Annotated in this window: 203 protein-coding genes, 1 tRNA gene, 1 rRNA gene, 2 pseudogenes, 1 riboswitch and 1 other annotated feature (1 of these 209 cut by a window edge); of the genes and pseudogenes, 171 read left to right on the forward strand and 36 right to left on the reverse strand. The window is 40.0% G+C overall.

Annotation, left to right across the window (positions count from 1 at the left end):
* The 21 genes from rrf to AAA071_RS06325 form a co-directional block, all read left to right on the forward strand.
* Positions 1-89: ribosomal RNA gene (rrf, locus tag AAA071_RS06225) — 5S ribosomal RNA — on the forward strand; the annotation flags it as partial.
* Positions 90-555: 466 nt separating this feature from the next.
* Positions 556-927 carry a CGGC domain-containing protein gene (locus tag AAA071_RS06230; RefSeq protein ID WP_156697034.1) on the forward strand — a complete coding sequence of 124 codons (372 nt, stop codon included), beginning with the start codon at positions 556-558 and terminating at the stop codon, positions 925-927.
* A gap of 154 nt (positions 928-1,081) precedes the next feature.
* Positions 1,082-2,257: a M48 family metallopeptidase gene (locus AAA071_RS06235; protein ID WP_287509876.1), complete on the forward strand. Its 1,176-nt coding sequence runs from the start codon at positions 1,082-1,084 to the stop codon at positions 2,255-2,257.
* A gap of 635 nt (positions 2,258-2,892) precedes the next feature.
* On the forward strand, positions 2,893-3,504 hold the full coding sequence (locus AAA071_RS06240) for a MotA/TolQ/ExbB proton channel family protein (RefSeq protein WP_004694376.1): 612 nt from the start codon (positions 2,893-2,895) through the stop codon (positions 3,502-3,504).
* Positions 3,501-3,905, forward strand: a complete 405-nt coding sequence (locus AAA071_RS06245) for an ExbD/TolR family protein (protein ID WP_004694375.1) — start codon at positions 3,501-3,503, stop codon at positions 3,903-3,905. The genes AAA071_RS06240 and AAA071_RS06245 overlap by 4 nt, the downstream gene beginning before the upstream one ends.
* A 4-nt stretch (positions 3,906-3,909) precedes the next feature.
* Positions 3,910-4,662 (forward strand): TonB family protein, encoded by a 753-nt coding sequence (locus AAA071_RS06250; RefSeq protein WP_039965431.1) that lies wholly within the window; start codon positions 3,910-3,912, stop codon positions 4,660-4,662.
* Between the two features lie 130 nt (positions 4,663-4,792).
* Positions 4,793-7,246 carry a TonB-dependent receptor plug domain-containing protein gene (locus AAA071_RS06255; protein WP_349234084.1) on the forward strand — a complete coding sequence of 818 codons (2,454 nt, stop codon included), beginning with the start codon at positions 4,793-4,795 and terminating at the stop codon, positions 7,244-7,246.
* Positions 7,246-8,268 (forward strand): ABC transporter substrate-binding protein, encoded by a 1,023-nt coding sequence (locus AAA071_RS06260; protein WP_349234085.1) that lies wholly within the window; start codon positions 7,246-7,248, stop codon positions 8,266-8,268. Before AAA071_RS06255 ends, AAA071_RS06260 begins: the two co-directional genes overlap by 1 nt.
* Before the next feature lie 12 nt (positions 8,269-8,280).
* Complete coding sequence (locus AAA071_RS06265) at positions 8,281-9,327, forward strand: FecCD family ABC transporter permease (protein WP_004694366.1); 1,047 nt, start codon at positions 8,281-8,283, stop codon at positions 9,325-9,327.
* Positions 9,327-10,088, forward strand: a complete 762-nt coding sequence (locus AAA071_RS06270; RefSeq protein ID WP_004694363.1) for an ABC transporter ATP-binding protein — start codon at positions 9,327-9,329, stop codon at positions 10,086-10,088. Before AAA071_RS06265 ends, AAA071_RS06270 begins: the two co-directional genes overlap by 1 nt.
* Positions 10,089-10,106: 18 nt before the next feature.
* A complete protein-coding gene (locus tag AAA071_RS06275; RefSeq protein ID WP_004694362.1) occupies positions 10,107-12,050 on the forward strand; it encodes a TonB-dependent receptor in 1,944 nt (647 codons plus the stop codon).
* Between the two features lie 143 nt (positions 12,051-12,193).
* Entirely contained in the window at positions 12,194-14,176 is a 1,983-nt protein-coding gene (locus tag AAA071_RS06280; RefSeq protein ID WP_349234086.1) for a TonB-dependent receptor plug domain-containing protein, read from the forward strand.
* A 43-nt stretch (positions 14,177-14,219) separates the two neighbouring features.
* Positions 14,220-15,173, forward strand: a complete 954-nt coding sequence (locus tag AAA071_RS06285; RefSeq protein WP_349234087.1) for an ABC transporter substrate-binding protein — start codon at positions 14,220-14,222, stop codon at positions 15,171-15,173.
* On the forward strand, positions 15,166-16,203 hold the full coding sequence (locus AAA071_RS06290; RefSeq protein ID WP_278473179.1) for a FecCD family ABC transporter permease: 1,038 nt from the start codon (positions 15,166-15,168) through the stop codon (positions 16,201-16,203). The genes AAA071_RS06285 and AAA071_RS06290 overlap by 8 nt, the downstream gene beginning before the upstream one ends.
* Positions 16,203-17,048 carry an ABC transporter ATP-binding protein gene (locus tag AAA071_RS06295; protein WP_278617702.1) on the forward strand — a complete coding sequence of 282 codons (846 nt, stop codon included), beginning with the start codon at positions 16,203-16,205 and terminating at the stop codon, positions 17,046-17,048. Before AAA071_RS06290 ends, AAA071_RS06295 begins: the two co-directional genes overlap by 1 nt.
* 84 nt (positions 17,049-17,132) lie before the next feature.
* Positions 17,133-18,062 (forward strand): magnesium chelatase ATPase subunit I, encoded by a 930-nt coding sequence (locus tag AAA071_RS06300; RefSeq protein ID WP_278617701.1) that lies wholly within the window; start codon positions 17,133-17,135, stop codon positions 18,060-18,062.
* A gap of 2 nt (positions 18,063-18,064) precedes the next feature.
* Positions 18,065-20,080, forward strand: coding sequence for a VWA domain-containing protein (locus AAA071_RS06305; protein ID WP_278617700.1), 2,016 nt, complete (start codon positions 18,065-18,067; stop codon positions 20,078-20,080).
* A gap of 3 nt (positions 20,081-20,083) precedes the next feature.
* Positions 20,084-23,707 (forward strand): cobaltochelatase subunit CobN, encoded by a 3,624-nt coding sequence (gene cobN / locus AAA071_RS06310; protein ID WP_278617699.1) that lies wholly within the window; start codon positions 20,084-20,086, stop codon positions 23,705-23,707.
* A 1-nt stretch (position 23,708) separates the two neighbouring features.
* Positions 23,709-24,620 (forward strand): ABC transporter substrate-binding protein, encoded by a 912-nt coding sequence (locus AAA071_RS06315; protein WP_349234088.1) that lies wholly within the window; start codon positions 23,709-23,711, stop codon positions 24,618-24,620.
* Positions 24,621-24,642: 22 nt separating this feature from the next.
* Positions 24,643-26,511: a TonB-dependent receptor plug domain-containing protein gene (locus tag AAA071_RS06320; RefSeq protein ID WP_278617697.1), complete on the forward strand. Its 1,869-nt coding sequence runs from the start codon at positions 24,643-24,645 to the stop codon at positions 26,509-26,511.
* 411 nt (positions 26,512-26,922) lie between these two features.
* Positions 26,923-28,245: a pyridoxal phosphate-dependent aminotransferase gene (locus tag AAA071_RS06325; RefSeq protein ID WP_119562512.1), complete on the forward strand. Its 1,323-nt coding sequence runs from the start codon at positions 26,923-26,925 to the stop codon at positions 28,243-28,245.
* A 157-nt stretch (positions 28,246-28,402) separates the two neighbouring features.
* Here the strand turns inward: AAA071_RS06325 and AAA071_RS06330 are convergent, their stop codons facing one another.
* Positions 28,403-28,864, reverse strand: a complete 462-nt coding sequence (locus AAA071_RS06330) for an ArsR/SmtB family transcription factor (RefSeq protein WP_349234089.1) — start codon at positions 28,862-28,864, stop codon at positions 28,403-28,405.
* A gap of 388 nt (positions 28,865-29,252) precedes the next feature.
* On the opposite strand from AAA071_RS06330, the gene AAA071_RS06335 reads away from it, so the two are divergent.
* From AAA071_RS06335 to AAA071_RS06415, 17 genes are all read left to right on the forward strand, one after another.
* Positions 29,253-30,560, forward strand: coding sequence for an FAD-dependent oxidoreductase (locus AAA071_RS06335; RefSeq protein ID WP_105086790.1), 1,308 nt, complete (start codon positions 29,253-29,255; stop codon positions 30,558-30,560).
* Positions 30,557-30,835, forward strand: a complete 279-nt coding sequence (locus tag AAA071_RS06340) for a ferredoxin family protein (RefSeq protein ID WP_008715118.1) — start codon at positions 30,557-30,559, stop codon at positions 30,833-30,835. The genes AAA071_RS06335 and AAA071_RS06340 overlap by 4 nt, the downstream gene beginning before the upstream one ends.
* Positions 30,836-30,839: 4 nt before the next feature.
* Positions 30,840-31,829 carry an electron transfer flavoprotein subunit beta/FixA family protein gene (locus tag AAA071_RS06345; RefSeq protein WP_227037488.1) on the forward strand — a complete coding sequence of 330 codons (990 nt, stop codon included), beginning with the start codon at positions 30,840-30,842 and terminating at the stop codon, positions 31,827-31,829.
* On the forward strand, positions 31,829-32,830 hold the full coding sequence (locus AAA071_RS06350) for an electron transfer flavoprotein subunit alpha/FixB family protein (RefSeq protein WP_024061032.1): 1,002 nt from the start codon (positions 31,829-31,831) through the stop codon (positions 32,828-32,830). The genes AAA071_RS06345 and AAA071_RS06350 overlap by 1 nt, the downstream gene beginning before the upstream one ends.
* 367 nt (positions 32,831-33,197) lie before the next feature.
* Positions 33,198-33,956, forward strand: coding sequence for an SDR family NAD(P)-dependent oxidoreductase (locus AAA071_RS06355; protein WP_123138306.1), 759 nt, complete (start codon positions 33,198-33,200; stop codon positions 33,954-33,956).
* 112 nt (positions 33,957-34,068) lie between these two features.
* Positions 34,069-34,830, forward strand: coding sequence for an SDR family NAD(P)-dependent oxidoreductase (locus tag AAA071_RS06360; protein ID WP_118091135.1), 762 nt, complete (start codon positions 34,069-34,071; stop codon positions 34,828-34,830).
* 267 nt (positions 34,831-35,097) lie between these two features.
* The gene (locus AAA071_RS06365; protein WP_278452017.1) at positions 35,098-35,685 is read left to right on the forward strand and encodes a hypothetical protein; all 588 of its coding nucleotides are present in this window, start codon (positions 35,098-35,100) and stop codon (positions 35,683-35,685) included.
* A 246-nt stretch (positions 35,686-35,931) separates the two neighbouring features.
* Positions 35,932-36,882, forward strand: coding sequence for an ABC transporter permease (locus AAA071_RS06370; RefSeq protein WP_278452016.1), 951 nt, complete (start codon positions 35,932-35,934; stop codon positions 36,880-36,882).
* A complete protein-coding gene (locus AAA071_RS06375; RefSeq protein WP_128114099.1) occupies positions 36,875-37,684 on the forward strand; it encodes an ABC transporter permease in 810 nt (269 codons plus the stop codon). Before AAA071_RS06370 ends, AAA071_RS06375 begins: the two co-directional genes overlap by 8 nt.
* A 64-nt stretch (positions 37,685-37,748) precedes the next feature.
* Positions 37,749-39,263 (forward strand): ABC transporter substrate-binding protein, encoded by a 1,515-nt coding sequence (locus AAA071_RS06380; protein ID WP_302132031.1) that lies wholly within the window; start codon positions 37,749-37,751, stop codon positions 39,261-39,263.
* Entirely contained in the window at positions 39,256-40,023 is a 768-nt protein-coding gene (locus AAA071_RS06385; protein WP_278452014.1) for an ABC transporter ATP-binding protein, read from the forward strand. Before AAA071_RS06380 ends, AAA071_RS06385 begins: the two co-directional genes overlap by 8 nt.
* A gap of 1 nt (position 40,024) precedes the next feature.
* Positions 40,025-40,765 (forward strand): ABC transporter ATP-binding protein, encoded by a 741-nt coding sequence (locus AAA071_RS06390; protein ID WP_024062517.1) that lies wholly within the window; start codon positions 40,025-40,027, stop codon positions 40,763-40,765.
* Between the two features lie 131 nt (positions 40,766-40,896).
* Positions 40,897-42,066: an SIR2 family protein gene (locus AAA071_RS06395; RefSeq protein WP_278452013.1), complete on the forward strand. Its 1,170-nt coding sequence runs from the start codon at positions 40,897-40,899 to the stop codon at positions 42,064-42,066.
* Positions 42,059-42,790: a helicase HerA domain-containing protein gene (locus AAA071_RS06400; protein WP_316581614.1), complete on the forward strand. Its 732-nt coding sequence runs from the start codon at positions 42,059-42,061 to the stop codon at positions 42,788-42,790. Before AAA071_RS06395 ends, AAA071_RS06400 begins: the two co-directional genes overlap by 8 nt.
* A gap of 14 nt (positions 42,791-42,804) precedes the next feature.
* Positions 42,805-43,932 carry an ATP-binding protein gene (locus AAA071_RS06405; protein WP_316581613.1) on the forward strand — a complete coding sequence of 376 codons (1,128 nt, stop codon included), beginning with the start codon at positions 42,805-42,807 and terminating at the stop codon, positions 43,930-43,932.
* A gap of 77 nt (positions 43,933-44,009) precedes the next feature.
* Positions 44,010-44,636: a GyrI-like domain-containing protein gene (locus AAA071_RS06410; protein ID WP_302132035.1), complete on the forward strand. Its 627-nt coding sequence runs from the start codon at positions 44,010-44,012 to the stop codon at positions 44,634-44,636.
* A 49-nt stretch (positions 44,637-44,685) separates the two neighbouring features.
* Complete coding sequence (locus AAA071_RS06415; protein WP_024062534.1) at positions 44,686-45,162, forward strand: HXXEE domain-containing protein; 477 nt, start codon at positions 44,686-44,688, stop codon at positions 45,160-45,162.
* 132 nt (positions 45,163-45,294) lie between these two features.
* Here AAA071_RS06415 and AAA071_RS06420 read toward each other — a convergent pair whose 3' ends face one another.
* Entirely contained in the window at positions 45,295-45,642 is a 348-nt protein-coding gene (locus AAA071_RS06420) for a hypothetical protein (protein WP_205112758.1), read from the reverse strand.
* 329 nt (positions 45,643-45,971) lie between these two features.
* On the opposite strand from AAA071_RS06420, the pseudogene AAA071_RS06425 reads away from it, so the two are divergent.
* From AAA071_RS06425 to AAA071_RS06450, 6 genes and pseudogenes are all read left to right on the forward strand, one after another.
* Positions 45,972-46,363 (forward strand): annotated as a pseudogene (locus tag AAA071_RS06425) (TIGR04076 family protein).
* A 57-nt stretch (positions 46,364-46,420) separates the two neighbouring features.
* Entirely contained in the window at positions 46,421-46,849 is a 429-nt protein-coding gene (locus AAA071_RS06430; protein ID WP_024062157.1) for a VOC family protein, read from the forward strand.
* 142 nt (positions 46,850-46,991) lie between these two features.
* Positions 46,992-47,624, forward strand: coding sequence for a hypothetical protein (locus AAA071_RS06435; RefSeq protein ID WP_349234090.1), 633 nt, complete (start codon positions 46,992-46,994; stop codon positions 47,622-47,624).
* Positions 47,625-48,011: 387 nt separating this feature from the next.
* Complete coding sequence (locus AAA071_RS06440; RefSeq protein ID WP_009351901.1) at positions 48,012-48,419, forward strand: hypothetical protein; 408 nt, start codon at positions 48,012-48,014, stop codon at positions 48,417-48,419.
* Between the two features lie 354 nt (positions 48,420-48,773).
* Positions 48,774-49,894, forward strand: a pseudogene (locus AAA071_RS06445) (IS1249 family transposase).
* Positions 49,895-50,060: 166 nt separating this feature from the next.
* On the forward strand, positions 50,061-51,269 hold the full coding sequence (locus AAA071_RS06450) for a hypothetical protein (RefSeq protein ID WP_278452009.1): 1,209 nt from the start codon (positions 50,061-50,063) through the stop codon (positions 51,267-51,269).
* Between the two features lie 368 nt (positions 51,270-51,637).
* Here the strand turns inward: AAA071_RS06450 and AAA071_RS06455 are convergent, their stop codons facing one another.
* A complete protein-coding gene (locus tag AAA071_RS06455; protein ID WP_278452008.1) occupies positions 51,638-52,153 on the reverse strand; it encodes a DUF308 domain-containing protein in 516 nt (171 codons plus the stop codon).
* A gap of 156 nt (positions 52,154-52,309) precedes the next feature.
* Positions 52,310-52,513 (forward strand) — a binding site (T-box leader).
* A gap of 176 nt (positions 52,514-52,689) precedes the next feature.
* On the opposite strand from AAA071_RS06455, the gene AAA071_RS06460 reads away from it, so the two are divergent.
* The 19 genes from AAA071_RS06460 to AAA071_RS06550 all read left to right on the forward strand — a co-directional run bounded on the left by AAA071_RS06460 (position 52,690) and on the right by AAA071_RS06550 (position 72,728).
* A complete protein-coding gene (locus AAA071_RS06460; RefSeq protein ID WP_205112760.1) occupies positions 52,690-54,228 on the forward strand; it encodes a 2-isopropylmalate synthase in 1,539 nt (512 codons plus the stop codon).
* 1 nt (position 54,229) lies between these two features.
* The gene (leuC, locus tag AAA071_RS06465; protein ID WP_302132041.1) at positions 54,230-55,489 is read left to right on the forward strand and encodes a 3-isopropylmalate dehydratase large subunit; all 1,260 of its coding nucleotides are present in this window, start codon (positions 54,230-54,232) and stop codon (positions 55,487-55,489) included.
* Position 55,490: 1 nt separating this feature from the next.
* Positions 55,491-55,982, forward strand: a complete 492-nt coding sequence (locus AAA071_RS06470; protein ID WP_008603290.1) for a 3-isopropylmalate dehydratase small subunit — start codon at positions 55,491-55,493, stop codon at positions 55,980-55,982.
* Positions 55,983-56,268: 286 nt separating this feature from the next.
* Positions 56,269-57,339 carry a 3-isopropylmalate dehydrogenase gene (gene leuB, locus AAA071_RS06475; RefSeq protein WP_302132044.1) on the forward strand — a complete coding sequence of 357 codons (1,071 nt, stop codon included), beginning with the start codon at positions 56,269-56,271 and terminating at the stop codon, positions 57,337-57,339.
* A 232-nt stretch (positions 57,340-57,571) separates the two neighbouring features.
* Positions 57,572-58,111, forward strand: a complete 540-nt coding sequence (locus AAA071_RS06480) for a hypothetical protein (protein ID WP_012863703.1) — start codon at positions 57,572-57,574, stop codon at positions 58,109-58,111.
* A 310-nt stretch (positions 58,112-58,421) separates the two neighbouring features.
* Entirely contained in the window at positions 58,422-59,609 is a 1,188-nt protein-coding gene (locus tag AAA071_RS06485; protein WP_302132045.1) for an oxygen-binding di-iron domain-containing protein, read from the forward strand.
* A 736-nt stretch (positions 59,610-60,345) separates the two neighbouring features.
* Complete coding sequence (locus AAA071_RS06490) at positions 60,346-62,076, forward strand: S-layer homology domain-containing protein (RefSeq protein WP_349234091.1); 1,731 nt, start codon at positions 60,346-60,348, stop codon at positions 62,074-62,076.
* Between the two features lie 411 nt (positions 62,077-62,487).
* Positions 62,488-62,973 (forward strand): GNAT family N-acetyltransferase, encoded by a 486-nt coding sequence (locus AAA071_RS06495; RefSeq protein WP_004694271.1) that lies wholly within the window; start codon positions 62,488-62,490, stop codon positions 62,971-62,973.
* 208 nt (positions 62,974-63,181) lie between these two features.
* Entirely contained in the window at positions 63,182-63,931 is a 750-nt protein-coding gene (locus AAA071_RS06500; protein ID WP_024062049.1) for a DUF969 domain-containing protein, read from the forward strand.
* 1 nt (position 63,932) lies between these two features.
* Positions 63,933-64,862: a DUF979 domain-containing protein gene (locus AAA071_RS06505; protein WP_349234092.1), complete on the forward strand. Its 930-nt coding sequence runs from the start codon at positions 63,933-63,935 to the stop codon at positions 64,860-64,862.
* Between the two features lie 114 nt (positions 64,863-64,976).
* Entirely contained in the window at positions 64,977-65,630 is a 654-nt protein-coding gene (gene pcp / locus AAA071_RS06510; protein ID WP_077707927.1) for a pyroglutamyl-peptidase I, read from the forward strand.
* Between the two features lie 306 nt (positions 65,631-65,936).
* The gene (locus AAA071_RS06515) at positions 65,937-67,052 is read left to right on the forward strand and encodes a glutathione S-transferase C-terminal domain-containing protein (RefSeq protein WP_024062051.1); all 1,116 of its coding nucleotides are present in this window, start codon (positions 65,937-65,939) and stop codon (positions 67,050-67,052) included.
* A 31-nt stretch (positions 67,053-67,083) separates the two neighbouring features.
* Positions 67,084-68,487 carry an MmgE/PrpD family protein gene (locus AAA071_RS06520; RefSeq protein ID WP_316073783.1) on the forward strand — a complete coding sequence of 468 codons (1,404 nt, stop codon included), beginning with the start codon at positions 67,084-67,086 and terminating at the stop codon, positions 68,485-68,487.
* Complete coding sequence (locus AAA071_RS06525) at positions 68,480-69,319, forward strand: transporter substrate-binding domain-containing protein (protein ID WP_021147573.1); 840 nt, start codon at positions 68,480-68,482, stop codon at positions 69,317-69,319. Before AAA071_RS06520 ends, AAA071_RS06525 begins: the two co-directional genes overlap by 8 nt.
* Before the next feature lie 55 nt (positions 69,320-69,374).
* Complete coding sequence (locus AAA071_RS06530) at positions 69,375-70,091, forward strand: amino acid ABC transporter permease (protein ID WP_004697693.1); 717 nt, start codon at positions 69,375-69,377, stop codon at positions 70,089-70,091.
* 6 nt (positions 70,092-70,097) lie between these two features.
* Complete coding sequence (locus AAA071_RS06535; protein ID WP_004694252.1) at positions 70,098-70,814, forward strand: amino acid ABC transporter permease; 717 nt, start codon at positions 70,098-70,100, stop codon at positions 70,812-70,814.
* The gene (locus tag AAA071_RS06540) at positions 70,811-71,584 is read left to right on the forward strand and encodes an amino acid ABC transporter ATP-binding protein (protein WP_004694249.1); all 774 of its coding nucleotides are present in this window, start codon (positions 70,811-70,813) and stop codon (positions 71,582-71,584) included. The genes AAA071_RS06535 and AAA071_RS06540 overlap by 4 nt, the downstream gene beginning before the upstream one ends.
* A 129-nt stretch (positions 71,585-71,713) precedes the next feature.
* On the forward strand, positions 71,714-72,196 hold the full coding sequence (locus AAA071_RS06545; protein ID WP_278605107.1) for a GNAT family N-acetyltransferase: 483 nt from the start codon (positions 71,714-71,716) through the stop codon (positions 72,194-72,196).
* 133 nt (positions 72,197-72,329) lie between these two features.
* Positions 72,330-72,728: a hypothetical protein gene (locus AAA071_RS06550; protein ID WP_278605106.1), complete on the forward strand. Its 399-nt coding sequence runs from the start codon at positions 72,330-72,332 to the stop codon at positions 72,726-72,728.
* A 55-nt stretch (positions 72,729-72,783) separates the two neighbouring features.
* Here AAA071_RS06550 and rbsB read toward each other — a convergent pair whose 3' ends face one another.
* From rbsB to AAA071_RS06595, 9 genes are all read right to left on the reverse strand, one after another.
* On the reverse strand, positions 72,784-73,686 hold the full coding sequence (gene rbsB / locus AAA071_RS06555) for a ribose ABC transporter substrate-binding protein RbsB (protein ID WP_101928634.1): 903 nt from the start codon (positions 73,684-73,686) through the stop codon (positions 72,784-72,786).
* 9 nt (positions 73,687-73,695) lie between these two features.
* Entirely contained in the window at positions 73,696-74,631 is a 936-nt protein-coding gene (locus AAA071_RS06560; RefSeq protein WP_287517747.1) for an ABC transporter permease, read from the reverse strand.
* Positions 74,631-76,112 (reverse strand): sugar ABC transporter ATP-binding protein, encoded by a 1,482-nt coding sequence (locus AAA071_RS06565; RefSeq protein WP_302132062.1) that lies wholly within the window; start codon positions 76,110-76,112, stop codon positions 74,631-74,633. The genes AAA071_RS06560 and AAA071_RS06565 overlap by 1 nt, the downstream gene beginning before the upstream one ends.
* Positions 76,113-76,156: 44 nt before the next feature.
* Complete coding sequence (gene rbsD, locus AAA071_RS06570; RefSeq protein WP_302132065.1) at positions 76,157-76,570, reverse strand: D-ribose pyranase; 414 nt, start codon at positions 76,568-76,570, stop codon at positions 76,157-76,159.
* A 188-nt stretch (positions 76,571-76,758) separates the two neighbouring features.
* Complete coding sequence (gene rbsK, locus AAA071_RS06575; protein ID WP_302132066.1) at positions 76,759-77,649, reverse strand: ribokinase; 891 nt, start codon at positions 77,647-77,649, stop codon at positions 76,759-76,761.
* Between the two features lie 340 nt (positions 77,650-77,989).
* Positions 77,990-78,316 (reverse strand): type II toxin-antitoxin system RelE/ParE family toxin, encoded by a 327-nt coding sequence (locus AAA071_RS06580; RefSeq protein ID WP_302132069.1) that lies wholly within the window; start codon positions 78,314-78,316, stop codon positions 77,990-77,992.
* Positions 78,317-78,320: 4 nt separating this feature from the next.
* The gene (locus AAA071_RS06585) at positions 78,321-78,602 is read right to left on the reverse strand and encodes a type II toxin-antitoxin system Phd/YefM family antitoxin (RefSeq protein WP_004694230.1); all 282 of its coding nucleotides are present in this window, start codon (positions 78,600-78,602) and stop codon (positions 78,321-78,323) included.
* A gap of 237 nt (positions 78,603-78,839) precedes the next feature.
* The gene (locus tag AAA071_RS06590; RefSeq protein ID WP_004694229.1) at positions 78,840-79,496 is read right to left on the reverse strand and encodes an NAD(P)H-binding protein; all 657 of its coding nucleotides are present in this window, start codon (positions 79,494-79,496) and stop codon (positions 78,840-78,842) included.
* A 108-nt stretch (positions 79,497-79,604) separates the two neighbouring features.
* Positions 79,605-80,126 carry a cysteine hydrolase family protein gene (locus tag AAA071_RS06595; RefSeq protein ID WP_004697951.1) on the reverse strand — a complete coding sequence of 174 codons (522 nt, stop codon included), beginning with the start codon at positions 80,124-80,126 and terminating at the stop codon, positions 79,605-79,607.
* A gap of 215 nt (positions 80,127-80,341) precedes the next feature.
* On the opposite strand from AAA071_RS06595, the gene AAA071_RS06600 reads away from it, so the two are divergent.
* The 19 genes from AAA071_RS06600 (at position 80,342) to AAA071_RS06690 (ending at position 98,180) form a co-directional block, all read left to right on the forward strand.
* The gene (locus AAA071_RS06600; RefSeq protein WP_004694224.1) at positions 80,342-80,587 is read left to right on the forward strand and encodes a type II toxin-antitoxin system prevent-host-death family antitoxin; all 246 of its coding nucleotides are present in this window, start codon (positions 80,342-80,344) and stop codon (positions 80,585-80,587) included.
* Positions 80,588-80,589: 2 nt separating this feature from the next.
* Positions 80,590-80,910 (forward strand): type II toxin-antitoxin system RelE/ParE family toxin, encoded by a 321-nt coding sequence (locus AAA071_RS06605; RefSeq protein WP_123138326.1) that lies wholly within the window; start codon positions 80,590-80,592, stop codon positions 80,908-80,910.
* Between the two features lie 140 nt (positions 80,911-81,050).
* On the forward strand, positions 81,051-82,676 hold the full coding sequence (locus tag AAA071_RS06610; RefSeq protein WP_004694221.1) for a tryptophan transporter: 1,626 nt from the start codon (positions 81,051-81,053) through the stop codon (positions 82,674-82,676).
* The gene (locus tag AAA071_RS06615) at positions 82,669-83,481 is read left to right on the forward strand and encodes an energy-coupling factor ABC transporter ATP-binding protein (RefSeq protein ID WP_195394545.1); all 813 of its coding nucleotides are present in this window, start codon (positions 82,669-82,671) and stop codon (positions 83,479-83,481) included. Before AAA071_RS06610 ends, AAA071_RS06615 begins: the two co-directional genes overlap by 8 nt.
* A 9-nt stretch (positions 83,482-83,490) precedes the next feature.
* Positions 83,491-84,162, forward strand: coding sequence for an energy-coupling factor transporter transmembrane component T family protein (locus AAA071_RS06620; RefSeq protein ID WP_195213545.1), 672 nt, complete (start codon positions 83,491-83,493; stop codon positions 84,160-84,162).
* A 137-nt stretch (positions 84,163-84,299) separates the two neighbouring features.
* On the forward strand, positions 84,300-84,800 hold the full coding sequence (locus AAA071_RS06625; RefSeq protein WP_123138330.1) for a GNAT family N-acetyltransferase: 501 nt from the start codon (positions 84,300-84,302) through the stop codon (positions 84,798-84,800).
* Between the two features lie 100 nt (positions 84,801-84,900).
* The gene (hisJ, locus tag AAA071_RS06630) at positions 84,901-85,764 is read left to right on the forward strand and encodes a histidinol-phosphatase HisJ (RefSeq protein ID WP_012863724.1); all 864 of its coding nucleotides are present in this window, start codon (positions 84,901-84,903) and stop codon (positions 85,762-85,764) included.
* Positions 85,765-86,007: 243 nt separating this feature from the next.
* A complete protein-coding gene (gene hisG, locus AAA071_RS06635; protein ID WP_287510571.1) occupies positions 86,008-87,609 on the forward strand; it encodes an ATP phosphoribosyltransferase in 1,602 nt (533 codons plus the stop codon).
* Between the two features lie 74 nt (positions 87,610-87,683).
* Complete coding sequence (gene hisD / locus AAA071_RS06640; protein WP_287533378.1) at positions 87,684-88,961, forward strand: histidinol dehydrogenase; 1,278 nt, start codon at positions 87,684-87,686, stop codon at positions 88,959-88,961.
* A gap of 122 nt (positions 88,962-89,083) precedes the next feature.
* Positions 89,084-89,674 (forward strand): imidazoleglycerol-phosphate dehydratase HisB, encoded by a 591-nt coding sequence (hisB, locus tag AAA071_RS06645; RefSeq protein WP_287533377.1) that lies wholly within the window; start codon positions 89,084-89,086, stop codon positions 89,672-89,674.
* A gap of 26 nt (positions 89,675-89,700) precedes the next feature.
* Positions 89,701-90,423, forward strand: a complete 723-nt coding sequence (gene hisA, locus AAA071_RS06650) for a 1-(5-phosphoribosyl)-5-[(5-phosphoribosylamino)methylideneamino]imidazole-4-carboxamide isomerase (protein ID WP_302132084.1) — start codon at positions 89,701-89,703, stop codon at positions 90,421-90,423.
* Between the two features lie 84 nt (positions 90,424-90,507).
* Positions 90,508-91,266, forward strand: a complete 759-nt coding sequence (gene hisF, locus AAA071_RS06655) for an imidazole glycerol phosphate synthase subunit HisF (RefSeq protein WP_302132086.1) — start codon at positions 90,508-90,510, stop codon at positions 91,264-91,266.
* A 170-nt stretch (positions 91,267-91,436) separates the two neighbouring features.
* Entirely contained in the window at positions 91,437-91,751 is a 315-nt protein-coding gene (gene hisI / locus AAA071_RS06660; RefSeq protein WP_302132088.1) for a phosphoribosyl-AMP cyclohydrolase, read from the forward strand.
* An 82-nt stretch (positions 91,752-91,833) separates the two neighbouring features.
* Positions 91,834-92,160 carry a phosphoribosyl-ATP diphosphatase gene (gene hisE, locus AAA071_RS06665; protein WP_155086470.1) on the forward strand — a complete coding sequence of 109 codons (327 nt, stop codon included), beginning with the start codon at positions 91,834-91,836 and terminating at the stop codon, positions 92,158-92,160.
* A 118-nt stretch (positions 92,161-92,278) separates the two neighbouring features.
* Positions 92,279-93,355 carry a histidinol-phosphate transaminase gene (gene hisC / locus AAA071_RS06670; protein WP_302132091.1) on the forward strand — a complete coding sequence of 359 codons (1,077 nt, stop codon included), beginning with the start codon at positions 92,279-92,281 and terminating at the stop codon, positions 93,353-93,355.
* Between the two features lie 78 nt (positions 93,356-93,433).
* Positions 93,434-94,060, forward strand: a complete 627-nt coding sequence (gene hisH, locus AAA071_RS06675; protein WP_302132093.1) for an imidazole glycerol phosphate synthase subunit HisH — start codon at positions 93,434-93,436, stop codon at positions 94,058-94,060.
* Between the two features lie 276 nt (positions 94,061-94,336).
* Positions 94,337-96,169, forward strand: coding sequence for a carbon starvation CstA family protein (locus tag AAA071_RS06680; protein ID WP_302132094.1), 1,833 nt, complete (start codon positions 94,337-94,339; stop codon positions 96,167-96,169).
* Between the two features lie 200 nt (positions 96,170-96,369).
* Positions 96,370-96,522: a P-II family nitrogen regulator gene (locus AAA071_RS06685; RefSeq protein ID WP_295816632.1), complete on the forward strand. Its 153-nt coding sequence runs from the start codon at positions 96,370-96,372 to the stop codon at positions 96,520-96,522.
* Between the two features lie 32 nt (positions 96,523-96,554).
* Entirely contained in the window at positions 96,555-98,180 is a 1,626-nt protein-coding gene (locus AAA071_RS06690; RefSeq protein WP_302132095.1) for an AsmA family protein, read from the forward strand.
* 172 nt (positions 98,181-98,352) lie between these two features.
* Here the strand turns inward: AAA071_RS06690 and AAA071_RS06695 are convergent, their stop codons facing one another.
* Positions 98,353-99,084: a stalk domain-containing protein gene (locus AAA071_RS06695; protein WP_302132096.1), complete on the reverse strand. Its 732-nt coding sequence runs from the start codon at positions 99,082-99,084 to the stop codon at positions 98,353-98,355.
* 150 nt (positions 99,085-99,234) lie between these two features.
* Between AAA071_RS06695 and AAA071_RS06700 the strand changes: the two genes are divergently transcribed.
* From AAA071_RS06700 to dcuC, 20 genes are all read left to right on the forward strand, one after another.
* Entirely contained in the window at positions 99,235-100,041 is an 807-nt protein-coding gene (locus tag AAA071_RS06700; protein ID WP_270279296.1) for a hypothetical protein, read from the forward strand.
* A complete protein-coding gene (locus AAA071_RS06705) occupies positions 100,022-103,078 on the forward strand; it encodes a hemagglutinin repeat-containing protein (RefSeq protein WP_302132097.1) in 3,057 nt (1,018 codons plus the stop codon). The genes AAA071_RS06700 and AAA071_RS06705 overlap by 20 nt, the downstream gene beginning before the upstream one ends.
* A 26-nt stretch (positions 103,079-103,104) precedes the next feature.
* Entirely contained in the window at positions 103,105-103,611 is a 507-nt protein-coding gene (locus AAA071_RS06710) for a hypothetical protein (RefSeq protein WP_128113953.1), read from the forward strand.
* 631 nt (positions 103,612-104,242) lie between these two features.
* The gene (gene queF, locus AAA071_RS06715) at positions 104,243-104,740 is read left to right on the forward strand and encodes a preQ(1) synthase (protein ID WP_004697960.1); all 498 of its coding nucleotides are present in this window, start codon (positions 104,243-104,245) and stop codon (positions 104,738-104,740) included.
* 235 nt (positions 104,741-104,975) lie between these two features.
* Complete coding sequence (locus tag AAA071_RS06720; RefSeq protein WP_295816845.1) at positions 104,976-105,602, forward strand: hypothetical protein; 627 nt, start codon at positions 104,976-104,978, stop codon at positions 105,600-105,602.
* A 214-nt stretch (positions 105,603-105,816) separates the two neighbouring features.
* The gene (gene cysK, locus AAA071_RS06725) at positions 105,817-106,731 is read left to right on the forward strand and encodes a cysteine synthase A (protein ID WP_287513078.1); all 915 of its coding nucleotides are present in this window, start codon (positions 105,817-105,819) and stop codon (positions 106,729-106,731) included.
* A 161-nt stretch (positions 106,732-106,892) separates the two neighbouring features.
* Entirely contained in the window at positions 106,893-107,504 is a 612-nt protein-coding gene (gene epsC, locus AAA071_RS06730; protein ID WP_278472876.1) for a serine O-acetyltransferase EpsC, read from the forward strand.
* Between the two features lie 379 nt (positions 107,505-107,883).
* Complete coding sequence (locus AAA071_RS06735) at positions 107,884-108,318, forward strand: Dps family protein (RefSeq protein WP_227037557.1); 435 nt, start codon at positions 107,884-107,886, stop codon at positions 108,316-108,318.
* Between the two features lie 50 nt (positions 108,319-108,368).
* Positions 108,369-108,459, forward strand: a tRNA-Ser gene (locus tag AAA071_RS06740).
* Between the two features lie 210 nt (positions 108,460-108,669).
* The gene (locus AAA071_RS06745) at positions 108,670-109,419 is read left to right on the forward strand and encodes a hypothetical protein (protein ID WP_278472873.1); all 750 of its coding nucleotides are present in this window, start codon (positions 108,670-108,672) and stop codon (positions 109,417-109,419) included.
* Positions 109,420-109,438: 19 nt separating this feature from the next.
* On the forward strand, positions 109,439-110,698 hold the full coding sequence (locus tag AAA071_RS06750; protein WP_118091105.1) for an Nramp family divalent metal transporter: 1,260 nt from the start codon (positions 109,439-109,441) through the stop codon (positions 110,696-110,698).
* A 306-nt stretch (positions 110,699-111,004) separates the two neighbouring features.
* Entirely contained in the window at positions 111,005-111,607 is a 603-nt protein-coding gene (locus AAA071_RS06755) for a hypothetical protein (RefSeq protein WP_008603200.1), read from the forward strand.
* The gene (locus AAA071_RS06760) at positions 111,585-112,331 is read left to right on the forward strand and encodes a YaaA family protein (RefSeq protein WP_195213535.1); all 747 of its coding nucleotides are present in this window, start codon (positions 111,585-111,587) and stop codon (positions 112,329-112,331) included. The genes AAA071_RS06755 and AAA071_RS06760 overlap by 23 nt, the downstream gene beginning before the upstream one ends.
* Positions 112,318-113,454, forward strand: coding sequence for a [FeFe] hydrogenase H-cluster radical SAM maturase HydE (gene hydE / locus AAA071_RS06765; protein ID WP_229039634.1), 1,137 nt, complete (start codon positions 112,318-112,320; stop codon positions 113,452-113,454). The genes AAA071_RS06760 and hydE overlap by 14 nt, the downstream gene beginning before the upstream one ends.
* A 403-nt stretch (positions 113,455-113,857) precedes the next feature.
* Positions 113,858-115,924 carry an elongation factor G gene (gene fusA, locus AAA071_RS06770; protein WP_195213534.1) on the forward strand — a complete coding sequence of 689 codons (2,067 nt, stop codon included), beginning with the start codon at positions 113,858-113,860 and terminating at the stop codon, positions 115,922-115,924.
* 282 nt (positions 115,925-116,206) lie between these two features.
* Positions 116,207-116,683, forward strand: coding sequence for a NanQ anomerase/TabA/YiaL family protein (locus tag AAA071_RS06775; RefSeq protein WP_195213533.1), 477 nt, complete (start codon positions 116,207-116,209; stop codon positions 116,681-116,683).
* A 1-nt stretch (position 116,684) separates the two neighbouring features.
* Entirely contained in the window at positions 116,685-117,629 is a 945-nt protein-coding gene (locus tag AAA071_RS06780) for a DMT family transporter (protein ID WP_278472867.1), read from the forward strand.
* Positions 117,630-117,798: 169 nt separating this feature from the next.
* Entirely contained in the window at positions 117,799-119,094 is a 1,296-nt protein-coding gene (locus AAA071_RS06785) for an amidohydrolase (protein ID WP_195213531.1), read from the forward strand.
* A gap of 62 nt (positions 119,095-119,156) precedes the next feature.
* Complete coding sequence (locus tag AAA071_RS06790; RefSeq protein ID WP_278472863.1) at positions 119,157-120,401, forward strand: M20 family metallo-hydrolase; 1,245 nt, start codon at positions 119,157-119,159, stop codon at positions 120,399-120,401.
* A gap of 238 nt (positions 120,402-120,639) precedes the next feature.
* On the forward strand, positions 120,640-121,893 hold the full coding sequence (gene dcuC / locus AAA071_RS06795) for a C4-dicarboxylate transporter DcuC (RefSeq protein ID WP_004697950.1): 1,254 nt from the start codon (positions 120,640-120,642) through the stop codon (positions 121,891-121,893).
* A gap of 316 nt (positions 121,894-122,209) precedes the next feature.
* On the opposite strand, the gene AAA071_RS06800 is transcribed toward dcuC, so the two are convergent.
* On the reverse strand, positions 122,210-123,079 hold the full coding sequence (locus tag AAA071_RS06800) for a LysR family transcriptional regulator (RefSeq protein ID WP_316055543.1): 870 nt from the start codon (positions 123,077-123,079) through the stop codon (positions 122,210-122,212).
* Between the two features lie 198 nt (positions 123,080-123,277).
* Here AAA071_RS06800 and AAA071_RS06805 point away from each other — a divergent pair, with 198 nt between their 5' ends.
* From AAA071_RS06805 to AAA071_RS06815, 3 genes are read left to right on the forward strand one after another with little or no spacing between them, the layout of a single operon-like run.
* Positions 123,278-125,575 carry a hydratase gene (locus tag AAA071_RS06805; protein WP_349234093.1) on the forward strand — a complete coding sequence of 766 codons (2,298 nt, stop codon included), beginning with the start codon at positions 123,278-123,280 and terminating at the stop codon, positions 125,573-125,575.
* A 24-nt stretch (positions 125,576-125,599) separates the two neighbouring features.
* A complete protein-coding gene (locus AAA071_RS06810; RefSeq protein WP_281741164.1) occupies positions 125,600-126,739 on the forward strand; it encodes a 2-methylaconitate cis-trans isomerase PrpF family protein in 1,140 nt (379 codons plus the stop codon).
* 2 nt (positions 126,740-126,741) lie between these two features.
* Positions 126,742-128,163, forward strand: coding sequence for an anion permease (locus AAA071_RS06815; RefSeq protein WP_008603176.1), 1,422 nt, complete (start codon positions 126,742-126,744; stop codon positions 128,161-128,163).
* Between the two features lie 199 nt (positions 128,164-128,362).
* Here AAA071_RS06815 and AAA071_RS06820 read toward each other — a convergent pair whose 3' ends face one another.
* Together AAA071_RS06820 and AAA071_RS06825 are read right to left on the reverse strand one after the other, a co-directional pair.
* Positions 128,363-129,541, reverse strand: coding sequence for an MFS transporter (locus AAA071_RS06820; RefSeq protein ID WP_349234094.1), 1,179 nt, complete (start codon positions 129,539-129,541; stop codon positions 128,363-128,365).
* Positions 129,542-129,590: 49 nt separating this feature from the next.
* On the reverse strand, positions 129,591-131,804 hold the full coding sequence (locus AAA071_RS06825; protein WP_174892156.1) for an SEL1-like repeat protein: 2,214 nt from the start codon (positions 131,802-131,804) through the stop codon (positions 129,591-129,593).
* Between the two features lie 589 nt (positions 131,805-132,393).
* Here AAA071_RS06825 and AAA071_RS06830 point away from each other — a divergent pair.
* The 6 genes from AAA071_RS06830 to trpA all read left to right on the forward strand — a co-directional run bounded on the left by AAA071_RS06830 (position 132,394) and on the right by trpA (position 139,595).
* A complete protein-coding gene (locus tag AAA071_RS06830; protein ID WP_038122944.1) occupies positions 132,394-133,863 on the forward strand; it encodes an anthranilate synthase component I family protein in 1,470 nt (489 codons plus the stop codon).
* The gene (locus AAA071_RS06835; RefSeq protein WP_060925043.1) at positions 133,863-134,429 is read left to right on the forward strand and encodes an anthranilate synthase component II; all 567 of its coding nucleotides are present in this window, start codon (positions 133,863-133,865) and stop codon (positions 134,427-134,429) included. The genes AAA071_RS06830 and AAA071_RS06835 overlap by 1 nt, the downstream gene beginning before the upstream one ends.
* Before the next feature lie 536 nt (positions 134,430-134,965).
* Positions 134,966-135,976 (forward strand): anthranilate phosphoribosyltransferase, encoded by a 1,011-nt coding sequence (gene trpD, locus AAA071_RS06840; RefSeq protein ID WP_302858125.1) that lies wholly within the window; start codon positions 134,966-134,968, stop codon positions 135,974-135,976.
* A gap of 3 nt (positions 135,977-135,979) precedes the next feature.
* On the forward strand, positions 135,980-137,479 hold the full coding sequence (trpCF, locus tag AAA071_RS06845; RefSeq protein WP_349234095.1) for a bifunctional indole-3-glycerol-phosphate synthase TrpC/phosphoribosylanthranilate isomerase TrpF: 1,500 nt from the start codon (positions 135,980-135,982) through the stop codon (positions 137,477-137,479).
* A 138-nt stretch (positions 137,480-137,617) separates the two neighbouring features.
* Complete coding sequence (gene trpB / locus AAA071_RS06850) at positions 137,618-138,811, forward strand: tryptophan synthase subunit beta (protein WP_303884255.1); 1,194 nt, start codon at positions 137,618-137,620, stop codon at positions 138,809-138,811.
* The gene (gene trpA, locus AAA071_RS06855; protein WP_316581406.1) at positions 138,804-139,595 is read left to right on the forward strand and encodes a tryptophan synthase subunit alpha; all 792 of its coding nucleotides are present in this window, start codon (positions 138,804-138,806) and stop codon (positions 139,593-139,595) included. The genes trpB and trpA overlap by 8 nt, the downstream gene beginning before the upstream one ends.
* A 141-nt stretch (positions 139,596-139,736) precedes the next feature.
* Here the strand turns inward: trpA and AAA071_RS06860 are convergent, their stop codons facing one another.
* Positions 139,737-140,033, reverse strand: coding sequence for a hypothetical protein (locus AAA071_RS06860; protein WP_316581407.1), 297 nt, complete (start codon positions 140,031-140,033; stop codon positions 139,737-139,739).
* 174 nt (positions 140,034-140,207) lie between these two features.
* Here AAA071_RS06860 and AAA071_RS06865 point away from each other — a divergent pair, with 174 nt between their 5' ends.
* The 5 genes from AAA071_RS06865 (at position 140,208) to ileS (ending at position 146,333) form a co-directional block, all read left to right on the forward strand.
* Positions 140,208-141,095 (forward strand): DUF805 domain-containing protein, encoded by an 888-nt coding sequence (locus AAA071_RS06865; protein WP_316097829.1) that lies wholly within the window; start codon positions 140,208-140,210, stop codon positions 141,093-141,095.
* 3 nt (positions 141,096-141,098) lie between these two features.
* A complete protein-coding gene (locus tag AAA071_RS06870) occupies positions 141,099-141,668 on the forward strand; it encodes a DUF805 domain-containing protein (protein ID WP_316581408.1) in 570 nt (189 codons plus the stop codon).
* Positions 141,669-141,886: 218 nt separating this feature from the next.
* A complete protein-coding gene (locus AAA071_RS06875; RefSeq protein ID WP_349234096.1) occupies positions 141,887-142,522 on the forward strand; it encodes a DUF805 domain-containing protein in 636 nt (211 codons plus the stop codon).
* 127 nt (positions 142,523-142,649) lie between these two features.
* Complete coding sequence (locus AAA071_RS06880) at positions 142,650-143,033, forward strand: DUF805 domain-containing protein (protein WP_349234106.1); 384 nt, start codon at positions 142,650-142,652, stop codon at positions 143,031-143,033.
* Positions 143,034-143,495: 462 nt separating this feature from the next.
* A complete protein-coding gene (gene ileS, locus AAA071_RS06885; protein WP_316055288.1) occupies positions 143,496-146,333 on the forward strand; it encodes an isoleucine--tRNA ligase in 2,838 nt (945 codons plus the stop codon).
* A gap of 167 nt (positions 146,334-146,500) precedes the next feature.
* On the opposite strand, the gene AAA071_RS06890 is transcribed toward ileS, so the two are convergent.
* Positions 146,501-148,873, reverse strand: a complete 2,373-nt coding sequence (locus AAA071_RS06890; RefSeq protein WP_316055289.1) for a tetratricopeptide repeat protein — start codon at positions 148,871-148,873, stop codon at positions 146,501-146,503.
* Between the two features lie 297 nt (positions 148,874-149,170).
* Positions 149,171-149,953: a basic amino acid ABC transporter substrate-binding protein gene (locus AAA071_RS06895; protein WP_278472830.1), complete on the reverse strand. Its 783-nt coding sequence runs from the start codon at positions 149,951-149,953 to the stop codon at positions 149,171-149,173.
* A 173-nt stretch (positions 149,954-150,126) separates the two neighbouring features.
* Between AAA071_RS06895 and AAA071_RS06900 the strand changes: the two genes are divergently transcribed.
* The 5 genes from AAA071_RS06900 to AAA071_RS06920 all read left to right on the forward strand — a co-directional run bounded on the left by AAA071_RS06900 (position 150,127) and on the right by AAA071_RS06920 (position 155,401).
* Positions 150,127-151,308: an amidohydrolase gene (locus tag AAA071_RS06900; RefSeq protein ID WP_316581411.1), complete on the forward strand. Its 1,182-nt coding sequence runs from the start codon at positions 150,127-150,129 to the stop codon at positions 151,306-151,308.
* A gap of 29 nt (positions 151,309-151,337) precedes the next feature.
* On the forward strand, positions 151,338-152,492 hold the full coding sequence (locus tag AAA071_RS06905; protein ID WP_316581412.1) for an HAD hydrolase family protein: 1,155 nt from the start codon (positions 151,338-151,340) through the stop codon (positions 152,490-152,492).
* A gap of 144 nt (positions 152,493-152,636) precedes the next feature.
* The gene (locus tag AAA071_RS06910; protein ID WP_287521411.1) at positions 152,637-152,834 is read left to right on the forward strand and encodes a 4Fe-4S dicluster domain-containing protein; all 198 of its coding nucleotides are present in this window, start codon (positions 152,637-152,639) and stop codon (positions 152,832-152,834) included.
* 260 nt (positions 152,835-153,094) lie between these two features.
* Positions 153,095-154,630 (forward strand): glutamine-hydrolyzing GMP synthase, encoded by a 1,536-nt coding sequence (gene guaA, locus AAA071_RS06915; RefSeq protein ID WP_349234097.1) that lies wholly within the window; start codon positions 153,095-153,097, stop codon positions 154,628-154,630.
* Between the two features lie 78 nt (positions 154,631-154,708).
* Entirely contained in the window at positions 154,709-155,401 is a 693-nt protein-coding gene (locus tag AAA071_RS06920; RefSeq protein WP_316581413.1) for a hypothetical protein, read from the forward strand.
* Positions 155,402-155,407: 6 nt separating this feature from the next.
* On the opposite strand, the gene AAA071_RS06925 is transcribed toward AAA071_RS06920, so the two are convergent.
* A complete protein-coding gene (locus AAA071_RS06925) occupies positions 155,408-157,246 on the reverse strand; it encodes an Eco57I restriction-modification methylase domain-containing protein (protein ID WP_316581414.1) in 1,839 nt (612 codons plus the stop codon).
* Between the two features lie 288 nt (positions 157,247-157,534).
* A complete protein-coding gene (locus AAA071_RS06930) occupies positions 157,535-157,909 on the reverse strand; it encodes a hypothetical protein (RefSeq protein ID WP_316581415.1) in 375 nt (124 codons plus the stop codon).
* 406 nt (positions 157,910-158,315) lie between these two features.
* Between AAA071_RS06930 and AAA071_RS06935 the strand changes: the two genes are divergently transcribed.
* The 12 genes from AAA071_RS06935 (at position 158,316) to AAA071_RS06990 (ending at position 169,421) form a co-directional block, all read left to right on the forward strand.
* Positions 158,316-159,191 carry a hypothetical protein gene (locus AAA071_RS06935; RefSeq protein WP_316581416.1) on the forward strand — a complete coding sequence of 292 codons (876 nt, stop codon included), beginning with the start codon at positions 158,316-158,318 and terminating at the stop codon, positions 159,189-159,191.
* A 10-nt stretch (positions 159,192-159,201) separates the two neighbouring features.
* Positions 159,202-160,635, forward strand: a complete 1,434-nt coding sequence (locus AAA071_RS06940; RefSeq protein ID WP_316581417.1) for a hypothetical protein — start codon at positions 159,202-159,204, stop codon at positions 160,633-160,635.
* 932 nt (positions 160,636-161,567) lie between these two features.
* Entirely contained in the window at positions 161,568-161,978 is a 411-nt protein-coding gene (locus AAA071_RS06945) for a hypothetical protein (RefSeq protein WP_316581418.1), read from the forward strand.
* Between the two features lie 8 nt (positions 161,979-161,986).
* Positions 161,987-162,310 carry a hypothetical protein gene (locus AAA071_RS06950; protein WP_349234098.1) on the forward strand — a complete coding sequence of 108 codons (324 nt, stop codon included), beginning with the start codon at positions 161,987-161,989 and terminating at the stop codon, positions 162,308-162,310.
* A 107-nt stretch (positions 162,311-162,417) separates the two neighbouring features.
* Entirely contained in the window at positions 162,418-162,615 is a 198-nt protein-coding gene (locus AAA071_RS06955; protein WP_241670425.1) for a hypothetical protein, read from the forward strand.
* 15 nt (positions 162,616-162,630) lie between these two features.
* Positions 162,631-163,461, forward strand: a complete 831-nt coding sequence (locus tag AAA071_RS06960; RefSeq protein ID WP_316591626.1) for a class I SAM-dependent methyltransferase — start codon at positions 162,631-162,633, stop codon at positions 163,459-163,461.
* 36 nt (positions 163,462-163,497) lie between these two features.
* Positions 163,498-163,941, forward strand: coding sequence for a GNAT family N-acetyltransferase (locus AAA071_RS06965; protein WP_316581421.1), 444 nt, complete (start codon positions 163,498-163,500; stop codon positions 163,939-163,941).
* Positions 163,942-164,048: 107 nt separating this feature from the next.
* On the forward strand, positions 164,049-164,537 hold the full coding sequence (locus AAA071_RS06970) for a GNAT family N-acetyltransferase (RefSeq protein ID WP_316581422.1): 489 nt from the start codon (positions 164,049-164,051) through the stop codon (positions 164,535-164,537).
* A gap of 199 nt (positions 164,538-164,736) precedes the next feature.
* Positions 164,737-164,925: riboswitch (cobalamin riboswitch) on the forward strand.
* Positions 164,926-165,129: 204 nt separating this feature from the next.
* Positions 165,130-166,305, forward strand: coding sequence for an ABC transporter substrate-binding protein (locus AAA071_RS06975; protein ID WP_278472794.1), 1,176 nt, complete (start codon positions 165,130-165,132; stop codon positions 166,303-166,305).
* Between the two features lie 101 nt (positions 166,306-166,406).
* Positions 166,407-167,579: an ABC transporter substrate-binding protein gene (locus tag AAA071_RS06980; RefSeq protein WP_316581423.1), complete on the forward strand. Its 1,173-nt coding sequence runs from the start codon at positions 166,407-166,409 to the stop codon at positions 167,577-167,579.
* A 16-nt stretch (positions 167,580-167,595) separates the two neighbouring features.
* Entirely contained in the window at positions 167,596-168,645 is a 1,050-nt protein-coding gene (locus AAA071_RS06985; protein ID WP_278472790.1) for a FecCD family ABC transporter permease, read from the forward strand.
* Entirely contained in the window at positions 168,642-169,421 is a 780-nt protein-coding gene (locus tag AAA071_RS06990) for an ABC transporter ATP-binding protein (protein ID WP_077708003.1), read from the forward strand. The genes AAA071_RS06985 and AAA071_RS06990 overlap by 4 nt, the downstream gene beginning before the upstream one ends.
* Before the next feature lie 186 nt (positions 169,422-169,607).
* On the opposite strand, the gene AAA071_RS06995 is transcribed toward AAA071_RS06990, so the two are convergent.
* From AAA071_RS06995 to AAA071_RS07010, 4 genes are all read right to left on the reverse strand, one after another.
* On the reverse strand, positions 169,608-170,708 hold the full coding sequence (locus tag AAA071_RS06995) for a metal ABC transporter permease (protein ID WP_278472788.1): 1,101 nt from the start codon (positions 170,706-170,708) through the stop codon (positions 169,608-169,610).
* On the reverse strand, positions 170,705-171,670 hold the full coding sequence (locus tag AAA071_RS07000; protein ID WP_278472786.1) for a metal ABC transporter permease: 966 nt from the start codon (positions 171,668-171,670) through the stop codon (positions 170,705-170,707). The genes AAA071_RS06995 and AAA071_RS07000 overlap by 4 nt, the downstream gene beginning before the upstream one ends.
* Positions 171,667-172,398, reverse strand: coding sequence for a metal ABC transporter ATP-binding protein (locus AAA071_RS07005; RefSeq protein ID WP_278472784.1), 732 nt, complete (start codon positions 172,396-172,398; stop codon positions 171,667-171,669). Before AAA071_RS07005 ends, AAA071_RS07000 begins: the two co-directional genes overlap by 4 nt.
* Positions 172,399-172,544: 146 nt before the next feature.
* Positions 172,545-173,486, reverse strand: a complete 942-nt coding sequence (locus AAA071_RS07010; RefSeq protein ID WP_008603086.1) for a metal ABC transporter solute-binding protein, Zn/Mn family — start codon at positions 173,484-173,486, stop codon at positions 172,545-172,547.
* A 464-nt stretch (positions 173,487-173,950) separates the two neighbouring features.
* Here AAA071_RS07010 and AAA071_RS07015 point away from each other — a divergent pair, with 464 nt between their 5' ends.
* From AAA071_RS07015 to cooS, 6 genes are all read left to right on the forward strand, one after another.
* Complete coding sequence (locus AAA071_RS07015) at positions 173,951-174,328, forward strand: energy transducer TonB (protein WP_316581424.1); 378 nt, start codon at positions 173,951-173,953, stop codon at positions 174,326-174,328.
* Between the two features lie 10 nt (positions 174,329-174,338).
* The gene (locus tag AAA071_RS07020; RefSeq protein WP_004697914.1) at positions 174,339-174,686 is read left to right on the forward strand and encodes an energy transducer TonB; all 348 of its coding nucleotides are present in this window, start codon (positions 174,339-174,341) and stop codon (positions 174,684-174,686) included.
* Positions 174,687-174,915: 229 nt separating this feature from the next.
* Positions 174,916-176,532, forward strand: coding sequence for a PAS domain-containing protein (locus tag AAA071_RS07025; protein WP_278456715.1), 1,617 nt, complete (start codon positions 174,916-174,918; stop codon positions 176,530-176,532).
* Between the two features lie 368 nt (positions 176,533-176,900).
* Positions 176,901-178,529 (forward strand): phosphoenolpyruvate carboxykinase (ATP), encoded by a 1,629-nt coding sequence (locus AAA071_RS07030; protein WP_195213506.1) that lies wholly within the window; start codon positions 176,901-176,903, stop codon positions 178,527-178,529.
* A 230-nt stretch (positions 178,530-178,759) separates the two neighbouring features.
* Positions 178,760-179,665, forward strand: coding sequence for a LysR family transcriptional regulator (locus AAA071_RS07035; RefSeq protein ID WP_195213505.1), 906 nt, complete (start codon positions 178,760-178,762; stop codon positions 179,663-179,665).
* Between the two features lie 408 nt (positions 179,666-180,073).
* Positions 180,074-182,233 carry an anaerobic carbon-monoxide dehydrogenase catalytic subunit gene (gene cooS / locus AAA071_RS07040; RefSeq protein ID WP_077708012.1) on the forward strand — a complete coding sequence of 720 codons (2,160 nt, stop codon included), beginning with the start codon at positions 180,074-180,076 and terminating at the stop codon, positions 182,231-182,233.
* Positions 182,234-182,402: 169 nt separating this feature from the next.
* Here the strand turns inward: cooS and AAA071_RS07045 are convergent, their stop codons facing one another.
* On the reverse strand, positions 182,403-183,188 hold the full coding sequence (locus AAA071_RS07045; RefSeq protein WP_195213504.1) for an MBL fold metallo-hydrolase: 786 nt from the start codon (positions 183,186-183,188) through the stop codon (positions 182,403-182,405).
* Between the two features lie 161 nt (positions 183,189-183,349).
* Here AAA071_RS07045 and AAA071_RS07050 point away from each other — a divergent pair, with 161 nt between their 5' ends.
* Positions 183,350-183,949 (forward strand): TetR/AcrR family transcriptional regulator, encoded by a 600-nt coding sequence (locus AAA071_RS07050; RefSeq protein WP_195213503.1) that lies wholly within the window; start codon positions 183,350-183,352, stop codon positions 183,947-183,949.
* Between the two features lie 442 nt (positions 183,950-184,391).
* Complete coding sequence (locus AAA071_RS07055; protein ID WP_008603073.1) at positions 184,392-184,754, forward strand: hypothetical protein; 363 nt, start codon at positions 184,392-184,394, stop codon at positions 184,752-184,754.
* 120 nt (positions 184,755-184,874) lie between these two features.
* Here AAA071_RS07055 and bioB read toward each other — a convergent pair whose 3' ends face one another.
* Positions 184,875-185,903 (reverse strand): biotin synthase BioB, encoded by a 1,029-nt coding sequence (gene bioB / locus AAA071_RS07060; RefSeq protein ID WP_278604517.1) that lies wholly within the window; start codon positions 185,901-185,903, stop codon positions 184,875-184,877.
* A 322-nt stretch (positions 185,904-186,225) separates the two neighbouring features.
* Here bioB and AAA071_RS07065 point away from each other — a divergent pair, with 322 nt between their 5' ends.
* The 6 genes from AAA071_RS07065 to hemQ all read left to right on the forward strand — a co-directional run bounded on the left by AAA071_RS07065 (position 186,226) and on the right by hemQ (position 195,099).
* Positions 186,226-187,497 carry a metallophosphoesterase family protein gene (locus AAA071_RS07065; RefSeq protein WP_315308252.1) on the forward strand — a complete coding sequence of 424 codons (1,272 nt, stop codon included), beginning with the start codon at positions 186,226-186,228 and terminating at the stop codon, positions 187,495-187,497.
* Positions 187,487-190,381, forward strand: coding sequence for an ATP-binding protein (locus AAA071_RS07070; protein WP_349234107.1), 2,895 nt, complete (start codon positions 187,487-187,489; stop codon positions 190,379-190,381). Before AAA071_RS07065 ends, AAA071_RS07070 begins: the two co-directional genes overlap by 11 nt.
* A gap of 196 nt (positions 190,382-190,577) precedes the next feature.
* Positions 190,578-191,621, forward strand: a complete 1,044-nt coding sequence (gene hemE / locus AAA071_RS07075; protein ID WP_315308254.1) for a uroporphyrinogen decarboxylase — start codon at positions 190,578-190,580, stop codon at positions 191,619-191,621.
* A 4-nt stretch (positions 191,622-191,625) separates the two neighbouring features.
* On the forward strand, positions 191,626-192,525 hold the full coding sequence (gene hemH, locus AAA071_RS07080; protein WP_278473162.1) for a ferrochelatase: 900 nt from the start codon (positions 191,626-191,628) through the stop codon (positions 192,523-192,525).
* Positions 192,522-194,138 (forward strand): protoporphyrinogen oxidase, encoded by a 1,617-nt coding sequence (hemG, locus tag AAA071_RS07085; RefSeq protein ID WP_278456702.1) that lies wholly within the window; start codon positions 192,522-192,524, stop codon positions 194,136-194,138. Before hemH ends, hemG begins: the two co-directional genes overlap by 4 nt.
* Before the next feature lie 229 nt (positions 194,139-194,367).
* A complete protein-coding gene (gene hemQ, locus AAA071_RS07090; protein WP_278456701.1) occupies positions 194,368-195,099 on the forward strand; it encodes a hydrogen peroxide-dependent heme synthase in 732 nt (243 codons plus the stop codon).
* Positions 195,100-195,409: 310 nt separating this feature from the next.
* Here the strand turns inward: hemQ and AAA071_RS07095 are convergent, their stop codons facing one another.
* On the reverse strand, positions 195,410-196,747 hold the full coding sequence (locus AAA071_RS07095) for an MFS transporter (protein ID WP_004697837.1): 1,338 nt from the start codon (positions 196,745-196,747) through the stop codon (positions 195,410-195,412).
* A 362-nt stretch (positions 196,748-197,109) separates the two neighbouring features.
* Between AAA071_RS07095 and AAA071_RS07100 the strand changes: the two genes are divergently transcribed.
* The 10 genes from AAA071_RS07100 (at position 197,110) to AAA071_RS07145 (ending at position 209,934) form a co-directional block, all read left to right on the forward strand.
* Entirely contained in the window at positions 197,110-197,796 is a 687-nt protein-coding gene (locus AAA071_RS07100) for a Crp/Fnr family transcriptional regulator (RefSeq protein ID WP_118091059.1), read from the forward strand.
* A 71-nt stretch (positions 197,797-197,867) separates the two neighbouring features.
* Entirely contained in the window at positions 197,868-201,545 is a 3,678-nt protein-coding gene (locus tag AAA071_RS07105) for a nitrate reductase subunit alpha (RefSeq protein WP_278456700.1), read from the forward strand.
* The gene (narH, locus tag AAA071_RS07110) at positions 201,535-202,962 is read left to right on the forward strand and encodes a nitrate reductase subunit beta (protein WP_316581425.1); all 1,428 of its coding nucleotides are present in this window, start codon (positions 201,535-201,537) and stop codon (positions 202,960-202,962) included. The genes AAA071_RS07105 and narH overlap by 11 nt, the downstream gene beginning before the upstream one ends.
* Positions 202,962-203,486, forward strand: coding sequence for a nitrate reductase molybdenum cofactor assembly chaperone (narJ, locus tag AAA071_RS07115; protein WP_054748527.1), 525 nt, complete (start codon positions 202,962-202,964; stop codon positions 203,484-203,486). Before narH ends, narJ begins: the two co-directional genes overlap by 1 nt.
* Positions 203,483-204,154 carry a respiratory nitrate reductase subunit gamma gene (narI, locus tag AAA071_RS07120; RefSeq protein ID WP_105081540.1) on the forward strand — a complete coding sequence of 224 codons (672 nt, stop codon included), beginning with the start codon at positions 203,483-203,485 and terminating at the stop codon, positions 204,152-204,154. Before narJ ends, narI begins: the two co-directional genes overlap by 4 nt.
* A gap of 342 nt (positions 204,155-204,496) precedes the next feature.
* On the forward strand, positions 204,497-205,099 hold the full coding sequence (locus tag AAA071_RS07125; protein ID WP_156719445.1) for a ferric reductase-like transmembrane domain-containing protein: 603 nt from the start codon (positions 204,497-204,499) through the stop codon (positions 205,097-205,099).
* A gap of 264 nt (positions 205,100-205,363) precedes the next feature.
* Positions 205,364-206,635 carry a putative porin gene (locus tag AAA071_RS07130; protein WP_187002507.1) on the forward strand — a complete coding sequence of 424 codons (1,272 nt, stop codon included), beginning with the start codon at positions 205,364-205,366 and terminating at the stop codon, positions 206,633-206,635.
* A gap of 138 nt (positions 206,636-206,773) precedes the next feature.
* Positions 206,774-207,379, forward strand: a complete 606-nt coding sequence (locus AAA071_RS07135; RefSeq protein WP_012863818.1) for a hypothetical protein — start codon at positions 206,774-206,776, stop codon at positions 207,377-207,379.
* A 290-nt stretch (positions 207,380-207,669) separates the two neighbouring features.
* Positions 207,670-208,875 carry an MFS transporter gene (locus AAA071_RS07140; protein ID WP_316105074.1) on the forward strand — a complete coding sequence of 402 codons (1,206 nt, stop codon included), beginning with the start codon at positions 207,670-207,672 and terminating at the stop codon, positions 208,873-208,875.
* Between the two features lie 174 nt (positions 208,876-209,049).
* Positions 209,050-209,934, forward strand: a complete 885-nt coding sequence (locus AAA071_RS07145; protein ID WP_314095459.1) for a LysR family transcriptional regulator — start codon at positions 209,050-209,052, stop codon at positions 209,932-209,934.
* A gap of 138 nt (positions 209,935-210,072) precedes the next feature.
* On the opposite strand, the gene AAA071_RS07150 is transcribed toward AAA071_RS07145, so the two are convergent.
* Both AAA071_RS07150 and AAA071_RS07155 read right to left on the reverse strand, forming a co-directional pair.
* On the reverse strand, positions 210,073-210,687 hold the full coding sequence (locus tag AAA071_RS07150) for a LysE/ArgO family amino acid transporter (protein ID WP_004694005.1): 615 nt from the start codon (positions 210,685-210,687) through the stop codon (positions 210,073-210,075).
* A 135-nt stretch (positions 210,688-210,822) separates the two neighbouring features.
* Positions 210,823-211,863 carry a YeiH family protein gene (locus AAA071_RS07155; protein ID WP_077708027.1) on the reverse strand — a complete coding sequence of 347 codons (1,041 nt, stop codon included), beginning with the start codon at positions 211,861-211,863 and terminating at the stop codon, positions 210,823-210,825.
* 347 nt (positions 211,864-212,210) lie between these two features.
* Here AAA071_RS07155 and AAA071_RS07160 point away from each other — a divergent pair, with 347 nt between their 5' ends.
* The 4 genes from AAA071_RS07160 (at position 212,211) to AAA071_RS07175 (ending at position 217,270) form a co-directional block, all read left to right on the forward strand.
* Positions 212,211-212,756 (forward strand): beta-class carbonic anhydrase, encoded by a 546-nt coding sequence (locus AAA071_RS07160; RefSeq protein WP_012863820.1) that lies wholly within the window; start codon positions 212,211-212,213, stop codon positions 212,754-212,756.
* A gap of 666 nt (positions 212,757-213,422) precedes the next feature.
* Positions 213,423-214,175 carry a dethiobiotin synthase gene (gene bioD, locus AAA071_RS07165; RefSeq protein ID WP_349234099.1) on the forward strand — a complete coding sequence of 251 codons (753 nt, stop codon included), beginning with the start codon at positions 213,423-213,425 and terminating at the stop codon, positions 214,173-214,175.
* A gap of 177 nt (positions 214,176-214,352) precedes the next feature.
* Complete coding sequence (gene bioA / locus AAA071_RS07170; RefSeq protein ID WP_278456693.1) at positions 214,353-215,741, forward strand: adenosylmethionine--8-amino-7-oxononanoate transaminase; 1,389 nt, start codon at positions 214,353-214,355, stop codon at positions 215,739-215,741.
* A gap of 188 nt (positions 215,742-215,929) precedes the next feature.
* Positions 215,930-217,270 (forward strand): anaerobic C4-dicarboxylate transporter, encoded by a 1,341-nt coding sequence (locus AAA071_RS07175; RefSeq protein ID WP_278456692.1) that lies wholly within the window; start codon positions 215,930-215,932, stop codon positions 217,268-217,270.
* Positions 217,271-217,375: 105 nt separating this feature from the next.
* Here AAA071_RS07175 and AAA071_RS07180 read toward each other — a convergent pair whose 3' ends face one another.
* The 3 genes from AAA071_RS07180 to AAA071_RS07190 form a co-directional block, all read right to left on the reverse strand.
* Complete coding sequence (locus AAA071_RS07180) at positions 217,376-217,783, reverse strand: Fur family transcriptional regulator (RefSeq protein WP_227037671.1); 408 nt, start codon at positions 217,781-217,783, stop codon at positions 217,376-217,378.
* 209 nt (positions 217,784-217,992) lie between these two features.
* On the reverse strand, positions 217,993-218,811 hold the full coding sequence (locus AAA071_RS07185) for a metal ABC transporter permease (RefSeq protein WP_278456691.1): 819 nt from the start codon (positions 218,809-218,811) through the stop codon (positions 217,993-217,995).
* The gene (locus tag AAA071_RS07190; RefSeq protein WP_101928713.1) at positions 218,804-219,565 is read right to left on the reverse strand and encodes a metal ABC transporter ATP-binding protein; all 762 of its coding nucleotides are present in this window, start codon (positions 219,563-219,565) and stop codon (positions 218,804-218,806) included. Before AAA071_RS07190 ends, AAA071_RS07185 begins: the two co-directional genes overlap by 8 nt.
* A 147-nt stretch (positions 219,566-219,712) precedes the next feature.
* Here AAA071_RS07190 and AAA071_RS07195 point away from each other — a divergent pair, with 147 nt between their 5' ends.
* The 5 genes from AAA071_RS07195 to AAA071_RS07215 all read left to right on the forward strand — a co-directional run bounded on the left by AAA071_RS07195 (position 219,713) and on the right by AAA071_RS07215 (position 223,388).
* Positions 219,713-220,627 (forward strand): metal ABC transporter substrate-binding protein, encoded by a 915-nt coding sequence (locus tag AAA071_RS07195; protein ID WP_349234100.1) that lies wholly within the window; start codon positions 219,713-219,715, stop codon positions 220,625-220,627.
* Between the two features lie 154 nt (positions 220,628-220,781).
* Complete coding sequence (locus AAA071_RS07200; RefSeq protein ID WP_316581562.1) at positions 220,782-220,991, forward strand: hypothetical protein; 210 nt, start codon at positions 220,782-220,784, stop codon at positions 220,989-220,991.
* Between the two features lie 48 nt (positions 220,992-221,039).
* A complete protein-coding gene (locus AAA071_RS07205; protein WP_278456689.1) occupies positions 221,040-221,711 on the forward strand; it encodes a hypothetical protein in 672 nt (223 codons plus the stop codon).
* Between the two features lie 291 nt (positions 221,712-222,002).
* Positions 222,003-222,686, forward strand: coding sequence for a hypothetical protein (locus tag AAA071_RS07210; protein ID WP_287506924.1), 684 nt, complete (start codon positions 222,003-222,005; stop codon positions 222,684-222,686).
* Between the two features lie 72 nt (positions 222,687-222,758).
* Complete coding sequence (locus AAA071_RS07215) at positions 222,759-223,388, forward strand: hypothetical protein (protein WP_155086327.1); 630 nt, start codon at positions 222,759-222,761, stop codon at positions 223,386-223,388.
* A 52-nt stretch (positions 223,389-223,440) separates the two neighbouring features.
* Here AAA071_RS07215 and fliB read toward each other — a convergent pair whose 3' ends face one another.
* On the reverse strand, positions 223,441-224,352 hold the full coding sequence (fliB, locus tag AAA071_RS07220; protein WP_155086328.1) for a flagellin lysine-N-methylase: 912 nt from the start codon (positions 224,350-224,352) through the stop codon (positions 223,441-223,443).
* 160 nt (positions 224,353-224,512) lie between these two features.
* Here fliB and AAA071_RS07225 point away from each other — a divergent pair, with 160 nt between their 5' ends.
* The 3 genes from AAA071_RS07225 to AAA071_RS07235 all read left to right on the forward strand — a co-directional run bounded on the left by AAA071_RS07225 (position 224,513) and on the right by AAA071_RS07235 (position 226,649).
* Positions 224,513-225,076 carry a PepSY domain-containing protein gene (locus AAA071_RS07225; RefSeq protein WP_287506927.1) on the forward strand — a complete coding sequence of 188 codons (564 nt, stop codon included), beginning with the start codon at positions 224,513-224,515 and terminating at the stop codon, positions 225,074-225,076.
* Positions 225,077-225,591: 515 nt separating this feature from the next.
* Positions 225,592-226,212, forward strand: a complete 621-nt coding sequence (locus tag AAA071_RS07230) for a ribonuclease E (protein ID WP_287506929.1) — start codon at positions 225,592-225,594, stop codon at positions 226,210-226,212.
* 158 nt (positions 226,213-226,370) lie between these two features.
* Positions 226,371-226,649, forward strand: coding sequence for a PepSY domain-containing protein (locus AAA071_RS07235; protein ID WP_060919385.1), 279 nt, complete (start codon positions 226,371-226,373; stop codon positions 226,647-226,649).
* A 395-nt stretch (positions 226,650-227,044) separates the two neighbouring features.
* On the opposite strand, the gene alr is transcribed toward AAA071_RS07235, so the two are convergent.
* Positions 227,045-228,157, reverse strand: a complete 1,113-nt coding sequence (gene alr, locus AAA071_RS07240; protein WP_060919386.1) for an alanine racemase — start codon at positions 228,155-228,157, stop codon at positions 227,045-227,047.
* 299 nt (positions 228,158-228,456) lie between these two features.
* Between alr and AAA071_RS07245 the strand changes: the two genes are divergently transcribed.
* Positions 228,457-229,407, forward strand: a complete 951-nt coding sequence (locus AAA071_RS07245) for a 2-hydroxyacid dehydrogenase (RefSeq protein ID WP_316060217.1) — start codon at positions 228,457-228,459, stop codon at positions 229,405-229,407.
* 14 nt (positions 229,408-229,421) lie between these two features.
* On the opposite strand, the gene AAA071_RS07250 is transcribed toward AAA071_RS07245, so the two are convergent.
* Positions 229,422-229,985: a TetR/AcrR family transcriptional regulator gene (locus tag AAA071_RS07250; protein ID WP_118091047.1), complete on the reverse strand. Its 564-nt coding sequence runs from the start codon at positions 229,983-229,985 to the stop codon at positions 229,422-229,424.
* 200 nt (positions 229,986-230,185) lie between these two features.
* Here AAA071_RS07250 and AAA071_RS07255 point away from each other — a divergent pair, with 200 nt between their 5' ends.
* Positions 230,186-230,686, forward strand: the 5' portion of a protein-coding gene (locus AAA071_RS07255) for a heavy metal translocating P-type ATPase (RefSeq protein WP_316581561.1). Its footprint extends 1,395 nt past the window's final position; 501 of the gene's 1,896 nt are visible here — the first part of the coding sequence; its start codon is at positions 230,186-230,188; its stop codon lies beyond the right edge, outside the window.

Here is a 230,686-nt window from a genome sequence, read left to right on the forward strand (position 1 = left end):
CTGTTCCCATCTCGAACACAGTAGTTAAGCTCATAAACGCCGAAAGTACTTGGCTGGAGACGGCCTGGGAGGATAGGAAGCCGCTGATTGACTAAAAGAAAAAGGTCTACCTAAAGGTAGGCCTTTTCTTTTTGCTAGTCTTCGACTAGCTAACTCTGCAAGAGCCGTCTCCAGCCAAGGTTGTACAAGTAGAAACTATCTATATAAATCAATAAGACGGCGTGGGAAGGGTAGGGTGTGAGGCCACAGAGGAGTGAAACGACGTATGGGGCCCACACATCACCTTCTTCCGAACGTAAGATTTACCGAACTGCGAAGCAGTGAAGGAAAATCCACAGTGAGGATTGATAGGAAGCTGCTGATTAAGCAAAGGCACACCTAAGGGTGTGTCTTTTTTTGTATGGATTTTTATTTTTTTAAGGGAACTAATGAGCAAAGCAGTAGACGTTGAAGGAGTTACTTATATAATTAGTATTAATTATCGTGCTTTGAAGCACATATTTTTCTCATGGATATTGGTATACTTAGGCTTATATCATATTTATAGGAGGTCATATGGCTAAAAAAATTGCGGTCCTCGTGAATGAGGATACAATGCAGCGCTGTTCTTGTGGCGGTTGTTTGAAAGCATTTATGAATAAAGCGGATTCCTTTGAGCGGTATGCTGATGAGGATATTGAGTTGGTGGGCTTCACACATAGTGGTGGGGATCTTGCTAAGAAAATCGAGTCTTTTAAGAAAAAGGGTGTTACTACGGTACATCTTTCTACATGTACGCGTGGTAAGAATGAAAATTATGAAAGCATTGCAGAGCAGTGTGCTGAGGCGGGCTTTGATGTAGTAGGCTATACACATGGCAGTGCGGTGTCTAAAGATGGTAAAGAAGCGGTAGTACTTTCAGCTAAATCAGTAATGACAGATCAATAGTTAGCAATGCTTGAATTAACCATAACAATTTGCAATATCTTATGATAGATGAATGATTGTTCCATTATTCATTCTATATTTACACTAAACCTATATTATATAGATAGTATGTAAATTATAAGTGGTATATTTATCATTATGAGAGGTTGAGAGAATGAATAAGAAACTTACAGCGGCTACCTTATCTGTTGCTATGGCAGTGACAATGGCACCTACTATGATGCAAACGGTTTCTGTTAGTGCTGCGTCTGCTGCGGTACAATCTTTAGCTGGTGGTGCTATTGCTATGGCTTATGTATCTACTGCATTAAATAAAATGGATAATTCTGCAGAGGGGCAACAGGAGAGTTTGGCACGCACAAAAGAGAAAACTGGTTACTTAAACGATAGTGCAGCTCAAGAGCGTGTAAATCGAATTATGAAGACATTAGAGGCTACACCTAGTGTAAAGCGTTCTTATGTCGTATATGCGAATCCTGATGAGGAGTTTAATGCGTTTGCCACACTTGGTCGTGTTATGTCCATTAACAAGGGTGCTCTAGATACACTGGATGATGATCAATTAGCCTATGTAATGGCTCATGAAATTTCTCATGGTGAGCATAAAGATATTATTAATGGCGCTAAGAAACAAATTGGTCTTTCTACAGCAGTCGGTATAGCCGCTGGTGGTAGTGAAGGCGCGGCTATCTTATCTAATGTGGCAGGCAACTACTTATCTAATCAAGTGTTTACGATGAGCCAAGAGAAAGCTGCTGATGAGTTAGGCTTTAAGATTTTAAGTGAATCTCCATATAATGTAGGTGGTGCCGCTGGTTCTATGGCAGTACTGCGCAACAAAGTGGGGGAACACTACCGTGAAGGGCTTTCACAAGTGGTAGCACCTAATAACCATCCAAAGTTGTCCGATCGGGTGAACAATAATATTTCTCGTATGTACACATATTCTGGGAATCATGTAAATGTATCGAATGGTACTGTGTATGTAAACGGCGATAATATTTATACTCCAGCAGGTAGCGGTCGTTACACAGGCGAAGAGCGTGCTTATTACATGGCTGGTAAATTGGCACGATTGTATCATAACAATCAAGTGACACCAGGTTCTGCATCCTATAGTGGTGACACTGTAACGGTAGCCGGTCAATCCATTGTTTCTACGCCAAATGCGGATGTAGCTTTACAAGTGGCAACAAATCTTAACAATGCATTTGTAAAGCCCGCTGGTGCTGCCGTTAATGCGAAAAAACCAGTAAAGGTTAAACAAGAAAAACCTAAAAAGGTAAAAGACGATAAAAAAGCAAAAGCAAATAAAGCTAAAAATAAATAAGAGCTATACATGGCATATAATTTGCTTTAAGGATTTATGTTATTATAATCAGAATAATCAGAGGACTGAGCCCATAAAGGCTTAGTCCTCTTTTTATATGGATTGTAATTTTTATAGTTTGAGTATAAGTTTATATGTTAATAAGTTTATAAGATGTATTGAGGGATATACGAGTAAGAAATAGACTGTAAAAATATTGTTGATCATAAGTATAATTATTATTCATGTGTGAATAAATTATATTCATGAAGTAATAATAAGTTCATAAAAATACAAAAAAGATTTTTGATAATGGAATGTGAATTATAATAATTTTCAACTATAAAATATGAGAAATTATCTTATTGAGCATAGTTTTAATAGATATAATTATTATATTTTTTATAATAATTATGAAGTATTTATGCAATAGCTTAATATTGTCTATATATAGTGGATAGATGTATATTTAAGGTGGATGAAATATGTGCTTAGAATGGAATCCTATAGAAATACCATAACGGTAGGGGGTATAGGGTTATTGTACTTATACATGCTTTATAGGATAATGTCAATGTTGGTGGTTAATCTAATAATATAGATGACCATTTTTTTGTTAAATAACACGTAATTTTATACATTATATGGAGGCTATGATGGAGTATACAATTCACCTATTTAATGCAGGTGGTTTCGTTATGTATCCACTTGTACTATTCATGTTAGCAGCATGTACTATTTTATTTGAACGTATTCGTACGTACAGAAACATCAATCATGAGTTACAACAGTTGTCCGATAGCATTGATGCAGGCCGTAATAGTAATAATTGGTCTACTCTAGAGAATTCTATAAAAAATAGTGATGATGCATTGAGTAGATTCGTGTCTCCTATCGTGGAGTCTGTATATAGTGCGGAAGGTTTAGAGAATCGTTTACATGATGTGGTAGGGTACATGGATGAACGTTTAAAACGTGGTCTTAACTGGCTTAGCATGATGGTAACAATGGCTCCATTACTTGGCCTTTTGGGTACTGTTGTTGGTATGATCCGCTCCTTCGCGGCCGTTGGTGGCGATATTGGTGCGCCTACTGTTATTACAGGCGGCGTATCCGAAGCGCTGGTTGCCACTGCAACAGGGCTTTCAGTAGCCATCGTAGCATTAGCCATCCATAGTTGGTGCACAGATAAAGTAAATTCAGATATCGCAAAGTTAGAGCAAAAATTAGGTTCTATTATGGATTTATATATTAGGAGTCAACGATGAAACGTAGTTCAGTAGGCATACAAAAAGAACCTACCATCATGATTATACCTATGATTGATATCGTTTTCTTCTTGCTCGTATTTTTCATGATGAGTACGTTGTATATGAATACAGAGGAACAAATTCCTCTTAACTTACCAAAGGCTTCCTCTTCTTCTGCAAAGACGATTGAGCCTATCACAATTTCATTAACAGCTACACATAAGATGTATTTGAATGAACGTGAGATTGTCCCTGATCAACTGGGCAATGAAATTCAAGGTATTGTTGCAAAAGAACCTCAACAGGCATTTATTGTGCGTGCCTCTGAGGATATTGCGTATAAGGACGTTATCAATATTTTAGATAATCTTAAAATTAGTGGTGCTCGGTTTGTTAGCGTAGCTACAGAACGGAAGTGATTCTATGGTAGATAAACGATATGGAATTCCTTTCGTAGCTGCATTGGCATTAAATCTTGTATATTGGGGTGTTGTAGGTGATTGGTTTGGTCATATAAAACCTCCAGAAACACCCAAAAAAGACTTGGTTATCAACCTTGATATGGGGCAGCAAGAACCTCCTCAAGAGAAGAAAGATCCTGAGAAATTAAAGATTCAACCTGACGACAAACCAGTCGCAGGAGGCGGTAAAGCAGGTAGTGTGTTGCCTGATTTATCGGGAAAGCCCACAGAAGGCTTAAAAAATCTGAATCCTTACTTAGGTGGTAATGAGATGGCATCAGTCAACTTGAATGGTAATACTGATAATCCTGTTGGCAATCCAGGCAGTGGCAATGTACCAGGCCCTGGTGGTGGTGGGGTTATTGGTAATGGAGGCCTTGGTAATGAGGGCAATGGTTCTAAAGGTGGTGATCCAGGTCCAGGTGATGTAGAACGTCGTGGGGGATCTTACGATAGTTCAGGTTATATTGCTCGCATTGAGAGTAATAAAGTAATGCCGCAACAGGCGGTGCGCCGTGGCCTCAGTGGACGAGTTTCCTTTGAAATCACTTTTGATGCCGATGGCAACTATGCAGGTGCTGAAATGATTGGTAGCAGTGGCTCTAGCATTCTCGATAATGCTGCTGCTAGCCTCGTAGAGAGCTCTGGCGGTATAGAGAATACAACAGGTGAGCCAGTTACAATTGTGGTTAATGTAGATTATGGTTTTAACTAATTTTCAATAGCTGATAATGTATGAATTATGTTTGTGTGTAGTTTTAATTCAGAAAATACAAGAAACGCATTTGTTAGAGGATTAGTTTTAATATTTTTTTTATTGTGTATTTATTGTGTGTGGAGGGGTTATGACGAGTCGTCGTATTTTATCTGCTACTATTGCGGCAACGTTAGCGTTAGGTACGTATCAAGCCTATGCGTATGATGAGAACTTCAAGGGTTATGAGGTTCATAATGTTTCGGTAAAAGCCGATGCGGCAAAGGATGAGTATGGTAATACCATTACTGAGCAATCTTATTACCGTACTGGTGGTGATGTAAAGGTTATCACTCGTGAAGAGATTGAAAAACGTCATTATCGCGATGTAACTGAAGCGATTAAACGCGTTCCAGGTGTTACATTCCAAAATCCTGGTTACCGTGGTGGCGAGTATGGTTACCAATTTTATAATAATGGTGTGTCCATTAATGGTGACTCCCGCGTTGTAGTATTAGTAGATGGTCGTCGTGTAGACAATATTACATCTGGTCGTTTAGGTGATAGCTCTGAAAGAGGCTCTAAATCTACAGGTGTAAATATTGATGAAGTAACCAATATGGATGCTATTGATAAAATCGAAGTTATCAAAGGCTCTGGTGCTTCTCAATATGGTTCTGATGCTACAGGTGGTGTCATCAATATCATTACACGCCGTGGTAAAGGCAATTTCAGCGGTTCCGTTGATTTGGCTACAGGCAGCTGGAACAAGCATAGTTATAACTTGACTGTACAAGGTGCGGCAGGTAAGAATGCATCTACTGGTTACTTTGTAACAGCTACACGTACTATGTCTCAAGATACGAAGTATAAAGATGGCGATACTGGTGAAGTAGCCACTCTTACAGGTTCTAAATGGCGCGAAGAAGGATTTAATGCACGTATTGACCATGAGTTCAATAAGAAACAAAGCTTACAGTTCTCAATGAACTTCAAAAAAGGTCGCGATGGGTATCCAATTTCTACACCAAGCCGGAAATACTGGAATGCAGATGATTGGCGTCGCATTATTTTCAATGCTGAAGTTGGCCAATATGATACTAATTACAAGTTGAAAACAGATCCTAAATATGTAGATCCAGATGAAAATCCACAAGGTTATGCACCTAAGTTGTATGGTGACTCCAGAAACCCTGGCTACCACAATTTATTCGCTTTAGATGGTAACTACGGCTCTTATAGTAAGTTTAAAAACTTAGACACAGATTTGAAATTTACTTTCGATCGCCAAGGTCAAATGGAAAGCTTTGCTAGATTGTATCGTTTAGATCATCGATATGAAGGTCGCGATACATATACATGGTCTAAACTTGGTAGCGAGGCCGCACGTGCTGCCTATGCTGCGGCATTCCCTAATGGCGCTACTGTGGAGCAATTTAATGCATGGGTTGATTCCAATTTGGCACCATTCCCAGATCGTCGTGATGCATTGCGTCAATGGATTGCTGAAACAGGCGGTATGGCAGGTAGCCCAAATAGATGGTATAAAGAAAATAAAACAGGTGTAGAACTTCAATGGACTCGCCAACTTGATAAGCATGATATTATTGCTAATATCGACTATAGTCGCTCTAATTTGAATTCCCGTTCTATTAAACGTAATGGTGATGTAGTGTCTTCTGATATTCGTCGTAATACTTTATATGCTTATTTACAAGATAAAATCTACATTGGTAACAATGTGGAATTAACACCAGCATTGCGCTATGTACACTATAGCAGTATTCAAGGTAATGGCAGCGGTGACTCCCAAGGTAAGGGTAGTGTAAGCGCCTTGACTCCTAGTTTGCATGGTCAAGTTAAATTTAACAAGAAGACTAGTATGTACGCTGGGTGGACTCGTATCTTAAGACCGCTTAAAACAGGCGACTATAGTGCGACTGATGGAGTATTTAATACACCGTTAGATGACGAAAGAGGCGATGCTTTCACATGGGGCCTATTACATACATTTGGGAAAAACAATAATACTACTGTAGCAGTTCACTATGATTACACACGCATGAAAAATGCCATCGCTACATTGCCAATTTGGAATGGCAGATCCGGTGAGTTTGAAAAAACAGCAGTTAATGCGAAAGAAAACAAACAATCTTTCAATATTACAGTAGACCACAGATTAAATGAACATGTAACAATGAGTGCGTCTTATTCTCATATGAAAGATAAATGGTTATCTAAAGGTGGTTGGATTCTTGATCCAAACTGGGGTTATAGCAATAGCGATGATATCAATGTGGCTATTAATAGCTTGCGTCCGCAAAACCACTATGCATTGAACATTTCTTATGATAACAAGCGTCTATATTCTGGCTTGTTGATTAACTGGTACACTGGCAATAGCGACTATGCATTCACTCATAGACGTTTCCTCATCGTGGACTGGAACCTCAACTATGATGTGACAAAAGATTTAACTGCGTACATTGTGGTAAATAACGTTCTTAACCGTGCTTATGAAACAAGCTATAGCGCTTACAATGGTCGTGGTAGTGCGGCTATGCCAGCACGTTCCTTCATGATTGGGGCGAAATATAAATTCTAATGATTAGATTCAGCGTATTAATACTATGTCTATTAATATGTGTAGGTTGTGGTCCTCAGCAGGTAACTGTTGAGGACTATCAGTCTACACCAGCACATATCGAATTGCAGCCACCAGTGACAATTGAATCCTTTGTACGCCGAGGGGAACCTTTTGAAAGTACCTATACGGCGGTGCCTGAGCGTGTGGTGGCGATGTGGCAAAACTCCATAGAAACTATCATTGCTCTTGGTGAAGGGGATCGTATCGTAGCGGGCATGGGGATTCCAGATTGCAAATACGTGCGACCAGAATACCGTGAGGCATACGATAAAATTCCATACAAGGATCTGAAATACGCCAATTTGGAAAGCGTATTAATGATGAAGCCTGATTTGTTGGTAGGTTGGAAGTCTACTTTCACAAATAAAATGTTACAAACACCTACATTTTGGCAGGCGAGACAAGCGAATGTATATATTGCAGAGTCCTCCTTGGGGGCTCAATCGGCGCTAACCATGGATATGGAGTATAAATATATTCGAGATTTGGGGCGTATTTTTAATCGAAACATGGAAGCAGAGCTTCTCATTCAAGAGATGCAACAATCTGTGGCGTACACGGTAGCCCAAACGGCTCATGAGAAGCCACCAAAGGCATTGTTTATTGAGGTGCAAGGTAAGCATTTTCGATTGTATGGACATAAGACATTAGCTGGTAATATAGGGGCTTCCTTGCACGCCGATGTGATCGACACGGAAACGCCGTCCATTAGCATGGAGGACGTGGTGGAGCAGAATCCGGACGTTATATTCTTGATTGTATCTGATGGTGAATATAGCCAAGCGGATGTGATTATGAACTATGTACTAACGCAGCCAGGTTTACAAGGTGTTAATGCATTGCGCAATAAGCGCGTTCATTTCTTGCCATTGCTCGCTGTATATAGTCCTGGTATTCGTTTATCAGATGGTATCGACATCGTATCGCATGGGTTGTACCCTAATCTATATTCAGAAGGGGTACCAGATTTAATTCATTAATAAAGGAGCAGTATGCTAAAACGTATTGGATATACTGCTGGCGGATTTGTCCTCATAGGGGTGCTAGCGGTAGCCATTCTATGGGGACTTTCTGTTGGTACAGTACAGTTTTCACTTTCTCAAATTTTTAATATTGTAATGGATCAATTTTCTAGCCCTTTGGCTATCGATGATCCTATGAATGGTCCAGAGCAGACCATTATATGGTTATTGCGTATGCCGCGGCTGTTGATGGCTGCCATTATCGGCGCAGGCCTTGCCGTATCTGGCGTTATCATGCAGGCTATCGTTAAAAATCCACTAGCGGATCCATATATCTTGGGTATTTCATCGGGTGCATCCCTTGGAGCTACGGTAGCTATTTTATTTGGTGTAGGTGTTATGTTCGGTGAGAACTTCGTCGGCGTTATGGCCTTTATTGGAGCCATGGCGATTTCCTTCGGCGTGTTGTTTATCTCGAACTTGGGTGGCCGACCAAATTCGGTGAAATTGATTTTAGGGGGCTTGGCATTAAGCGCTGTATGTAGCTCCTTCTCTAGTTTTGTGGTCTATTTGGCGGACGATAAAGAAGGCATTCAAACCATTACGTACTGGTTGATGGGGAGCTTTGCAGGCGCTAAATGGGATATGTTGCCATTTATTGCCATCGTTGTCTTCGTGAGCATTCTATTCTTTTGGTCTCAAAGCAGAGTTTTAAACATTATGCTTCTCGGCGATGAGGTGGCCATCACCTTAGGTCGTGATTTGCATAGATATCGACAAGTCTATTTGATTATTAGCTCACTTATTATTGGCTTTGTGGTGTACGCTGCGGGTATGATTGGTTTTGTAGGACTCTTGATTCCTCACCTTGTGCGCATGACAATCGGCACGAATCACTGGACCTTGATTCCATTCAGCGCATTAGGGGGTAGCATTTTCCTCGTTATTGCGGATGGCTTGTGCCGCTGCATTATTCCTCACGCAGAATTGCCAATCGGCATTCTCATTTCGCTCATTGGGGCGCCAACCTTTGTGTATATGTTGGTGCGTAAGAACTATGGATTTGGAGGGGAATAATGAATATTCAAACAGATAATATCCAAGTCTCATTTGGTCCGAAAACGATCCTCCATGATATTTTCCTAGATATACGAGACAAGGAATTTGTAGGAATTATAGGTCCTAATGGGAGTGGTAAAAGTACGTTTTTGAAATGCTTATATCGCGTGCTTCAACCTAATCATGGCAAGATTTTCTTTGACGGCACTGAAATGAGTTCCTTAAGTCATCGCGACACGGCTTTAAAAATGGCTGTAGTAGCACAGCATAGTACGGTTAACTTTGATTTTTCAGTTCTTGAAATGGTTCTCATGGGTCGCTCCCCGTATAAAGGGCTGCTTGATAGGGATCAAATTAATGACTATGAAATCGCTCGACATGCGCTGTCTCAAGTAGGGCTTAGTGATTTTGAAAGTCGCAATTTTAATACCTTATCTGGTGGTGAGCAGCAGCGTGTTATCTTAGCACGTGCCTTGGCACAGCGCACAGAATGCCTAGTGCTAGACGAACCGACAAACCACTTAGATATTAAGTATCAGCTGGAACTGATGACGATTGTAAAACGCCTTGATGCAACAGTAGTGTCCGCTATTCATGATTTGAATTTAGCAGCTATTTATTGCGACCGTCTCATTGCCTTAAAAGACGGCTCCGTAGTGTGTACAGGGCCCCCTCACGAAGTATTAACAGAGGAGACCATCCGACACATCTACGGCGTGTCCGCCACGGTACAAACATTACCAAATGGACGATTAAATATTATATATAATATGGAATAATTAAAAAAAGAGGCGCGGATGATGAAACGAATGAATAAACAAGTCTATGTAGCAGTGCTTATGGCATTAACTACTATGTCAATTAATAGTTATGCTGCAGATGTAACAATGAACAATAATGAAGAAGAAGTTACCATAAATGTTACAGCTAATCGTACAGCGTTATTAGATTTAGATACACCGGTATCGACTTCTGTTATTACCCAAGAGGATATACAAAATAGCGGCGCTAAGACGGCTTTTGATGCGGTCGCCAATGTACCGGGTGTAACCATTAATTCCTTTAGTGCGTCTGGCGCAGATTTTGGTGGCATGGATAGCCGTACGAATATTCGTGGCCTCGACCGCGGTGCACTTGTTCTTGTAAACGGTGTACCTATGAACTTAAATGGTAAGAGCGGAATTGGCTCTATACCTACCAGTGCCATTGAGCGCATTGAAGTTGTAAAGGGGGCGGCCTCTACCTTATATGGCGCAGAAGCTTTAGGTGGCGTTATAAATATTATTACAAAAACGTCGTCAAAAGAGGGTGGTTCTGCTACGGTAGCTGTAGGTAATCGAGGCTCTAAGAGATTTGACATTTCTTATGGTACTGATCGATTTCTCGTTGGTATCGATAGAAAATACTGGGGGACTCAAGATCCATCTACACCGGTGCGGTATGACTATACAGGCCGCAAGGGTTATGATTACTACACTACGCGCAACAAGGGTAACTCCTTAGGCGTGTTCATGAGTGGTAAGCTTTCAGATAAAATAACCTTAAATTATAATCGCGCTGAAAGCCGTTCCTCCTTTGGTCTGATTAGTACAGAAACAAATCCTATGAGACAGGCTCATCATTCTACGACATATCATTACAAGGATGACCGCAACAATGCATCTTTGATTTATAAGGATGACAATACGACAGGAACATTGTTTTATAATGACCGTACTATGCGTGGTGAAAGCCGTGTTCATAGTGCTAAACAGTTCAAGCCGACCGAAACCAGTTATGTAGCTCGTCAATATGGTATAGATGTACAACATGAATGGGACTTTAGAGGCGGTAAGGATTATTTGATTGCCGGTGTTACAGGTAAGCAAGAAACCTATCGCGCCACACAGGCCCCTGTGTACACACGCCCTCATCGTAATACCTATGCGGTGTACAGTAGCTATTCTCGTGAAATCAATCCAAAATGGACTGCCATTTTGGGCTTGCGCTATACAGCTATTAGTGATCCTATTAAGGACCAACATGTGTTAACGCCTCAGTTCCAATTGTTGCATACCATCAATAAAGATTCCTCCATGTACTTAAATATAGGGAAAGCTTACACGATGCCTAGCTTGAGTGATACATTCCGCAGTGTAAACCGCCAATACACAGCAGTAAGTGGTAAAAATCTTAAGCCTGAAGAGGGCTGGAACTATGAATTAGGTTATAAACGCCTTAATAAGAAGGATAGCTGGAAGGTGGACGTGTTCTATATGGACTTCAAGAACTTCTTCCAATGGCAACCTGATGTAAATGGTCGCCCAACCGTTCGCGTAAACGGTGGTCAATTCCACAATGTTGGGATTGAAGCTGAGTATAGTAGACATTTGTCAGATCGACTCAAAATGAGTGTAAGTGGTTCTTATTCTAATCCAAAACAAAGGGAAATGAATGAAACCTATTGGAAACAAGCGGCTCCTAAGTTACAGTTTACAACCGGTATTCATTATAAAAGCTCTACTTGGGATGCAGGCACATCTTTGAACTTTGTAACCAAACGTTTGCGCAATCGCGATGGTGGCTTGAACCCTAACATTGCTCTTTGGAATGCTTACGTTGGGTATCACTTTAATAAAGATGCTACATTACGCCTCGATGCACGCAATCTTTTGAATCGTCATAATGTGGTATCCAATGGAGATTATGAATATTGGGATGCACCATTCAATTATGAATTAAGTTATACACAAAAATTTTAATATGTATTAGTGATACAATCCCCCGAGAATGCAGTAGTGGTAGGGGTATGGGTTTTGTGCGGTCCAAATAAATGTGTAATAATACAAATATGTAGTTTATATAATTGTGTGAATGTATATATGTGTTAAGTGAGGCATTTGGTATGAGACAACAAATTAAGCATCGTATATCTATACTTGTGGGTTTAGCATTGATAGGATTGTCTGTGAATGGATATGCAGCAGAGGTAAGTGCTGATAAGACTCCCACTACAGCTGCATCGAGTGAATCTAATGGAGCATCTGAAATCCATACTATTAATGTAACAGCAAATCGCATGGCTCTTTTAGATTTAGATACGCCGGCTGCGATGGATGTTATTACTCAAAAGGACTTAGCTAATAGTGGTGCCAAAAATGCATTTGATGCGGTTAATATGGTGCCCGGCATTACGTCTTTTTCCTATGGTGCATCTGGTCTTGAATATGGGGCTATGGATAGCCGTGTGAATATCCGTGGTCTTGAACGGGGCTCTTTGATTCTCATGAATGGGGTACCGATGAACCTCAATGGCAAGGGCGGACTTAGCTCTATTCCGACTAGCTCTATTGAACGCATTGAAGTATTAAAAGGTGCAGCGTCTGCTTTATATGGCGCTGATGCTATGAGTGGTGTTATCAATGTAATTACTAAGACTCCAAGTAAAGAAGGGGGCTCTGCTACGATAGGTTTTGGTAATATGGGCCGCCAAACTTATAAAATTAACTATGGGACGCCTCGCTTCTTAATAGGTGTGGAACGTAACTTCTTTGGCGCTCAAGATCCAGAAACCCCTATCCGCTCCGATATCGGTGGTTATGCTAGAGGCTATGAATATTATACAGCTCGTAACAAAGGGAATTCTTTAGGTGTATTTATGAGCGGTAAATTAAATGATAAGTTGACTTTGAACTTTAGCCGCTTTGAAGGTAATTCTTCTTTTGGACAGTTGAGTACAGAAACGAATCCTATTAAGCAAAAGCTTCACTCTACAACATATGCTTATAAAGATACTAAAAATAATGCGTCTTTAGTTTATAAAGATGGCAATACTACAGGTACAATCTTCTACAATGATAGAGATTTGTATGGTAAAAGTCGCATACATAGCAAAAAGCCATATACGTTGAGTGATAACAACTATATTGCTCGACAATATGGTTTCGATGTGCAACATGAATGGGACTTCCGCGGTGGCAAGGACTATTTCATTGCAGGTGTACTTGGTAAACGAGAAACATATCGCACTACATCTGGTCCATACTATGGAAATCCACATCGCAATAGTTATGCCATTTATGGTACATACTCCTATCAAATCAATCCTAAATGGACTAGTATTTTAGGCTTGCGTTATTCGGATATTAAAGACCCTGTGAAAAATCAACGCGTATTAATTCCTCAGTTCCAATTACAACATCGTATTAACAAGGAATCATCCATGTACATAAATGTTGGTAAAGCCTTTAGAATGCCGAACTTAAGCGATACTTTCAAGAAAATTAATAAAGGCTATGCCTCTGTTAGTGGACGTAATTTGAAACCTGAAGAAGGTTGGAATTACGAATTAGGCTATAAACACATTACTAACAAAGATAGCTGGAAAGTAGCGCTCTTCTATATGGACTTTAAAAACTTCTTCTCTTGGAAACCGGATAGCAATGGTAAAAACACGATTCGCGTAAATGGTGGTCGCTATAGAAATGTCGGTATCGAAGCTCAATATGGTCGTAAATTAACAGATCACTTAAAAATGACTGTGGGTGCATCGTATTCTAATCCAAAACAACGAGAAATCGATAAGACCTATTGGAAACAAGCTAACCCTAAATTGCAATTTACAGGGGGTATCCATTACAATAGCTCAACCTGGACTGCAGGTACTAGCATCAACTTTGTCACAAAACGGATGAAGAACCGCGATGGCGGTACAAACCCAAATCTTATAGCTTGGAATGCATACGTAGGCTATCAGTTCAATGAAAACTCATCCTTGCGGCTAGATGCGCGTAACTTGTTAAACCGTCATAATGTTATTTCCAACGGCGACTGGGAATACTGGGATGAACCATTTAATTACCAACTCAGCTATACTCAAAAATTCTAGCCTTTATGTAATCACTAATTAGAACTATACAAGGAGTATCATCATGAACAAGAAAATTGGATTTTTCATATGTTTGATGATACTCCTTTGTGTATGTTTAACAGGTTGTGGACCTCAATCTGAGGATGGTGTAACACCATATATTCGCTATGTTGACAGTCATGATGGCGTTCAAGTTGCTGTTCCAGAGCATCCAAAACGGATTTTATCACTGTCTTCTGCGTTCGACACAATTTTATTAGGACTTATAGAACCAGAACGTTTAGCAGGCATTAATAAATTGTCTACCTATGAGGAATATTCGCTAGAGGCAAAGCGCGCAAAGCTGGTAAAACCAGTGTTGAGTTCGTATCCTTTGGAGAAAATCATAGCCTTGAAACCGGATCTCGTTATAGCGCCAGATTATATATCGGCTGATGTTATCTATGGCTTACGGCACATGGGTATAGCCACTGTTGTGGTACCTACCCCTTCTACGGTGGACGGAGTGATTCAGAATGTGATGGAGATTGCTCATATTATTGGGGAAGATGAAAAGGGTAGCTTTTACAATCGGAAGATTCACCGTGAAATAGATGAAATAAAGCACCTAGCAGAATCTATTCCAATTGAGCAGCGCAAGACGGTTCTCTTTGTATCATCTATGGACGGATATACGGGAACAGGAAGCCTTTTTGATGATATGTGTCACTATATGAGTATCTATAATGCACCGAATCGGATTGGCTTACCGCCGCACATACCCTTTGGGGAGGAGCGGGTATTAGCCATGAATCCAGACTACATTTTTATTCCATCCTATAAGGGAATGGACAAGAATTTGGCGGATCGATATTTAAAAAATCCGGCCTTTCAAAATCTGCCGGCTATCAAGGAAAATCGTGTTAAGCCTTTACCGGCAGCGTACTTATATACTATGAATCAGCATATTGGGGAAGCGATGCTAGCCATTATGTATACTGTGTATCCTCAATTAGAAAGGAATTCTCATGACTAAACAGACACAACGCATCATGGCGATAACTCTGATTGGGGTATTGCTATGTATCGTGAGCTTATTGGCGCTCCATATAGGGACCATTATGATTCCTATTGGAGGGGGCGTCCAAAGTATTTTGAATGGTATGGGTATACCAGTGAGTTTTACTGAACCTATTTCTGCTGAACAAGAGGCGGTACTGTGGTTTATCCGCATGCCGCGCCTCATCATTGGACTACTCGTAGGCGGTGCCTTGGCAATCGCTGGCGCCGTTATGCAAGGGGTATTCTCGAATCCGTTGGCTGATCCAGGTATTATGGGCGTATCCGCAGGGGCATCTCTCGGTGCGGTTATCGCCATCGCCCTTGGTGTAACATCTCTTGGCATGTTTTACATGCCTGCCTTTGCCTTCGTAGGGGCCTTTGTATCCGTTGGGATTACTATATTGTTAACATGGCGTAATAACAAGCTCGACACGACCACCTTGTTGCTTGCTGGTGTAGCTGTTAGTATGCTGCTCGGTGCTTTCACATCGGGCATTTTGACTATGATTAATGAATACCGCTTGCGTGAATTCCTATTTTGGATGGTGGGTGGACTTGATTTTCGTCGCTGGGACCACGTTCTACTAGCGGTGGGGCCTATCATGACGGGCAGCGTTATATTAATGATGCTCGGTCGTCACCTGAATGTACTCGTTCTCGGGGATACAGAGGCGCGTGCCTTGGGTTTGCCTGTTATGGTGTATCGCATGCTATTCCTGTTTTTGGCATCTGTCGTTACTGCTACTGCGGTGTGCGTCAGTGGTTCCATTGGTTTTGTAGGTCTTGTGGTACCACATATTGTGCGTATCTTAGTAGGGCCAGATCATCGAATACTATTGCCTATGGCGGCCGTTGGAGGCGCATTATTCCTCGTATTCTGTGATACATTAGGTCGCGTTATTGCTCAGCCAGTTGAGATTCGCGTAGGTATCATGACGGCTCTATTAGGGGCACCATATTTTCTATATTTACTTCATCGCTTGCGTCGTAAAGGAGGGGCCTAATGAAACTAGATGTTCAATCTCTATCTGTCACATTAGGAGACACAACCATTGTAAAAGAGGCATCCTTTGCTATTGACCGGGGCGAGTTCGTAGGCATTATCGGCCCTAATGGCTCTGGTAAAACAACGTTGTTAAAAGCATTGCGTGGCCTTTATCCTACATCTGGTGGAGATGTTTTGTGGGATGGTAAAAGCATCTCTTCTTTGAGCGATAAAGAAATCGCTCATCATGTGGCGTATATGCAGCAGTCCGTTAATGTTTCCTTCGATTATGAAGCCATCGATATTGTGATGACTGCCCGCTATCCGTATTTGAAATGGTGGCAACAAGAGGGCCCTGAAGATAAGGTCATTGTAGAAAATGCCATGAAAGAGGTGGGCGTGTATCACTTGCGGCATCGGTCCGTACAATCTTTGAGCGGTGGTGAACGACAACGGGTATTCTTAGCAAAGGCTTTGGCACAACAAACAGAGGTCCTATTACTAGATGAGCCGACGGCTGCTCTCGATCTAGTATATGCTGACGATATCTTTCATGAGGGGCGCAGATTATGTGACGAAGGCAAAACGATTTTAATCGTCGTTCATGATTTAGAATTAGCTGCCAAATATTGCACTAAGCTCGTCTTGATAAGCGATGGTCGCATCGTTGATGTAGGAACGCCGCGAGAGGTGCTCACTGCAGATAATTTAAAAGCTGCCTTCCACTTGTCTGCAGCAGTTTACGACGATCCATATTTCAAACAACAACGTATCTTTGTGTTCCCAAAAGGAACTACGGATATTGAGGATTATAAACAAACAGAGACTAGTGGAGAGATGTCAATTGACCCTCAATTGAAATAGACATATAGTTACCTATGTATAGGTCAGTAAATTTCCAGTTTATCTTGATATATTTGTATTGCTATTCCTAGCGAGGTTAGGCTTATGTTATATCCATTTACTGCTATTGTTGGTCAAGATGAAATGAAATTGGCCCTTTTGCTGAATGCTATCAATCCGTCCATCGGTGGTGTGTTAATTGAAGGCGAAAAGGGCACTGCAAAGTCTACGGCTGTACGTGCATTACCGAGCCTGCTACCTGCTATGGAAACAGGGGCTGATGCGATGACCGTAGTAGAATTACCTATCAATGCTACGGAAGATCGCGTTGTAGGATCTATTAATTTAGAAAAGGCCTTGCAAGAGGGGGTGAAAGCCTTTGAACCGGGGATTTTACACGCAGCACATCAAAATATTCTCTATGTAGATGAGGTTAATCTATTAGATGACCACATTGTAGATATTTTGCTAGACGTGGCCGCTATGGGTGTAAACACCGTAGAGCGGGAAGGGGTAAGCCATTCTCATCCTTCTCGATTCATCCTCGTCGGAACTATGAACCCTGAAGAGGGGGACCTCAGACCTCAGCTATTAGATCGATTTGGGTTGTCCGTCATGGTCTATGGTGAACAGGATCCAGCACAGCGGATGGAGGTGATTAAGCGACGTTTAGCTTTTGGGGACAATCCCGCAGAATTTGTGGAAACCTATAAGGAGTCGGAACGAGCTTTGCATGACCGATTGTTAGAGGCTCGTAAGCTATTGCCAACTATTATTCCATCTGATGATATTCTCCTTAAGATAGCAAGCATCAGTATCGGCGTTGGCGTTGATGGCCATCGTTCAGATATTACGATGATGCACACCGCTCGCGCTCATGCAGCCTTTCACGGTCGCTCACAAATCATAGATGACGACATTAAGGTGGCTGCAAGATTGACGTTAAAACACCGCATGCGGAGATTGCCTTTTGAAGAACAAGGTCACGACGAAGACCGCATCGATACAGCAGTATCTGCGGTAATCGAGGGCTAGCTATGGATACATCTGTACAAGAGGCCCTCAAAATAGGCCTTGTAAACGACCAGATACATAGCATCGTCATTTCTGGGGGAACTGGTGTCGGTAAAAGTTTTATAGTTCGCCAGTGCCTCGATACATGGCATATTCCCTATCGTGTTATACCGGTTTATATAGATAATTCACAACTTCAAGAAAGCATCGATTTTGAAGCCTCTCTCGAGCAAGGCCAGATGATCATGTCCTCTAGTCTATTAGATGACGATAATACGCGATGCTGGCTCATCGATGATTGTCATGTGCTATCCCCAGAAGTGCGTCATGCCGTATTAACAGAGGCAAAACGCCGTCATATCTTGCTGATTATGACTATAAATCATGAGGATAGAGCCTTAACTGATGCGGAATGGGAACTCGTAGACGTACATGTATCTATGGAACCAGCTTCATTGGAATCTAGGGTAGCGGTATTACAACAAACTCGAGATGTAATTTCTTGTGCAGATACTGTGTTACCTTCAACAGAAGAGCACTCATCTAAGGATGTAGTCAGTTTAATCGATCATAAGCGGATTTCATCTATTGCCGTTCCTGATGCAATGATTTCATTAGCCATTTCCTATGCACTCCAAGCTCATACTGTAGGTCACGGTGCAGAGTTTGTATTGCTTCAAGTTATGAAATCACTGGCGCTTCTTGAGGGGGTTTCTTACTGTAAGCCCATTCATGCAGAGCGGGCCGCTCTTTATGTACTGCCTCATCGGATGAAGCGTGATGACACAACCACATCACAGCCTTCACAAGGGGAGAATGGAAATAGTAAAACGGATAGAAATCAACTAGAAAATAGGGCCGAATATGCATCGGACCAAGCTGATGAAGATACACAATATGAAGCGGACCAAAATGATTCTATGGGGAATGAAGCAAGTCCTAAGGATTCAAACGCTAATGATGGGGACACTCATTCTGCTATGAATAGTGCAGAAGATGCATCTTCTCAGCAAGAAGATTCAAGTGAAGCTGATGGTTCTAATCAATCTAACGACTTAGATGCTACACAGAAGGAATTCTGTGATTCCGAGGCTATGAACGTAGGTGGAGACGACTCACAACGCTTATCCTCTTTATGTTTGCCCGATACGGTTGCCCGTATAGCTAACCAATTATTCCAATGGAAACTAGAATCCTCTAAAACAGTGGACCGTCAGTATCGCAAGGGCTCAGGTCGTCGCCTCATGACCAAAACAAAGGACACTAGAGGGCGTATGATTCGAGCTTACCAAGATGAACATGCGCTAGAGGACTTAGCGCTGGTCGATACATTGCGTGCAGCAGCACCCTACCAACGATTGCGGGCTGCTACTAAAACGGAACAAGAAAAACTATCTACTCAGTCCCAGCAATTAAAGCAACAAGGCGGCAAGGGATTATCTTTAGTGATAAAACCTCAGGATTACCGCCGAAAAGCCCGTGAAAAGCGCATTGGTGCATATCAACTTTTCGTGGTAGATGCCAGTGGATCTATGGCGGCGCGTCATCGCATGGAGGCCACTAAAGCGGCTATTCTCAGTCTCTTGCGAGACTCCTATATCCACCGTGATTCGGTAGGGCTCATTGCGTTCCGCAAGGAGTCGGCAGAGGTGTTATTGCCTTTTACGCGCAGCGTTGAGCGAGCAGAGCGATTGTTAGCCTCTATGCCTACAGGCGGTAAAACGCCGTTAGCTCACGGTTTACGGATGGCCTATACCATGTGCGATAGATTGTTGCGTGCCCATCGGGCGGAACGAATTCAGATTATATATATCACCGATGGTCGAGCTACGTCGGGTGATTCTGAGGACCCTGTAGCGGAGTCCAAGCAATGGGCTCGTATCCTTGGTACTTTGCCTGTAGATTGTATCGTTATCGATACGGAAACGGGCTTTATCAAACTTGGATTGGCTAAGGAATTATGTAAATTGATGAATGGCAGTTATTATGCCATGGATACTATTACTGCAGATCGTATTTTGCGAGTGTCTCGGAGGTAGATCATGAGTCGACTCATGTATATTTCTAACTTAGGAAAACAAATCCAATATATAGAAAAGGCCGTTGCTACCTACCCTGAATTGATACAAGGTGAGGTGGATATTTGCAATATGAAAAAGTCTCCTCTCTGGGACGGTGATTTTGAAAGTCGCCTTCATGCTGCCGATGTAGTACTCGTAACAAACATGGGGGTTGGCTTAGACTCGCCATTCTTAGAACGCCTTGAACGATGGCTATATGCGCATCATCCAAAATACTGGATCGATGTGGTAGAACCTAAGAAAACGGATATTCTGTATCGTAATATAGATGAGGATAAACGGATTCGTCTTGAAAGTTATCGTCGTACTAGTGGCATCATGAACTATGTGCGGCTCATTAACGGCGCTTTCAGTACAAAACCAATTTCTGAATGGGAAGCACCTGACCGAATTCCGTGGCAAGCCATTATGGGGCGAGCAGGCAATATCTATGAGACCTATGATGAGTTTATGGATGCCGAAGGAAACCCTGATTGGCCGTCCATCGCGGTGTACTTTTACCGTGACGAGTGGATTATGGGGGATATTTATTATCAACAGGCCTTATTTGAAGAAATTTATAAACATCAGTACAATCCGATTATTTTTTATGGGCAATACGGTTCGAATCCTCGCGTAGGCATTCCGAATATGAAATTGTCCATGAACCATCTTTTTGGGAAGGATATATTCCCCTTTGACGTGCTTATCAATACTTGTAAATTCTCCTTCCAGTCCTTAGGGGCTCAAACCTTGGAGGAGTTAAAATTACAGGACGTACCTATCGTTCAAGGGTATACCATATACATGGATGAGAAATCTTGGGCTGAGAATCCACAAGGAGTTACGCCGTTAGATGTGAATTTATCCATATCACAGCCTGAGTTAGATGGTGTTATTCAAGGCGGTGTAGTGGCCTGTCAGACCTTTGATGAGTGTGGTCACTATGTGTATTTACCCGTGAAAGAGCGCATTGCGGCCGTCGTTCAGCGAGCTATTAAATGGTCTAAGCTGCACCATATTCCTGTATCTGAGCGAAAGATAGCCATTGTTTTACATAACTATCCGCCTAAGAATTCTAATATTGGTTCTGCAGCAGGCCTTGATACACCTGAGTCGGTGCTACGATTATTAGAACAGATGAAAGAGGAAGGTTATACGATAGATTCTGTGCCTGATACGAGTGCAGATTTAATGGACAGTGTTACATCCCACATGACAAACGACCGCTCCATGCTTACCGATGAGTTGCTAGCTTCGGCTGAAGGTCGCTTGAGCAGTAAGGATTACAAAGCATACTTTGAAACACTGCCAGCAGATACGCAACAAGCTATGGTTACATCTTGGGGAGAGGCACCAGGAGATGTATTTGTCTACGATGATGAAGTCATCATACCAGGTTTTTCCAATGGCAATCTGTGGATTACGGTGCAACCACCGCGCGGGTTCGGGGAGAATGTATCTGCCATTTATCACGATCCTTGTTTACCTCCACCGCATCAATATTTGGCCTTTTACCACTGGGTTCGGAATGTCTTTCAAGCTGATGCGGTCATTCATGTAGGCACACATGGCTCCTTAGAATGGCTACCAGGTAAGGGGGCTGGTCTCAGTGCTAGCTGTTATCCTGAAATCGGTATTTCTAGTTTGCCGAATATCTACTCGTACTGGACAACCATCATTGGGGAAGGCATACAGGCTAAGCGGCGTAGTTCAGCCTGTTTAGTGGGCCACTTATCGCCACCGATGACAACGGCGGGGCTCTACGATGAATTTGAAGAGCTAGAAGCTTTACTAGATGAGCATAGTCATTTTGAACAGGAGCATCCTGAGAGTGTAGCTGACATAGGCGAAGTGATTCGCGAAAAGGCCCTGGTCTGTCATCTTATCGATGAAGAAAAGGGGCCTACTATGGTGGTGGACGATATAATTACAGAAGTTCACGAAAAGCTAAGTGATTTGAAACATATGCAAATGCGCAATGGTTTACATATCTTGGGTCAAGGCCCTGAGGGGACAGATTTAGAAGAATTTATTACTGCTATCATACGGACCCCTCAAGGGGATATTGCATCAGGTCTTGAAACGCTAGCCGCTGAGTTAGGGTATGATTGGTCGTATCTAGAAAAACATGCTGGCGAAATCAATGATGACGGAATTCGTAATAATGTGATTATCGATCGAATTTGGCAGGAATTACGAGCGTTTGTGTCTAATATTATACATAAACCAGATTATAAGGCGCCTCAAAGTTTAGAGCGTTTGGTAGATGCCATAATTCGTGAGTATATACCTAAATTAGGTCAAACCAAAAATGAGCTCAGCTCTATCTCTAAAGCGTTACAAGGAACCTATGTTGAACCTGGCCCCGGTGGAGCCCCATCGAGTGGTCAAGTCGATGTATTACCTACGGGTCGTAACTTTTATGGTTTAGATGAAAGAGCCTTGCCTACAAAGATAGCCTACCAATTAGGTATAGAGCTTGCAGATCAAGTTATGGCTGATTATATTTTAAATGAACAGCGTTATCCTGAGACGATAGGGATTATCTTATGGGCTAGTAGCAACTCTAGAAGTCATGGTCAGTGTTTAGGTGAATTCCTCTACTTATTGGGGGTTCGCCCTAAATGGCAATCTAACGGTCGTATTTCAGGGCTCGAGGTCACTCCACTAGATGAATTACAACGCCCTCGTATCGACGTGATGGGCCGCATTAGTGGTCTTATTCGAGATATGATGCCTACTGCCATTAGTTGGCTCGACAAGGCTGTTGAAATGGTGGCAGAATTAGATGAGTCTTTGGAAGACAACTACGTGAAAAAGCACATTCATGATGATGTGGATTGGCTCGTTGAACAAGGTGAAGATCCTATGCTAGCCACTAAAAAGGCGCGCCTTCGTATCTTTGGTGACCCACCACAAGCCTATGGCACGGGTGTGGGTGCCCTGATTGAAGGGAAAAACTGGGAGTCCTTAAGCGACATTGCACAAGTTTACAGCAAGTGGAGTAGCTTTCACCTGCACAAGGACATTCCTCAGGATATGAGGCTATTCCAACGGCGATTAACTACGATGGATGTAACCATTAAGAACGAAGATAATCGGGAAACGCACATTTTGAGTGCTGATGATTATTATAGTTATCATGGTGGTCTCATTGCGGCAGTGCGAAATGCAAAAGGTAGTGCCCCTCGTGCCTATGTGGGGGATAGTACAGATCGCAGCCGCGTCGTGATGCGGTCCTTATCAGATGAGTTTCGCCGCGTTGTACAAGGAGAAACGCAGAATCCGAAATTCATTCAGGCTATGATGAACCATGGCTACAAAGGGGCATCGGATATGTCTAATGTGGTTTCTCATAGTTTTGGCTGGGATGTTACCAGTGATGTGGTGCCTGACTGGGTTTATGAGGGGTATGCTAACAAATATGCTTTAGACAAAGTGGTGCAAGACTGGATGCGCAATGTAAACCCTTGGGCCTTACAGCGGATTGCAGAAATTTTGTTAGAAGCTGCTCAACGTGGCTATTGGGATGCAGCTCCAGATATGCTGGAGGAATTGCAGTCCCTATATATTTCCATGGAAGGTGTTATAGAAGGTCGTTAATATGAAACAAAGAATATCTATTATATGTACCATATTAATGATGGTACTTCTGGTGGTCGGCTGTGGTCCTACGCAAACAGGGACTACGGGCACCACACATCAAGTTACGGATGGCGCAGGTGTAACCGTTACGGTGCCTAACGAGCCGAAGCGCATCGTTCCCATCGCTGCGAGCACAGAGGATATTGTGTTATCTTTGGTTGATCCGAGCCGAGTGGCAGCTGTTGGCACGGTGCCTAATAATGTGCCTGATGAGTCTGCCAAGGTTGAGAAACATGTGAAAGCAACTGCTGAATCCATGCTCTCTGTACAACCTGATCTAGTGTTAGTTCCAAACTGGATATCTCCAGATGCGATTGGGGAAATGCGGAATATGCAAATTCCTGTTTACGTCTATAAGACGCCTACTACGGTAGAAGAAGCAAAGGCTGTTATTCATGAAATTGCAGGTCTTTTACATGCATCGGATGAAAAGATGATTGCTAGTATGGATGCAGATCTGAAAACTATAGAAGAACTAGCAAATAAACATACCGGTGAACGCCCTGTAGTGGCATTTTATACGCAATTTGGTTTAACCGGCGGCAAGGGGTCAACCTTTGATGATATGACTAAATATCTGAAGGTTACCAATGCAGCTGCTCAATTAGGCTTAGGACCTTTTGATAATGGAACGAGAGAGGATTTAATTAAAGCAAATCCGGACATTATTATCATCCCGTCGGTGGCCTATACTTCGGATGGTACTACGCCGGCAACGGCAGAACAGCTCTATTCTGACCCTGCTTTGCAAGGTGTTAAGGCCATTGCTAATCGTCGTGTGTTCCTTGTAGATTCCTCGCAGGTCATGAGTTATTCTCAATTTATGACACGGGCAATGGTTTCTATGGCACAATATATATATGGTATGTAGGTTAATGTGAGTGGAGGTTTTTATGAAAGTATCAAGAATGCAACGATTATCTATGTACGTAGGGTTAGCCCTCGTATTTGGTAGCACTTTGAGTGCACCAAATGTATTAGCTGTTGAGGGTGGGGATGCGAAAGAATCGCATACCATTGTTGTTACCGCAACTCGTAGTGAACAACAGCTTTCAGAAGTGCCAGCTAGTGTAGGCGTAGTAACAGGTGATGATATTCGTGAGCGCCATGCTACGAATATGAACGAAGCCTTGAACATCGTACCGGGCGTAGATATTAATACGTACGGTGGTGGCGTAGGTTACACGAACTCCAATGCGTTCCGCATCAATGGTTCCGACCAAGTATTATACTTGGTAGACGGCATTAATATGGGCGCAGCTGGTGTAAACCCGCCGATGACTATTTTGAAAGATATGTCTAGCATTGATCGCATTGAAGTTCAACGTGGTGCAGGCTCTACATTGTATGGTTCCGGTGCCATCGGTGGTGTAGTAAACGTAATCACTGCAAAACCTGAGCAAGGTGTACAAACTAAACTTCGCGTAATGGGTGGCAGTAATGATTTAGAGCAATACGCTATTACAAACGAAGGTAGCAAAAAAGATTGGTACTGGCGTGTAGGCGTACAAAAAGATATCATTGGGTCCTACAAAGATGGTCATGGCGTGCGCATTCCTCAACATGGCAACAGCCATACTGCATCCTTCATGGTGGGCAATACAATCAATGATAAGAACGATGTAAAAATAGCTTACGACACATATCGTGGTGATGTAATGTACTCCGACCATTTGGGTGCCCTTAATCACATTCGTTATGGTAATGAAGCAAATGACTCCTTACGCGCGATTTGGAACAATAAAATCAGCAATCGTTGGAGCCATCAATTATACTTGATGAACAATCATTATAAAACAACATATGATGGGTACTTAACGGATGTGAAGACTCGTGGTATTGGTGATCAAGTTACGTATAAAGCAAAAGACCATATTGTAGTAGTCGGCTTTGACTGGCGTCAAGATAAAGTGGTTAACATGGGCGGCGTGAAGCTTACGAACGCATCTTACTTTATTCAAGATGAATGGAAATTTGCTCCTAAGTGGACTGTAACGCCTGGTATCCGCGTTGACCACCATTCTTCTTTCGGTACTCATACATCTCCATCCATCAGCCTCGGCTATGATGTAAATGAGAAGACAAATGTGTATGCTGCGTATAAAGAGTACTTCTTGGCACCTACACCATACCAATTGTTCGATGGCTATAACGGTAACCGCAACTTGAAACCTGAAACAGGTCATGAATTTGATTTAGGTGTACACCATAAATTCGGTAAAACTTGGAATGGTAATCTCAGCTTCTTTAGCCGTAGTACAAAGGATAAGATCGGTTGGGTTATGACGGATCCTGCAACATTCACAGGTCAATATCGCAATTTTGATACAGAAAAAGCCCGTGGCGTGAATGCAGAAGTGCGCAAACAAATCAACAATCATTTGTCTGCACGACTTGGCTATACATATACTCATATCGATGCAACACCTACACGCAAAGCTAATCGTGATGGTTATGTGCCTAAACATGCTGTTAATGCAGGTCTCGATTACAACAATGCGAAATGGGATGCCCATTTAGATATTCGTGGTGTCATCGACCGTCCAGGCCCTGCTGATAATATTTTCCCTCGCACAACGTATTGGCTTGCTGATATTAGTGCGAACTATCGCGTACGTGAAAATGTTACTGTATTTGGTCGTGTTAATAATATCTTTGATACATACTATGCGGAACAATCTAACGTTCGTTGGGGCAACCCTGGTGACTGGTGGCCAGGTCAAGGTCGCAACTTCCGTCTAGGTGTAGAAGTGACTATCTAATAGATATAACTACTGCAATGGTTCGATTATAAAGTTATACTAATAATTGACAATTACGTCGTAGTTATTTGTATAGCTTCAAAAAGTAATCTATATCATGGTGAAAGAGCCTCTCGTGGGGCTCTTTCATTTTTATTATAGTTTTTGATGGTATATTGAGACCGCACTAAGTACCATGAGAGTTATTTTCAATAACCAATAAATTAAGCATAGGTAAATAAGTATATATTATAAAACTATAGATTTTCTATAGTAAAAGCTCTATAATATTATGTATCTATCTATAGGTATTCATAGTTTATGTTTTGTGATGTACTTGTATATTTGCTTGTATAGTAAGTGTTTTGTTACTTTCACAGTTATCAAAACCTTCCAATGGAGAAGGTTGATTTTTAGAGGAGTTGGATCGAAATGAAACAACCAGAATTATCGCCGTATATGATGGCTCGGAAGCCGTCTGGCATTCGCCTAGGACAAATTAAATTCTTGGAACGTAAGAACCCGCCTATCTTGGTGAATGGTTCTATTGGCAATGTAATGCGTCCTATGCATCCCGCCATGCAGCGTAGGTTGTTTGATTTGGGCGGTGTCAATAGCCCGTTCCATAATGGGATTGTGCCATATGTACCAACTACGGGCACTGATGAGTGTCGAGAAGCGTTTCTCCACATTTTGCGCAGCCAAGGCTTTGATACAACAGGGCTTGATGTACTTGTAACAGACGGTGCATCCATGGCGATGGAAATCATCATGCTCGGCGTATGTGGTGGTGCTGGCGAAGAAGAACGTCCTCTTTTGATGTTCAATCCTTCTTATACAAACTATGATGCAGTAGGTCTTCGCATTGGTCGTAAAACGGTTACTGTAGAACGGGAGCTCAATGAAAATGGTGAGTTCGAATTGCCCTCTGTAGAGACTGTCGAACAACGTATTATCGAGACAAAACCTGGGGCGTTGCTTATCATTCCTTATGATAATCCTACAGGTCAATTATTTAGCAAAGAAACGCTTATTGAATATACTAAATTGTGCGTTAAACATAATTTATGGATCATCTCTGACGAAGCGTACCGTGAATTAGCTTATGAAAAAGGGAAAGAAACATCTAGCATTTGGGCCTTAACCGATAAAGATGTGCCTGGCATTGAAGGCCGTCGTATCAGTCTTGAAACGGCAAGTAAGGTTTGGAATGCTTGTGGACTTCGCATTGGAGCTATCATTACGGATAATAAATTATGTTATGAAAAATCTGTTGCGGAATATACGGCAAACCTCAGCGCTAATACATTGGGCCAATATATTTTTGGTGCTTTGAAACATGAGTCCTATGCGCAATTGCACAACTGGTATGAGCAACAACGCGACTACTATCGTCAAATGATCTTTGAACTCCACAAAGGTTTTAAAGAGGCAGAACCGGACTTTATCGTGTCTCGCCCTGAAGCGTCTATTTACTTTGTAATCGACGTGAGAAAGGTTGCAAAACCTGGCTTTGATGGTGTAGAATTTGCTTCTTGGTGTGCCGAACACGGTGCAGTAAGCCTTGATGACGGCAAGGAATATACACTTCTCATGGCACCGCTCAATGGTTTCTATAGCGGTAAAAATGGCGATAACAACCCTGGTAAAACACAATTGCGTGTGTCTTTCTGTGAAAACCCAGATTTATTGCGTTTGGCTCCTGAATTATTATCTAAACTATTCAGAGCTTACGAAGCACAACGAAATGTATAAAAGTAAAGAGTGCCCTCCCAAATGGGAAGGCACTCTTTTTACGTTATGAGTTGTATATATACTATAAGTGGTATAGTATCACATAAAAAAGAGCTATAATTTTGAATATTATAGCTCTTTTCGTTTTTCCCTAGATATGGTAAGTAGGGAAGGGCTTTTATTTACTTTCTTCATCATGCTGCGGTCCCTTAGTACGTATTTCGACTGCCAGTTGCTCGCTAGGTATGGAGCTTTCATCAATTGATGGATATGATGTGTCTTCTAAGATAACCGTTTCTAATAATTTGTCAATTTCGTCAGACTGTATGGATACTTCTTTGTTGTACCATTCGCCAAATTCGTGAATAACCTCTTCGTTGCGACGAAAATAGGTATATTGGTCGATTTTGCGCGATTCCACAAGTTCAGCATTCTCTAAGATGCTCATAAATGTAGAAATAGAAGATTGAGATACACCGCAGCGCTTTTGGATGCTCTTAACGCTCACACTATGTGGAAAATCGATAAGAGTTTTAGAGTGTACTTGTACACCGAATTCTTTCTCTGGGTGTTTTAGCCACAATATAATATCTAACCGATGCGGATTTGATAATGCTTTCAAGATTTTTAACGGGTCCATAGGGCCTCCTCTTAATTAAAAAATAACGAGTTCCCAACCTTGACCGTGGACTTGCATTATGCGGTCGTATTATACGCGTCTTGCTCCGTATAGGGTTTTTGCTACTTTTATCATACGCTACTTTCACCGTGAAAGCTAGACTTACTTATAAATTTCACGAATTGATGAATTTTATTGCACTTATTTAGAACGGAAAGTATACATTAGTATTAATATATAATGAGTATATATACAACCTGTAGAGACTTTTATAATATATTTCTGAAAAATATAGAATATATTCATCTTTCTGTGATAATTTTTAAAGGTATTTTGGTTCTAAATAGAGAAATATATATACTATATGAACTTATGTAAGTCTAAGCTTTCATTTAAAGGAGCTGAGTATATGGCAATTGATCGCAATGAAACATTTGATGTTATCGTTGTTGGCGCAGGGCCAGCGGGTTCTGCGGCAGCATTACGCTTAGCGGAGCAGAGGGTAAAAGTTTTACTTATCGAACGTGGAACCGCACCAGGTGCTAAAAATATGATGGGTGGACGCATCTATACACATTCTTTGGAGCGTCTTGTACCGGACTTTAGAGACCGTGCGCCGTTGGAACGAAAGGTAACAAAAGAGCGCATTTCTATAGGCACAGGTAATGAAATGACTACCATCGAGTATAGTTACGAAGATGGTGAACCTAATGAAGAATCCTACGTAGTATTGCGTGCTAAATTTGATAAATGGCTAGCAGAAGAGGCAGAGAAAAAAGGGGCTCTCCTCGTATCTAATGTACAGGTAACAGAGCTTATTACCGAAGGTGAAGGTAAACATCGCCGCGTAATAGGGGTTCGCTGTCACGATGACGAAGTATATGCAAAATTAGTTGTCATCGCAGAAGGTTCTAATACATTATTATTGGAACAGGCTGGTCTTACAGGCCCTACAGATCCAAAAACAATGGCTGTAGGGGTAAAAGAGGTATATAAACTCAAAAAAGAGGATCTTGAAAATCGCCTTATGCTATCTGGCGATGAGGGGATGGCGTGGCTTACATTGGGGGACATGACCGATGGCCTATTAGGTGGTGGTTTTATTTATACGAATAAAGACAGCCTTTCCGTAGGTATGGTTGTAGGCCTTGAAGATATCGGCAAAGCTACTAAATCGGTAGATGATATGCTGTTAGCTTTCACCAATCATCCAAGAATCGCACCATTATTAAAAAATGGTCAATTGAAGGAGCATAGTGCGCATCTCGTACCAGAAGGCGGATTTAAAGCACTGCCTAAGTTGGGCGGTAATGGGTATGTTATCGTCGGTGATGCAGCGCGCATGTGTATGAACTTGGGGTATACCATTCGTGGGATGGACCTCGCCATCGAATCTGGCATGTGTGCAGCCGATGCGGTTAACGTAGCCTTGCGCGATGAGAACATGGAGCGCGTTGCTAAATTGTATGAACGTCAAATCAAGAATTCTTGGCTATATAAGGACATGAAGCTTTATAAAAATATGCCTGCCTTCCTCGCATCCAACCCTCGTATATTTAAAGAGTATCCAGCTCTTGTGAATAATGTGATGCGCGATGTATTCACTGTAAACGGTGATGGGGCAGTACCAATGATGAAAAAATTGATGAGTAGTGTAAGTGATGTAGGTTTAGTTACCTTGATTCGTGATGCTTGGAAAGGGGTGCGTTCCCTATGAAATTAGAAGAGCGCTTGGGCGCCAATAAATACTATGTAGATGAAACGTCTCCTCATATCATTGTGGATGGCGCTGGCTTTGGTCTGGAAGAGAAAATGAAACTTGTAAATGGCTGTCCTGCTGGTTTATATACATTACAAGAGAATGGCGATTTAGCCTTTGATTTTGCTGGTTGCCTTGAATGCGGTACCTGCCGTGTTCTCTGTGGCGAAACTATCGTAAAAACTTGGAAATATCCGCGTAACGCTAAGGGCGTAGAATTTAGACAGGGGTGAGTGTATGGAGTTATTAGTATGTATCAAACAGGTTCCAGATACATCTGAGATTAAGCTGGATCCAGAAACGAATAATCTCATCCGCACAGGTCTGCCTAGTATTGTAAACCCTTATGATATGCATGCGTTAGAGGCAGCTCTTGCGGTAAAAGATCAATATGAAGATAGCCGTGTAACCGTTGTCACTATGGGGCCTCCACAAGCCGAGGCGGCACTGCGCGAGTGTTTATCCCTCGGTGCAGATGATGCGGTGCTCATTACAGACCGTGCGTTTGGCGGTGCTGATACATTGGCGACAAGCTATACAATTGCCTCTGCCATTCGTCATATTCAACGTACCATGAATCGTGAGTTCCAAATCATTTTCTGCGGCAAGCAGGCTATCGATGGTGATACGGCTCAGGTAGGGCCTCAAATTGCTGAGGAACTAGGTATGGCGCAAGCTACCTATGCTTGTGAATTATCCGTAGACCAAGCAGCCCAAAAGGCGATTGTGAAACGAGAACATGAAAATGGTTACGAAATTGTGGAAGTTCCTTTGCCACTATTGGTAACGGCTACGGCTGAACTCAATGAGCCTCGTCAACCCGGTCTTTGGAGCTCGATTTACGCTAAACGATATACGATTACACATATTACATTGCGAGATATGCCGCATATTGATGAAAGCCGTATTGGTCTCAATGGCTCTCCTACACGTGTGCGCAAGGTATACCAACCACCGCTTCGGGGCAAGGTAGAAATGCTTTCATCCGTAGACGAAGGTGCTAAGAAAATTCTTGAATTGGCTTATAATATCAAGCCAGAAAAGTTTTCTCATCTATTAGTGCCCAGCGAAGAACTGATTGAAGAGCCTGTAGATACCAATGATGAGGGCGTAGATGTAAAAGATCCTGTGCAGCGGGCTGCCTCTGTTGAAAGTGTATCCTCTAGTGAGTTTAAGGTTTTAGCAGCTGTTAAAGGTGAAGAAGGTTCCAAAGGAGGTGATCGATAATGGGAGTGACAAATTTTGATGAATATAGAGACGTCTTTGTCGTAGCGGATACCATCGATGACGTAGTACATCCGGTTACGTACGAACTTATCGGTCAAGCTCGCCGTATTGCTAAGGAATTGGGACAACTCGTTCAAGTTATGCTGCTTGGCGAGAATGTTCAATCCGAGGCGGAGGAACTTGTGGCACATGGTGCGGATATTGTTCACGTTTTTGAAAGCCCTCTTTTGAAATACTATACAACAGACGGCTATACAAAGGTTTTGACGGACTTCTTTGAAGACCATAAGCCTAATATTCTTTTGATTGGCGCTACGAATAATGGTCGCGACCTAGCACCTCGTATGTCTGGTCGCATGAAAAACGGCGTCGTAGCTGACTGTACTATTTTGACAGTAGATACTGAAGAAGGCCTTGTAGAATGGACACGCCCTGCCTTGGGGGGGAATATTTTAGCTGAAATTATTTCCCCAAATCATCGCCCACAAATGGGTTCTGTCCGTCCTAATGTATTTAAAAAGCCTGAACGTATTGCAGATAGTTGGGGTCGCATTCAAATTGAACCATTCGACCTTAAACCTGAAGACATCCGTATGAAGCGTCTTGACTTCATTCCGTTCAGCAAAGCTGGGTACAACATTCAAGAAGCGGATATCATCGTAGCAGGTGGCCGTGGCATGGGGTCCAAAGAAAACTTTGATAAGCTTTACGAACTTGCCGATGCTATCGGCGGCGTTGTAGGTGCTACACGTCCTCTCGTTGAAAAAGGTTGGATTGAATTGCCATATCAAGTAGGCCAAACAGGTAAAACTGTAAGCCCTAAACTATACTTGGCATTCGGTATTTCCGGTGCTATTCAACACGTGAGCGGTATCTCTGGGGCTGACACAATCGTGGCTATCAACAACGATCCAAATGCAGAAATCTTCCAACACGCTAACTATGGGATAGTGGGGGATTGCATGGAAGTGTTAAATGATATGTTGGCGCATTTGAAATAAAAGATGTAGTATTTGAGCTCTACTTATCAGACTAAATAAGACATAGGGATACCTATCCTCAGCCTTCATGGGTACGCATAGCGCCCAAGGCGGCTTCGAATAGGTATCCCTATTTGGCTTACTGCTGCTGTAGAGCTCAAATATTAGCGTATTATAAACAAATGCTCCGACATATTATTTATACAAAGGGAAAGTCGCTTCCAGAACGGTAATCCTTTTTCATTTCTATGCGTTTTACCTTAAAATGCGTCAATATGTCATTTTGGGGAGTAGGTAAGCGTGGTACGCGTAGTGGCCTAGAGTCCATTACATATTAAAGTGGTATAATTAGGGTATAGATTTAGTTCGGATTGATAAGGAGGTTTTTATGGCTCGTAATGTTTTTGTTACTGGTGCAACGTCTGGTATTGGCCTTTGTATTGCTGAGGCGTATGCAAAGTATGGTGATAATGTTTTGATTTCTGGACGTCGCGCTGAGGTGTTGGCTGAGGTACAGGGGCGTTTGTCTAAGGAGTATGGCGTGCGCGTTGAGACTTTGGTTCTTGATGTGCGTAGTCGTGAGGATGTTGAAAGCAAGGTCCCAGCAGCAATTGAGGCTTTTGGTGGCGTTGATGTCCTCGTAAATAACGCAGGTCTTGCACAAGGCTTAGATCCTTTCCAAGATAGCACTGTCGATGATGCGGTGACTATGATCGATACGAATGTGAAAGGTCTTTTATATGTAACAAAAGCCGTACTACCTTATATGATTGATAAAAATGCAGGCCATATTGTGAATATGGGCTCTACTGCTGGTATTTATGCATATCCAGGTGGCGCGGTTTACTGTGCTACAAAGGCGGCTGTTAAGATGTTGAGCGACGGTATTCGGATGGATACGATTGCAACGGATATTAAGGTCACAACCATTCAACCGGGCATCGTAGAGACTCCGTTTAGTGAAGTTCGCTTTCACGGTGATGCGGAAAGAGCTAAAGCTGTCTATGCCGGCATCGATGCGATCCAACCTGAGGATGTGGCGGATGTTGTACTATACGTAACAAACCAACCTAAACGCTTACAAATCTCTGATGTCACAATCATGGCTAACCAACAAGCAGCTGGGTTTATGGTGCATAAGAAATAAGACATCCTATGATTTAATGTGAAGCTGAGTAAAGGTCTCGTATGTTAACTAAGGAGGCAAAGCAAGTGCAATAAAGCCGGATACTCTTATTTATAAAGGAAAGGCATAAAAAATGAAAAAGTATATCGTTGTTACGGGAGCAAGTTCAGGCATAGGAGCAGCTACGGCAAAAGCTTTTGCACGCCGTGGAGAAAATTTGATCGTTATTGCACGTAGAGCAGAATTATTAGAAAATTTGAAAGGCGAGATTGCTAACATTTCGCCTGATTCAGACGTTATTGTAAAACCTTGTGATCTCTCGCGTAGCGAAAACGTTTTAGCGCTTTGGGATGACCTTAAAAGCTATGAGTTAAAGGCACTTATTAATAATGCAGGCTTTGGTGATTTTGGATTCATGGGCAATCATGATATTCAAAAAATGGTAAAAATGATAGATTTAAATGTAACTGCACTTGCGATACTTTCCAGTTTATTCGTGCGAGATTATAAATGTAAACAAACACAGTTGATAAATGTTTCCTCCGTGGGTGGATATTTTTTAGCGCCCGGAGTAGTACCCTATTGTGGCACAAAATTTTTTGTAAGTGCCTTCACAGAGGGCTTATATCATGAGCTTGCACAGGATGTAGATGCTAAAATGCAGGCTAAAATCTTAGCGCCTGCTGCTACTAAAAGCGAGTTCTGCGATGTAGCTTCAGGTAAAAGCGGATTTGATTACGATGCTTCATTTGAAAAGTATCATAGCAGTGAACAGACCGCAGATTTTTTGCTCACCCTTTATGATAGCGATGCATGTGTTGGCGAGGTGGATTTAACTAGCTTTGAGTTTAAGCTCAGCGGGCCAAAATTTAATTACCTAGCTGCTGCCAAATAGTAGATAGGGATGGATTATATATAAACATAGATACTCCTGATGAGCGTCTTAGCATCTATTTTGAATATATGTTTGTATAGTAGCTAATATAGAACTCAGGATTTTATATCAAAAATAACTACTTGAAATTCCCTATCATTTAGGGTATAATTATAAAATAAGTTTTGATAAAGAATATTTTGTAAAATATATTTATAAATTATAATATTCTTAATACATGTGTTGTGTTTGTACAGATGTATATGTAAAAGAGCGGAGATTATAATCATGTTGAAGAAATTTGTATTGATGGCTGTTGCTTGTGCTTGTGTAGGTTCTTATACTGTTGCGGGTGCTCAAGGTACTATTGATGTAAAACCAAATCAACCTAAATCTGTGGTAGCTCAACAAGAAGCGCCAATGGTTGGCATGCCAAACCCGTTTCATGAGTTTTCTACTGTAGATGAAGCGGCTAAATATATGAACATTACACCTCAAATGCCTAAGGTATTGCCTGTAGGTTATAACATTGAATCTGTAAGTACTATTGATAAGGATGTATTGCAAGTAGTTTATGTTTACCAAGCTGGTGAAGATGCTACTCGTAATCAAGCTGCAGGCAAACGCATCGTGTATCGCGTATCTAATGAAATAAAAGAAGATATTAGCGGCGATTATAGCGATTTTCGTGTAACAGCTAATGAAAAAGTAAACGGCACAAAGGTTATTTTCAAAGGTGGCAATAAAATGGTATATCTCATAGGTTGGACCAAAGACGGCCAAACTCATGGGATGTATTTCGAACGCCCTATAACTCGCGACATGGCGAAAGCAATCGTTGCTAATACAGTAGCTCCAAAACAACATACAAAATAATATACAAATTAATATACAAGTCCAGGCCTAATGGGATAGGCATGCGAGTTGTGGTGAAGCGCTCGCATGGACACTGTAAGGGTTTTATATAGAACGGCTCCTCATATGAGGGGCCGTTTTTGTTGGTATGCAAAACTTTCATAATGAGAATCACTCTAATATACCACTGCGGGTATACATATATATAAAGACTATTGATAAAATAGAAATATAGCTAATTTATGATAAAAGAAGGCAGGTGATGTATTGTATCGATTATTATTACAGCGTTTGGCGAGTATTATTGGTATTTTACTGGTCGTAACCATCGGTACATTTGTATTGATTAAACTATCTCCCATTGATCCCGTGGCGATGAAGTTTAATTTAGTAGGGGCTACACCTGATCCTGTATTAGTAGAACAGATACGAGAACAGTTGGGCCTCAATGACCCTTGGTGGCAGCAATATATACGCTGGCTAGGACAACTGGTGCGAGGCGACTTCGGTGAATCTATATTATATTCCCTGCCTGTTGCTACGCTTCTTGGTGGAGCGCTACCGAATACATTGGGACTCGTATCATTGGCGCTTTTGATGGGCGTAGTCGTAACGATACCGCTTGGTATGTTGTCGGCACGGTATCAGGATTCCTGGGGCGATCATGTGATTCGGCTATTTACGTTCTTCGCCTTGGCGATTCCGGGGTTCTGGGTAGGTCTCTTGCTATTGTATTTATTCGGCGTGAAGCTGCAGCTTGTATCGGTGACGAATACAAAGGGCTTTACCGTGTATATACTGCCGGCCTTGACGATTGCTCTTTGGATTTGCGGCTTATACATTCGCCGTCTGCGCAATGCTATTCTGGAGGTTGAGAAACAGCCCTTTGTACAGGGGGCCAGAGCTCTCGGTCTGCCGGAGTGGATGGTATATTGTCGCTATATCTTCCCTCATGTAGGTCTTATGTTATTACCTATGATGGGCGTTACGATGGGGGCCATGTTAGGCGGCTCCGCAGTTATTGAAACGGTGTTCTCCATCAAAGGCATAGGCTATATGATGGTACAGGGCATAACCGCCCGTGATTATGTATTGATGCAGGGCTATATCATCTGGATTACATTGGTGTTCATCGTAATCAACATCATCATCGATGTATTGAGTATCTGGCTTAATCCGAAACGAAGAGCCGCTATACAAGGAGGCTCTTATGAATAGACGAAAGCCTTATGGCCTATATATCATGCTTGTACTGGCAGTATTGTGGATTGTATTTTTCCTCTGCGCTCCGTACATCGCGCCTTATAATCCGGAGGCGACGAATGTAGCCGATAGGTTGCAGGATATCAGCAGCACTCATTGGCTCGGAACTGATCAGTTGGGCCGCGATGTGTGGTCTCGCATTCTTTATGGCGGGAAGGCGTCGTTGTGGATTGCTTTCACCATCATCGGCATCAGCGGAGCGATAGGCATCGTTATCGGCGGATTGGCGGGATTCTCTACGCCGCGCATTGACCGTTGGCTGTCGCGATTGATTGATTTGGTGCTGGGATTTCCGAATATGGTGATCGCCATTGCTTTCATCGGTATCATGGGACCAAGTATAACGAATGTGATCATCTCGCTGTGCATTACTAAATGGGCGGAATATGCGCGCATCACGAGGGGGCTCGTCCATATCGAACGCCATGCCGAGTATATTACCTTTGCTCGCATGTCCGGCGCTTCGAGGATTCGTATTTTATGGCGTTACATTCTGCCGAATGTGCTGCCGCCGCTATTAATTGTCATTATTCAACATTTAGGGGATGCCATCATTCTGGTGGCCAGTTTCTCGCTTATCGGCATCGGTGTGCAACCGCCTGACCCTGAATGGGGCGCGATCCTGTTGAGCTCCCGTGATTTTCTGCAAACCGCGCCTTGGCTATTAATCTATCCGGGGCTTGCGATTTTTATTACCGTTGTTCTGTTTAACTATATTGGTGATGCGTTGCGTGATGCCCTCGATGTATCACGATGACCGTATACAATATGAATGTTTTTAGTGAAAGCCTCATCACAATGAGGTGTGAAAAGGAGTATTTATGAAACGTTGGTTATTAGCATGTGTATCCATGCTGTGTATGGTGGCTCTCTTGGTGGGCTGCGGCAATGATACGGCTAAACAAGGCAAGCATCTGAATGTCGGCTTATATTGGTTCGGTGAAACATTAGATCCGACGCATGAATGGGATGCGTGGACCTTGACACGTATCGGGGCAGGGGAAACCTTGGCTACAGTGACACCAGATATGAAATTTACTGGACAATTAGCTGATTCCTGGGAAAATATTGATCCCACTACATGGAAATTCCATATCAGAGAAAATGTAAAATTCCACAATGGTACTGCGATGACACCTCAAAAGGTAAAAGAGTCCATCGAGTATACGATGAAACAAAGCCCTCGCTCTGCGAAGGCAGTTAAAATCGAATCCATTACCGTTGATGGTCAAAATTTGATCATTAAAACTACGGAACCTAATGGCTCCTTATTGTCCAGCTTGACTGAACCTGCATTCGTTATCATGGATACAGCGGATCTCAAAGATGTGGCGTCTAAACCGGTTCTCACAGGTCCGTACAAAATTACTTCTTTCACAAAGGGTGAAAGCATCGAGTTAACGGCATTCGCCGACTATTGGGGCGGCAAACCGGGCCTTGATTCTGTGACTGTAAAGGATATTGAAGACAATAATAAGCGTGCCATGGCGTTACAATCTAAAGACGTGGATGTTATTCAAAAGGTGGACTCCGCTAATCGCAGCTTGTTTAAAGAAGGATTCAACATGCAAGACGTGTCTGGTGTTCGCGTAATGATGTTAAAGGTTAATCATACGGAAGCCTCTCCGTTACATGATAAAAATGTACGTTCCGCTGTGGCTCATATCATCAATTACGATACGATGGCGAAAGTTATAGGCGGCGGTGCATTGGCAGGCGGTGCTCCATTCCCTCCTTCCGCAAACTTGGGCTATGACGGACTTTCAAATAAGGAAGTTACTGACCTTGCAAAAGCAAATGAATTATTGACCCAAGCGGGTTATGTGAAGAATGGCAACGGTATCTATGCAAAAGACGGCAAAGAATTGAAGTTGACCCTCGCAATTTGGGGCAAGGATACAAGCATGTATGAAGAAATTCAACAAGAATTGAAAGAGGCGGGCATCGCAGTAGAACTCAGAAAATTGCAAAGTCCTAATGAAGTGGATACCCTCGGCGTAGACGCATTTGATTTGGTGGAACGCAATGTGGTGACCATGTCCACAAACGATCCTTACTGGTTCCTCAGCCTGTTCTATAAATCCGGTTCTAAAGCCAATGTGGGTGGTTATAACAATCCTCAAGTAGATGCATTAATCGACAAGTTGGCGGTTACATTCGATCAAAATGAACGGACGAACGTGGCTAAACAAGTACAGTCCATTTTGCTTGACGATGTGGCTGATATCTATTTGTTGTACCCTGCTGCGAATGTGGTTTCCACATCCAAGGTTAAAAATGTGCCAGTACATCCGATCGATTACTACTTATTAACAAAGGATTCTACTATTGAATAAATCTGATTGCATAGTATTTGACAATGTATCAATTTCATACGGTGCGGAACAGGCCGTACGCGATGTATCCTTTTCCGTGCGCACCGGTGAGGTATTTGCCATCGTTGGTGAAAGTGGCTCCGGGAAATCGACGTTGATTCGCGCCGCCTTCGGTATACTGAAGAAAGCTACCATAAGTGGTCAAATTTTGCTGAACGGCGCGGATGTTACGACGTTGAGCGATAAGGATTGGCGACAAATGCGCGGCATGAGTACGTCGATGATTTTTCAGAATCCCAGTGCCTATTTGAACCCGGCTCGTACTGTGGAAAACCATTTCAAAGACTTGCTGCGCGCCCATGATGAATCGTATGATGTGAATCGCGTACTGCATATGTTACAGCTCGTCCACTTGACGGAAGGGGAACGTATTCTACAATCCTATCCGTTCCAACTGAGCGGCGGTATGCAACAACGCTTGGCGATTGCGTTAAGCCTGATTCTGAAACCGGACATTGTATTTGCTGATGAGCCGACCAGTGCTTTAGATATGCTGGTGCAATCGTCGGTATTGGACTTGCTGAAAGAAGTAACACAGGCCCTCGGGGCAACCGTGATTCTGGTGACCCATAACATCAAGGCGGCTGCGCGCATTGCGGACCGCATCGGTGTGATGAATAAAGGGCACCTTGTTGAAATGGGCGCTACCGAAGAGGTAATGGCGCATCCTAAAGATGACTATACACGTATACTGTTGGATTCCGTGATGAAAGTGGTGTAATATGATACAAGCTGAGCATATATGTAAATATTATATGAACCATAATCACACGGTGCATGCTGTTGAGGATGTATTCTTTACCATTGCTGAATATGAGCGGGTAGGCATCGCCGGCGGTAGCGGTTCCGGTAAAAGTACACTCCTTAGACTCATGGCGATGCTAGAAAAACCTACATCGGGTACATTGCGACTCTTCGACGAAGATATATCACAGATTCAAAACCATACGGAAATATATCGCTCGCTGCAGATGATGTTTCAAAATCCGTTGGCGATTATTCCGCCACGGATGAACTTGGAAGCCTTTCTACTTGAGCCGTACATTAACTATGGTCTTATGGACATGGCCGGAGCGAAGGAAGATATCCGCAAATGGATTCAACACGTGGATCTACCGGAATCGATTGTTCAGAAGTATCCTCATGAAGTAAGTGGTGGTCAACTGCAACGTGTTGTACTAGCACGAATCATGCTGATGCATCCAAAACTAGTACTCTTCGATGAACCTACATCAGCTCTTGATGCGGTGAATCAAAAACTAGTACTTGATTTATTACAAAAGCTACATAAGGAACAACCCTTCGGCTACGTGTTCGTCAGCCATGACATCGGGCTTTTACAAGCCGTAACAGACCGAATCATGGTTATGAAGGACGGACACATCGTAGAAACCATTGAATCTAAACGACTCAAAGAAGCGGTACACCCGTATACACAAGCACTAGTGGAAGCGAGTGTGTAGAAAACAAAGAGCCTCTGTTTGGAACAGGGGCTTTTACTTATATTGAGATTTATAAAGAAAAGTCATACACTATATAGTATATAAAATTTTTTGTATTTATATTTAGTTGGGGTTATGTGGGAGGTTTGATTATGAAGAGTGAAGATTTTGAGAGATTGATTAGAGGGAAAAATATTAATTTTTTAATTGGAGCTGGTGCTAGTACACCATTGTATCCAACATTATCATTACCTACAGAGATTATTGGTAATGATGAGTGTTCACTTGAAGATATTATTAGTCACCATTCACTATTTGAAGAGAGAAGGAACATACTTTATCTTTATTATTTTTTAAAGTGGATTAAAGTAATGGATGATGAGTCTTATGGAGATGAAGAGTCGGAAAAGCAGAAAGTAAAAGTTAATTATAAAAGGTTTATTTCTGCTATTACTCATTTTTTGCAAACTGAAGGTAGTGAGCGACCTAAGCGTGTCAATATATTTACAACAAATTATGATTTGATGTTTGAATGGACGTTGGATAAGTATATTCAAGATAATTCTTTAATATATTTTAATGATGGTGCAAGAGGTGTATTTTGTAGATATATAGATAGTAAAAACTATAATTTAAATGTTTCTCATAGTGGATATTACGATCGTTATATTAGAGAAATCCCAACTATAAATTTATTTAAAATGCATGGATCAGTATCTTGGACACAAGAAAATGATAAGATTAAGGTAGAGTTACCGAAAGAAACTCTAAAAGAAATCAATAAAGTTGCCGATAATCTAGGCTTTACTATAGATAATATAGAATTATTATTAAAGAAAGCATATAATAGCAATCTTGAAACCTTTATTAATAACTTCAATCAGATTGATATTAGGGGAGAATTAGAATTATTATTTCCTCTAAACTTTGGTCTGTTAGAATCATTTTATGAGAAGTATAAAAGACTTGCTATTATAAACCCTAATAAATACAAATTTCATGATACTGTTTTAGAGCAACATTATTATCAAATGATTAGGGCATTTAGTTATGAGTTAGAGAAGAAACAGTCAATATTAATTGTTTTTGGATTTTCTTTTGCCGATGAACATATCAAATCTATTTTTGAAAGATCTTTGTCTAATCCAGAGTTACAGGTTTTTATTCTTTCATATAGTAAATCATCTCAGGATAACTTGAAGGAAAAATTCAGAAATTATAAAAATATTGTGTTTTTACCCGAGCACATAATCAATAAAAAGGGAGATTACTCATATTTACTTCAGCTGATAGATTGTAGTGGGGAGAATGCTAATGATTAGCTATGTTGTAGGGAATGTAATAAGTATAGATGGAACAAAGATTTCTATCCTTATGAATGATCAATCTAATCTAGAAATGTTTCATCATAATGGTGAATATTATAATGGTGTATCTGTTGGAAGTTATATAGGAATTATTCGTGGATCTCATAAAATAATTGGCCGAGTTGAAAAAGAGTATTCGCAAGATAAGAGCAATAACCCCAATAATATGAAATACTTGGTGGATCGCTTTGAACGTATTTTAGAAATTTCTATTGTAGGAACGATTTATAATGGGCGCTTTGAGTTAGGTCAAAGATTGTTTCCTATGATTTTTAATGAAGTAGTATTATTAACTCAAAGTGAAATTTCACATATATTAACAGGTGGTTATCAATTAGATAGTAATAAATATAAGAGTATTTTTATTGGTAAGACTGTTGCTGAGGGAGTTTCAATTCGGTTACCATGGAGAAAACTATTTAATACACATATAGGTATTTTTGGTAATACTGGTAGTGGAAAGTCAAATACACTTGCTAAAGTATTTTCTAGTATATTTGATTTAGATATAAAAGGAAAAATTAATTTAGCAAAAAGTCAATTTTTTGTTCTTGATTTTAATGGTGAATATACTGATGATTTAATATTTTCAAGTAATAAAAAAAACTTGAATTATCAACTCAACGTCGTTATACCAGTGATAAAATTCGAATTTCTGAAGAAAAGTTTTGGGATATAGAAACTTTAAGTATTTTGTATGCAGCAACAGAAAAAACTCAAAAACCTTTTTTAAATAATGCAGTTAAATATTTTTTTGATGAGAGTCAGGGGGTTACAAAAGAAAAACTCGTATCTGGTATAGGATCTGCATTTTATAATGTTTTTTCTTGTAATAATAATAAAGAAAGTTTAACTCTATTGCTTAAATGTTTAGAAGTGCTTGGGTTGTCATTAGATCAAATTGATAATGAATCAAGGATGCCTAGTCATCAAGAATTTTGGCTATGGCTAAAGGCATCTTGGCGATTTGATACATATTGTATAGATGGCATATATTTTAATAAGTCTGAGGTAAAATCCAAAGTTAAAAATGAACGAACTTCATTTGAATCGGCGATAAATAGTTTGGTTGATAATTGTGAATTAAGTCTTACGGATAAGTTAAAAGTTGCAGTTTATTGTCAAATGATATATGGAATATCATATGGAAGAGTTCAGTATGATCATATTAGTCCGTTAATGAATAGGATTGAAGCGAATTCAAATTGGATTGATAAGATTATTGAGGTTGATATATCAAATTCTGAATGGAAAACTATCAATGTTATATCATTAAAAAACTGTAATATTGATGCAAAGAAAACTATTCCACTTTTACTTTGTAAGTCATTATATGATAGTCATAAAGAACTTTCTCGTCAAAATGAAACTATTGAAAAAACTATTCATTTGATAATTGATGAGGCCCATAATATTTTATCTGAATCTTCAAATAGAGAGTCAGAGAGTTGGAAAGATTATCGTCTTGAAACGTTTGAAGAAATTATCAAAGAGGGAAGAAAGTTTGGGGTTTATTTAACTATAGCAAGTCAGAGACCAGCAGATATATCATCTACAATTATATCTCAACTTCATAATAACTTTATTCATCGGTTAGTTAATGAACAAGATTTACGTATGATAGCAAGCTCAGTTAGTTCGTTAGACTCGATTTCTAGGAGTCAATTACCTACGTTAGCTGCGGGACAATGTATTATTAGTGGTACTAGTTTTGATATGCCTTTACTGATTCAAATAGAACCATTAGAAAAAGATAGAGCTCCAAAGAGTGAGAGTGCAGATTTAGATAATCTATGGCGATTTACACCGAGTACTGAATAATTTTTTAATCTTTCTTCACAATCCTCTCTTATCATAAAAGAAATCATATGTTATCTTTCAGAAAGAGAGGTCTGATTATGACAGCAGTAAAGCATGAATGGCGTAAGCACGAAAAGGAATTGTATTGTCCGAAGCAGCAGGCGGTGCAGGTTATGGTGCCGAGCATGAAGTTCCTCGTGCTGGACGGCGTAGGGAATCCTAATCATGCGGCCTTTGCCGATGATATCGAGGCGTTATATTCGTTGTCCTACGGAATAAAGATGTTGCCGAAAAAGGGCGTGACGCCGGATGGGTACTTTGATTACACCGTGTATCCGCTGGAGGCGCTCTGGAAGCAGATTGAGCATACGAAGCAATTTGATAAGAATAATTTGCAATATCGGGTGATGATCAGACAACCTGATTTTGTGACTCCTGACGTGTTGGAGGCGGCCATTATTAATGTGTCCAAGAAAAAATCGTTGCCTCGATTTAAGGACGTTCGACTTGAATCGATAGAGGATGGTGACTGCGTACAGATATTGCATATCGGACCTTATGACAATGAACCGGAATCGTTTATGAAAGTAGATGAATTATGTACTGCTTATAACTTGCAACGTGTTAACGACGAGTGGCATCGGGAAATCTACTTGTCCGATGCACGAAAGGTGGAGCCTGCAAAATTGAAGACTGTACTGCGCGTGCAAGTGAAAAAGGGATAGTATAAAGCTGTCATATTAAACTTAATCGGATTTATGAAGGAGGCGCCTTATGGATCTGAATAGTTTTTTCTTATTATTCCCGAGCATTTTTATGTTGCACGAATTTGAGGAGATTCTTTTATTTCCGAAATTTATGCGAAGAAATCCAAAACTACAACAGCAATTTTTAGCGTCCGCTTTTACACCGTTCAGATTCAATGCCATCGTCTGTCAGGAATTCATACTCCTGTTGATTGTGCTGGGCTTGAGTATTTATTTTGAAAGCTTCGACATTTACATCACCGTCATCATAGCGTATATATACCATGTGATTGGGCATATATTCCAAAGTATTTTCCTGCGACAGTATATACCGGGCGTTCTTAGTGGTATCATCACGGCCGGTTATTGTACTTGCCGAATCTATGATGCGGTATCGGCAAACTATTGGCTTTTGGCGTATTCGTTCATAACATTGCTGCTTATCCTTGTAAACATTGCGGTGAGTTTTAAAATATTACAGACGTTACAAAAACCATCTGATTAGACTGTGAACGGAAAGCTTTCACAGATAATAGACATATTGTTAAATAAAGCGGCTTCTCCATGAGGGGCCGCTTTCGGCATATAAAAAGGTCATCAACAGTGTGTCGATGACCTCTTAATAGGTAATATACTATTATGCAATTTCTGCTTTCAAATCGATAACGTGTTTACATGCTATGCATCCCGGGCAGTCACAGAATTCAGCGCCTTTTGCCTTAATGTCTTTAGCGTGTTGTAATAGATTAGCTGCGCCTTCTGCACCAAGAATTTGTGTACCAAGTTCAGAGCCTGCAAAGCCGATTGTTTCGTCGATGAGTGCAATGTTTTGCTCCGCAACGGATACGAGTTGTTTTGTAAGTGCTTCTTGTTCAGGTTTGCCTTCTGCATTGATCCAAGATTGAGCGAATTCTTTTAATGTTGGATTGCTTGTAGGTGCATCTAATAAAGCTTGAACGAGTTCTTTTACTTGTGTATGTGTCATGATAGTCTCCTTTATATAACTACTAACTATAGCTTTGGAATAGTGCATTTAGTATCGTATGAGCATCTGTTCCTTTTCTTGAGTTCATTATAGCACCTACCATAATTTTGAATAGTAGAATGATTTGCGATAGATACTATCAAATGTGATAGATTTGTGATGATTACTGAGAAAATTTTTTGATATAATTTAATAATAAAAGCCGAATACCAAAAATTGGCGCAATGTATCTATATTGAAATCGTAGCTTTATTGAAAACGTAGCTTTACTGAATGAAAGATAGAATCAGATAGTCATAAACAAATTAGAATTTTAGGAGGAAAAGATAATGAAACATAAAGTAAAAGTAACAGTTTTAGACAAAAAGTTATATCCTGAACTACAACAGCAATACTGTGCAGATCCTGTTTCTGGTGTCTGTCCTTGTTATAATGTGGGTGACGAGTTCGTTTTTTACCGTGACGATGAGTGGGATGACTTTTGGCATATGGGATTGAACACATTGGTTAAAACGAACGGTAACAAGGATACTATTGCTGGTGGTCCGAAAATGCCGTTTTGCTCGGAAGCATGGAATGCTATTTCACGTTATATTTACACTGTTTACAAGGCGGTTCTATTATGAAAGGCTGGATGAAAAACGAAAATGAAATGATTACCTGCTGTTCAGATGGTACACGTCCGGTAATCTTCAAAATCGAGCGAGTTAATTACGAATAAGATATTGATAACTTCTAGTTTATCTGATTAATGTAATTTGAACTTATGGAGGTAGTAATGAATAAGATAACTTGCATATGTTTAGGTGTTAGAGACATGGAAAAATCAATAAAGTTCTATAGAGATGGTTTAGGATATAAGACTGACTGTAAAGAAAATAATCCGCCAGTAATATTTTTTGATACGGCAGGGACAAAATTTGAACTATTTCCTTTGGAACAATTAGCAAAAGATATTGATGAAAATAATCCACCAGCGGGAAATGGATTTGCCGGAATTACATTAGCTTATAATGTTGAACATAAAGAAGATGTTGATAATGTCATTGAATTAGTACGAAATACTGGGGGGAAAATTGTAAAAGAACCACAAGATGTTTTTTGGGGTGGTTATCATGCATATTTTGCTGATCCAGATGGATATTACTGGGAAGTTGCATGGGGTCCAAACTTTAAGTTTGATGAAAAGGGATTATTGAAATTTTAGTAGTTAATCTTGCTCAGGCGTGTCTTCGGCATCAGCTTATTATAGACTTAGAATCATGCTGTAACTAGTATTATATAGGCATTTGTTCTTTTAGTGATATAATTTACTTAATACATGTTGTTTGTTTATAGGGGAATGTATCATGAAAAAGATTATATGTGCACTGGCCACGCTAGCTTTCATAGGTTCTATTAATATTGTCTCCTCAGAGGACTTAATGCGGCTTCGTCTCAATGGTAATTCGATTTATGATCAGCCTTATGGTGATCGAAATGAGTTTCCTTGTCCAGATAGACTTGGAAGTTGTACTATGACTGATGAGGATTATAGAAGCACTTGTAAAGGTCAATCTCTAGAGGTGTTTGATAACCTATATGAGGCTAAGCAACATTTGAACTTTAAACCGCAGTTGCCAAGTGGTTTAGAGGGATTACGTTCCGTACATGTATCCATTGTGGATCACGATGTACTACAAGTGGTGTATGCCTATCATGAGCTTTTAAAAGGAACATATTTTGACCGTGTAGATGATATGCCAAAGTATATTAAGTATCGCGTATCGACTCTATCTGGTAATATTGCAGGCGATTATAAGGATTATGTGCCTCAGAAGACGGATATTGTGAATGGTATGACGGTAACCTATCGAATGGTAGATGACGCTGTTTACTTAGCATCTTGGGAACAAGCGGGGCAGAGCCATGTGTTCTTATTTAATGAGCCTATTTCTATTGAGCGGGCTAGAGAAATGATTAACAGTGTAGGTACTAATTGAGTTTATTACTGTACTATCTTTTTAAGCTTGATTAGCTTATAATATACATATAAAGAGAGCCCATTAACGTGATTAGGGCGTTAGGCTCATCTAAAACTGAACAAAATTATGATGACGCCTAACGTGTTAGAGGACTGCACTCCTCTATACGTTAGGCGTTTATCGTTGTACTACTTAACTAGTGCAATGATAGTGACTACTGATAACAGAACTATGATAATTACATAGGTAACTTCATGATTTGTCATAGTATCACCTCCTCGCGGAGATGAACCTAACTCACGTCAACGGACTCTCTTCGTAATAAGTATAGCAAAATACTTTTTACACAAATAGCGATATACAGTCCTCTTTGTTGTGGTTGATATTAAAAATAATGGAGCTTTTATGAACGCAGATAATTACAAGATTTCAACGTTGCCATATATAGAAAATGCTAGCAATGAGATAATGGAAAAGTACAATATAAAAGCACAATATGAAACGGAACCACCTCATGGAGATGCTATATATTCTATTTCTATAAAGGGGAAAGTATTACCGTTTTGGATTTATGGTAGGGACGTTACTTTCATAGGTAATAGTATGGTTATGGTCGAGTCTGTAAGATGCAAAACCTGGGATCCCATTGAAACCATTATTATTGATTTAGAGAATGAAGTGTATGCTAGTTTAAAGGAATGGTATACAGATATTTCATTTGTTAATAATCGAATAGAGTTTTCCAATCAAGTGGTAAAAATGGATAAACGAATTTTAAATAATTTTGAGAATTTAGAGTGGATAAGCTTTTAAGAGTGATTGCGTAGAGGATTTATTGACTACACTATAGTGAAGTGTTATTCTATATATGACAAGGGATGTCAATATGTGACATAGTCTCATATGAACGAAAAAATAGCAGGGTGGCAGCCCTGCTATTTTTATTGTGCTAGTTACTAACGAGAATGGGGTTATAGGACAAAACGTGTTGGTTTTATAGGCGATGGAGCCAGTAAATTACTGGCTCCATCGCTATTTTAAGTTCTTTTGATAAACTTAGAGGGTGGACAAAATGTGTTAGTAAAAAGTCCCAAAACCCTTGATTTTACTGGCTTCAATAAGGTTATATCTTCTTAGAAAATCGTGTTCTAAGTGGAGGGAATAATCATGCTGGTAAGATGTATAAATTGTGGATTTTCTTGTCAAAAATATGGGAAAACTAAAGCTGGATCACAACGATGGCATTGTAAGCAGTGTAACATCACCTTTACACAAACTATTGATAATACTACTAAATGTTTTCATCGATTTCTAAATTGGTTATTTAGTAAAGAAACACAACAGGACATGCCTGGGCAGGGCCGTACATTTCGTAGACAGATAGCTGATTTCTGGCAAATATGGCCTATGCCGCCCAAAATTGAAACCTCGAGAGATGTGGTATTCGTTGATGGTATTTACTTAGCTAAAAAAGCTTGTATTTTGATCTGTTATGATGGTGAATATGTATTAGGGTGGTATTTATGTAGGTCAGAACAGTCTCGCTCATGGCAAGCTCTTATGCAGCGAATAGCGACCCCCATTGTGGTCGTTTCTGATGGTGGACCTGGTCTTAGAAAAGCATTAAAAAAGTTTGGCGTACCGCCAAGCTTCAACGTTGTATTGTTCATGCCGTATGGCAAGTACATCGTTACACTACTAGGCGGCCTAAGACATTAGCAGGCATTATGTTAAAAGATTTAGCAAGCGATTTATATAACGTAAAAACACAGGAAGATGCAAAAATATGGATTCAACGATTATTTAATTGGAGGGTGACTTTTAAAGAGTTTCTAAATGAAATGACACGTGATAGTAATGATAATTTAAGAGCTACGCATGAACGATTACTAAAAGCCTATAACTCTCTAGTGGTATTAATTAATACAGAGACAATGTTTCGATATTTAGATGAAACATTGGTGTTGGATAAAGAATGTCCGAGGACTAATAACCCTATTGAAGGCGGAGTAAACGCACAACTCAGACGTTTATTGCGTTACCATCGAGGAATGTCTGTAGAAAAACGTATAAAAGCGGTCTTTTGGTGGTGTTATTTACACTCACCAAGACCGCTTTCTGCAAAAGAAATACTTAAGGTAATGCCAACTGATGCAAGTATTTCTACAATATATAGTTCTATGAATGAAAGAGCCCAACTTCAAGGCATAATTCCAACTTGGGGGGATGCCATTTCTTGGGGTGATTTGCATAACTATGACAAATTATCTTTCAATGATTGGGATTAAAGTACCAACACGTTTTGTCCTATAACCCTTTTATCGTCTAGGTGCCAACCCATTTTCAGATGAGATATTAATAGGTCGAGGTATTACCTCTAGAATTAATATATTCCCTCGTGCTATATTACATATGAGTAGTATTTTTACGTTCATATGTATAAGGAGATACTCTATGTTTAACTTTTATAGTGAGTTATTATTACGTTTACAGAAACAATTTGTATCCGAACATGAATCTGATTTCAAATCTATTGAGGATTTGTTAGAAGCATTTATGACTCAATATAATCGTGGTGATTTTAATAATACGATAGAAATGAAATTACGTGATTTATATGAGGCTGCAGAAGAGGCTGATACGAATGAGAAATCAAGGAAGTTATACAATGAAATCCTTGCATTATGTCCAGATGAAGTAGATGCTAAACGAGAACTCATAGCCCTTGAGTTACATCCAAGCTTTCAAATTTATCAGTTGAAACAGCTAGTAGAATCGTTGAAAAAACCAAAGAAAATAGATTGGAATATAATAGAGACGCGTCCTTATATGCGTTGCCTCATCGACATGGGGATGATATATTTAGAATATAATATGTATAATGATGCGATTGCCTGCTTTACGCCAGTTTTTCACGGAGACAAGCAAGATCATTCGGGATTTCTTGTGTATATGATGGTTGCTTGTTGTGGAGCTGCCAACTGGGATCGCGGCCGCAAGGTATATCAGCGATATCTTGCATGTTGCGATGATATACAAAATGCATTTAATCAGGCTCCGGATATCATGTTGCCTATGCATATGCTGTATATTCTATTGGCTTTGCAGTGTGGTGAAAGCAAGATAGCCCATGATGTATTAGCAGATCTTGTTGATGAATATGAAGATATTGATTGGTTATTACAAGATGCAACGCGCTGGAACGATTTTGTAGAAGATCATTTAGAGGCTATTATGTATATGGTAGACCAAGTGAGCAACATAGATTCTGACCCACGAGAATTAATAAGCTTATATACTGCTATCTCATTTTTACCAACTCAATTAGTGGATTTTGAAAGTCCATTATGGCAGACTCTATATGATGCGTATGAACGTGTTACCGATCGAACTGTTATAAATCGGTACTCTAATGATAGTTATATGGGAAAACGCGAGTCCGCTCATATGAGCCCCGTAGAGGTTGCTAAAGGTGGGGCTTTGCGTGGAAATCCGGTATATGACAATATACGGTTCGGTGCACAAATTACACTTTCACAAGCCGGCCTATACACAGTAGATGATTTTAAAACAATTACTAAACAAGAAGTATTGATGCTACCGGGCATTGGTAAAAAAACAGTGGAACAACTAGAGCATAATGGTGTTATATTTAAAGCCTAAGATGTGACTTGAATTTAATAGCAATCCTAGGATAACGAAGGGCTATTTGTCTTTTTCATAATTAATATAATCCCTTTGATGAGTATCTTGGTACTGATCAAGGGGATTTTAAATTACTACAGGGTTGTACTAATTTTTGTCCTATAACCCCATTATTACGCTAATGTTAGAGCGTTGGGCTAGTTGCTAAATAAAAGGGCTAGAAAAGCGTCTAACCACTTGCAAATGTAGTAGGCGAATACATTTACCATGACGGCTAGCCAAAACAAATAAAATAGCTGCCACAAATACGAAATAGACATCGTAATTTATGACAGCTATTTTGGCAGTACATGGTCGATCTTATAGTGTAATTATTTAGTTATATTCTATTTTTTAAAAGCCTCACCGATGGAATAAATTCCGTCAAATAAGAAACCGAAGGCGATGAAATAGATAAATGCTTGTCCAGAAACGATCGGCTCGAATATAAGTAATAGGCCTAATAGTAAAAGAATTAGTGCAAGCCATTTTGCATTACGTCCCATGAGTGATACCATGCTGTCGGACTTTCTTGATTTAATGAAAATAAAGATGGCTTCAATTACCATCCAGACGCCGATTGTAATTGGGAGTACTAATGGTAGGAATGCAAATCCGCCGAATATTAAATAGATACCGAATAGAGCGTTGATAATACCGCCAATGAGATGCCAGCCGCTTCTCATTGCAGAAGGCAACCTAAAATAATTTATAATGCCACTGATTGCATTGGCAAAGAAGATGATAGACATAACCCAAGTGAATGCAAAGAGGTTAATAAGCGGATTTAATAGTAAGAATATCCCTAGGATAATACTTACAATACCCGACAAAATATAAAAGAATTTGTTTGAACCACTCATAATTATTCCTCCAATCTTTGGTACTGCTTATTTTCAGTATGCGTGAAATCATGGGGAATGTCAAATTGTAACGATAAAACTGTGCTTTCACAAAACTCACATGTCCATCCTGTTGACACAGTTCTATAGAATACCGTATAATACTTTTATATCTTAAATCAAGCGATGAACGGGTATAAAGGTTTACAAATCCTGCTTTCAGAGAGTTGCCGGCCGGTGTGAGGCAATAGAGGTTGTACGCTGACACTCTCCCGCGAGCTTCGGTGGCGAATACAGCAGTAGTCATCGACGGTGGTTCCGTTATACCCGAAACGAGTCCCAATTAGGGTGGTACCGTGTTATGAATATAACGCCCCTTTGAGCAACGACAGTTGTTCTGAGGGGCTTTTTTATTGTAAAAGTCTAGTAAAATTACTGATTTAATTGTATCTACTTAGGATTAGCCGAAATAGCGTTGAAATCGGCGGTTTTACTAGACTTTCACAATGAATAGATGTAATAAGGGAATATGTTTTATAGGATAAAAGGTGAAGATTATGGAACAGAATCGCGTATATTTCTTCGATACAACCCTTCGTGATGGGGAACAAACACCAGGTGTGTCTTTACAAACTCCTGAAAAAATTGAAATTGCGAAAGGCCTAGTACGCCTCGGCATCGACGTAATCGAGGCTGGCTTCCCAGCAGCATCCCCTGGGGATTTTGAAGCAGTACAAACAATTGCACGCGAAGTGAAAGGTGCAACAATTTGTGCGTTGGCACGTGCTAATGAAAAGGACGTACAAAAAGCGATTGATGCGTTGAAAGATGCGGAACGCAGCCGTTTACATGTGTTCATTGCTATTTCCGAACTTCATATGGAATATAAATTAAAAATGACTCGCCAAGAGGTTTTGGATAAGGTTAAATCTGTATTGGCGTATGCAAAAGGTAAAGTTGATGAAATCGAGTTTTCCGGTGAAGATGCAGCACGCTCTGATTTAGATTTCGCGTGCCAAGTATTTGGTGTTGCCATTGCTGGTGGTGCAACGATTATTAACGTACCAGATACAGTAGGTTACATGAACCCTAACGAATTTGGTGACAAAATCCGTTATATTAAAGAACATACACCAGGTATTGAAAATGCCATCATCTCTGTTCACTGCCATGACGACTTAGGCCTTGCCAATGCGAATACGTTAGCTGCTATTAAAGCAGGTGCACGTCAAGTAGAAGGCACAATTAATGGTCTAGGTGAACGTGCAGGTAATGTAGCAATTGAAGAGGTTGTTATGGCTCTTAAAACACGCCATGATTATTTCGATGACCTTCAAGTGAATATTGATACAAAACAATTTACGAAAGTATCTAAACTTGTGAGCCGTTTAACAGGTGTTGTAGTTCCTCCAAATAAACCAATCGTAGGTTCTAACGCCTTTGCTCATGAGTCTGGTATTCACCAACATGGTATGATGAGCAACCCTGAAACGTATGAAATCATGACGCCTGAGTCCGTAGGTGCTGAAAAAACAGATCTCGTATTAGGTAAACACTCTGGCCGTCATGCCTTTGCCGATCATTTGGCAAAACTTGGATTCCAATCTTTCACGGAAGAGAAAATCAATGATCTCTTCGGTAAATTCAAAGAATTGGCGGACCGCAAAAAACAAGTATACGATGATGATATCGTAGCCCTTGTAGTAGATAATCTTCACCACAAAAAAGCATTTGAACTCGTGGCTCAATACTACAAATTGGGCGAAAAAGGCTATGCCTATGCTGATGTTCGTCTCATGACTCCAGAAGGTGAAAAAGCCGATGCAGCCGTTGGTGATGGCCCAGTAGACGCATCCCTTAAAGCGGTTGAACGTGTGGTTGGCTTGCCAATCAGTTTGAAAGATTACCAAATCCGCGCTATAACAGCTGGTAAAGATGCCCTTGGGGAAGCAACTCTCAAGGTAGAATATAACGGTCGTTTGTACCATGGTCGTGGTATCAGCACCGATATTGTTAAATCAAGTGTAAATGCATATATTAATGCAGTAAACTCAGTATTCCTAGCTATGGAGCTAGAACAACAGGAGGAAGAATAATATGGGTATGACCATTACTGAAAAGAATATGGCTCGTCATGCGGGTCTTGATGTTGTAAAGCCAGGCCAAATCATCGAGTGTCATTTGGATGCGGTATTGATGAACGACATCACATTCCCACCGGCTCGCAAAGAGTTCTTAAAAATCGGCAAACCTGTATTTGATCGTCATAAAATCTACTTGGTGCCTGACCACTTTACACCAAATAAAGATATTCAATCCGCTACACAAGCAAAAGTAATGCGCGATTTCGTACGCGAACATGGCATTACGAACTACTTTGAAGTGGGTAGAATGGGTATCGAGCACGTTATTTTGCCAGAAAAAGGTCTTATCGGTCCTGGCGAAATGATGATCGGCGCTGACTCCCACACTTGTACATATGGTGCGGTGAATGCATTCTCCACAGGCGTAGGCTCCACTGATGCGGGCGTTGCTATGGCAGAAGGTAAAACTTGGTTCAAAGTGCCTGAAACAATCAAGGTTGAACTTATCGGCAAACCTAATAAATGGGTAACTGGTAAGGACGTAATCCTCGATTTAATCGGTCAAATCGGTGTAGATGGCGCTCGTTATATGGCTCTTGAATTCGCCGGCGAAGGCGTACAGCATATGACTATGGCTGATCGTCTTACAATTTGTAACATGGCTATCGAAGCGGGCGGTAAATGTGGCGTATTCCCTTACGATGCAATTACTGAAGAATACATCAAAGGTCGCGTAAATCGCTCTGTTGAGCCAATCGTTTCAGATGCTGATGCGGTATATGCCCAAACTATTACAATCGATTTGTCCAAATTGCAGCCAGTTGTAGCATTCCCTCATTTGCCATCCAATACGCATTACATCAACGAAATCGACAAGGATATTAAAATCGATCAAGTTATCATCGGTTCTTGTACAAATGGCCGTTATGAAGACTTGGTAGCAGCTGCGGAAATCTTCAAAGGTCGCAAGGTGGCTCCATTCGTTCGTTGTATCGTAATCCCTGGCTCCCAAGATGTATACGACCAAGCTATGAAAGATGGTTTGTTAGACATCTTCATTCAAGCTGATTGCGCTGTGTCCACGCCAACATGTGGTCCTTGTCTAGGCGGTTACATGGGTATCATGGCTGCAGGGGAACGCACAGTTTCCACAACAAACCGTAACTTCCGTGGTCGTATGGGTCACGTTGATTCTGAGGTATATTTGGCAAGCCCTTACGTGGCGGCAGCAAGTGCTGTATTAGGCCGCATTGCAGGCCCTGAGGAGGTTTAACATGGATTTTGAAAGCAAGAAAATCTGGCGCTACGGCGACGATGTAGATACAGACGTAATCATTCCGGCTCGTTACTTGGCGATTGCCGATTGGAACGAATTGGCTGAACATGCGATGGAAGATATTGATACTACATTCGCTCCTAATGTGAAAGCTGGCGAAATCATGGTAGCTGGTAAAAACTTTGGTTGTGGTTCCTCCCGTGAACACGCCCCAGGCGTTATTAAAGCTAAAGGTGTGCCCGTGATCATTGCACACTCCTTTGCGCGTATCTTCTTCCGTAATGCTATCAACATCGGTTTACCAGTTGTGGAAATCGGTGAACAAGTTGATCGTATCGATGCAGGCGATGCAATCGGCGTAGACTTGTCTAAAGGTATCGTGTACAACTTGACGAAAAATGAACAATACCAAGGGACGGAGTTGCCACAATTCATTCAAGATATTGCGGCAGCCGGTGGTCTTGTAAGTTTTGCTAAAAACCGTAAGTAGCAGAATGAAACGAAACACGTATCTCAAGCCTCCAAAGCGAGCTAAGTCGGTTTCGACACGTGTTTCGTTTCCAACGATTCTACTTTTGTGTAGCAAAACTTAAAATTCCTCTAGCTAACAATATCTTGAATGGATTTGTGGCAGAGGGGGAGTGAGGAGCGAGCTAAGTCAGTCTTAAGGGATATGCCAGCTCTTGTCCCATTAAGTTCTATTGCGATTTCTTCGCAAAGGGCACTGAGGGAGAGCATGAGGTTTGCAATCTTTAACTATATATTGGAGAGGTAATATGAGCGAAAAGAATATCGTATTGATTCCTGGTGATGGTATCGGTACTGAGATTATTGCTGCAGCGAAGGCTGTGTGTGATGTGGCTTTTGAGAAAGCCGGTATAAAGGTTAATTGGATTGATAAGAAAGCGGGCGGTGCGTCTATTGATGCATACGGCGTGCCTTTGACTGAGGATACTATCGAGGCTTGTAAAAATGCTGATGCTGTATTGCTTGGTGCTGTTGGCGGTCCTAAATGGGATAATGTAGATCCGTCTATCCGTCCTGAAAAGGCAATCCTAGGTCTTCGCAAGGAGCTTGGTTTGTTCTGTAACTTGCGTCCTGTGAAAATCTATCCATCTTTGCAAGAGTATTCTCCGCTTAAAAAGGAGCTCGTACAAGATGTAGATTTCGTTATCGTTCGTGAGTTAACTGGCGGTATTTATTTCGGTGAACGTGAAGAGGCACAAGGTGAAGGTGCTAATGAGTTCGCTTGGGATAAAGAAACATACAGCCGTTATGAAGTAGAACGCATCATGGATATCGCTATGGAAACAGCTCGTAAACGTAACAAAAAGGTCGTATCCGTAGATAAAGCAAACGTATTGGCGTCTTCTCGTTTGTGGCGTAAAATCGCGCAAGAGAAAGCGGCTGCTAATCCAGATATTGCAACAGATTACCTTTATGTAGATAACACCGCGATGCAGCTCGTTGTAAATCCTGCACAGTTTGATGTTATCGTTACGACAAACTTGTTCGGCGATATCTTGTCCGACGAAGGTGCTGTTATTTCCGGTTCTATCGGGCTTTTACCATCTGCATCCATGGGTACCGGTACTGCATTGTACGAGCCAATCCACGGATCTGCACCGGACATCATGGGCAAAAACTTGGCGAATCCGTTGGGTACAATCTTGTCCGCTGCGATGATGTGCCGTCATTCCCTTGATTTACCTCAAGTGGCTGACGCTATTGAAAGTGCTGTAGAACAAGTGCTCGTTGATGGTTACCGCACTGGCGATATCTACCGTGAAGGGTTGAAACGCGTAGGTACAACAGAAATGGCGCAAGCCGTAATCGAACGTTTATAAAAGTAATGAATTAAGATTCCTGAAAGGTATTAACGTGAGTTACGTCATTTTTAAAATCGTATTATAAGCGTTAAGATATAGGTATTATAATATATTTGTCCAATTAAAAAAGAGAAGGTTGTAAGGCCCTCTCTTTTTTTTGTAGGACACTAGCGGTATACGTAGTTGTTCTTCATATATTAGAGTGCTATATTGGTAGATGTATGGCAAAATATTCTTTAAGGAGGCCTTTATGAATTCTTCGATGTATCGAAATTTAACCATTACTGCTTTATTGATGGCATTAGCCATCATGATTCCTATCGTGATGCCTTTGAAAGTTGTGATTCCACCGGCATCGTATACATTGGCGAGTCATGTTCCTATATTCCTAGCTATGTTCTTATCTAGAAAGATGGCAGCTTGTGTCGTGATAGGTTCTACGCTCGGCTTCTTTGTAGCAGGGTTCCCACTTGTTATCGTTATGCGTGCTGCATCTCATATCATCTTTGCCTTGATGGGGGCTTACTATATTAAACATCATCCAGGCGTATTAACAGGGGCTCTATCCTTTGTTGCGTTTAACCTTGCTTGTGCTATCGTTCACGCTATTGGTGAGGTACTAGCATGCCTATTGTTCTATACTACCACTACGATGCCAAACATTGATCTCATCTACGTTGTATTTGTTCTTGTAGGTGGCGGTACCATCGTTCATAGCTTGGTTGATGGATATATTGCATTATATATCTATAAAGCTATCCCTGGACTATCTAAATCGGGTAATAAATAATCATATAATTACATATACTCGTAACCACTCATGGGAAATCGATGTGTACTAATGTACGGCATGTGATTACCTATGAGTGGTTTTTATAATAATTCTCAAAACTGTACCTACAGGTACAGACTTAATTGTGTGATATCGATATAATAAAACTATAGTTAATGACCGATTTATGTTGTATCCATTGATATAACATTTGGCCATATATTTGGTATTATCGGTGAAAGTTGCTTCTATCATTCGTGTTTCTATATAGGTTCATTAAAAAAATCTGAGTTAAGCACGTCAACTTTCACAGAACATGGAGGTTATTATGAGAAAGCACATTAAAAACAATGTTTCTTGGGTTGGCAAAATCGACTGGGAATTGCAAGAGTTCCACGGTTCTGATTACAGTATTAATAATGGTTCAAGCCAAAATGCCTATTTGATTGAAGAGGAGAAGACTGTCCTCATCGATACTGTGTGGAAACCTCATTCCTCTGAGTTCATTGATAACTTGGAATCCGAAATCGATTTGAATAAGATTGATTTCATCGTATGTAACCACGGCGAAGTAGATCATAGTGGTTCTTTGCCTGCGTTGATGGAAAAAATACCTAATACGCCAATTTATTGTACCGAAAATGCAGTTAAGTCCTTGGTTGGTCAATATCATCATCCAGAATGGAATTTCAAAACTGTTAAAACTGGTGACTCCGTAGATATCGGGAACGGTAAATCCTTGGTGTTCGTAGAAATGCGCATGCTTCACTGGCCTGATTCCATGGCGACTTATATGACAGGGGATAATATCTTGTTCTCCAACGATGCATTCGGTCAGCATTTTGCCGTAGAAGAACTATGGGCGGATAAGGCCGATCAATGCCGTCTATGGGAAGAGGCGATGAAATATTACGCTAATATCTTGAATCCATTCTCTCCATTGGTAAAAGCTAAAGTTGAAGAAATTCAAAAGCTTAACTTGCCAATCGATATCATCGCTACTAGTCATGGCGCCATTTGGCGAGAAAATCCAATGCAAATCGTAGAAAAATATTATGAATGGTCTCAAGCGTACCAAGAAGATCAAGTCACAGTTGTATACGATACTATGTGGGATGGCACCAAGAAATTGGCCCATAAGATTGCTGAAGAAATTGCTAAGCAATCCCCTGATACACGTGTTAAGATTTTTAACATTAGCAAAACCAATAAAAATGATATTATGACGGAAGTCTTTAAGTCTAGAGCGATTGCTGTAGGCTCTCCAACAGTGGGTAACAGCGTATTATCTGCTGTAGCTGGTTGGCTCGACTTCTTGCGTGAGTTGAAATTCAAAAATAAAAAGGCTGCTGTATTTGGTACCTATGGCTGGTCTGGTGAATCTACAAAGGTACTCCGTGAAGAGTTGACTAAATATGGATTCTCTGTAGTAGAACCTGAAATCAAATGCAACTGGAACCCAGAAGAATCCGACTTTAATAAAGCAGAAGCACTTGTAAGTGCATTATTAGCATAATTACATATAATAAAGAAAGATTCTTGTTATAAAACCCCTATTTTTGATATGTACCCCCTTTACTGGATAATCAGTAAAAGGGGTATTTTCATGAAGAATAGGGGCCTTCTTTTTTTAAACATATACATAAAATATTAGTCAATATAAATTGTATTTGTCATGTTTATTCTCATAACATTCTCGTTAGCGTTTTTTGGGGCACCGATTTGCATTGATAGATACTGGCGCTATAGAAATATAAAATTATAATAAAATGTTAAGTTGTTGATTAAATATACAAAACAGTTTAATTCACATATAATTCATGAATTAAGTGTGAATGTGAATTAATGAGGATATAAGGTATATTTTGCGTACTTATAAGGTGGTTATTTATTTATAAGTTATACAGTTTGTTATATGAGAAAAGTTTACAAAGTTGCGAAAAATTTAACTCATAAGGGGAAATAATGAGTAAAATTTATTTCCCTGTAAAGCTAGGAATAAAGCGGATTTTGATAGGTATAAAGACTTGGTAATTTGGTTTGTGTTAGAAAAAAGGGTTGTGTATATCGTAAAACTTTGATATGCTATGCGGGTAATCGACAATATAAATTTTTCTTAAACTGATTAGGGGTATTTCTTTATGCTAATTTAGAATATGCGCCTGTTCAGACCGAGGTGAGAGACGGAACATAGAGAGAATGAAAAATTGTATTGTAATTTGGATAATTTTTTAATTTAGTGAGGGTGTAAGATGAGAGAAATGAAACATTCCAAAAAATTAGCATTTGCTGTATTGGCTGCTGTCACTGCTGTTGGTGCGAATGTTAATCCAGTAGACGCTGCTTCTGTTGTAATGGACAACACTAATGTTGTTACAGGTGCTAATAATGCAGTTGCGTATGGTAGTGGTAATACTGTAAAAGAATCTGATGCAAACTTCCGTGATCGTGATTATGAAAATGAGCCAGATGATGCTACAAAGAGAACTAGTGACTGGAAAAGTAATTCTGTCGCTATAGGTGTTAACAATACTGCAGCAGGTACCTCTGCATTAGCAATGGGGAATTCTTCCAAAGCGTTGATGAATGAATCTATTGCTATTGGTCATTCTGCTGAAGCACAACGTACATGGTCTACCGCTATTGGTACTCGTGCAAAGGCTTCCGAAGTTCGCTCACAAGCTATTGGCTATGAAGCACTAGCGTCTGGCTATAAATCTAATGCGATTGGTTCTAGCGCACAAGCAACCAATAATCATTCTGTTGCTATGGGTTCCTCTGCTCTTGCATCTGGTGATCATGCTCAAGCATTTGGCGCTGGTGCACAGGCAACTAACGTGCGTTCTAATGCGTTTGGTTCTGATGCAAGTGCTACAGCTGACTATGCTATGGCGATTGGTGATCATGCAAATGCAACACATTTAAACTCTATCGCTTTAGGTACAGGTTCCACTACAAGTGAAGCTACAGCACAAAGTAGTGCAACAATCGCTGGTCATACGTTCGGTGGCTTTGCTGGCGTAGGTTCTGCTGCTAATGGTTCCGTGTCTGTAGGTAAAGTTGGTGCTGAGCGTCAAATTAAAAATGTTGCGGCTGGGGAAATCTCCGCTACTTCTACAGATGCTGTAAACGGTAGCCAATTATATTCCGTAGCTAATGACTTACAAACACAAATCAACAATTCCACACCTGGCCAAATCAATAACAATATTAAGAACTTGACTAGTCGTGTTGGTACTGTTGAAAGACGCGTTAATAAAGTAGGTGCAGGTTCTGCTGCATTGGCTGCATTGCATCCATTGGACTTCAACCCAGATGACAAATGGACAATTGCTGCTGGTTATGGTCACTACCATAATGCTAACTCCGCTGCGTTGGGCGCATTCTACCGCCCTAACGAAGATACAATGTTCTCCGTTGGTGGCACTGTAGGTACTGGTGAAACTCAATTGAACGCAGGTGTATCTATTCGCCTAGGTAAACGTTCCCCTGAATCCCGTTCCCGCGTAGCTATGGGTCGTGAAATTGCTGAATTGAACGCACGTCTTCAAGATATGGAAAACAAATATAATAACTTGTTACAAATCTTGACTCCACATGCAATTGATCCAAGCAAAACTGCTGAATTCCCAGACGTTCCTCGCAACCACTGGGCTTACCAATATATTAGCCAATTGGCTGGTAATGGTATCCTTGTTGGCTACCCTGATGGCACATTCAAAGGCGATGTTAAGATGACTCGTTACGAATTCGCTACCATGTTGTACCGTGCACTTCAAAATGGTGCTCCTATTGACGAAAATATGAAACGTGCATTGAATGAATTCGGTCCTGAATTACAAAATATTCGTCTTAACCACTTCCGTGTTGATCGTATTTCTGGTGATGATAACGATCGTCATAAAACTGAACGTGTTCGCGTTAATAACGAACCTAAAAATGAACGTGACGTATACGGTTCCCGTATATACAATAATCAATAGAATTAACTTTTCTAGAGTTTGTAAAAGTTCAAAACAGGATGTATCTTTGATACATCCTGTTTTTTTGTCTAAATTTTTTTGTGGTATTGTGCTTATTTTATAGGAATTCGTCAATTATGGTTAGACGGAATGAAATCATTGACTGAAATTTAAATTGTATTCTGCTTATTTTTATACAAACACTCTTTCGGTTGAGAATTTGGACCTTTTATTTATTTGATACTTAGTATGGTTGAGGGTTGGTCTATATATTACATTATTGCATATAAGATTTCCTTTATAGATATTATGATTTCATATAATATTTATGTAAATATATTGCAAATAAATACATATAGGTGTATAATTACTTTCACAAAGTGAATTAATATACGTAGTTTGTGAATAAAATATAGATATGAGGGAAAGACCATGAAAGAATTTAGACAATTAACAGTAGCAGACACAGCAGAATATCATAAGGTACTAATCGACGGTTATGCAGCTATAAAAGACTATCCTATTAGCTTCGACGCTATTGATTTTACGGAAGAGGAATCTAAGGAGTGGATTGAAAATTATCCTGTATACGGCTTGTATATTGATGGGCAATTAGTTAGTTCTATTACGTTTTGTATGCCTTGGGTGAAATACTCAACACCGGATAAATATCCGCATATTGCTCATTTTGTAACAGCACCAGCTTTCAAAGGCAAAGGGTATGCACGGGAAGTCTTGGGCTATGCAGAGGAGCTTTTAAAAGAACAGTTTAAAACGCATATTGTTACATTAGGAACGGCTAAGGAGCATCCGTGGTTGCCTAAAATGTATGAATCCTTTGGGTTTACGGCATATGATAAGGTTCATTTTAGAGGAAAACAGCATACAACTATATTATTTAAGAAAGAATTAAATTAATTAAGAAAGCGTTATATTAATTATGTAAATTACCTTGTACTCTATTTGAGTGTTTTATGCTCTGATCGCAGATCAGGGACATTCACTAAATTTAGATACAAGGTATTTTTTTGTGTAAGATTATGACTATTCAGTATATAATATATACATATAACGTATCTTTATGGTTATATGTGTTATGGATGATTTGTAGAAAGGATGTGACCATATGTTGATTTTGTCTGGTATTTTAGTGATGGTCATCGGTCTGATGCTGCGCTTTAATGCCTTGTTAGTTGTCGTAGCCGCAGGCTTTGTAACGGGCCTTGCAGGTGGTCTCAGTATTAACGATATCGTTGGTGCTATTGGAGAGGCCTTTGTTAAAAATCGTTATATGTCATTATTTATTTTGATTTTACCTGTTATCGGTCTTATGGAACGTCACGGCTTGCGTGAACGGGCAGAAATTTTGATCAGTAAGATCAACGCTGCTACGGCAGGTCGTATCTTTATGATTTACTTATTTGTGCGTCAAGTAACTGTAGCCTTTGGCATTAACATGTCCGGTATGGTTGCTATGGTTCGTCCATTGATTGCTCCTATGAGTGAAGCTGCGGTAGCTCAAGGCCGTCCAGTATCTCAACGTACGCTTGATAAGGTGCGCGGTGTGGCTGCTTCTGCAGATAATATAGGTAACTTCTTCGGTCAAAACTTATTCCTTGCTGCTGGTGGGTTATTACTCATCAAAGGCGTTATGGAACAATTAGGTTATTCTGTAGAATTAACAGATATGGTATTGTACGGATTGCCAACTGCTGTTTGTGCCTATATCGTTAACTTTATTCGCTTTATTATCTTTGATAAAACAATTCAAGCATCTGTAGCTCGTGACGAAGCGGATATGAAAGCTGGTAAATTAGTACCTAATGAGTTAAATATTCTTGTTACACCAGAAGAATTGAAGAAGGAGGCTGAATAATATGTTAGAAATATTCTATAAAATGCAGCCCTTAGATTATGTATATCTTCTCGTAGGGATTATTCTATTTATCTTTGCTATTCAATCATTTCTAGATAAAGAACATAAATATCGCATTGGTACAGGCTTATTTTGGCTCTTATATAGCGTAACCTTTATCTTTGGTTCTTATCTCTCCAAGGAAATTAATGGTTGGCTTGTCATTGCTATGGCGGCTATTGTATTAGTAAAACAACTCGGCAAAGGCCATTACTTTGAATCTCCTATCGAATTCAAAAAAGGCGAAGCTGTTCGCATTGGTAATGTTATCTTCGTACCAGCGTTACTTGTTGGTATTATTACATTCTTCATTGGTTTCTTTACTAAGTTAGGCGCTCTTGTTGGTCTAGGTATTGCCGCAATCATCGCTATGTGTGCTGCTCTTTTTATTACAAAGGGCGAACTTAACCAAGGTTTCCATGAAGGTCGTCGTCTTATCGATGCTATCAGTTGGACTGCTATTTTGTCCCAGTTATTAGCGGCTCTTGGGTATCTATTTAATTTGGCTGGCGTTGGTAAACTTATCTCCAGTGCAGTCGCAAGTGTAGTACCAGCAGATAATGTATTCCTCGTTGTTGTGGCTTACTGCATCGGTATGGTTATCTTCACAATGATCATGGGTAACGCCTTTGCTGCATTTGCGATGATTACAAGTGCCATCGGTATCCCAATGCTCGTTGTAGCTCATGGTGCGAACCCTGCGGCTGTTGGTGCTATAGCAATGCTTGCAGGCTATTGCGGTACTTTGATGACACCTATGGCTGCCAACTTTAACATCGTACCGGTAGCGCTCCTTGAAATGCGCGACCAATACGGCGTTATTAAAGCACAACTTCCAATTGCATTGATTATGCTCGTATTGAATATTCTATTAATGTATTACTTTATTTAACCCTTTTCTGTGAAAGCACGATATGCTTATGAAACTATATGATATATCTTCTAAGGTTATATATCATGTTTAATTGTTCTAATGCACCATAAGATATCGTTATGAGGTAGTGTGATGAAAACAATTTTGATTACCGGTTTTGATCCATTTGGCGGTGAACCTATTAATCCGGCTTGGGAAGCGGTCAAAACAATGGATGGTTATACTGATGGTGATTACAAGGTAGTGACACAAATGGTTCCTACCATTCGTTATAAATCTGTTGATACTGTAAAAGCAGCGGCTGAACAGTGCCAACCAGATTTTATCCTGTGTGTAGGTCAAGCAGGTGGTCGTCCTGATATTACAGTGGAACGCGTTGCTATTAACTGCGACGATTTTCGCATCCCAGATAATGGGGGCAATCAACCGGAAGATGAGCCTGTTGTAGCCGATGGCCCTAGTGCCTATTTTGCGACATTGCCCATAAAAAATATCGTCAATGCGTTACATCAAAACGGTATTCCTGCTAAGGTCTCCAATACAGCGGGAACCTTTGTATGCAATCACTTGATGTATGGTGTATGTCACTATGCCGCGCAAAAGGGCAATATTCAGGCGGGCTTTATGCACATCCCATACTTGCCATCCCAAGTGGTGGATAAACCAAATCAACCTAGCATGGCTGTTGAAACTGTACGTGCCACATTGGAAACCATCGTTCATGTATTAGCTCATGGTGAAAGTTACAAGGCACAAGATATTAACTATACAACACCGCACGAATAAAAATATTATCAATACTAGTGTTTATTCAATACACATAATGTTTACTTAACATATAATATTTACATTTACATAACGCATAATTAAAAAGCTCGAGTTATATCTTAGAAATGATATAGCTTGAGCTTTTTAATTTTTAATGATCATTATAAAAATAAAAATACCTACTATTGACATAGGTTTTTAAATAATATAATATAGGTTTATATTCATATTAAGTTAGTAGGAATAATTGAGGTATACAACAGAAGCTTTTACCATAAAAGGTGGAATAAAGCTCATGGGGATGACCTCTATAAGGAGTATAGAATGAGTGAACATGTAGATGTAAGTAACATTAAGGATCCTACCATTGCAGCGGCTCGGAAAGAGGTTGAGTTCCAACGCGCTATGAATCCTTGTCCCATCGATTTTTCTGAGTTTCAATCTAGTAACCCTCGTTCTCAAGGGGAGCAGAAGGAGTATGAAGGTAAAGATGCATCGAATTTTAACCGTCGTCAAAAATATTCTGATAGTGAAGAGCCTCAATTCACAACACCTTTTGGCAGTGAACCAGGGTTTTTACCTGTAGAGAAAGATCGTTATCGTCTTGTATGGTCTAAGCATTGCCCTTGGGCTCACCGTATTGCTATTGCCATCGATTTGCTCGGACTAGATAAAGTGATTTCAAAAGGTACGGTTGATCCATTGCGTCCTGCAGGTGTAATTGCAGACTGGTTCTTTACCCTTGATAAGGATGAAAAGGACCCTGTATTGGGCATTCACTCCTTAGGTGAAGCGTACCGCAAAGGCGACCCTAACTACGATGCACGCTCCACAGTACCGGCTATCGTAGATGTTACAACAGGTGCGGTAGTAAACAACGACTACCATGCGTTGACTACTGAGTTGGCATTGGGTTTTAAAGATTTCATCTCCCCTGATGCGCCAGATATTTACCCAGAAGAATTGCGTGCTGACATCGATGCATTGAATGTTATCATCTACGCTGACTTCAACTTGGCTGTAAACTTGGCAGCTCTTGTAACAAACCAAAAAGATTACGAATATTACTATGATCGTATCTTTGCTCGCTTAGATTGGCTCGAAGAACGCCTTAGCAAGCAACGTTACTTGATGGGGGATACCATTACAGACCCTGATATCCGTATTTTCCCAACATTAGCGCGCTTTGATCTCGTGTTCTACCAAAAATATTTGGTGAATAAAAAACGCCTCGTAGACTATCCAAATCTTTGGAACTATGCGAAGGATTTGTACTCTAATCCAGCATTCGGTGGCACAACAGACTTCGACTCTATGCGTAAACGCTTCTACTATGTAGACCATACGCCATTTGAAGACCTACCACGCCTCGTTCCAAAAGGTCCAGACGACTCCATTTGGTTAGAACCAAATGACCGTGCTGAAAAATTTGGTAAATAATAGATTGTATAGATAACTGAAAGGGGGCCCCATGGATTTAGTAACACAGACGATTGTGAACCACATAGAACAAACGGATGTGACGAACCGTGAGGACCTCCTGTCAGTGGCTCGCATTGCTTTTCTAGATTATTTGGCATCTCTAGCGCCGGCTGAGACGGAACAGGCCGTTCAAGATTTGGCTCGGTTCATCGGGACTAATGGAGAAAACGTATCTAAAGCCGATAAAGCTTTGTATTATGGCTTTGCCTCCCATTATTTAGATTCTGATGACGCCCAGGCAAATCTAGCAGGTCATTTCAGTACTGTTTTATACTCTGCTTTACTGGCAGTGCTCGAGCCGACGGATACATGGCACGAATTCTTTCGGGCCTATATCATCGGTGCCGAGTTAGAAGGGATTATTGGTTCCCTTATCAATCCTGCCCATCGGACCCAAGGATGGCATTCTACGGGGACCGTTGGTGTTATTGGGGCGGCGGCCGCTATAGGCGCTTTGCGAGGCCTTCATGGTGAAAGCTTGGCTCAGCTCCTGTCTTTGGCTGCTACTCAATCGGCGGGCATGTTCTTTCAAAGTGGCACAGATGGTAAGCCGCTCCATGCGGGACTGGCGGCACGCAATGGCGTATGGGCTTACGAACTGTTACAACATACATCACTGCGAACAAGTACAAAACCATTTGACCCTGAACGGGGTTGGTTTAAAACTATCGGTAATATTACCGTTACATCAAATGACATTGCTAGCCGTTGGCTAGCACCAGGACAACTCATTGATCCTGGTTTGTGGATGAAAGTTCACCCGTATTGCTCGGCAGCCATTTGTGGCGCTGAAGCAGCAGAAATCGTGGTACATAGACTATATACATCTTCTTCGTATGTGTCTAAACACAACTACCTTTCACCAGATACAGAGGAACAAGATCAATGTAGATTATGTACCACCCCCGATTTCTCCCTTTGGGATGAGATAAATCGAGTGACTGTTCACTTCCCACCTGGTGCTGATGCGGCATTGCGTTATACATCGCCAACAACAGGTCGAGAAGGGCAGTTTTCCATAGAGTACATCGTGTACCAAGTCCTCGCGTATGGGTCGGTACAGGATGAGTTGTTCAAGATAGATGCCATAGACACAGATGTACGAGACTGTATGTCGCGCATAGAGCGTGTCTATGACTTGCCGAAGGTATCTCAAACAGAGCGGATTACGAAAGTAACCGTTACCTTGAAAAATGGAGATACTTTCACAGAAACGGTGAATAATCCTAAAGGATCGCCGAAGAATCCTCTTACTATGGAGGATATACGCATTAAATTAGGTCTCACCTTGGAGGCTGACCAAATAGATAGAGTTATTGAGGCTTTTACCCATACAGATAAGGTAGAGTCATTCCTGCAAACATTGCGAAAAGAAGGAGTTTTACATGTTTAATACAAAGAAATTAACGAAATTATTCGCCATCGGCGCGTTGGCACTAGGCGTGCTTGTCGTAGCTGGTTGCGGTGACGATACATCTAAGGACGCAAAGGTAAATCCTGATGCTAAAGTAATTAACGTAGCTACACGCGGTACAGTTCGCCCCTATTCCTATACAGATGATAATGGCAACCTTACTGGTTTTGACGTAGAATTGTTGAAAGAAATTGAGCGTCGTAATCCAGACCTTCACTTCAACTTCAAGCCAATGGCCGTTGATGCTGCCTTTGTAGCAATGGATGCAGGCCAAGTGGACATGATTGCAAACCAAATGCGTCGCAACCCGACACGTGAAGCAAAATACTACTACACAAATGAGGTTAACAACTACTCTACACGTAAATTAGTAGTTAAAAACGATCGCAACGACATCTCTAAATTGGATGATTTGAAAGGCAAGAAAATCGCCGTTACTACATCCTCTGAGTTCAACGAGTTAGTAAAACAATTCAACGAAACAGCAAATCCTCAAATCGAAGTTATCTATACAGATAAAGCAGGTGCAGAAACATTAAACCTCGTTGCTACAGGCCGTGCTGATGCAGCAGGTGAGTATGAATACGTAATTAACTCTGCTATTAAAGACCGTGGCTTGCCACTTAAAGCCGTAGGTGATGTATTGGCCGTAGTACCAACTTATTTCTTGTCTAAACGTACAGATGACATGAAACAAGTAAACGAAAAAATCGATAAAACTATGAAAGAAATGCGTGCAGATGGTACGTTGAAAAAACTTTCTGAACAATATCTTGGTGGGGATTACACATTCGATCCAACACAAAAATAACGGATAGGCCGCCTTGGCGGCCTTATTCTATTATGTCTAGAAGCGAGGTGTTACTGTGGGCAAGTATTTTGATGTGTCCTACATGATCCAAGCGTTTCCACAGCTCTTGAATTATGTGCACGTAACGGTGCTTATCACCGTTATTTCTGCCATCTTAGGTGTTATTTTGGGCTCTATCATAGCCATCATTCGCCTCAAGAAGGTACCAGTATTAAACCAATTATTTATCGTATTTATCTCCTTTATGCGGGGCACTCCGTTCTTGGTACAGCTCTTCCTTATTTACTTTGGGGTACCAGAAATCATGTCCCACATGGGGCTTAACATGAAAAATGTGCCAGGCCTCGTATTCGTATACGCCGTATTTACATTGCACATTGCAGCTTACAGCGCTGAAATCATGCGCTCCAGTATTGATGCGGTGGCTCCTGGTGAGAAGGAAGCCGCTAAAAGTCTTGGTATGACCGAGTTCCAAAGCTATGTGCGCATCATCTTGCCGCAGGCTTTCACCATGAGCATTCCACCGTTGACGAACCTCGTTATCGGCATGTTGAAAGGGACGGCGCTCATTTTTAACGTCGGCGTTGTCGATATGATGCGTAAGGCGGACCTCATGGGCGGCAATAGTCAGCGCTATCTTGAGCTATTCGTCGATGCGGCCATCATTTATGGTATTCTAATTATCATCGTGTCTCTCTTGGGCCGATTGCTTGAAAAACGTTTTACCGTTGCGGGCAAGGAAACGCAACGCATTTTGATCAGTGAGGAGTAGGGGCGTATGGGACATATAATTGATTCAACCTATATTTATGGCACCTTCTTTGCTGTCATTCCTTATGTGAAAGTTACCCTCATGATTACCTTCCTCAGCGTTGGTTTGGGTACAATCCTAGGGTTATTAAGTTGCGTGCTACAACAAAATAAAGTGCCTGTGCTCAGTCAGCTCAGCTACCTATATGTATTATTGTGCCGTAGTATTCCGAACATGGTTCTCTTATACCTCGTGTACTATGGTTTACCAATTCTATTCCTCGCGCTAGAGGATCAAACAGGGGTGCATGTGCCCTTTGAAAAGGTGCCAGCTACCTTTGTAGCCGTTGTAGGTTTAACCTTGCACACAGGAGCCTATTTGAGTGAAATCTTCCGGGCTGCCTTACAATCGGTACCGAAAGGGCAAATGGAAGCGGCTCAGGCCATCGGTATGACTTGGTTCCAAGCGTTCCGTCGCATCGTATTGCCACAGGCTACAGTCTTTGCGTTGCCACTATTTACAAATCAGTTCCTTAACACCATGAAGAGTACGAGTATCGTATTTGTCATCACAGTTATTGAACTATTTGGCGCTGCAAAGTTATATACAGAGGAAAATTCACAATATTTTGAGGCCTACATCGTGGTGGCCGGTCTATTCTGGGTGATGGGGATTGTATTTGAATTTATCTTCCATCGTTTAGAAATCTATGCAAGCAAGTATAAACGAGGTAATGCATTATGATAGATATTAAACAAGTTCACAAATCCTTCGGGAACCGTGAAATTTTAAAGGGCATCGACTTACATGTGCCAACAGGGTCTGTAACGGTTATCCTTGGCCCATCCGGTAGTGGTAAGACGACATTCCTTAGAACGCTTAACTTCCTTGAAAAGGCCGATGCAGGGACAATGCAGTTAAATGATATTTCTGTAGACCTCCATAAAGCGTCTAACAAGGAAATCTTAAACGCACGCCGTAACACATCCATGGTGTTCCAATCTTATAACTTGTTCTCTAATAAGACCGTTATTGAAAATATTATGGAAGGCCTTGTAACGGTTAAGAAGATGAAGAAATCTCAAGCCCGTGAAATCGCACAACGCTTCCTCAAGGAAGTAGGCATGGAAGGCTATGATGATTACTATCCGGTACAACTTTCCGGTGGTCAACAACAACGTATTGGCATCGCTCGTGCCCTTGCGATGGACCCAGAGGTTATCCTCTTTGACGAACCTACATCAGCCCTCGATCCAGAGCTCGTAGGTGAAGTATTAGCTGTTATACGCAAGATTGCGAAAGAGCTCAAGGTTACGATGATTATCGTAACTCACGAAATTGGCTTTGCCAAAGAAGTGGCTGACCAAGTCGTATTTATGGAAGGCGGCGTCATCGTAGAACAAGGGGATCCTAAGGTTGTCCTTGAACATCCAACAGAAGAACGAACACGCAAATTCTTGAGCCGTTACCTTACACTAGATAGCGAACAGCCACTAGATAGTGCAGCTTTATAAATAGTACTGCTCTATAAAAATACTGCTCTATAAATAATGCAGAGCATAATAATGCGTGCTATCCTAGTAATATAGAAATTCATGGCGACCTAATATTTTTAGAATTAGGTCGCTTTAAACGAGGTACATATGAAAGAATTTAGACAATTAACCGTAGATGATGCGGCTGAATATCACGAGGTGTTAATTGCAGGATATGCGGAGAATAAGAACTACCCTATATCCTTCGATGCTATTAACTTTAGCCCAGAAGAATCTCGGGTGTGGATCTTAAAATATCCTGTATTTGGTCTCTACGTAGATGGCTCCTTGGTATGCTCTATTTCATTCCGCATGCCTTGGATTCCAAAGGCTACACCAGACGTATATCCCCACATTGCACACTTTGTGACGGCCCCTGAACATAAGGGGAAGGGCTATGCTCGTGAAGTCCTTGCCGAAGCAGAAGACCTATTGCGCAACGTATATAAAACACCAGCCGTAACACTAGGTACTGCTGCAGAACACCCATGGCTTGCCAAAATGTATGAAGGCTTTGGCTTTAAAGAATATAAACGGAAACAACTACCTGGAAAGGTACATACGACCATATTCTTTAAGAAAACACTGTAATAAGAACTCTAATTTTAAAGTCCTACCATACAAATAGCGACTAGTTAAGATAATCAACTAGTCGCTATTTTATTTTTACATATAGTTACGTTATAATAAATGAAATTGTTTTTGTCTGTGGAGTGTGAATAGTATGTATGAAATCGTAAATGAACCAAATTTAACAATAGCCTTTGATATGGATGTGGAGCTATCTGAATTTGGTGTGTTTGGCGTATATATTAAACGAGGCTATAATATCTGTTCCGGATGCATTGATCCTAGCGACTGGTCCGGAATTCGCAAAGGCTATCAAGAATTGGTTAATTTGTATGAGAACTGTAAAGGCAAAGCAACCTTTACCTATGTATTAACTGGAGAAGGGGATACTCTAACATTCTCGTTAGATCAAAAGGGTGCTTTGACGATAGATGTTACTATCTGTACTACTTATAATTACAAATGTAATATGACAATTGAAAGTTTAGATCAAACATATTTGCCAAAGTTTATTGAGTTTTTCGAAGCATTTTTGGAACGAGAGCCAAAATAAAAAGAGTCGCATCCTAATGATGCGACTCTTTTTTGTACCCAGTTTCTATTTACAATTATTTTGTAACAACTTTAAGATCTACAGGGATTTTAGCTTCTACAGCTTCGCCTTTGATCACTTTTTGAGCTGTATCAATAGCGATTTTACCCATTTGGTCTGGTTGTTGAGCAATTGTTGCAGCCAATGTGCCGTCTTTAACAGCTTTGTCTGCATCAGCAGTACCATCAAAGCCTACGATGAAGATTGTTTTGCCTGCGGATTTAGCTGCTTGGATAGCGCCCAATGCCATTTCGTCGTTATGAGCGAAGATAGCTTGTACGTCAGGGTTAGCTTGCAGAATGTTTGTTGCTACGTTCAAACCTTTTGTACGGTCGAAGTCAGCACTTTGTTTTGCTACTACTGTTAAGTCTTTGTCCGCTACGTTGTGGAAACCTTGGCCACGTTCACGTGTGGCGGAAGCACCAGGGATACCTTCGATTTCTGCAACTTTTGCAGCTTTGCCTACTTTATCAGCGATAAGTTGTGCAGCCATTTCGCCGCCTTTAACGTTATCGGAAGCGATGTGAGCTACTACTTTGCCTTTGTCAGCAGAGCGGTCAACAGTGATTACAGGAATGTTTTTAGCATTTGCTGCTTCTACGGAAGTAGAGATAGCTGCAGAGTCTACAGGGTTGATAATCAATACGGAAACGCCGCTTTCAAGCAAGTCGGAAATATCGTTTGCTTGTTTTGCAGGGTCATTTTGAGCATCAACGATTTTAACTTTAAGACCAAGCGCTTTAGCTTGAGCCTCAACGCCTTCTTTCATAGTTACGAAGAATGGGTTGTTCAATGTGGAAACAGAGAAGCCGATTGTGCCGGATTTTTTGTCGCCGCCGTTATCAGCGCTTTTACCACAGCCTGCTACAAGACCGATAACCATGATAGCCATCGCCAACAGTAACAATAGTTTTTTCATAGGAACCTCCTAGGCTTTCTTGCGGTCTGCAAGAACCGCCAATAAAATGACAATACCTTTTACAACTTGTTGATAGAAACTGGAAACGTCGAGAATATTTAACCCGTTGTTGAGGGTACCGATAATTAAGGCACCAATTAATGTGCCAACGATATGACCACGACCACCAGCAAGGCTTGTGCCGCCAAGAACTACGGCTGCAATAGCATCAAGTTCGTAGCCTGCACCTGCTGTAGGTTGTGCAGAGTTAAGACGAGAGGTGATGATTGCACCGGCGATACCACAGAGCATACCTGTTAAGGCATACACGAAGATTTTAACGCGGTCAATCTTGATACCAGCAATGTAACTTACCTTTTCACTACCACCTACGGCGTATGTTTTGCGGCCTAAGGATGTGCGGCTCAATACGAACCAGAGGATGATGAAAGCTAGGAACATTGTGATAGCTGGAACTGGAAGGCCTGCAATATCCCCTTGGCCAAAGCCATGGAATAGAGGGTCTTGCGTAAGGCCGGAGATTGGGTTACCGTCTGTGAATACCAATGTCGCACCACGGTAGATGGTCATGGTCGCCAAGGTAGCGATAAATGGAGCTACGCGGCCATAGGTGATAACGAGACCGTTAATACCGCCCAATACGAGGCCCGCACCTGCAGCTAAGAAGATAGCCAATACAGGGTCAGTACCAGTTACAATGAGGTTTGCCATCACTGCACTGGAGAGGGCGAGGATGGAACCAACGGATAAGTCGATACCGCCAGTTAAGATGACGAAGGTCATACCGAAGGCGATAATCGCATTGATGGATACTTGGCGCAACAAGTTACGCAAGTTAGAGAATTCAAGGAAACTGTCGTTCATGACAGAGATAATGATAAATAATAGGATGAGGCCGATGAGGGGGCCTAATTTTTTTACATATTGCAGAGCTTTGCTGTCCATTATTGTCCTCCTGTGGCTAATGTCATAATCGATTCCGGTGTTGCGTCGCTGCGATCCAAGATACCTGCTACGCGACCTTCATGAATGACCATGACGCGGTCACTCATGCCGAGTACTTCCGGCAACTCAGAGGACACCATGATAATGGACACACCATCGTTCGTTAATTCGTTCATTAAATCATAAATATCACGTTTCGCACCGATATCGATACCGCGCGTAGGCTCGTCCATGATGATAATGGATGGCTTTTTACCAACCCATTTTGCGATAACCACCTTTTGTTGGTTACCACCGGATAGGGACGATGCCGGTTCGTGAATAGATTGTGTTTTAACGCCCAGTTTTTTAGACAATTCGTCAGCAAAAGACGTAAGTTTGCCCTTATCTAGTACATGAGAGGGGCAAATTTCGCCAAGATTCGGCAATGTAATGTTAGAACCAATGGAGAAATCGAGGATCAAGCCTTCGCTCTTTCTATTTTCTGTGATGAAAGCAATGCCAGCCTTGATGGCATCTTCTGGTTTTTTACAGTTTAGGACGGAGCCGTTTACTGTTACGGTGCCGCCTTTGTGTTTATCTACACCGAAAATGGCGCGCATAATTTCTGTACGGCCAGCGCCCATGAGACCTGCTACGCCGAGAATTTCCCCTTTACGCAAGGAGAAGGAAATATCGTTGTCGAAACCTTCAGGTTTGAGGTTGTCCACGCTCATAACCACGTCGCCCGGTGTTGTAGTGCGAGCAGGGTAGAACTCGTCGATGGAACGGCCTACCATGTGACGTACCACTTCGTCTACGGAAATATCAGATGTTGGTTTAGTGATAATTGTGTGACCATCACGCATAACCGTAATTGTGTCACATTCGCTAAATACCTCTTCCATACGATGAGAGATATATACGATAGCAACGCCGCGTGCTTTCATTTTGTGCATCATGTTGAACAATGTCGCCGTTTCACGCTCTGTGAGGGCTGCTGTCGGTTCGTCCATGATGACAACCTTTGCATCTAACATCAAGATACGAAGAATTTCCGTCATTTGTTGGTGACCAACGGAGCAAAGGCCTGCTTCTGTTGTGAGTGGCAATTCGATGCCTAGTTCGCGGCATGTGTTTTCAGCCTCAGTGAGCATCGCCTTTTTGTCGAGCATACCAAATTTGTTGCGCTTTGGTCTCATTAAATATAGATTTTCTAACAATGTTAGATTTGGCCAAATGTTAAGCTCTTGGTGGATGAAGGCCACACCGTTTAGCTCGGCCTCTCTCGGGTTCGGGAAGGTTCGCTCTACGCCGTCGATGGTAATCGTACCAGCATCTGCCTTGTGAATACCGGTGAGGATATTCATGAGGGTGGACTTGCCGGCCCCATTTTCGCCCATCAAGGCGTGAACCTCGCCCTCCTTGAGGGTAATACTTACATCGCGCAACACTTGATTCGTACCAAATGCCTTTGCAATGCCTGACATAACAATTTCCATAACTACTCCTATATGACTGGTGAAAGTATCTCTAATCTATTATTCTACGGACGATCGCTGAAAATACAATCGGCACGTAAGATGATATTGGCATACGGAGATGCTTCACCAGTTCGAATGATGCACTTGCATTGTTTCGTGGCTTCTTTGAAAGCATCGTGGCTCGTTTCAATCCATTCGTATTGCTCGGATGGGAAGGTAGACTCCAAGAAGTCATAAGCCTTAGGATTGTTTTCTTTAATTTCTGTTGCCACATGAATCGCTTCGGATTTCATATGCTTAGCGATGATGGATACTACTTGCTCAAAGCTGGGTACACCAAAATCCAAGGCTAAATCAATTTTTTGAACCCCTTCAGGTACCGGTAAGCCACAATCAGAGATACAAATTGTATCTGTGTGACCAAGATCTGCCAAAACCTTAGCAATATGGCTATTTAAAATACCGTGTCGTTGCATAAATAACTCCTTATGTATTCCGATGAATAAGGCTTTAATGCCTTAGTCATTAACTCCCTTTGTTATATGGAGGACAGATGCATTCATTGCTTGAAGAACGTATAGTTTGGATTGAATAGGCCTTTCAAAGCGACTTTGGCCCTGCGAAGGCAGACCCGGCCAGTGGAGCTTTGAAAGACCGGTTCAATCTATACGTGTTCTGCTAAGAATGCAGCGACCTCGTCTTTTGTTGGCATGCCACCTTGAGCCCCCAAGCGTTGGATGGAGAGGGCAGCTGCTGCATTGCCGTAGTGTAGAGCATCGGCTAAGCTTTTACCATTAACAATAGCCGTTGCAAAGGCGCCGTTAAAAGTATCGCCAGCGCCTGTTGTATCTACGGGCTCAACCTTGAAGCCAGGTACGATGTGGATTTCACCGTTGTCCGCATATCCTACGCCCTTGCTACCAAGGGTAACGATGATTTTGTTTTCGTTAGCTAGTAAGGTCTCCTCTGTAGATTGGTTAGGGTAGAGCGCAGATAGCTCATGTTCGTTTGGCGTAATATAGGTTGCTAATTTTAACCATTCCGAATCGAGGTCGGTTGCAGGAGCAGGATTTAAGAGGACTTTCACATTCGCCTTGTGACAACGACGAACGATGTATTCAATAGTTGGAATAGGAATCTCGTTTTGCACCATTACGAGATCGGCTTGCTCGATAGCAGACCAAGCGTTATCTACTACGGACTGGTCTATCTTAGCATTAGCACCTGCAATCACGATGATGCTATTATCGCCTTCAGCTAATGTAATGTGTGCTGTACCGGTTGTAGTGTTCGGTACCGTAACGATGTAATCTGTATTGATGAAATTTTCTTTTAAATTATCTAAAATCATTTGGCCGTATGTATCTTCACCGATACAGCCGACCATGGTGACCTCTGCACCTAGACGAGCCGCAGCCACCGCTTGGTTTGCGCCCTTGCCACCGTGAGCGATGTGCAATTCGTTGCCCATAATTGTTTCGCCTGCAGTAGGGCGTTTATCCGCGAGGACTACAATATCCATGTTGCAACTGCCAATAACAACAATGCGATTCATAATAACTCCTTAATAAGCCTCTGCCCTAACTGGGACTAAAAATAACTATCATTTATTTTTATACATAGAATCTTGCGTATTTTATACAACGAAATGTATATATAAATATAACTGATAATCTAAGAGGCATTTGCTTTCACATACCTATAAGTGTATATTAATCATTTATTAGTATAGCGTAAATACGTGAGTTTATCTATATAAATATCTATAAAATGTAGGAATAAAAAAGGTATACCCAAAATCTATGTTACATGAGTAAAAATGTACCGATTAGATTTAGGATATACCACTTTGAAGGGTATTTAATTTTTAAAGAAGCACTGGTTTAGTTCAAATGTTATAATCCGTTTAGTATATTTACATAATCCTGTCGTTGATCAAGTATAGAGATTAAATAAATAGTTCTAGTTTCCTCTACAACTGTGTAGAAAATAATAAGCTTTTCTAAAATCAACATTCGAAAGTCACTGTCATTAAGTGCTCTAATTTTAGGTGTAGTCCCCATATATGGATGGTTCATAAGATTTGAAATTGAATTTTGAATATTTTCTTTTACTTGTATAGCTGTTTCTTTTGAAAACTGCATAGCTATATAAAGTATTTGTTGATGTAGCTCTTTATTGAACTTTTCAGTAGGAATGATTGTGTAGGGTTGGGGCTTCATAGAGTTACCCCATTTGATCTAGCATTTTATCGATACTGTTGAAAGCTTCATCAAGTGTAGTGGTGCGACCTTGAATGATATCGTTTTGTCCTTCTACAAGAGAGGATAATAATTCTATTTTTGACTTTAACATATTATATGTATTATAGCCGAGACTTACGGTATCTCCACGACCATTTACAGTAATAATGGCAGCCTCATCTTTAAGTTGTAAGGTTTTAGAAATTTCAGGATACTTATTTCGTAAATCAGAGGATGGACGAATTGTTTCGCGTAATATTCCCATAGTTATCTCCTTATAGTTTTAAAAGCATTTGTTCATCATTCTTATACTGTAATTATATCATTTAAACGATATAATTGCAGTATACAAATATATATATGAGATATTTAATTCAAATGAGGTTAACTAGATACTTTAATCATAAAATGATATATAAAAAGACTATCTTCAAGCGTATTGAAGATAGTCTTGTATTGGTATATAGTATTTTCTCTTTTTTACAAAATATTTATTTATATATTAGTGAAAGCTTGGTTTGTCATAGTGTGTACCTGGTTCACCTACACCGATGCTTGTGCGGTGGAAAGGCGTTTCATCCGCAGCGTGTAAGATATCAAAGATGGCTTTTACCACTGCTTCGCGTGAAACTTGGGCATCGTTGAATTGAGCCCCTTCAGGGATGAGTTCGTAATCGGTTTTTTCTGGATCATTGTAAAGCCATGTGAGGCGCAAGATAGTGTAATTTAAATTGGATTCGCGCAATACATTGCGTGCTTGGCGCTCACCTTGAACATAGCTAATCGGCAAGTTGTCGAAGGTCCATTTTTCAAGTGCTACAGGGAATTCACCAGAAAGTCCAGCCATGGACACACCGATAACACGGCGTATATTTTTGCGGCTCAATGCTTTCACGATGGACGCCATATCACTGCCAGACTCCATAGCACCTACAAATACAACCTCCGCATTTGTTACAGCTTGTTCTAATTTACCAGGATTTTGGAACGAACCTTCAATCACTGTAACACGTTCATGGTCGATAATCTCTGGAGGTATACGTGTTTTCAACTGACGACCATATAATGTAATGTGCATATCTGTATATGTTAATAGTGTAGCAGTCAACTTTTGAGCTATTTGGCCCGCAGCTCCTAAAATCGTAATATACTTATACATAAAAAAGACCTCCTATGTTCGGGCATAAATATTTAATGAAATTTTAACATACATATATGACAAATACGTGAGAAAAAATTATAAAAATCTTTGTATTATTTTCGTAATTTAATTGATGCTTAACATTTCATTTGTTGTTTTTAGCTGTGCAAATCGATTCCGCCAAATCTTTTCTTTGTAAAAGGATAAGATTGTACCGGCTGGTAGATACTCATTGTCAAAGGTTGAGATAGCATCTTCGACGATGGTGATATTATAACCATACTCAAAGCCTACTTTCACAGATGTATCAATGCAAAATTCCACCTGCATTCCTACGAATGTTAAATCGGTAATATTTTTTCGGTTTAAATATTCCTTTAATTCAGTGTCCTTGAAGATACTATTGTAATATTTATTGAAAATCTTTTCGTTTTCTTGCGGTTTTAATTCGTGATAGACTTGCCAATTATCACTACCCGTTGCTAATAAGCCTTCATCTTCAGAATGTCTGATAAAAATGACTTCTATATTTTGATCTCTAAAATGTTGAATGATTGCTTTTGTATTTGAGATAAAGTTTTTGGCATTGTAAGGGTTTTCCTTAACTAAGCCTTCTTGTATATCGATTACGATTAATGCTTGTGCCATGATATTTCCTTTTTTATTCGTAAATAAGTATCTATGCGCATTATATCATATGTATATAACAAGAAAAGGAAGATATAAGTATCATAGATGTTGATAGTAATTTTGAAGGATGCTGTAAAATTTAATGTTGAATTTACGCGATAATTTAACTACAATAGTGATAAGATATTAGAAAAATGAGTAGTATATCACTAAAGTATTCTGGAGGTGATAGTATGCCGAATATAAAACCTATTTCAGATTTACGAAACTATTCTGAAGTTTTACGTGATGTTACTATAGATAGTCCCGTATTCTTAACTAAAAATGGTAGAGGCCGATATGCAATTATGGATATTCAAGATTATGAACGTCTAATGGCTACGATAAAACTTATGGGCGCTTTAGAGACAGGTCGTAAATCTGGTGAAGAACAAGGCTGGATTTCATCAGAGCAACTAAAGACTGAATTGGGGATTTAATTATGAATAATCAAATTAGCTATGCACCAAAAGCACGAGAAGATTTGCTAGAAATAAAATCTTTTATAGAAGAAGAAACCGGTGATATTGAGTTAGCTAAGAAAACCGTTTTGGATATAGTAACTGCGAATGATTCGTTGAGTATATTTCTAGAAATGGGGCAGCGATTATTGATTAATCTAGGAAGTAAAATTGAATACAGATATTTACTTTGTCATAATTATTTAAGTTTTTACCGTTATTTAGATCGGACTATCTATATTGATAGAATATTAAACAGTAGACGTAATTATCTTAGAATATTATTAGATGAAGTACATTAGTTCTTAAAAGCACTATCATTAATAGATGGTGCTTTTTTTATGGACTTTACTTGAAGTCCCTTGATAGCCTCTAGGCTTTCACAAATTCTCGAAGAATGATAAAATAAATCCATATATATTTTTATAGAAATGAGGCTATTATGGAACGGATTCAAGATCTTGTGTACACGCATGTGCAGGGTGGCCAGTTTAGATGGGTTACTGTCAGCACATTGATGCTCGCATTGGGCACGATTTTGCATTTGGTGAGCCCTAGTGTGGCTGGGGTAACGCCGAACTGGACGATTGCTACGTACTGCGTAGCTATTTTATTGACTCGTCCTAGTTTGAGTCAAACCTTGGGGATTGGACTCGTGGCGGCCCTCATCAATGTATTGACGTCTAAATCAGCGTTCCCTTACGGCAATTTGTTGTCTGAGCCAGGTGGTGCTTTGACGGCGGCTCTCGTAACGCGCGCTATGTTGTCCATGAAGTTCCGTAAAATTGGTGGTTTTGATTTAACCCCTGTCGTGTCTGGCTTTTTAGCAACTGTTGTATCTGGTGGTATCTTTGTTACCATTTTGTGGCAAGTGCTTGGGTTGCCAAATAATGTGTACATGTACGGCATGTGGCCATTGGTACTCATTGTAGGGGCCTTGAATGGTGCCATTACACCAATCTTGTATATTCCGGCACAACGTTTATTCTCTAAACGTGGCATGTTGCCAAATGCAGATCAATTGACATCTGATCATAGTCGCTTGACTATTTTGCCTGAGCGCCAAGCTAAAATATCCATTGAGCACGTAAATTACTATCATCCAAAGGCGACTACACCATCCCTTGAAAATATCAATCTCGATGTAAATGAAGGTGATTTCCTCGTTGTTACAGGCCCTGCAGGTTGTGGTAAAAGCACCCTTTGTATGGCGATGGTAGGGGCGGTGCCTAAATTCTATGGTGGACGGCTAGAAGGCATGGTCTTCGTAGATGGTCATGCGACTACGCAAATGGAAATCCCAGAACTAGCGAACCATATCGGTGTAGTTCTAGCCGACTACGATACACAGCTCGTAACGATGACTGTTCGTGAAGAAGTGGCCTTTGCTATGGAAAACCGCGGTTATGACCGTGAAACTATTAAAGCTCGTTCTGAAGAGGTGTTTAAGCAAGTTGGCCTCGTAGGCTTAGAAGATCGCAAGATTACAAGTTTATCTGGTGGTCAACGCCAACGTTTGGCTATCGCTTCTGTATTGGCTACGAATCCAACCGTACTTGTTCTTGATGAACCGACAAGCTCTCTCGATCCAGATGGGACCGCAGAATTATATCGCCTCGTAGGCGATTTGAACCAAAAACACGGTATCACCGTTGTCGTTATCGACCATGATTTGCATGCCGTATTGCCGTACGCTAACCGCATGGCTCTCATGGTAGATGGCTCTATCGCCTGTGATGACGATGTACCGACTACGCTTCGTTACATGTACGAGCACAACATTCACGTCGATGCATTGCCATCCGTGTTTACTACGTATATGGAATTGGAACAAGCCGGCTTCCACAGTGATGAACCTTGGCTCAGCATCGAGTCTGCTATCAAGGGTTTGCACCAAATTGAAATGGCTCATGCGATTCAAACCGAGGTGCATGGTAAAAGCAACTCTCCAGCTAATCAAAGAAATATAGTAGATAATCTTGATGATCAATCTAATATAGTAGAAAATAGACAACCAGTTCAACGCGTTGATGATGTACCAGGAAAGGACGGTGGCGATCATGCTTAAGGTTGAAAACATCCGCTTTGGCTATGTGCCATCCGTAGATATTTTCCAAAACGTGACTTTCACCATCGAAGGGGGCGAATATATCGCTATCGGTGGTCGTAATGGTTGCGGCAAAACGACTATTACGCGATTGCTTGTCGGCCTCGAAAAGGCTAGGGAAGGCCACATGTATTATAACGGCAGAGATATTACGTCCATGCCGCCGTCTAAACGGGGTCAATTTATCGGCTATGTATTCCAACAGCCAGATCGCCAAATGTTCAGACCTACCGTAGCCACAGAGGTTGCCTTCGGACCTGAGTCCTTGGGGCGCAGTAAAGCCGAAGTGAAGCGTATTGTTGATGAAGTATTGGAGCGCACAGGCATCGGCCATTTGCGTGAAGCCTATCCTCCAACATTGCGCCGCGGTGAAAAGCAACGCGTTGCCATTGCTTCTGCGTTGGCTATGCAATCTAAAATCCTCATCCTTGATGAACCAACCAGTGGTCAAGATGGTAAGGAAACTAAAGAGCTATTAGCATTATTGCGTCAGCTTAATTCAGAAGGTATCACAATCCTTCTTATTACCCATGATATGGAAATCATGGCTAGCGAATGTAGCCGTGCTATCATCATGGGCAACCAAACCGTTGCCTTTGACGGCAGTCCAGAAGAATTATTCAAAAAATCTACGGATGAATTGCAAGAGCTAGGCCTTACGAAGCCGCCAAGTGTGGAACTTTCATTAGCGGTACCATCCTTAGGTTATTGCAAATCTATGGATGAATTGAAATCTAAGTTAGTGGCTCAGTTGAGCGGAAAATAGGAGGGACATATGGAACGTTTAGTACCGTTAACAAAAATCTTGATGACCCTTGCTGTATCCGTGTGGGCCATCCTATTGCGTGACTGGGCATCGCTATTGGCATTAGTCGTAGTAGAACTCGGTGTACTGTTTTTGGCAGGTTTGTTATTCAAACAACGCAAAGCCGTGTTGGCATTAACTAGCTTCGCTGTATTTCTTGGACTCATCCAATTCCTTGGCAGCGGCGATGTAACCTCTGCCATCGTATCCGGCTTACGAATGTTGGCTATGACACTTGTCTTTATAGGCCTGTTGGCAACTACAAAATTGCAAGATCTTACGGCAGCGCTCGTAACACAATGTAAAATTCCTTACGAATATGCATTTATGTTCACTGCCGCACTTCGCTTTGTGCCTGACTTCATTGCTGAAAGCCATGCTGTACAAGAGGCGCAAGCTTGCCGTGGCTTATCTCTAGAAGGCAACTTCATTAAGCGTATCAAATCCTATGCATCTGTTATTCAACCATTGCTGTTAAAATCCTTGGGCCGTTCCGAAACAATGGCGTTATCCTTGGAACTACGGGGCTTTGGTGGCCCCACACACAGCTTTGCTGCATCCGTAGGATTGAAAAGAATCGATTATACTGTGATTGCAGGCCTTGTGGTAGTAACGATTATTTTATTTGTTATTGCAGCTTAGTTTTTTACTGATCAAATAATATAATTAAAAGGACGAGTTGTAGCTCGTCCTTTTTCTTGCGTATGTGGGCTATTTTTATATATTATGTTAAATAGAAATAATATTTTTTAGGATACCTACAGTTTTGAGGAATACTTATGAGTGAATTAGTAATACGACCAATTACAAGGAATGATATAGCCTCTTGTTTAGATATTTATAATTATGAGGTTGTAAACGGCGTAGCCACGCTTGATCTTGAACCTCGCACGTTGTCAGAGTGGCAGGAGTGGTATGAGGCTCATAGCGATGAGCACCATCCTATTGTGGTAGGTACCATTGATGGGATTGTAGCAGGCTATGCATCGCTTTCACCATATCGACCTAAAGAGGCCTATAAAAGTACCGTCGAATTATCTATCTATATCCATCAAGATTATCGCGGTAGAGGGGTTGCTACACAACTGATGGCTCATATTTTAGAAATAGCAAAAAATGATCCGTTATTGCACAATGTGGTATCCGTTATTACGGCTGGCAATGAAGGCAGCACCAAGTTACACGCGCGATTTGGCTTTACCTATTGTGGTCTAACGCCTCAAGTTGGATTCAAACATGGTAAATATCAGGATACCGAAACATACGCATTATTGGTATAATAATTAGTATAGTAAAATATATAAATTAATACGTTATACCAATGATGTATAGATTATAGATAAGGATTCGCCAGGGGTTAGGGCGAATAGGGGTGATTGAATGAACATGAAAGATGAACGGCAGTTCGTTGGATATAGTAAGTATCGTAGCCGTCTCGTGGACGGTCATGTGCATACGGAGTTGTGTCCACATGGTAGTGGGGACCGAACTGCGATGATGATAGAAAAGGCTATCGAGTTGCGTATTGAAAAGGTATGCCTTACAGAACATGCACCATTGCCAACAGCTTTTGCTGCAGAATACGGTGGCGATAAAAAGGCCTATGACACAGCGTCTTTGAAATTAAATGAAGTTGATACCTACTTAGAGCTAGGCCGTCAATTACAACGTGCGTATGGCACACATATCGATATTTCTCTCGGTTTTGAAGTCGATTATATTCCAGGCTTTGAATCAGATATTCAAGAGTTCTTGGATCGTTATGGTCCGTTGACGGATGATAATATTTTATCCGTTCACTTTATGGAAGGCGTTAATAATGCCTTTTACTGCTTAGACTACAGTCCTGAAGAATTCGAAAAAGGTTTTGGGCCGTGGATCGAAAAACAATATGAGTTATATTACAAATATTACTCCACCGTGCGCCAAGCCGTGCGTGCTGACCTCGGTGAATATACACCTAAACGTATAGGCCACTTTGATTTAATCAAGAAATACCAACATCACTTTGGCTTTGAACGTCATTTAGATCGTCGCAATGCGCAGGTGGTGAGCGATATTTTGCATATTATGCGCGTCCAAGGTCGCGAGCTAGACTACAACATGAGCGGCTTCTTTAAACCAGACTGCCGTGAAATGTATCCAAGCCGCTTCATTCAAGGCATGGCGGCTATCATTGGTGTGCCATTTGTATTGGGATCTGATGCACATAGCGTGGCAGATATAGAAAACGTTTGGGGCTAGCATAAAATCATTATTATAGTAAATACATGAAATATTAACGGTTCTATTGACAATTCTATAGAACCGTTATATTATAATTTCATACTTTAATAAAGTAAAGCGATAAAATAGAAAAGTATCGATATAGGTAAATTTTTTCTCATGGTGTATTGAATAACCACATAACTAGAATAATAGCAAAGGTATATGGCTTTCACAGGTGTGAGAAATGATATGAATCAATTGATAGAAAGGATGTTTACGATGGTACAGCAGCAATTACCTACTGGTTTCCGCGATGATATAGGGATCGTAGCAGAGCGCAAGGATGATGTGAGTCAATATGTGCTCGGTCTTTGTCGAAATCGTCAATACACAAAGATCTCTACGCCTCTTGTAGAGTACAAAGATGTATTCAATGGCTATGCAATGGGACGCGGTCAACATATGTATGAATTCATGGATAGTTCTGAAGTGTCCGTCGTAATTCGTCCTGATTTGACAATGCCTATCGGTCGTTTCTTGGCGACTACAAATATTGAATTGCCTCGCACGTTCTACTACTTGGGCGATGTGTTTATGAAAAATAAAAAGCATCGTGGCGATGTTAACCAAGTGACGCAAGGTGGCATTGAAATGGTGGGCTATGAAGGGCTTGAGGCTGAGCAAGAGTGCTTCAAGATTATTAAAGAGGTAAACGAAGCTCAGTTGGGCAATAGTTTATTGCTTGAGATTGGGGATGCTCGGTTCTCTCGTGCTATTACCGATGCTCTTGGACTTAGCGATGATGAAAAGGCAGAGCTCTTAGAGGCGTTATTTACTAAATTCTTGCCACGATATAACGAGTTGATTTCTGACTTTAAAAATAGTGCGCTATATCCTTTCTTAAATGTATGGCCTCGCTTGTTTGGTACGGTTCAAGATATTAAGGATGAGCTTAATCAAATTATCTTGCCTGCAGCGGCGCAGCGCATTTTAGATAATCTCGTAGATATGGCAAATCAAGTGGAAGCAACGGGGCAACAGGTTCGCATCGATGTATCTACGGAACCGCTTCAATCCTATTACACAGGCCTAACGTTTAGAGGCTATGTGGATGGCGTGTCTCAATACATCGTCAGTGGCGGTCGCTATGATGGCTTGCTATCTAGCTTTGATGGTACGCCGATGCCGGCAGTAGGGATGGCTTTTAATATCGACGTCTTGACTGATGTTACCTTGCAGGGTGAAAGCAAAGCTCAAGATAACGATACATTGCGCATCGCTCTTACGAAGGGGCGCGTAGAAAAGGATTTTATTCCACTCCTAGAAGCATGTGGTATTGACTGCGAGCCATTACATAATAAGGCGCGCAAGCTCATTATCTCTTTAGGTGATTCTATGGAGGTCATCCTTGCAAAGGGGCCAGATGTAACGACGTATTTGAAAAATGGCGTGGTTGATCTTGGCATCGTCGGTAGCGATGTGCTCGATGAACAAGACGATACAAGCTATGAAATGCTAGATTTACAAACGGGTAAATGCCAATTTATCTTGGCATCCTTAGCGGGTTATGATCCTAAAGAAGGTCGCCGTCAACGAATTGGTACAAAATATCCAACCGTTACGAAACAGTACTTTGGAGCTCAAGACGTGGAAATCATCAAAATTGAAGGCTCCGTTGAGCTAGCCCCACTTGTAGGACTAGCAGATGCTATCGTAGATATTACGGAAACGGGTACCACTTTGCGTGAAAATAACTTAGAAATCTTCGATTGGCTACAGCCCATATCTACACGCTTAGTAGCAAATCCATTAGCATTAAAACAAAAGAGAAATACCATTTTTAAGCTCATAGATCAGCTTTCAGAAGCAATTAATAAATAAGATGCAGAGTGAATCATATATTTCATATATTTAACTAGCAATACGGATAGCTCAAGTAGGAAGAAGGACGACAGATGAAAATATATAAGGAATCATTAGAGGCGATGCTTGCCATCGTACGGAATTACACACAGCAAACCACAGATATGGAGATTGAGCGTCGGGTGTACGATATCATTGCTGATGTCCGCACTAACGGTGATGCGGCGCTCAAAGCGTATTCTGAAAAATTTGACGGCGTTTCCATTGAAGATTTCAAGGTGCCTCAAGAGGAAATCGACGCAGCTTATGAGTCTTTATCTGATGATTTGAAAGCCGCATTATTAAAGGCAAAGGCAAACATTACAGAATTCCACAGCCGTGAAATCGAGCAAGGTTTTGTGGACATGGACACGCCAGGCATTATCCGCGGTCAAAAGGTCATTCCCTTGGCTCGCGTTGGCCTCTACGTTCCTGGAGGTACGGCTGCGTATCCTTCAACCATTATCATGACTGCTTTGCCCGCAAAGATCGCAGGGGTAAAAGAAATCGTCATGGTTACGCCACCTCAAAAGGATGGTATTAATCCTGCTGTATTAGGTGCCGCAAAGCTTGCCGGCGTTGATGCGGTATATCAAGTGGGCGGTGCCCAAGGTGTGGCGGCCCTTGCTTATGGTACGGAAATGATTCCAAAGGTAGATAAAATCGTAGGTCCTGGCAATATTTACGTGGCAACGGCAAAACGTCAAGTCTTTGGCCAAGTCGATATCGACATGATTGCGGGCCCAAGTGAAATTGGTATTATCGCCGATGAGAGCGCAAATTCAGTTCATCTCGCAGCAGATCTCTTATCCCAAGCGGAACATGACCCTCGTGCGCGCGCCATTATGGTGACTACTAGTGAAAGTTTAGCAAATGCCGTATCCGATGAGGTGGAACGTCAACTTAAATTGTTACCTCGTGAAAGCATCGCTCGTCCAGCCATTGAAAACAACAGTTATATTGCCATTATGGATAGCATTGAAGACATGTTCACGGTGATGAATGAAGTGGCTCCAGAGCATTTGGAAATCCAATTGCCAGATCCAATGAATTACATGAGCCTCGTTCAAAATGCAGGCTCCGTATTCCTCGGTGCTTATGCGTCTGAGCCGTTGGGCGATTATGTAGGTGGTACAAACCACGTATTGCCTACTAGTGGTACGGCGCGATTCTCGTCTCCGTTAGGCGTATATGACTTTGTGAAACGTACGTCTTTTACACAATTTACAAAAGAACGTTTAGAAGAAGTGGCAAAACACATTACTACATTGGCTCGTACGGAAGGTCTCGAAGCGCATGCTCGTGCCATCGAAGTACGATTTGAAAAATAGATTATAAAAAATATTAGAAAATAGATTTGGCATCTATATTTATATGTGTATTTAAAATATACAGTGAAAATATAGATTAGAAATATAGATTATAAAAATAGATTTGAAGTATAGAGGTCGCTATGATACGCACAGGCACGGTGCAACGCACCACTCAAGAAACAGATATTACAGTAGAAATTACCCTTGATGGGGTGCAAACGAGCTCCATCTCGACCGGAATAGGCTTTTTTGACCACATGTTGACGCTATTGGCGAAGCACGGCCGTTTTGGCCTTGTGGTAGAGGCAAAGGGCGATACATATGTGGATGCTCATCATACGGTTGAGGACGTTGGACTTGCATTAGGTCAGGCCTTAGTGAAAGCTCTTGGAGACAAGGCTGGTATCGAGCGCTATGGCGATGCGTGGGTTCCTATGGATGAAGCATTGACACAAGTTGTAATCGATTTGAGCGGTCGTCCATACCTCGTATTCCAAGGGGAATGGAGTACGCCGGTTTTAGGTGGCAACTTTGAAACAGAGCTAGTGGAGGACTTCTTCCAAGCTCTTGCGATGAGCGCTGCTATGAATTTGCATGTGCGCAATTTATATGGTCGCAATACACATCACATTATTGAAAGTATGTTTAAGGCAACGGGCCGTGCGTTGCGCAAAGCAGTTACTATTAACCCAGATATTCAAGGCGTAAATTCTACAAAGGGCGTTATTTAATATAGTCATTTAATAAAGGAGAACCTATGATTTTTCCAGCTATAGATTTACAAGATGGTCGAAGTGTTCGTCTCTATAAAGGTGACTTCGCACAGGAAACGGTCATCAATCCTGATCCAGTAAATCAAGCAAAACAATATGAAGCAACTAAGGTGGGGGCCTTACACCTTGTCGATTTAGATGGTGCCAAGGCGGGCAAGCCTGTAAATGTAGATATTGTAAAAGCAGTGCGTGCAGCTTTTACAGGTATTCTGGAAATTGGAGGCGGCATCCGAGATAAAGAGGCGGTTGACCTCTATTTAGGCTTGGGCGTAGACCGCGTTATCTTAGGCTCTGTAGCGCTTAAAAATCCGGAACTTACAAAGCAGGTTATCGCGGAATACGGTGCGGAGCGCATCGTTATCGGTGTAGATGGAAAAAATGGCAAGGTTGCCGCTGAAGGTTGGCTCGACCAATCCGACGTGCCGATGACCGATTTAATCGGTGCCATGGTTGAAGGTGGGGCAAAGTATTTCATCGTTACCGATGTAGACCGAGACGGTACGATGCAGGGTGCCAATGAAGAGTTACTTGGTAATTTGCAAAAAGAATTTCCTACAGCACGCATCGTTGCCTCTGGGGGCGTTCGCAATTTGGCAGATATTAAATCCCTTGAACAAAAAGGTGTTAAGGATAGTATCGTGGGTAAGGCTCTGTACGAGGGCACGATTACACTAGAGGAAATCACCGAGTACAATCAGCAGAAATAATAGAAATGACTGTGATGCTCTCAAATTAATTATTGACCTCAACCAATGGAATATATTGAGTGACACTCGATGGAAAGGAGCTTTATGTTAGCGAAACGGATTATCCCTTGTCTTGATGTAGATGATGGGCGGGTAAAAAAAGGGGTTAACTTTGTTAATCTCGTAGACGTAGGCAGTCCAGTAGATATTGCGGCCTCCTATGAGCAGCAACAAGCTGATGAGCTCGTATTTTTAGACATTACGGCCACCGTTGATGCGCGGACTACTATGCGCGATGTGGTACAAGAAATCTCCACACAAGTATTTATGCCACTCACCGTGGGTGGCGGCATCAAGAGTGTTGAAGATATGACAGCTTTGTTGAAAGCTGGTGCGGACAAGGTATCTTTGAACTCCGCGGCTCTCGCTAACCCTGAGCTCATCACAGAAGGAGCTCAAAAGTTTGGCAATCAATGTATGGTTGTAGCCATCGACGTGAAAACCGATGAAGAAACTGGTGAATGGTATGCTTACACTCATGGCGGTCGTAAGCGTACAGAGTGGAAAGCTCTCGACTGGGCTAAAGAGGCCGTAGTTCGTGGAGCAGGGGAGTTGCTAGTGACAAGTATGGACAAAGATGGCACAAAATCCGGCTTTGATATTGAACTATATAAGGCTCTAGAGTCCGTCGTAAATGTACCTATTATCGCCTCTGGAGGGGCAGGTAAGGTTGAGGATTTTGTAGATCTCTTTAAGCAAACTAGCGTTACCGGTGCACTGGCGGCATCTATATTCCACTTCGGAGAAGTTAAAATTCCTGAACTTAAACAAGAACTACGAGCTCACGGAATTACGGTACGCTAAAACAGATTTAAAAAAATTATTATCTCTCGCAAGTTCTTTACTAGTCTATATGTTCAGAGTTAGTTAAATAGTTTGTTTATAGATAAATAGAAAATAGAAATAGCAATAGATAGAGATACAAGCTAATATAGGATAACAGATTGGTGATTACTTTTAATAAAGGATAGAATATGAAACCGGATTTTGAAAAAGGAAATGGCTTGTTGCCGACGGTTGTGCAGGATGCGGAGACTAAAAATGTCCTCATGGTGGCGTGGATGAACGAAGAAAGCTTTCACAAGACACTAGAAACAAAGGAAACGTGGTTTTGGTCTCGATCTCGTGAGGAGTTATGGCATAAGGGTAGCACCAGCGGCAATGTGCAACATGTGGTGAGTATGGCCCTAGATTGTGATGGCGACACCTTGCTCATTCAAGTTAAGCCTGAAGGTCCTGCCTGTCATACCGGGCGTACAAGCTGTTTCTTTAATGAAGTAGAGTCATAGTATTCGATAAGATAAGCACAATGGCAATGAATAAGAGAAGTATAATAGAATGCATATTATAAGAGGTATAACGGAGTAAATTATGGCACAGCAAACACTGAACGAATTATACGAAATTATTAAAAATCGCAAGGCACAGCCAAAGGAAGGTTCTTATACGAATTATTTATTCGACAAAGGACTTGATAAAATCTTGAAAAAAGTTGGTGAAGAGGCTACAGAGGTAGTAATCGCCGCAAAAAATGATGATCCTCAAGAGCTGATTTACGAGACGGCAGATGTGTTATATCACTTGCTTGTGTTATTAGTAGAGAAAAATATTCCATACGAAGCCATTGAAGCTGAGCTAGCGAGCCGCGAAGGGGTCGTTAGCAAGACTACGGAGCGCCCAGAAATTACAAATTTATAATGTATATCCTATTATGAGCTCAGACATATGAGCTCTGGTGGAGTTCATATGTGTTTTTTATGTGTTATATGAGTTATATGCGTTATATGCGTTAAGGAATAGATAGAAAGGATAGCCTATGAAAGAGATAATTCGCACATTGAAACCTTATATACCTGAGGAGCCGGCTGAAGCGGTGAAAGAGCGCCTTGGTATCGACAGATTGGTGCGCTTGTCGGCAAATGAAAATCCATACGGCACATCGCCATTGGTACGGGAGGCTATCCTTAGTTATGTAACACATAATGATGCCAACTACTATCCGGATGGTAATGCTACCGATTTGCGCATGAAATTAGCGAATTACTGGCAGGTGCAACCTGAGCAACTCGTCATCGGCGTAGGTCTAGATGAGGTGATCGCCATGGTCAATAAAACATTGATTACCGCTGGTGACTCTATCGTAGTAAGCGTGCCAGCCTTTTCGGAATATGCCTTGAATGGCCTCGTGGAAGGCGCTGAGATTCGCGAGGTGCCAGCTGATTTTGAAACGGGGCAGTATGATTTTTCTGCTCTCGTGAAAGCTATAGATGAAACGACACGCGTCGTGTGGATCTGTAATCCTAATAATCCAACGGGTACCTATGAGTCTGTTGAAGATATCCGCAAATTTGTAGCAGCTATACCAAAGGAAACCTTAGTCATCGTAGACGAGGCTTATATCGATTTTGTCACTTCCGTAGCAGTTCCTACGGCACGTGCGCTCTTGGATGAGTTCCCTAATGTAGCTATCATGCGTACCTTCTCGAAAGCCTATGGCCTTGCCAATTACCGTGTAGGTTACATGATGACACCTTTAGAATTGGCAAATTATATGCAAACCATTCGCTTGCCGTACAATTTGAATACCTTATCTCAAGTGGCTGCAGAAGCCGCTTTCGGTGATCAAGAATTTGTGGCGAGAACGGTCTCTCAAAATGCAGAGGAACGGGAAAAATGGGAAAGCCTCTTTGATGAACTAGGTATTCACTACTATAAAAGCGAAGCAAATTTTATTTTCTTTGCATCGCCTGATGCGGAAGGCCTTGCAGATGCTTGGCTTAAATCAGGTTACCAAGTGCGCCGAGGTCAACGAGAAGGATGGTTACGCCTTACAATTCCAATGCCTCAAGATGGGGATATTATGCGCAGGATATTAAGAGATTTCATGAATTAATTTGTACAGAATAACGTATAATTTGTAATATGTTTTACTTTATCTTATCGTGTTTTACCCTATAGACTGGAGTTTATTATGATTGCCATTATAGATTATGATGCAGGGAATACCTTCAATGTCCAGAAAGCCTTAGCTTATATTGGTCTTGAGGCAGTGCTAACGGCAGATCCTGAGACCATACTAAATGCTGATGGCGTTCTCTTGCCAGGTGTAGGCGCATATGCGCCGGCGATGGCAGTTCTAAAAGAGCATGGTTTAGTTGATGTCATTCATGAGGTAGTAAAACGGGATATACCTTTATTAGGTATTTGTTTAGGCATGCAACTTTTATTTGAAGAATCTGAAGAATACGGCCCAACGCCCGGTTTAGGCCTTATTCCCGGTAAGGTAAAAGAAATTCCTCGCAACCTTGGCCTTAGCGTGCCTCATATGGGTTGGAATAAAAATGTAGTACACCAGCCTCATAGTGCTTTTAGCAATGTAGATGATCAATATACATATTTCGTTCATTCCTATTATGTGGATACAGATCCTGAATATATCATATCTACTGCAAATTATGGTATCGATGTACCTGGCATTGTAGAACGAGGTAGAGTATATGGAATGCAATTCCATCCTGAAAAAAGCGGTGTCGTAGGTCTAAATTTGTTACGTACATTTGGGACTATTACAAAAACTTATAGAACAGCAGGAGAATAGGGATATAGCTATCTTTCATTACAGATAGGAATAAGTCATTCAGTAACCAATATATCTAGGATAATAACGGCATCTCATAGGTAGAGAATGCCGTTATTATGCTTTATAGTTATACTTAACTTTCAAAATGAGAAATTAATAATTGACACCTTGTTGATTAGTTATACAATAATGTTGTAAGTACTAACATTTTAGGAAGCCATTGTGGCATGGATACATAAGTTTTATCAGTAATATTCATATACTCCATGTCACGTGATTATTGGAGGTGTTTATATGGTTATGAATGGTATTTACTTAGTTATTGCCTCCGCGTGTATTCTAATTTTAGCGTACCGCTTTTATGGGGCTTTTATAGCGGCTAAGGTACTGACATTGGATCAATATCGCCCAACGCCAGCTATGGTTCACAATGATGGTCACGATTACGTGCCAACCAACAAATGGGTAACCTTTGGTCATCACTTTGCAGCAATTGCTGGTGCAGGCCCACTTGTAGGTCCTGTTATCGCAGCCCAGTTCGGCTATTTACCTGGTGCCTTATGGATTCTCATTGGCTCCGTATTAGCCGGTGCTGTGCATGATATGGTTATCTTGTTTGCTTCTGTTCGTTATGATGGTAAATCGATTGCGGATATTGCTCGCGAAGAAATCAGTAAACTAGCTGGTTTCGGTGCTATGCTTGCTACCTTATTCCTATTGATCATTACCCTCGCTGGTATGGCCGTAGTAGTAGCTAACGCATTGCATAACTCTCCTTGGGGATTCTTCTCCGTATTTGCTACCATTCCAATCGCTATTTTTATTGGTATTTATTTGAAATGGTTGCGTCCTGGTAAAATCCAAGAGGCGACTATTATTGGTGTAGCCTTAATCTTCGCAGCTATCGTCTATGGTCCAAATATAGCGGCTAGCGAATATGCATCTTGGTTCACATACGACTTGCAAACCATTGAAATTATGCTTGCTGTGTATGGTTTCTTTGCAGCTGCATTACCAGTATGGTTGTTACTTGCTCCTCGTGACTATTTGTCTACATACCTTAAAATCGGTACAATCGGCGCATTGGCACTTGGTATTATCATCGTAATGCCTGAAATTCAGATGCCGGCTATTACTCCTTATATCTATGGCGGCGGTCCTGTATTGAAAGGTTCCGTATTCCCTTACATCTTCATTACTATCGCATGTGGTGCGTTATCTGGCTTCCATACTGTTATTGCTACAGGTACAACACCTAAAATGCTTACTAATGAACGAGAAATTTTACCTATCGGTTATGGTGCGATGTTAACAGAAGGCTTCATCGCTATGATGGCGTTGATCGCAGCTACTGCATTGCATCCAGACGATTACTTTGCAATTAACTCCACAGTTGAATCCTTCAAAGCGTTAGGCCTTCAAGTGCATGAATTGCCAGCATTGTCTGCAATGGTTGGGGAAGACTTGATGCACCGTCCTGGTGGCGCCGTATCCTTAGCAGTAGGTATGGCTCATATCTTTTCCAGATTGCCTAACATGGATCACTTAATGGGGTACTGGTATCACTTCTGTATCATGTTCGAAGCCTTGTTCATCATGACTTTGATCGATGCTGGTACTCGTGTAGGTCGTTACTTACTTCAAGAATTATTAGGTCATTTCCATCCTAAATTCAACGACCAACATTGGACTCCTGGCGTATATGGTTGTGCAGCTTTGATTTGTATCTTATGGGGATACTTAGTTCTACAAGGTAACATCGGTATTATCTGGCCACTATTCGGCGTATCTAACCAATTATTAGGTACTATGACATTGGCTGTAGGTACTACCGTTATTATGCGACTTGGCCGCAAACGCTATGCATGGGTTACAGGTATTCCATGTATCCTAATGGCTATCGTTGCTATTGCAGCAGATTTTGAAAATGTATTTAACAGCTATATCCCTGCTGGTAAATGGATTTTAGTAGCATTTAGTGCGGCTATGTTCCTCATGATTCTTATCGTATTAGTTGAAGCGGTTCGCAGCTGGATTCGCTTGTCCAATATTCCTCAAGATTATCGGACACAAGAAGAAGTTGAAGCTGAAAGCCTTGTAAAATACGGTAAAGAAGTAAAAGCATAATATTGATTATTGCAATATATAAAGTGCACTTACATTTGTGAGTGCACTTTTAATCTATAAATTTTCTGCTTTTTTATAAAATAGTTAGGTAATGGCGCCTTGCATGCAGAGTTTTCTGTGAGCAAGGCGCTTTTTGTATGGAAAAGAGTTTCTTATGGTCAATATGATTGATACAGGCAACATCACATGGGTATTGTTATGTGTCTGTATATCTTGTGATGGACATAGCACAAAATACACTGCAAACAAGCGAAGTAGGGGATGGTAAAATCTTTGTGTACGATGTAGAATACGCTATGCGTATACGAACAGGTACAAGAGGCACCAAATCCGTAACAGACGACGAAGCATAAAACTTGCATTTTGAACATGTTATAATAGGGCTATGAAACATTATACACGTTCTTATTGGACAAAATATAAACAATTGTATAAGAAAGGCCTAAAAGGCATTGCTGCCTTTCTTGCCATTGGAGCGATTATAGTCTTTGTACTAGCAACCATTGCTAGTCGTGGAATGGGCGTTATTTTTAATGAGGTTATGGCTCGACAAACTATGATGCGTGGCACGGTTACTGTTGAAAGTTTATCTGCTACACCGTGGGGAACTTTGACTTTTACAGGCCTTGTTTGGAAGGACCCAGAAGGGCATGAGTTGCTCAATGCACCGAGCGGGAAGGTCCGCGTTAATATGTGGGATGTGGTGACACGTAATTTTAAGTCCTCTGCTATCGAGGGCATTGAATTAGATGATGCGGTTATAGTCATTGATTTAGACGATAATAATCGGTTAGATTTCGCGCCCATATCTCCAGATGTACATAAACCAATTAACGAGATAGAGCCCCGTCCCAAAGCACCTAGAAAGACTACACAAGAACGGCAAGAGGAACTAGGTAAGAAAGTACGTAATTTCAATTGGGCGGGCCAATATTTAGATTTGAAGATTAGGCTTAGAAACAGTCAGTTAGAGGTCTTTAACAGAAATCGTCATTATGTGATAAAGGATGTAAACGCTAGAATTGATCTTGATAGTAAGAGGGCCATTCGCATCGATATGGAGACGGGCAAATTTGGAGGCACCGCCATAGGAGATGGTTTCGTTTTGAAAGGTCGCATAGACTTAAAAGATGTTTTAAAGCATCGCATGCCTCAACTGGATTTACAGTTTGATGTAAAAGGGGTGGATCCGTCATCTCTTGGGTTTGGCGAGAATATTCATGATGCCATGACCTTGCTTACAAAGGTAACAGGTGATTTTAATCGTCCTTTTGCTAAAGGTCGGGTAACGATGCCTATTTTGCGAATTCCTGCGCTCACCTTTGATAATGTGGTGGGAGATGTGACGTACCAAGATGGTATTCTGAATTTTGAAAACGTTAGTGCTAATGTATACAGTGGTAAATTGGAGGCTAAAGGTGTATATAATTTGGACACTCGCGCCTATACAATTACTGGCGTAGCGAAGGATCTAGATAGTAGTGTGGCCCTTAAAGCACCAGAATTTCTCGTGCCTGTATCGGCAAATTTGAACTTTAAAAGTGAAGGCCAACCTCGAGACATGGAGGTATGGGGAAACTTCTGGTCTGGTGAAGGGCACTATATGCTGATTCCGATTCAAAGCATTACGGGCAACTTTCACAATAAAGGGCGTCATTTATCCTTTAGTGATGTGAAAGTAAATACGAAAATCACTACTATCACTACGGATGCTCTGCGTATCGATGATGGACAGCTCACGATGGGGCCGCTTAATATTACGTCCCATGGGGGCAGTAATTTTATTCTATATGATGAGTCATTTGACGAAATTGATGCGCATATGGCTCGAATTAAAGATGGTATGAAACAAGCTAAAGAGAATAGTAAAAGTGCTTCTGAATCAGCAAAGGGCATCGATATGTCTGAGTTCACATCGCCGGACATGAAAGAATCGATAAAAGACCTGAAGCGGAGTATAGACTCGGCAAAAGATAGCTTAGATAATCTGTCAAAAGGCATCAAGCAATAAAAGACATTTAGTAATAAAATACATTGAGAAGTAAAAAGCAACAAGAAATAATAACGTATCAAAAATAATAAAGTATTAAAAATAATAAAAAGATGGCAATTCATCAGCGTGATGAGTTGCCATCTTTAAGTTATAAGGTATTAAACTGAATTTAGCTATACGCAAGATTTTATTATCTGTTTAATCCGTTAGAGCGTACGTATTCGGTATTCTCTGTGTCTTTGGTATCTGTTTTTGTATTAGTTCGTTTTACCGTAATAAGAGGTTTCTTTTCTTTGGTTTCCTCTTCTTCGTATGGAATTACTTTATCTCCTTGATCCGGTAAGAATGTTTCGATACCGTTTCGTTTGCCTTTTTGCGTGTTAGCGTCAGCAGCCAATTGACTTTGTTGTGGAACGATATAAATTTCGTCTTTATTGATGGTTACATCATTTAACAAGAGTTTGAATGCGTTCGGACTTACATACAGAATTCCATCTACCATACGTGCTGCAGGTAGTAAAGATTCGGATGTATCGAGGTTGATGATTTGTAATTTACCCTTGCGCACGACTTGTTTAGAGTCCGGTTGTACCGCTAATGTAGCAATGTTCATGTCGATCAATGCTGTTTTAGTAGGTGCATCCCAAGACACTTTGTAACCTAATGCTTCTGATACTTGACGTAAAGCTACGAGTGGCTGACCGTCAACATAGATGACATTTGGCTTTTTATCGATTGGCTCCAATAATAGGCCATCTACATTGATGTAATGCTGTGTTGTCACAGATGCAGGTCTTTTTAAACTCTGCATCGGTGCAGGTGTATCCATACCGACTGCTGCCTGTGCAGGCTGTACCACTCCGCTTGTGAAAGCTAGCGCCCCTAAGGCTATACCGGATAAAATAAGTTGTTTTAATTTCATGGTAACCTCCATTGTGTGTAAAATGTCACGATAAATCATAATGGATACTGTAACATGGATATATGAATATTATATTATGAATTTTAATTTTATAAAACTAATAAAGGAGGAGGGTTAAATAGTGGTCACATTAATGCAGATAAAGTTGGGTTGCAATCGGACACAACTATTTACCAACAAGGTCAAGTTGTAGGGCGTGATGCTGTAGAATTACAAGCAAAAGAGAATGTCACTGTTAACAATTCTATTGAACATTTAACAAACCAAGATGTTTTACATAAAACAGCAGGTATTGCTGTAACTGGTGATACAGGCGTTATGATTGTCTCTGCTGGCAATGATGTAAACCTAGGTGGTGCAACTATCGAAGCATTGGGTAAAGAAGGTGCTATTACTATTACAGCTGGACGTAATATTAATAGTACTACAGATACTCTTACAGCAAAAAAAGATATGACTCAAGATGGGGATAATTATTTACGAACCTATCGTCAAACTGAGTTGGGAACGACAATAGAAGCTGGTGGAGATATATCTATTGGTGCTAAACATGATATTAAGGCACGTAATTTGACCGTTAGCAGTGATACTGGGGCGGTAAAAGTAATTGGTGAACATGATGTATCCATTGAAAATGGCTATAGTGAATCTAAGGATGCATTTGCTTTAAAGTATAAAGAAAAAGGTCTTCTTAATAAAAAAGAAACTAAGATCAAAACGAATGATGAATCTACAAATGCATTAATGAGTACACTTAGTGGTCATACTGTAGTGGTGGGTGCTAATAATGATGTGACACTTACATCTTCTAATATAGTGAGTACCGCAGGAACAACTGTATTAGCAGGTCATAATGTAATAACCGATGCCGCAGCAGAACATACACTAAGTACAGCGTCTAAAGATGTAAAAAAAATCTGGTATTATGGGTGCTGGCATGGGTATCATGATTGGTAAAAAGCAATCTAAAGATAACTACTATATTGATGAAACAACTCATAAAGCCACTACTTTAGGCTCTACCGATGGTGAGGTTACTGTACAAGCTGGTGATACAGTTCACTTGACTACTACAGATATTATAGCGGATAAAGGAATTAGACTTAGTGGACAAGATATAGTATTAGATGGCAAGGAAGATCATTACCTTTCTAAAGAAAGTCATGAATATAAGTCTTCTGGCCTTACGGTTAGTCTTGGAGGCTCTGTTGCGAATGCTATTAATACAGCTTATGGGCTACAACAAAAAGCTAAAGGCCGTGAAGATAAACGTTTAGCTGCACTAGAATATATGGAAGCCGGTAAAGAGCTTAAAACAGCAGCTGCGAACATTCATGATTACACAAGCTATACTGTTGGTTCTGTGTTAAAGAAGGGAACTGAATTAAAAGAGCTAGGACAAGCCCAACTAACATCTGCACAAGAGCTGAAAAATGCTTCTCTTATGAATCGATATGCGAATACAGCAACAGCAAATGTTGCTGATTATAAAACTAAAGTAGGCGAAGCCAATATAAGTAAAGGGAATGCAGAATTAGCTAATTTAGAAAATGATAAAGCTGGATATAAAGCTAAGAAACGTGCTAAAGCAGATAATCTTGTAAATATTCGTGTAAGTATTGGCTCTAGTAGTAGTCGAAGTGAGTCCTCTTATGAAGCAGATACATTTGATGGGGGCTCTATTGAAAGTAATGGAGAGATTACTATTGAGGCTAATAGTGCAGATTCTATCAAGGGAAATATTAAAGCTGTTGGTGAAACAATTTCCGGTAAAACAGTTAAATTACTGGCTTCTAATGATGTATCTTTGCAAGCGGCAACAAATACAAGTGAAAAGCTTGAAAACGCTAAGAGTAAAGGTTGGTCTGTTGGGGCTAATATCAGTGTTACTGGCGGCGGCATACTAGGTTTTGATGCAAGTGCTAATGCGGCAAAACAAAAGAGTAATACAAAGGTAACAACACATACTGGCACTACTGTTGTAGGCTCGGATGCTGTTGCTATTATATCTGGAAAGGACACCCATATCAGTGGTTCCAAGGTAATTGGTAAATCTGTAACAGCAGACGTAGGTGGGAACCTTTCTATTGAAAGTTTACAAGATATAAAGACATATGTAGGTGAAAGCTCTAATAAAGGGTTTAGTGTATCTACAAATGCGGGTTCTCTAAGTAATGTATCTATGAGCTCAAGCAATGGTAAAATGGAAAGTGATTATGCAAGTGTTACTGATCAAGCGGGTATATATGCAGGTAACGGTGGATTTGTAATTAACACGGCTGAAAAAACATCATTAACAGGGGCTGTTATAGATAGTGCAGCAGACTCTAATAAAAATAAATTATCCACTAAATCATTGGATGTTAAAGATGTTGAAAATACGGCAGAATATACGTCTCGTAATTTAGGTATGAGTTATAATCACGTAGGTAATTTTAAGAATCTTAGTAAAGCAGGAAAAGATGCTGTGTGGAACACATTGGGCACATTACCTAATCTGTTACCAGATTCTAGTAAATCTAGTTCTTCCACTACAAAATCTGCTATTTCAAATGGTACAATAGAAGTACGAGACGCTAACTTTAATATGCAAACACTGTCTCGAGATACAAATACTAGTTTAAATAAGCTTGATGAAATCTTTGATAAAAAGAAAATTGAAGAACGTCAAGAATTATCTAAGGTATTTGCAAAAGAAGCCTTTGGTCAATTACATAATTGGAATCCGACCTCAAAAGAAGGTAAAGCGGCAAAAGCAATAGCCCATGGTGTAGTGGCGGAAATATCTGCTCGTATGGCAGGAAATAAACCGGGTAGTGGTTTTTATGTGGGTGCCACCAATGAGGCATTAATTGGAGAAATTCAAAAAATTGCTAAAGAAAAACCTGATGTAGCTCAAACATTAAGTGCTTTACTCGGTGCTGCTGTAAATGGTAGCTTAGGCTATTCCTCTGTAACAGGTGCAGCTGAAGCACAATATGGGACTAAATGGAATCAATATTTAACAACAAATCCAGATACAATATATTTGGCAAAAAAATATTTAAAGAAAAAGAACGGAGAAAGTTTAAGTGAGAGTGAAGTAATATTCCTTTTGGGGGTTTTAAGGAATATAGCTGAAAAAGATAGTGATAAAGCTAAATCCTGGAAGATAATGTCAGAATCATATTGGGATTTATCTCATTGGGAGGATTTTCTTATTTCATATGGCAATTTATCCTATCAAAGTATCTCTGACTTTGAACATCATTATAGTTTATTGAAGAATGAGAAAATTAGACTACAAAAAGAGTTAGTCAAACAAGGATATGAGTTTACTGATGTTGTAACGGCTAAAGATATTTATGTTGATGAAGATAGAAGAGCCTTGGATGAAGCAATAAGATTAGAGAAGGAAAAGGCTATTGATGTTAATAAAGAAAGAGATGTTAATAAACGTCAGAATATAATTCACTACACAGCAAAGGAAGCTGGTATGGCTTTTGAACGTAATGTACTTAAATCTGAATTCCCTGTGTTAACAGTTTTTTTTGAAAAAATGAGAACTGGGAATGGCAGTATGGAAAAGTATAACTCGAAAAGTATTTTAGCAAAAACAATTGCTCAGTCTAAAGGCATTAATGATATTTTAGTTTCTTTGCGTGATGAGGATTTTGATAAGGATACAAATAGTGTTTTAAAACGTATTGATATTAATTTTGCTAAGACTGAGAAGGGTGGCGGATGGTCCGATTTAGGTGCGTCGGTAGGAAGAATGGCTATTAGATTAAAGGTTATAAGGCATGGTGATTATTATGATGTCAGACTTTTAGGTTTCGATAGGTCTAATTATGAATATAAAGAAGATGCTAGTGATATAAGTAATAAGTGGATTAGATGGGCCAATAATTTCTTTTATGATTTACAACAACAAGGTTTAATTACTCCGTTTTCTTTTGAGGTAACTTCTAATTTTTACTTCAATAAGGCTACTGGAAAGGTATATACTAAATGATAATACTAAAATCTTTACTGAAGAGGGTGGGTTATTTTGTAATTATATTTATTAGTATTGTAGCTATATATATAATGACCTATGCTGCGTCTACAACAACTTTTTTAGCTTCTTCTAATTATGATTCTGCTCTCGGTAGGGATGCTGGTTATCTTGATGATATGGATTATGATTTACGTGTTCCAGGCGAAATACTGACTGTTGAAGTTTATAATGACTATGAAATTGCGTGTTTAACATCCTTTGGTGGCATTTTTGTGAATGGTAATGAAGGACGTATTCGATATCTTGTTGAGATCGATGATAGAGCATCTCTTTTAAAAGAAATTGCTTCTTATAAAGACAAAGCAAAGGAGCGACAGGTTGTAGTGCTTGAGGACAATCAATTGTTAAGTGATAAAGAGAAAAAACTCTATCAAAAGTTACTTGATAGAGTTGATAAGCGTCTTCCTACTTATGTAGATGTAAATCGAGAGCCCAAATGGCTTCAAGTACTAAGAAATATAACAGGAATTGATAAAAGCTTAATGTAATGGTTTCCTATATATAGTCGGTTGATGATAATTTAGGCTACGATTTGGAAAGAGGTAGATAAGTGACATCTCAAGATTTGATTATAATATTGGGGGGGATAGCTTTACTTCCTGATTTAGTCTCTGAGTTAAAATCTGGGTTTGTATTTTTTTATTGATTATAGTTTGTATGGGAATTTCTTTGGTTGAAATGTACTTTATGCTTAAAAATGATGAGTTTGAAAGTGATAAAGTAGAGATGTATCAGTCTAATATTAAAGTAGGCGTATATGTTTGGTTGTTTTTAGTCGCTTTATATATTTTTTTATATGTTTTGACCTATTATTAGATATTCTGACCGTACATATAGCAGGATCTATTGATTAACGTATAATGCTAATATAAGGTATATGAATCTAAAAAAGGACGCTATAGTCTAATCTTCAGTGAGCGGTATTACTGAATGGGTTGGAGCCATAGTGTCCTTTTAGTTTTTATGGATTTGATGTTTGAGAGCATGTTATTAGATGCATTAGTTGCTACTAACAGTTTAACTAGACCTGAGGGAGGACTTTTTTAGCACTACGTATGATATAATTTATTTGTATTGAATGATTACGCAGAATTTATATTTAATAGAAAGAGGTTCCTTATGGCATCCGGCAGATCTGAAAAAGAGTTACAAGGCGTAACGATGTTAGGTCACAAGACCGATTATCCTACTGATTATGCGCCACAGGTGTTAGAGGCGTTTGATAATAAACACCCTGACAATGATTATTTCGTTAAGTTTAACTGTCCTGAGTTCACTAGCTTGTGTCCTATGACAGGGCAACCAGACTTTGCCACAATCTATATTTCTTATGTGCCAGATAAGAAAATGGTAGAGTCCAAGTCTTTGAAGTTATATCTGTTTAGTTTCCGCAATCACGGGGACTTTCACGAGGACTGCATCAACATCATCATGAAAGATCTTGTGAAGTTGATGGATCCTAAATATATCGAGGTTTGGGGCAAGTTTACGCCTCGTGGTGGTTTATCTATCGATCCATACGCAAACTATGGCAAGCCTGGTACCGAGTGGGAAAAGACTGCAAAAGAGCGCCTTCACTTCCACGACATGCAGCCAGAGCGCGTAGCATACCGTTAATATGGCATACGAATATTTAACAATGGTCACATCGTTTATAATGTTTTTTATGATCGGTGTGACCTTGTCTATACACCCTGCGTCGATTATGGTAGGGTCAAATACCTATATAGAATCACAAAGCAAATGGACTCGATGGAATGGCTATATTATTTTTGTGTTGCTCCTATTTGTTATGGACCTGTTCCTAACAAATGCTGTATATTTAGCCTTTTACGATATATACGGCAACCTTATGAACATAGGTCATCTTGATGTTGATTTTATGGATATTTTCTTTAGTGAAAGTTTCCAAGTCATTGTAGCTATCATGTTTTTGCTTGTGTTATTCCAAGTTTTGGGGCTTGTCGATGTAGCGCATGGTGAAAGAAATCTATCCTTTTACTACAGCCAAGTAGAGTCGGGCAAGGATCAGCCATCTTGGATGGAGCGATACATGGAAAGTGAGAAAGGCTCGCTGGGAGCAAGTATAATAGGACTCCTATACATGCTCTGGATGACCAAGAGGAGCATGTGGACATATATTGTCTGCGTTGTGTGGTTCAAGGTTTTAGCTATGCTAGTGAATGTACTAGTCTCACCCGTTATCAACCGCATTATGCATGAAAATAATGAGTTGTCTACGCATCTACTGCTAGATCCTTATATAATTTCCTATGTAGTAGCAGGCTTCCTGTGGGGGCATGTAGCGTTGCATCATGATTTTAGTAAACTATCTGGTTTGGCTAAGAGCGTTGTCATATCCTTAGTTCCTCGTCTAAGTGTATTGGTGGGAGCCGTTCTCTTTATTGCTTTGGCTCTAGCCATCATATTGGTGCCTATCACTTGGGATATCGTGGTGGACATTCTTACAAGTAAATAGATGAACCTAGTTATTTCCTGTATTTTTAGGGTTTTAAAAGCTATTCTCATTCTCTTGACAATGGATTAATACAGATGATAGAGTATGGTTGTATTAATTAGAATACATAAACGGTTATACCCCGTGTATGGTGAATAACAAGGTGCAATATAATATCGTCCTTGGGATGTTCCTAAGGGCGATTTTTATCATCTATCGCTAGAGGGAGAATTAGATGAGTATAGTAACAAACCAAACAACTGAACTTATCGGTAAAACGCCGGTATATCAATTACAGCATACTAATATTTATGTAAAACTTGAAAAATATAATGTAGGTGGCTCTGTGAAAGACCGTGCCGTACTTGGCATGTTGCAGGCTGCAAAAGAGCAGGGTCGCATTCACGAAGATAGTATTATCGTAGAAGCGACGAGTGGCAATACGGGTATTGCTCTTGCCATGGTGGGCGCTATTCTACATATTAAAACAGTGATCATCATGCCTGAAAGTATGAGTAAAGAACGCCGTGAGCTTATTAAGGCGTATGGGGCACAACTCATCTTAACTCCAAAAGAAACAGGTATGAAGGGGGCTCTTGAGCGGGCAAATGAAATTTTAGTGAAGTATCCAAATGCTTTCACCTTGGGCCAATTCGTAAATCCTGAAAACCCAGATATGCATTACCGTACAACGGGTGCTGAAATCGTAGAACAAGTGCCGAACGTCGATGTATTTGTAGCGGGTATCGGCACGGGTGGTACTTTCACAGGTGTTACAAGACGATTGAAAGAACATAATCCTAATCTAAAAGCCATTGCTGTAGAGCCAGCGGGATCTCCTGCTATTACCGAAAGCAAGGGCGGTCCTCATAAAATTCAAGGCATTGGGGCTGGTTTCATTCCTGAAAACTTTGACCAAAGCTTGATGGACGGCGTACAAACTGTCAGTGATGAAGAAGCCTTTAGTGAGGTGCAAACCTTTATGCGTGAAAGTGGTATCTCTATTGGTCTTTCCGCAGGGGCGGCCATTGTAGCGGCAAAACGCATTGCTCGTGAATTACCTAAGGCGAATATCGTTGTTATTGCACCTGATGGAGTAGAGAAATATTTATCCCTTTTGGACTTCGGCAATAATGAATACGTTAAATAATAGATTTTAGATAGATAAAATACGAGATTTTGAATGATAAAAGAATAGGTTCTATATAGATATAAAGCCTTATATATAGGAATATAGACCAAATATGTTGTATACTAGATATATCTATATTTCTGTAGAATATAAGTAGAGTTATTTGAGATGGAGTCACTATGATGCAAGGTTTGCGCGATTTATGGGGCAAAATTCAATATAATATTAAGCGTGTAATGGATTCTGACCCAGCTGCCACAAGTGTGTGGATGGTTATATGGACATATCCGCATATTACGGCGCTGTTCTGGCATTTCTTTGCTCATCGCCTTTATAAGGCGGGGTGGCCGACCTTGGCTCGCCGTGTAGCACTACATTCTCGTCATGTGACGGGTATCGAAATCCATCCGGGTGCAACAATCGGTCGTGGTTTATTTATCGACCACGGTATGGGCGTTGTTATTGGTGAAACGGCTATTGTAGGCGATAATGTAACCTTGTTCCATCAAGTAACACTAGGTGGGATGTCTTCTAAAAAGGTAAAGCGTCATCCGACTATTGAAGATGATGTACTCATCGGTACGGGTACAAAAATTTTAGGGGACATTACGATTGGGGCGCGTACGAAGATTGGCTGTAATCTCGTTATCAAACATGATATTCCTAAGGATATGGTAATTTTTGAAACAGATCCAGAAAATATGTATGTTCGTAAACCTAGTCGCAATGCAACTGCTGCACAAGCAGAGGAGAAGAAAATCCCTGATAATTACATAGAATACTATATTTAATATAGAAACGTATTTAATATAAAATCATATTTAATATAGAATCATACAAAGAATCATACAAACCTCTAACTATTGGATTAACTAGTAGTTAGGGGTTTTTTATGATTCGAAGAAACATGATTCTGTGATTTATTGGATTTAGATTTGGTATCCATTGGGTATATGTTTGAATTAGTATGGTTATGATGTTTTTATTAAACTTTTATACAAAAATATCTATTCATATATTGACATGGAAAATCATTATTGGTAAAATATAAACATAATCAATATTGATTATAAATTAAATAAACGAATTGATGGCATATAAGCCAACTGAGTTTGTTCTGCTTTTAGAATGAACTGTAATTGAGAATTAAATGGTAAAAGGAGTATTATTATGAAAAACGTACAACAAGTAAATCAATATTTAGCAGATCTTTCCGTGTGGAATGTAAAATTACATAATTTACACTTCAATGTAACTGGTCCGCAATTCAAATCCATCCATGAATACTTGGAATCCATCTATGATGAAGCATTTGAATATTTTGATGCAGTAGCAGAACATGTAAAAATGCAAGGTCAATTCCCATTGGTAAATTCTGCAGAATACGCAAAATTGACTAAAATCGAAGAACTTGGTCAAGAAGATATCCCTCAAGCAAAGGTAATCGATATTCTTCTTAAAGATTTCAAATACATGAAAGATCAAGCTGTAGCGATTCGTGCAGCAGCTGATGAAGAAGATGATTTCTTGCTCGTGAGCATGATGGAAGATCACGTTGCATACTATGTAAAACAAATCTGGTTCATCGAATCCATGTTGAAATAAGACAATTGACAATGCTTTATTAGGTATGATATGATTACTCAGTAAAGCATGGAGGATTACTCAAGAGGCTGAAGAGGACGGTTTGCTAAATCGTTAGGGCGGGTTACCGTCGCTAGGGTTCGAATCCCTAATCCTCCGCCATGTAAAGACCTTACATCATTCGATGTGAGGTCTTTTTGTATAATATATTAATTTATTATATTATTTATATAGGCCTAATTCGTGAGGATTCGAGTGAGTTCAAGGCCTTATTAGTATTGAATGACACAGGTGTGTAAGGGTATAGAGTTGACGTATGTCTAGGGGTTTCATATAATAGATTGTATAAAATGTAATTTTAAGGAGACTCTTATGAATACAAAACATACACGTCAAATGAATCGTATCCGTCGAGCGTTAGGCATTGGCACATTATGCCTCGTTGCATCTGTTGGCTTTAGTCATGCTGAAAGTATTGCCATTCCAAGTGCACGTCCTATGGTGGATGGCGTAAGTGCTGATGTAGAGACTGTTAGTAGTTCTAGTAAAGGGCAACAGCATGTAAACTCAGATGTTATTACGCCTAATGATTGGACGTATACAGCGTTACAAAGGCTCATTAAACATGGTGCTATTACAGATACCCACGGATTTACTTTTGATGGTGCTAGCTACACAAAGGATGAGCTTATGCCACTTATCGATGAGGTAGTCACAAAACGTGAGCAAATGAACGATAATGATCGAGAATATGCATTGCGTATTTACCAAGAAAATATGCGTGATGTAATGGATTACCGTATTGCTCGCGATAAAAAAGCTACTGATGAGCGCCGTCAAAAACTAGATGAAAAGCGTGCTGAAAAGGCTAAAAAATCTGGTAAGACGTATCAAGTATCCAAGGATCAACAAGAGGCTCTTGATAAGGCTGGCGATGAAGTAGCAAAACCGGAAGAACGGGCTTTAACAGATGAACAAATCAAAGAAAAAATGAAGAAATTCAAAATTGATGATTCTCGCGTTAAGGTAAATAATGAAGTGCGTATTCGTTATGCGGATTCCAAGGATAAAAAGTCCAAAACAGATGCTCGTATGCAGACGGAGATGACGTTTACTCTATAACTCTTAGTAAGGGGTTATAATGATTGATTTTTTAAAGAAACAATTGTTTACTGTCCATCAAAACGGTAAGCAACAGGTAAGTGATGTCTTTAAATATATAGGACCTGGTATAATCGTAACCGTTGGATTTATCGATCCAGGCAACTGGGCCGCTAACTTGGCAGCTGGAGCCAGTTATGGTTACGAATTATTGTGGGTAGTCACACTATCTACGATTATGCTCATTTTATTACAGCATAATGTGGCACATTTAGGCATTGTACGCGGTCAATGCTTGTCGGAATGTGCCTATGAATTCTTACCGCGTTATGCATCTCGCTTTGTGCTTAGTACAGCAGGAATTGCGGCGGCAGCGACGGCCTTGGCTGAGTTTATTGGTGCCGCTATCGCCTTGAAGATGCTCTTTGGTATTCCTATCTTGATAGGCAGTAGTCTGACGGCTCTTATCTGTACGGTCATGCTCATTACGAACTCCTATCGTAAATTAGAGCGAATCATTGCTGGCTTTGTGTCCCTCATCGCGTTGGCGTACCTCGTTGAGGTAAATATGGTCAATGTGGATTGGGCAGCGGCTGGTATCGGTTGGGTGGATCCTAATATTCCTAATACATCGATGCTCGTTATTTTGAGTATATTAGGGGCCGTAATTATGCCTCACAACTTGTTTTTACACTCTGAAATCATCCAAAGTCGCCAGTTTAATACACAAGACCCAGCGATTATGAAACGGCAGTTGCGCTATGAATTCCTCGATACTTTGTTATCTATGGGGATTGGGTGGATGATTAACTCCGCCATGATTATATTGGCGGCGGCTGTCTTCTTTGCTCATGGAATTGAAGTAACAGAGCTTGAACAGGCTGAAGAGTTGTTGCGACCACTCATTGGACCCGCAGCGGGTATTATTTTTGCAATAGCATTGTTATTTGCAGGTTTTGCCTCATCCGCTACGGCAGGTATGGCGGGGGCAAGTATCTTTGCAGGAATGTTTGGCGAGTCTTACGATATGAAAGACTTCCATACGCGATTAGGCTTGGCACTAACATATGTTCCAGCATTATTGTTGATCGTGTTTATTACAGATTCCTTCCAAGCATTATTGTTCTCTCAAATGTTCTTGAGCTTGCAATTACCAATCACCATCTTCTTGCAACTTTACATGACGAGTAGCCGCAAGGTCATGGGAGAATACGCAAACCGTAAATTTACAAATATTCTCTTATGGAGCATAGGTATCATCGTTACGATCATGAATATCTACTTATTGATTGTAGGCTAATAGAATATTCTTTGTTAGTTACCAAAAGGTTTATTATAAAATCATAATTAGAATACAGCATTAGAGTACAATATTAGAGTATAATATTAGAGTACAACATTAGAATACAAAATTAAAATGCAAAGGACCGCTATGGCGGTCCTTTTGTCATGTTACTAACGTATCTATTATGTGAAAAGCGTATCTTTGAATACCCAAGAGGGGTATAAAATATGGTACAATTAAAGATAGTATAATTAAAATTAATATAATATCTGTTGGGGATATTCCTTAGCAGTGTGATATATGGAAAACTAGGAGGCCCTAATGGCAAAGGAAATCAAAGTGCAAGAGACAATACAATCTGATTTTAGTGTTGTGGTTAACGACATTGCTGAAGAGTTATTGACGCGCCTCAATATGGATGAGGATGGTTCTGTTATCGATATGTTCCAAACAGGCTCTTTTGATCCTTGGCAGTTATTCGTATTTTTTGGCGCTTTAGAAAAAGCTCTTATTGAGTTCAGAACGGATAAACGCAAGAAAACGGTTATCGTTCATGCACAACCTGAGGCTCTTATCGGCATAGGTCGCGTAGTGACACCTGTATCTACTATGCTTGAGCATGTATTGATGTCTCGTTTGAACGACATGAGCGAAGGCCGCTTGGAAACAGGCATGCTTACAGTATCTGCTGAAAGTATCGATTATGAAGGTGTAAACCTTAAAGGGCGTCACGTGGTTATCGTATGCGACCTTGTAGATGAAGATTCTAATTATCTCAAAGAATGCATTAAATTATGTAAAGAATTGAAAGCAAGCCACGTAGTGGCGGTGCCTCTCATGTTGTGGAACCCAGAATTGATCGATAATTTGACAGAGGAATCTATTAAGGCGGAATTATCTCATGAAAATCGTCCTCTCTCCTAGTAAGACAAAAACGATTGCCGATGTTGCTAGAAATGATGAGGCAGTACATTATGCAGTCCGAGACAGACAATTTCAGCCGCACATCACACACGAAATCATAAAACATGTCCGATCTCTCGATGTAACGGCTCTTGGTAAAGCTTTAAAACTAAAGGATGATAAGGCGCAAGCTTTATATGACTTTTATCAAGCTTTTGAGTCCCAGCCAGTAGGTGTGGCTTGTGAAAGCTACGATGGCATTGCTTTTAAATATTTAGATTGGCAGAACTTGTCTGATGAGGCTAAGACCTTTGGTGAAAGCCACCTCGTTGTAATGTCTGCGTTGTACGGTGTCGTTGAACCTAATATGGGTGTGCGCGATTATCGACTCGATATGGTTGATAAGGTAGGCGTTAATTTATACGATACATGGCGTGAAGCAGTGGATGCATACTTTCACAAGGAAGATTGGATCCTAAACCTAGCATCTAAAGAATATGCAAAAATGGTGAACCATCCAAAGGTGGTAACCATTGAATTTTGGGAATTACGGGGCGACACGTTTAAGCAGATGAGTACGTCCTCCAAAATGAGTCGAGGTGTGATGGCTCACGAATGTTTAACACGACAAGTGAAACATGTGCGGGACTTGCCGCGCGAAATCAATGGATTTACCTGTGTCACTGACATTGAATCCATCACCATACCAAGCGAATCGATGACGATTCGTTATGAAAGGAAGTGATTGTTTGCAAGTGCAAGACATTCTTGCAAAAGACCTCGTCGGCGATGAATGGCTGACCGAGGAGGAACTAAGATTTCTCATGTCTGTAACTGATGAAGAACAGTTGCAGTTAATATATAAAAAGGCCTACGAAGTAAAGGCAAAATACGTAAAGCCTGTAGCGTATTATCGTGGCCTCATCGAGTTCTCGAACCGATGCATTAAGAATTGTAATTACTGCGGAATCCGCCGAGAAAATGATAAGGCGGAACGCTTTGATATGAATCGCGAAGACATCATCAAGATGGCGCAGTGGGCATATGACCATGAATATGGTTCCATTACACTCCAATCTGGTGAACGCTGTGATGATGCCTTTGTAGACTATGTTGTGGATTTAATTCGCGACATTAAAGCCATTGGTGATGGTTCTCTTGGCATAACGATGTGTGTAGGGGAACAAAGCGAAGAGGCGTACCGCCGCATGCGTGAAGCCGGTGCGAGTCGTTATTTATTACGCATTGAAACAACTAATACAGATTTATACCATAAAATTCATCCTCGTGATGAATTGCACTCCTTTGAGACGCGCGTAGAATGTTTACGTCGTTTGCGCCGCGTAGGCTTTCAAGTTGGCACAGGCGTTATGATTGGCCTACCTGGTCAAACTGAGGAAGATCTTGTGAACGATATCTTGTTCTATCGCGACATGGATATCGACATGATCGGCATGGGCCCTTATGTGGTGCATCACGATACGCCTCTAGGTCAAGAAGCATTGGCGATGGGTATCGATGACGAAGCAGGTAAATTGCGTCGTGTTCAACTGGGGCTCAAGATGATTGCGTTGACTCGTTTATTTTTGAAAGACGTAAATATCGCAGCTACTACTGCATTACAAGCACTCGATAAGCTAGGCCGTGAAAAAGGTTTAGCCGCAGGGGCGAATATCCTTATGCCTATCATCACCATTCCTGAACACCGTGCAAAATATTTGCTATATGATAACAAGCCATGCGTAGACGACAATGCAGAACAATGTAAAGACTGCTTGACGCGCCGCGTAATGTCCATCGGTGATACAGTGGGTTGGAAACAAAATGGGGACTCTAAACACTACGGCAAACGGACGGGGAAATTTTAGTATTCTATGTTTTAACTAAATTATTTAGTGAATTAATATATTTACCACTAGTATTGCCTATATATAGATGGGGCCCCGTTACATAACGACAACTTAATTAAAAAAGACGGTCTATACTTGCTTGCTCCTCGTTCCTGATGTCGCGGCACAAGTACAGACCGTCTTTTTTATAACTTTGTGAGGACACTAGTCCCATCTATATATAGGATATACCGATAAAGTCTTATTAATAATTTAATTAAGTTTAGGATCTACATAGGAATACTAAAATTTTTGTTCTAATTTAGTATTAGTATATAATCCTCTTTTTCTAAGAAATTTTTCTCAGAAAAAGAGGATTTTTTTATTGTAGTGTCGAAATGTATTAGCAAAGCCGTAATTTGCCAGTAAGGAGGCGATTCCAATGAAAGAGTACAGTAGTGATAAAATTAGAAACGTTGCTGTTGTTTCCCACGATGGTGCGGGCAAAACAGCTCTTGTTGAATCCTTGTTGTTAACTTCTGGTGCGGTTGATTTCGTAGGTAAAGGTCAAGATAATAAACATATTATGGACTTTGAACCGGAAGAAATTAAACGTAATGTAACTATTCAATTGGGCATGGCGCCATGTGAGTGGCATGAACATAAGGTTAACTTCATAGACACTCCAGGCTATAACGAATTCCATGGCGAAGTTCGTGCCGCTTTGCGTGCTTGTGATGGTATGTTGATGGTGCTATCCTCCACATCTGGTGTAGAAACTGACACAGTTCGCGCATGGGATTATGCAGTTGAATTACAAATGCCTCGCATGGCATTTATCAATAAAATGGATGTCGATGGTGCTGATTTCTTTGGCACTATTGAAAGAATGCGGGAATTATTTGGCAAAGGCATTATGCCATTGCAGATTCCTATCGGTGAAGGCGCCGATTTTGAAGGCGTTGTAGACGTAGCGAAAATGACTGCGTTTACTTATAAGGACGGCCAACCAACAGAGGTCGCTGTACCAGCTCACCTTATCGAAAAGGCTCAAGAAATTCGGGAAATGACCGTAGAAGCCGCGGCTGAAGGTAGCGATGAGTTGTTGGAAAAATATTTAGAAGGCGAAGAATTATCCTTAGAGGAAATCCGCCAAGGCTTGCGTGAAGGGATGATTAGTGGCCGTGTGTGCCCAATCATGTGTGGCAGTGCCACATCTCGTATTGGCTTAGATCAAGTATTGGATCGGATGATCCGTTACATGCCGGATGCAACTAAAAAAGTGATGACCGCAACTGATGCGGAAACCGGCGAACAATGTGTTGTACATGTAGATAAACCATTAACTGCATTCGTATTTAAAACATTGTTAGACCCATTCGCAGGCAAACAAAGCTTTGTACGTATCTTCTCTGGTGAACTGAAAGAAGGCGATCGCCTTTATGATGTAAACCAAGGTGTAGAAGAAAAATGGGGCAAGATGGTTACCCTTATCGGGAAGCAACAAATCCCTGTATCTGCTGCAAAAGCTGGCGATATCGTAGTTATACCGAAATTGGCCAATGCTAAGACCGGCGATACATTAACGGCTCCTGACTTTAAAGTGACATACGATGCTATCCGTTTCCCTCAACCTTTGTATACAGTGGCTATGGAACCAGTGAAAAAAGGTGAGGAGGAAAAATTAGCTAGTGCTGTTCTTAAAGTGGCGGAAGAAGATCCTACTTGCGTAGTAGTGAAAAATGCTGAAGCTCGCCAATTACAAATCGATTGTATGGGTGAAGTACATCTCGAGCATATCCTCAACAAAATGGACCGTAAATACGGCGTACAAGCTAAACTTGTGGCTCCATATATTCCATACCGCGAAACCATTAAAGGCTCTGCTGAAACCGAGTCTAAGTATAAGAAACAAAGTGGCGGTCATGGTCAATATGGTCACGTTAAGATTCAAGTGGATCCATTATATGATGGTAGCGAATTTGCATTCGTAGACAAAATTTTTGGTGGTGCTGTACCTAAACAATACATACCAGCAGTGGAAAAGGGTGCCAAAGAAACCCTAGATAAAGGCCTAATTGCAGGATATCCTATGATTGGCGTGCAAGTGACACTCTTGGATGGATCTTACCACAGTGTAGACTCCTCAGAGTTAGCATTTAAAGTAGCTACGTCACAGGCTATCAAGGATGTGATTCCTAAGGCGAAACCAGTCCTATTAGAACCAATCTATGAAGTCAACGTGTTTGCACCAGATGCTTTCATGGGCGACATCATGGGTGATTTGAATAGCCGTCGAGGTCGTGTATTAGGAATGGAACAAAGTGAAAGAACAGGTATTTCTGTTGTTAAAGCACAAGTACCATTGGCTGAAATGTCCGATTATGTGACTGCATTACGCTCCATTACACAAGGACAAGGTGTATTTAACCGTCAGTTCTATACCTATGAAGAGGTTCCACATAAGCAAGCGGAAGAAATTATCGCTGCTCATAAAACCCAAGAATAAGGTAATGGCCACATGCTGTATCTAATACAGTTTGAATCACTACAACTGAATAGACAATTGCATAATGTAACAATTTAATACTGTAACAATTTCATAGCGTAATAATTGACGTAAGTCATAAATTTGAATAGTATTTTACTGAGGCCCTCCATATATGTAGCGTATGGAGGGCTTTTACATAAGAGAATAGCTAGTTCTTTATGTATATATGTGCTAACATAAAAGGTAATATAATTGGTTTATTGTGGTGCCATATTCATAGATATTGTGAAAGGATTGTGTATGTTTTTCTCTAGTATTACCGCAGATTATACAAAAATGGGCTATCCTAAAGCCATTGTGCGCGCTTTGGATTTCTTGAAAAACACAGATTTGAAAGCGTTGCCTGGAGGACGTCATGCCATCGAGGGTGACATGATGTATGCTAATGTAGATGATGTAGAAACAAAACTATTTGAAGCCACAAAACCGGAATCGCATCGTAATTATGTAGATATCCAATTTATGGTGAGCGGCGAGGAAAACATGGGCTTTTTCGTAGATAAAGGTTTCATTAAACCTGTGGAGTCCTATCCGGATCGAGATTGCTATTTCTATCCTAATGAAGCTGTTGATGAAGGGCAAATCCATTGCCCAGAAGGGTACTACACTGTATTCTTCCCGTCTGATGTTCATCGGCCCTTGCTTGCTGTAAACGATAAACCTATCAAAATCCGTAAGGTGGTTGTGAAAGTTCACGTATCTTTGCTCGGTGAGTAGTATGAAACAATATGAAGTTATTGGTGTTATTATAACTCTATTGGGGGCTGTTTTATGGGGTGTATCAGGTGCATCCGTACAGTTCTTAAGCAATTTTAGAAATATGAATTTGGAATGGCTAGTAACTATGCGATTGATTACAGCAGGTTTACTAACTGTTATTTATGCATGGTTTAGATTTGGAAATTCTATCTTTAATGTATTTCATAGTGTAAAAGATACGCTAGGACTCATTGTTTTTGGCGTATTTGGAATGGCCTTATGCCAATATACATACTTCAGATCCATTGCTTTAGCGGGAGCTGGTATTGCAACGGTATTACAATATCTGGCACCATCTATGATTATTATTTATCTGCTTGTTCGCTATGGTAAACGACCATCCAAGGGAGAGATGGTTTCTGTTATACTTGCTTTAGTGGGGACCATTTGTTTAATGGGCAATGATGATGGCCTTTCTATTGAAAGCTTCCCTCTAATGGTTCTCGTATGGGGCCTTTTATCTGCTATCGGTGTAGCTGTATATAGTATTTCTCCTGTTGATTTACTCTACAAATATGGTACCTTACCTATTGTAGGATTCGGGATGCTCATTAGCGGTATTGTAGCCGCTATATTATTTCATCAACCAAACTCATATGCAGTGTGGGACGCATGGACTGTTATTGGTTGTTTCAATGTCATATTTCTCGGGACGATAGTATCTTTCAATGCCTATTTAGAAGGGGTTAAACGAATTGGGGCCGTACCAGGCTCTATTTTGTCATCTATTGAACCTATTTCGGCGGCTTTCTTTGGGTGGGCTTTTTTAGGAAATGAATTTAGTCTATTAGGACTAATTGGTATGGCTATGATTATTTCTACCGTTGTTATCATCGCTTGGGATAGACAACGAACTATTAAACGAGAAGTACTGGCAAAACTGAATAAAACAATATTAGAATAAATCGATAAGAACACATATATCACAGAAATCATTTCGTGGTATATGTGTTTTTTGTTGTAACATAAAGTATATTTTAGATACTGTATACATGCGCCATTTAGTTGACTATTTACATTTCAATTCATATAGTAAATGTATACGTGATTATTAGTTTGTTAAGGAGGTATTTATGTCTGTAAAAGATTTTGTGCAACAACGACGCGATGCGTTAATCGCTATGCGTCGCGACTTTCATATGTACCCTGAGCCTGCTTGGCTTGAGTATCGATCTGCTGCGAAAGTGGCGGATACGCTTATTTCTTTGGGCTATGATGTGGCGTTAGGCGCAGATGTACTCGATTTAGAATCTCGCATGGGCTTGCCTAGTGATGAGGTTATGAAAGCTGCTATGGATCGAGCCATCAAAGAAGGCGCAAATCCTGAGCTTGTTGAAAAGATGGGCTATGGTAAAACGGCCATTGTTGCAACTATGAAGTTTGGTGGTGAAGGCCCTGTAGTAGCATTTCGTGTAGACATGGATTCCAATGATGTCATTGAAGCTAAAGATGATAACCATGTACCCGCAAAGGGCGGGTTCCGTTCTTGTCATGATAAGGCGATGCACGCCTGTGGTCATGATGCACATATGACGATGGGGCTAGGCCTAGCTGAATACTTGGCTACGCACAAGGATGAATTCAAAGGCACTATCAAACTCATCTTCCAACCAGCAGAGGAAGGTGTACGCGGTGCTAAAGCGATGGCGGAAGCAGGCGTAGTAGATGATGTAGATTTGATGTTCGGCATGCATATTGGGTTTAACGAAAAATTATCCAATTGCTTTGCTTGTAGCGATCATGGCTTCTTAGCGACAACAAAACTTGATGCGGTGTTCCACGGTTATTCTGCTCATGCCGGGGGCTCTCCTGAAAAGGCACAAAATGCAATGCTCGCCGGCTGTACAGCAGTTCTTAACTTACAAGCCATCGCTCGTCATAGTCAAGGCGCTTCTCGTATGAATGTAGGTGTTTTTGAAAGCGGTACAGGCCGCAATGTGACGCCTGATGTGGCGGTGCTTAAACTAGAAACTCGTGGTGCTACGACAGAAATCAATGATTACATGATTGAACGGTCGAAGACTATTATTAAAGGTGCTGCAGAAATGCATGATTGTACCTTTGAAATCACAAAACAAGGAGAAACTCCTGCAGGTCGTATCAGTGATGATTTAGCTCGTGAAGTACAAGCTATCGTGGAACCACTTGGGATCTTTAAAGAGGTGCCATTCGATTACAGTGGTGGCGGCAGTGAAGACTGTGCGTACTTCTTGAATCGTGTCATCGATCGCGGCGGTAGAGCAACCTACATGGTAGTAGGTTCTGCTATTAAAGCGCCACATCACAATCCGCTCTTTGATATCGATGAAGAAGATATGCTAAATGGTATCGTTGCATTAGGTACTATTGCAGCTCACTATTTAAAATAAGCTTTATGTACTAGCATCATATGGTTTGTCAGTAATTGATGTAATAGATTGTGAGGTGTTACATGATTCAACGAGAGCGATTGGTTAAAGATTTTGAGGCTATGGCCCAATTGACGGCATCTGGTGAGGGCATTAATCGCCTTGCTTTCACCGATGCAGATTGGGCAGGACGGCAATATATTATAGACCGCATGACTGATGCGGGTTTATCCGTTGAAATAGATGATTTTGGTAATGTCATTGGCTATAAGATTGGTAAGAAACCAGATTTACCAGTTGTCATGGTAGGGTCTCATACAGATAGCGTACCCAATGGAGGTAATTACGATGGTGTGGTGGGCGTGTTATCTGCCATTGAAGTAATTCGTAGCATGACTGACGATAGTTATGAACATGACCATACCATCGCTGTGGTATCCTTCATGTGCGAAGAGTCCGGTCGTTTTGGGAATGCTACACTAGGTAGTAAGGCCATGCGTGGTGAATTAAGATTACAAGACTTACACCGATTGGTAGATAAACAAGGAGTTTCTTTGTACGAAGCATTGAAAGGTCGCAACTTAAATCCCGATGGGATTGAAGAAATGGAATATAAACGACCTGTAAAGTCTTTCACAGAAATTCATATAGAACAAGGAAAGGTACTAGAGCACGAACAGAAAACGATTGGCATTGTGACTGGTATTGCAGCGCCAGAGCGATTCTATGTGACCATTCGGGGCAATGCCGATCATAGTGGCGCTACGCCGATGAACTTGCGTCATGATGCTCTATGTGGAGCTTCAAAAATCATCCTCGGCATCGAGGAGATTGCATCCATGCAAGAGGAGCCACCCGTGGTGGGTACTGTTGGTGTTGTAGAGGTTATGCCTGGCGCGATGAATGTCATTCCTGGTGCTGTAAAGCTAGGGGTAGATATTCGTAGCATTTCTAAGGTAGCTCGCAATTCTGTAGTTACTCTCGTTAAGGAATTTATCGACATTACTGCCGAGAAACGTGGATTATCGTATACAATTGAAACAATTGCACAGGACCATCCAGTGGAGATGCACCCGGCGATGATTCGAGAAATCGAAGAGGCTGTTAAGTCTGTCGGTATAGAGTACATGACAATGCCGAGCGGTGCCGGTCATGATGCGATGCATTGGGCGGAGGCAGTTCCTACGGGAATGATCTTTATTCCATGTCGCGATGGCATCAGTCATAATCCTGCAGAATTTGCTGAAATGGATGATATCGTAACGGGTGCAGAGGTGCTTGATAAGGTGCTTAGAAAACTTAGCTTGGAAGAAACAAAGCTTGTTTAATATATTTCTTTATGTATTTATTCTTTATGTATTTATGTAGTTATATAGATAAGTAGTTATATAGTTATATGATTATACTGTATATAATTAAGTGATTACTTTTACTATTGTTAGGCCTATTAGGTGTAAGACATAGATAGGATTATTGTATTTAGTGTTGTTAGTTGTGTATTGGGTGTAAAGTGTTTATAGAGGGGATATAGCTATCTTGCATCCTATGTACACGGATAGGAGAGTTATGGTTATTACAGGTATTGTTATCGTAGTAGCGACGTTTATCGCTATTATTAAACAGTTTGAAACGCGGCTCGTTTTATTATTATCAGGCTTATTAATGTGCTTTATTGGTGGGCAGCTTGGCGCTGGTACGACGGCCTTTGTGAAAGAACTTACAAATCCAGGCCTTGTGCCTACAATCTGTACGGTGTTAGGTTTTAGCTATGTTATGGAATATACAAAATGTACGGAGCATATGGTGTATTTCATTTCTGCAGGGCTTAAAAAGATGACTAAAATCATCATCCCAGGTGCCGTTATTATTACATTCTTAATCAACATTGCACTACCTACAGCGGCAGGTTGTGCTGCGGCTGTAGGTGCACTCTTAATTCCTGCCCTCATTCGTTCTGGAGTACATCCAGCAATGGCTGGTTCTGCTATTTTTTTAGGCACATGGGGCAGCTCCTTGAGTCCAGGCCTTATGTTTAACCCTCAAGTGGCACAACTGGCGGGGGTAGACGTAATGACAGTTATTGCCAGCTTCTCCATGCAAGCAATTATCGGTATCGTAGTAGCCGCTATTTTGCTTAATATTGTAGCTATCGTTAAGAAGGAGCATACAGGGTATGTAATGAAAAACGATACTGTAGAGGAAGGCAAAGAGTTCAAAGTAAATTATTTCTATGCAATCATTCCAATTATTCCTCTTGTTTTACTTGTATTAGGTAGTAAACAGGTAGCGGTGATTCCAGAAATCTCCGTTCCTGTATCTATGCTCATCGGTACTGCTATTGGTATCATTGCCGTGCGTCCTAATGTGGCAGAAGCTGTTAAGAAGTTCTTCCGTGGTACTGGAGATGGTATGTGTGATGTAGTGGGCCTTATGGCTGCAGCAGCATGCTTTACAGCAGGGATGCAACTCATTGGACTTACAAGTGCCCTTATTGATGGAATGAAGAACTCTCAACAAATCGCCCAAATCGGGGCAGCCTTTGGTCCGTTCTTATTGGCGGTTATTTCTGGTTCTGGTAATGCGGCAGCTCTTGCCTTTAACGGTGCTGTAACACCGCATGCAGCAGACTTTGGTTATGGTATTATGCAACTTGGATCCATGGCTCAAATCGGTGCTGGTATCGGTCGAAGTATGAGTCCTGTAGCAGGAGCAGGTATCATCATTGCGGGACTTGCAGGTATCAACCCTATGGAAATGGCGAAACGCAATGCCGTCCCATGTATTATTGCGACTGTAGTCATCATGCTATTGTTACTCTAGTTCAATAAAACTATATTGTAAAAGAAAACCCGTCATGATTGTTGTGATCATGACGGGTTTTCTTTGTTATAACTTTTAATAGCCAATCAATATATTTGTATCAAAGCACCAATTCATATGATTTAAACTAGCATGGTAATCAAGATGATTGTATATAAGAGACTAATCAATTGATTATATGTAAGCGGCTAATTATATGATTTTTACGCATATATTGAAAGTTGAGATATAAGTAATATTTATGGATACCAAAGAAAAACGCAATTTGTTTTTATTGCATTTTCATAATATATTATATGTATTAAAGGAATATATACTATGCCTTTGTGTCTGCCCAGGTTTTCATAAATGAGTAAAAAGCCTGTACTGGCTTGGACTCAAGGGCGCTGTTACGGGTGTACATCCACGTATCACGAGTCATGATGTGACCATCAAGATCCTTTAAGGTTTCCTTAAATAGTTTAGGGTAATCGTTGCCACAGCTTTTGGTAAGGATGGTAAAACCAAGTCCTTGGTTGACGAGCTTCATACAGGTATCGATGTCGTTCACTTCGATGATGCGCATCGGTGGTTGTGAGTAGTGAGAATACCACCAATCATCTATAGTTTGCTGTAAATTCGGATCTGTTTGATAGTGAATATAGGGCAGACGAGGTAAATCCTCTACGGCACAAGGCGTTTTGTTGAAGAAGCAGAATGGTTCAGACCAGATATGTTCTTTCGACTCTGTCCAAGTGTGGGCACCGCGAATGATGGCAGCATGTAAGCGGCCTTCAAGGAAGTCATGGTATAGCTTATAGCTAAGTCCCGTATACATGATGATATCAATATGTGGATAAGCCTCTTTAAAGGTGGATAAGATATGGGGGATATGATACTTTGCGAATACATTTGAGCATCCTAGGTTTAATGTACCGCGTGGTTCACTACCCATAGCTAATAGCTCTTGGCGCACCGAAGTATAGGAATTGAGCAAATCTTCGGCGTATCGTACAAGGCGTTGACCTTGATAGGTAAACTCTACACCACGAGCTTGTCGGTTGATGATGGGACAGTTAAATTCCTTTTCTAATTTTTTTATCCGTTCACTCAATGCAGGTTGCGTCATAAATAGACGACGTGCCGCATAAGTAATATTATTTTCCTCTGCTAAGGTTTTTAAAATTGTACAATCTTTCGTGTCCATAAACTCTCCTTTATATATGTATTATTGTACTCTATCCCATAGAGTTGGTACAGACGAGGGGACGCTAGGGCTATACAGATTAGATATAACTAAAGACTAGGTACTAGTAAGAGTAATGGAACTTTCACCAATAAACATGGTGAAAATATAGTGTTTGTAAAGGTTTACACATGCCTGAAAGTAATAAAGGAGCAAGTCATGGTTGAGTTAATTTCAAATGGTGTATTTTTATATCACGGTACGGATATCGTTCCTGCGGATTCTAGTGCAGCCCTTGATCAGCAAGAAGTTTTTAATAAAGAGCGCGCCTATAAGGAAACGATGGCGTACCGTATTTTAATGGACCACCAACAACACGAAGGTGATCAAGATTTACGCATCAAATTCGATGCCTTAACATCTCACGATATTACCTATGTTGGTATTATTCAAACGGCGATTGCCAGTGGTCTTGATAAATTTCCAATTCCTTACATTTTGACAAACTGTCATAATAGCTTGGCAGCAGTAGGGGGCACGATTAACGAAGACGACCATGTGTTTGGCTTATCCGCGGTTCAACGCTTCGGCGGCGTGTATGTACCTCCTCATCTTGCAGTTATTCACCAATATATGCGTGAAACAATGGCAGGCTGTGGCAAAATGATTCTCGGTTCCGACAGTCATACTCGTTACGGTGCTCTTGGTACTATGGCGATTGGTGAGGGCGGTCCAGAGCTTGTAAAACAATTGCTTGGCCGCACGTATGATGTACAACGTCCAGAAGTTATCGCTATTTACCTCGATGGAAAACCTAAACACGGCGTAGGTCCACAAGACGTGGCACTCGCTATTGAAAAAGCTGTATTCGCAAACGGCTTTGTGAAAAATAAAGTAATGGAATTCGTAGGCCCTGGTATTAAACACCTATCCATGGACTTCCGTAACGGCATCGATGTAATGACTACAGAGACTACATGCCTTACAACTATTTGGAGAACAGATAGCAATACGAAAGAATTCTTGACACTTCATGGTCGCGGTGATGCGTACAAAGAGCTTAACCCTGGTGATGTAGCTTATTATGATGGCCTAGTAAAAGTTAATCTTGGGGAAGTGGAAAGTATGATTGCTATGCCATTCCATCCAAGCAATGTATATACAATTAAAGAAATCAACGAAGGTGGTCGCGATTTATTAGCAGAAATCGAACGTCAAGCGGTAGAGCAATTAGATAATAAATCCTTGTCTTTACAATTGCCTGAAAAACATTTTGACGGCAAATTGCATTTAGATCAAGGTATCATCGTAGGGTGCTCTGGTGGTTTATATGAAAACATTATGCAAGCGGCTAACATCGTACGCGGTAAGAGCGTAGGTTCCGGTCGTTTCGCATTTAGCGTTTATCCTTCTAGCCAACCAATTTACTTAGAACTTATGAAAAATGGTGCTCTCGTAGACCTTATGAGCGCTGGTGCCATCGTGCGTACAGCCTTCTGTGGTCCTTGCTTCGGCGCAGGCGATACACCTAATAATACGGGCCTTAGCGGTCGTCATGCGACACGTAACTTCCCGAATCGTGAAGGGTCTAAACCAGGGAATGGTCAGATTTCTTCCGTTGCACTTCTTGACTCCCGTTCCGTAGCAGCTACGGCTATTAACGGTGGTGCATTGACGGCGGCTACTGATATCGAATATGATGATGTGGTGCCAGCTTACCACTATGATGATAAACCTTATGAAAGCAAGGTATATAGTGGCTTTAACGAACCTAATAAAGATACTGAACTCGTGTATGGCCCATCCATTAAGCCATGGCCTTCTATCGAAGAATTGACACCAAATGTATTGCTCAAAGTAGCGGCTTATATCGACGATCCTGTAACAACTACAGATGAGTTGATTCCTTCTGGCGAAACATCTTCATACCGCTCTGACCCATATGCATTGTCTGAATTTGCCTTGAGCCGTAAAGTTCCTGAATATGTAGGCCGTGCTAAAACTGTTCGCGATTGGGAAAAATCTCGTCAAGAAGGTGAAAGCGCAGCAGATTTAGTAACTGCCTATGAAGAGGTAAAACAAGCGCTTGGTCTTACAGAATCCGTAGAAGATATGGCTAAGTCTACAGCCGTTTCTAGCATGGTATATGCAAATCGCCCTGGCGATGGCTCCGCTCGTGAGCAAGCCGCATCTTGCCAACGCGTATTGGGTGGCGGTGCTAACATTGCTATTGAATATGCTACAAAACGGTATCGCAGTAATGTCATTAACTGGGGTATGTTGCCGTTCATAACTAGCGAAGAAGACTCTAAAACGATGGCAGTAGGCGACTATGTATATGTGCCAAATGTACGTGAACAACTATTCTCTGACTCTGATGATTATAAAGCTTATGTTATCAGCGGAGGCGAGAAGAAAGCAGAAATCACATTGCATTTAGGTCACCTCAGCGATGAAGAAAAAGATATTATCGCAGCAGGTTGTCTCATCAACTACTACGCAAATAGCAAAGCGTAAGTGGTGAACATAAAGGAGTATATTATGAACGGGTATAAAGAAATTCCTGTTACCTATATGCGCGGCGGTACTAGTAAAGGGGCGTATCTGTTACAAGATACGCTTCCAACTGACCAAGCTGCTCGGGATCGTATGATTTTAGATTTATATGGCTCTCCCGATGCGCGTCAAATTAATGGTATCGGTGGTGCCGATCCATTGACGAGCAAGGTAGCTATCGTAAATCCTTCTGACCGCGATGATGCGGATATCGACTACACCTTTGGTTATGTCGGTATCGCTGATGCGGTAGTAGATTATGAAGGTAATTGTGGCAATATTTCTGCTGGTGCAGGGGTATTTGCTATTATGGAAGGCTTTGTGAAAGCTGTAGAACCAGAAACAGTGGTTCGTATCTTTAACACAAATACAAATAAGGTTATCGAAGCGCACGTGCCAGTCCGAGATGGCAAACCTGTTATTGACGGTGATTTTGCTATTGATGGCGTGCCTGGTACCGGTGCTCGTATTACATTATATTTCTTGGAGCCTGGCGGTTCTAAGACAGGTAAGCTACTACCAACAGGCAATGTACAAGACACAATTACATTGGCTGATGGACGCACAATCCAAGTCAGTCTCGTAGATGCAGCTAATCCAGCTGTATTTGTAAAGGCTACAGACCTTGGTTATGAAGGCACGGAATTACCGGCTTTCACAGAAACGGATGGCGGTGTATTACTCAATACACTTGAAGATATTCGCACTACTGCAGCTGTAATGATGGGACTTGCTCCATCTAAAGAGGCTGCTAGTCCTGCAGTTCCAAAGGTATGCATGGTGTCCGCACCACAAACCTACGTGGCAAGCGATGATCGAACTATCAAGGGGAATAGTATAGACATCGTGGCGCGTACAAAGGCACTCGCTGTAATGCATAAAGCGTATGCTGTTACAGGTGGTATTTGTACAGCTACAGCAGCGCTGATTACGGGGACTGTGGCGAACGAAGTAGTGAGCGAACGTGCTAAAGAAACGAATCAAGTTACTTTAGCGCATCCATCAGGGAAATTTGATTTCGAAATATGCTTGACTAATGATACTGGTTGGCATGTGGAGAAGGCGGGCGTCGCTAGAACGGCGCGACCGATCATGAAAGGCATAGCTTATGTTAAAGGAGAGTAAGAATGAATAAGCTACTTAAAATTGCAATTATGTTTGCCATTCCTCTGGCAATGTGGTTCATTACACCGCCAGAAGGTTTGAGCGTTGGAGCTTGGCGACTGCTAGGCTTCTATTTAATGGCTATCGTTGGTCTTGTTGTTAAACCTTGGCCAGCACCAATTATCTTGTTATTATCTATTGCAGGTTCTGCAATTTTCTTGAATGCTACGAAAAACGTATTGTCTGGTTATGCATCTACCACAGTATGGTTAGTATTCTCTGCGTTCTCCCTCAGTGTGGCGTTCGTAAAAACAGGCCTTGGCCGTCGTATTGCGTACCTATTGATTAAATCCTTAGGTCACACTACATTGCGTCTTGGCTATGTAACTGCTTTATTAGACCTTATTATTTCTCCAGTAACACCTTCCAACACAGCACGTTGTGGCGGTATCGTGTTCCCAATCATGAACTCTGTAGCAAAAGCGTTAGGTTCTGAGCCTGGTGAAAGCGCTAAAAAAGCTGGTTCTTACCTCATGGTTAACACATACATGGTGACTAAGGTAACAAGCTTGATGTTCGCTACAGCAATGGCACCAAACTTATTGGCTGCTGACTACATGAACAAAATCCTCGGCGTAGATATCAACTGGGGCCTTTGGGCATTAGCACTCGTAGTACCAGGTCTTGTGATGCTTCTCATTACACCTGCTTTGGTATACTACTTAGACAAACCATCTATTCAACACATCGACTCTCATGCGATTGCTGATGAAGGTTTGAAAGAACTTGGACCTATGTCTGGTCGCGAGAAATCTCTTATTGCTATCTTTATCCTTGCCTTAGTTGGTTGGGCGTTGCCTTCCATCTTGACGCAAGGCTTTGGCATTAAATTCTCCCTTGATGCAACAGCAGTAGCTATCGTAGCCATGGTAGCAGCTCTTGTAACAGGCGTAATCAAATGGGAAGATATGCTTGAATCCAAAGGTGCTTGGAACACATTGATCTGGTTCGGTGGTATCATCGGTATGTCCAGTGCGTTGTCCAAGGTTAAATTCTTTGAATGGCTAGCTGACTTTATGGGCACACACTTCAACTTCGGCGACAACCCAATGCTGGCTCTTATTATCATCGGCGCTATCAGTATCGCTGTTCGTTACTTGTTCGCCTCTGGTAGTGCGTACGTTGTAGCCATGCTTCCAGTATTCCTTACTGTAGGTAAAGTAGCGGGTGTAAACCCAATGGCGTTGTCCTTGTTACTAGCTGCTACAAACTCCTACGGTGGTGCGTTGACTCACTACGGCGGTGCAGCGGCTCCAATCGTATTCGGTGCAGGTTACAACACAGTTAAGAGCTGGTGGATTATCGGCGGTATCTTCGCTATCATGTGCTTCATCGTAAACCTTACAGTGGGCTACGCATGGTGGGAAATCCTCGGTATCCTATAATACCTAACTAGAGACAATAGTTATTCTATACATATAGAATGATCATCCCCTAGCTAGTGAAATTTTCTAAACTTTTACAAAAAATATAATAAAAGAGCTGTTTCGGAATCAGTACACATCTGAGTTCTGAGAACAGCTCTTTTTATTTGTTTATATAGTTTCTTTAATGCATTTGCACTATTTTCGTTGTATTACGGCGTTACTTTAGTTTTAACGCAACCCATAGGGCAGCGCCGATAAAGGTAAGGCTACATGCCCAGAAAAGGGTTGTGAAGCCAAATTGAGCGGCTACGATGGAACCACCAAAGGAGCCTAGAAAGTAACCCATAGACAAACAAGACTGATTGTACGAGAATACTTGTCCCGTATATTCCTTAGGTGTTTTTGATGCTAAATAGGTATTGAGCGCAGGTAACATACCACCTAGCCCAAAACCTTGCAAGAAACGGATAAACCCAAGTACATACACAGAGTCCACATAGGCTTGCGGTATATTGAGTAGACCTACATAGATCATCGAGTAGATGAGCACCTTTCTAGGGCCTATACGGTCTACTAATTTCCCGAGTGGAGAGCTACTAAAGAATTGGGCGATACCCATGGCAGAGAACACAGCACCAGATATGAAGGCTATATTTTCCGTATTGCTTGGTAGCATTCCTTTAATGTAAACCGTCATAATGGGGGAGATGGCGGTAACCGAAATGGCATACAGGAAGGAGGTTGCAGATAAAGCGACTAAACTAGAAAACTCAGGTAAGTGAGTTTTTAGATTTCTAAAGGTTTGCTTCTCAACAAGTGGCTTTGGAACATAGTTTTCATGTACCAGCATTGCCGTCAAGCCAAAGGAGATAAGCATAAGGGCCCCGATGATAAAGAAGTCATTTCGAATACCTACTACATCACTGAGATACCCTCCTACAAGCGGACCGGCTAGTGAGCCTGCAAGGCTAAAGGATCCTATAATCCCTAGAGCCCAACCTGTATGGTTTTGCGGTGTTTCTGACGCGATAAGTGTTACCGATGCGGGGTAAAAACCGCTTACTAACCCTTGCAATGTACGAACGAGGAACACACCTTCTGGTGTAGTCTGAAAGCCCAATAATATACTACATATAGCCATACCAAGACTAGAGCGTATGAGGGTAATCTTACGTCCCTTACGGTCTGCTAATCGGCCCCAGAAGGGAGCTGCTAAGCAGACAATGAGGAAGGTGATGCCCATGGAGGCACCGGACCATTGTGCTATCGATCCTGTATCGCTTAAGCCCATTTCATGGAAGTATAGAGGGAGAATAGGGCTTACCTGACTAATCCCGAGGGACATGAAGAATATGCAGCATGCGCAAATGTACACCGTTCGTTTCCATGTTTCCAAAGTATCCCGCCTTTCTTAGTTTTAGTATGTTCTTAATAAAATAATATCCTTATTTCTTTTTAATTTCATCCCAATCGCTTAAGTCAGGAAGCTTATTGCTAGTTAGAGATTCCTGAATCCAGTAGTTGATGGAGGTTAAGTTGCAAGACTCTCGTTCAAAGCCATATTCGTTGTCCTCATCTACAGTGGCATAGAGTCGAATGCGTAAGTTTTTACCTTTTGCGCGCTCGATGTAATAGCTAATACATTGATCATCAAGGCTAGAAGGGCGAACCTCAATAATATTATACTTGCCATTCGCTACGCCTTCTAAGGCATCCTTAATCATTTGGTTTGGATATTCATATTGATTGAGGTAGAAGATATCGTTGTCACAAGTTAATACATATTCTCGTGGAGGCGTAGTGTTTTTGTACTCTTTCTCCCAGCTTTCATCAATAACAGGTAATGTAGCATTATCATAGAAGTTTTTAATTAATGCGAGACCTTCAGGAATGGACATCTCCTTGAAGTATCTCATTTCATATACCCTAGAATCCACGTTTTCATCCTGTCTGCTAGTATCCTCAATGTAGCCGTATAGATAGATGGTACAAGAGTTTTTGTCTTCATTGTGGAACATAACGATACTGTACACATCGTAAATTACGTTTTCTATGGATTGGCGATTATCATAGATGATAAAGCTAAGATATTTTTGTGTATCCCACTCACGCTCGATGAAATCCCAGTCATATCTATTCGTGCGCCAACCTGTAGTAGAGTCCTCAAAGATTTCTAATACATCAACAGAGTTTTGAGGCCATGCAGGGGGCATAGGATTACATGTTGTAGAAGATTGTTGTATGCCTTCTTTGTACTGATAGTGTCCATTAACGAGTTCAAAGGCTTCTAATCGTTCAGATGCTTCGTCAGGAATTACCAACGGCTCACCAGTACCGAACCAATTATCGTTTCTTGTGTTGAGACGATTGATGCTTTCACAAGCATGCTCGTAGAACGTAACGGCTTGATCTAAATCAGGTTCTTTTGTAAAGGCACCAATTTCGTAGCAATAGCCGGCGGCCAGTTGCCATAGATGGTCCGCATAGTCATAACTACCGTATCTATCGTAACATTTGCTAGCCTTATTAACGCACTCTATGGCGGTTCTTATGGCATGGGTATTACCTTTTTTGAAAGTAAATACATAGGCGAGATACGGCCAAATAGTATCAAGAGTGTAAATCGCTGGTTGTTGTAATAAGTGAGCGATGCGAGACCAGTCTTGAGACTGACCATCGATATTTAATGTGCGAAGAATAATGGCTTGCATTGTAACATAAGCGTGGTCATTAAAGTCTAAATAATCTGGGCTTATAGCAGCACGCTCGTAGTATTTGAGGGCCTTTTGAATATTCTGAGGAATTCTTTTGTTAGACTCGCATGGTTTTGCATAGTACTCGGCAGCTTCACGCAAGCACATGCCATTATTCATGGTTACGCCACGCTCAAAATATTCGAGCGCTCGTTCATGCTCCCCGCGAGATTTACAAATATCGCCTGCTAAATACATCATGAGTGGCAAACCTGCTTTGGCACCTTCAAAAATGACTTGTTCTTCCATTGCCCTATTATCTTGCTCTACATAGGTAATGCGCAAGTTTCGGTATGCAATAACAAGGCCTGCATCGGCAGATTTACGCAACCATTGTTGAGCAATAGCATTTATTTTATTGGTCGATCTACGTTGATCTGCTTGTACAAATAAGCTTTTTAAGAAACGGACAAAGGTAGATGGTTCACCTTCGTTAGCCACCTTTCGAGCCGATGGTAAGATGTGGTAATCCCCCCATTGGTATACATTGGCAATGGCGTAGGCACAGTAGGAACAACCCTTTTGGGCGCCCTCATAGACGCGCTGGAATGCTTGGTCCTTCGTCATAGGCAACTCTTTTTCAATAGTTGGTGTAAGGGCACCAGAGGTACGCATAGCTTGTAAAATAGCGATGGCACTGCCTTTGCGAATAGCCGTATGTAAATAACTATACGCCTTTGTGTCATCCTCAGGGAAGCCTGCTTCAATCCACGTGAACTGAGGTCCAGAATAGACGCGCGCCAAAATAGCGTACACATCGCCGATACCTGGAATCTTTTGACCTTCCTCGTCCAATTTCACAAGGGCATCAAGCTCAGCCTTGCCCGCCCAAGCAATATCTTTATTACACTGGTGGAATATTTTATTGAAAGACTGCTGTATTTGATCAGTGAAATAAAAACTCATACTCTCTCCTCCGCATAATAATCAGTAGAAGCTGATAACATATGTAGTTTCAGTATACTATTAGTGTTTAGAGGAACACAATATAAATATTCTGAATTTGGAGGGACTAGAGAAATCAGTAATTGGATTATATATGGGTATTAGGTGATGAACAAATGTAAGGATAAGGTGAAAGTTGAGATTTTTCTTGACTTTCATTCTATAGAAACATTATAATCAGATTATAATTTTATACTCGCCTAAAAGAAACCGATGAGGTGGAGATAAAAATAGGAAATGCACTCACAGAGAGCGGGATTAGCTGAGAACCCGTAGTACGCAGCTTATTAAATGGACCACCGAGGGCGCATGGAACAGAATGAATTTCATTCCTAGTATGGTGCGACGTCACACGAGCGTTAGTCGTGAGGGATATGTTAGTATCCTGCGAAAGAGGAGTGCGCTGCATTCAAACAAGGTGGTACCGCGATTTATAGCATAATACAAGTATTTTCTAATACTCTTGTAAAAATAGAACTATAGACTCGTCCTTGACGTTATATTGTCATGGGCGAGTTTTTTTATTGGCAAATGCCAGATGGAGGTTCTCATGATTTTTCCTAGTTTAGACCGTGTGAAAGCTATCGCACCGGGCTACGATATCGTGCCTGTATATATGGAAATTTTATCCGACGTACGCACACCGATTAGCGTGTTGAAAGCGTTAAAACAAGTGAGCAGTCATACGTACTTGCTTGAAAGTGCGGATAATAGTAATCATTGGGGCCGTTACTCCTTCTTGGGCTATGATCCTAAGATTGAGCTCTTCTGCAAAAATCATCAAATGACTATCAAAGACGGTACAACGCGTACCTTTGAGTGCTCTGACCCAGCTGCAGAGATTCGCAATATTTTGAGCCAATATAAAAGCCCTCGTTTAGAAGAGCTACCAACCTTCACAGGTGGCTTTGTAGGGTACTTCGCTTGCGAATACATTCGCTACATCGAGCCAACCCTTGATTTCCCAACACCAGATGATGACTCTGCTATGGTCAACGATGTAGACCTTATGCTCTTTGATAAGGTTATCGCATTCGACCATTACAAAAATAAAATCTACTTGATTGCTAACATCAGCACAAACGATTTGGAACGCAACTACAACAAGGCTGAGCTTGAACTTAAAGCACTAGCTGACCTCGTAGTAAATGGTAAAGAGGCGGACATTCCAAAAGGAATCCTTAAAACAGAGTTTATCTCTGAGTTTACAAAGGATGAGTTTGAAGCAGTTGTTAAAAAGACACAGCACTACATCAAGGAAGGGGATATCTTCCAATGTGTTGTATCTAACCGCCGTGAAGCTGAGTTCGATGGTAGCTTGTTAAATGCGTACCGCGTATTACGTACGTTGAATCCATCGCCATACATGTTCTACCTATCTGGTGGCGATGTAGAGCTTACAGGTGCTTCTCCAGAAACATTGGTAAAATTGACAGACGGCAAAATGTATACCTTCCCAATTGCAGGTACTATGCGCCGCGGTAAAACCGAAGCAGAGGACCTCGCTATTGAAGAAAAACTCATTAATGACGAAAAAGAGTTGGCTGAACATAACATGCTCGTTGACCTTGGTCGTAACGATTTAGGTAAAATTGCTAAATTTGGTTCCGTACAAGTAGAGGCGTTACATATGTTGCAACGTTTCTCCCACGTAATTCACATTACATCTACTGTAAGCGGTGACATTCAAGATGGTAAAGATGCCCTCGATGCTATCGGTGCTACATTGCCAGCTGGTACATTGTCCGGGGCTCCTAAAATTCGTGCTATCGAAATCTTACACGAACTAGAAAAAAGCCCACGCGGTGTATACGGCGGTGCTGTAGGCTATATTGATTTCTCCGGTAACATGGACGTATGTATCGGCATCCGTATGGCTATGAATAAAGGCGGTAAGGTCTATGTTCGCGCCGGAGCTGGTATCGTTCGAGATAGTGTTCCTGCTAGTGAATACAACGAAACCTTAATCAAAGGCCAATCCATGATTTCCGCAATTACAGATGCACAGGAGGTAGAATAATGGTACTCCTTATAGATAATTACGATAGCTTCTCCTTCAATTTATACCAATTAGTAGGCTCTATCGATCCAGATATTAAAGTCATCCGTAGCGATGAATTAACAGTTGAAGAAATCCGCGCTTTGAAACCAGATTACGTGATACTTTCACCAGGACCTGGCAGACCAGCTGATGCGGGCGTATACGAAGACCTATTGCGCGAATGCAAAGGCGAATTCCCAATCCTCGGCGTATGCCTTGGTCACCAAGCCATCGGCGAAGTATTCGGCGGCACCGTTTCCTATGCAAAACAAGTTATGCACGGCAAACAAAGCGTAGCCAAACAAGTACACCCATCTAAAATCCTAAAAGGGGTACCTGAAGAATTCGAAGTAGCACGCTACCACTCCTTGGCAATCATTGACGAAACCATGCCAAGCGAACTTATCGTTACATCCATTACAGGCGACGGCGAAGTAATGAGCGTAGAACACAAAGACTATCCAATCTACGGCGTGCAATTCCATCCGGAATCTATCATGACACCGAACGGGGAACAAATGATTCGCAATTTCTTAGAAAAATAACCACTGTTTAATTTAGGTATTCGAGGGGCCATTCTTAGGCTCTAGAACGATAGGGCAGAAATAAGGTCTCTCGGAACTCCAAGTGGCCACCGCCCCACTACGTGGGGCCGCCAAGTCGTTCCTTAAGACCTTATTTCCTGCCAACTCAACCTTGGTTTTACCTACTTAATAGCCCCTCTACAATACATATTGTGAACTGTAGTTATATTTTTCTAAAGAAATATGCGAATCAGAACCCCTAATATAGAAAAAGGTGGTGTAAAGCACCACCATTCCCACTACCTTATAAAGAAATGACCGGCGCGTTACTTCATATAATGCGCAGGATCATTTGGTAATAGTTTGTTTGAGGGATATCTATTAAATTGGTATGATTTTTTAGATGGAGAGGTGCGATTGGGTTATGTGCGAAGCCGACTTGGCGCCCCGCATAGCGGGGGGTGGTCACTTGGAGGCTGAGTGCATAACCCAATCGGTACTAACCAGTTTGTTGATATGGTATCAATTTAATAGATATCCTCAAAAGGAGATATAAAATGATTAAAGACGCATTATATGCAGTAACGCACGGTCAGGACTTATCCTACGACCTTGCTAAAGATACAATGAACAAGATTATGAGCGGTGACGTAGCTGAGGTTCCTATGGCTGGTTTCTTGTGCGCCTTGGCTGCAAAAGGCCCTACTGTAGATGAGGTTACAGCCTTTGCTGAGGTTATGCGCGAGAAGGCAGGTTCTGTGCCTCATGAAGGTACTGTTGTGGAAATTGTAGGTACTGGCGGGGACGAAGCGAATACGTTCAATATTTCTACTACTTCTGGTTTTATCATTTCCGCTGCAGGTATTCCTGTAGCAAAACATGGTAACCGCAGTGTATCTAGTAAATGTGGCGCCGCTGATTTGATTGAAGCGTTAGGCGCTAAGTTAGAGCTTAATGGTGAACAAAATGAGGCAGTCCTCAACAAAGCAAATATGTGCTTCATGTTTGCTCCTGTATATCACCAAGCTATGAAGTATGCAGGCCCTGTACGTAAGGCATTAGGCGTTCGTACTGTATTCAACATCCTTGGGCCGTTGGCGAACCCAGCAGGCGCTACTGTGGAGTTGATGGGCGTGTACGATAAATCTTTAGTAGAACCATTGGCTCGCGTATTAGCTAATCTTGGCGTTAAACGCGGTGCTGTGGTACACGGCTTTGATGGCCTTGATGAAATTACGGCTACCAACAAAACGTACGTATGCGAAATTAATAATGGTGCTTTCACAAGCTACGAATTCGATCCTAAGGAATACGGGTTTGACTATGCAGACAAAACAGAGCTTGAAGGTGGCGACGCTACGGTAAATGCTGAGATTACTCGCCGCGTTCTCGGTGGTGAGCAAGGTGGTAAACGCACAGCTGTTCTTCTAAACGCTGGTATGGCGATTTACCTTGCGAAAGAGGGCCTTACATTAGCAGAGGGCATTGAAGAGGCGAAAAACATGATCGATTCTGGCAAGGCTCTTGCCACAATGGAACAATTTGTGAAAGCAACACAAGAGGTATAATCATTGATTTTAGATAAGATTATAGAGGCTACCAAAATTCGGGTAGCCCAAGAAAAACAGGTGGAATCGCCTGAGGCTGTAAAAGCAGCGGCGTTGGCGTTACCATCTGATACAGGATTTCCTTTTGAAGCAGCCCTTCGTCAGCAAGACTTTAACTTCATTTGTGAAGTAAAGAAGGCATCACCGTCTAAGGGAATCATTGCAGAGCACTTTCCCTATTTACACATCGCCAAAGAATATGAAATGGCTGGTGCTGCGGCTATCTCTGTATTAACGGAGCCAGACTTCTTTAAAGGTGATAAAAAATATTTGCAAGAAATTGCAAGCACTGTCAAAATCCCTGTACTTCGTAAGGACTTCATCATCGATGAATACCAAATCTACCAAGCGAAGGTGTGGGGTGCTAGTGCAATCCTCTTGATCTGTGCATGCCTCGATGTGCCAACATTGACCAAGTTCCGTGAGTTAGCTGATTCTCTTGGCTTGTCCTCTTTGGTAGAGGCTCACGACGAAAAAGAAGTACAAATGGCTATCGATTGTGGGGCACGCATTATTGGTGTTAATAACCGTAATTTGAAAGACTTTACTGTAGATGTACAAAATAGTGTGCGCTTGCGTAATCTCGTTCAAGACGATGTGATTTTTGTATCTGAAAGCGGTCTAGAAACGCCAGAGGATATTCAAGTGTTGCGGGATAACAATATCGGTGTAGCCTTGATGGGCGAAACGTTTATGCGTTCTCCTAACAAGGTTGAAAAGTTGGCATATCTCTATGGTCCCACATACTACACTCCAAAGGTTAAGATGTGCGGTATTTCTAAGGTAGATACAATCCCTGCCGTAGTAGAGGCAAAACCAAATTACATGGGCCTTGTATTTGCACCGAGCAAACGGCAAGTGACGGTAGACCAAGCTAAAACATTAGTGGAAGAACTTCATAAACAATACGCAAAAACATATAGTGCAGTTGAAGCTCCAATGAATGCTGGAACAGCACAAGATAGTAAGGAATTTGTCCAAGAAAATCCTAATTTTGAGAGCATTAAAACGGTAGGCGTTTTTGTAAATGAAACAGTAGATAACCTTGTTGCAATCGCAAATGAGGTTAATCTTGACGCAGTGCAATTGCATGGTGATGAAGATGAAGCTTTCATCCAAGCTCTCAAAGAGAAAATAGATGTAGAGGTTTGGAAGGCAGTTCAAATTCGCAGTGCTGCTGATGCAGAAAAATGGATTGATAGCAGTGCCGATATGCTGTTGTTTGATGCGTATCATAAGGATGAACGAGGTGGTACGGGCGAAGTGTTCGACTGGTCTTGTTTAGATGAGTTTGAACGTCCATTTATGCTTGCAGGTGGTATCGACAGTACTAACGTGGCGCGTGCTATTCGCACAGTTCGCCCTTACGGTATAGATATTAGTAGCGGTATTGAAACAGATGGCGTGAAGGACGATGAGAAAATTAAAGCTTTCACCAACATTGTGAGAACAATAGCTCACTAAATCACAAAAAATACATAAATCTAAGATATAATAATATTTTAGACACATCCGATGGAATTCATCGATTGTTGAGATAGATGCCAATAGTAACGCTGTACAGGCGTGTTAGTAGGAATGGCATATGGAAAGGTAAGTTATATGAGTGAACAAAGACATGGTTATTTTGGCTCCTTCGGTGGCCAATTTATGCCAGAAACATTGATGAATGCAGTCATCGAATTGGAAGAGGCATACAACAAGTACAAAGATGATCCTGATTTCGTATGCGAACTTGAGGATTTACATAAAAAATATACAGGTCGTCCATCCCTTTTATATTATGCAGAACGCATGACAAAGGACCTTGGGGGCGCTAAGATCTACTTAAAACGTGAAGATTTGAACCATACTGGTTCTCACAAATTGAATAACGTAATCGGTCAAATGTTATTGGCAAAACGGATGGGTAAAACTCGCGTTATTGCTGAAACAGGTGCTGGTCAACACGGCGTGGCAACGGCTACTATCGCTGCGTTGATGGGCATGGAATGTGAAGTATACATGGGCGCTGAGGACTGTGAACGTCAAGCACTTAACGTATATCGCATGGAATTATTGGGCGCTAAGGTACATCCTGTAACAACTGGTACAAGTACATTAAAAGATGCTGTATCTGAAGCGATGCGCGAATGGACAAACCGCATGTCTGATACACACTATGTATTGGGTTCTGTTATGGGGGCACATCCATTCCCGATGATCGTTCGTGATTTCCAATCTATCATCAGCCGCGAAGCGCGTGAGCAAATCCTTGAAGCAGAAGGCAAATTGCCAACAGCTGTTATGGCTTGCGTAGGCGGTGGCTCCAATGCGATGGGCATGTTCTATCACTTCATTCCTGATGAAGGGGTTCGCCTCATCGGTTGTGAAGCAGCTGGTCGTGGTGTTGATACAGAGGAACATGCAGCAACAATCGCAAAAGGCTCTGTTGGTATCTTCCATGGCATGAAATCTTACTTCTGCCAAGATGAAGATGGTCAAATTGCTCCCGTATATTCTATCTCTGCAGGCCTTGACTACCCTGGCATTGGACCTGAACATGCGTACTTGCACGATAGCGGTCGTGCTGAATACGTACCTGTAACGGATGATGAAGCAGTGGATGCATTCGAATACTTATCTCGTTTAGAAGGTATTATTCCAGCTATTGAAAGTGCTCATGCAGTGGCACATGCTCGTAAAATTGCTCCTACCATGAGCAAGGATGATATCATTATTATTTGTTTATCTGGTCGCGGTGACAAAGACGTAGCGGCTATGGCGAAATATAGAGGGGTGGATCTTCATGAGTAAAATTAAAGACGCTTTCACAAAGGGCAAGGCATTCATCCCATTCATCAGCGCTGGTGATCATGGCATCGAGAATACAGAACGTTATATTCGCGTCATGGTGAAAGCCGGTGCCGACATGGTAGAAATTGGTATTCCTTTCTCTGATCCAACAGCGGAAGGTCCAGTTATCCAGGAAGCGAGCACACGCGCATTATCTACAGGTGTAAAAATTCACGATATCTTTGAGATGGTGCGTCGTTTGCGCAGTGGTGATGATGCAGTGACAGTACCACTCGTGTTCATGACCTACTTGAACCCAATCTATGTATTCGGCCGTGAAAAATTCTTTACCCTCTGCGAAGAGGTCGGTATCTCTGGCGTTATCGTGCCGGACATGCCCTTTGAAGAAAAAGGCGAGCTCGCTAGTGTGGCTCATAAGCATGGTGTTGAAGTTGTATCCTTAATTGCGCCAACATCTGAAAACCGCATCGAAATGATCGCCAAAGACGCAGAAGGCTTTGTATACTGTGTATCCTCACTTGGCGTTACAGGTATGCGCAGTGAAATTAAGACGGATATTAAATCCATTGTTGAAATGATTCGCAAATATACGGATATCCCGGTAGCTGTTGGTTTTGGTATTTCTAAGCCAGAACAAGCGGAAGCTATGGCGCGCGTATCCGATGGAGCCATCGTAGGCTCTGCCATCGTTAAAATCGTGGCAGAACACGGTGAACATGCGGATCAAGCGTTGTTTGATTACGTACAATCCATGAAACAAGCTGTTCTAAAGGCTGGCGCATAACATAATAACTCATATAGCCTTGGGAAAAATTATATAGGGGATAACATAAAAGGACGTTATACAATGTATAACGTCCTTTTCATTGGTTGGTTAATGTAGTTTTGTGTTTTTAGGGCTAGTAATATGTATTATGCGCAAGGCTTAGTCATTAGAGGATTCAGAACGTTGATGTCGTTCACTGCGTTTTGCTGTTGCATTTTTATCATGCTTTTCACGTTCAGATATTCTATGCTTTCTGTGTTTTTTCTTTTTATCATTTACTTTGTACCATGGATGATCGCTGCTATCTACTGTGCCATCATCATTTTTTATCATGCGATGGTTTTCACCGATTTTGAAGTGATAATCTTTGGCTTGGGCTACATTGGCACCAATACCAACTGTTAAGAAGGCACCTAAACTGGCCAAGGCTACTGCTTTAATTAATTTAGCTTTCATAATTATCTCCTGCATAATTAATTGTACGAATTTTAGTTGTAAGAAATATATCTGTAGTATAGGTAGATTTCATGAATAAAAAATGAATCAACTAAGTTGATAAATCATAGTATAATAGGAATATCTATATATGTTTATTATTTAATATTATCTAAGATTTATAGTAGGAGCTTTATGAAACAGAGAGTATACGAAATCCTCTATCGTGAGCTAGTGGAAAACTATGCGAACAGTAAGGGACGTACCAATACAGCCGATTTTTGGCTCACCATAAGTGCTATATCCTTTGTATATGGCTTAATTATATGTATTACAGGTCTTGCAACCTACATACCGTACGGATTTCTTTATGCTGTCTCTATTGGTGGCGGTGTATTATTTGTATTGTCCATCCTGTTATGCTTGCCGAAGATTATGCTAATGGCAAGACGGTTACGAGACTCTAATAATGATCCAACGTTGATGATTTTGCTTTTGGTTCCTATTTTAGGCTGGCTTGCATTATTGTATCTATTCTGTAAGCGCACATCGCCTGTATCTAATGGATTAGAGGAAAAACGTTCCGTATCGGGCCTTTTTATTGTGGCTATATTAGTATTAGGCTGCCTAGCTATTAGTGCAGGTAGTACAATGATTAATCATAATTTTATAGTAGAGGAGACTGCTTATGGCAATTTAGAACCTAGTTCGTTAACGAAACAAGCAAATCGTCTTTTACAAAGTGAAACGGCTACAACAGAGGGGCGTACTGTGGTAAGTAATTATTATGAAGCCCTCAATAAAAAGGATTATCATGGTGCATATCGTTATTTGAGCGCTCGTGCTATGGAACGATATGGTACCTTTGAACTATGGGAACAAGCCATGACTAAGGAAGAGGTTCCTAAGGTGAAAGCGATACAGCTTGACTATGTTTCTCAAGACCAAGATGATGATATTGTTGTAAACTATATGGGCTTTACCGTTACTTTTAAAGATAAATCAGAGCCTCTATTAGTTCGTTTGCATAATGAAGGCAAAGGCTGGAGCATTGTTGCTATTGAAGCCATGGAGGAGGATTAGGTTATGTCAACCATAAATATATATGATTTGAACTATACTGATGCCTTCAAATTAGGTATTAGGAACTATGCTAATTTTAACGGTCGTGTTAGCCGTAGTGAATATTGGCGATTTGTGGCAGGCGTTACATTGATACAAGGATTACTTGGCATTTTAGCTTTACTTTGTAGTATCTTGGGCTTCCCTAATTATGAAACGCTTATCGATAATGTTGCTGTAGGGGTATCCCTTTTCTTTATAGTTCCCAATATAGCTATCACAGCGCGACGTATGCATGATATTGGCCGGAGTGGTTGGACGCAGCTAATCTCATTTATTCCTGTTATAGGATTCTTTATATTCCTCGTTTACGAATTGCGTCGTGGTGATGAAAGAGAGAATTCATATGGTGAAAGAACCGGATATACACCTATTACTCCTGAGGTTAGCAAGGCTACAGGACTAGAAGAAACTCCATCCCGTCGCCAAGATTGGGCGATGGGGATTGCTATCTTTATTATCCAATCTATTATTATTGCTGATATCATTAGAGAGATATTATGGTATGGTATTAATGGGAATGGATATATGTAATAAAGATCTGCATTTATTAATAATCTCATTATTTTATTTTATAAAAGTTTAACATCTCCTTTATAGACAATATAACACTTTGTAGTAAAATGAATTTCAGATGAATTCAAAAATATAGATATTAATAAATAAAAAATATCTAAGTTCTTATATGTGTTAAGTACCGCAGGACTTCGTAATCTTTGCTGATTCCTGTTTGTAACTAGAAGGAGTTTATTATGAAATCTTGTCCCTATTGTGGACATGAAGTGTTAAAAACAGAGTGTTACTGCCCAGAATGTGGGCATGTTAGTAGACCACAAATCTCGTTAGATAAATACAATCTAGGCTTGATTGAAAACTTTAAACAATGTTTGGTTTATAAATATGCTGATTTTGATGGTCGTGCAAGTCGTAGTGAATATTGGCATTTCTTGTTAGTCTATCAATTGTTGTTTGTGGCCATTCTATTTACTTGTGCTTTTTTGAGCTATATTAGCCCACTATCTAGCGTAGTAGGCGTAGGTTTTGGTTTGGTCATCCTTGTCCTCTTGTCCGTGATTATGGTTATCCCTGGCGTGGCCGTTTCAGTGCGACGTTTACACGATCAAGGCCGCTCAGGGGGCCTCGTATTTATTGGATTCATCCCTGTAATAGGGACTATTATCCTGTTGATCCTTATGACTCTGCCTGGTGAAAGCCAACCAAATCGCTTTGGTCCCCCTACAGGTCAAGTGGTTGTAACAAAACAAATGGCCCGTGAATTAGGTCTTATTGATACTACGCCATCTATGGGACTAACTGCAGGACTATTCTGCGCTATCTTTGTACTCTGGTTCTTGGTAGATAAACTACTTATGACTAGTGCGATGTAGTTTATGATGTATCCTATAATGAAATATAAAGCATAGGTTATTCCCAAAATATATAGACATTGATTTTCAAAATCGTCAACAGTAATGATATAATATTTTCAAGTAGAATTTATTTGTTATTGCTGGTATCTTCAATGTATTAAGTGCCCTTGTAATGGATACTGCGCTAGCAAGTGTTGTAGGTCTTATTTCTATAGTATATAATCTTGCAATTCTATTGCCTTCCATTGGTCTTGCTGCTCGTCGTTTACATGACATTGGTAAAAGTGGTTGGATGCTTTTGATTAGCTTGATTCCATTTGGTATTATCTATGTTATTTATCTACTCGCTCAAAAGGGTGATGAAGGTGATAACCAATACGGATCTCCAATGAGCTATGAAGTAATTACTGTTGAAGAAGCCGCTCGCACTGGTCTTAAAGAAACTCCAACTGACGACATGGATCGTAAATTCATGTACGTGTGCATTGCAATTATTATTCTTGAATTAATTCTCATGAGTGCTATCTAATAATTGTATATACAATAAAGCCTACGTAAGTAGGCTTTTTCTTTTGACTAATAGGGAGAGATTCTATTACATTTAGAAATAAAGTATTTGACAATTTCCCCGTTTGAGTCATATAATTATCTATTATATGAATATTGCGTTGAAAAAGACGGCATGTCTCAGACGGATTTAGTAGAGACCAAACTCATGGGCTGAAAGGTTTGGAAATCTAGAGATTTGCGGATCACTTTGGAGCAAGCGGCAACGCCGCCGGTGAACACCGTTATATGTTTAAGTGGCTTTCACAATATGAGAGATGAGTTGCGTCTTATGTGTTACAATCATGTGCTAGCATGGTGTGACAATCGCAGAAATGCGGTGGCGCTAGCTTTCACAAGTAACGAGAGTCAGTAGGGTGGTACCACGGATATGACGTCCGTCCCTTCGGGGGCGGGCGATTTTTTTATGTAAAAGGAGCACAGCATGGATTACGGTAAGACGTTACATTTGCCTGAAACAGAATTCCCAATGCGCGGCAATTTGCCTAAGCGTGAACCAGAAATCTTAAAATTCTGGGAAGATAACAAGATTTATCAAAAACGTTTGGAATTGCGTAAAGATGCAAAGCCATTCATTTTGCATGATGGTCCTCCATATGCGAACGGTAAATTGCATATCGGTCATGCCCTCAACAAAACGTTGAAGGACATCATCATGAAATACAAGACTATGACTGGTCATTATACTCGCTACATTCCTGGTTGGGATACGCACGGTTTGCCAATCGAGCATGCGGTTATTAAAAACACTGGTCTTAACCGTCATGAAATGGCGCCATTGGACTTGCGCAATAAATGTAAGGAATATGCATTAGAATGCGTAGAAACACAAAAACAAGATTTCATTCGTTTTGGTGTATTAGGCGAATGGGACCGTCCGTATTTGACATTGCGTCCTGAGTTCGAAGTTAAACAACTTGGCATCTTCGGCGAAATGGCAAAACGCGGTCACATCTATAAAGGTCTTAAAACTGTATACTGGTGTACGCACTGCGAAACTGCATTGGCAGAGGCAGAAATCGAATATGCTGAGAAAAAATCTTTCTCCATCTACGTAAAATTCCCTTACGTATCCGAGAAAAAGGTTACATTGCCAGCTGGCGTAGATCCAAAACAAGCATACTCTGTTATTTGGACAACTACTCCTTGGACAATGCCTGCCAACGTAGCTATTTCCGTTAACCCTGAGCTTGAATATGGCTGGGTGAAAGCTGGCGATGAATACTACTTGATGGCTACTGAACTTGTTGACGCAGCTATGAAAGATATTGGTATCGAAGACTACGAAATCGTAAACCGCTTCTCTGGGGCAGATTTAGAATTAGCTGAATTTAAACATCCATTCGTAGAACGTACATCCACTGTATTATGCGGTGACCATGTAACACTTGAAGCAGGTACTGGTTGCGTACATACAGCTCCTGCACACGGTGAAGACGACTTTAACATCGTTATGCGTTATAACAAGGAAGGAAAAACTGAACTTCCTATCGTATCCCTTGTAAATGAAACTGGTAACTACACTAAACAAGTAGACGACAACCGTTATGGCGATACTGAATTCCCATTAGCTGGCGTAGAAATTCACGATGCAGAAGTGCCTGTAATCAAAATCTTGGCACATAACAATGCATTACTTCACAAATCTAGTTTGCGTCACCAATACGCTCACTGCTGGCGTTGTAAAAATCCTGTCATCTACCGCGCTACAGAACAATGGTTCTCCTCTGTAGATGGGTACCGTCAACAAGCGCTTGATGCAATCGACAACCAAGTGCAATGGGTTCCTAAATGGGGCCATGACCGCATCTTCAACATGGTGCGCGACCGTGGTGACTGGGTAATTTCTCGTCAACGTATTTGGGGCGTTCCAATTCCTATTTACTATTGTGAAAGCTGCGGCGAGCACATCATCAACGATGATACTATTAAAGCATTACAAGAAAAAGTAGCCGTAGAAGGCTCCGATGCATGGTGGGCTCACAGTGCAAAAGAATTGTTGCCAGAAGGTTTCAAATGCCCTCATTGCGGTCATGATGAGTTCAAAAAAGAAACAGACATCATGGACGTATGGTTCGACTCTGGTTCCTCTTGGGCTGGCGTGCTCGAAGTTAATGATCTTGACGTACCATGTGCTATGTACCTTGAAGGTTCTGACCAACATCGCGGTTGGTTTAACTCTTCCTTGTTGACTGCAGTAGCCACAACAGGTAAAGCACCGTACAATTCCGTATTGACTCACGGTTTCGTTGTGGACGGCGAAGGTCGCAAAATGTCTAAATCTGTAGGTAATACAGTGGCTCCAAGCGACATCATCGACGTATATGGTGCCGATGTAATGCGTTTGTGGGTATCTTCCGCGGATTACCAAGCAGACGTACGCTTGTCCAAAGACATCGTAAAACAATTATCCGAAGTATACCGTAAGATCCGTAATACATTCCGTTTCTTGCTCGGTAACTTGGATGACTTCAATCCGAATACCGATAAAGTGGCTTACACAGATATGTCCGAATTCGATAAATGGGCATTATTGCGCTTAGAAGAAGTACGTCAAAAGGTTACTGATGCGTACGAAAACTATGAATTCCACATGTTGTACCATGCAATTCATAACTTCTGTACAGTAGACTTGAGTTCCATCTACCTTGATGTAATGAAAGATACAATGTATGCTGAAAGCAAAGATAATGTAGCTCGTCGTTCTGCTCAAACAGCGATGTACGAAATCTTGAAAACATTGGTAGCCATGGTATCTCCAGTACTTTCTTTCACAGCGGAAGAAGTTTGGAAATACATGCCTAAAGAAGAGGGCATGCGCGAATCCGTTATGCTTCAAGATTGGCCACAAGGTCATCCAGAACATTTCAACCAAGAATTGGCTGACAAATGGAATCAATTGTTAGATTTGCGTACATCCGTACAAAAAGCATTGGAACTTGCTCGTCAAGACAAAACAATCGGTCATCCATTAGACGCATCCGTTACAGTATACGCTGAAGGTGCTGCATTTGATGCATTGAATGCCCTTGGTGAAGAAGGTTTGGCTAAACTTGTTATCGTATCCGAAGCTCACATTGTGAACGGCGCTGCACCGGCAGAGGCTGTTAAAGACGAAGAAACCGGCGTTGCAACAGTTGTTGTTGCTTCTGGTCTCGAAAAATGTGAACGCTGCTGGATCCACCGCGATACAGTAGGTCAAGATAGTGCACATCCTACACTTTGTGCACGCTGTGCCGATGTTGTAAAAACATTACAATAAAAGTGCTATAAAGAGTACTATAATAGAAACGCTGTAGTAAAAATCTAGAATCAAAATAATTCTATTATTAAGATTATAGGGATTATCAAAAAAAGACCATCCTGTTGAACTTCACTTCCAAAAATTGTGTCTAAATTTGGGGGTGCAGTTCACTGGGGATGGTCTTTTTATGTTTGTAAATCCTTTGGCACTGTTAATTGTTTCCAATTATCTAGTTCAGGGATTTCCAAGGTATTGATCGTTTTTTGAATCCAATAATTCAAGGACACTTCGTTTCCCACATATTGTTCAAATAAGTAGGTCTTACCAGGCATGTCTTGTTGGTTTCCATCGTCATCGATGGTATGACGGGCGGACTCTTTTAGATAGAGCTGCACCCTAAATGGGGCCGACTGATTGCCTTTGAAAATGAAATAGGATGGGCCTACAAAGTCATGGGTGCGAATATTAATTTGTTCGTACTTTTTCTCTTTCAATCCTTGTAATGCAGCCTGAATCATAGCATTTGCATCATCGTATTCCTCTAGCAAGAACGGCTGTTGATCCACATCGAGCACGTAATGCCAGGTTGGCTTTTCTTCGTTCTTTTCAATAGTCCAATTACCCTCGAGGCTAGGTAATTGATGATTATCGTAAAGCGCTTTCAATAGGTTTATGGTATTTTCTTTGTCGTAAATGGACTTGTAGATAATTTCATGTCCTTCTGATGGATCATAACCATGTAGCCTTATTTGATAGTGATCTCGTAGCATCCGTTTTATATCGACCTTAAAGATATTACGCAATGTATCTGGAACGGATAGGAAATGATTGTAAAAGCTGAGCTTCATTTCTTCTTGTGACTCTAAGGCGGTTTCAATGGTTTGCCAGTCGTACAAGGTTGTATCCCATAGAAAGTCGTCCATAGTTACAGATAAGCGGGCCGCATTTTGAGGCCAGGTGGTAGGCGCAGGGCGTACCGTAGTAGTTGACTCGGCAATACCTTCTTTGTACTGCCAATGACCATCGATCTCCTCAAAGGCTGCTAAGCGTTCTTCTGCTTCATCATCGATAGGGATATCTTTTAGCTCCGGATCTAAATTGGCTTTGTGAGACAAGATATATTGATGGGATTGCTCGTAATAGGATACGGCTTGAGTTAAATCTGGCTTGCCTGTTACATAGCCTTTTTCGTAGGCATAGCCCAAGGCAACGCGTGTTAAAGCGCGCGTAATATCGTAGAAAAGAACGCGATTCTCCTCTTCAAAGGCTCGTTGCTCTTCATCTAAGACACGTAGTAACGATTGTACACCGAAGCGAATGTTTTTCGTCACCCCTAAACCGTGGATTCGCATGTATCCGATATAGGGCAAGGCAAATATGAAGCGATCTTTTGTGGCCGCCATATGAGTTAAGTCTGCAATGAGACCCCAGTCGAGAGGGAGGTGGCCTATGTGAAAGATGTAGCCGAAGGCTGCCTGTAAGGCGGTGTAGCCCGCATCACTAAACTCTTTTGTTGCCGCACGGCGGTAGAGACCGATAGCCTTTACCGGATCGTAGGGGATAGTACAACGTAAATTTTTGGCATCATAGAAATGATAGTAATAATCCGCTAATTCTGCGATGCTTTCAGATTGACCTAAGGCGGCACCTTTAGTGAACCACGTGAAAGCAACCTCGAATTTACCATTTTCATGGCAGTCGAGGCCTGTATATAGCATCATGGCAGGGTTGCCAAGCTCGGCCGCAGTCTTGGCGACGCGGCGCGCATTGGTGAAGTCGGCCTCGTCGATATAGATATTGCGCAAGTTCCCTTGGAACATGGCAAGACCGTTATCGAGGGCCTTATTAAACCATTTCTTAGCCAGATTAGATGCATTTTCTTGCAATGTTTCGTCTGGCACAGTGCCTTGCAAAGCGGCGATACGATCCTGTACAGAGTTTGCTGTAAGGCTTCTTTGAATGCGTTTAGTCCAGCTCATGGGCGGAGGTGTTAGCATAGCTTCAGCGGAGTCGATGCGATTATCATCGCGCCAGAAGAAAACATTGCCTATAACATATTGGCAATAGGCATCGCCTCGGTCTGCATGGTCATAAACAATGCGAAAGGCATCGTCGAAGGAAATTTGCATATCCTTCTCCACGGTAGGCGTGATGGAGCCTTTGATGCGCAAAGCTTGTAATGTGCCGATAGGGCTACAACGGCGAATGCTATCGTGTAAGCACTGATACGTGCGCATATTGTCCTCTGGGAAGTTAGACTCTTCCCAGGTAAAGCGAGGTCCTGCATAGACACGTGCCAAAAGGGCATACGCATCGCCTAGCTCTCTAGCCGCTGAATCATTGGCTATCTTGAGAGCATCATCTTTAGTATCTATATCACTTTCAAGAAGGGCCGTCATATCGTTTCGCAAGGCGCGATGATCAGTTTGTACTGCACCTTGCTGATTATTGACGATGAGTTCTAACTGACGTAAGCCTTCTTGAGCCATTTTTTGATTATAGGATGTAAAAATCATGTGGAAGACCTTTTGCAGGCGTTCCGTAAAGTACTGTGCCATTAGGCCTCCTTTTATACTATAAAATACATATTTATTATATAACGAACGCTAGGTACCGTAAAAGAGGCAATGCTAGTATATCTGTATGTTTTCTGCTGATATCATATTGATATCGTTTAACTGTTCTCACAATATACTAGACTATTTCTAATATGCCTGTATTTAAACGGAAGCTTCAGTATGTGTTGTGTTTAAGCGCAAAAAATCCCCTCTGAAGAAGATCTGTTGTCACAAATTTTATGTGATGGTGAAATCTTTCAGAGGGGTTATATGTATCCTAGTTCGTAGGAATACATATTATTTTTTGTTGTAATCGCCAAACCATTTGTTGTAGATTTTTTGGTAAGTGCCGTCTTCTTTAAGTTCTTTAAGAGCTTTGTTAACAGCTTCTTGTAAAGCTTTGTTGCCTTTTTTCACGCCAAGCACTGTGCCAGGAGATTGTGTAGGTTCGCCTACGAGTTTAAGGTCTTGATCAGCACCTTGTTTGAGGTAGTACATAGCCACAGCGTTATCGATGATAGCGCCATCAATTGTACCGGCTTTCAATTCCATGAAGATATTAGCGTTGGAATCGATTTGTTTTACTGTTGTGCCAGGGATTTTTTGAGCCATTTCAACAGGGATTGTGCCGATTTGAACACCTACAGTTTTACCTGCTAACTCGTCCATGTTGTGGATGGTAGTGTTGTCTTTACGCACAACTGTGATGAAACCGCCTTGATCAAAGTACACATCGGAGAAGTCCAATACTTTTTCACGTTCTGGAGTAGCGTTGATGCCTGCAGCAATCATATCGATATCGCCAGATTGAACAGCTGGAATCAAAGCGTCGAAGCCCATGGATTTGAATTCCATTTTTAGGCCGATTTTTTTAGAAATTGCTTCAGACAAATCAACGTCGAAACCAACGTATTTGTCGCCTTCAGTAAATTCGAATGGTGGGAATGTAGTTTCAGAACCTACACGCAATACACCTTCTTGTTGTGTCATTTTTGGTTTGTCGTTGCCACAACCAGCCAATAAACCCATTGCTGCTACCGCTACGAGGGCGATGGCTGTCAATTTTTTGAACTTAAACATAGTATCCTCCTCAAACATCCATATACATGGTTTATACATTTCTGTTTATATTGTACGGAATTTTACACCAATAGGCAATAACATTGTATAATTAAGAATAAACGAGTTTTTTATTCTTTATTGTAGAGTATCATAATCCTTTACAATAATGTGGTTATATACATGGAGGCAATATGTCCCTTACAACTACTTTTGCTGATCTTTGTAAAAGCTTCGCACCTGATGCGTTTGCCATTAATTACACATTAGCCAAGAATCCTGAGATTTCCAGTCAGGAGTTTGCGTCTGTCAAAACCATAGGTGCTGTTCTCGAAAAATATGGCATGGATGTAACCTATGAATTCTGCAATTTGCCGACTGCCTTCAAGGCATCTGCCGTGAAAGTAGATAACCCAAAAGGGCGTTTAGCTATACTTTGTGAATACGATGCACTGCCAGAGGTAGGCCATGCGTGTGGTCACTCTGCTAGCGGCTCTATGAGCGTGCTAGCTGCATTGACACTACATAAAATGCAAGAAGAAGGCGTTGCTTTCAACATGGATATCGATATTATCGGTACACCAGATGAAGAAGCGATGGGCTGTAAAGTAGATATGTGCAACGCAGGGGTGTTCAAAGAATACGATTTTGCTATCATGGTGCATCTCGACGGCGAAGAAACGCGTCCTAACTCACAATTTTTGGCGCTCGATTGCTTCCGCGCTAAATACCATGGTAAGCCTGCCCATGCAGCCGGAGAGCCTTGGAATGGCATCAATGCGGTGAATGCTGTACAACTTGCCATCCATGCTATGGATATGATGCGCCAACAAGTGCGACCTGAAACGCGCATCGGCACGTGGATTATTGCTGGAGGCACCGCATCCAATGTGATACCTGCCTTCGGTGAATTAGAGGTCACCGTGCGTCACACAGAACGGGAGTACTTGAATGGTTTATCCGAGCAAATCAAAAAAATCTTTGAAGGGGCGGCCCTTTGTACAGGTACAACTGTGGATGTAGAGTTTTATGGCAATCCTTATGATGATATGAACCAAAATAATCGTGGCACAGCGCTTATCGAAGAGGTAATGTCCGATATGGACCTCGATTTTGACCCCGGTCCAGCAGCCCTTGGAGGTAGTTCAGATATTGGCAATGTAAGCTATCAATGTGCGGCATTCCATCCTAAATTGCGCCTCGCTGGCGAGCCGAAGGTGTGCCATTCTAAAGAATTTGCTGCTGCCATGTTAGAGCCTACCATTGAACAAACTATCATCGACGGTGCAAATATCATTGGTGGCACAGTATTGCGATTGGTTGAGAATCCAGAAATCTTAGAAGAGATTGTAGCCGAATTTAATAGTACTAAATAAAAGTAATAGAAGGAATAGAAGGAGGATGTATGGCCTCGACTGAGACATTACAAATAAAAAATTATATAGGCCTCACGGGGGATAAGCCGATTCGATTTATTGCATCCGATGTAGATGGTACCTTGGTAAACGATGCAAAGGCGATTCCTGAGGATGCTATTGAGGCGATTCGTGCCGCTCGTGAAAGTGGCATCCGCGTAGCCATTGCTTCTGGTCGCGCTTGGAATGAGATGAATGATGTCATCGAAAAACTACCGTGCTTGCGCTATTTCATGTGCACAAATGGTGCTTATGTGATGGATAAGGATGAAAGCCGCAGTCTATTCCACGTAAGTTTTGATAAAGAACAAGCACTACATTTGCTTCGCAAACTATTAACCTATGGCGTCTATGTAGAGGCCTATGTGAAAGACCAAATCTTTGGCATGTATCCGCCATCTAGATGTATTACACCTGAACGCTTAGGCGTATGTGCTAGCGAACGCAATGAAAGTGATAAAAAGGTTCATGGAATAATGGATAATCATTTACCTAATACCAAAAATCAGATTTCTGATACAGGGGAAACTCGTCTGCCTGGAGCAACGTACGATCACTATGCATTGGCGGAAGGCAACGAAGCAGCAAAAGTAAAGATGTCTGAATGTGAAATAGAGCAATCTAATTTCTTCTTTAGACCTAATATTCGTCCATTTATCTTGGCTACGCGGACTATGGTATGTGATCTACTAGCTCATATGGAATCCTTAGACGAAGGGCCTGAGAAGATTCAAATCTTCTACGGTGATGAACCGATGCGTCAACGTATCTTGCAAGACTTGCGCGATGAATATCAAGGTTTATCCCACGACGGTACAGGCCGTGAACGTTTCTATGACGTATTACTCTCTAGTGAAGGCAATCTAGAATTTGTCTTGCCCCACACTACAAAAGGCACTGCCGTAGAAGCCTTGGCAAAACATTGGGGCTTAAGCCCTGATGAGGTGATGACACTAGGGGATAGCGAAAATGATCTCTCTATGTTACGCTTTGCGGGCGCTGGTGTAGCCATGGGCAATAGCAAGCCGAACATTAAAGAAGCGGCGCATTACGAAACGACAGACAATAACCACCAAGGCGTGGCAAAGGCAATCTATTCAGCTATTGCATATAATAGTGAATTAAATAAGAAAAAACAATTATAATAGCTGTTCTTGTATTGAAATATTTTGAATACTTGAGCTAGCGTGATGTTTGTGATCTTATATATTTAAAATATGAATTCTACTACTTAAAAGTAGATAATGTTAAGTTCGGCACAGATAAAGAATGCATAGGAGGTGATGTATATGGGAAATCTAAAGTTTAATATTGATGACACTTGCGTTAAGTGCGGTGCTTGTGCTGAGGATTGTCCTGTTCAATGCATCACCGAAGGTAAGACTCGATTTATCATTGGGAAAGGTTGTATCAGTTGTGGTGACTGCTATTCCATCTGTCCCGTGGGGGCCGTAAAAATGTATAAACGAGAGGACACTAAAAAGTGATGGCTAGAAATCTTTTAACATTGTTAGTAAATTGACTTACATACGGAAGGCTCCAAAAGAGTGATAACTAGAAATCCGAACATTAAAGATTTATTTATAATTTACATACGGAATATATGGAGTCGTTATACTTCCTATGGTATAATAAAATGTAATGAAAAATTAGCGTTTGGCTCGGAAAAACGCGCCCCAGTACAGAAATGTATGGGCATAATAAATAGTGAATATACTTTCACAAATAGATGCATATGGAGGAAGGCATGGAAAACAAGGAATTTGTAATTGTTGTTGACTTTGGTGGTCAATATAATCAATTGATCGCGCGCCGTGTTCGTGAAAATCACGTATACTGCGAAGTATATCCATACAACAAAGCGCTGGAGAAAATTAAGGAATTAAAACCGCAAGGTATCATCTTTACAGGCGGTCCTAACAGCGTGTATGAAGAAAACTCTCCAAAAATTGAGAAAGAGATTTTTGAACTTGGTATTCCTATTCTTGGCATGTGCTATGGTATGCAATTTATGGCGCATACATTGGGTGGCGAAGTTAAATCTGCGGACAACCGTGAATTCGGTAAAACACCTACTAAAGTGGACACTACATCTCCATTGTTCAAAGGCTTGGAAGAAGACCAAGTTGTTTGGATGTCTCACGTTGACTATGTAGCAAAGGTTCCTGAAGGTTTTGAAATCGTAGCACATACTAAGGATTGCCCTGTTGCATCCATGCAAAATAAAGAACGCAAACTATATGCTATGCAATACCATGCAGAAGTATTGCACACTGAATATGGTAAAGAAATGCTTCACAACTTCTTGTACGAAGTATGTGGTTTCACAGGCACATGGACAATGGCAAACTATGCAAAAACTGCTATTGAAGACATCCGTAACACTGTAGGCGATGGCAAAGTATTATTGGCATTGTCTGGCGGTGTAGATAGCTCTGTTGCAGCAGCTCTTATTTCTAAAGCTGTGGGCGACCAATTGACTTGTATCTTCGTTGACCACGGTTTGATGCGTAAAAACGAAGGTGACGAAGTAGAAGCAGCTTTCAAAGATTCCGGCATGCATTTCATCCGCGTAGATGCTGAAAAACGTTTCTTAGATAAATTGGCTGGTCTTGAAGATCCAGAAGCTAAACGCAAAGCTATCGGTGAAGAATTCATCCGCGTATTCGAAGACGAAGGGCGAAAAATTGGCTCCGTTGACTTCTTAGCGCAAGGTACAATCTACCCTGACGTTATTGAGTCTGGTACTGGCGAAGCTGAAGTTATTAAATCTCATCACAACGTAGGTGGTTTGCCTGCAGTTGTAGACTTCAAAGGTCTTATCGAACCATTGCGCAACCTCTTCAAAGACGAAGTGCGTGAACTTGGTTCTGAATTAGGCTTGGCTGATTACCTCGTATGGCGTCAACCATTCCCAGGTCCTGGTCTTGCGATCCGCGTAATGGGTGAAATCACTAAAGACAAACTCGACATCTTGCGTGATGCGGACTACATCTTCCGTGATGAAATTGCAAAAGCTGGCCTTGATCGCAGCATCAACCAATACTTTGCAGTATTAACATCTACGCGTACCGTAGGCGTTATGGGTGACTTCCGTACATACGATTACACATTGGCATTGCGTGGCGTAACAACAACAGACTTCATGACTGCTGACTGGGCACGCATCCCTTACGACGTATTGGATACAATCTCCCGTCGTATCGTAAACGAAGTACAACACATCAACCGTATTGTGTACGATATTACATCCAAACCACCTGCTACAATTGAGTGGGAATAGAAAGAAAAAATTATGAAGGCTTTGAAATCAGGATTTCAGAGCCTTTACTTAGAATAATAGTAAACAAGGAGGTATTATATGGATTTTAAAAATTATGAAACTTTTTTATGTGAGGAATTAACAAGAATAGTGTTAGAAATTATTAATGAAAATAAACAATTAGAAATTTCTGCACGGGCAAGAGCTGGTGCGGAAATTAGTGATTTTTTAGAAGGTAAGTTTAAAGAAAAAGTAAATGATGAAAAAGTATCTAGTTTTATTTATGATGCTGCACAGTCACCTCAAGGAAAAACAAAAAACCCATGGGATGCTCGTTGTAAGTTTAACTACATGAATCGTGAAGAGGAGGTTTGGATTGATTTTAAAGCAATAAAAATATCTTCGGTAGATAGTAATCCAGATATAGGTACTCCTTCAAAAATTATTTCGTTTATTGAAAATGGAAATTTTTATTTAGTTTATATTATTGTTTATTACGTTGGAATTGAATCAGGACTACAATTTGAGGAGTATAACGAAAAATTTGTTAAAACGTATTTACTTAAAGATGTAAATCACAGCTTTAGGTTAAATCCTAAACCACAATTACAAGTTAATATTTCTGCTGAACCTGAATACAGAACTAGGGAAGAATTTATTAAATTATTGTTTCAAAAAATGCAAGAATCATATACAAGGCAGGAAATTAGTATCACCAAAAAGAAAGAAAAATTGGTTTCGTTATTGCCAGAATTAATAAAATGTAATGAGGAATCAGAAGAAAGAGATTAGCCAATTTTAAAGGCTAATCTCTTTTTTTATATATTCTAGTTCATCGGTACTTAGACCATAAAACTGTGCAAGTATTTTATCGATTGCTTCCACTGCTTTTTCACAATCTAATAAATTCTTTTGTATTTTACTATATATACTCTCTAAAGAATTATTGGTTTCTGGATCATCCGTTAATCTGATTTTCTTTAAATCTGATAGTTTTATCTGAGGTTGTTTACCATTTCCCGAACGAATTATTTTTAACTTTTGAGCATAATAGGTTGTTATATTAGAATTAAGTTGAGAACAAACTGAATTTAAAGTTAAACTTTTATTTGTGGTAAGAATTTCGCCATTATTTATACATAATGAATATAAACTATTATTTGAGGTTGAAGGTTCTAAATAGACTGAGGAAACTATTTCTTTCGATGATTGTCTAATATAGATTTTAGGAGAATAATGCCTTTTAATATCTCCCAACATAATTCTTTTTTTATTTTTTATCCCTTTCTCTTCAAGTTCATGTTTTATTGTTGTATTTATACTATCTTGCAAAGTCATATCATAATGTAGAAATTTATCATAAGACATTTTATCAAATTTTTTTGTTAAACTTTTTCCACCCCTAAAATATGGGAAAGTTATTTTATTATCGCTTTGAAAGTCTTTTACAAAAATATCTTCATAAGTTAATAACATTGAATTTGTTCGAAGTGATTTCCCAGAAAAAAAATCAACAAGTTGTTTAGATTTATGTTCTATTTTAGAGATCAAGACTTTGTCCTTATCATCAATTAATAATAATTTTAAATTAGGAGTAGTGGCCCATTCTATTTGGTAAAAACTTCTATGTTTTCCATTACTAAAGTCACTTATTAGAAATCTAGAATTTTCGGTTTTTAGCGGTTGGTTTTTAAGAGTAAGAATAATTTGTCCGCTAGCTACGTTTTCGAAGGAATTAATGTTAAGGACCAAATTTAGAATAGTGGTATTTTCTAAAATATATTTTCTTATAAATTCAAATGCAGTTTCAAAGAAACTGATATCAATAACAAAAGAGATTATACCATTTTTATTACATAGCTTAATTGCCTGTTCTATAAAAAACATAGTAATGTTTAATTTTCCGTTTACTACACTGGATGGAATAAAATCATAATTTTTAATGTAATATTCACGTAAACTTTCATTTTTCTGTATACCTCGTCTTCCATATAATGCAACATAAGGAGGATTACCTAAAATAATATCAAACTTATCAGATGTTTTAGTGTTAAAGTATTGTAATTTTTCATTAATATCTTTTTTTTGTGTAGTATCACCTTGTATAATATTAATATTTGAATAAGAAGATGTATTATTGAATAAGTATTTTAGAAGAAGATTTATTTGGATTTTTTGAAAGTATATCAACATGGGGTCAATTTCAATTCCCACGTAATTATCTAATATATTTAACATTAATTCGATACTATTATTCAATTTAAATTGGTCATATAAAAGTACTATGATGAAATTACCTGTTCCTGCACAAGGGTCAAGAATTTTTAAATTTCTAATATCTTTTTTAGAATTGTTTAATGAATCATTAATTATATATCTGATGATTTGTTTATCAACGGTCGGATACTGCCCTCTTATTTTTCTGTCATTTTGATTATTTAAGTTATAAATATCTTTAGATATTTCTAAAAGAAAATCAATAATATTCAACTCTAAATCGCTTGAAATTGGTTTTTCAAGCGTAAAATCTGTCTTTTTCAATAGATCTATTGTTAAATCAATATTAAGGATGGTGTTAAAATAGTTATAATATCTACTAAAAATTGAATTGAATTTTTTTTTATGTCCGTCATTCATGTCGTTATCTTCACTATCGCTTTCATTCTTAAAAATTATATTTAATTATATCAAAATTTGTTAAAAATCTTAAATTTCATTCTACAATTAAGCAGAAAATAAGGGTTTTGGTTGACTAGGCTTTTTGCTTTGGTTATTGTCTCTTCTGCATTTAAAATTAGTTTAATCATGATAAGATTCTTTTTAATTGTTCCCTTTGTAAGAGGTAACTATATAATAACATAATTTGTCCCTCTTGTGAAGAGAAAAAGCAAATAATCGTAAAAAAAATAGCAACAATAACAGTTACTATTTTCGAAGTCTATTTAATAATGCTGCTCGGACAACAATTCTAATTATATAAGATACTGTCACATAATTGGTATCTGTATATTTTGGAAATTCCTTTTTCAACTCATCTATAAATGATTTTGTATCATCATTTATTGTAAGGTTAGTTTTTAGTGGTGTATCTTCTAATTTACCGAATTTTTTCTGTACTAAAGGTGTAGTTTCTTGAATTATTTTTTCCCAATCAGTAATACCGATAGTTTCTCTAAAAGCTTGATTTACTACAAAACCATTTGTTATTGTTAGTTCTCCAAAATTTTCTTTAGTAATTAATTCTTTTAATTCTTCTATATTTTGCAAAGTTTCTAAAGCTAATCTAACGCTTAATTTCATTATCTCACCCCTAATCCAGTTTATATTATATCGAATTTAAGATAATATTTCCACATTCAAAAGGGAACTGTGTGCAAACAATTTGCAAATAACAGAATTTAATTGTATTCTTATTTATTTCTTTATCGATATATGTCTCAGAATAAATATTAATTTTGAGTAAATGATTGAGCCAACAGAAGGATTCCTCTGTTGTTTTTTTATAGTTATGAAGTAGATAATTAAATTTCTTACGATTATTATAGAGTCTAAATGATGAATATTCATAAAATCTTAAAAGTAGTATAATTAAATAGTAAAATTGTTGAATATAAAATGTATGAAATTATCGATGTTTGGGTGATTATCTCTAGTTCTAGTAAAGACTTATTGGATTAACTAGATGAGGTTAAATGGGGGAATAAGTATGTTTTTATGTGAGCAATCAATTAAAAGGCTTAGGATAATTATAAATGGAGATAATACAGATGATTATAGATCTGGGCCTGATTTAGTTAGTTTTTTTAATAAACTTGGATTTAATGATTGTTATGGGCAAGGATTTCCATCTAGATGGATATTTACTGAACTAAAATTAAATGAAATTAATGGAACGACAAAATTAGAGAGTTGTATTAAATCTATATTTGCTGTGAATAATTATATAGGTAGAATAGATTATTTAGACAATCTAATTGATGAGTTTAATCAATATTTAGCGTTTGATAAGCTGAAAATTTTTAGAGAGAATGAAAAAATTTTAATTGGAAAAATAGATAAGATAATTATTCCTCGTATAAAGGAACAGTCAGATATTTCTGAGAAAGAGTTTTTACAATTAGCATTTGATACATCTATTGATGATATCGGATTAGATTATAATATAACTGAAATTTTGAAGATTAGGATAGGTGAAGCTGAGAGTAATATAAAGGTAGGTTGTTCATTATCGGCAATTATTCTTATTGGTAGTGTTGCTGAAGGAATATTATTAGGTGTTGCTACAAAGTATCCTAGAGATTTTAATACTGTGAATAGAGCTCCTACTAATCGAAATGATGGAAAGGTTAAACCGTTTAATGCGTGGACCCTTAATGATTTTATTGAATCTGCATATGAATTAGATATAATTCATGAAGATGTTAAGAAGTTTAGTCATGTTCTTAGAGAGTTTCGAAACTATATTCATCCATATCAACAGCTTTGTTCAAAATTTAGCCCCAATATACATACTGCAGCTATTTGTTTACAAGTACTTAAAGCATTAATTACACAGGTTAGTGAATATGTAAGAAAGGTATAAGGTGGAGAAGATGCCCAGTCAGGAAGTTATTGTGAGGAGTGCAGCATTTATTGAACAAGGAACTCAGTTTGAAGTTATGTTGAAAGAGTGGGGGTTGCCATCAGAGAATATAATTGCAAGTGCTGATGAACGAATTAGATTAGTAGAAAATTTACCTAGCCTCATGTCTACTATTCCGGCAGAACAGAGACAAAACGCAACATATTTATCTAGATTTGTTGCAGGCGCATTGATAGGTCTTTTTGATGCCTCATTAAATTATATTTGGAATGAGGTTGTTATCAGTCTAAGAAAACGTATTACTTGTTTTGGTATCGATACATTTTTTGATAATGCTGTCTCGACTAAGGTAAGAGATCAATATGAGACAGAGGAGGATTTGTCTGGGATTAAAGATAGAGTTATGCTTGAAACACTTAAAAAGTTAGAGTGGATATCTACTGTCGTTTACCTAAAGTTATGTCATATATTAGACATGAGAAATCAAATAGGCGCATCTCACCCTAACTCTTATGATATTCATGCTCTAGAGTTATTAGGTTGGTTACAAACGTGTGTGTCTGAGGTTATTACTGATCAACCCTCTGATTCAGCAGTTCGTGTAAAAGAAATTATAGAAAACTTAAAAACAAATAGTGAACCAATAAAGGATAGTACCATAAAATCTATAGGAGATGCTGTTGCAAGATTTTCCTCTTCAATGGCGGGAACATTATTACGCTCTTTATTTGGTCTCTTTGTTGCAGATAATACAAATGTGGGTGTGAGAGCTAATATTCTTAAGCTTTCTAAAGAGGTTTGGGATTATTGTAATGAAGATGTTAAGTTTGATTTTGGTGAGAAGAAACTTTTTTATTGTAATAATCTTCAAACGGCGAAGGAAGAACTAGCATATAAGTTTTTAGAAAATTGCAATGGTTTGTCATATTTATCTATTACTGATCGTAGTTTAACGATTAGTAGTTTATGTGATGATCTAATTCAAGCTCATGATAATTGGGATAATTATTATCATGAAGTACCACTAGCAAGAGAGATAATGAAATATATTTCTTCTGCTACAGATATACCTAAAGATAGAGAGATAAAATTAATTGATGCTTTTTTAGTATGTAGAATTGGAAGAGAGGTTTCTTATGGTGACGGGGTTTCATCCGGTGCTATTACATACTATGACTCTTTATTTAAGATGTTATCTGAAGAACAAATTAAAGTAACCTTAGTTGAATTAAGTGAGTATATAGATTCTATATCTTCTGGGGTATCTACAAGAGCGAGAAATATAAGACAGATTATAGATTTATTAAATAGAGAGGATATTAATGATAGGTTAAAAGAAATTCTAGATTATATTGTAAGTTTTGATGAAAGAGATATGATTCATAAAGTTTATAAAGATAAAAAGTTCAAGGATATTTCAAAGGGAATATTAATATTTAGCTAATTATAGTGTTTTGTATTTTTCTATAGGCGACTTTGGTATATACGATTATAAATTGTTGTTGTAAGGCATAAATGTGGATAATAATTTATATATCATAATTGATATTATATTGATATTATACTGCTCTATCAATAATGATAAGTGTGAATAAACATAAAAAAATATCATATTTAACGTGCATGGATATAAAGCCTTTCATTATTTTGGTGGGAGGCTTTTGGTATAAATTGTAATAGATAAAAATGAGTTTATAAAGGTCGTAGTTATTCTAAGGAGATATGGGAATGAATAAGGGAAAAGAAATTATTTTACAGATACAAAATGTAGCATATATAAAAAATCATTTAGGAACAGATCTGTGAGTTCAAGTATCTGGTCACAAATATATGAATGAAGCTGATACTGCCTTTTGGTGTGGTTTTGTTTGAGTATTTAAAAGAGGCATATCAGAGTATTGATTTGAATAGATCGAGTGACAAATAAAGTTATCCAGGGTTTCTTGAAGATAGAGATGGATGATAGTATAAATCGAATCTATTAAATGAAGGATATGAACCTATTCTATATTATAGGGATTTTTATAGCGTTAAAGCAGATTATATTGAATTATCACAAGAATTTATCTTATTAAACAATCTTTGGTATAATTTCATCGCGAAAGCATATTGGGCCATGTATGAAAATGGTGAGTTTGAAGAAGTCGTTAAATATATTGATGATACAACAATTCAGATTAAAATGAAATTATTGAGGAACTATTTAGTATCTAAATAGATGACAGTTTTGCTTTTTTCGATATTAGAACTCAAGTTAATGGGAGTTTGTCTGATTATGGTCTAGATAAGTTTAATTTACATTACAATGAGGCATTAGTACATTTCTTTTAAAATATGATTTTATTTTTTTAGATTAGTTTATAAAATTGAGGCCCTATGAAAACAACAAAATCTTTTGGCGAGTATTCTAAATATTCTCTTCACGATGCAAGGGTACAGAAAATAGAATACGCAGATGATAATTTAATCCTTACATTTGACTATATTTTTTCTTATGAGAACGGTGTTGAACAAACTCATAAGGCTCAAGTTGTATTTGAGACGTGCGATATAGATTTTTTTGAAATTCTCGTGTTTAATAACACAATACTAGATACTTTCACAGGTAAAAGAATTGAATTATCTCAATATCAACAGGATTATAGTGAAAGTGAATTTGAGGTCATTACGGAGACCTATAATTGGGATCACGCTGTATTCCAGGGGTGGTTATGGACCGAAGGGAATCCAGTACACTGTATAATGAACATATACTTTAAAGGTGATATGGTATATGTAGTTGAATGAGGACCAAAATGAGTAATTTAGATTTTACTATTGGCTGTACAGTTACTTTCTTCAGCAAGAAGAGGAGAACTCCACCGAATTTAAATAATGGAATGTACTATCCTCATTTTGTTATAAAAGGTACTGAGGAATATCTTGGTATTAACTTTATTGATGGTGAAGATGTCATCTTTGATAAGCAAATAGGAGCTAATGCGCTGCCACTTTATGACACTGTAGATTATTCTGCTCTACAAGCAGGTGCAGAGTTCCTCATCATGGAAGGTGGAAATATTGTTGGTGAAGGGATTGTAAAAGCTATCTTTCAACATAAACCATATGGGAGTAAATAACTATGGGCTATAAAAATGTATGTGTAAACTGCCGGATCTCTTTGTCGGAGGGTACAAACTACGAGTTGTTTAACAGAAATAAAACCTGCCCTACCTGTAAAGGTAAAATGTACTTTGTGAACGAGAAGTTCAAAGCCCCTAAAAAATCTAATGACAAAGACTGGAAAATCATTGAGTATTTGTTGTTGAGCGGCTATGATTTCCGTAATCCTTATTGTGGACATGAGCAATGTATTTATTTTGAGTTCCCTAAGAACCTGCAAGAGGCAGAAGAGTTTATCCGAGAAATGAGGAATTTAGATTAAGTCAGGAGGTTTCGTATGGCACCGCAAGTTACAGATTTTTCGTTCTGGAATGAAATGTGGAAACAAAGTTATTATGATCGTGAGAAAGGGATTCGGGCGAATCCATTATTAGAGTATTGGGACAAGCGAGCCAATGATTTTTCTCTTATGCGTAAAAGCAATGACTACGACTTTGGACGGAAGGTGTATGCTGCTTTAAGTAGTGTCTTAACAACTGATTCTAGTATGTTAGACATAGGTGCTGGTCCTGGTTCTTTTACAATTCCTTTTGCTCAACATATTAAATCTGTTACTGCTATTGAGCCGTCAAAAGGCATGGTGGCAGTCCTTAAAGAAAATGCCAAAGAATTAAACGTTGAGAATATTAATATCATTGAAGAATTGGTTCAGGACTTACCCCAAGATGGCTCTCCAGACTTTCAATTTGATCTGGTAACCATATCTCTTGTGCTTTGGATGTTCCCTGATGTGTGGCCTCGGCTTTTACAAATGGAACAATACTCTAAAGGCTATTGTGCAATCGTAGCTGGCATTCCCGATTGGAAGAATCCTCGGGAAGCTAGCAAATCTGATGTACAAGAGTTTCAAATTCTGTATAATATGTTACTTTCACAAGGGCGCTCACCTAATGTAAGCATCATTGATTATAGATGTGAACGTACTGTAGAAGATGAAATCGAGTGCCGAAAGATCATATACGAACAGTACTATGGAGACTTAACGCCAGCAGCAGAGAAACAAATCAAAAAAGAAATCATAGCAAAATCTAAGGACAATAAATGCTTGATTTCCTCTCGGTCTGCTATAATCTGGTGGAATCCTAAGGAAGTTGTATCACACACCTAAGATATAGTTGGTAAATGGATTAGAAAAGGCAGTAGCATGATTAATATCGTTAAAGGCGATAGGGCGATTACGTATACCGAAGAAAAAAGCTTTACCCCTCAACAAGCAGCAGAGTTGTTTCTATCTGTTCGTTGGGTGGTCGGAAAATATCCTGACCGATTATACAAGGCGCTAATGAATTCGTCGCGCGTGATTACTGCTTGGGACGGTGACCGTTTAGTAGGCATCATCCGTGTCATGGATGATAGCGAGCTTGTGTGCTTTATAAATTATGTGCTGGTTCATCCTGAGTATCATGGCCAAGGTATTGCTGGTCATTTGCTAGAAATGGTGAAAGAGGCTTACAAGTCTTATTTGTATATCAATGTTATGATTGGTGATAGCAAGAATGCACCATTTTACGAGAAGCATGGGTTTAAGATAAAAGATAACTCCTTACCAATGCAATATCGTAATGTGCCTAAATATACAAAAAGATAATTGGTCAAATTGTTAATAAAAGGCTACACGTACATAGAGTTACGTGTAGCCTTTGTTATGTAAACGGTATATACTAAAACCTATATGTAGATACAATGGAGAAGGATATGGATATATTAATACGAAAAGCGACAACTGCAGATTTAGATGTAGTTACACATATAGAAGCAACTTGTTTTCCTCCGGCAGAGGCGGCGCCTCGTGAGGCTTTTAAGGAACGATTAGACCATTATGCAGGTCAGTTTTTAATTGCCTTTGACGGCGATACACCAATTGGTTTTATCGATGGTTTTGTATCGGATGATGAAATCTTAACGGATGAGATGTTCGCCGATGCTTCTTTGCATAATCCTAACGGCGTATGGCAGATGATTTTTGGTCTAAATACGATGCCTAAATATCGCAATCGTGGTGTTGGTGGTCAGTTGATAGAGGCTTTCATAGAATTGGCCAGAGAGGAAAACCGAAAGGGCCTAATTCTAACCTGTAAGGAAGAAAAGATTCACTATTACGCCAAGTTTGGTTTTGTAAATGAAGGGGCGTCAGCGTCGGATCATGGCGGTGCCAAATGGTATCAAATGCGCCTTGAATTGTAGCGGAAAAGTTATTAATCGATAAAAATAAATTATAGAATTTTAAGGATATTTCTACAGATTGTCCTAATGAGAAGCTAAAACTCCGCTTAGTGGTTGAGTTTTAGCTTCTTTTGGGTTGAAAAGTGTAGATTTTACAAGGATAGATGTACCCCTATACGTTTATTGACACTGTATATCCCGCATGCTACGATGAGGAAAATCACATATGATTGGGTTAGGTGTCTATTGACTTAATAGAGAATTTGGTACAAGCCAAAGCGGTCACGCCACTGTAACAGCGAGGTACTTTGCATAGAGGGTGAAATGCTCTCGGTCACTGAAGTTTTTGGGAAGGCGCAAAGTAACGTTGAACTGGAGCCAGGAGAACTGCCTAATTAACAATTGCCAATTGACCTGCGAGAGACAGGGATGGGGATTAATATAGATGGATTTATACTAGCTATGCATAGTTGAAAGCTCATACTATATGCTAGCTTATTAGGCGTGGTAGTTAGTCTAACTGAGATGACAGCCCGTTTCCTCTTCGTGGGGAAACGGGCTTTTTATGTGCACTTATAGTGATAGTTTTAGTTTGAGAGAAGAGAGGTATTTCATGGTTAAACAGAAAAGAAAATGTATGGCTTACATAGCCACGGTTTTCCTCCTAATTGTTAGTATGCTCATCGCTGCATGTGGAGGTCCTAGTGAGACAAAGAAAGATACGGCGCAAAATAACAAGCCAATCGAAATCACAGACGTAACAGGACGTACGGTAACGCTTAAAAAGCCAGCAGAGAGAGTTGTCTTACAGTGGAGTGGTGCTGGTGGTCCATTCTTTACGATTTCCGCACTTATGGGCAAGGATACGCCAAAGGTTATCGCCGGTATGGATACATCTTTGCAGGATTACAGGGCGGATATGTGGAAACACTTCACTACGGAAATGCCTGAGCTAGCTAAGATTCCAGTAGTGGGTACAGTCGGTGATAAAACATTTAATGCTGAGCAAGTTGTGGCATTAAATCCAGATGTTATTTTTATCCCTGTTGATTTGAAAGATCAGTACGAGTCTGATGCAAAAGCAAAAATGGATGCTGCTGGTATTCAGACTATTTACATAGATTACCATGCAGAAAAACTGGAAAGTCATCAAAAATCCATTGAAGCTATTGGTAAAGCTTTAGGTAAAGAAGAACGTGCTGCAGAGATTAACAAGTTCTATACAGAGCGTGTGACAAGAGTTCTCGATCGTGTTAGTAAAATTAACAAACCAAAACCAACAGTTTATCTTGAAGTTGGTATGAATGGTCCGGAAGAATTTGGTAATTCCTTTAGTAGTAATTACTCTTGGGGGGCATTAGCTACTATGGCTGGTGCTGATGTCATCACCAAGGATGTTATTAAGAAAACGTCTCCTATTAATCCAGAGTTTATACTTGAGAAAAATCCAGATATCATAATGATCATGGGTTCTTACTGGCCTAAGAAACCAACCTCTATGCGTTTAGGTTTTGAAGCAACCGAAGCATCGTCTCAAGAGTTGTTGAAAGCTTTCACCATAGAACGTCAAGGTTGGAGCGAATTAAAAGCTGTTGAAAATAAACAAGTTTACTCTGCGCACCACGGTCTTCCACGTGAAGTCTTTGATGCAGCCGTATTCGAATATTTAGCAAAAACCTTCTATCCTGAAGAGTTTGCGGATGTAGATCCTGAAGCTACGCTTAAAGAGTTCTATGACAAATTCTTGCCATTCTCTTATAGTGGCATCTGGTTTATGCATATGAATTAGGGTTGTGTTGTGTGTGAAGGAGCTGATGATGTAAAACCCAAATAAATGCTGTTATATATTGTGTTTATTAGAACTTATTAAGTTTGGAATCGAGGTATTCTATGGTTAAGAAAAAGAAATTTATGGCTTATTTAGCCACAGTTTTTCTACTGATTGTTAGCATGCTCCTGACTGCATGTGGTGGCCCTGGGGATGCAAAAAAGGATGCAGCTCAGACTGGTAAATCTATTGAGATTACAGACGTAACAGGTCAAAAGGTTACGTTGAAAAAGCCAGCAGAACGCGTAGTAGTTCAATTGAGTGCTTCTGGTGGTGCGTTCTTGACTATGGCTGCGTTGCAAGGCAAAGATGTGGCTAAGACTATTGTTGGTATTGACCCTTATTTGAGTAAATTGCGTACAGATATGTGGGATCGCTATAAAGCGGACGTTCCAGAGTTGGAAAAAATTCCTCTCATCGGTAACGTAAATGACAAAACATTTGATGTGGAAAAAGTAATTTCCTTAAACCCAGATGTTATTTTCATGCCTTTATACTTTAAAGATCAATATGAAGCTGATTACAAACCTAAAATCGATGCAGCAGGTATCCCAACTATCTATATCGATTACCATGCGGAAAAGCTTGAAAATCATCAAAAATCTATCGAAGCTATCGGTAAAGCATTGGGTAAAGAAGAGCGTGCAGCAGAAATCAACAAGTTCTATACTGACCGTTTAACAAGAGTTATGGATCGCATTAGCAAAATCAATAAACCAAAACCAACTGTTTACATTGAAACAGGTAACGAAGGTCCAGAAGGTTTAGGTTTTGCATATAGTGCAAACGTAGCCTGGGGCGCATTAGCAACGCAAGTTGGTGGCGATCTTATTACCAAAGATGTAGTTCAAAAAGCAGGCCCTGTTAACCCAGAATTTATTTTAGAAAGAAACCCAGATATCATCATGATCATCGGTTCCTACTGGCCTAAGAAACCGACTTCTATGCGTTTAGGTTTTGATACAACTGAAGCTAAATCTCAAGAATTGTTGAAAGCTTTCACCACAGAACGTCAAGGCTGGCCTGAATTGAAAGCCGTTCAATCTAAAAACGTATTCTCTACTCACCATGGTTTACCTCGTGAAGTATATGACGTTGCAGTATTCGAATACTTAGCTAAAACATTCTATCCTGAGGAATTCAAGGATGTAGATCCTGAAGGCACACTTAAGGAATTCTATGATAAATTCCTTCCATTCTCTTACGGTGGCGTTTGGTTTATGCATTTGAACTAAAAAGGGGTTTTGTATAGTGACAGAAACTAACAACCAGTACGATTATAAGAAACAGAGTTATAAAAAACTATTGTTCATTATTATCGGATTGATCATTTGTGCGGTAAGTTTTGTTACCGATATTATTGTAGGTCCTGCATCACTTACGTTAAGTGATGTATGGCTCGCATTAACAGACCCAGTAGAGGTTTCCAAAAACGCATATGTTATCATTTGGTCGATTCGTATTCCGACGGCCATTATGGCGTTGCTCGTAGGTGCTTCTTTGGGCATTGCTGGTGCTGGCATGCAGACTATCCTTGATAACCCGTTATCTAGCCCGTATACACTTGGTATATCCGCAGGGGCTGGTTTCGGTGCATCTCTCATGGTCGTTGTAGGCGCTAGTGCATTAGAGTTTTTAGGCGTCTTTATGGTTCCATTCGGCGCCTTCGTATTTGCTAGTTTGACGAGCTTCTTTATCTATTCCATCAATAAGATTAAGAATTTCTCCTCTGAAACGATGATTCTCGCTGGTATCGGCATGATGTTCTTGTTCCAAGCGCTTCAATCCTTGATGCAATATATGGCATCTCCTGAGGCCCTTCAAAACATCGTATTCTGGACGATGGGGAGTTTAGCTAAGGCAAATTGGGTGAACATCTCTATTGTTCTTATCGTGCTAGCAATCATGCTTCCGCTTATGATGCGTGAATCTTGGCGTTTAACAGCATTAAAATTAGGCGATGAAAAGGCTTCCGGTCTTGGTGTTAATGTTGAAAGCTTACGAGTAAAAGTGTTTGTTTTCATCTCCATCATTACAGCCGTTGCTGTTTCTTTCGTTGGAACCATTGGTTTTATCGGTATTGTAGGACCACATATTGCACGTATGCTTGTGGGTGAGGATCAACGGTATTTCTTACCTCTCTCTGCAGTGTGTGGTATGGCGATTTTGTCTCTCGCATCTATTGCGAGTAAGATGCTCGTTCCTGGGGCGATGTTCCCAATCGGTATTGTGACGGCAATCATCGGTGTACCTTTCTTCTTCTCGTTGGTATTGACTAGGAAAAGGAGCTATTTCAAATGATTGAAGTTCATAATCTAACCTTTGGTTATTCCGCTACGGAAGACGGACAAATCTTAAAGGGCGTTGATTTTGCTGCTAAAACAGGTAAATTGACTGCGCTCATTGGTACTAACGGTGCTGGTAAATCTACACTTTTAAAAACAATTATGGGTATCTTGAAAGGCAAGGGCGAGATTTCCGTTAATGGTAAACCTGTATCTCAATATTCTACAAAGGATTTTAGTAGTACAGTGAGCTATTTGTCTCAAGATAATGACTGTAAAGTCAATCTATCTGTTTTTGAAGTCGTTATGCTAGGGCGCATGGGATCCATGTCCTTCCGCGTAAGTGATGAGGATATTGCAGCCACACAAGAGGTATTGGAACGGTTGAACTTACAGCGCTTTGCATCGCGCAGCATCATGGAGCTCAGCGGTGGTCAACGCCAACTTGTGTTCATGGCACAAGCCCTTGTAAAAGAACCTAAAATCTTAATTCTTGATGAACCGACAAGTGCTTTAGATTTGCACAAGCAATTTGATTTGTTAACATTGCTAAAAAATCTGACTCAAGAAAATGATTTTACAACACTCGTAACATTGCATCATCTTGATCTGGCGGCTATGTTCGCAGATGAAATCATCGTGCTCAAAGAGGGTAGAGTATACGCTCAGGGCGCACCGAAAGACATCTTTACAGAAGCCATGATGGAAGATGTATATCGTGTTAAAACAAAAATTTATATCGATGACAATGGGCTACCTCATGTTATTCCATTAGAAGCTATTATTAATTAATAGGATTCTTTGTGATTGCGTTGAGCTTATTATAGTGTTGGTACTATCTGTTATAGATAGTCATTGACGTGAATCCAGTTATTAATAGGATGTAAGACTATTAGTTAAAAATAAAAGAGGCTGAAATCTTTGCAGAGCAGCATTGATTTCAGCTTCTTTTTGTTGGGAAAAGTATTGGTATTGTATTTAAATAATCTCTTTAACCTGTGCTATACCCTTATCAGTAAGCACGTAGTGTCCATTTGTCACATATAATAGACCTTGTTTCTTTAGCTGTGAAGCAGCTTGATGCGTATAGTCAGGTCTCCAGTTCAAATGCTCGTGAATGGTACCGATGCCGTTTTCAATGTGCGCAATAGGTGTATCCATATGCGTATAAATGTGGCACAGCATCATCGTTTCTCGATAGTGACGACGCAAATGACGTTGACGGCGGTATGTGGCGATATAGCCTGTCTTTGGTGTTGCAATAACAGCGATAATCAGTGCGATACCGATGGTGGTTGCAATAGAACCCGCGATGGATACGTCCATGGTGAAAGATACTTCCGTACCGACGACAGCACAGATAATACCGATGATGATACTGCTAGTAAGCATGGCTTTCACAGAGTCCGTCCATAAATAAGCGATGACCGCAGGCCCAATCATGAGGCCGATGACGAGAATGGCACCTACCGCTTGGAATGAGGCTACAACGGTGAGGGATACCATGGTCATCAGCACGTAGTGGATGAGGGCAGGCATAAAGCCGAAGAGCCCTGCTAGTAGCGGATCAAAAGTAGATAATTGCAATTCCTTGTAGAATAGCATGACTAAAATTAAATTGATGAGCGCCACGCCTAGAGAAATCCATAGTGATACAGGCCCCAGGTCGGTGCCGTTCACAATCCATCGATCAAAGGGTGCAAAGGCTATTTCGCCGAGCAATGCGGTATCTACATCGAGATGAGCGTTACCGCTGTATAGGCTGACTAGAATGATGGCGATAGAGAATAGAAGAGGGAAGATGATGCCGATAGACGCATCTTCGTTGACAAGTCCCGTATTGTGTATCATTTCTGTAAGCCATACGGTGCCTACACCAACTAAGGTAGCCCCGACGAGTAGAAATGGAGAGTTTAAATCTTCCGTCATAAAGAAAGCGAGCACGATGCCGAGAAATACGGTATGCGTAATGGCATCGGCCATCATGGACATGCGGCGCAATACGAGGAAGACCCCAGGGATGGCACATGCGATGGATACCGCAATGGCAATGAGCAATATCTCTGTATGAACTGTCATGGGGCACCTCCTATGTGAGGTTGTGCGTCCTCTGCTACGTAAATACTTTGCTGTGCATTGGATTTGGGAGCCCTTGTGGTTTCTAACAATAATGCGTGCTTTGACTGTCTATTTTTACGGAACTGCCAGAGCATACCTCTGTTAGGAGCAAAGATGAGACTCAATAATACGAGAATCGATAAAATGACGATGATAGCTGGACCTGTCGGTAATTTTGGGATCGATGTACTCCAGATAGTACCGCCGATGGCAGATATCATGCCGAAAAATCCTGCTAATATACACATGGTGCCCAGTTTATTCGTCCACTGTCTTGCCCCAACGGCGGGTGCAATGAGGAGAGAGCTAATCAAGATAGCCCCTACCGATTGAATACCGATGATGATGGTCATGATCAATAATGAACGATATAAAATAAGGGTGAAAGTGACCGGAATTTGTAGTGTTTTGGCGTATTCCACATCGAAGGAGATGAGCTTTAACTCCTTCCAGAATAATGCGGTTAATACGATGATGATGAGCGCCGCTGCAGATGTGATGTACACATCGCGCGCTAATATGGTGGCTGCCTGTCCAAATATAAATTTTGAAAGCCCTGCTTGACCAGCATTGTTTAAGCTTTGTACATAGGTGAGCAATACCATACCAAGCCCAAAGAAAGCGGAGAGTATGGTCGCTAAAGCGCCATCAAATTTGATTTTGCTGTTTTCTACGGTGATGGTAATGAGCCAAGCCGCAGTGATAGAGGATAGGGCAGCACCTGCGATGAGAACTTCGATGTCCTTGATGCCCGTCAGCAAGAAGGCAATGACCACACCGGGTAGTGCCGCATGAGATAGGCCGTCACCGATGAGGCTTTCCTTGCGAAGTACCGCAAAGGTACCAGCGATACCGCTAGCGAGGCCTAATAACGCCGTGCCGAGCAGTACCATTTGCGTCGTATAGGATTGGAGTATGGTCATACAATCCTCCCCTTGCCATAGGTGCGCTCAATAGCTTCGTCTGTAAACGTATCTGCTACAGGGCCATAGGCGACAGTTTGTTTGTTTACCATCGTTACCCAATCGAAATATTGGGGCACCGTATTTAAATCGTGGTGGACGACGATAACCGTTTTGCCGCGAGCTTTCATTTCTTGTAAAAGCGAAATAATAGCATGCTCTGTGGTTTTATCGACGCCCTTGAATGGTTCGTCCATGAGGTAAATATCTGCCTCTTGGACGAGGGCTCTTGCGAGGAAGACGCGTTGTTGTTGTCCCCCTGAAAGCTGGCGAATTTGTCTGTTCACATAGTCGCTCATACCCATTTTTTCAATCATAGAGAGGGCGAGTTCCTTATCCTTTTTGTTAGGTCGCTTGAACCAACCTAGATGACCATAACGACCCATGAGTACTACATCTAGTACGGTAGTGGGAAAGTCCCAGTCTACGCTACCACTTTGAGGAACGTAGGCGATTTTCTTGTAATCATTTTTGTCCATTGCTAAGTGGTGATCGATATAAAATTTTACACTTCCTGAGATAACTGTTAGTAGGCCGAGCATGGCCTTTAATAATGTGGACTTACCGGCACCATTAGGGCCGACAATGGCCGCTAAGGAACCGATGGGTACCTTCATATCTACGTCCCATAATACGGGTTTTGTTGTATATGCTACGGTCATATCTTCAACTTCAACGGCCCATTCCATGGAAACCTCCTTGTATTAATGAGTGCCACTAGCAGAAAGTTGCTAGTAGCACTTGTACTTACAATAATAAAGTAAACTTAAGTCAATCTAATTTAGTATAAGTAAATTTACTTTGTTGTATTCAATTAAGAAATTCTAATAAATGATTATTTAAGTGCTTTGGTAATTGTATCAATATTAGCTTTCACCATACCGATATATGTGCCACCCTCAGTACCTTCGGAGCCGAGAGAGTCAGAGTATAATTCGCCGCCGATGGATACGTTCCAACCTTTAGCTTTGGATGCCTCTTGAACGGCTTCAATTGTTTTGTGTGGTACAGAAGACTCTACGAAGATGGCTTTAATCTTGTGGTCTACGATGAATTGAACGAGGTTATTCATATCTTGTGTACCTGCTTCTGTGGCAGTGCTTACACCTTGCAAACCTTTTACTTCAAAACCGTACGCACGAGCAAAGTATTGGAATGCATCGTGAGCTGTTACAAGTACGCGAGATTCTTTTGGAATAGATTCTGCTTGAGCTTTAACGTACGCATCAGTTTCATCTAATTTAGTAAGGTATGCGTCATAGCGTTTTTGGTAATCTTCTTTATGAGCCGGATCGGCTTTAGCAAGACCTTCGTATACTGCTTTTGCTGCCAGCTTCCAGTTAGCAACGTCAAACCAAATATGAGGGTCTTTTGTTTTTACACCATCTTCTTCGTCAAAGTCGAGCAATGTAGCTGGATCAATGGCATCAGATACGCGGATGGTCGCTTTATTTTGCTTTGTTAGATTATCAAAAATGGAGCCCATTTTACCTTCCAAGTGAATGCCGTTGTATACTACAACATCCGCCTTAGACATAGCTGTTACATCGCCTGCGCTAGCTTGATATAAGTGAGGGTCTACACCAGGTCCCATGAGACCTTGAACGGTTACATGGTCACCGCCGATTTCTTTTACTAAATCCGTTAACATCGTCGTTGTAGCTACGACATTAAGTTTTTTCTGACTATCTTGGGCTGTGTCCTTTCCGCAGCCTGCAAGGGCAAATACTATAAGTGCTAATGATACGACGACTAATAAAATTCGATTAAATTTCATAATAAGCCTCCTTTTTTATAGATACTAAATTTAAAAACATTAATGACTTTGTTTGAGAGAAATATTTTGTTCTAATAATGAAATAATTTGAAGAAGGAAAATATCTCTCTGAATTTAAACGGAAAAATAGCCGCTACTAACGTAGCGGCTAGTGGCAGTTATACAGTCTTCTGCTAAGGTCAAAATAATCTAGGGAATAAGTGCTTGTAGATGGCTAGGCCCAACGAGGGCAACGATACCAAGTACCATCATGACCTTCATTTGAATACGCTTTCTACGTCTCATGATGAACCTCCTTTGTGTAGTTTTTTGTCATATCAACTAGATATGTGAGTCCGGACAGTTATCTTGAATTCAATATATCATAAATGAGAAATTTTATCAATAATAATTTATTCTTTTAATATTCATCTTTATTTAGTATGATATTATGCATAGGTAAAAGGTTAATAAGGAGGCTTCTTATGAATAAATTATTCCGATACGCTGCTGCAGCAGTACTCGTTGCATCTTTTGGCATGTTAAGTGATTATACAGCTGATGCAGCGAAGTTTTTAGAATCTCCAAGAGAGGTTACTATTGTAAAACCTGAGTTGCCTGAGATTCCTCAAACCGCTATGGTAGCGCCTGATATACGCGTACGCTTCTTGATTGATAAAAAAGGTAATGTTAAAAATGTTTTCGTAGAGCGCTCTTCTGGATATGCTCCCGTTGATGAAGCAGTAAAAAAAGCAATTTTGCAGTGGAAATTCACACCTGCTATTGGCACAGATCAAAAGGCACATGAATCTATCATTGGGATGACAATTACTCTGCCTAAGCAAGCTGTGAAAGCTAAATAAGGAGAAAATGATGAATAAAGTGTTGCGTTGTATTATCTTAAGCTCATTGTTTGTAATGAGTATGGTAGCTTCTGTGTTGGCAGCTCCATATGATCCACCAGTAGCTATAGCTACACCACCTATTGACCGAGCATTGCTCGCTGCTTATGGTGAAGCTGCTCATGGTGCAGATATACGTTTTACCATCAAGGAAGATGGTTCTGTAGGAGACGTTGAAGTTGTCTCATCTAGTGGCTCTAGTGCTCTTGATGCAGCCATTGTTGATACTATTTCTAAATGGAGATTTAGTCCTGCCACAGATTCTAATGGTAAACCTGTAGCATCTTCTAAAACTGAATATATTGATTTTAAAAACTAATCAAAGGCACTCATACAGAACTGCACTCCAAAAATTGGACACAATTTTTGAAGTGCAGTTTTTGTATGCCAAAATATTCTAAAAAATAAAGTAAGGTTATTCACTTTCATAACATTGGATTCGTAAATTTTAAAAATAAATCAAAATTGTATCTGTAGCAACTGAAAATTACTTTCAAAATGGTATAATAAAAATATAATTATAGATTAGCCCGTGGAGGTATAAGCATATGAATCCATTAAAACAAAAGCTAGATATTAACAATGAACGTTACAGAATTATTGTGTCCATTAAAGAAGATTATTTAGATGGTAAATTGTCCTTAGAAGAGGGCAATCGCATTTTAAAAGAGAAACTAGGTACTTGTACACCTGATGAGTTTGCCTATGCAGAGCAAAGCTTGAAAGGTGTTTACAATGACGAAGAAATCCTAGAGAAAATGGATGATCTCTTAGATCTATTTGATGGCGTTTTGGTGCGTGCTGAAAATGAGTATCCTGAGAACCATCCGTTGTGGGCGTACTTGGAAGAAATCAACGCTGTTGAAAAGGTAGCCCTTGAAGCAGACGAATTGTTGAAACAAGAGAAGTTTATCAAAAATCCGTGGCTCGGTGTTTTTGATTCCTTAGCAGAGTGGAGAACTCATCTATCTCGTAAGCAAAATCAACTGTATCCAATGCTTGAGGACCACGGTTTTGACCGCCCAACGCGCATTATGTGGACCTTTGATGATGCTGTGCGCGATGCTATCTCTGCATCCTATGCATTGCTTCGGGAAGATAAGTATGAAGAATTCCTAGCGTCTGTGCCAGAAACTTTGGCGAAATTACGGGATTTGAATTCTAAAGAACTAGAAGTCTTATTGCCAACATCTTATAAATTGTTGAGTGACGAAGAGTTTGTTCGGATGAGTAAAAATGACCATGAAATTGGTTATGCTATCATCAATGCGCCAGGTTTATATGTAGTGCCAGGTATTAATGATTCTGCGGCGCAATTGAATGGCAATAATTCAGCTCAAGGTGGTGCTGTATCTAACGAATTTTTAAATGATTTAGCTGGCTTGCTATCTAAATATGTAGGCCCTGTTGGTGGGGCGCCCGCTGGTAAGGATGCAGTCCTCGATGTGGCAACGGGTAAATTGACATTAGAGCAAATTAATTTGTTGTTCCGTCATTTACCGGTAGATTTATCCTATGTAGATGAAAATGAACTAGTTAAGTTCTACAGCGATACGGCACATCGTATTTTCCCTCGCAGTGCGAACGTTATCGGCCGTGAGGTGAAGAATTGTCACCCTGCAAAATCTGTTCATATAGTAGAGGAAATTGTAGAGAAGTTCCGTTCTGGCGAACAAAGCCAAGCGGAATTCTGGATTAATAAACCAGGCTTGTTCATCTATGTTATCTACACAGCAGTACGCGATGAAAATGGTAAATTCCGCGGCGTATTGGAAATGATGCAAGACTGTACTCATATCCGTGAACTTGAGGGTTCCCGCACATTGTTGACTTGGGATAAAACTGATTTTGTAGGCGATGGTGGTAAAGAAAAATCCTTGGCTCAAGAGGCAGCAGAAGAGGTAGAAGAAGAACCATTAACAACTGATGCAAATGGTCGATTCCATATCGATGCAAAAACAACATTATCTAATCTAATTAAACAATGCCCGGATATTGTAGATCATTTGATTTCTTTAAATCCTAAATTCGAGAAATTAAAAACACCTATGGTAAAAGTAATGGCTAAGGTAGCAACAATCAAGATGATGGCAGAGCGCGGTGATTTTGAGGTAGATGATCTAATTAGTAAAATCGATGCATTTATCAATAAAGATAAGAAATAATTGCATTTTTTAAACGTGAAAGAGGCAAGTGCTTAGGACCTTGCCTCTTTTTCGTTTAGCTATTTGACTAGTTGATTTGTAAATATAACTAGTTACTTTGTAACTATGTCTAGTTTTTAAGGTGTTCTATTGCATACTAATAGTTTTATGCCGCTAGGTATTAATTTATTACATTACAAATGTGTTGCACTAATTCAAAATAAACATACATTAATTTCCTATAAATCATTTGTTTTATGTATACAAATTTGATTGAAAAGGGTAAAATAGAAAATAATGAAAGTATTTGCCTTAGCAGTGTTTTCATGTACAACATTACTTTTACAAGAGAAATTACTAATATATTTAAAGGTGAGGATCTAGATACTATGTCGACAAGACGCGTTTGGAAGCAAAGTGAAATCAAAACAAACCCATTATTTTCTATGATGCGCAGTACAATTGAAACTGCATTCTATGGGAACAATGTAACTCCTGTAACATCTGTGGCACAAGCGTATCAATTAGCCTCTGAAGAGCCAGGTGTTATCGTCCTCGATATGCCAGTATTTAAACCGTTAGAGCAAGGTTTGCCAGCTGATGCAAAGGTTCTTGTTACAAACGATGGTAAAACTACTGGCCGTTATGCTAAAGCTCGCCGCATTATTGGCGATGAAGGCATAGATGAAGTTGAACTCGCTAACATTGCACGTGACGCAGTATATGATAGCCGCAATAAAGAGTGGATTTCTGCGGAATCTATCGTTGGTCTTGATAAAAAATTCACAGCTCGTGCTCATTTGATGATTCCAAAAGATCACGCGTCTATTTTATATTCTTGGCTTATGAACTTTAAGTTCTTTGATGCGGCTGTAAAAGAATTCTACAACGATAGTGTGGACATTCCGGAAGGCGATATCTATATTTACTCTGATCCTGACTATGTTGTGCCAGGTCATCCAGGTGGTCTTGCTATTTTTGATCCTGCTCATAACTGTGCCATGATTCTTGGTATGCGCTACTTCGGGGAGCATAAAAAAGGTACGCTTACACTTGCGTGGTCCTTGGCAAACCGCTTTGATTATGTTGCATGCCACGGCGGTATGAAACGTTACAACCTTGAAGGTGGTAAAACATATACTATCGGTGTATTCGGTTTGTCCGGTTCCGGTAAATCCACATTGACTCATGAAAAACATGGTGGTCGATATGATATTTCTATCTTGCATGACGATGCGTATGTTATCAATACAAACGATTTGAGTTCTATTGCTCTCGAACCTACATACTTCGATAAAATGCAAGATTATCCTGTGGAACATCCTGCTAATGAATTCTTGTTAACACTACAAAACGTAGGCGTAACAATGGATGAAGATGGTCGCAAGGTTGTATTGGCCGAAGATGTGCGTAATAGCAATGGTCGTGCTATCAAATCTCAATTCTGGACAGATAATCGCGTAAACTACGTTGGTGAACCTGTTAATGCCATAGTATGGCTTATGAAAGATAAAACATTGCCACCTATTCTTAAAATTGATGATCCAGTATTGGCATCTACTATGGGTGCAACGCTGGCAACTCGTCGTTCTACAGCGGAAAAACTGGATGCTCATGTCGATCCAAATGCACTCGTTATCGAACCATATGCAAATCCATTCCGTACATATCCATTGGTTCGTGATTATGAAAGCTACAAAAAATTATTTTCTAAATGTGGCGTAGAGTGCTACATCATGAACACAGGCTTCTTCTTGGAAAATAAAATTCCTAAAGAAGTTACTCTTGATTTGTTAGAGCGTTTGGTGGAAGGTACATTGGAATTCAAACCATTCTGTGAATACGAAAATCTTTCCTATGTAGAGGTACCAGGTTTTGAACCTCCATTCGAAGTACGTGAATACCATCACCAATTACACCAAGCTTTCGAATTCCGTTATGACTATGTGGAAAAACTTAAAGGTCATAAAAACGAATTACCTCAAGAAGTATTGGATGTACTTAAATCTTTAATGTAATCTAAAAATTAAAAAGGACTGTAATAGAATGCGGCTCTATCGCATCCTATATGTAGTTCGTTTAACTTATAAGACATACCAAGAAATTTAGCTTTGTAAGACACTAAATTTCTTGGTATTTTTATTTTTCCCCATGTATATGTAACATATATTTTAGTAATGTATAGCTATAATAGAAATAATGTTTTATTATAAGACTTGTATACGGACATAGTTATAAGGACTTCTATATGGACATAAAAGACATTAAATATATTAGTACCATCGTTGAGATGGCATCATTTTCAAAGGCATCTAAAAAATTATATATTTCTCAGCCGGCGTTGAGTCAGGGGATTCGTCGTATTGAAGCAGAGCTAGGCGTTACGTTGTTTGTTCGTGATCGCACAAAAGTCGTGCCAACTGCTGCGGCGTTACAAGTTGCAAAAGAGGGCATGCCGTTAGTTTTAAAGGCGGAGGCTTTAACGCAATCTATCATTAATCAAGGCACAGATGTAGCCTATCATGTGCGTATCGGCTTGTCTCAATTCTATGGACATCATATGCTTGGGAAAACATTGAAAAGCTTTCAACAGATTGAACCGTCTTGGGAGTTCCATGTTGTAGAGGGTGAATCTCACTTTTTGGAACAGCAAATTTGTGATGGCTTAGTAGATGTAGGGTTATTCCCAACGCCGATTTATTCTCAGGATCTTGAAAGTTATCCCGTTTTAGATGAGCAGATTTTATTGGCCATTAGTGTGGAAAATAAGAAGGCTATAGCCATTGCAGATTCTCTCATGACTGGTGATGGAATTCGAGAAATTGCACCCTTTGGAGCATTTCCGTTTATTTTGCTAAGAGAAGGACTCAAATTACGGACGTTGGTAAACCGTTTATGCCAAGCGGAATGCTTTGTGCCCAAAGCCGTCATTGGCTCTGAAACTCTAGATTCATGCCGGTCCTTGGTAGAAGATGATTATGGTATTACATTCTTGCCGAGCACGCTCAATAGAAAGGGGGATGACGATAAGGTTAAATTCTATCCTCTTGCATCGAAACTTTGTTTCCGCCAATTAGTTCTTGTGGCGAGGTCTGATCGGGCAAAACGTTTCCATTTATCTGAAGTAGCACATATCATGCTGCAATTTTTGTAGTGTATAGGTATAAAGATGGTTAGGTGGCATATCCTGAGGGGTGGATCATATTAATAAATTAATAATTAATATATAAATTAATACGTAAATCAATCAATTAATCAATAAAATAAAGAGACTAATTCCTGTAAAATTTAGGAATTAGTCTCTTTTTATTTATGAAAAGAAACTGAAAGAATCGAATTAAATAAATATAGTAATTATCATATTCTTAGATATAGATGCGTCAAAAATTTCTCAAATTCTAATTGACAAATGTCTTTTCAGAAAATATACTTATAGTAGATTAAAACATATTTAGGAGATAGGATTTAAAACCCATCATTGTAGTGGATTTAAAGTGAATTAAAAGTAGAATATGTTTTTGTTTTTATTGGTTGGCCTATGTAGGCCCCTAGGAGGTTTCAAATGAGTAAAGATGTGGAAAATAAAAATACCCATGAACACAATCATGGTGAACAACATGGTCACGACCATAATCATGAACATCATTGCCACTGTGGCGGTCATGATCATCATGGTCACGACCACGATCATCAACATGACCACGATCATAGTCATGCAAAGGCTCTTCCGACGGATAAATGGGTGCCACACACTCATGAACCAGGGGTACCTCATGAACATGGTGTAAATGACTACATGAAAGCTGTTGCTGAGTATCGTAAAACATGGCCTACAAAACAAGATGTAATTGAACAAACACCAGATCCTGCTGTGCGTGAAATGATTCTTCGTATGGAGCAAATCGGTTGTGATACGGTATTTGACCGCTTTGATAAACAACAACCACAATGTACATTTGGTATTGCTGGTATATGTTGTCGTATCTGTTTCATGGGCCCTTGTAAAATTACACCTAAGAGTCCTCGTGGTGTCTGCGGTGCGGATGCTGACCTCATCGTAGCTCGTAATATGACACGTGCTGCTGCAGGTGGTTTGACTCAACATGGTGCACATGCTCGTGAAATCTTGATTTCTTTGAAAGCTGCTGCTAATGACCAATTGGACATTCCAATTTTAGGGGAAGAAAAAATCCGTACTGTATGTAAGGCTTTCAACATCCCTGAAGAAGGTCGTTCCTTGAAAGAAGTGGCTAATGATTTAGCAGATGTATTGCTCGAAGATTTGAGCCGTGCATTGCCAGGTGAATATAAAACAATTACAGCTATGGCTCCTGCAGAGCGTCGCGAAGTTTGGAAAAACTTGGATATCTTGCCTGTTTCCGCATACAATGAAGCCTTTGATGCATATCATCGTACAACCGTAGGTACAGATGGCGATTGGGAAAGCAACATGAAACAATTCTTACGTTGTGGTCTTGCGTTCACATTCACAGGCGTAGTGGCCGCAGATATCGCTACTGATGCATTATTCGGTCAAGGCGGTCGCCGTACATCCAAAGTTAACATTGGAGCCTTGAAAAAAGGGTATGTTAACATCGCTGTTCATGGTCACTTGCCAACATTGGTTTCTCAAATTTGTAAGATTGGTGCGTCCGAAGAGTATTTAGAAAAAGCAAAAGCTATCGGAGCTAAAGGTATTCAATTCTATGGTATTTGCTGCTCTGGCTTATCCAGTATGTACCGCTATGAAAATGTTATTCCATTGTGTAATGCTATCGGCGCTGAGCTCGTACTTGGTACAGGCGCACTCGATTGCTGGGTAGCTGACGTACAAGACGTATATCCTGCTATCATGGACGTAGCACGTTGCTTCAACACAAAGGTTATCACTACGTCTGATGCAGCTCGTTTACCAGGTGCTGAACACATCGGCTACGATCATCATCACACTAACTTGGCTGAAACAAAAGATTTGGCTCGCAAAATTTTGGATCGCGCTCTTGAAGCTCATGAATTGCGCAAGGGTATGCCTGTATTCATTCCGCCATATGAAATTACTGCAGAAGTTGGTTTCTCTCCAGAATCTACTGTTAAACATTATGGTTCCTTCAAACCATTGGCAGAGGCATTAAAATCTGGTAAAGTTCGCGGTATCGTTAACGTAGTAGGTTGTTCCAACCCTCGCGTTATCTACGAAAAAGCAACTGTAGATATCGTTGATACACTTATTAAAAATGGCTGTATCATCCTTACAAACGGTTGTGCATCCTTCCCATTGATGAAACTTGGCTATTGCAATACAGATGCTAACAAAAAATGTAGCCCTGCATTGCAAGAGTTCTTAGGCGATGATCAACCACCAGTATGGCATGTGGGCGAATGTGTAGATAATGCACGTTCCTCCGGCATCTTCGGTGGTATTGCTGCAGAGCTCGGCCTTAATTTACCACAATTGCCATTTGCTATGTCTAGCCCTGAATGGTCTAACGAAAAGGGTATTGATGCATCCCTTGGCTTCCGCTTGATGGGGATTAACTCTTACCACTGTGTTGAGCCGCCTACACAAGGCTCTGATGCCGTTACAAAATGGCTTAAAGAAGATACTAAGGATATCTTAGGCTCTGTTATGTATGTAAATACGGATCCTGCTAAAGTAGCTGAGAAAATCTTGGCAGATATCGATGAAAAGCGTGCTGCTTTAGGTTGGGCTGAAGTAAAATAGTTTATCTTTTGATAGATTATAATTTGTAGTTAAGTATAAAAACACCCTCTATAGATCTTATAGTTATTATGACTATTAGAATTAAGAGGGTGTTTTTTATTGTTTGTGGATCGATTTTTTACTAGTCTTGTATTGGCCGTAGTATAATGTACTAATTGTTTTAGACCTATTAAAGTGTGATGGTTTCACCATCTTCAGGCACTGCTACATGGCTTTCAATGTTGGTGCCTTTGATAAATTTGCGCACATCCTTACGACTTGTTGCAGTATGATTAACTGTATCCATGTGAACCGCAATAATTTTAGCCTCTGGTTTACGTACCACCATGCGGGCAATATCTTTTGTACCCATAATAATACTATCTTCAAAGCCTAAAATTTGAGCATATCCAGTGTTCATAATAATAACGTTAGGGTCGAAGCGAAGGAGGGCCTTCTCTACATCACTTGTCCAAACTGTATCGCCTACAAGGTACACAGTTGGTTCGTCTGCTGCTTCAAAAATAACGCCCATCGCATCGCCTGCTAATGGTGCGAGAACTGGATTTGCATACATTTCTACAGTGCCGTGGGAGCCACCTGTTTTTCTTAATGTGATACCATTAAACTCCAGACTTTCAAAAATAATGCGTACATCGTTAAAACCTTGAGTAGTAATAAGTTCTTTGTCCGCTGTATTTTGTACAAAAATAGGAAGTGATTTTGGAATAGAATTGATTGCCGTATCATCCCAATGATCAAGATGTGTATGTGTAACTACTACTGCTGTTACATCGTTTAATAGCTCATCCATTGATACAGGCAAATCAACCATAGGCATTCTTTGTTGATAGTTAAATGTTCCTTCAAAGCCAGGATAAGTATCTTTTGGTGCTAAGAATGGATCAATAAGAAATGTTGTGTTTTTTATTGTTAATTTTCCCGTTGCATTTCGAATGTGAGTATATTGTGTCATAGTTATCTCCTTAATTGAATTATTATTGATTTAATTGAATAGATTATTATTTGTAATCTCTAGAATTAGTGTACCTTGTTTTGTTATACTAGTCTCAACAATAATTAACACTCTGTTTATTAATAGACATATTGTATAAAAGTGTCTATATTGGAGGTTTTATGATAACTCGAAAAGAAATGACACGTATATTGTTAAAAGAAGGGTTGCTTAGTTGTTTAAAGAACCATTCTTTTGAGTCTATAACAGTAACATTGTTGTGTAAAACGTCAGGTATAACTCGTTCTACTTTTTATTTACACTATAGTAATATCATGGAAATTGTTGATGATTTAGTGGATGATGCAATCGCTTATTCAAAGCCAGGAATGGTAGATAACAATAATTTACAAACTATAGCTAACACCTTATCAGCTGCTTCTAATTCTGTTTCGTTGAGAGAAGCATACGATTCTATTTTTGATAGATTGCCTTTATGTCAGCGTATTATACGACATAAAAAGTATTTACCTTTATTTTTGGATGAACAAATTTCAGAATATGTATTACAACGCATTATACGGCGTGAAAAAGATCGGCAAGGGCTTGTTATGGCAGAAGCACTTGGGGTTTCATTTGATGTGGGCGTATCTATTTTTTTATTTTTAGTACACGGACTATATGCTGTTAATAAAGAATATAAGTGGTCTCAAAGTGATGAGTGGTTAGAAGCTCAGAAAATTATTTTTGAACTCGTTTATCGTGGTTTACAAAGTAAATAGTATTCAAACTCGCTTATGTTTTAGTATTCTATGAATTTTTTAGACAACGAAAAAAGGACTCCATTGGGAGTCCTTTTTTCATGTAAGGGGAGTGTTAGTATTAATATCAAATGAAACATGTATTTAAACAAGTAGTAGGTTTGGGGTTAGTATTACTTGTCGGGAGATAAATACACGTACGGTAACCAGGGAATTGTTACCTCTATCTATCATTTGACATTATCATTATAGGAAGGGTAAATGAGTTAAAAATGAAGAAATTTAATAAATTTCTTTAAGTTTCTTATATTTGTAAAAAACATGGTAATTAATTTTAATTATTGTTGATAAATATGGGACAATTTTGGTATTATATAAAGGAGAAGTTGTATATTTTATAAAGGTTTATCCACATTAAGCTTTTATAAAATATACAGCTCAATAGCATGAGAGGGGCAGTCATATGAGTAAAATATTCACCATATTAACACTTTTGTGGCTACTCAGTATAGGGGGGACTACTAACGCAACGGACTGGTACTATGTTGGACCAGATGCATCAGGAAACCAATTATTTATTGACAATGACAGTGTACAGAAGAGTGATTACGATGCACTTTTGTGGCTGCGAGTTAATGAACTGGGTGGCGACGAATTGCGATATAAAGTTTATATCAGTAGATATAATCGAACCATGGAAACATTGAAGGTAGATGCGTACATGTCAGACGGGACGCCGTATGAGAATGTAGAATTTAATGAGAATCCTGAGCCCATTGCGGGTAACACAAATGGTCAAGCCATTTACATTTTATTATGGAAATAAAAGAACCATCTAGTACAGCAAACTAGATGGTTCTTTTTATGTGTAAAATATTTATAAAGCATTAGGGAATAATTTATATACTACATCCTCTAGATATGGAGAATGGTATATATGAGGCTTTTAGACTTGAGCTGTATTGCGAGTCAACTCCAAGTCTTGAATCATTTGGAGATCGTCTTGAGGTGAACGACCGCCAGTAGTTAAGTAGCCACCAACCATGATACCGTTTAGGCCACCTTTTAGAGCATAAGATTGTAAGTCCCGTAGATTTACTTCGCGACCGCCTGCAGTACGAATCAATGCATTTGGCAAGATGAAACGGAATACGGCGAAGGTACGTAAGATATCCAATGGACGTAAAGCTTCGTTGCTTTCAAATGGAGTCCCTTTAACAGGATTCAAAATGTTTAATGGCACGGAGTCAATATGTAAACGTTTAAGTTCGAACGCCATTTCTACACGTTGTTCTAATGTTTCGTTAAGGCCAAGAATGCCACCAGAGCAAACACGGATGCCTGCTTTTTGTGCATTATCTATGGTAAACATTTTATCTTCGTAGGAATGTGTAGTACAAATATCTGGGAAGTGACTAGGTGCCGTTTCGATATTGGAATGGTATCGAGTAACACCAACTTCTTTTAATTTGAGTGCTTGTTCGTAAGTTAACAACCCAAGAGAACAGCAGATTTCAAGGCCAATTTCGTTTTTGATACGGCCTAATACGTGGATGATTTGATCAAATTCATCAGGGTTATTAGTATTACGACCACTTGTTACGATGGAAAAACGAATGGCACCAGCCTCTTTAGCTTTACGTGCTGCTTGGAGAATGCTTTCTTCATCCATGAAAGGATACTCCTGAACGCCTGTGTTGTGGTGTGCGGATTGAGCACAGAATTTACAGTTTTCAGGACATTTGCCTGATCGAGCATTAACAATGGCGCATACATCCACAGAATTATCATTGAAATGTTGGCGAATTTTATCAGCCATAGCGAGTAAAATCATAGTATCATCATCTGAAGTATGAATTAGCTCGATTGCTTCTTCTTTTGTAATTTCGCCGCCGTTCATGATGCGGTTTGCAATGGTAAGTATTTTTTCGTATGTACCCACTTGGGATGGTTGTTGATCTATAGGCAAAGCCATAATAGCCTCCAGGAAATTGTTAACTTAATAAAAACATAATATATTGACAATTTGATTGTAAACGTTCGCACATAAATTGTCAACTTAATGCATGAATTGGTTAACAAAAAATATATTATGATTTATATCTTATGATGAAAGAATATGTGCTTATCTTATAATTTATATTTATTAATAGTTAAGAGAAGTTTAGTTTAACTATATCTTTTTGATGCTAAATGATAGTTATTTTTAACTTATCTTTAAGGTTTTGTAGTATAATAAACTATTGTAATTACTATATATAACTATAATAAGAATATTAATGGAGGAGTGGATATAGATGCAGCCGTTTCGATTTATACACTGTGGTGATCTGCATTTAGGGGCACCCTTTCAATATGCTACAGGTATTAGCAGCGCTGTTGATCGCGTTGTAAGTGAAGCAACCTATGTAGCCTTAGATAAAATTATTGATACTGCTATTACAGAACATGTGCATGCTGTCGTAATAGCTGGGGATATTTATAATAGCGAAGACCATAATTTAGAGGCTCAAGTCCGTTTTGTGCGCGCCATGTATCGCTTGGCTGAGCATCGTATTGATGTTTATATGGTACAAGGTAATCATGATCCTGCTGAAAGCTGGAGAGCGCAACTGCAGATGCCAGATAATGTCCATATATTTTCTAGCGAACAGGTACAGCGTTTCCCGCTCATCGTTAATAATATAGAAATTGGTGGCGTATATGGCATTAGTTGTGGTCATGGTAATGAAAGCGACAACTATGCTCGTCAATACAGAGCTTTTGAACGGGATGAGTTTTCCCTTGCTGTCATGCATGGTACTGTAGGTTCTAGTGTAGGCTCTGAAAATCATAATGTAACAGGACCTTGTAACTTAACTGATTTAACAGAGGCTGCCATGGATTATTGGGCATTGGGCCATATTCATAAATCTCAAGTTCTTAGCGAGGAACCTCTCGTAGTTTATGCGGGTAATTCGCAAGGATTGCATCGTAAAGAACATGGACCTAAAGGATGTTATCTTGTATCCGTATCTCATAATGGTCATTGTGATTTGAGATTTATCGACACCTGTGCTGTTCGATTTGAGGAAATCAAAATCGATATTGCTGGCATGCAAAATGAAACAGATTTCTTAGAGATTTTGCGGCATAAAAAAGAAAACTTGCGAAAGCAACATAAGAAAAACATCTTGCTATCCCTCGTTTTGTCCGGAACGGGACCTCTACATCGCCTATGTACGCAAGAGGAGATTCGAAAACTATGGTTGCAAGAGTCTCAAAATGAAGAGAAAGGCAAATCTATATTCGTTATGCCTTACCGTATTATTTCTAATATACGACCTAGTATTAATCTAGTTGAACGACGTTTATTAACAGATGTAGTAGGTGATTACTTGCGTGCTTATGACGATATGGTAGATGGGGATGCGATACAGACTGCGCGTCAAATCATGGGTAATCGTCCTGAATTTAAGCGCTTAGGCGCATATGCCGATTTATTGAGTGATGAATTATTGGCACGAGCTTTGAAACGTTGTGAAATTGAAGGTGTTACTGTGTTGATGGGGGCTAATGATGAACATTAAACGTATACGATTTGATGAATTTGGCCCGTATCGCGACTGGTCTTTCACCACGGGTGACAATGGGGTTCAACTCATGTATGGCCCTAATGAAAGTGGTAAAACATCCTTGCTCGAAGGGATGCGCACCTTGTTATTTGGCGGTACTCATAAGGCTTATGGCCCTATGACGGGGGCCCTTGATGTGGACCGTAATGGTGAAAGTTACTATATCGGTCGTAAGGGTAAGCAGTTAGACTTTTACAGCCCTGGTCATCCTGCCATCCATGAAGAGCCGGCTCAACATTGGTGGCATGGCATCGATAAAAAAACATATAACCGCATATTTGCGTTAACATTAGACGATCTACAAGGCCTTGATGTATTACAAGAGGTAGAGGTTCGTTCTCGATTCTTTGGCGCCGAAGGGGGAGAACACTTAGGTGGAGCTGTTAAGGATGTTGAAAAAGGGGCTACAGACCTACTTGTAGCATCCTCGAATGGTAAACGTCGCATCAATGTATTGATGGATGAGCTTAAAGAAAACCGTCAAAAGTTGAGTCAGTTGGCGGAGCATGAAGCGCAATATGTGGAATTACAAACCGTCTTTCACAGTACGGAGCAAACCGAAATGGAATTGCAAAATCAGTTGAAAGAATGGAAGGAATATCGGGATGGTATCGATGTAGTATTGCGTGCGTGGGATACATATCGTCGCAGTGAAGAGGCGCGTATGCACATGCAGCAGTATAATAGTGAGCTCGCCTTGAGTCGTGATGAGTTCCTACGTCTTGATGAAGAAATAAAACGGGCTCGTGACAATATGCAATTATGGCAGGAAAAGGAAGCGGCATTGATGCCCGCCAACTTTAGTCCTGATAGCCCATTTGGAACTTACGGCCAAGATATTGAAGACCTTATTCAACAAGGTGCTAAATGGGAGCAATTACGCCGTGAGTGCGAAGAAGGCGATGCGTACATCCGTAAGGTTAGAGAACAATTAGAGTTTTCACGCACCTTACATTCTGCGTGGCGTCACGATGAGCCAATGGCAGAAGACATTAATTGGTTTGATGGAGAACGTTTGGCAAGTCGTTTGCGCACCGCAAAAGAACAACTTTTACATTGGCAAGACCGCAAACCTGCAGAGGCTACCGATGAGGTGCCGACGGCGAACCTTGAAGGTGCAACTTTACCTAACTTTAGTGAAGAAGAATTAGCTAAAAAAGAATATTTAGAACGTGAATTAGATCGTATCTTAATGGATATAGATCAAGTAGAGGCTAGACTAGAGGCTAGACGGAATAGTTATGGTTCAGACGCACAGCCCACAATTCTGCCAAAATGGCTACAACGCATTAGTGGTATAGGTGCTGTTATAGCTGTATTGGTAGTATTAGCAGGCCTGTTGGTTCTTGAATCTGCATTATATACTATAGGTGGTTTTATTTTCTTGATTCTATCTATGGGGCTATTCTGGTATGCTACCTGGAGGCTTCATAATGGTAACTCTGATGTGTCTAAATTAAACTATGAGTTACAAATTTTATCTTCCCGTAAATCTGATGTAGAACATCAGCTAGAGGCTTTGATCAAGGCTGCTACATCTACAGTGAGCCCTATACCATCCTTAGAAGGAGAGGCACATCTTGAGCGTTGGATTCAGGAAGGGCATACCTTACAAGGTATTTATGATGAAGCCCTCGCAGCATGGCAAAACTGGTTACCCCGAGGGGCGGCTAAGAGCCTCAACGAAGATGATTTCTTCGGCCTTAAGCAAGAGTATGATCAATATCATGAACAGTTACGTACTATTGAAGGTTATGAAAAACGTTTAGCGGAGCATAAAGAAGGTCTACGCATTATTGAAGACCAAGCGATGACCTTGTGGTATAACCTTGGTGTAGAGGCGCCAGTATCTCCAACAGAGCTAAAACGCATTTATAACCAATATAAAAACTTTCAGCAAAACAAAGTCGTATGGGAACAAAAGGAAGCACAACGTAAAAGTTTACGTAATGAATACGATAATTGGCACCGCAAGGAAAAAGAACTACTCCTTCGCCAAAAAGAATTACTCCATAAAGCTGGTATGGAAAGTTCCAACGAGTATCGTCAACATCTTATCGATGAGGACCAATATAAACAGTGGCAAACTATCTACAAGCAAAGTCAGGTTCAGCTGGATTTACTTGCTCCTGATGCGGAGAATAAAGACCTGTTCTATCGTCGTTTGCGAGAAGGCAACAAAGATAACTGGTTAGATGAATTGGCTCACTCTGAGCGTGAAATAGCCTCTATTGAAGATAAATTGGCTACCTTGTACGAGCGCCGTGGTCAAATCGTTGAAGCAATGCGTACACTTGGATCTGACCAGGAGCAACACCAAATGTTGCAAGAACGAGAGGCTTTACAAAGTGAATTAGAGTCTGCACTAGAAGATTGGGCTACACAAGTATTGATAAGCCATTGTATGGATAAGGCTCAACAATCGTATGAACAAGAAAAACAACCTCATATGTTAGAGCTTGCCTCCTCTTATGTTGAAAAACTAACTGGTGAGAGGTATACGCTTGATATTCTAGGCATTAATAAAGGGGTAGCACTTATCAACAATAATGGGGAACGACTAGAACTTAAATTTTGGTCTAGTGGCTTAGCTGATCAAGTGTACTTGTCATTACGACTCGCCCTAGCTAAGGTATTCTCTTATCAAGTGGAGTCCTTACCGATTATCTTGGACGATATTCTTGTGCGCTTTGACGAAAATCGTCAGCGTAGTGCTTTAGAATTATTGGCTGAGCTTGGGAAAAATCAACAGATTTGGCTCTTTACTTGTCAACGCTCCGTATATGATATGGCTCAATCTATTATGGGCATCGATTGCCATAGATTGAGTCGTAGCTAAATGAATTTCAGACTTGAATTAAAGACTCAGTCAAATTAAAGTGGTAATGAAATAATAATCCCTGTGGAGGCATATGCTTTCACAGGGATTATTAGGGATTATTAAAGAATAAATAATGTAAGTGATTGTAACTAAAGTAACTGTTTTGGTTACCATAGTGTGTTAGTATACATTTAGAATGAAAGGGGTTGAGTACTTGAATACAGCTTATTTGGACATGATCCAAGGGAAGAACCCGGGTGTAACGCCTGTGTGGTATATGCGTCAAGCTGGCCGTAGCCAAGCGGAATATCGCAAAATCAAAGAAAAATATACATTATTTGAAATTACAAAAGAACCTGAGCTATGTGCTCGCGTTACGGAATTACCTGTTAAGGAATACGGTGTCGATGCGGCTATTCTCTACAAAGATATTATGAGCCCCATGGTGGCTATGAATGTAAATGTAGAGCTCAAGGCTGGTGTGGGGCCTGTATTTAGCACGCCTATCCGCTCTATGGCTGATGTGGATAAATTAGAAACCTTTGATCCTACAAAGGTAGATTATATTGCGAAAACGATTACATTATTGACTTCTGGTATGCTCGACGTGCCTCTCATTGGTTTCTGCGGGGCACCGTTTACCATAGCGTCCTACCTTATCGAAGGGGGACCAACGAAAAACTACAATAAGACTCGCGGTATGCTCATCGGTGCTCCAGATATGTGGAATGCATTGATGACAAAACTGGCGGACATGTCCATTGCGTACTTATCCATGCAAGCCGAAGCGGGTGCTAATGCACTTCAGATCTTTGACTCTTGGGTAGGTGCTGTTAATGCAGACCAGTATAAACAAGGAATTTACCCTCATATGGAGCGGATTATAAAGACTGTGAAAGCTAAATATCCTCATTTGCCAATGGCCATGAATGGTGTTGGTACGGATCATTTGGTGTCTATTTGGTCTCACTTGCCTTTAGATGTCATTGCCCTTGATTGGCGTAGTTCCATCGTTATGGCAAACGAGCGCGGCGTAACACAAACGGTACAAGGTAACTTAGATCCGGCGTATTTGTTCGGAGACGAAAAAACATTGGCCCGCGAAGTGGATCGCATCTTGCTCGACGGCGTTCGCTATGGGCGCCATATCTTTAATTTAGGTCATGGCGTATTCCCAGAGGCAGATCCTAAAAAACTTCATTGGCTAACGGACTATGTGCATGAACGTAGTCGTGAGATTTGGACTCAAGAGAGGTAAATTAGTGAAAGTAGAAAAAAAAGGATTATTATTCCTGTCTTATGGTAGCCCTTCAAGTAAGGATGATTTAGTACCCTATATGACGAGCATTCGTCGTGGCCGTGTACCAACGGAAGCAGAGCTTACAAATCTCACTAAGCGTTATGATACAATCGGTCAATGGGAAAATATTGAGCTTCAAACTATGGCAGAGTGCCAATATAAAGCACTGCTTACTCTGTTGCCAACTATGCCTTCCGCTATTGGTTTTTTACACATGAAACCATCCATTGCAGATGCGGTTGACTGCTTAGTCCAGCAAGGAGTGGAGCATATTATCGCTATTGTAACAGCTCCATTCTTCACCGCTCTCGGTACTGGAGCTTATGAAAAACAAGTGCAAGCAGCCATTTCAAACCATGATAATGTGACATTTGACTTTATCCGTTCATGGTGGGATCAACCAACTTTTAAGGAATACTGGGTAAAAGCACTTTCAAAGTGTGTGCATAATGCTAAAGATGTATTCGTTATTTTTAGTGCGCACAGTATACCTCTTATCAATAATCATGATGGCGATTCGTATGCGTTAGCTTTAGAGGAAAGCGCTAAAGAGATTGCTGAATATTGTAAATTACCGAACTGGACTGTGGCATGGCAAAGTGCGGCTCCTCATGGCCAATGGTTGGAACCTACCGTAGAGGATGCAATCAATGAAGCTTTACAAACTGGTGCTACTCGCATTGCTTTTGTACCATTTGGATTTGTAAGCAATCACGTTGAGGTACTGTACGATAATGATGTGGAGTGTAAAGAACTCGTTGAAGCAAAGGGCGCAACATATATGCGTGCACCCATGCCAAATTGTAATGAAACATTTTTACAAGCAATGGCGAGTGCAATAATAGAAAGGATTCATTCGTGAACGTAACAATTGTGGGCGGTGGCTTAACAGGGCTAACAGCGGCTTATTATTTAGGCCATGCAAAGCCGGAATGGACCATTACTCTTTTCGAACAAGCACCACGATTTGGTGGGAAAATACAAACGCAACGTGTGGATGACTTCGTAGTGGAACTCGGTCCTGACTCCTATTTGGGGCGTAAAACAGAAATGACAGATCTCGTGCATGATCTTGGACTAGGTGATACCCTTGTGTCTAATGAAACAGGTCAAGCCTTTGTATATGATAAGGGCTCTATCCACCCAATTCCGGGCGGCTCCATCATGGGCATTCCTACGGAAATGATGCCCTTTGTGAAAGCAACACTCATTTCATGGCCTGGTAAATTGCGTGCTGGCCTAGATTATTTTAAGAAACCATACCAACTCGATAAAAATGGGGATGTATCCATTGGTCATTTTTTCAAATACCACTTAGGACAAGAAATGATGGATAAGCTCATCGAGCCCCTATTAGCGGGTATCTATGGTGGCGATATTTATAAAATTAGTTTATTGTCGACATTCCCTCATTTTATTCAAGTAGAACAAAAATATGGGAACATGGTGAAAGGTATGATGGCTGCTAAGATGAGTCACTCCAAAGCCGGTGTCTCTAAGGCCACCAAAGGGGCTGTTACTGAAGGGGATGTTCCTCGAGCTGGTAAAGGCACCATGACGGACCGTCAATTTGAAAGTCACGAAGCTAAGACTAGTCAAGATACTTCTGCTGGTAATAGTGTAAGCGGTTCTAGCCATGTGACAAAGACTAGTTCTAATCATCAGTCTGCTAAGGCACAAGCGGATATGGAAAGTCGAAAGGGTACTGCTGCTCAATCCGGTATGTTCCGTCAATTGACAGGTGGCCTTGAAAGCGTGATTACCGCTATCGTTGAGGCCATGCCTAGTAATGTACACTTGCATACAGGTACGCTAGTTTCTGATATTCGATATATTGATGGTGTATATGCAATCGATGTAGTGAAGTCGTGTAACGATTCTTGTGGCTGTCAATCTACGGCAGACCATGTGATTATCACTACACCGCCGGCAACATATACTCAATGGTTCAAGGATGATGCGGGTTTTGATTTCTTGCGTTCCATGGAGCAATCTAGTTGCGCCATTGCTATCATGTCTTTTGATAAAAGCACCTTTGATGGTGATTTAAAGGGATCAGGTCTTCTCATTACTCGTAACACGAATACACCTCTTACAGCGTGTACCATTCTTAATCAAAAATGGCCTCAAACTACCCCTGATGATAAGGTGGTTTTGCGCGTCTTTATTGGTAAGCCAGGTAATGATGTAGTAGAACGACTCAGTGAAGAGGAACTTTCAGAATTGGCAGTCAAAGAAATTCAGCATATTATGAATTTTTCTGCCAAGCCAGAGTGGGTGCGCATCAATCGTCTCATTCACTGCATGCCTCAATATAATGTAGGCCATCGTGCAGGTATTAAAGTCGTACGTGAACATGTAGCCGAGCAGTATCCAAATCTACACCTCATCGGCACACCTTTTGATGGAATCGGGATTCCTGACGGTGTAAAACAAGCAAAAGAACTCGTAGAAAAACTTGTGAATGACAAGTAAAATAGTGACTTGCTTAAAAGAGTTAGTATAGTATTAAGCGACATAGGATTATCTCAGCCTAAAAGCAGTAATTTAGTCTTAACTAAAGAATATACTAATAAAAAATCTCAATAGAAACTAAATTGAAAAGACTCTATATGCTATAATAGTAAGTGGAGTCTTTTGATTTCCGTAATTATAGATATACATTATTATTTTGATATAATCACCATAGATAGGAGTGATCATAATGGGAAAAGCAATCCCTACAGTAGAAGGTTGGCATAGCCAACACATGGTATTTGCCATGGATTTCAGCGCATGGAACTGCTTCACAGAGGATGAAAAAGCAGCAGCGCGCAATGAATTAAAAGCATTCTTAGCCGACCTTGAAGCTAAACATCAAGCTAAAGAAGGTAGCTATGCATTCTATGATTGTAATGGAGCAAAAGGGGATTTAATCTTATGGATTCTCGGTCCATCCCTTGAATACTTGGCTCAAGTAGAACGTAAATTCCGCCGTCTAGCTATTGCAAGCGTATTGGTGCAAACTTATTCTTATACATCTGTAACAGAAGTAAGCACCTATGTTAAGGCCAAGTTAGATACAGAGGAGGTTAATCAAAAATTATATCCTCATGTACCTCGCGATAAATATATCTGTTTTTATAATATGAGTAAAAAACGCGAAGGTGATGACAATTGGTTCATGTTACCACCGCAAGAACGCGGAGCTCTGATGAAAGCTCACGGCGAACTTGGTAAAACATATTTAGACGTTTTATCTGAATTCACTACAGGTGGCTGTGGCCTAGACGACTGGGAATGGGGTATTACTATCTTTAGTAACGACGACATCCAATTCAAAAAAATTGTATACGATATGCGCTTCGAAGAAGCCAGTGCAAAATACGGCATCTTCAGCGACTTCTATGTTGGTACCATCATCGATGATGCACTACTAGAAGAAATCTTTGGATAATAAAAAGGGACTGCGTTGCAGTCCCTTTTTTTCCCTCTAAAATGAAGGCTAAAATTTTAAACAAAAAATTTTTGTATTCTTTTTACTGTACTGTGTAAAATATAATTCACTATATTCGATTATCTTATTAATGGCTATATTTTTATAAAAGAGAACCCCGCATCGATCCGACTTACGAGATCAAGGCCCTAGGCCGCAGACCTGATAAGTATGGAGGAGAGATGCAGGGTTTCTTTTATCACTTAGTATAGAAAAGTGAATTATATTTTGTTGTACTGTTCAGTGAACGTAAATTTTCTGTTCCAGAAAATTATACGTTCATGTTTGCACCTTTACGCACATAGAACCAGTAGCACACAGATACAGTTACAAGGTTGAACGCAAGTAATACAGCAAAGGCTGGGTGAATATTGCCGAACATGGAATATACAAAGCCGAAGATTTTAGGAGTAATGAAGGCACCATATGCAGCTACAGCGGCTACGAAACCTGTAATTAAAGAGGAGAGCAATGGATTGCCAAATACGTGTGGAATCATACGGAATGTTGCGCCGGTAGCAAAACCACAGCATACAAAAGTTAATACGGACATTGCAAAGAAGAATGGGAAGTTGTGCATATCTACACCAACTGCAATTAATGCGGTTGATGCACATAAGCCGATAAGACTAATAAAGGTAACTTTTGTACCACTATTGATTTTATCTGCTAACCAACCACCCACAGGACGAAGGGCACCTGCTACGAGTGGGCCTACAAATGCGATAGAAGCAAATGGAATTTCAGGGAATTCTTTGCCTACTAATAGACCAAGTGCTGCTGCGTAACCAGAGAATGCACCGAAAGAACATGTATAGAGCAATGTTAGCGCCCATGTGTGCTTGTTACCAAAGATTTGTACGAGGTTTTTAGGATTTGGTTTTTCTAGAGGTAGGTTATCCATGAAGCGAGTCATCAATGCAAGGATAACAACAAGAGGTACAACCCACATGAAAGCTGCATTAGCTAGATATACTGCGTTGCCCTTAATAATTGTTGGCGTTACACCAAATACACTACCTAAAGCCGCAGATCCCATAGCAAATGGAGCTAGGAAGTAGATTACAGAAATGCCAAGATTACCAACGCCACCGTTGATACCAAGAGCAGTGCCTTTTTCAGATTTAGGGAAGAAGTTACCAATGTATGCCATAGAGGATGAGAAGTTGGCACCTGCTAAACCGATAAGGGCTGTTAAAATCATAAATGTCGCATAAGAAGTTGTTGTATCTTGTACAGCAAAGCCGAGCCACACAACAGGAACTAATAAGATAATTGTGGAAATAAATGTCCAGTTTTTACCGCCTAACAGTGCTGGCATGTATGTGTATACAAATCGCAATGTGGCACCTACTAGGCCTGGTAAGGCAGCCAATGTAAATAATTGATCAGTAGTAAAGTTAAATCCAGCGCTATTTAGCTGAGCCGCAATGGTTGCCCATAAGTACCAAACACAGAATGAAAGTGTTAAGGCAATAGTGGATATAACGAGGTTTTGTTTAGCAATTTTTTTGCCAAACTTTTCCCAAAATTCCGGATTCTCCGGTTGCCAATTAGCCACGATTTCGCTGCGGCTTGCACCTACTTGAGGCATTTTTAGTTCGTTCATTTTGAACTTCTCCTTACTGTAACAACTATACACGTAGACAAGAAAAATATATAAGATTATATATAGTATATATATATATATAAATGTAAAATCTAAAGAATTTTCATAGAAAGCATTCGATTTACTTACAAAACTGCGTTATAATTATTGTAGCATTAATATTTTTCAATGTCTTACATCACAGATATATTATATAGTGTAATTTTTTTTGTGAATGTGATGTAAAACACACATATTCTGAAATTAATAAGTTATAATAATCATATATATACGAAAAAGTATATAGTATACGTACTTTTACTATAAATAGATTAGTATAACTAATGGATTTTGTTATAAAAGTACTGTGGAGTGATAATGGTATGGATCAAAATTTAATTAACCAATTGCTTGCTTTGCCGGGTGAGGAACTACATCTTAAAAAAGGTGATTTTCTCTTCCGTGAGGGGGACAAGGCAGAATACTTTTACGTAGTAGTAAAAGGTAGAATGAGCATTAAGAAGTTCGAAGCTAGCGGACACATTTTTGCGTTGCGTTTAGTAGGGCCGAATAATGTAATTGGTGAGGTTCCGTTGTATGAGGAGAACACTAGAACATATGTGTTCAACGCCATTGCTCGGGAGGATTGCTCTGTTTATTGTATACGCTATGATGTGTTGGAAGGGGCTATTGCAAAAGACCATTCATTGGCTATTGCAATGATGAAAATCTACACTTTACATATGCGTCGTCAACAGGCAAAATACCGGGACTTGCTACTTTACGGCAAGAAGGGAGCATTCTATTCTACTTTGTTGCGCTTAGCCAATAGTTATGGTGTAAAGCGCGAGGATGGTATCTTTATTGATATTGCCCTAACAAATCAAGAATTGGCTGAGTTTGCTGCCACATCAAGAGAAAGTTTAAATCGCATGTTAAGTGAGTTACGTAAGTTAGGCTATGTAGCCTATGACAAACACCATCTAGTAATCTGTGATTTTGACGCTTTAATCGGATTACTTGATTTAGAGGTTGATGGTATTGACCCTAATATTAGTAATATCGAATAACAGGATTTTCTCCCTTGTGTTAGCACATCTAGCACAAGGGATTTTTTTGTAGTTTTGAAGGAGGACACGAGATGAGCTTGTTGTCTCAAAAGTTTAAGTTTCTTCGCAAGAAGGAAGTATCTCCAAACGGCCATCAAATCACAGAAGATGGAGGTCGTGAATGGGAAAATTATTATCGTGACCGTTGGTCTTACGATAAAGTTGTCCGCACAACGCATGGCGTAAACTGTACTGGTTCTTGTAGCTGGAATATTTATGTTAAAAACGGTGTTGTAGCCTGGGAAAATCAAGCAATTGACTACCCTGAAACACCAGATGATATGCCAGATTATGAACCACGTGGGTGCCCTCGTGGTGCAACATTCTCTTGGTATCTTTATAGCCCTTTGCGCGTAAAATATCCTTATGTACGTGGCGAATTGGCTGAGCTTTGGAGAGAAGCGAAGAAGAATGCTAAGAATCCAATCGAAGCTTGGAAATCTATCGTAGAAGATCCTGAAAAAGCGAAAAAATATAAGTCAGCCCGTGGTATGGGTGGCTTTGTGCGCTCCACATGGGATGAAGCAACAGAAATTACTGCAGCATCCTTACTATATACAGCAAAAACATATGGCCCTGACCGCAACGCAGGCTTCTCTGTAATTCCTGCGATGTCCATGTTGTCCTATGCAGCAGGGGCTCGTTTCCTTAACTTGATGGGTGGCACACCATTGTCCTTCTATGACTGGTATGCCGATTTGCCACCTTCCAGCCCTCAAGTTTGGGGTGAACAAACTGATACACCTGAATCTGGTGACTGGTATAATGCTGGTTACATCATGACGTGGGGTTCTAACGTACCGTTGACCCGTACGCCAGATGCTCACTTCTTGACAGAGGTTCGTTATAAAGGTACTAAAGTAGTATCCGTGTCTCCTGACTATGCGGAATCTACAACTTCTTCCGATGCATGGCTCAATGTAAAAGCTGGTACCGATGCGGCTCTTGCAATGGCAATGGGTCACGTTATCCTAAAAGAATATTACATCGACAAAGAAACTCCATACTTCAAAGAGTATGCAAAAGAGTTCACAGATATGCCATTCCTTGTACGCGTTGAAGATATCAACGGCACAGTTCAACCAGGCCGTTTCTTGAATGCTAAGGACTTAGGTCGCCAAGAGGAAGGCGCTGACTTCCAAATGGTATTGATTGATGAATTAACAAATGAAATCGTTGTACCTAATGGTACAATGGGTGAACGTCACACGAACCCACAAAAATGGAATTTACGACTTGAAAATCGCGACACAGGAGCTAAAATTGATCCTCGCTTGTCCGTATTTGATCAACGTGAAGACGTGACTGTTGTTAAGTTACCGTACTTTGGTGATGAAGAGCACGAAGGTGTTATTGAACGTGCTATTCCTACTATTACGGTACAAACTGCAGATGGTCCTGTGAAAGTAACTACAGTGTATGACCTCATTCTTGCTAACTACGGTATTGACCGTGGTATCGGTGGTGAAGTGGCTACAAGCTATACTGATGACACTCCATACACACCTACATGGCAAGAAAAAATCACTGGCGTAAAAGCGGACATTGCTATTGCTACAGCACGTGAATTTGCAGATAATGCTGAAAAAACGAACGGTCGTTCCATGATTATCATGGGCGGTGGTATCAACCACTGGTACCATGCTGATGTTATTTACCGTACTATTTTGAACCTTATCATGTTCTGTGGTACAGAAGGCGTTAATGGCGGTGGTTGGGCCCACTACGTAGGTCAAGAAAAGCTTCGTCCTGTTGAAGGTTGGGGTGGTATCATGACTGCCAATGACTGGAGTAAGGCTCCTCGTTTGCAAAATGGTACATCTTGGTTCTACTTTGCTACAGAGCAATATCGTTCTGACTGCATCGATTTGGCAGACCGCGTATCTAAATTGGCTAAACCTCGCTATCGTCATCCTGGGGATTACAATGTATTAGCGGCTCGTTTAGGTTGGTTGCCATCTTATCCTACTTTCAATAAAGGTAGCCAAGAATTGATTAATGATGCTCGTGCAGCCGGTGCTAGTACAGAAGCGGAAATCAACCAATATGTGGCACAAGCCTTGAAAAATAAAGATTTACAATTCTGTGTAGAGGATCCAGCAGCTAAAGAAAACCATCCACGTAACTTGTTTGTATGGCGTGCGAACCTTATCGGTTCTTCTTCTAAAGGCCACGAATACTTCTTGAAACATTTATTAGGCACAAAAAATGCCGTATTGGAAGATGATGATGCTCCTACACGCCCAGAAGAAATTAGATGGCGTGAAGCAGATGGTGCGGGTAAGCTTGATCTCTTAATTGATATCGACTTCCGTATGGCGTCTACAGGTTTATATTCTGATATCGTGTTCCCCGCAGCTACATGGTATGAAAAAGAAGACTTGTCTTCTACGGACATGCATCCATATGTACATGTATTCCAAGCAGCTGTTGATTGCGCATGGGAAACTAAATCCGACTGGGATACATTCCGCACTCTTGCAGAAACAGTATCTCGCGTAGCAAAAGAATCTGGCTTTACAGAATATGAAGATATTGTAGCTACTCCACTTGGCCATGATAGCCCAGGCGAAGTAGCGCAACCAGAAGGTAAAGTTCTTGATTGGAGTAAAGGCGAATGTGAACCAATCCCTGGTAAAACAATGCCGAACCTCGTTCATGTAAAACGCGATTACAGTCAGATCTTTGAAAAATACATTGCTTTAGGACCTAATATCGAAAATAAAATGGGTGCTCACGGTTTGGCGTGGGATGTATCTGACGAATATCAAACATTGTATGGTCAAAATGGTACGATTGATAATCCAGACTTCATTTCTCATGGCCGTCCAAGCATTTACGAATGTAAGGAAGCTTGTAATGTTGTATTAACATTATCTTCTTGTACAAATGGTAAATTAGCGGTTCGTTCTTGGAAAGCGATGGAAGAAAAAACAGGTCTTTCTGGGCTTGAAAAGAATGCAAAAGGTCGTGAACAAGAAAAAATTACCTTCGATGACATGGTTCGTCAACCACGCTTTATCATTAGCTCTGTAACAAGTACTGGTAAGAACGATAAAAATCGTCGTTATTCTCCATTTACAACATCTACAGAAGATAAGGTACCATTCCGTACTGTAACAGGTCGTCAATCGTTCTATTGTGATCATGAAATGATGCGCGACTATGGCGAAGCTATGGCATTGTACAAACCTGTATTGTCATATAAACCAGTACAAGGTGATTATAAACAAGAAGGTATTCCAGAAATTACGTTGAAATACTTAACACCACATAATAAGTGGTCTACACATAGTATGTACTTTGATAGCCAACAAATGTTAACATTATTCCGCGGAGGCCAAACAATTTGGCTTAACGAAGATGATGCAGCAGAAATTGGTGTTAAAGATAACGACTGGGTAGAAGCTTTCAATAAAAATGGTGTAGTTGCAGCTCGTGCAGTTGTATCTCCACGTATTCCTCGTGGCATTTCTTATATGCATCACTCCCAAGACCGTCACATCAACGTTCCTGGTACGCAAGTTAAGAAAGATCGTCGCGGTGGTACACACAATGCGCCAACACATATTCACATGAAGCCGACACACATGATCGGCGGTTATGGTCAATTGAGCTATGGTTTTAACTACTATGGCCCAACTGGTAACCAACGTGATATGACAATTGTGGCTCGTAAATTGAAGGAGGTGGATTGGCTTGAAGATTAAAGCTCAAGTATCCATGGTCCTAAATTTGGACAAGTGTTTAGGCTGTCATACATGCTCTATTACTTGTAAAAATACATGGACGAACCGCGAAGGCGCGGAATATATGTACTTTAATAACGTGGAAACCCGCCCTGGTGTAGGTTACCCACGTAATTGGGAAAACCAAGAGAAATGGAAGGGTGGCTGGACTCTCGATAAAAGCGGTAATTTGGCGCTTTCCACAGGCTCTAAAGGCTCTCGATTGATGAAGTTGTTCTATCATCCAGAACAACCAGAAATTACGGATTACTTTGAACCTTGGACATACGATTATGAAACATTGATTCATACCGGTCGTAAAAATAATCAACCTGTAGCACGTCCTCGTTCTTTGTTAACAAAGCAAAAAATGGAAGTAACATGGGGCCCTAACTGGGATGATGATTTGGCTGGTGGTCATCATGCACGGGAAGATGTGAACTTGGCTAAGATGGGTGATGATATCGTATTTGACTACGAAGAAGTATTCATGCGTTATTTACCACGTCTTTGTAACCACTGTTTGAATCCTGCATGTGTAGCAGCATGCCCATCCGGTGCTATCTACAAGCGTGATGAAGATGGTGTTGTACTTGTTTCTCAAGATGTATGCCGCGGTTGGAGACATTGCGTTCCATCTTGCCCATACAAAAAAATCTTCTATAACTGGGAAACGAATAAAGCTGAAAAATGTGTATTCTGTTATCCTCGTTTGGAAAATGGTCTGCCTCAAATATGCGCTGAAACATGTGTAGGTCGTATGCGCTATGTTGGTGTAGTCTTATACGATATGGACAAAGTTCAAGAAATGGCAGCTACGAAGGATGAACAAGACATCTACCAAAATACAGTAGATTTAATCTTGGACCCTAATGATCCAGAGGTTATTAAAGCCGCTCGCGAAGCAGGTATCTCTGAAGCATTCTTGAAAGCAGCTAAAAAATCTCCTGTTTACAAGCTTGTAAAAGAATGGGGCGTTGCATTGCCATTGCATCCAGAGTATCGCACATTGCCAATGGTTTGGTATGTGCCACCGCTCAGCCCAATTTTACAACGTGTTACATCTGATGTATACTTGCCAGATGCACATGAAATGCGCGTGCCTGTACAATACTTAGCTAATATGTTTACTGCTGGTAATACAGATATTTTAGCTCGTGTATTACAACGCATTCTCGATATGCGTGAATACATGCGTCGCCGTGAAACAGGTGATGAAGCAATCGCTCATGAAGTAGATCTTACAGAAGAGCAAATGTATGCTATGTACAAATTGTTAGCCTTGTCTAAATATAATGATCGCTTTGTTATTCCATCTGATGTAAAAGTATCTCGCGAAGGTCGCCTTGAAATGCAACATAATCGCGGCTTTGCTTGCCCTACAGGGGGATGTCAATAATGAAGGATGCTCAGAAAATCGCTCTTATTGCGTCATTTCTTCTGCGCTATCCTGATGAACAATGGTATAACGAACTACCTGAATGGAGAGAGGACGCCCAATCTGTTGGGCATCCTCAACTTCGCCAAGGTTTATTAGAATTCTTCGACTATGTAGAGGAATCCGATAAAAAAGAATTTGAAGACCAATATGTTCGTACCTTTGATTTTAGTCAAAATACAACAATGTATTTGTCGACTTATGAATTACAAGGTACTGGGGAACAAGCAGAAGAACTCGTTAAATTTAAAGCTTTCTTCCTAGAAAACGACTATGATTTGCCAAAAGAAATGCCAGACTATGTTCCAGCACTTCTTGAATTATGTGCCGTTATCGATGATGAAAAAGCAAAAGAAATTTACGACTATTGTAAGCCAAAATTGGAATACATTAGAGAACGCTTCATTGAGGCTAAATTGCCTTATGCATTCTTGTTTGATATTATCTTGTCTGTTGCAAATGGATTGGAGGACGGTGCACGATGAATCTATTCCTTTGGGGCGCTTTGCCTTACATCGCTTTCACCTTCTTAATCGTAGGTACTTTGGTTCGTTTCTTCTACTTTGAAAGAAACTGGACTACAAAATCGAGTGAATTTTTAGAGAAAAAACAATTGCGCATTGCCAATCCATTGTTCCACTTTGGCTTGCTTTGCGTTATCGGTGGTCACGTAGTAGGTGTGTTAATCCCTAAAACTTGGACTGCTGCAATCGGTATTAATGACCATTTGTACCATGAAGGTGCTTTATACATGGGTGCTGTAGCTGGTATTATCTTTATCGTAGGCTTCTTGCTTTTGATGAAACGTCGCTTTACTGTGCCTGCTATGAAAGTTAATACATCTGGTCTTGATAAATGGTTATATTTGTTCTTAACATTAGCCATTTTCAGCGGTATGGCTGGTACATTGCTTAATGCATCTGGTTTCTTTGATTACCGCGTATCTATCGGTCCTTGGTTCCGTAGCTTACTATCCTTTATGCCTGATCCATCCTTGATGGAAGGCGTACCATTCATGTTTAAATTCCATATGTTAGCGTGGATGGTGGTAGCTATTATCTTCCCATTCAGCCGTTTGGTACACTGCTTGAGTGTTCCACTCAACTACTTAACACGTCCGTTCATTGTATATCGTAAACGTGACGAAAAATAATTAGGATGATGATTGATTTGTATGCCCTTCATGATATGACAAATTAATCTTAGCCCCTTGTAATAGTGAAAGCTGATGCTCACTACTACAAGGGGCTTTTATTTATTAATTTTTGTTAGAGTAGTTTAGATAACATAACATAACACTATTTCTGATTTAATTACCTAGCTTTTACCGAAACACTTTTGAGTTGTTTATATAGTTAAAATGAAAGACTAAATTAGAATTATTCTTATAATGAATGCTACCTATCTAATATAAGTAATCTGCAAATTTCGATTTAAATGATAAAATATGTTAAGTAAAATTGATATTTCAGGAATTATGTTAGAGAGGTTTATGATGAATCAAGTGGAAACGAAACAGTATAAGAGTATTTACCATATCTTTATATGGATTGCAGTATTCTCCTTAATTATGATCGGTTTGCTAGAGTGGGGCTATATCGTAGGTGGTCGTGCCTTCGGGAACTATAAAGTCTATACAGGCCTTGTACCTTGGTGTACGTGGATTGTGATGACTTATTTGGCAACTCGTCCTAAATGGTTTACAAGTCGTTATAATTTATGTGAAATGTTCAAGGTTCACCGTGCATTAGGTATTGCATCTGTAGCTGTTATTGCATTCCATTTGTATCTCTATTTCGGTAAAGCTGCTAAATCCGTTCTCGGTTGGTGGGGTGGCTATGTAGCCCTTACTTCCTTCGGTATTGGTACTATTTCTGGCCTTGCGTTCTTGACGCCAAAACTTAGAAAAGTTACACCATCTGGTCGTAATGTTGGTATTTGGCTTCATCGTTTAAATCTCGTAGCATTAGTTGCTGCGGATATCCATATTCATGGTTTTAATCGTATTTCTAAAATGGTACCATTCTTACAAGTCTTTGATATCATTACATACGGTCTCGTTCTTTACTGCATTTACTTGATGTTTAAAAAGAAATAATATGAATTACTAGAATCTCTTCTGTATCATGCAGAAGGGATTTTTCGTTACATTTATAGTTTCTAGTAAATTAACATAGGATCTTAACATAAGATATTATCAGTTTGAGTCATAAATGATTATGAGATTGATATACATTTTCCCTTTACTCATATAATGAAAATTGTTATTATCTGTATGTTAAACATGATAATGATAATTAGGTTCACAGATTCATTATCTATTCATTTTTATTCTTGTTATTTTTATTGTGTGAGGTTTAGTATGATTAAACGTAAAATGACCAGTGCTTTTGCAGTGGCTGCCATGATGGGTGTGGCTACAGCTTTTGCTGTTAACCCATTTTCTGATGTTCCTTCTGATAGCTGGGCTTATCAAGCAGTAGATCAATTGGCTACAGCTGGTATTATCAATGGATATCCTGATGGTACTTTCAAAGGGCAAAATAATATTACGCGTTATGAAATGGCTCAAATGATTGCGAAAGGTATGGCTAATCAAGATCGGGCAAATGCGGAACAACAAGCTATGTTAAATCGCTTGGCTGATGAATTTTCCAATGAATTGAATACACTTGGTGTGCGTGTAGCTAAATTGGAAGACCGTGTAGGCAATGTAAAAGTTACTGGTGATGCTCGTATCAACTACATCGGTAAAGAGGGTGGCGATGGTTATGATTACGAAGATAAGATCACAGCTCGTGTACGTCTAGGTCTCGATGCAAAGGTTAATAAAAATACCTCTGTTAAAGCGCGTATTACTACAGGTTCTATTGAGCTAGGTGATAGCTCTAAAGAGGCACAAGCTAATTGGGATTTGGCATACGTAGAGCACAAGTTCGGTAAAAATGTTGTGGTCGATGCGGGGCGCTATACTCAAAAATTTGGCGGTGGTCTCATTTATAACTCCAACTTTGATGGTGTTGGTGCTACAGCTAAGCTTGGTAAAAAAGTGACATTAAATGGTGGCTATGGTTATATGACAGCAGGCCGTTTTGCAAAAGTTTCCAAGGAAAATAACGGTGATGTGGGCATTGTGAATGCTAATGTGGCTGTAAATGATCACTTTAGCTTTGGTGGTATGCTTGCTCATGTTGGCACAGCGAATGTACGCATGGGTAATGGCAAGAAAAATAATGATTTTGATAATGTATATGGCTTCAATGCGAAATATAATGTAGGTAAACTTGATGTTCACGGTGAGTGGGTTAAAGCATCGGGCTTGAGTGATTCTGATATTTGGAATGTAGGCGCTAAATGGGGCAACTACAAAATTGATAAAAAGAATTCTTGGGCAGTAGGCTTAGATTACTACGATCAAGCTAAAAATGCACCGATTTTCAAAACACAAAAATACGAATCTAATGATTTACAAAAAACAACGCGTTTTGAAGGTTATAAGGCGTGGGAGTTGGGCGCATCTTATGCACCAGAGAAAAATATTGGCATTAATGCATACTACGGTTTCAATGCTAAAACACAAGAAGGCAATCGCGTAAATGATTACTATCGTGCGGATCTTAACTTCAAATTCTAATGTAATAATTGGATTCTAATTTAATCAGTAATTAGTTCTAAGTAGAATGCTATAGGGTGAGAGTGTTTTATTAGCATGCTACATTAGGCCAAACTAGATGTATACTTGTAGATCGTATAGGACGTAGAGAGGTTTATTATGGCAGAAGTTGTAAAAAAACAGTTTAAGAGTAAATACCATATTTTAATTTGGATTGCAGTTTTATCCCTAATATTTATGGGTATGGTGGAATATGGTTATGTAACAGGTGGTAGACCATTCGGCAACTGGAAGGTTCACTTAGGACTTATTCCTTATGTGGCATGGCTTGTATTAACATACATTGCAACAAAACCAAAATGGTTTATCAAACGATATAATCCAAAAGAAATGTTTGAAGTTCATCGCATTGTAGGTATTGTTAGTGTTGTTCTCGTATGTGCACACTGGTATGTATACTTCTTGAAAGCTTTGAAATCCTTCTTAGGCTTCTGGGGCGGTTATATCTCCCTTGTGGCTATGTTTATTGCTCTTATCTTTGCGGTATTATACTTAACACCTTGGGTAGGCAATATGGCAAAATCTGTATCCCGTAAAAAAGCAATCTGGATTCATCGCTTGAATCTAATTGCCATTATTGCGGCAAATATCCATGTTCATGGATTTGGCCGTTTATCTAAAATGGTACCATTCTTGCCTGTATTTGACGTAGTAACTTATGCGCTTGTTATTTACTATATTTATTGGATGTTCAAACAAAAATAATATATTGTAGGCATCTCTTTCTTTAGTAAAAGTAGGGGAACCACATGATAAAAGAGACCATCTCTGGCCCTTATGGGTATAAGCGATGGTCTTTTTTTGTCGTTTGCGATACAATAGAATCATAAGTATATATTCTATGGATTTATGTAAATATATGCTATTGCATTCTTTTGAGGTAAGAGTAAAAATCTGTTCTATAAACATTTTTTTGTATTATAGTATACTTTAGCTCATATCGATATGTATATTACTACCTTTATAGGTAATTTCAAATAGGAAAGAAGGATATTATGGATTCTTCTTGGAAACGAATTATATACCTAATCTGTACTATACAGGTTGGTGGGGGTATAACAATTATCGGTGTATTATCCTTCCTTCCGTTATTTTTAGCTGAGCTAGGCCTGCATGATCCAGGGGAAGCGGCCATGTGGGCAGGCCTTGTATCAGGTGTAACGCCTTGTATGGTGGCACTGAGTGCACCATATTGGTCGCGTAAGGCAAATCAGCTTGGTCCGCGTAAGGTAATGATGTTCATCTTGTTTACCCTGATGGTGACTGTTGGCGCCTGTGCTTTTACACAAACACCATGGCAGTTATTGATGTTACGTATCTTGCAAGGCGTGGTAGGGGGCTATGTTCCAATAGGATTGGCTATTATTATTCTCGTAACCCCTGAGGATAAGGTACCTTGGGCAATGGGCTTATACCAAGCTTCCATGGTTATGGGCCTCGTATTTGGACCACTCATGGGTGGTTTGGCGGCGGACTTATTAGGTTATCGCGCTCCATTTGTTATGTTCTCATCCTTAACAGGGCTTTGTATGTTGGGGATTTATCTATTCATGCCTAATCTACAGTTTGAGCATAAGGTAGATGCTAGAGAGTCGCAGCTGTCTCTAATTAAATCCTTTTTGGTCATACCTCGTGTTCGCCTCTTGGTAGGGTTATTGTTTCTATGTAATTTTGGTATTACCGGCATTGGCCCCATTTTACCACTATACATTAAGCACTATATGCATATGAATGATGAGTTTGTAGCCACTATTGTTGGTATAATCATCTTTGGCGCTGGTTTGTTTAGTGCTTTAGCTTCAATCTCCATTGGTAAGATAACAGAACGTTTAACCATGCCTCGTATTGTTTTTACTGCTACATGGGCTGTAGGGACTTTGTTTATACTTCAATATATAATGCCTAGCATATGGGGACTTGGTATATTCCGTGCCATTGCAGGATTCTTCATGGGCTTTATTACACCGATTGCCAATACGCTCATATCCAAGGCGGTTCCTATTGAGCGGCGAGGTATCGTGTTTGGTGCGGTGTCTAGTGTGGCCATGATGGGAAATGTATTGGGGCCTGTCCTTAGTGGCATGATTGCTCGTGCCTTTGGGTACGGGGCGGTCTTTTGGTCTACAGCAGCTATATTCTTTGTAGCGGCGCTGTTTATTTATCGTAGTTTAGTTATTCCCAGTGAAAGTCAATCGGCATAGCTGATTTGCTTTCACCGTTTTAGACATAGTTAAATATATTTAGTAGTATGTATAGAATCTATAAATACTATGTAGAGAAAACGTATGGCAAACTCCAATATGGGGCCGTATGTTGCGAAATGTTTCAAAGGTATTGAGCTGTCTAATCTGCAAGAGAGATGAGAGTGCATCGTTATGTTATTAAAACAATTAGAGTATTTTGTGTGTGTAGTAGATAACAACAGTTTTACACAAGCTGCAACAGAGCAATATGTATCTCAATCTGCTATATCTCAGCAAATCAAAGCTCTTGAAACTAGTCTTGGTGTTGAACTAATGGTTCGAGAAAAACGAAGCTTTCATCTAACACCAGCAGGACAATATTTATATCGATCTGGGAAAAAACTATTAGAAAGGTTTCATGATATTAAGGTAGAAACGACGCGTATCGGTACAGATGCACGTGTGAGTTTGCGCATTGGTTATTTGAATCGTTACAGTGGAATTGCTATGCAGCAAACGGTGATTCACATGGCAAAGCGTTATAAAAATTTAGATATTCGTATGTACAGCGGCAGTCATGAAGAGCTATATGGCATGCTCAGTGATCGTCGTGTAGATGTAGTATTTAATGATCAATGGCAAATTTTATCTGATGATTTTGAAAGTCATTTAATTGATAAAGCCACTACATTTATTGAGGTACCACAAGGATATACTAATGAAGACTGTGTAGAACTAAAGCATATCAATGATTTACCACTTATTTTATTGTGTCGTGGGAAATATACCTTGTCTGAAGAAGAACATTATCGCAAAGCTATAGGTTATAATGGCGCCTTCGCTTATGCTCGTACGTTAGAAGAAGCACGATACTTGGTTGCAGGGCAGCAAGGGCTATTACTATTAGATTGTTTTAAATATTTAACAGATTCTATGCCAGGTATCGAACGTAAGGTATTGATGAATCATGGTAAAACTATGGAACGCCACTACTACTTTATATCTCAACGAAATCAAAATAATTCATATATTGTAGCACTCAGAGATATGTTTCAGCAGGTACTTGAAGAATTATAAATGAGATTATAAATGAAAAAGCCGTTAGCAATTTGCTAACGACTTTTTTCTTTTTCTGTATATGTCTATTTGTATTTTCCTTATATAGTTATGATAGTATTAGAAATTTAAATTTTTCTTGTATCTATGAGTATAGCCTTACAAAAAGTCTCTTAACATCATGAAGCCATCAATACATAGTTTGATACCGTAAATGACGAGAACCGAACCACAGAAACGGTTAATCCATGCCATATGAGTAATTTTAATTTTTTTAGCTAGTAGATGCATTGTAGTAGCTAGAGAACCAAACCAAATTGGTGTCATAACTAAGAAACCAGCGAAGAAGTGGTAGATGCTTTCTTTTGGAATATTAGCTTGAAAAGCACCGAGCATCATTGTCGCATCTAGAATGGCTTGAGGATTGCCCCATGATACCGCAATGGCTGAGACAATAATTTTTCTAATTGGAATATGTGTGTCCACATTGCGCATGTCTGGTTCAGTTTTAAATATATTAAAGCCCATATAAACAATGAGGAGGCCCCCAAAGAGGAGAACTATGAGCTTTGTGAGTGGCCACATTTCAAGAACGGCACCAATACCATAGAAGGCGGCAGCACTTAAACTCATGTCAAAAAACGCTAGTATGATTAGCGTCAATATAATGCGACGGACAGGTTGCACCAAGGCCGTATTAATAATGAAGAGGTTTTGCATGCCAACAGGGGCAAACGTAGCGAGGCCGACAAGAAGTCCTTGTAAGAAGTACATATTAACCCTCCTGACTATGGTATGATAAAGTACTAATAAGGTGAATAGTAGCACGAAACCCCTCCATTACTGGAGGGGTCCTTACTATTCTATTCATATATAATTATAACATAATATACAATATATGTATATTTTCTACCATAAACCTATCATATGTTGTGCCATAAGGCTTACGGCAGAAATAGCAATCCAGCAACAAGCACCTAAGGTTAGAGCAGAGCCGCCGGATTTTAATAATTTTACAATATTTGTATTAAGGCCGATTGCTACCATAGCCATTGTAATAAAGTATTTGGAAATTGTTTTGAAGATACTCAAGAATTGAATATCTACATTAGCATAGGATAATGCTGTTGTAATAAGGGAGCAAAGTACAAAGTATAAAACAAATCTTGGGAAAATCTTAGCAATACTAACATTTGCACCATCTGTCTGAGAGGCATTTTTCTTGGCTTTGTATACTTGATAACTAGCGAGGCCTAAACATATAGGAATAATAGCTAGGGTACGTGTTAGCTTTACGATAGTAGCATATTCCAAAACTTGAGTGCCCGTACCTTTCATACTATCCCATACAGCAGCTGTTGCTGTTACAGAAGAAGTATCGTTAACTGCAGTACCAGCGAACAATCCAAAGCCCATGTTAGAGAGCCCAATGGCGTCGCCTAATTGAGGGAATACGAAGGCGGCTACCACATTGAAGAAGAATACAACAGAGATTGCTTGTGCAATATCATGATCCTCTGCTTTAATAACTGGTGCCGCTGCAGCAATAGCGGAACCACCACAAATGGATGAACCAACACCGATGAGAACAGCTGAGTTAGAGTCAATATGGGTTAATCGATAAATAACATAGGATACGATTAACGATGTAGCGATGGTAGAAATGATGACAGGTAAAGAAATCCAACCTACATGTAGAATCTGTGTAATGTTAAGACCAAAGCCCAACAAAATAACGGCCCACTGTAAAATCTTTTTGGATGTAAATCCAATGCCAGCACCTGTTTTTTCCCGTTTCCAAGAGGTGAAGATAGAACCGATAATTATACCTAAAATGATGGCAAAGATTGGACTACCTACTAGATGAAATTGCTGTCCTAGTAGCCAACAAGGAATAGCGAGAATGGCACAGAGCAAAATGCCTGGCAACGTTTTTTGATTGATACCCATTATAAAACCTCCTTACTGTACATACAGTTCACGTCATATGCGGTATCATGTGGCGTTTGCTTTCTATAGTGTTAATAGTACCATAGGAAGGGTTTTAAAATCTACTATATATGTCAGAATTATACAGAATATTCATCGCATTTTTGAAGTTTTTATATGATTAATATAAATAAAAACAAATTATAAGATAGGAGTTAATATTATTGAGTTAAAGATTTTATATAATCGTAAAATTCATAATAATAATTTATAAGTTGAAATTTAAACTTGTTTTGTGATGAATAAGGTGTATATAATGAATAGAATCTATTTCAGGTGGAAATAGAGTATATAAAGTGAGGACCCTTATGATTGATATTACAAAAATAATTGAAACCAATAAAGAATATGTGAAACAACACCCTGAGCTACCAAAGGCGGGGCTAACAAGCCATCCTACAAAAAAGTTAGGCATCGTAACTTGTATGGATACCCGCTTAGTAGGTATGCTAGAAGAAGCACTAGGCTTTAATCGAGGTGAGATAATTGTCATCAAAACTGCAGGAAATAGTGTAACACAACCTATCGATAACATAGTGCAAAGCTTGCTCGTTGCTACCTATGGTATGGAAATTGAAGATGTGCTAATCATCGGTCATGAAAACTGCGGTATGATCGATTTTTCTGCTACTACATTCATGGAATCTATGAAAGCGAAAGGTATCAGTGAAGATGCTATTCGCATGATCGAACCGGGCCTTATCGACTGGATGGATCGATTCCATATCTCTGAAGACAATGTAATTTATACAGTTAACTTCCTACGCCACCATCCACTATTTCCAAAAGGGATGGGTTTCTATGGGGGCATGATGGATCCTGATACAGGCGAATTCCGCTACCTTGAAATCTAGGCTAAGATTTGATGGGGCCCAAGTTGATTTGTACATTTAGGTGAAAAAGAACGATAACTAACCTCTACGCTCCAAAGCGAGCTAAGTCGCTAATCGGTTAGTCATCACTCTTTTTATAACTGTATTTGTGAACTCGTCCCATCGAGTCTATTCATAAATCAATAAAACAAAATTCACTGTATCAAATGAGTAAGGGACGAAAAAGTTATCGTTCTTTTTCCAACTGTACCTATGAATTAGTCCCATCAAATCTGAATGTTCATTAACGAGTTAGCGTAATTTCGCCGCATCAAGAGTGAACAAAGAAAGGGAATGGCTTAGCCATTCCCTTTTCTTGCTCTCTATATAGCCAACCTATTATTTTCGCATTTAAGGTTGATGGTAGGACTATATGGGACTATTACATAAGTACAGCCATAAAAATCACAGAACCTAGTAAAGAGCGACTTAGCTCGCTTTGGAGCGATGAGCTAGGTTCTGTAATTTTTAACTAGGGTCTCACTAATGTATTCGGGCCCCATATAGTCCTATTATGGTAAACCTTAAGCGTAATAATAGGTTGACTATATATTCCTTTTCGCTGTATATTGTAATTAGATTGTAAACTTACTCATATAAATTAGTTAACCTATGCGACAGTAAGTATTCGCTTGAGAGGAGCTTTGTATGAAGCAGTTAGGTATTTCTATAATTGGTACAGATACAGATGTAGGTAAGACGTTTGTGACCGGGTTATTGGGGGCGATGGCTGTAGACGATGGCTTTGCTGTTGGGATGGTGAAACCTGTGTCTTCTAGTGCAGTGCCTTTCCCTGAATGTGTGACGATGGATGAGGATAATTATAATATCGGTCTTGAGAGTAAAGATGCGACACATTTGATGCGCTCGGCAGGTATTCCTGAAGCTCGTCGTCATGAAGTGAATCCTTATGCTATTGCCGGTGATTTTTCTCCTCGCCTTGCAGCGGAATTGGCTGGTATCGAGATTGACTATGATGGCCTTGTAGAACATACATTAGATGTAGTGAGTCGCTATGACATAACCTTTGTAGAAGGTGCTGGCGGTATTACGACCCCTCTTTATGGAGATAAAACTTTCACGGATTTTATGAAAGATATCAAATTACCAGCTATTGTTGTAGCAGATGGTCGTCTTGGATCAATTAATCGTGCTGTTTTGACTTGCGAATATGCTAAATTGCATGGTATCGAGGTGAAAGCTATTATCGTAAATGATACGACAGCTGTAGATTTGTTCTTGTTGAAAACAAATGTGGCAGATATGGAGCGTTACGCAGGTGTTCCTGTAGTAGCTGTAGTACCGCTATACCAAGGCCCAGATATTCACAAGGTTCAACTTGGCTGGGCTCGTTCCTTTATTGATTCTAAGGAATTATGGAACACAGTATTAGGTCTATAAAGTTTAGATGCGATACTTTAGCATATATTAGTGATGGAAACTTAGCATAAGTTATATACATCAATTTGGCGTAGTTAGATATGCACAGTAATTTAACTTACATTATTTATAGTTATAGTTTATTTATAGTCATAGAGAGTTATAGTTTGTAAAACTTAGTAAGTATGAGGTGACGAAATGGCAGAGAAACAGCTTTCACAAGCAGCACAATGGGACCACGAGTTTGTATGGCATCCATTTACACAAATGCAAGATTGGCTAGCACAAGAGCCAGTAGTAATTGAACGCGGTGAGGGGGTATATCTCATCGATGAGAACGGTAAAAAGTATTACGATGGCGTATCCTCCTTGTGGGTTAATATTCATGGTCACAACCATCCTGTATTGAACCAAGCATTGAAGGATCAAACCGATAAAATTGCACATAGCACATTATTAGGTCTCGTAAGTCCTCCGTCTGCACAATTGTGTAAAGAACTTGTAGAGCTTGCTCCAGAAGGCCTCGATAAAGTATTTTTGTCCGATGATGGCAGTACAGCTATCGAAGTGGCTATTAAAATGGCATATCAATATCGTCAGCAAGTGGGCCAAACTAAGAAAACTAAGTTTATCGCCCTCAATGCAGGCTATCATGGGGATACATTAGGCACGGTATCCGTAGGTGGTATTCAATTATTTCACCAAGTATTTCATAATCTATTATTTAAACCATTAACATTGCCAAGCCCTGGTGTGTATAGAGATTTGGCAGATCGAGATAAAGCTTTTGAAGAGTCGTTGACTGAATTGGAACGTATCCTTAACGAAGAAGGTGATGAAATTACAGCTCTTGTTATGGAACCATTGGTGCAAGCAGCAGCGGGTATGCTCGTAATGCCTCACGGCTATTTGAAACGTGTTCGTGAGTTAACAGAACAACACGATGTATTCCTCATCGTCGACGAAGTGGCTACAGGCTTTGGTCGGACTGGTAAATTTTTTGCCTGCGAGCATGAAGGCGTATCTCCAGATTTTATGACCTTATCCAAAGGCATCACTGGTGGGTACCTTCCATTAGCAGCAACATTGACTACAAAACGCGTATTCGATGCATTCCTCGGCACTTTTGAAGAAAAGAAAACCTTCTATCATGGTCACTCTTATACCGGTAATGCCTTGGCCTGTGCCGTTGCGTTGGCTTCTTTGAAAGTATTCCGTGATGAAAAGGTAATTGAACAATTGCCTGCTAAAGTAGAAGCTTTCACAAAGGCTTTAGAACCTATTAAGTCATTGAAGCATGTTAAAGAGGTTCGTCAGCGAGGCCTCATCGTAGGTATTGAACTTGAAAAAAATGTGGCAACTCACGAAGCGTATCGCCCAAATGATGCAGTCGGTGCTAAGGTGGCAATCCTCGCCCGTGAGCAAGGGCTTATCTGTCGTCCTATCGGTGACGTGGTTATTCTCATGCCTCCATTGGCATCCACTGTGGAACAATTAGAGGATATGGTTCGTATTGTGGGTGAAAGTATCCAACGTGCAACTGAGGAAGAGGGGATACTTGAAGATATGCGCCCAATTATTTTATAATGCTAAATTAATTATTGGAAAGCTACACCTATTGTCTTTTGTTAGTAGTTTAAGGCAATGGGGTGTAGTTTTTTTGGTATAGCATATCGAAATTTCGTCATATTTTAAACTATAGACTATACATTGCCAAAATTCGATGATTATTTAGCATATCTATGATACTATATATGTATAAAGGAGGTCATCGTATGGACATTTATGTAATTATGCAAGTTATTATTTTATTTGGTGCCATCTTCCTCGGTGTTCGCCTAGGTGGCATGGGCATCGGTTACGCTGGCGGCCTTGGGGTTGTGTTGTTAAGCCTTGGTATGGGGATGTTTCCGGGACAGATTCCATGGGATGTAATTCTGATTATCATGTCTGCTATCGCAGCCATCTGTGCTTTACAGTTAGCCGGCGGTCTTGATTATTTAGTGCGCATTGCTGAAAGTATTTTGCGTAAAAATCCTAAGCATATCAACTACTTAGCACCAACTGTTACGTATTTCTTAACTATTTTAGCGGGTACTGGTCATACAGCATTCTCTATGATTCCAGTAATCGTAGAGGTGGCGAAAAGTGAAAACATTAAGCCATCTGTGCCATTATCCATCGCCGTTGTAGCAAGCCAAATTGGTATTACAGCGAGTCCTGTATCGGCAGCAGTAGTTGCTATGAGTGGGTTCCTTGAACCATATGGTGTTAACTATCCTACATTGCTTGCCATCTGTATTTCCACAACATTCGTAGGGGTTATGATTACGGCATTTATCATGTCTACCTTTGCGAATAATGATTTATTTTCTGATCCAGTATATCAAGAACGTTTGGCGGCAGGTCATGTGACGCCACCTCGTGAAAAAAGCACTGATTTCCATTTAAAACCAGGCGCAAAAACTTCTGTACTAATTTTCTTGATTGGTATCATTTGTATCGTATTCTACGCAACTGCAATTTCCAAAAATATTGGCCTTATTAAACCAGTTATCTTTGGTCGAAACGATGCTATCATCGGATTTATGATGATTATTGCGGCTGCTATAACATTCTTCTGTAAGCTTGATACAGCAGAACTTGTTAATACAAGTACATTCAAATCCGGCTTATCTGCTTGTGTCTGTGTACTAGGCGTAGCATGGTTGGGCGATACCTTTGTAAAAGGTCATATCCCTGAAATTAAAGCACTCGCTTCTAGCATGGTAACAGCATATCCGTTCCTATTGGCGGTAGCCTTCTTCTTTGCAAGTACATTGTTGTATAGCCAAGCGGCAACTACACAAGCTTTGGTACCAGCTGTAATTCTAGCTCTCGGTATTACACCAGAGAACACAGGATCTGTTTATATTATTATCGCATCCTTCGCAGCTGTATCTGCACTCTTCGTATTGCCTACATATCCAACACTTTTGGGGGCTGTACAAATGGACGATACGGGCTCTACGCGAATCGGTAAGCTTGTATTTAACCATCCGTTCTTTATTCCAGGCGTACTTGCCATCGCCATTTCTGTAGCACTCGGTTTCGTAGTGGCTCCGTTGATGCTGTAATTGGTGAAAGCTAAATAAGGTTAATACAAAATATATTTTAAAACTAAAAAGGACGTAACTATCAGTTGCGTCCTTTTTGTTGTTTAAACATTAGTTGTCTATTTTCTACTTCTTGTTTTTGCACTTCTTACAAATCCCTGCGATCTCAAGGTGATGTTCCGTTACAGTAAATCCTGCATCGTTAAGTTCTTGTGGCATTTCTACGACGGGACAGGTATGGAGCGGTATCATGGCACCACAGCTCGTACATACAGCATAGTGTCGATGTGTATGAGGGGTAATTTCATAATATGCCATCTCACTACCCATGAGCGTGGTACGTGTAACGATACCCTTAGTTTCTAATAGTTCAAGTGTACGGTAGATAGTAGACATCCAAGTAGTGCTACCATTACCTAAGCGTTCTGCGATTTCAAGGGCTGTAATAGGTTTATCTGTAGTTGTTAATACAGACCAAATGGCTTCGCGCTGTTTGGTCTTTTTTATGCCTTCCGGCCAAGCTGTTGTATTCATAACTCTTTTTCGATTCTGTTTTAATACTAAAACTGTTATACACTTGTATAGTTAGATGATTTATATGGCTAATAATATATCAAATATACTATCGGATTTAGTTAGCTGTATTTTTTTATTTAACTAACTATATTATTCAACTCTAACTAGCTATATTATTCTAACTAGCTATGTTGTTTATATCTAAACATATTAATGATTGTTTTAGTTTATTTGCTAAACTGCATGCGTCGTATGATAGCTCGAATATTCTTAATGACTAATATTACTAGTAAAATACCTACCGATGTTAGAGATACGAAGCCACCAGGAGCTACGTTAAGGAAATAGGATCCAAAGAGTCCAATGATCATAGCGAGCAAGCTAAATCCAATGGAGCATAATAAAGTTATTTTAAATCCTTTTTCTAATTGTAATGCAGATGCTACAGGTAACGCAATCATGGCACTCAATACGAGGACACCAACAATTTTAATAGAAATTGATACGGCCGCAGCCATTAAGATGGCAAAGATATAGTTAATAAAATCTACCTTAACACCTGCTACACGAGCGGCCTCTTCATCATAGGCGATGTAAAGAAGTGAGTTGTATAGGAAATATAAGGTGAGTACAGATAAGATTGTAAGCACAGCAATACTAATCATATCAGTTGCGTTTACCGTTAGGATGCTACCAAAAAAGAATACATTTGCGTTAGCCTTTAGTTTTCCTGAGCTAATAAGCGTAATAGCAGTACCAATGCTGAGGGATAAGATTATAGTAAGAATCAAATCGAGATGGTGTGAAAAATATTTTCGCAAGAACTCGATGAGTGCACCGCAGATAGCAGTAAAGATAAAAGCCCCTAAAATTGGATTAGTATTCGTCAATAAGCCTAGCGTAATACCTGCTAGAGATGCATGACTCATGGTGTCCCCAATCATACTGGAACGGCGTAGCACCATGAAGATACCAATACATGGACATAAAAGAGAAATACAAATCGCTACGAAGAAGGCATTTTGCATGAAATCATAATTAAACATGGTGCACCTCCTCAATTGTGGTATCATCGGCCTGAGCCTGAGACTCTGTTGTTACATCTGTGAAACAGGAGCAGTTTTCGTGATCTATTGGATTGTGACCTGTACTGTGCATGATTTCACTAGCATATTGCTCAGGGGAGCAAAGGTGACCTTGACCATTTGCAATATGGTAGATATTAGTTGAGTTAGCTAAGGCCATTTCGATATTGTGCTCAACAGAGATAATCGTAATATGGTGTTTTTGGTTCAAATTGCGAAGTAGAGCATAGATGCCCTCTTGGCTTTTTCTGTCGATACCTGTTGAAGGCTCATCGAGGATGATGAGATCTGGCTTACCGATGAGGGCGCGGGCGATAGATACACGCTGAGCTTGTCCACCTGAAAGTTTGCTGATGAGACGGTCTTTAAATTCCGTCATATGGGTAAGCTCTAATACGCGATTGACTTCCTGCTTATCCTTAATCTTTAAAAGTTTTCGGTAGGAATCGAGGATTTCTTTTACCGTAATAGGAAAGCCTGCGTGAGAGAAGTCATTTTTTTGAGACACATACCGAATATTATTGGTGCTTCGCTTGATAGAACCTTTTACCGGTGTAAGAAAACCTAAAATAAGACGGAGTAAGGTACTTTTACCACACCCATTATCCCCAACGATGGATATATAATCACCACTGTGAATATGTAAATTAAGGTCGTTTAGCACATAAGGAGGTTGACCTTGATAGGAAAAATAAAGATGTTCTATTGATAACATATGAAAACCACATTTCTGATTGACAAAATTCTAAGTAAGTTTATACTATAACTATATTACAAATGCAACTGAGTCGCAACTGCAACTAAAGAATAGAGTGTATTCTGTATAGGCATAGCGATCAGGATTTTACAAAGGAGGACTACGATGATCAAGAAACTGATTTTGTTAGTTGTAGGTATTATGATGGCTGCTTTATTTGCAGGTTGTGGCAATGATGCACCGAATGCACAGAAGGAACAAGCAGGTAAAAAAATCCAAGTGGTAACAAGTTTTAATGCAATGGCTGAGTTTACAAAGGCTATTGGTGGTGACAAGGTAGAGGTATCTACTATTATACCAGATGGCGTAGAACCACATGATTTCGAGTTGAAACCTGAAAATATGAAACAATTGGCAACAGCTCAAGTGTTTGTGTATAACGGTTTTGGTATGGAGCCTTGGGCAAAACAAGCTATCGAAGCAGCTAAGAATGATAAACTCGTATCTGTTGTAGCTACTGAAGGCGTTGAAGCTATTAAAAATACTGATCCAGAAGAAATTAAAGAACATGGTGCAGAAGATCCTCATGCATGGTTATCTTTGAAAAATGCTAAAATTGAAGTGAAAAATATCAAGGATGCTCTTGTAAAAGTTGACCCAGCAAACAAGGATTATTATGAAAAGAATTATACTGAATACGTTGCTAAATTAGATGCAATGATTAAAAAATATGAAGAGCAATTCGCTAAAGCTCCGCATAAAAACTTTGTTACAGGCCATGCAGCGTTTGCGTACCTATGCCGTGACTTTGGTTTAGAACAAAATAGTGTGGAAGATGTATTTGCTGAAGGCGAACCAAATGCAGCGCAATTGGCTAAACTCATCGAATACGCTAAAGAAAACCATATTACTACTATCTTTGCAGAAGAAATGGCTAGTCCAGAAGTATCCAAAACTTTGGCACAAGAAGTAGGCGCTCAGGTAGAAACTATTTACACTATCGAAAGTAACGAAGATAATAAAACATACTTAGAACGTATGGATGAAAACCTTACAAAAATTGCAGCATCTTTGCAATAAGATAAATGAAAGAGCAGCCCCTAGTGGGCTGCTTTTTTGCGTTATAATAGGCTAAAATAATATCTTAAAAGTTAGATTATATAGTATAATATATTATCAGATTAAATAAAAAGGAGACTTGATATGGTTATCATTAATAAATCAGGGGTTGCTGATGAAAGGTCTTGACCATAATCTTTTCTTAGATTTACGTATTCGTGGTGGTTCGGGTGGATTAAGCACCATGGAACTAGTTAATGTTTTTATTATGGCACAACTCATGTCTAAGCAATTTGGTCTAAATCTTTGGATAACGGGTATTTCTTTTTACATAGTATCCTTCATCTTTGGTGTAGGAGGTATAATGTTGTCCATGACGGTTTAAATATAGTTTGTGTTACGATTAGAAAAATATAGGTGTTTTGGAGGTTCTATGGAAACAAAATGGTATTCAGATATTTGGCAGCTTATGGTAGCTCCATTTAAACGTGGTATTCCACAGATTGTAGAGCATGGATCTTGTCGCAAAGGGTTCTATGCTACAGTAGCTTTGGCATTGGTGGCATTCGTATTTTCAAATATTCTACCTACTTTTTTGAGTATGATATTTGTGGATAAACTTAGTGTTGCACTTACTGGTGCGGCGGCTCTTTCTGGGGCCGGTATATTAGGCCTAGCGGTTGGCTTGCTATTTGCTTTTATTGGTATTGCTATTTATTCTGCGATTTTCTCTTGGGTCGCCAATAAATTTGATGCCCATACTACATATGAGTCTGTGTTAAAAATCATGTGGTACGAACAAGCTTATAATCAGATTATGGGCTTAGTATATTTCATTGGCTTCCTATTACTATCATTGCCATTTTTGTTGCTACTAGGCTCTAATCCTGACTCTATAGTAGGTAGTATTGTATGGATAACTATTATTATATTCGCAACGATAGCTTTTGCAGTCTATACATTCTGGGTATGCTTAACATTGTTGAGTCGCCAAATTAATAAATCCCGTTTAGCAACTTTTGGTATTTCTATTATTACGAGTTTGATTCCTGTAATCCTTTTAGGTATCTTGATTGGCATGGTAGTACTTGCTACTTCCAGATAATTACATAACATGAAAGGGGCTGTAACAAAATACCCCTTACTACGAAAAAAGCTATTAGCTGATTATATATAATCTGCTAATAGCTTTTTCTGTATTTTATAAGGGAAAAGGGCCCCGAAGGACCCATTCCATTAGGATAATTAAAGTATGAAAAGATGTCTGTTTTGTGCTATAATGATGAACGGAAAATGAAAAGGAACTATTTTTTATAGCTCCTTATTGTGTGTTGTATGTTATAGTATCTAAACTTAAATGTTGTGTATGTATATTGTGTAAAAGGTGGTGATACCTATGATGGTAGGTTTAATGCAGTTTATCTATCGTTTATTAAACCCTATTGAAGAGAATAATCCTCGTATGTATCACTTTGATATTGCCTATGGGCAACTCATAGGAATGTTGCTATTAACACTTATATGCTATCAATTTACTATTGTAGGTGAAGGCGTATATTTAGATGCTATACGTGCGTTTATACGTAATTCTTCGTTATTAGTAAGGTGGGAATCGCTATCTCTTCCAGTAGGTCAACATGAAATACAACTTTTTTTGGAACAGATGGGTAGTCCTAGAGAATTTTGGAATATGGGTCGCTTTGCATGGGTAATCGGAAAAGTTATTTTCATGGCATATATCATTATAGTTTATGCGGTTGCTCAACAGCGTAAATTTTATGTTCGAACTGTTACAACTGGTATTTTGCATATCATGTCATTTGCTCAACTTGTTGTGGCATTGATTACTTTTACAGCAGGGATTATGCTGATTTTAACTTCGGTACCATTAATACTGCAAGCGATCATTGGCTTCTGTATGATTGTGCTATGTGTTTTAAGTACCGTATTATTGTTACAAACTATGGGACGTATTGTGGGAGCATGTATTAATGGGACCCCTTATGAAGGTCTGATTCTAATGTTGATTGCTCTTTTGGTAGCACACGTGTTTGAATGGATTTATATGTTGACTCGATAAAATACATATGATATATCTAGGACGAGAGTTGGCTCGTCCTTTTTTATTAGCTTTAAACTAAAAGGAGCATTTATGACATGGTATAAGGATATATTGCATTTATTTACCAAGCTTAGCGAACAATCTTTTCAAAATATTATTAATTATGGATCTCATACAAGAGCCATTCTGAATCTAGTCGTATCTACTATTGTATTATATATAATGACCTATAGCTTACCGTTTATGGTGAAAGTTATATCTCCAATGCTCGGGATTAAACGGATTACTGGGTTAACTCATTTTGATGTAATTAGTATTTTAGCAAGTTCTGTATTTTTAATTTTTCAAATTATCATCGGTTCATTTGTTATATGGCGCTTACTTGTTTTATTAGGTGGTCGTGGTACTTATGATGGGGTATTGCGCAATTATATATATGGATTAGCTTATACAAATGCACTTCGCACGGTTGTCTTAGTATTAATTCATATACTAGGGATTATTTTTTTCTCTTTGTCTCTTCAAAAATATGTAGGGGATATGGCTTATCTTATTACGATGTTCAGCCAGTATTATGCCGTGTTCATTGTAGCCCAATTAATGAGACGTTATGTTGAATTAGGTATCATTAAAACCTATATTGTTATCTTTATTGTGGCATTATTATCTGTCTCTGTATTACCTCAATGGATCCGTTTTGTTCATACCCTTTTCAAATGATGTATTATGATAAGAATTAAAAACCGCAAGATAGAAATCTTGCGGTTTTTGTTCACTCTATAATAAGTTGGGCTTCGTAGTGTTGTAACAATAGTTCTACATTATCTTCGTCGTATTCGATTTGTTGTGACCATCTTGCAACTTGTTTTAAGGGTTGTCCATCTAAGGCGCTGGCTATAAGTATATAGTCAGTACCATCCTTTGCATAAGCTAAGATAGATTCCAAGGAATAGTCTGATAGCATATCGATTTGGCGATACAATATATATTGGTACACTTTGTTAAATAGGCTCATATCTTCATGCTGTATACAGGTCTGTACGGATGTGATGAGTTGGTCTAGTTTACTAGATAATGTATTAACTTGTGCTGTCCAATTCTCATCGATGGGTTCCGTTTGTTTATATAGGTCTAATAGTTCTTTGAAAGACTGCTTTGAGGGCTTTGGCGTATATTGGAATAGATTAGGATCTAAATCAAAGGCTAATAATTCAAAAACATTGTGGAGTGTTAATCGCTCCTCAGAATTGAATTCATTATGGTCATCTTCAATTGTAAAGAGGAGTAAGTCCATTGGTTCTTGTCGGGCTAATAGTTCAACCGAAGCTTCACAAGATAATCCAACGCCACATAGTTCTAAGTCTTCAATGTATTTATAAAAGCGTGGATGCATATGGCAGGTGTTGCAAAGTCCTTCTTCTCCCAATTCAAGAACTACTTTGCATAGACCTTTTTCATTGAGTAAGGGACACATAGGTTGTGCTTTAGAAAAGATAAAATGACTGCCTTCATCATCAACAGTGATGGCTTGGCGTAAGCTTTCACCAAGAGAACCTGTCATGGAATGATAACGTTCAGCAGTAGGCTCATCTATATCGATGGTCCACAGCTGACAACATGTATTTTCGCATTGATCGGCCTTGCATTGAAATTCGTGATATATAGTGGGGTAAATTGAAATCATAGTTAGCTCACATGTAGTTACAAAAATGAATCTATGTGCATTGTATCATAGGGCGTAGGTACATGCACTAATTATATAAATAAAGATTATAAACCGCGTTGATTTAGTGTATAATTGTATATATATTGTTATGATAACTGTTTGAGATATGGAGGAACCAATGAGATCATTTTTTGTAAAAGGTAGCCTTGTATTGGCCTTGGCAGTGGCATTTGGCATGCCAAATGCAAGTGCAGCCCCTTTAGTAGCTGTAGAGCCAACTGTGGCAGTTGTTGATGGCAACCATGCGGCGATTGTAGGCGCTAATGGTTTATTAAATGCCTTTATCCAAAATCATCCAAATGCAGGAATTACGGAAATCGCCTTTGATGCGGATGGAGGTCAAATTAAGTATGATGTTGAAGGTTTTGATGAATCTGGTAAGTATGAGTTAACGTATATCTATGCTACTAATCAAATCTTTGAAAAGCGCGAAGGGGACTTCCATAAATCACTAAAGAAAAAATCGTTTGATCCTCGGGAAATCTTACCGCCTGCAGCTGTGGTGAACTTTGCTTATGCCCAAACAAAAGGTAAAGCTGTGAGCCTTAATGAATGGGCTGTGCACTATGATAAAGGTAAGATTGTGTACAAAGTTAGCTTTGGTACAGCAGATAATAAAGAGGTACATGTGCGTATGGATGCAATGAATGGTAAATTGCTATCTGTTAAATTTGACGATTAATATATGATTGACTAGTTATTATATCTTAATAGTGCCTAGTTATTTTATTCTGAATATAATAATTAAATGCCTTAATACTATTTTTCTTAAAAAAATAACTAGTATTGAGGCATTTTTTGTGAAAGTTTGCTCATGAATGTGAAATTTTAGATATCGATACGTATATTTTGAAGCCGTTTATCCCTTATATATGGGATAAACGGCTTTTGATATGTTTTTCATGGAATTTTTAAGTATAAAGTAAATCCCATAGGATTTCATAGGAATTATATATAAATTCATTCTAAACTCACTATAAAATAAGCTTTTAACAGTGCTTCTACATTTTGACTTCATAGACTGTCGATAGTATGTGTACCAGTCGAAAGACAAACTCAAGTATATCTGAAATTTCCAAGCTATATATCTACAAGTCCATGCTGGATATATGTTTTGGAACTTACATGATGACATTGAGTTGACTGGAAATATACATGCGTAAAGTTGCATGTAAATGAATTAATAAGGAGGACAATATGAAAAAATCTATTTTAAAAAGTAGTATTGCTTTAGCAGTGGCTGGCGTATTTGGTGCCACTGTAGCTGTAACAGCAGCTGAACCAGTAACTCCAATGCCTGTTACACAAGAAACAGCGAGTGCAGCGACTCCAGCACAACCAGTTACTGATCCAGTAGTTCCTACTACAGCGGTGGCTCCAGATGTGGCTACTACTGCAGTTGCACCTAAAACTCCGGTAGCTCCTGTAGCAGATGGTAATCAAGTAGGTACAGCAGTTCGTAATACTACACCAGTTCCAACAGCTACACAAGATGTTAAAACACCAGTAGCTCAAGAAACTGTAGTACCTAGCACAGAAAATCCTGCAGCAGCAGTTCCTACTATTGAAACTGCATCTGTAGCTAAAGCTCCTAGTGAAACAAGAGTAGTACGCGGTGGTGATAAAAAATCTGAATCTGTAGTAAAGCATGATAAAGACGTTAAAAATACTAAAAAAGCTGCAGTAGACAAAGCGCCTAAAGTAAAAGTTGTGAAAGACGAAAAAAAGGCTGATAAAGAAGAGCCTACTAAAGAGGAAAAAAAAACTCTAAAAGTAGAAAATCACAACCTAGCACAACCAATCAGCAAGAAGGTGTAGTAGACCAAAATAGTATTTTCGTAGTTGGTGCTAATTATTTAATTGACCAATTCGAAAGTAAATTTGGAAACTCCAAAATCACTAATGTATCCTTCAAAACTCAAGGTAAAACTGCCATCTATGAAGTAGCTGGTTTTAATACTAGTGGTGCTCATTCTATGACTCTAGATGTGGCTACTGGTAATGTAACGGATGGTACTCCTAAAGCATATGACGCATCTATGGAAGCTAGTGCTATTGATGCTGGAACAGTAATACCTCCACATGTGGCAATTAATGCAGCTTTCGTACAGTCTGGCAAGGTAGCGACTGGTATTAATACGTGGTCTCTTGCTAATCAAAATGGTAAACCACTATATACCATAGAATTCCATGATGCACAAAATAAACCGATATCCGTTGTATTGGATGCTAAAACAGGGACGGTAGCAAAATAAGTTGATCTCCTATTCTATAGCGCTGTAAAGCAAACCCTTTCAAAAACGAACACTAAGCACTCAAAACTATACACACATAACATAAATACACTTACACACACATACACAACACATAAAACACACACAATAAACAACACACACACAATAAACAATTACACACAGCCCTCTGGATTGGATAGATAAACATTGACTCTCTCCTATGCCGTCTATCGTTCAGAGGGCCCCTTATGAATTGTGGTTCCCTCCGAATCATAAGATTATATACTTGGTATATATACTCTCTCTCACAATAAGAACGTAACTGCTTTACAGCACGCTGGGTATAGGAGAGCAAGAAAGCCCGTATCACATGTAGAATTCTACATGTGATACGGGCTTTCTTTATTTTACATAGGTTAAATATATTGTCGTGGTACGCGCTCTGAGAATCCACAAAAGATCTCATAAGGAATTGTAGAAGCAAGGGCTGCAATTTCTAAAGCAGAAATGCTTTCATGACCTTGAGACCCTAGAAGCACCACCTTATCGCCAGGCTTTACCGTGATTGTATCCGGAACAGAAACCATGAATTGATCCATACAAATACGACCTACTACGGGACAACGAGTGCCATGAATCAGTACGGTGCCCCGATTGGATAAACTACGAGGGTAGCCATCCGCATAGCCTACAGGGATAGTAGCAATTGTCATTGGCTCAGGTGTGATATAGGTAGATCCATATCCAATGCCTTCGCCAGCAGGGATATGTTGTACATGAACAACTTCACTATGGAAAGATAAAACAGGTTTTAAGCCCAATCGATTTGGCACATCAAGGGATGGCATGATACCGTATTGAATAATACCAGGACGAGCATCTGTGAATAGACTATCTTTGACAGATAAAAGACCTGCACTGTTGGCGAGGGAGAAACGGTAATCTGCTTCTGGACGGAATGCTCGTATTTCATCTACCATGCGATGAAATTTTTGCGTTTGGCTATGGGCGTGTGATTGATCCGCCGCATCAGCATTGCTCATGTGGGAGAAGAATCCGTCTATTTCCAAATTTTCGTAGGACTCAATGCGTTTGATAAACTCAATGGCATCCTCAGGCTTGATACCGATGCGATGCATGCCTGTATCGACAGCAACAGCAACGCGAATAATCATGTCGTGATTATCGGCTACTTTATCGAGTGATTCCAAGTCGGTAGATTCACAAACGGCAGGAATCGAATTAGTGTCTGCCACAAGTTCAAAGGATTGTGGCCTTGTGAGTCCCAATAAATAAATAGGTACCATAATACCTGCATTGCGAAGTGGTACGGATTCTTCTGGAATAGCAACGGCTAAGGATTCGTAACCTTCCTCCACAGCAATACGGCCCATCATAACGCTGCCGTGGCCGTAGCCATTTGCCTTGATGACAGCTGTGGACGTGCTCCATTCAGGTAAACTATCTTTAATTTTGCGCAAATTCTCGCGAACGAGACTTGTATTTATGGTCAAATAGGTAGGTCTCATTGTATTCCTCAATTCTATATAACATTACTTTTATTTTATAACTTTTGGGGAATTACACAATACTTTTGTGAAAGTTATATACAGAAAAATGAGTTTTATTTTGAATTTTATAGGCTTTATACATATATTATATACAATAATTGTGAAAGTATACTAATTAGTTGTGAAAGTATATTAATTGGTATAGGTAGTTGATATATAATAGAAGTTATTTTAGTATAAAATTATATAAATAATAGTATAATTTATATAGAAGTGGTATTACCTATGTTTTAGGCTATTCAATTTAGGAGGTTCTCATGAGCGAACGTGTAGTAGTGGTAAATGCAGGCAAAATGAATTATGACCATGCATTGGATTTCTCCATATTATCTAATGATGTGCAGGTCTACGAAGATAGTACGAATGCTGAGCTTATTGAACGGATTCAAGGTGCTCGTGTTGTGGTTACAAAAGAATTGCCTGTAAGTACCGAATTGCTTTCACAATTTCCTGATACTGTAGAGCTTATCGTAGAAGCAGGTACTGGCTATAATAATATTGACCTTGATGCAGCAAAGAAAAAGGGAATCACTGTGTGCAATATTCCTGCGTATAGCACAGAGCGTGTAGCACATACGGTGATCATGATAATCCTCAATTTTGCATCTACCATGCAGCAACAAATTGGTATGCTTGTTAAAGGTGATCGCAGCAATTTCACGAAATACCTTCAAGTGAGCCATACAGAAGTGAATGGTAAAACCTTAGGTGTTGTCGGAGCTGGTCACATCGGTATGGAAGTAATCAAAGTAGCAAAAGCACTAGGCATGAACATCTTAGTGCATACACGTACACCAAAGGCTGATGGCGATGGCATTCGTTATGTGAGCCTTGATGAATTGCTAGAAAATAGTGACTATATTTCCTTACATTGCCCGCTAAATGACCAAACTAAACATCTTATTAATAAAGAAACAATCAGTAAGATGAAACCTAATGCGGTCATTGTGAATACGGGCCGTGGACCTCTCATTAATGAAAAGGATCTTTGTGAAGCATTAGCCGCTAAACGCATTGCTGGAGCCGGTCTTGATGTACAGGAGGTAGAGCCTCCTGCAGAGGATAGTCCTCTCTATACACTAGATAATGTTATCATTACTCCGCACATGGGTTGGAAAGGCCTTGAAACACGTCAACGCTTGGTAGGCATTATTCGAGATAATGTACAAGCCTTCTTTAAGGGTGAACCAATTAATGTTGTATCTTGATAAATTTTAAATAATTATATAATAGGTTCTATAACGGCATGGAAGTAATTGTCTAATTCTGTAGGCGATTCTTTCATGCCGTTTTTTACCCACCATAACACCATTTCCACAAAGCTACCTGAAATATGATTGATAATAAAGTCATCTGGTAGATTTGTATTTGCCTTACGGTCTTGGTTGATGAAATATCCTTGCACCAACTCATTTAGATGATCTCTAAAATAGCGCAAAAAGATTTCGTTATTATCACTAGCTAGTAACTCAAGGATCTTATTTTCGTTTTGTTGCAAATGTTGTAATAAATGACCAAATACCGAAACAGGATGAATACTTTGTTGATAAAGCCCATGAGCATGCGGTAAGTGATTAATACTATCTTTTATATGTAAAAATAAGTCTTCGCAGAGTGCTTCTAGCAATGCTTCTTTTGTGTCGAAATGAGCATAAAAGGTGGTGCGGCCAATGTCTGCGGCACTAATGATTTCTTGAACGGTGATTTTGTCATACGCCTTATTAGATAATAATTCGTTAAAAGCTATAAATATGGCTTTGCGAGTTTTTTTCTGTCTACGATCCATATTAACTCCTGTCGTTCTTTTAGTACAGAATAGCGTATATGTTCTGTAATGAACATATACGCTGTTTTATATATTGTATTAAATCCATAGGTTGATACAATTAAAATGAACAGAGTGTTCGCTATCGTAATTATTGTACTGTAAGTGTAGTCATAATTCAATTCATATTGGTAGTGAAAGTCTGATAAGGGGATTGTTGTATGGTACATCGAATACATGATATATTATCTGGTTTATATATGACAATTTTAGCGGGGCTATTTTTACTGCTTGATGGAATTCCGCATTTGATAGAGGAGTTTGGTGGACAAAGGTCTTTTCAAAATATATTTCCTGTTGAGCCTTCCTGGGTTACCGTTATTATATGTGGTTTTCCTCTTGTGTATTTATCCATTCGAAGGATTGTATATAATAAGGGGATTAGTAAAATATCATCAGCTCTATTGATTTCCATGGCTATGTTTGCAGCCATTGCCATTGGCGATATATTTGCGGCTGGTGAGGTAGCGTTTATTATGGCTTTAGGGGCCCTCCTTGAAGAAGCAACTACAGAGCGAGCAAAAAAAGGGTTAAAGAAGTTAATTTCATTAGCACCTGTTAAGGGCCGTAAAATACAGGCTAACAAGGAAATAATGGTTCCTGTAGAGTCTATACAAAGCGGTGATTATTTACGAATCCTTCCGGGCGAAACAATCCCTGTA

The organism is Veillonella parvula (assembly GCF_040097785.1).
GTDB classification, from domain to species: domain Bacteria; phylum Bacillota; class Negativicutes; order Veillonellales; family Veillonellaceae; genus Veillonella; species Veillonella parvula_D.

What these genes read in the sequence shown, in the direction of transcription:
- AAA071_RS07205 (WP_278456689.1), top strand. Translation starts at nt 221,040, where the DNA reads ATGGAAACAAAATGGTATTCAGATATTTGGCAGCTTATGGTAGCTCCA.
- narJ (WP_054748527.1), top strand. Translation starts at nt 202,962, where the DNA reads ATGAAGGATGCTCAGAAAATCGCTCTTATTGCGTCATTTCTTCTGCGC.
- AAA071_RS06920 (WP_316581413.1), top strand. Translation starts at nt 154,709, where the DNA reads ATGGATTTTAAAAATTATGAAACTTTTTTATGTGAGGAATTAACAAGA.
- AAA071_RS07150 (WP_004694005.1), bottom strand. Translation starts at nt 210,687, where the DNA reads ATGTACTTCTTACAAGGACTTCTTGTCGGCCTCGCTACGTTTGCCCCT.
- AAA071_RS07100 (WP_118091059.1), top strand. Translation starts at nt 197,110, where the DNA reads ATGGATCAAAATTTAATTAACCAATTGCTTGCTTTGCCGGGTGAGGAA.
- AAA071_RS06615 (WP_195394545.1), top strand. Translation starts at nt 82,669, where the DNA reads ATGCTTAAGGTTGAAAACATCCGCTTTGGCTATGTGCCATCCGTAGAT.
- hemQ (WP_278456701.1), top strand. Translation starts at nt 194,368, where the DNA reads ATGGGAAAAGCAATCCCTACAGTAGAAGGTTGGCATAGCCAACACATG.
- AAA071_RS07135 (WP_012863818.1), top strand. Translation starts at nt 206,774, where the DNA reads ATGGCAGAAGTTGTAAAAAAACAGTTTAAGAGTAAATACCATATTTTA.
- AAA071_RS06415 (WP_024062534.1), top strand. Translation starts at nt 44,686, where the DNA reads ATGGATCTGAATAGTTTTTTCTTATTATTCCCGAGCATTTTTATGTTG.
- bioB (WP_278604517.1), bottom strand. Translation starts at nt 185,903, where the DNA reads ATGGCTTTGCCTATAGATCAACAACCATCCCAAGTGGGTACATACGAA.
- AAA071_RS06600 (WP_004694224.1), top strand. Translation starts at nt 80,342, where the DNA reads ATGCCGAATATAAAACCTATTTCAGATTTACGAAACTATTCTGAAGTT.
- cooS (WP_077708012.1), top strand. Translation starts at nt 180,074, where the DNA reads ATGAGTAAAGATGTGGAAAATAAAAATACCCATGAACACAATCATGGT.
- AAA071_RS06485 (WP_302132045.1), top strand. Translation starts at nt 58,422, where the DNA reads ATGAGAAAGCACATTAAAAACAATGTTTCTTGGGTTGGCAAAATCGAC.
- AAA071_RS06960 (WP_316591626.1), top strand. Translation starts at nt 162,631, where the DNA reads ATGGCACCGCAAGTTACAGATTTTTCGTTCTGGAATGAAATGTGGAAA.
- trpB (WP_303884255.1), top strand. Translation starts at nt 137,618, where the DNA reads ATGAGTGAACAAAGACATGGTTATTTTGGCTCCTTCGGTGGCCAATTT.
- AAA071_RS06990 (WP_077708003.1), top strand. Translation starts at nt 168,642, where the DNA reads ATGATTGAAGTTCATAATCTAACCTTTGGTTATTCCGCTACGGAAGAC.
- AAA071_RS07160 (WP_012863820.1), top strand. Translation starts at nt 212,211, where the DNA reads ATGATTGATATTACAAAAATAATTGAAACCAATAAAGAATATGTGAAA.
- fusA (WP_195213534.1), top strand. Translation starts at nt 113,858, where the DNA reads ATGAAAGAGTACAGTAGTGATAAAATTAGAAACGTTGCTGTTGTTTCC.
- AAA071_RS06580 (WP_302132069.1), bottom strand. Translation starts at nt 78,316, where the DNA reads ATGAAGCCCCAACCCTACACAATCATTCCTACTGAAAAGTTCAATAAA.
- AAA071_RS06750 (WP_118091105.1), top strand. Translation starts at nt 109,439, where the DNA reads ATGATTGATTTTTTAAAGAAACAATTGTTTACTGTCCATCAAAACGGT.
- AAA071_RS07195 (WP_349234100.1), top strand. Translation starts at nt 219,713, where the DNA reads ATGATCAAGAAACTGATTTTGTTAGTTGTAGGTATTATGATGGCTGCT.
- AAA071_RS06320 (WP_278617697.1), top strand. Translation starts at nt 24,643, where the DNA reads ATGAAAGTATCAAGAATGCAACGATTATCTATGTACGTAGGGTTAGCC.
- AAA071_RS06360 (WP_118091135.1), top strand. Translation starts at nt 34,069, where the DNA reads ATGAAAAAGTATATCGTTGTTACGGGAGCAAGTTCAGGCATAGGAGCA.
- AAA071_RS06930 (WP_316581415.1), bottom strand. Translation starts at nt 157,909, where the DNA reads ATGAAATTAAGCGTTAGATTAGCTTTAGAAACTTTGCAAAATATAGAA.
- AAA071_RS06355 (WP_123138306.1), top strand. Translation starts at nt 33,198, where the DNA reads ATGGCTCGTAATGTTTTTGTTACTGGTGCAACGTCTGGTATTGGCCTT.
- AAA071_RS06325 (WP_119562512.1), top strand. Translation starts at nt 26,923, where the DNA reads ATGAAACAACCAGAATTATCGCCGTATATGATGGCTCGGAAGCCGTCT.
- AAA071_RS06495 (WP_004694271.1), top strand. Translation starts at nt 62,488, where the DNA reads ATGAAAGAATTTAGACAATTAACAGTAGCAGACACAGCAGAATATCAT.
- hisD (WP_287533378.1), top strand. Translation starts at nt 87,684, where the DNA reads ATGAAAATATATAAGGAATCATTAGAGGCGATGCTTGCCATCGTACGG.
- AAA071_RS06535 (WP_004694252.1), top strand. Translation starts at nt 70,098, where the DNA reads ATGGGACATATAATTGATTCAACCTATATTTATGGCACCTTCTTTGCT.
- AAA071_RS06230 (WP_156697034.1), top strand. Translation starts at nt 556, where the DNA reads ATGGCTAAAAAAATTGCGGTCCTCGTGAATGAGGATACAATGCAGCGC.
- AAA071_RS06430 (WP_024062157.1), top strand. Translation starts at nt 46,421, where the DNA reads ATGAATAAGATAACTTGCATATGTTTAGGTGTTAGAGACATGGAAAAA.
- AAA071_RS06745 (WP_278472873.1), top strand. Translation starts at nt 108,670, where the DNA reads ATGAATACAAAACATACACGTCAAATGAATCGTATCCGTCGAGCGTTA.
- AAA071_RS07175 (WP_278456692.1), top strand. Translation starts at nt 215,930, where the DNA reads ATGGACATTTATGTAATTATGCAAGTTATTATTTTATTTGGTGCCATC.
- AAA071_RS06595 (WP_004697951.1), bottom strand. Translation starts at nt 80,126, where the DNA reads ATGGCACAAGCATTAATCGTAATCGATATACAAGAAGGCTTAGTTAAG.
- AAA071_RS06500 (WP_024062049.1), top strand. Translation starts at nt 63,182, where the DNA reads ATGTTGATTTTGTCTGGTATTTTAGTGATGGTCATCGGTCTGATGCTG.
- AAA071_RS06890 (WP_316055289.1), bottom strand. Translation starts at nt 148,873, where the DNA reads ATGGCACAGTACTTTACGGAACGCCTGCAAAAGGTCTTCCACATGATT.
- AAA071_RS06805 (WP_349234093.1), top strand. Translation starts at nt 123,278, where the DNA reads ATGGTTGAGTTAATTTCAAATGGTGTATTTTTATATCACGGTACGGAT.
- AAA071_RS07230 (WP_287506929.1), top strand. Translation starts at nt 225,592, where the DNA reads ATGAAAAAATCTATTTTAAAAAGTAGTATTGCTTTAGCAGTGGCTGGC.
- AAA071_RS06790 (WP_278472863.1), top strand. Translation starts at nt 119,157, where the DNA reads ATGATTCAACGAGAGCGATTGGTTAAAGATTTTGAGGCTATGGCCCAA.
- AAA071_RS07140 (WP_316105074.1), top strand. Translation starts at nt 207,670, where the DNA reads ATGGATTCTTCTTGGAAACGAATTATATACCTAATCTGTACTATACAG.
- AAA071_RS06625 (WP_123138330.1), top strand. Translation starts at nt 84,300, where the DNA reads ATGAGTGAATTAGTAATACGACCAATTACAAGGAATGATATAGCCTCT.
- AAA071_RS07125 (WP_156719445.1), top strand. Translation starts at nt 204,497, where the DNA reads ATGAATCAAGTGGAAACGAAACAGTATAAGAGTATTTACCATATCTTT.
- AAA071_RS06295 (WP_278617702.1), top strand. Translation starts at nt 16,203, where the DNA reads ATGAAACTAGATGTTCAATCTCTATCTGTCACATTAGGAGACACAACC.
- hisJ (WP_012863724.1), top strand. Translation starts at nt 84,901, where the DNA reads ATGAACATGAAAGATGAACGGCAGTTCGTTGGATATAGTAAGTATCGT.
- AAA071_RS06275 (WP_004694362.1), top strand. Translation starts at nt 10,107, where the DNA reads ATGATGAAACGAATGAATAAACAAGTCTATGTAGCAGTGCTTATGGCA.
- bioD (WP_349234099.1), top strand. Translation starts at nt 213,423, where the DNA reads ATGAAGCAGTTAGGTATTTCTATAATTGGTACAGATACAGATGTAGGT.
- cobN (WP_278617699.1), top strand. Translation starts at nt 20,084, where the DNA reads ATGAGTCGACTCATGTATATTTCTAACTTAGGAAAACAAATCCAATAT.
- AAA071_RS06680 (WP_302132094.1), top strand. Translation starts at nt 94,337, where the DNA reads ATGGTTATGAATGGTATTTACTTAGTTATTGCCTCCGCGTGTATTCTA.
- AAA071_RS07045 (WP_195213504.1), bottom strand. Translation starts at nt 183,188, where the DNA reads ATGACACAATATACTCACATTCGAAATGCAACGGGAAAATTAACAATA.
- AAA071_RS06255 (WP_349234084.1), top strand. Translation starts at nt 4,793, where the DNA reads ATGACGAGTCGTCGTATTTTATCTGCTACTATTGCGGCAACGTTAGCG.
- AAA071_RS06935 (WP_316581416.1), top strand. Translation starts at nt 158,316, where the DNA reads ATGTTTTTATGTGAGCAATCAATTAAAAGGCTTAGGATAATTATAAAT.
- AAA071_RS06945 (WP_316581418.1), top strand. Translation starts at nt 161,568, where the DNA reads ATGAAAACAACAAAATCTTTTGGCGAGTATTCTAAATATTCTCTTCAC.
- dcuC (WP_004697950.1), top strand. Translation starts at nt 120,640, where the DNA reads ATGGTTATTACAGGTATTGTTATCGTAGTAGCGACGTTTATCGCTATT.
- AAA071_RS06480 (WP_012863703.1), top strand. Translation starts at nt 57,572, where the DNA reads ATGAATTCTTCGATGTATCGAAATTTAACCATTACTGCTTTATTGATG.
- AAA071_RS06720 (WP_295816845.1), top strand. Translation starts at nt 104,976, where the DNA reads ATGAACATAGGTCATCTTGATGTTGATTTTATGGATATTTTCTTTAGT.
- AAA071_RS06490 (WP_349234091.1), top strand. Translation starts at nt 60,346, where the DNA reads ATGAGAGAAATGAAACATTCCAAAAAATTAGCATTTGCTGTATTGGCT.
- AAA071_RS06395 (WP_278452013.1), top strand. Translation starts at nt 40,897, where the DNA reads ATGAAGAGTGAAGATTTTGAGAGATTGATTAGAGGGAAAAATATTAAT.
- AAA071_RS06780 (WP_278472867.1), top strand. Translation starts at nt 116,685, where the DNA reads ATGAAACAATATGAAGTTATTGGTGTTATTATAACTCTATTGGGGGCT.
- AAA071_RS06460 (WP_205112760.1), top strand. Translation starts at nt 52,690, where the DNA reads ATGGAACAGAATCGCGTATATTTCTTCGATACAACCCTTCGTGATGGG.
- AAA071_RS07020 (WP_004697914.1), top strand. Translation starts at nt 174,339, where the DNA reads ATGAATAAAGTGTTGCGTTGTATTATCTTAAGCTCATTGTTTGTAATG.
- hisF (WP_302132086.1), top strand. Translation starts at nt 90,508, where the DNA reads ATGTTAGCGAAACGGATTATCCCTTGTCTTGATGTAGATGATGGGCGG.
- AAA071_RS06775 (WP_195213533.1), top strand. Translation starts at nt 116,207, where the DNA reads ATGTTTTTCTCTAGTATTACCGCAGATTATACAAAAATGGGCTATCCT.
- AAA071_RS06240 (WP_004694376.1), top strand. Translation starts at nt 2,893, where the DNA reads ATGGAGTATACAATTCACCTATTTAATGCAGGTGGTTTCGTTATGTAT.
- AAA071_RS07245 (WP_316060217.1), top strand. Translation starts at nt 228,457, where the DNA reads ATGAGCGAACGTGTAGTAGTGGTAAATGCAGGCAAAATGAATTATGAC.
- AAA071_RS07130 (WP_187002507.1), top strand. Translation starts at nt 205,364, where the DNA reads ATGATTAAACGTAAAATGACCAGTGCTTTTGCAGTGGCTGCCATGATG.
- AAA071_RS06950 (WP_349234098.1), top strand. Translation starts at nt 161,987, where the DNA reads ATGAGTAATTTAGATTTTACTATTGGCTGTACAGTTACTTTCTTCAGC.
- AAA071_RS07190 (WP_101928713.1), bottom strand. Translation starts at nt 219,565, where the DNA reads ATGTTATCAATAGAACATCTTTATTTTTCCTATCAAGGTCAACCTCCT.
- AAA071_RS06380 (WP_302132031.1), top strand. Translation starts at nt 37,749, where the DNA reads ATGAAACGTTGGTTATTAGCATGTGTATCCATGCTGTGTATGGTGGCT.
- AAA071_RS06285 (WP_349234087.1), top strand. Translation starts at nt 14,220, where the DNA reads ATGAACAAGAAAATTGGATTTTTCATATGTTTGATGATACTCCTTTGT.
- ileS (WP_316055288.1), top strand. Translation starts at nt 143,496, where the DNA reads ATGGATTACGGTAAGACGTTACATTTGCCTGAAACAGAATTCCCAATG.
- hydE (WP_229039634.1), top strand. Translation starts at nt 112,318, where the DNA reads ATGAAAGGAAGTGATTGTTTGCAAGTGCAAGACATTCTTGCAAAAGAC.
- rbsK (WP_302132066.1), bottom strand. Translation starts at nt 77,649, where the DNA reads ATGAATCGCATTGTTGTTATTGGCAGTTGCAACATGGATATTGTAGTC.
- AAA071_RS06610 (WP_004694221.1), top strand. Translation starts at nt 81,051, where the DNA reads ATGGAACGGATTCAAGATCTTGTGTACACGCATGTGCAGGGTGGCCAG.
- AAA071_RS06940 (WP_316581417.1), top strand. Translation starts at nt 159,202, where the DNA reads ATGCCCAGTCAGGAAGTTATTGTGAGGAGTGCAGCATTTATTGAACAA.
- AAA071_RS06300 (WP_278617701.1), top strand. Translation starts at nt 17,133, where the DNA reads ATGTTATATCCATTTACTGCTATTGTTGGTCAAGATGAAATGAAATTG.
- AAA071_RS06955 (WP_241670425.1), top strand. Translation starts at nt 162,418, where the DNA reads ATGTACTTTGTGAACGAGAAGTTCAAAGCCCCTAAAAAATCTAATGAC.
- AAA071_RS06980 (WP_316581423.1), top strand. Translation starts at nt 166,407, where the DNA reads ATGGTTAAGAAAAAGAAATTTATGGCTTATTTAGCCACAGTTTTTCTA.
- AAA071_RS07235 (WP_060919385.1), top strand. Translation starts at nt 226,371, where the DNA reads ATGACTCTAGATGTGGCTACTGGTAATGTAACGGATGGTACTCCTAAA.
- narI (WP_105081540.1), top strand. Translation starts at nt 203,483, where the DNA reads ATGAATCTATTCCTTTGGGGCGCTTTGCCTTACATCGCTTTCACCTTC.
- AAA071_RS06375 (WP_128114099.1), top strand. Translation starts at nt 36,875, where the DNA reads ATGAATAGACGAAAGCCTTATGGCCTATATATCATGCTTGTACTGGCA.
- rbsB (WP_101928634.1), bottom strand. Translation starts at nt 73,686, where the DNA reads ATGAAAAAACTATTGTTACTGTTGGCGATGGCTATCATGGTTATCGGT.
- AAA071_RS07070 (WP_349234107.1), top strand. Translation starts at nt 187,487, where the DNA reads ATGAACATTAAACGTATACGATTTGATGAATTTGGCCCGTATCGCGAC.
- AAA071_RS06365 (WP_278452017.1), top strand. Translation starts at nt 35,098, where the DNA reads ATGTTGAAGAAATTTGTATTGATGGCTGTTGCTTGTGCTTGTGTAGGT.
- AAA071_RS07025 (WP_278456715.1), top strand. Translation starts at nt 174,916, where the DNA reads ATGAATCCATTAAAACAAAAGCTAGATATTAACAATGAACGTTACAGA.
- AAA071_RS06440 (WP_009351901.1), top strand. Translation starts at nt 48,012, where the DNA reads ATGAACGCAGATAATTACAAGATTTCAACGTTGCCATATATAGAAAAT.
- AAA071_RS07210 (WP_287506924.1), top strand. Translation starts at nt 222,003, where the DNA reads ATGATGGTAGGTTTAATGCAGTTTATCTATCGTTTATTAAACCCTATT.
- AAA071_RS06420 (WP_205112758.1), bottom strand. Translation starts at nt 45,642, where the DNA reads ATGACACATACACAAGTAAAAGAACTCGTTCAAGCTTTATTAGATGCA.
- AAA071_RS06280 (WP_349234086.1), top strand. Translation starts at nt 12,194, where the DNA reads ATGAGACAACAAATTAAGCATCGTATATCTATACTTGTGGGTTTAGCA.
- hisC (WP_302132091.1), top strand. Translation starts at nt 92,279, where the DNA reads ATGAAAGAGATAATTCGCACATTGAAACCTTATATACCTGAGGAGCCG.
- hisE (WP_155086470.1), top strand. Translation starts at nt 91,834, where the DNA reads ATGGCACAGCAAACACTGAACGAATTATACGAAATTATTAAAAATCGC.
- leuC (WP_302132041.1), top strand. Translation starts at nt 54,230, where the DNA reads ATGGGTATGACCATTACTGAAAAGAATATGGCTCGTCATGCGGGTCTT.
- AAA071_RS06515 (WP_024062051.1), top strand. Translation starts at nt 65,937, where the DNA reads ATGAGTGAACATGTAGATGTAAGTAACATTAAGGATCCTACCATTGCA.
- guaA (WP_349234097.1), top strand. Translation starts at nt 153,095, where the DNA reads ATGGAAAACAAGGAATTTGTAATTGTTGTTGACTTTGGTGGTCAATAT.
- AAA071_RS06975 (WP_278472794.1), top strand. Translation starts at nt 165,130, where the DNA reads ATGGTTAAACAGAAAAGAAAATGTATGGCTTACATAGCCACGGTTTTC.
- AAA071_RS06785 (WP_195213531.1), top strand. Translation starts at nt 117,799, where the DNA reads ATGTCTGTAAAAGATTTTGTGCAACAACGACGCGATGCGTTAATCGCT.
- AAA071_RS07180 (WP_227037671.1), bottom strand. Translation starts at nt 217,783, where the DNA reads ATGAATACAACAGCTTGGCCGGAAGGCATAAAAAAGACCAAACAGCGC.
- AAA071_RS07005 (WP_278472784.1), bottom strand. Translation starts at nt 172,398, where the DNA reads ATGGAATGGGCCGTTGAAGTTGAAGATATGACCGTAGCATATACAACA.
- bioA (WP_278456693.1), top strand. Translation starts at nt 214,353, where the DNA reads ATGGCAGAGAAACAGCTTTCACAAGCAGCACAATGGGACCACGAGTTT.
- AAA071_RS06905 (WP_316581412.1), top strand. Translation starts at nt 151,338, where the DNA reads ATGGCCTCGACTGAGACATTACAAATAAAAAATTATATAGGCCTCACG.
- AAA071_RS06545 (WP_278605107.1), top strand. Translation starts at nt 71,714, where the DNA reads ATGAAAGAATTTAGACAATTAACCGTAGATGATGCGGCTGAATATCAC.
- AAA071_RS06860 (WP_316581407.1), bottom strand. Translation starts at nt 140,033, where the DNA reads ATGAAAGCTAAATTAATTAAAGCAGTAGCCTTGGCCAGTTTAGGTGCC.
- AAA071_RS06455 (WP_278452008.1), bottom strand. Translation starts at nt 52,153, where the DNA reads ATGAGTGGTTCAAACAAATTCTTTTATATTTTGTCGGGTATTGTAAGT.
- AAA071_RS06585 (WP_004694230.1), bottom strand. Translation starts at nt 78,602, where the DNA reads ATGGGAATATTACGCGAAACAATTCGTCCATCCTCTGATTTACGAAAT.
- AAA071_RS06335 (WP_105086790.1), top strand. Translation starts at nt 29,253, where the DNA reads ATGGCAATTGATCGCAATGAAACATTTGATGTTATCGTTGTTGGCGCA.
- AAA071_RS06340 (WP_008715118.1), top strand. Translation starts at nt 30,557, where the DNA reads ATGAAATTAGAAGAGCGCTTGGGCGCCAATAAATACTATGTAGATGAA.
- AAA071_RS06540 (WP_004694249.1), top strand. Translation starts at nt 70,811, where the DNA reads ATGATAGATATTAAACAAGTTCACAAATCCTTCGGGAACCGTGAAATT.
- AAA071_RS06590 (WP_004694229.1), bottom strand. Translation starts at nt 79,496, where the DNA reads ATGTATAAGTATATTACGATTTTAGGAGCTGCGGGCCAAATAGCTCAA.
- AAA071_RS06695 (WP_302132096.1), bottom strand. Translation starts at nt 99,084, where the DNA reads ATGAAATTAAAACAACTTATTTTATCCGGTATAGCCTTAGGGGCGCTA.
- trpA (WP_316581406.1), top strand. Translation starts at nt 138,804, where the DNA reads ATGAGTAAAATTAAAGACGCTTTCACAAAGGGCAAGGCATTCATCCCA.
- AAA071_RS07095 (WP_004697837.1), bottom strand. Translation starts at nt 196,747, where the DNA reads ATGAACGAACTAAAAATGCCTCAAGTAGGTGCAAGCCGCAGCGAAATC.
- AAA071_RS06800 (WP_316055543.1), bottom strand. Translation starts at nt 123,079, where the DNA reads ATGGACACGAAAGATTGTACAATTTTAAAAACCTTAGCAGAGGAAAAT.
- AAA071_RS06705 (WP_302132097.1), top strand. Translation starts at nt 100,022, where the DNA reads ATGGGTATCATGATTGGTAAAAAGCAATCTAAAGATAACTACTATATT.
- rbsD (WP_302132065.1), bottom strand. Translation starts at nt 76,570, where the DNA reads ATGCAACGACACGGTATTTTAAATAGCCATATTGCTAAGGTTTTGGCA.
- AAA071_RS06245 (WP_004694375.1), top strand. Translation starts at nt 3,501, where the DNA reads ATGAAACGTAGTTCAGTAGGCATACAAAAAGAACCTACCATCATGATT.
- AAA071_RS06760 (WP_195213535.1), top strand. Translation starts at nt 111,585, where the DNA reads ATGAAAATCGTCCTCTCTCCTAGTAAGACAAAAACGATTGCCGATGTT.
- AAA071_RS07065 (WP_315308252.1), top strand. Translation starts at nt 186,226, where the DNA reads ATGCAGCCGTTTCGATTTATACACTGTGGTGATCTGCATTTAGGGGCA.
- AAA071_RS06560 (WP_287517747.1), bottom strand. Translation starts at nt 74,631, where the DNA reads ATGGACAGCAAAGCTCTGCAATATGTAAAAAAATTAGGCCCCCTCATC.
- AAA071_RS06565 (WP_302132062.1), bottom strand. Translation starts at nt 76,112, where the DNA reads ATGGAAATTGTTATGTCAGGCATTGCAAAGGCATTTGGTACGAATCAA.
- AAA071_RS06330 (WP_349234089.1), bottom strand. Translation starts at nt 28,864, where the DNA reads ATGGACCCGTTAAAAATCTTGAAAGCATTATCAAATCCGCATCGGTTA.
- AAA071_RS06895 (WP_278472830.1), bottom strand. Translation starts at nt 149,953, where the DNA reads ATGTTTAAGTTCAAAAAATTGACAGCCATCGCCCTCGTAGCGGTAGCA.
- AAA071_RS07200 (WP_316581562.1), top strand. Translation starts at nt 220,782, where the DNA reads ATGAAAGGTCTTGACCATAATCTTTTCTTAGATTTACGTATTCGTGGT.
- AAA071_RS06825 (WP_174892156.1), bottom strand. Translation starts at nt 131,804, where the DNA reads ATGAGTTTTTATTTCACTGATCAAATACAGCAGTCTTTCAATAAAATA.
- AAA071_RS06925 (WP_316581414.1), bottom strand. Translation starts at nt 157,246, where the DNA reads ATGAATGACGGACATAAAAAAAAATTCAATTCAATTTTTAGTAGATAT.
- AAA071_RS07145 (WP_314095459.1), top strand. Translation starts at nt 209,050, where the DNA reads ATGTTATTAAAACAATTAGAGTATTTTGTGTGTGTAGTAGATAACAAC.
- fliB (WP_155086328.1), bottom strand. Translation starts at nt 224,352, where the DNA reads ATGATTTCAATTTACCCCACTATATATCACGAATTTCAATGCAAGGCC.
- AAA071_RS06910 (WP_287521411.1), top strand. Translation starts at nt 152,637, where the DNA reads ATGGGAAATCTAAAGTTTAATATTGATGACACTTGCGTTAAGTGCGGT.
- AAA071_RS06900 (WP_316581411.1), top strand. Translation starts at nt 150,127, where the DNA reads ATGTCCCTTACAACTACTTTTGCTGATCTTTGTAAAAGCTTCGCACCT.
- AAA071_RS06525 (WP_021147573.1), top strand. Translation starts at nt 68,480, where the DNA reads ATGTTTAATACAAAGAAATTAACGAAATTATTCGCCATCGGCGCGTTG.
- AAA071_RS06830 (WP_038122944.1), top strand. Translation starts at nt 132,394, where the DNA reads ATGATTTTTCCTAGTTTAGACCGTGTGAAAGCTATCGCACCGGGCTAC.
- AAA071_RS06345 (WP_227037488.1), top strand. Translation starts at nt 30,840, where the DNA reads ATGGAGTTATTAGTATGTATCAAACAGGTTCCAGATACATCTGAGATT.
- AAA071_RS06965 (WP_316581421.1), top strand. Translation starts at nt 163,498, where the DNA reads ATGATTAATATCGTTAAAGGCGATAGGGCGATTACGTATACCGAAGAA.
- AAA071_RS06995 (WP_278472788.1), bottom strand. Translation starts at nt 170,708, where the DNA reads ATGACAGTTCATACAGAGATATTGCTCATTGCCATTGCGGTATCCATC.
- hisI (WP_302132088.1), top strand. Translation starts at nt 91,437, where the DNA reads ATGAAACCGGATTTTGAAAAAGGAAATGGCTTGTTGCCGACGGTTGTG.
- AAA071_RS07055 (WP_008603073.1), top strand. Translation starts at nt 184,392, where the DNA reads ATGAGTAAAATATTCACCATATTAACACTTTTGTGGCTACTCAGTATA.
- AAA071_RS06520 (WP_316073783.1), top strand. Translation starts at nt 67,084, where the DNA reads ATGGATTTAGTAACACAGACGATTGTGAACCACATAGAACAAACGGAT.
- AAA071_RS06810 (WP_281741164.1), top strand. Translation starts at nt 125,600, where the DNA reads ATGAACGGGTATAAAGAAATTCCTGTTACCTATATGCGCGGCGGTACT.
- AAA071_RS06350 (WP_024061032.1), top strand. Translation starts at nt 31,829, where the DNA reads ATGGGAGTGACAAATTTTGATGAATATAGAGACGTCTTTGTCGTAGCG.
- AAA071_RS06470 (WP_008603290.1), top strand. Translation starts at nt 55,491, where the DNA reads ATGGATTTTGAAAGCAAGAAAATCTGGCGCTACGGCGACGATGTAGAT.
- AAA071_RS07155 (WP_077708027.1), bottom strand. Translation starts at nt 211,863, where the DNA reads ATGGGTATCAATCAAAAAACGTTGCCAGGCATTTTGCTCTGTGCCATT.
- AAA071_RS06270 (WP_004694363.1), top strand. Translation starts at nt 9,327, where the DNA reads ATGAATATTCAAACAGATAATATCCAAGTCTCATTTGGTCCGAAAACG.
- leuB (WP_302132044.1), top strand. Translation starts at nt 56,269, where the DNA reads ATGAGCGAAAAGAATATCGTATTGATTCCTGGTGATGGTATCGGTACT.
- AAA071_RS06620 (WP_195213545.1), top strand. Translation starts at nt 83,491, where the DNA reads ATGGAACGTTTAGTACCGTTAACAAAAATCTTGATGACCCTTGCTGTA.
- AAA071_RS06305 (WP_278617700.1), top strand. Translation starts at nt 18,065, where the DNA reads ATGGATACATCTGTACAAGAGGCCCTCAAAATAGGCCTTGTAAACGAC.
- AAA071_RS06550 (WP_278605106.1), top strand. Translation starts at nt 72,330, where the DNA reads ATGTATGAAATCGTAAATGAACCAAATTTAACAATAGCCTTTGATATG.
- AAA071_RS06870 (WP_316581408.1), top strand. Translation starts at nt 141,099, where the DNA reads ATGTCAACCATAAATATATATGATTTGAACTATACTGATGCCTTCAAA.
- pcp (WP_077707927.1), top strand. Translation starts at nt 64,977, where the DNA reads ATGAAAACAATTTTGATTACCGGTTTTGATCCATTTGGCGGTGAACCT.
- AAA071_RS06970 (WP_316581422.1), top strand. Translation starts at nt 164,049, where the DNA reads ATGGATATATTAATACGAAAAGCGACAACTGCAGATTTAGATGTAGTT.
- AAA071_RS07050 (WP_195213503.1), top strand. Translation starts at nt 183,350, where the DNA reads ATGATAACTCGAAAAGAAATGACACGTATATTGTTAAAAGAAGGGTTG.
- AAA071_RS07225 (WP_287506927.1), top strand. Translation starts at nt 224,513, where the DNA reads ATGAGATCATTTTTTGTAAAAGGTAGCCTTGTATTGGCCTTGGCAGTG.
- AAA071_RS06690 (WP_302132095.1), top strand. Translation starts at nt 96,555, where the DNA reads ATGAAACATTATACACGTTCTTATTGGACAAAATATAAACAATTGTAT.
- AAA071_RS07250 (WP_118091047.1), bottom strand. Translation starts at nt 229,985, where the DNA reads ATGGATCGTAGACAGAAAAAAACTCGCAAAGCCATATTTATAGCTTTT.
- trpD (WP_302858125.1), top strand. Translation starts at nt 134,966, where the DNA reads ATGATTAAAGACGCATTATATGCAGTAACGCACGGTCAGGACTTATCC.
- AAA071_RS06260 (WP_349234085.1), top strand. Translation starts at nt 7,246, where the DNA reads ATGATTAGATTCAGCGTATTAATACTATGTCTATTAATATGTGTAGGT.
- AAA071_RS07010 (WP_008603086.1), bottom strand. Translation starts at nt 173,486, where the DNA reads ATGAAATTTAATCGAATTTTATTAGTCGTCGTATCATTAGCACTTATA.
- AAA071_RS06390 (WP_024062517.1), top strand. Translation starts at nt 40,025, where the DNA reads ATGATACAAGCTGAGCATATATGTAAATATTATATGAACCATAATCAC.
- AAA071_RS06735 (WP_227037557.1), top strand. Translation starts at nt 107,884, where the DNA reads ATGAAAAACGTACAACAAGTAAATCAATATTTAGCAGATCTTTCCGTG.
- AAA071_RS07105 (WP_278456700.1), top strand. Translation starts at nt 197,868, where the DNA reads ATGAGCTTGTTGTCTCAAAAGTTTAAGTTTCTTCGCAAGAAGGAAGTA.
- hisB (WP_287533377.1), top strand. Translation starts at nt 89,084, where the DNA reads ATGATACGCACAGGCACGGTGCAACGCACCACTCAAGAAACAGATATT.
- hisA (WP_302132084.1), top strand. Translation starts at nt 89,701, where the DNA reads ATGATTTTTCCAGCTATAGATTTACAAGATGGTCGAAGTGTTCGTCTC.
- AAA071_RS06505 (WP_349234092.1), top strand. Translation starts at nt 63,933, where the DNA reads ATGTTAGAAATATTCTATAAAATGCAGCCCTTAGATTATGTATATCTT.
- AAA071_RS07185 (WP_278456691.1), bottom strand. Translation starts at nt 218,811, where the DNA reads ATGTTTAATTATGATTTCATGCAAAATGCCTTCTTCGTAGCGATTTGT.
- AAA071_RS06450 (WP_278452009.1), top strand. Translation starts at nt 50,061, where the DNA reads ATGTTTAACTTTTATAGTGAGTTATTATTACGTTTACAGAAACAATTT.
- alr (WP_060919386.1), bottom strand. Translation starts at nt 228,157, where the DNA reads ATGAGACCTACCTATTTGACCATAAATACAAGTCTCGTTCGCGAGAAT.
- hisG (WP_287510571.1), top strand. Translation starts at nt 86,008, where the DNA reads ATGGTACAGCAGCAATTACCTACTGGTTTCCGCGATGATATAGGGATC.
- AAA071_RS06755 (WP_008603200.1), top strand. Translation starts at nt 111,005, where the DNA reads ATGGCAAAGGAAATCAAAGTGCAAGAGACAATACAATCTGATTTTAGT.
- AAA071_RS06435 (WP_349234090.1), top strand. Translation starts at nt 46,992, where the DNA reads ATGAAAAAGATTATATGTGCACTGGCCACGCTAGCTTTCATAGGTTCT.
- epsC (WP_278472876.1), top strand. Translation starts at nt 106,893, where the DNA reads ATGATGCAAGGTTTGCGCGATTTATGGGGCAAAATTCAATATAATATT.
- AAA071_RS06250 (WP_039965431.1), top strand. Translation starts at nt 3,910, where the DNA reads ATGGTAGATAAACGATATGGAATTCCTTTCGTAGCTGCATTGGCATTA.
- AAA071_RS06875 (WP_349234096.1), top strand. Translation starts at nt 141,887, where the DNA reads ATGAAATCTTGTCCCTATTGTGGACATGAAGTGTTAAAAACAGAGTGT.
- AAA071_RS07215 (WP_155086327.1), top strand. Translation starts at nt 222,759, where the DNA reads ATGACATGGTATAAGGATATATTGCATTTATTTACCAAGCTTAGCGAA.
- AAA071_RS06235 (WP_287509876.1), top strand. Translation starts at nt 1,082, where the DNA reads ATGAATAAGAAACTTACAGCGGCTACCTTATCTGTTGCTATGGCAGTG.
- AAA071_RS07000 (WP_278472786.1), bottom strand. Translation starts at nt 171,670, where the DNA reads ATGACCATACTCCAATCCTATACGACGCAAATGGTACTGCTCGGCACG.
- AAA071_RS06605 (WP_123138326.1), top strand. Translation starts at nt 80,590, where the DNA reads ATGAATAATCAAATTAGCTATGCACCAAAAGCACGAGAAGATTTGCTA.
- AAA071_RS06835 (WP_060925043.1), top strand. Translation starts at nt 133,863, where the DNA reads ATGGTACTCCTTATAGATAATTACGATAGCTTCTCCTTCAATTTATAC.
- AAA071_RS06400 (WP_316581614.1), top strand. Translation starts at nt 42,059, where the DNA reads ATGATTAGCTATGTTGTAGGGAATGTAATAAGTATAGATGGAACAAAG.
- hisH (WP_302132093.1), top strand. Translation starts at nt 93,434, where the DNA reads ATGATTGCCATTATAGATTATGATGCAGGGAATACCTTCAATGTCCAG.
- cysK (WP_287513078.1), top strand. Translation starts at nt 105,817, where the DNA reads ATGAGTATAGTAACAAACCAAACAACTGAACTTATCGGTAAAACGCCG.
- AAA071_RS06315 (WP_349234088.1), top strand. Translation starts at nt 23,709, where the DNA reads ATGAAACAAAGAATATCTATTATATGTACCATATTAATGATGGTACTT.
- AAA071_RS06290 (WP_278473179.1), top strand. Translation starts at nt 15,166, where the DNA reads ATGACTAAACAGACACAACGCATCATGGCGATAACTCTGATTGGGGTA.
- AAA071_RS07030 (WP_195213506.1), top strand. Translation starts at nt 176,901, where the DNA reads ATGTCGACAAGACGCGTTTGGAAGCAAAGTGAAATCAAAACAAACCCA.
- AAA071_RS07015 (WP_316581424.1), top strand. Translation starts at nt 173,951, where the DNA reads ATGAATAAATTATTCCGATACGCTGCTGCAGCAGTACTCGTTGCATCT.
- AAA071_RS06410 (WP_302132035.1), top strand. Translation starts at nt 44,010, where the DNA reads ATGACAGCAGTAAAGCATGAATGGCGTAAGCACGAAAAGGAATTGTAT.
- AAA071_RS06265 (WP_004694366.1), top strand. Translation starts at nt 8,281, where the DNA reads ATGCTAAAACGTATTGGATATACTGCTGGCGGATTTGTCCTCATAGGG.
- AAA071_RS06865 (WP_316097829.1), top strand. Translation starts at nt 140,208, where the DNA reads ATGAAACAGAGAGTATACGAAATCCTCTATCGTGAGCTAGTGGAAAAC.
- AAA071_RS07035 (WP_195213505.1), top strand. Translation starts at nt 178,760, where the DNA reads ATGGACATAAAAGACATTAAATATATTAGTACCATCGTTGAGATGGCA.
- AAA071_RS06815 (WP_008603176.1), top strand. Translation starts at nt 126,742, where the DNA reads ATGAATAAGCTACTTAAAATTGCAATTATGTTTGCCATTCCTCTGGCA.
- queF (WP_004697960.1), top strand. Translation starts at nt 104,243, where the DNA reads ATGGCATCCGGCAGATCTGAAAAAGAGTTACAAGGCGTAACGATGTTA.